Genomic DNA, 230,686 nt, shown 5'->3' with positions numbered 1-230,686 from the left:
AATACAATACCTTTTGATACATGAGTCATGAATCTTCCTCCAGAAAAAAATAAGATGCTATATCCATTAGCGACTGTACATTAATTCACTATCTCCCAAACACGGCCATCGTCCATCGGGATGATCCTGCCTAGAAAGCCAAAGGTTCTAAAGGTCAGCTGTTCTCCAGTATCATACTCATAAGTCCTCTCGTATGAAGAAAAAAATCCAACGTTTCTAAAATGGCCGGATCGTCCCCAGACGGCTTGATTGTTTTTCGTACAATATTTAACCTCTGTACAAACAATGTCATTCTCATCCACCATCCATTGTTCCATTTCTTCACTGGTCGGAGATGTATAATCCAATATGGCAAATAACATGATGAATATAACGATTCCTGAAATGAACATTCTCTTTTTTGATAACACAATAAACCACCTTAATAAGCTTACATTTTTTGTTTAATCATTCGAATACATTCCTCAGCCGATGACTTGGATGTATCCACCGTCACATCATAATTCATCCCTTCATGAACAATCGTTGCCTGAGATACAGCCATACCACCAATGCGGTCTCCCCGTTCTTTCTCACGAGCAGCCGCGACGGCGGGATCACAGAAGACACCGACCCATAGCACCTGTAACCCTTCCAAGGCAGTCTCCCATTTTTCAAAGCCTTTAACACCACTTAAGAAAACATCGTCTATGATGACCCGGGCACCTCTTCTTGCCATCTCTCCAATACCATGCATCCATGCAGATTCCAGTTCTCGAAATTCCATACCTGGACGGACCGCTCCGTCTTCATCCAGTTTTATTCCGCTATCTTTCTTAAGCATGGCATCAGGCATAGACTCGATCAGGTCATCAATGCCGAATCTTAGCCATGGCTCGGTTAATGAATTCTGGAGGCATTTTGCGAGGGTGGTTTTACCAGAGCTTGATCCGCCGTTTAGGATGATGATGTTTGTCATTTGGGGTTACCTCCATTTCTATTTGAGCGTTTTCATAAAAGGATAGCTGCCTTTTAAGCTAAAATGTGCCTGAATTATCGTTTCATAATGATTCCCTAAAACCTTAGCTACAATAATGATCCCATTTCCAACCCATATGATCCACTTTTTTGATATATGATCCGCCTTGAGAAAATATGGTCCGGCTTAAGGATTTATGAGCCTCAATCCTGACATATGATCCACATTTCAATTTTATGAGCAGTTGGTCGAAACGTAAAAAAACCGATTACTTCTTATAGTTAGTCTCTTACTAAAGACACTAACTTCTCACCACGTTCCTCATAGTGACCCAAGTGGTGTTTCAATGTCTCTTCATCGCCAATATCCATTAATTCTAAAGTCCTCTTAACAAAATTCCAATTCAAACAACCGGATAACCATAAGAGGGACTGCAGACGATTTATCTCTTCTGAAGAGAAGACTTGATCAACACGATAGGCTGCCAAAAAGGTTTTAGCAAGAAAAGGAGAAAAATGACTGGATTCGATCCCATCAGAACGGGAATACCATTTCAACAACCATGCCAGTCCTTCCATACGATCTGTGTACTCAATCGATTCTATGTCCACTATTCCTCTTAATCTGCACTGGTCGTCCCATAAGAGATTTAATGGGTTTAAATCTGATTGGACAATGAATTCAAATGTATCTGATTTCGCAGCAGCAATGTAAGCTTCCGCCTTGATTAGATAGGAACCTACCAACTCATTTATCACATCAGATAATTTCCCAGTATCCAACTGTTCCTTGACCGTGCTTAGGAACTCGCCATACCCGGTAAGGTGGGATTTCTTTGGAAGAATCTCGCTATCAAACGTTTTAGAAACCATATGTATCTCTTTAACCGATTCACCGACAAGTCCTGTAAATCTTTCTGTACACTTTGTGATGTGTTCTCCGTGTATCCACCTAAAAAGCACCACTCTATATAGGCAATCATTCCATTCGATGGAAACGAATGGACAGCCTTGATACGAAGGGACATGCTTCATGAAAGGGATGCCTTGTTGACCTAAAAAGTTCGTATAACGAATTTGCTCCCTCAGTACCTCGTCAGAGATTTCGCCAAACGCCTGATGCCCTGATCGATTTTGACTGATGAACCTTATCGAATAACATTGTTGATCTACGATTATTTTGTAATGCAGGTCCTTATTCCAACTTCCATGGTGCAACTCCTTTTCAATAGATAAGAGTCTGTATTCCGGAAAGAAGGACCTGATGACTTTCTTAACTATGGTTGGCATGAGCTTCTCCTTCTCTGAATCATTTATATACTAGGCACAAAAGACTGATCCCTCACCACCACCGTCTCAGGTGCAAATTTGATGAGTACATTACTGTTCCCCAAGCCTTGAAATCTTGGATCCCAGTTCTCTTCATTAGAACCAAGGTAACGGGAAAGCAATTTCGTTGCAATTTTCTTGTCAAATGGCTCAACCGTAGCCTTTCCTCTAAATCCTGCATGAAGGACTTTCCCGGTTGTGTGGTCGAAATCTACTATCCCGATGGCACACTCAGGATTTTCTTCAATTCTTCCGGGAAAGCTGTCTGAAGGTGGCGTGCCAATTATGTAGAGGTACTCATTTTCCCAATAAAACCATACAGGGGATTCCCTTGGTCCTTCTTTGGATAATGTAGAAAGATGGGCAAATAATGGTTTCTTTAGGAACTCATTGAGATCAAAATGCTTTTTATCAGTAATAATGTCCATATCTCTTCATCCTTTCCAAATTAGAAAAATAGTCGTATTCATTTAATTTATTGAAACATTTTCCACCCCAATACGTAAAGAACAATAAAGGGGGAATTAGCAGATGAAAAAACTAACGATTAACTTGTTCATATTAACGTCGCTTATCACTTTAATGGCAGGTTGCAGCGCACCCAAAGAAAGTGATAATAATGTTGATACCATCCAAACCTTCTTAGAAAATGAATTCACCGGACCAAATGATGAACTTACATCCGCTTTTAAACAAGATGATGCATTTCCACCTGAGTTGGAAGAGTATGTAGAAGAGACCTATAAGCCTCTAGTCAAAAATTGGGAGGATATGGTGAATACAAATCATATCTTGTTATATCAGCGGATGGCTTATGAAAATGGTTATCAGCTGAAGCCAACCGATATTAATATTACAAAGGATCAAGATCTTGCTTATGAATATGAAGTTAATGTGGAATACAGTAAAGACGGGGAAACGAACACGGCAACTATCAGTGGGAGAATGAATCTTAATGATGATGGGGAGATTGTCTCGATCCGGAATGTGAAGGATGGCGGATTACTGAAAAAATTGAATCAGTAAACTCTCGGACCCAATCATGGGAACTTCTAATCTAAGAAGTTCCCATTTGTTTTTTCAAAACAATAAGTGCCTGCGAAATTAATGCCTTTCCACCTTCAAAACATCCTCAGAAGGAGTCAGATACTCTTTATCCCCCGTTGTAAAATCCGCTTTTTGACGATTTATTTCAGCATACTGAACAACTTCACCCTCATATAAGAATACAAGTAAATAGATATCATCTCTGATACTTATTTGACTAGGATCGTCGTATTCAATCCCAAGCTGCTTTTCTATACTCCCTTGAGAAGTATAAGGTGGAAATAAATACGCTTTTCCCCAATTAAATTCCGCTATTGAGTTGAGCTCTATATTCTTGTTGTTTTGATCGTTAACTATAGAATAAATAGCTTCCTCTATTCTTTCATTATGCTCAACAATACTCTTACTACACCCCATAATGACTACCGACAGGAGAATGAGAGCGAGTGGTAAGGTCCTCAAAGTAACATCACTTTCTTTTCAAATCCCCTTGAATATTGACTAAAAATCACGCTGAAGGCCCCCCACCGCCACCTGTTTGATTATTGGCATTCGTAGATTGTCGAGAATGCTGAGCCGACTTTTGATAAGCTTCGTCTCTTGGATTGAAAGAATTCTTTTTAATGCTGTCTCCATAAAACTTCATTTTCCTTGAGCCTATGAAAATACGGATGGCAAAATATAAGATGAGGATTCCCAGAAAGATCAAGAAATACATGATTACACCTCCAGCATTTCGAATTTGGATTATATTTACTGTAACATAAATGGTTTATCATTTTGGTCCTTCATTATGAATCAACCCTTACTCAATTCGTGCTTCAAATACTCGATCTTCCCCAAATCCTTATGATTATTCTGATTTGCCCGGTAACTGTCCTTGGAGGAAGCTTCGTACACGCGTAAGTACTGTTCCTGATTCAGCAGATAATAGGTTACTTCTCCCTCACGATGAATGTTTAAATCTTCTAGTTGTACCCCTGCAAATTCCGGCAGCGTATCCATGATACCGAACTCCACGGATAATCCATCTTTTGAAAACTCATGCTCATGCAGATCAATCAGTACATAGTCCATTGACTCCATGATCTCTACAATCTCACTCCAGTTATATATGGATGTTTCAGCCGGCACTTCCCAGCCCCTCTTATCCCCGGGAACATGAATGTCTAAGTCCTGCGCATCCCAACTCTTTCCTGTAACCACTTCCAAACCGACCGAGCCCATAAGCAGTGGCGTAATGCCCATTCCATTTAGCTTCCCGGCAATTTCAATAAACTCATCTAACTTGTTCATAGAAGAACTCCTCCCTGAGAATACTCATACGTAATCGATCCACGTACTCTCCGTTTCTCCATCTGTCCTGCCTTAAAATGCCTTCTTCCACATATCCCATTTTTCTATACGATTTGATGGCTTTTTCATTATCGATCTCTACTCTGAGCCAAATCTTATTCAACCCGAGTTCCTCGAATCCCCAATGAAGCATCTCGCGCATGGCAGCTAATCCGTAGCCTTTGCCCCAGTATGTTTTATCCCCGATCGCGATCCCCAGTTCTGCATGCTTATTTAAGCGGTCAATATTTTTTAAATCGATCCAGCCGATGTGCCTGCCATTTTCCGCCATGATCGCCTTTTGTTCATATCCATTGGATTTGTTGATGCACAAGTCAATCCAGGTACGAGTTTCTTCCAGACTGAAAGGAGGATATTTCTCCGGCATGTTCAGGTGTTTCGTTACTTCCTTATCCAGGCACCAATGGTACCGGTCTTCTGCATCGTCCAACGTTAATTCTCTTAATGTTACTTTTGGCATTTTTGTCGTTTCCATTGTCATTTTCCCTTTCAAACTTGAATCTTTCTGTAGTGGTCTAATATTTCTATTAAAATCACTTTGTTGTATCCCGTTTTCCCATGAATTCTTTCAGCCCATTCTTCCACTGTATCCAGTTTGGTGTCCTTCATCAGCCCTTCTGTTGTACTCAGAAAGCTCTCCCAATTATAGAACTCCCAATGAGCGGTTTCAGATTGGTATGGGATTCTGCACTCCAGTAATGGGTGGTTCTTTATCAAATGTTGAGAATGCTCCGCAGCTTCTAAGAAAGTTTCCATTTCTATTCGTTCAGTCTGGAATACTTGTTTCGATACTTTTCCATTCGGTCGATGATAGGCGATTTCGATATCTGATGGGTGATCCAGAACCTGCACCTTTGCGGCAGGAAAGAAACCATCTACTTTTTCGCTGGTGTAATCGGGACTCTTGGAATCTATTAAAATTGGATTCAACCACTGATCCCCAAGGTCACATAGAAATCGTTCCCCTTTTTCGTTCAGCGCAATGACGGCCGCGTGAGCCTCTTCCGAACCGAGATTATGACCGACTGGATACGCCTCGATTCCGTCCCTTTTAAACTCATCAAGCAACCAGAGTGCAAGATCGAAACAATTCCCCGACAAGCCGTATCGTTCACGATGCTCCCTCATAAGAGAGACATCCCGCTGCTTCTTCACGCTTCCCTGTTGATAAAACCATACTTTCGTTAACGTTTCCATTGGGAAATCATTAAACTTGTTCCATGTGTTTAAAATGATATCTGAAGCAATCATGCTTTCACCCCTGATTTTATGTATGACATGATATATCTTTTATATTCATCAGTCAGCCCGTCCGGCAGTTCATTCAGTTTGAAATATTGGACTGCAACCGATTCGTTTTCATCCACTTCCATTTTTCCGCTCACGTCATTTGTGACGTAGACAGCCGTGACGGAATACAACTCATCCCCATTTGATACTTTGAAGTAATAGTCGTGCCCGGAGAAGATGTTTACCAGGGTCAGCTCCCCAATATCAAGACCCGTTTCTTCCTTCACTTCTCTCCTTGCCGTCTCCTCTAAACTTTCCCCAAGCTCCATCAATCCGCCGGGAAGCCCCCAACCACCGTCTGTCCGGTTCTGCAGAAGGATTTCATTGTATTCGTTTAAGATGATGACGACAGAACCGGGGAGAATTAAGGGTCTGGTGCCGACGAGCTTTCGCAGATCTTTGACGTAGTTCATTATTTTCCCTCCCTATTTGCTCAGTTCTACATGGGTCTCGCCGAATTTTCATTTCATGTGACGAAGTAGGACTGCATTTAATTAATCCTGATTCAAAATAATTTAACATCCTTGTCGAAATTTATTTGAGTCCGCTTATATGAGACTATTCTTTCGTCCTCACCTTTCTGATTTTCGAGATAAAAACATTTATCAGAAACGCCAATACTAAATAAACCAGCAATAGTGAATCATTCACTTCACCCCAAATGAATTTCGTTAAACCGAACATGAGAAGAGAAGCCAGTACGGCAGTCATCCACAACCTCATTTGAAACGTTTTCTCTGACATAGGATCCATCCTTTTTTTAATCTTTTGCTAAAGTGAATGTCTCCACCTGATCATCCCACTTCACCGTTACCTCAACCTTAGTGTCTTCACTCATTTTGGCATTCGTCGGATTCGATTCACTGCTGTGCCGGATGACTCCATTCTCTTCAAGTATCTCACCCTTTCTGCCATATTCGCCAACTCCTTTGACCGTATAGGCAACGTCCCCCACAGAATCAACGTCATCCCCTTTGTACTTCAGGACAAAATCCTGTTTTTCAAAATCACTGGACTGATTGACGTTTAGATCTGCATGCCAGTGATTAGAATCTCCGGAGAAGGAGAAATCTTTGGTGTTGCAGGCAGTTAATAGAAGCATAGTTCCAACTAAGAAAAGTATTTTCTTCAACATATACTCATCCCCTTAACTTGATTTCTCCCGAACTAAATAACACCAAATCTCTCCAATGCAAAAGTGATACCATCTTCACTGGATTTTTTGGTCACATAATCCGCAACACTTTTCAATCTATCACTGCCATTTTCCATTGCAATCCCAAGACCGGCCATTTCCAGCATATCTACATCATTATCGCCATCACCGAAAGCGATGGCTTCAGATGGATGTAAATCATAGTAATCTAATACTTTCTGTATGGCTAATGACTTTGACACATCTTCTTGCAACACATTTAACACGTAGGGATGCCATCTTCTGAAGGTAAGATGAGGAAACCTCTGTTGATATGATTTCACCACTTCATCCGTTGCAAATAAACACATCAAGTAGACATCCTGTTCACCAATAAGATCGGCCCTCACTGGATATTCATCCAACGATAACGTTTCCTTCAATGCCCGGGCTATTTCTTCTTCCTCCACTCCGTTCATACAGAAGCTTTCGGTATAGAAAGATAGGCCATTCTTGCCATGGGCGAAATCCACAATCTCTTTTACCAGATTCCGGTCCATGGGAACTTGATGAATCACTTTTTCGTTATGTTTGACATAGCCGCCATTTGCTGTGATGAACGTATCGATTCCTAAATCCTTTATCTCCTGGCACATGGATAAGGGTCGTCCCGTTGCCACCACCAATTTGAACCCTTTGTTCTTTAGTGTATGTATGACGTCTTTCGTCTTATCTGGTATGCTCCCATTTTCGTGATGAGTGATCGTTCCATCGATGTCAAAGAAAACGATTTTGTACTTCATCTGTCTCCTCCCTGAACTAACAGATTTATTACTGACAATTCCAATTATTCCAGTTTACTGACAACAACTCAATATATAGTGATAAAAAAGAAGCTTATCATTAGAAATTGATAAGCTTCTCGCCTCACACGTGATGAATGTCTCTTGTTTCTTCAATCTGTTCAAGATGCCCTTTTGCATGTCCCGCTACCATCTTGATCATTTTTCTAACGGTCAGCTCACCCTGGTCTTCCGTTTGAATTTTTCTATCGAGGGAGCCCGGTAAGCACTCACAAAGATTGAGAACGTGTTCCCGTATCAATTTAAAAAGGGATACTTCGGTTTCGATTGATCGACCTTTGTAATTCGTTCCCGTTTCCCATAGATTGGGGTCGTATGGATTATTCTTATAATTTCTACCGTCTTCAGCGAGCGCAAACTTAATACGATGGAACATGGTCAAATCCGAATCAATGAAATGCAGCACGGTTTGGCGGATCGACCATTTCCCTTCAGCTCTAACCAAGTCCAAATCATCCTTCGATAACCCCTTTAGCACGGTATCGATTCGATCGATCCCACTTTTATAAAGTGATAGTACATCTTCGTCTGACATATACAACTCTTCCCAATGTGAAACGATGAACCCATCTGGATCCTTCACCATCATTAACTGGCCAAACCCCGGATCTACTTCCAGTTCATAATTCACTTGTTCTTCCTCAAACTTTTGCTTCAGGTCTTCAATCTTCTCTCCCATAATATAAAACCGCTGGCCCGGATCAGGTTTGACAAAAGCGACATCCGTATACTTTTTAAAATCCTCTTGGTTTCCTTCCGTGAATAAAACAGCCCCACCACTAGGAAGCCTCCACTGTGCATTCGTATCTTTTCTCCATTCCTCACTCCAACCAAAAAAATGACGATAGAATGAAAGAGATCGTTCAAGATCATCCACCCTTAAAACCAATCTAGGCTTTGCGCTTTGCATATTTTCACCCCTCCGAAAAAATGTGTTCTCCTAACTAACCCTGGTACCTTGATGAAAAACCATTTGCCATCTTTCATCTGCCCATTTCCAAACTCACCAAAATATCTCTTATTTCCACAATAGAAGACACAATTGCATACGGAGTATGATCCGTTGGTTTTTCTTCCCCTCTGATATTGACCCATATCGCTTCCATTCCTGCTTCCATGGGACCAACTACATCATGCGTCCACGAGTCACCTATGAATATCGTCTCTTCAGGTTTCTTATTAAATGCTTCTAGAGCAATAGTATAGATTCTGGAATCGGGCTTTCTAATACCTAATGGTTCTGCATGAATGATCTTATCTTGACTGAATATATCCCCTAATCCCATATTGATTATCTTTTGTTGAGGGTCATAAAGTCCGTTTGTAACAATTCCAACTTCAAAATGCTTAGTCAGTTCATTCATTAAATTTAATACATATTCGTCAACCGTTATAAAGTTCATACTTGCGTTAATAAAGAGTGATTCCAGTCGATCAATTTCCTCAAGGTCTGCTTTCACATCAAAGGAATCAAGTGCACTCTTCCATCTTTCTCTTTTAAATTCAAGTGTAGTTAGTTCACCACTTACAAGTTTATCTATAAGAAATCTTGGAGGTTGTTTTATTTTCCTCAAAAATTGTTGTTCATCCATTCCCTTTGTCAATGGATGTTCCGCAAAAGTCTGAACCAGTCCATCGTCAAACCATGAGGAATTTTCAAGCAACGTATCATCCAGGTCAAATAAAAGAAGGCTATACTTTTTCATTGGCTAATCACCCTTTTAGTTTTTTAAAGAATTCAAGTGGTGTCTCTGGGGGAGAATCGAGGATGATGACAACGTTGATTACCTGAATACTAAAGTTGTCTCTTCAACACAACTTCCCCCCACATCACTTCACCCGTCTTCTCAAATCCAAGACTTTCATATAGTCCTATAGCACTCACATTCTCCGGTTCCGCACTTGTGAATAGCTCAATACTTCCGTAATTGTGTATCAGTTGTTCTAAAAGCAATAGTGTGGCTGCTTTCCCATAACCTTTTCCCTGATGTTTCTGGTCGATCATTAACCGGCTCATTTCCATACGACTGGTTTCAGGATCTGTCCCATACATGACAAACCCGACCATATCTTCCCCATCAAAAATGGCCAATGGATATTGATCTTCTACATATTTTGACTGTAGCAAGGAATAAGCATTATCTGCGACAAACTCCTTCTGATGTTCAGAGACAGATAGGGTTATGCATTCTTCCCAATTGTCAGCATCGATTTCCTTTAATGTCAGATTCATAGTAACCACTCCTTACAGATGAAATCGTCCCATCACCACAGTATCGTAGTAACGTCCATCCGATAATAATTTATCCCTCTTCAATACTCCTTCCACTTCAAAACCATTATTCTTATAGAGCATGATGGCTCTTTCATTAGCTTGAAGCACATTCAAGGTGATCTTCTTTATGTCGTTGTCATCTGCCCAGCGTATGCTCTCTTTTAATAGATTTTTCCCAATGCCGTATCCCCAGAATTCCTGTAATACACATACACCGAACTCCACCTTATGAGCTACACGCTTTAACGATCTCCCCTCACACCTCGAGAAGCCTACAATCTTGTCATTGACTTCACAAACAAGGAAGAGATTTCTCGGACTCTCTGAATCTTCTTTGATGATTTGAATGAAGCCCTCTTCATCTATGTACGCCTCTCCTCTTTCCCTATCCATGTTTTCCGTTTCTCCGTCTGACTGAAGCCGGACTTCTGATAGTTTCTGAGCATCTCCTACTTTAGCCGATCTGATGGTATAGGTTAGATGACGAATATGAAATTCTTTTGGATGAATGATAATGTCGATTCACTCCCCGCTCTGGTGCTTAATATACTCAGAAACTATTATCCATTAATTTCTAATTCCTAACAATAGTAAACTTCAAGAAGTAGCACTCGAATACCTTCCCAACCCCTTCATCCACAAAAACTTCGTTAAAACCGTAATGAAACAGGTTAACAACAACAATCCCATTAACTGAACCAATGAAATTCCATGAAAAAGCGCATATGTCGGAACCGCAGCCACAATACCAACAGGAATCATGGTATAAAGAAGCCACTTTATCATCGGAGGATACAGATCAACCGGATACTTCCCCATCGTCCATACACTCGAAAACAGAATGTAGCCGCCGCCTGTTCTTCCGAGCCAAAATGACAAGGTGCCGATCCACATTCTGAAAGAGTAACTTATGATGAGAGAGCATGATAACAGAAGGACAAACTGAATGAAGTAAAGAAGCACGATCTCACTGATATGAAAGAAGATTGCCCCCGCCACCACGGTGAACCCAAGGATGATATCGGTGATAGCCCACACGTTACAGCTCCCGAAGCTCGATAGGAACTGGGCATTTTCAGGAAGTAAGAGTGTTTCATCTAAATGACCGTCAACTACCTTATCTGGAAGTGCTTCCAAATTCCCCATGACAAAAAGCGAAAGGACTCCTGCCACCAACTGGTAGACTCCTAATAATGTGACGATTTCTAAAAACGTCCACCCTGCCAGGGAGTCTGTAAATTGAAACACAATCCTGAGGCCGAATATCCCACTTGCAAAATAGAATAGAGTAGAAAGAGCCTGTGTAAGAAAATTCACCCGGTAAGGCAGCTGTGTCATGAGTGACGTTCTAAAGAACAGGAATACTAAAGCCGTCTTTTTTTTCATCTTATTAACCTCCTAAAGCAGAATATCTTTTAATCCCTTTTTTATAAACCAGGTTACACAAGCACAGCAGGATCACAATCCACCCAACCTGCAGAAGAAGTCCGTGAGTAAGAGAGACACCTTTAGTCCCAGTCAGAATTTCAGCCGGGTAGCCTAACATCCCATAAAAAGGGAGATAGTATAACCAATTACTGAACCCTCCATCTATTAGAAACAACGGCGCTACTTCTCCCCCGATAAAAAAGATCGCCACTTCTCCAGCGTTAACTAATGATTGTGTTTTTTCAGTCCAGAAGGCAGCGAGGGTCAACAAGTAAAGCCATAGAAACCGAAAGATGCAGGCATTGATGACAGTCAGGATAAAGAGTGAAATGCGTGTGACCGATGGTGTATTCTCCGGGCTTAGCCAAATCCAGAGAGCGATAATCAGGGGGACCGAAACGGTATAGGACACCATTTTCACAGCGAGGTTTTCCCCTATAACGATATAAAGCAAGTGATGGGGCTTCAAAAGCAGGTTGGTCAATTCACCGTTGTAAATCTGCATCCCCAGCATATGGTGTTCATACGAAACCGTCAGCTGCCGAACCATGACAATTGCTAAATAGTAAATCAGGAACTGACTGGAACCCCAGCCTCCAACCACCTGTCCCTCTGCGGTGACCGTTTGCCAAACAAATAACGAAACCAGGGGTGTGATCAAATGAGAAAATACGAGCAGGTAAATAAAAGATCTCCAGCTAAATACATCCATCGTCTTCCATATCGTGTATCCTTTAAGTAGGCGGTAACCGTTAAGAACAGCGACTCTACTCATCCTTTACACCACCTCAGTTGTATATAATTGCTGGATTGTGTTATCAAAAGGTGGATGTTCGACGGTTAAGTCAAGAATGGAATAGTCCGTCAGTAAGCGGGCGGTCACGGAAGGAACGTGGTGATTCGAAACGCGCATGGTGTATTTACCGTTCTTTCTCTCTACGATCATCTGAGATAGATCTGGAGGCAGCACGCTGGATTGTTTCAGGCTAAACACAATAAATTTATAGGGTGTCAAACGTTCGACTAAGTGGTCGATTCCCCCATCGAACAACAGCCTCCCTTTATCAATGACCATCACTCTGTTGCACAGCTGGGTCACATCCTCCATGTAATGAGAGGTCAACAGGATCGTTGCATTGGTTTCTTGATTGTATTCTTTCAAGAATTGCCTGATGCGTTGCTGAGCATTGGAATCAAGACCAATCGTCGGTTCATCCAAAAACAGGACCTCCGGATTGTACACCAAGGAACAGGCTAACCCACAGCGCATCCTTTCACCTAAAGAAAGTGTTCTAAGCGGCTTTTTATAATAAGGCTCGATCTGTAACCAATCGACGATTTTATGTAAATCTCCGGTGAATTCCCTATAATCGATGTCATAGATAATCCTCTGCATATGAAGTGCGTCGAGAGCCGTTAGATCGGCAGGTGCAAAAAGAGGCTTGCTTCCCCGTATTAAGGCGATTTTTTTCAAATAATCATGGTGGCGCTGATGAGGTTTAAATCCGAGAACTGTTACATCTCCTGATGAAGGATGCAGTATTCCACTAAGCATTTTTAAAGTGGTGCTCTTTCCTGCCCCGTTCGATCCGATAAACCCGACCATCTCCCCTTTTCTAATTTCAAAAGAAAGATCCGTTACAGCACATACCTCCTTTTTCTCACGTTTAATAAAACTTGATAAAGCTCCTTTGAGCCCTGATTCCCTGACAGGGACTTCATAGGTCTTCCCTAAATTTCGAACCTGCAGCATAAAACCTCTCCCTTTCTGTTGATTGAAAATTTCAATTATTTTACTTATACTTTAATCGTAGCACTCTGTTGCAAGGTTCGAGGGTTATTCAAAATAAACATGGTAATAGTAATGAAAAACTACAAAAAGCCGGAATGAGGGTTCGATGTTTTATTTCAATGTTTGGAGAGATACTCAATGAGTTCACGTTATTACAAGGGAATCGAAATCACCAGGTCATTTAACTTAAGTGCAGACCTGCTGAGAAAATACGAAACGTGGGGATTCATTCCACATGCCCCAAGAGGAAAAAATAATTATCGGCAGTACACCGAGATACATAAACGATTCTTTGAAGCATCACGTCATATGATGGCTGGGTATTCATGGACAGAAGTAGCGAAAATGATGAGGCACCTCGTGAATAAAGAAAGGGAATCGGCTATTATTCTGGCAGTGGAATTTCAGGCAGAACTGGTTAACAACTATAAAGAAAGCACGTTGGTCATAGAACAATTGCAATCCACTTTAAGCAGCCAGGACATCACACCACAGGTTCAAATGGATGGAGCCGTCACGTACAAAGAAGTGTCCAAGCGCTTAAGCCTCCCGATTTCCACATTGAGAGTGTGGGAACAGCAAGAGCTTTTTGAAGCCAACAGAGGAGAAAATAATTACCGGTACTTCAATGGGGCATTAATAAACAAGCTGTTTATTATAAAACTACTGCGATTATCCGGTATGGGATTCGAGCAATGCAGAGAGATCCTTAAAGGAATTGAGAAGAAAAACTATCGAGACATCCTGCCCATCCTTCAAAGTCGGATCGTGGACATGAGAGAGCAGATGAATAAAGGATTGAAGTCATTGGGGAAGTTGAATGAGTTGGTGACTTATTTAGAGGGGATACAATATTTTAGTGAATCGTCGAAGTAAGGAATACATGTAGACAAAAAGCTGGAGATAATTTAATCTCCAGCTTCTATCTTTCTATTACATTCACCGTTGCGACGGCCACGAACCCTGCATCTTCCTCAATTGAATGATTTGCCCCGTATGATAAGCATCGTGAAGCATGATGTCCAGAAGCTTTTCTTCGAGTGACTCCTCTTCAAGTTTTGCATCCGATGTTTTACTGAGCGCTTCTCTTAAACCCCGATTCGCCTTCTCAACACGTTCAACGACAGCACTCCATTCCTTATCATCATTCAATTGTTCCGTAAGATAGAAAGTATCATTGCCGTCAAGTGTATTCGTCCATTCACGGCCTTCCAATTGTGCTGTCAGTCTTTCTTTGTAATAAGTAAGGTGATTCACATTTTCCCATATGGTTTTCGCCGCTTCTCCATCCGGTCTCCAACAAGCCTGTTCTGCACTGATCCCTTCTATTGCTGGCTTTAACGGTGCATACCAGCTTTCCTGGTCATATGTTGTGTCGAGCATTCTTAAGAGTAGTTCTGTTCGAATCATTTTCGTCTGCCTCCTTTTTTATATCTTTCCATTGATAGTATTTCATCATAAAGTGAAAAACTCCTTCTTTTGATATAAGGTCTTTATCACATAAAGCATGCCCTCATGGAAAATAGTAAGACCATAACCCAAAAAGGAGACTTACCAAATGAAAAAAGCAATCCTCCTAGCCATCATCCTTTCTCTACTTTTTCCATTAGCCACCTCCGCAGCTCCAGTAAATCAAGTGAAAGCTGCTTTTATCAGGGACGGGAATGTGTGGATCTTGCTAGATGGAAAGGAAAAACAACTCACGAATACTGGCAATGTCCACTCTAAGCCTAAATGGTCGACCGACGGCACCCTCCTCGCCTATCAACTTGAGACATCAACTGAAGGGCAGTCAGAACTATGGATTTACAATCTCATTACCGCTAAAAAGAAGCGAATTTCATATCATGGCACCTCACCGGAATGGGCTCCCAATAAAAACCATCTAGCCTATAATGACAAAGGTATATTAGATATTTCAGATCTTAACCGATTCTACAACATTGCAACGGGGGTCAGTGATTTCACGTGGCTCCCCGACGGCAGTGGATTCCTTCTGTCTTCATCTGGAACCCTCAACCCCGGTGGATGGTCAAGCGCTTCACTGTTTATCAAAAAAGTCGGCGATCACTATGAGGATATTGTTCTTTTTGGCGGGGTAAAGCCTTTCTTCACACTTCCCCGGGAAATCGGGACCAATGATAAAAACAAGTTGATAGCCATCAATGCCGAGCAGCTTACCTATTCACCGAGCGGAAGGTGGATTTCGTTTGTCGTGTCTCCTACCGCTTCCTGGTCCATGGACAGCGATATGCTCTGTGTCATTGATCAAAACGGCAAGAATTTTGAGGTATTAGACGAGATGATCCTGGAAGTGGGACAGCCCAAATGGTCACCTTCAACCGATATATTAGCCTATATCGCAGGTGGCGGAAGAATCGTATTCGGCTTCAAAAACAAGGACCTTAAGGTCAAAGAAATGCCGGCATCAGGAACTTACACACCTGCCGATTACGCTGATCTTAACTTTGATTGGATGACTGACAAATCACTGGTCGTGTCGAGGATCAAGGAACAGGAATGGACGAACGACTTCAGCAAGCATCCGCTGCCCGTCCTTTACACCTTGAGTATCGATTCGAAGAAACAAGTGAAGATAACGAGTCCTCCTAAGGGGTATGGAGACTTTGCTCCACATTATATCCCGTCAAATGGAAAACTCGCTTGGTTAAGGGGGAGGTCCCTCACTGATACGAAAAGGAATCTGTGGATTGGAAATGCGAATGGGACTGAAGCAATGGAGTGGCTTCGGGATGTAGAGGAGATAGTATTTTTTGAAGGATAACCTCGCATCATTGAAGGGGTTAGCGTTCCATCAAGAAGACAAAGATTTTTCGACAAACGGATCATAAATTATTGATGTTGGATTAAATCTTAAAATACAGGACCATAAATTTGAATTCCAGATCATTTCTCCAGAAAGCAGATCATAACTGAAATATCAGGATCATAAGTAACGGAAACCGGCTCATATCTCTGTTAAACCTAAGTTTTGTTAATGCTTTCAGGGCCTAACCGGACCTTCTAATCGCTACCCATTTAAGATTCCCTCCATTTTTATGTAAAAAGAACAAAATATCTTATAAAAAGCCAGACAAAAGCCCGGCTTTCTCTTACAAAACTGATTGTTCTTCAATAAAGTCACTCATCAATCTCCATCACAACCACATCAAACAACTTCCCATCCGCATAAAGGACAAATGCCCACTCACCCCGTTCCGGAATTGTCACGGATGATGGAGTATGAACATCCGCACCGTTGTTCTCCCCGCCTAAAGGTATCGTCCAGCTCTCACCGTTATTTAAAACAGCATTCACGGTTCCTGAATCTCTTTGATAAGCAACCACTGTTAATTCAGTAGCATCCGTATCCCAAAGATGCCACATCCACTTTTGTCCGGATAGACTTGGCATATCGGCGCCAATGATGCCCGATTTATCTTCATTCCCGATCATATTCCGTCCAAAGGTTGTTGCTTTTTGATCCCAGTTGATAGTATCAAGGTCACTCTCTTGAACAAAGGTCGGTATATCTCCAGGTAGAATGATGGCACTTCCTTCCTGCACAATATTTGATCTCCCATTATTCGTTCCATTTTTCTTTACCATCAACTCAGTTGAAACAAAAAAGCCTATTAAACAAAGAGCTACAGTCGTCATGATGAAAATAATGAATGGATTAGGACTTTTTGATTCCACGGGACGATGAACGGCACTGCGAATTTTATTTTTCTGAAATTCTGTGAAGTGTCTGCCTTTATGAGTGGTAGTATCCATCGCTTCCTTCAACTCAGTAAGCTTATTTTCCATCATGCCCCCACCTTTCCATCCTGTTTTTCAGCTTATTCCGTCCTCGGTTCAATCTTGTTTTGATTGTGTTGACATTCATACCTAATACGTTCACCATCTCGCTTATGGAACACTCCTCATAATAATAAAGGATAATAACTTCCCGATATTTCACGGGCAAATCGAGAACGCTCCTTGAAAGAATTTCTTCCTCGCTTCGCTTCACCAAACTCATTTCAGGTAACGGTTCCTTTGATGTGAAAAGAGAGTAAAGGCTTGAATTCATCACCACTCTCTTAAACGCTGAACTCTTAAGGACATCCTTCGCCCGATTGATAACGAGCCGGTAGATCCACGCTTTGAACGAGGTGATCTCATCTATTTTTTCATAATGCCTGAAGCATGTGACAAAGACATCCTGCACGATGTCTTCAGCCAGACTCCAGTCTTTCACATAGTTGTAAGCCAATTTCGTCAGGCGCTCTCCGGATTCATCCATGATCGTTTCAAGCCAGGCATCCCGGTCCGAATGGTCTTCGTTCTTTACCTTTCTCACACGTCCCTCACCTCATTTCCGTTTAATGCTAAGACGAATCAATCTTTGTACGGTTTCATTTTTTTTAAAAAAACTACCTTTAAGTGCATTCAACAAGCAAAGCGATGTATCCTTTGATTAATCCAGAAAATAACATATACTTTTAATAGATTAAAAGGAGGGGATTACGTATGGCTATTTACCATAAAATCATTGGAGAAGGCTTTCCCATCGTGATGGTCCATGGGTGGACGCTCGACCATCAGGCGATGATGCATGCAATGGAACCGAATTTCAAGGACACAAGCGGCTGGAAAAGGATCTACATAGACTTGCCGGGAATGGGAAAGTCGGACGCACTGCCGTCCATCAGGAATTCCGACGACATGCTCGAAGCTGTTCTTACGTTACTGGATGAGCTGATTCCCGATCAACCCTTCATCGTTTGCGGATATTCGTATGGGGGCTATATGGCGAGGGGAATCGTAGAAGCTCGACATGATAGTGTACGAGGTTTGATGCTCTTGGCACCTATGGTCATACCTGACACTGATAAAAGAGAACTGCCGCAGCAAATCGTATTGAAAAAGGATCATGATTTACTATCGAACCTCTCTTCACTGGAAGCCGAAGCTTTTGCCTCCATGGGTGTGGTTCAAGGAAAAAAGGAATGGGAGAGGTTCAGGGATGACATCCTGCTTCCATCCACTCAAACGAATGAGGAATTCGTAAACAAGATCCGGGAGAATGGGTATGGCTTCACCTTCGAACTCTCACAGAAACTTGACTACCCGGCACTTATTGTGACAGGACGGCAAGATCACGTAGTCGGGTATCAGGATGCGTGGCGATTAATCGAGAATTATCCAAGAGCCACTTTCGCCGTGCTTGATATGGGTGGTCACAATGTGCAGATCGAGCAGGAGGATGTATTCCATTCTCTCGTGCAGAACTGGCTGGACAGGTTGGAATTGGATAGGTTGGTTTAGATATTGCATAATTAGAAAAGGACCATTCAACGTGGTCCTTTTCCCTTGCCCTCACCCCATCCAATCCCAATTCTCCCTATCCTCTATATCCATATGCCGCGGAATTCGATCATGAGGAACCTCTCCCTCGTCGTCCAAATAATAATGCCTGATGGGTTTCAAGTCGTCATCCAGTTCATACACGAGGGGGATGCCATTAGGTATGTTGAGACTGACAACCCCGTCATCCGGGATATGGTCAAGGAATTTCACGAGTGCCCGGAGCGTGTTTCCGTGTGCGGAGATGATGACACGTTTATTGTCCCGGATGCTCGGGACAATCACCTCATGCCAATAGACGAGTGCCCTTTTTTCCGTATCAAGGAGACTTTCTGATAATGGCATATCCTCCTTGCCAACAGTGGCGTATTTCGGATCGGACAGGTTGCCGCGATGCCCCTCTTCTGAAATCGCCGGTGGCCGGACATCGGCAGACCGCCTCCATTCATGGACCTGATCTTCCCCGAATTGCTCCGTCACTTCATCTTTATCCAGTCCCTGCAGACCACCGTAATGCCGCTCATTTAACCTCCACGATTTATACACAGGGATCCAGACCAGGTCCATTTCGTGCAGAGCGATCCATAGCGTCCGGACCGCCCTTTTCAAGACCGATGTATGGGCAACATCAAATAGGAACCCGTGTTTCTTCAGGACGGCCCCTGCTTTCCTTGCTTCTTTATAGCCGTCATCGGTTAAATCGACATCCGTCCAACCGGTGAACCGATTTTCAAGATTGTAGAGGCTCTCGCCGTGTCGAAGGAACACAAGCTTCTTCATTTTCATCACTCCAGGTCGTTTTTTTCAGTATGTGCATCTCGGAATAGAAATATTGAGTAATTTAGGAAGTATTGTACCAAAATAGGAATAACCAATTTCGAGAGGAGACGATGTAATGTTCAAACAAAACGCTGGTGAAAAATTGATTGATCTTTTGATTGAATGGGGAGTCGACCATATTTACGGGATGCCCGGGGACTCCATTAATTCCATTATAGAACCACTTCGGAAACGACAGGACAAAATCAAGTTCATTCAAGTCAGACATGAGGAAGCAGGGGCACTGGCCGCTGCCGCATATGCGAAATTAACGGGAAAACTTGGTGTGTGCACGGCGATTGCAGGTCCAGGGGCAATTCATCTCCTGAACGGCTTGTATGATGCAAAGCTTGATAAAGCCCCTGTATTAGCGATTACAGGGCAAGTGGAAACAGATCTTCTCGGGACCGATTCCTTCCAAGAAGTGAATCTTGAGCGGATGTTCGACGATGTTGCCGTGTATAATCAGCGCATCATGTCTGCCGACCAGCTCCCTGCCGTCGTCAATCAGGCGATTCGGACTGCCTATGCGAAAAAAGGGGTAGCTGTTCTGACAATTCCTGATGACATCCCTCGTTTTGAAGTCGGAAAAGAAGCTCGTGTTACGGCGAATTTTTCAGTGAAACAAGACATTTCACCTCTCACAGAGGATTTACTGAGAGCGAAGGAAATCATTGAGGGTGCGGAACGACCGATCATCCTAGCAGGTAAAGGTGTACATGGTCATCGGGAGACTTTATTATCCTTTGCTGAAAAGGTCGGAGCTCCCATCGTGTTGACCCTCCCTGGTAAAGGGGTCATCCCCGATAAGCATCCGTACTGCTTGGGAGGTCTTGGCCTGATCGGGACAAAGCCTTCGTATGAAGCGATGCAGGAAGCCGATATGCTCATGATGATCGGGACTTCGTTTCCTTTCACAGGATTTCTGCCTGACAATGCCAAGACGATTCATATTGATATCGACCCTACCCAAATCGGGAAGCGCTACCCTGTCGATGTCGGTCTTGCCGGAGATGCCGGCACTTCCCTTAAGTGGCTGACCGAACATATTTCAAGGAAAGAAGATCGAACATTCCTGGAGAAAAATCAGGAGCGTACGGTCAAATGGTGGGATAACTTAGAATCACAAGAAGAGGATGGATCGGTCCCTCTCAAACCGCAGCGACTGATTCATGCCCTTAAGGAAGTCGCGTCCGACGACGCCATCCTGTCCGTGGACGTCGGAAACGTAACGGTGTGGATGGCCAGGCATTTTCCGATCACCAATCAGTCTTTCGTTATTTCTAGCTGGCTCGCCACCCTCGGCTGCGGTCTGCCTGGTGCCATTGCCGGTCAAATCGCCTATCCGGATCGTCAGGTGTTCGCGATATGCGGGGACGGAGGATTCGCCATGACCATGGCGGACTTTGTCACAGCAGTCAAATATGACTTACCCATCATCGTCGTGATCCTAAACAATCATAAAATCGCCATGATCAAGTTCGAGCAGGAAGTGATGGGGAATATCGAATTCGGCACGAACCTGCAGAACCCGGACTTCGCCAAATACGCCGAAGCCTGCGGTGGAGTCGGATACCGGGTAGAACGCCCCGAGGACATCCTGCCTTCACTCCAAAAGGCAATCCAACAAAAGAAACCGTGCATCATCGACGTCGTAGTCGACGCCGACGAAGCACCGATGCCGGCCAAAATCCAGTTCTCCCAAGCCGCCGGCTACACCAAACACATGCTCAAACAACTATTCGAAGAAGGAAAATTTGACCTTCCACCGTTGTAAAAGAAGAGGGACGGACCTTGAAACGCAAGGTCCGTCCCTCTTATTGTGGAATCTAAGTACCTCTGTTGATGATTAAAATTTCAGGAACATCCTATTTGTTTATTATAGGAGCGATCCGATCAATTCTATTTGTCCAAATCCAACCTTTATACCCCTTTGGTACACGCTCAAGATCTGACTCTTCATCAAATCCTTCTGACCAATTACCGTCTCCGGCAACAAGAATCACCCTTGTATGGACGTCTTCCATTCTATTTACGAACTTAGTAGGAAATCCCCAAAGATACGAAGCGTATTTTTCTGGTATATGAAGTTGCGTATTTTTACAAGCGTCGGGTATGTAACTGGTCCAACTTAATGCTTCGTATGATAGGAGACAGCTTTTTAGTGTTTCCTTTGACATTACTCGCAGATCGGGTAAAGCCTTTTTTACACTTTGAATTGGTTCATCCCCGCCGTATACGGATAAATCATCCATACGTTTCTCTGAGTATTTAGAAAGGTACTCAGCCAATTGTTTGCCTTCAACAGGGTCATTACTCTTAATATGGATGAGGAATTCCTTCGTTGGAAAGTGCGTTAATACTTCGTTTAAGGTAGGCATTTGTCCTACCCCTTTCCCACGGAAAGGATGCGTCTCTCCATTGTCAGCTGTATAACCATATCCTATATCTAACTTTCTAAGCTCTTCCATCGTCTGATCTCTCGTCTTCCCAGTGCCATCTGTTCTGCACTCCAGGGTCCAATCATGGAAAATGGCAAACTCTCCATCTTTCGTAGGCTGGATATCAATCTCGACTAGATCTGCTCCTGCCTTGAATGCGGCTTCCATGGAAGGAATCGTGTTTTCCAAGTATGGATGCTCAGGCTCATTGATGATTTCAGCCGTACACGTTTCCCCTGTTATGTCCTCCATTGGAAAAGTCTGAGCCAATCCCCGATGTGCCAGAAGCAACGGATCTCCTTCTCTTTCCTTTGTAAACAGAGAACTATTGTTAAGATAAACAAAAATCGATAACAATAGGATAAACAGGATCGTACCTTTCAAACCTTTTTTTATTTTTTTCATTCGTTTCCCATCCCTATCATCACTTCTATTAAAACTATGAAAGTAATACTCTTAATCAGTTTACCATTTCCAATAATGAAAGGCGTAATCCAGTTAAGGAATTACGCCTGTTAGATTTTCAATCATTATTACAATATTTCAACATACCCTTCTGTCCCATGCACCCTGATCCTTTGCCCATCCCGTATCCTCTCGGTAGCACGTTCAACGCCCACGACAGCCGGCAGACCATACTCCCGTGCAATCACCGCTCCATGGGTCATCAATCCGCCCACTTCGGTGACTAAGCCTTTGATTGAGACAAATAATGGCGTCCAGCTTGGGTCGGTATACGCGGTGACCAATATATCTCCTTCTTCCAGATTCGCATCCTCCATGTTGACAATCACACGTGCCCGCCCCTCTATTACACCTGATGAAACAGCCAGGCCGGCAAGGGCTGCTGCCGGAAGATCTTCCCGCTTGTATTCACCGGTAATGATTTCCCCGTCCGACGTGATCACGCGTGGCGGCGTTAGTTTTTCATAAAAGTTGAACTCTTCTTTTCGCTTACAGATGAGATCGTCTTCCGGTTCATGAGCTCTCACTAAGTCCTGCAATTCATCAAATGCAAGGTAAAAAATGTCCTCTTTTTCTTGAAGAATATTTTGTTCGACAAGCCGTTCAGCTTCTTTTAATAATGCCTGCTTATAAGCGAAGTAGCGCTGAATCATGCCGTATTTCGGATATTCCCGGTAACCGGTGAAATGCCGGATGATCTCGATCCTTCTTTTCGTCTCTTTTACCTTTTGTTCGCCATCTGGTAATGAGCTTAATCTATCCAGTAATTCTCGTTCTTTTTCTAACGCTTCCAGCCGCCCTTTTTCAAATTTACGCTTGCTTTCCTGCGGCTCGAACTGTTCGATGTTACTGAGAATCATCGGGACAATGGTTGTTGGCTTTTCACTCCAACGTACTCTCGAAATATCAATTTCTCCGCTGCATCTCATTCCGTATTTGGTGAGAAAGCCTTTGATGGCGTTCCGGGCTTCCTGTCCACCCTCGACTTTCACCAATTCATCCAGGAAATTGTCGTCTTTTTCTTGGCGCAAATAATCAATTACCGCTTGGTGTGGACGTATCACATCGGCTACGTCCATCAATGCCAAGCCCATTTCAGAAGTGATGTTATTCGGTACCGATTGAGACAAGGTATCTGCCACATTTTTTTCTCCCAACCACTCGTACATATGGTCATTGATCCAGAATAAAGCATCCATCGCAGCCATAATCACCTGAGAACTCTCGGGATCAAATAGAATCCTCTTTAATTCCTTCATATCTTCTAAGATGAAATCGATTAACTCGGATCCCGTTTTCGCATGGATGGTTCTTTTCAACTGTTCAATCGAGGACTCACTTTTCTCCATTAATTCAGCAACGATGGCAGGATCGGGGTCGATTGGATCCACTCCACCTTTCCTTGGAGCAGGCATAGCTTCATCCTCTACAGTTTTGATGAACCCCTGCCGCTCTACAATCGTTGTGAGAGCGTCTTTAATAAGTGGTTCGGATTTGCCCATTAATTCGATGAATGACTGTCTGCTGGCAGGGGATGCCAACCGGGGTGTGCAATCCACGAACAATCTTCCACCGGCGACTTTCATCGGTGCAGGGGTCGTTAACAAGAAGAATGACAACCCGAGGGGCTTCATCGCGTCCGTCATCATTTGCTGATGGCCGACGGATAGATACACCCGATTCTCCCCATCAATCGCTTCCGGGATCGGGTATAGTGTCGTAATCGGCCGGCTTTGGACAATGTAGAAGCTGTCATCCTCCAAGCACCATTCAATATCTTGAGGACAGTCAAAATGGGCTTCGATCTTCCTGCCGATTCGGGAAAGCCGTAAAACCTGTTCATCCGTGAGGGCCTCTTCCTTCTGCTGATCCGGAGGAATAGGCTGCATCACTGTTCCCCCACCGTCCACCCCATAGATAGCCAATTTCTTCGTTTCAATCCTCTTATCTATGATCATGCCGTCCTTAACTTGATAGGAATCTGGTGAAACCATACCGGAAACCAAGGCTTCCCCTAGACCAAAGCCTGCGTCGATAGACAATACTTTCCGATTGGAACTCACGGGGTCAGCCGTAAAGAGAATCCCTGAAACTTGCGGGGAGACCATCCTCTGAACGATAACGGAAAGGTGAACTTGACTATGATCAAATCCGTTCTGCATGCGGTATATGACAGCCCGATCCGTGAAAAGGGATGCCCAGCACTTGCGGATATGCTTCAGGATAGAATCCTTGCCGATAATATGAAGGTACGAATCCTGCTGCCCGGCAAAAGAGGCAAGAGGCAAATCTTCCGCCGTTGCACTTGAACGCACGGCATAGGCATGTTCCTCTCCAAACCGAGAGTGATAGTGAGTAACAGCTTCCACTACATCGGTAGGAATCGTTACATTCAGGAGGACATCCCGTATCCCCTTGCTGACTTCCCCGATTTGATTCCGGTCTTCGGGGTTGAGCTTGGATAACCTCGCCAGCAATGTATGATACATCTCAATCTGTTCAACCGCTCTCTGAAACCCAACCGTCGTCACACTGAATCCTTCCGGCACCTGAATTCCTTGAATCGTTGATAAAAGCCCCAGGTTCAACCCTTTTCCACCCACAAGCGAAAGCTCCGATTGTTCCATTTCATGAAAGCTGAGAACCAATGAATCCATATTGCAACTCCCCCTATCCATCAATGTTATTTGATTTTAGCAGTATGCCAGTGGAAGAAACAGTCTGTAATGAATTTTTTTAGCGTGGTATAATAGAAGTAGGAAGAGAAGTTTGATGTGTGAAGAACAACATATGAAACAAATAAATATGATAAAAGCTCAGAGGTATTTGCTCTGAGCTTTTTTTAGATTCATTTACTTTTACCAAATTCATATTGCCACTTACAAATAAGCAATCATTCAGATTTACTCTTCACCTTATTTAACAAGCGATGCTCTAAGATTGACACCATACTCCATGTACCCCTTCAAGCATGTTAGCATATATACCCAGCCTTCTTTATTGTCTACTAACTGGCTGATAAAATTTTCACTGTTCTCATCGAACCCTTCTTCTGTAACTCCTACGATTGTGCTGCCTTTTTCTTCTTGACTAAAGGTTATGGTTACTTTATGGTTTCCTGCCCACTCGAAGACAATCTTCTTTTGATCTTCAATTTCCAATATGTGAATATCGCCTTGTGCGTCATACTCTTCATATCTCAACGTAACAGTCTTTCCTTCCTCCCATCTTTCAGAGCTTGATGAGAACCAGAAGCCCCCTATCTTTTCAGGATCAACAAATGCCTCGAAAATTTCATGTGCCGGCTTTTGAATTTTCATTTGAGAGATATTATTCATACATCATCCACTCGCTTTCATTTTATTTATCACTAATTATACCTTAGACTCTCACATTCGAAATCCCTTGAATTCTTAATCCTTAAAATGGTATAATTTTCATATTACTTACGAAGGGAGTGAGATGGTGCAATGACTAATTTCATGAAGATAACCTTGGAGATTGATATGTACTGCCTTCTCACTCATACGGATACCATGTGAAAATAGAATGAGTACGGCAACATCTGCTTATTAGGAAAAACGAAATTTTAAGCCACAGGGTTATTTTATATACCCTGTGGTTTTTTATATTTTCGTATTTTAGGAGCAAATGTCTTCTCCAGTTATTCTTTTCAAAATGAATTCAAGAAATGATGAGGAGTTGACTGTTTTATGTTGAAGATCAAATATCTTTTTAACAATGAGGACCTGGCTGAAATGTTGTTAGGACATTGGGAATTTGGTGGACAATCACCTGACCTTTTCACAACCTACAGGATCTCATCGAATGCTACCTATTCTTTTCAATTCAATGGCAAGACGCAGTTTCTCAGATTTGCCCCAACATCAGAGAAGTGCCGGGAAAATCTTCTCGCGGAACTTGATTTTATTTCTTATCTTCGTTCAAAGGGGTATGGCGTATTAGAAGCTGTGGAATCAAAAAGAGGAGAGAAGTTGGTTGAAGTTCAAACACCATGGGGTGAGTACTATGCTACCGTGTTCAAACAGGTACCAGGTGTACCGATTAGCGAGACTGATCTGAATGATCATATTATGTTCAATTATGGAAAATCATTAGGGAAACTCCATCGATTGTCCAGTGAGTACCATCCTGTTCAATCCAAGCGGCGGTCCTTTAGCGATGTCCTCGCTTCCATTGAGTCGATTCTGATGGATCTTCCTCATGAAACATTAGCGTTAAAGGAAACAAAGTTATTACAAGAGTATCTTGAGACCATTCCTAACTCAAAAAGCAATTTTGGATTGATTCATTATGATTTTGAATACGACAATGTATTCTATGATGCAAAATCTCAATCTTGTTACGCCATTGATTTTGACGATGCGATGTATCATTGGTATGTGATGGACATTGAGCAGACACTTGATAGTTTGCAAGATTGTATTCCACCTAAAAAGTATCAAGAGAAAAAAGAATGCTTCCTGGATGGATATCGAACCGAATTTGAAATCGAGGATGATATGATGGCATTACTGCCGGTTTTCAGAAGGTTTGCCGATTTATACGGATATGTACGTATTATGAGGTCAACAGAAGAACAGTGGAACCATGAACCGGCATGGTTAATAGGATTGAGAGGAAGGTTAACTGAGGCAATGAAGAATAAATCGAAGTGGTTTGGTATGGATTTATAATATAAGACGGGTGTCTGGCTCAATGTGCGGAGGGCCAGACACCTTTACTCTGTTTACTTCAGTTCGTTCTCCAACATTCTCTTATGTTCTTTAGCCAGTGTCATTAATCTAAACTCGTCATTATCTAACTGTCTCATAATTTCTTTTACTTCGTTCCTTGCTATATCATATTTCATTTTAGGCAGAGATCCCTTTTTATATGCCTCTTCCATTTCATCCTCATCCAATAGAAAGATCTCACCTGTTGGGAGCACCACGATATCCAAGTAGAGATCATCCATCCACGGAACACCGTCCTCCACTCCATTTTCCAGGCATATATCTATGTACCACTGAACTATCTCTCCACTTGCATTAAACATGGTGGTGACGGAATGATGTTTCCCAATAGGAAAGTGCTGAAGCCACATATATCCGTTATCAACGATGCATATTTCTTTGTTTCCATATCGGGTGATGATTGGTTGGTTCACTTTCACTGTGTTCAACAGAGTGATATACCCTTGGAACTCCTTCGTGTTGAGGTTGGTTTGAGCGTATTTCCTTTGTTCTACTCTCTTCCAATCAGCACGGTTTCCGTATTTTCTTTTGAGCATAAAAGATCCTCCATCATCTTTCCCTTCCTTTATTTTGGCAGATTCAGCTGCCATGAAACACCAAATCGGTCATTCAGCCAGCCAAATTTCTTACTGAAACCGTAATCTCCAAGTGGCATAAGCGCTTGACCGCCATCACTCAGCTTCCCATAGATAAATTCAAGTTCTTCTTCCGTATCGCATGTAAGAAAGATGGAGAAAGAAGGAGTGAAATCAAACTGATGCTTCACATTGCTATCAATGCACATAAATTCCTGCCCCTTCAACGTGAACGTCGCCTGCATCACCGTACCTTCATCTCCACTTTCATTTGCCCCATATCGAGCAATATTGGTAATGGCAGAATCTTCAATCAGAGATGTGTAAAAATTCATTGCTTCCTCGGCATCTCCGTTTTGAAACATTAAAAATGGTGTGACCTTGTTCATTGTGATCTCCTCCTTTTATCTATTATCTAAAGTATAATTCAACGCGTATGATCATATCCAACCTTAATTCCCTTATCTATTCAGGTTTATTAGTCATCCCTAAAAGGTCAGCCACAATATCAGCACTCCCGGGAGTAAACATAAAAATGGATAACCCAATCAACACAGCTCCCATAACACCGTAGGCAATCACTCTTGGCTGAAAGAATGAACTTTGCTTAAACGCCTGCAAACCTGCACGGAAAATAAGAAAAACACCTATAAATAGAATAGCAAAATAATAAACACCCACTACATCACCCCGTTCATTTTTTCAAACCACTATAAAGAAATGGCCGCAATCATATTCATTATTCCCAAGTAGTTTTTGTAGTTTTAATCTTATTCCAATTATTCCAAATAAATCCTATCTCCTCAAGTAAAACCTGAAATAAAAAATAGCGTAATCCACTCAAAGGATTACGCCTTCTATTCTTTATTTCCTCACAACAGGAATCCACATCTCTCCAAATACCATCCCGTTCCTGCGTCCCATCTCAACTGTTGCATTAGGAGCACCAACATAAGCAACATGCTCTGCTTCTGGTAAGACCTGACCAAAGGCGATGGCAGTAACTTGATTATTCAGTTCTTCAGCCGTTTTCCCTTCCCCTTCAACCACGACGTATTCCCCCTTAGGGAATTGAATAACTCTGGCATCTTCCGGTACTGGGGACGTTTCATCTGCCATGACACCGGCATAATGCATCATCTTATGATTCACTGCTTCATTCACTGCAAAGATATAGTCATTTGTGGCCATGGACTTTAACGTATCAAGTCTTCCATCTTCACTGACCGTTTGCCAAAAATCCGCTTTTTCTTTATTCAATCCTTCAAAATCTCTATAATCACTGTTTAGGTCGGTTCCAAGTCCTATTACGATAAAACTGTCTTTTTCCACTAATCGATACTCTGCCATATTCTAAAACCATCCTTTTTTTTGAATTTTTTCAAGTGAATTGTCTGTAACACTTGATAAATATATAATAAGGTTGAATAGTATCAAAAAATGATACCTTTTCTGGAGGTCCTGATGAAAAAAGTTGAACGGATCAATGTCATGATGCGATATATTAACAATCGTGCTCACTTCACTCTTTCTGAAATCATGCGGGAATTTAACATTTCACGCTCGACAGCTATTAGGGATATCAGGGAAATTGAATCCATGGGGATGCCACTCGTCTCTGAAGCTGGAAGGGATGGGGGTTATTTCGTCATGCACAACTCTGTCCTGCCCCAGGTCCGTTTTACCGACCATGAAGTGAATGCACTGTTTATTGCCTTTATGGCGACCCGAAATCAACAGCTTCCATATCTAAAAAGCCGACACTCGATAGCCGAGAAACTGCTCAGCCTTATCTCGGAAACCCAGCAGGATGACCTGATTCTTCTGAACCAACTCTTGCTGTTTGCAGGGACCAATCCCCATAATCCCGACTTACTCGACCTTTCAGACCTCCCCCATCCAATGGTGGAATCACTCTTTCAAATGCTCCTTTTGGATCCATATTTACTGCTTACCATCCAAGAAGAGGAGGAGATTCAGTCTTATCCCATCTATTTGTTGCACCTTCATCATGAAAAAAGCTTCTGGATCATCGAAGGCTTTGACTTAAAGGAGGAAAAGAAGCGCACGTTTCCCGCAGACCAACTCATCGATGTCAAACCTTACTCTCCGAAGAAAAGATTAAGTAAAAAAGAGATTCAAGAAAAAGTAAACACCCGTAAAGAAAGAATGAATGTTGTCCTGGAACTTGGTCCGAAAGCCATTGCTCAGTATAAGAAATATCATCTTTTAAGAGTATCGATCGCCTATACGAACCCTTACCAAACCACAGCCATTCTAAAAACTTATATTAAAGTCCACAATCTCGAAGAATTAGCCGAATTCACAAACTGGCTGCTATTCCTGGGCAAAGATATCAAAGTCAGGGAACTGCCTAAAGAAGTGGTTCATGAAGTTCAAAAAAGATACAACCTCTATTCTATTTAACCGCGGTCTACCTTTCCAGGGACCAGAGGACAATGAAAGTGACCGTAAGAACTCCCCACACACTAAACGAGAATAATAGCGTCTTTCGTTTATATTTACGTTTCAGAATTTCCGTTCCAACCCATTCAACAGCTCCAGCTACTAAAAGCAAGCCACACACCAATGCTAAATGATTCATGTTCTGCATCTCACACCAGTCCTGAATAAATCACTTTCTTTGCCGACTTTCCTCAATCATCTCTAAATACTGCGTATCCCCCAACCCATACTCCCTAAAATTCTCAATCATCAGCGACACCAGCTCCTCTGCTGGAACGTCCCTATGGTCTTGAATATACAACATAAGTTCGCTGTCCTTCTTAAGGTAATTCAAATAAAGTTCAATACTTTTACGTAAAGGTTTTAGCTCAACCACTTCAGGCATTTTATGATGAATCATTACTAGTTCGTAAAGAGCTGTATACCCTTTCGCTTGGAGAGAATATTGGTTCACGGGCTTATATTGCTCATCCACAAGATGAAGGTCGATCGACCCTTTATACTTCATCTGATCCAGCCAGGCGAGGATCGTCAGCACATTCATTTGGCAAAACATATCTTCATCAAACCATAAAGAAACATGTTCAACAGTCCCTTGAAAGAGTGGCTGCAACGGTTTGAGTGTAATGTCAGCATATTGATCCGGCGTTACATGATGAATTCTCGAACGCATCTCAATAAACTCATCTGAAAATATGTCTTCGCACGTGTCTCCAAAACACATGGCCTCGTTAAAAGGGATCATCTCTTCAGTTGCAAGAAACTGTGTCTCTTTGAAGCGTTTGTACATCTCTGTTCCATTTAGAATATGGACCGTTTGAATCATATGACCACCTCCAGGACGAACTTAATCTATTTTTTTACTTCTTGCTTTTTTGCCGGGAAAAGCTTGTTCAATTCCAGTAAATCCTCAATGATCACATCAGCCTGAGCAAGCTCCTCTTCCCGGGCAAAATCAAAACGACAGCCAATGGAAAGCAAACCATTGTCCTTCGCAGCGAGGATATCCGATAACCGGTCCCCTACCACAGCTCCGCTCGTCATCTCGTATTTACCAACAATATGCCGGACCAAATCTGATTTATTCAGAGATTCAATATGCTGAATACTGAATGTCTCTGATACCCATTGGTCCAACCCATAATAATCGACAATGGTGTTTAAGTATTCTATTAATCCGTTACTGGCTATGTATATGCTGAAGCCATTTTCTTTTAAATGGCTGAAAACCTCCTGAACATGAGGATATAGAGCACCTTTTCCCTTCCTTATATTTTGAATTAACCTCTCTAGAAAATAAGCATCTGTCTGTTCTCTTTCTTCTAGAGAATGGTCGGGAAGTAATGTTTCCCATACCTTTGGCAAAGGTACACCCATGATCTCCCGGTATTTCTCAATCGGTGTTTCAGCATCCCACTGGTTTAGTGACCGTAACCGTTCAAATGCATCATCCAGAGAAGCTTCTAATATTTTGACTGTTTGAAAGAGTGTTCCATCCATGTCGAAAATGAGTGATTGTGTCATGATTATTGTTCCTTTCCTAACGGCTTTTCGTCCTCGGGCATGTTCGTTCTGCTCACAGCCCAGTAACACTATCAAAAACGGCAGGCTCCCCATCCACCAAAACATGAATGACGTCTTGCTCTTGGTCTCTTGTTAAATAATAGACATGTTGCTCCCCATGTCCCCCTTTTGAATCCGATGTGCTGAATTTTATCGTGACAGTATCGTCTTTTGCCTCAACATCGGTTTCTACTTCTCCATTTGATTGAAATACGATATAAGAACCTTTTTCTCCTTCATCCATCAGCTGAAGTGTATACTCCGGTTCGATTTTGTCTTGTACATTATCAGGGACATTTTTTATTTTACTAAAGCTTAATGATGACGAATCCTTTGATGAGCTACATGCAGTTAAAATCGAGAGCACTAAAATGGCAAAGCCTACAATCTTCCTCATTCCCAGCCTCCCTTATGGTCCAGTCCCACAAGCCACCTCATACTTTTCATTCTCATTCTCTTTTGCATAACAAATAGTCGCAGTATCACCAGTCGGACTATTATAGTCATACCAGTACACATCATATCGCTGCCCATATTCATGATCCTGATACTCCCCTTTTTTAATGAAAGCAAAGAAGCTCTGATAGGGATGGCCATCCTTATAAATCGCTTCTCTCAAGGCAGACCTCGGTGAATCTTGATCATGAACCATGGGCGCCAATATTGGTGGGAAGATTGCAAACACGACAACAATGAATAAACTTATTGTTAAAACTTTTCTCCTCTTTTTCACTTTGCCCCTCTTTTCTTCTTCAAACCAATCTATTCCAATTATTTCAAAAACTCTTACAATAGACAATCGGTTTGTAAAACTTTTATTGAATTGAGAATTTACCATTCCCACATCTTGCCATTCATACTATAATACTATATTGTGCCAGGAATATTTTTACATAGAGCAGGTTCTTTCATAAATTTAACACGTATGTAAGAATACCTCGCCGTGCTCCACCGTAAAATGAATTTTGTGACTAAATGAATTACGCCTCAAGACCTAGGCGAATATTAGCCTGGAGGTGGCTGTGATGCAATCAGTATTACAGTATCTTTAAAAAGAAGGTTAAAAGCCAAATCAGTATTAGGGGGGAAACACATGCAAGCTTTAACCAATTGGGTATTCCGCAATAAGGCAGCCATGACACTATTTATCATCATCACGTTGCTTCTCGGCATCATAAGTTACTTCCGTCTGCCAATGGAATTCCTGCCTGAAGCGGATAATCCACAAGTGACAGTCGTCACCCTGGGACAGGGGTATGACGCCGGCTCCATGACAACGAACATCACAGAGCCTGTGGAACAGGCAGTGACATCGATTTCAGGGAAGACATCGATCCTGTCCACGACCGGGGAAGGATATTCCCAGGTGACCATCAACTTTGATTCAAAAAGCGACATGAAGGAAGCCAAGAATAAGGTCGAAGAGGCCATCAAAGGAATCCAGCTCCCAGAAGGAGTCGGACAACCGCAAATCTCTCAGTTGAACACCTCGATGATTCCGATCAGTCAGGTATCGGTGACATTTAAAGACGGACTAACGAAAAAGAACATCAACCTCGTCAATGATGAATTTAAACCGTTATTTGAAAATCGAGACTCCTTATCTCAAGCAAGCATCGCCGGGGAAAACAGCCCACGGGTTCAAATCAACCTGGATCACGACAAACTGGAGAAGCTACATATCCCCGTCAACGCGGTGATGGGAGTGCTCCAAGGGCAAAATGTTTCCGCCTCTGCGGGAAGCACGACGATAGATGGCCAGAAAAGTACAATCAATGTCACGGACAATCTGACCTCCGTTGACGCCTTGGAGAACTTGCCGGTACCACTGCAAGTCCCGAATGCTCCTGCAGTCAAATTGAAAGACATCGCAACCGTTGAAAAAGTGAAAGCGGAAAACACCATCACCCGTGTTAACGGGAAAGAAGCTTTGGCATTCGTCCTGTTCAAAGAGAGCGATGCCAGTGCCGTTACCGCTGGAGAAGATGTAAAAGATACGGTCGATCAAATCAACAAGGACTATGACGATGTGGAAGCAACCGCACTGTTTACCACTGGTGATATGGTGGAGAACTCGGTCAACAGCATGGTTCGTGAAGTGGCACTGGGTGCTCTTTTCGCAACGCTTGTCATTCTCTTATTCTTAAGAAAATTCAAGCCGACCCTGATAACCGTTGTGTCCATTCCACTATCACTCGGTATTACGCTATTCCTGCTCTGGTTATCAGGAGTCACCTTGAACATCCTGACACTGGGAGGGGTCGCGGTGGCCGTCGGTCGACTGGTCGATGACAGTATCGTCGTCGTCGAGAATATTTTCCGGCGCAGTCAGAATGAGAAGCTGTCCAAACAGAATGTTTTGCTCGCAACAAAGGAAGTTTCCCGTGCGATCACGTCGTCCACACTCATTACAGTGGCCGTATTCCTGCCGATGGGACTCGTAAACGGATCGTTAAAAGCGTTCCTGCTTCCTTTCGGATTGACCGTTACGTATTCATTGCTTGCATCTCTGCTTGTAGCCGTTACGGTCGTGCCATTGTTAAGCCGTGGCATGTTGAAAAATACGACTTTGCCAAAACACAAAACGCCGCATCGCTATGTGAATGTCCTGCGCTGGTCACTCAACCATAAATGGGTTCCCATCCTGTTGGCCATTCTTGTATTCGGGGGATCCATCGCTCTTTATATCACGTTACCAAAAGCTGCCACGAGTGCGAATGATGCCTCTTTTGTAGCTGTCACCATGGAGTTCCCGAGTGATACACCAGAAGACACGATTAAAGAGCGCACCATGGAATTCGAAGATACGTTATCTGGGTTTGAAGGATACGATTACTTGATCACCCAGTACGGTGCAAGTGAAGAAAATGCCCAATACGGAGCCGTGAGTGATCCAGACACGGCAGTCTACACCGTTATCTTGGAAGAAGGAGCCAATGCGGAATCCTTCATCGAAAAAGTAAATGAAACGAAGAAGAATGAAGAAGGTGTGACCATTACAGCATCACCATCTTCCATCTTCGGAGGTTCGTCCAACTCCAGCATTACCTATGATGTCGTCGGAAATGACACGAATGAACTTCTGAGTACATCCAAAACGATCATGGATAAGATCAAAGACGTAGACGGCGTGAAGAAAGTCTCCAGCAACCAGGAGAAAACGTCACCTGTCTTTACGGTGAACGTCAACACGGAGAAAGCGAATGCCCAGCAAACCGCTATGCAAATCCGTTCCTTGTTGAACCCGCAGCCGATCGGAGCCATCAACCTGGATGATGTAACGACACCTGTATTTCTGGACGCAGGCGTCAATCCTGAATCAACGTCCGATTTGAATGACTTGACGATCGCGACAAACTCAGGCATCCAGCCTCTTACGGAAGTAGCATCTATCACGGAAGAAGAAAAACCAAGTACCGTCCTGCATAAAGATGGTGACTTATATGTCCGGATCACGGCAGAGGTAAAACCTGAAGAACTTTCGGTCATTTCTAAGAATATCGGTACCGAAATCAAGGATATCGACCTCCCAAAAGGCGTTTCCCTTGATACCGGCGGCGCAGCTGCCCAGCAGGCTGACGACTTTAAGGATCTTGGCATGACAATGCTTGCTTCCATCATGATTGTCTACCTGATTATGGTCCTTACCTTTAAGACGTTGAAAGCACCACTGGCGATTCTGATCACGCTGCCACTCGCATCAATCGGTGCAGTCCTTGGACTGCTCATCGCCCGGGTCCCTGCAGACGCAACGGCTCTTATTGGAGCGCTGATGCTGATCGGTATTGTTGTGACAAACGCCATTGTCTTGATTGACCGCGTCAAGCAGAATGAGGAAACGATGATCATTCGTGACTCAATCCTGGAAGCGTGCGGCACTCGTCTCCGCCCGGTTGTCATGACGGCGATTGCCACCATCTGTGCCATGCTTCCCCTACTCTTCGGTCACACGGAAGATGGAAGTCTCGTATCGAAATCCCTTGCCGTTGTTGTCATCGGAGGTCTTGCCGGTGCCACTGTGCTGACGCTGGTGGTCGTTCCTGTGTTTTATGAATTACTGTATTTCAGGAAGTCGAAACGCCAACGTGCTCAGCAGTTGGAGAGTGAAGAGACAATCGCTCAGTAATTTTAATTATTATATAAAAGGTGCTTATCCAGGACAGGATAAGCACCTTTTTGGTGGGGAACGTTTGGATATTGGTTCATTCATCTGCTGAATGAACCCTTATTATCAGCTGCTGAATATTCGTTTTTTTTCACCTGCTGATTCAACCGAAAAATTCACCTGCTGATTTCCCTCCAATATTCAGCAGCTGAACCTCCAACCGCCCCCATAAAAAAACCACACCCATCAGATGTGGCCCACCCATCTATATCACTTTGATTCCGAAATCAAATACTTCTCCCTAAACGTCGGACTAAGTTCACTCCACACATCGAACTTATTGCCATCCACATCATAAAAAACAAAATTCCTCCCTGAGTGACCTCTGTCCTCAATCTCTCCAACCTTCATCCCACGACGAATAAAATCCCCGCGCATGTTTTCTAAAGCTTCTAACCCGTCCACTTCAAATGTCAACGAAAAGCGTTCCTTACCATGGACATCTATAAAGTTAGCACTCTCGCTTTCTTTTGATTTAACAAGAAAGATACTCTGGTTGGCAAGATTCAAAATAGCCTTATCTTCATCTTTGTAGTTTAATTCTGCCTCCAATTTGGTTACGTACCATTCCGAAGAAAGTTCCACGTCCGCCACTGGAATATAAGTCGTTCCTACTCTTACTAATTTTTCGTTCATCAATGATCCCTCCAATAATTTTGTATTAAAACGATTCGTTTTACTTTTTCCGGCCAATATAAAGCAAGTGAGATGAAATGCCAAGGATATAAGGATCTGTTGCTCTTTCTATAATCAAATCAATGATTTTCCTTACTTCGTCTTCTCCTTTTTCTCTCCAGTAGTTCCAGTTGTCATGATTCAAAACAGTGCCTGCATTCGAACCAATCAGCTCGATCGTTTCAAATCCGTTCTCTTCCATAAAAGGATTGATGTCTTCTATTTCAAAATAATAGGCCCCTGTAAATCGCCCTTCATCTGCATGATTAAAGCAGCCTGATTGGGAAAATTGCAGTATATTGTCCATTTCATCATGGGGCTTCCAATTGTCAGGAGATAGAAGCGATGTGAGGATGTGTCTGATCCTCGGCATAAACGCAACAAAGACCAGTCCATCCTTTTTGGTCACTCGGTTTAATTCTTTCACTGCCCTTACACGGTCGTTTTCTTCCTGCAGATGGTACATAGGACCAAGCATGAAGGAAGAGTCAAACTGTTCATCTTCGAGCATGTGAAGGTCTCTGGCATCCGCTGCATGAAACCCTTCAAATTGTCCTTCTAGATGGAGTTCCTTTGCTTTACCTTTTGCAATATCAACTAATCGTGGGGTCAAATCGGTCAGCGTCACCTTATGACCAGCTTTGGCAAGTTCCATTGAATATTTCCCCGGTCCCGCTCCGTTATCAAGAACCGACCCTGTACGGGACAAATTTTTCATTATGTAATGCCAATTCACCTGGAATTCAACAGGTTCACGTTCAAGTCTTCCCCATTCATCAAACTGATTGTAATACTCAATGATCTTACTCAGCACTTCCACCCACATTCCATTTTTTACCTAATATATTCGCTGCAATTTATGTCAAATCCTGCCTACTACCTACTTTTTTTAAAGAGACCTTTGGTTGAGCTACATATTATGTAGTTGATTAGAGGATATCCACATTCTTCATAGAACTTATGTATAGACTATTAAATAGAATAGGAGAAGATACGAAGTGAGAGATCAATTAATCCCGGCCATTATTGCTTTTGTTTTAGTCTCAGCTTTATCCCCTCTGTTCATTGCACTCTTACGAAAATTAAAGCTCCTGCAGCCGATACGAAAAGAGCTTCCTTCCAATCATCAAATAAAAAAAGGTACACCGTTAATGTTTGGAATCATTCTCTTTATCGGAATTATCGTATCGTTATTTTTTTCACCTACGCCCCTGATGTTTTTCTTGGCCATTACCTACATTCTATTCAGCTTCATTGGCTTTTTGGATGATTTTTGGAAAGCGTCCCGTCAAGATCCCGGCGGTGTTTCAAGTAGAACGAAGCTTATCTTCCAATTTCTATTTACGGGTACCCTGCTTTTCTACTTGATGAATGAACAAGGTATAGATACGACCATTGGCATCTATCAAGATTTCTCTTTTAATCTTCCAATCGCCTTATATCTCATTGTGATCACACTATTTGTCGTGGGCTCTGCCAATGCGATTAATTTTACAGATGGATTGGACGGTCTATTAGGAGTGGTTGCGATTCCGACCTATTTTTTCTTTTTTATGATTTCGGACAATAGTGAGGTACAGCTATTTTGTTTAGTCATGATTGGCTGCTTACTCGGCTTTCTCATTTATAATATCTTTCCTGCCCGGGCTTTTATGGGGGATACAGGGTCATTGGCGATCGGGGGCTCCCTTTCATTTCTTGCCGTTATTGAAAAAGTGGAGATTCTCATTCCCCTCCTATTCTTTATCTATTTTGCTGAACAACTTTCGGTTATTCTGCAGGTTGCTTCATTTAAATCGAGAGGGAAACGAATCTTCAGAATGACTCCGATTCATTATCACTACGGCTTAAAATACGGTTGGGGTGAAACGACCATTGTGACAGCCTTTGGGTTTGTGTCGTGGATTTGTACGTTTATCTGTTTTGCTTATTGGAAATTTGTTCTCTATCCCTGATTGAAAACGGAGGAGGATGGACTATTTTCCTTTCTGCTGCTTTAAGGATATAAAAAGAGGTGCTCTCTCTCGGAGAACACCTCTTTTTCTTAGTAACACATATCATCCTCTTCTTCTACCCGTTCCACCGTGGTTCTTGGAGTACAGAACGAACCAAGGACTTCGAGGGTGACCGGGTGAAGGATTTCAATTTCCAGGCAGGCGATGAGTTGAATTTGTACCTGTTCCCGGGTCAGACTTCCCTTCTTTTCCCTACATTTAATATCTACAATGGAGCAGTTCACATTTCCGGGATCAATTCCTTCAGGTAAGCAAACGGCGATCCTTTTATCAAAGAAGACCGGTATTTCCATCGTGCAGGATTCTGCTTCACTTACCCGGGATTGGATGGTCAATTGAAGCGCTGCTTTCCCACGAATCTCCACATATCCCGGTGTCCCTCTTTCAAATCCGATGACTGAACATCCTGCGGGGGTTAACTGACAAGAAACCTGTATGCCCTCTCCCCTTCTTAGGAGTTCATCAACCAGCTCACTGCAGCCTTCGGATAACCAAATATTTTGCGTTGCGTTTTGGGTAGCAATGACCCAATCATATACCTTGTCTACGGCAATGCATTCAGGTCTCAAATTTGATGGTGGAGGGAGTACTTCTCCTAACTGAACATTCAGCACCCGATCCTCACCTTCTTGCAGAGTGATGCTCACCTCTTTCACCGGGTACCCCGGTGCCGTAAACCTGATGATGAAATTCCCAGGCGGCAGCCCTAACAAGATATAGAATCCAGTGGGATCAGTTAAGGTTGATCGTATCGGGACTTGGGATCCAATTGGGAAAATCTGTACAAGTACTTGTGAAATCGGTGCTCCCGTCTGAATGTCTGTAACATATCCCCTGATACTGGCAGGATTGTCTTCTAGCAAGAAGTTGAGCGTTCTTGTGGTCCCACTGATGAGTGTGACCGTTTGGAACTGACTTTGATATCCTCTTGCTCTAACAACGATGACCACTTCTCCTCCAGGCAGTCCTGAAAGGGTATAGTTCCCATCCATGTCCGTAAGCGTCACACCCAGTAATCTTCCATCGGTTGTAAAGACTTGGATAAGGGCATCTTCAATGGCCGCCAGTGTACGTGCATCCCTGACATTTCCGGTTATCGTAGCCGGATTTGATTCTAGTGCAACATTAAGGATGGCGATTTCCCCTTGACTAAGGGTGATGCGGATTGTCTGGCTGACATATCCGTCTGCGGAGAAAATGACATTGTAATCACCTGCCGAAAGTCCGGTTAGAATATACCTTCCCTCTTGATCCGTTAGAGTTGAAGCCACCACAATTCCTGACCCACTGATGACCGTGACAACAGCGGCACTTTGAATGGGTGTTCCCGTCCCAGCATCCGTGACCGTGCCTGTCAGGGTGGCGGGCTGGCGCCCTAGCTCTACATTGAGGGTTCTCGTTTCTCCATTTGTAAGGAAGATCCTGAATACTTCACTGGTATAGTCATCTGCAGAGAAGACCACCCGGTACTCACGGGGATCAAGTCCAGTAATCAGGTACTGCCCTGAGCTATCGGTGAGGACAGAAGCTACGGGGAGTGTCGTCCCTACCCTGAATACTTGGACAAAGGCTGATGGAATGGGGAGATGATTGACTCTGTCCCGCACGGTTCCTCTAAGAACTGCCGGTTGGTTCGATAGACTAAAGTTAAGAATTTCCGTTTCACCTGGTGATAACGTCACAACCGCTAATTGATCCTCAAACCCATCTGCGCTTGCTATGGCGGTATATTGACCTTCCGCTAACCCGGTAATCACATAAGTTCCATCTTCATCCGTCAGGGTGCTGGTAATAAACACACCGTCTGAGTTAAAGATCCTTACTAATGCGCCTTGGATTCCAGTCGCAGTTTGTGCATTGAAGACAGTACCTGTGATTCCGGCAGGATTAGGATCTAACGCTGCATTCACTATTTCTGTCTCATTCGGGATAAGGATGACAGGAATGATGACTGTTCCATACCCGTCTGAAGAAATGACCACATTGTAACTACCGGTTGGTAAATTGCCGAGGGAATACGTTCCATCGCTCGATGTCAGGGCGCTTCCAACGACGATATCTGTATTTGGTATCACCACTTTGACGAGTGCTCCGCTGATCGGGTTCATTGTAACCGAATCTCGTATCGTTCCTTGAATCGTTGCCGGGAACGGGGTAAGGGCGATATCCAGCACCTCCTCTTGACCAGGTGCTAAGAAGACATTATTAACATTGATGGCGTATCCTTCAAGTTGGGCAATGACATCAAACGTTCCTTGAGGCAGCCCTTCTATTAAATAATTTCCGTTTTCATCCGTAAGGACCCTCCTTACTAATATACCTGTGCCACTTGCATAAACCTCAATGATGACACCTGTCAAAGGAGACCCTGTAACGGCATCCACGACATTTCCACTGAGGCTAGCAGGATTAGCCAGGAGATTGAAATCTAGTAAGGTGGTGGTGTTGGGTTGAATGTTGACCTGCTGGAGCAATGCCTGATACCCCGTATTGATCGCCGCAACGGTATAGGTTCCCTCTTCCAGTCCAGGTATGACATACTCCCCGTCCACATCCGTCTGTATTGTGGCGATAACGGTACCCTGGCTGTCAATGACTCTTACCAAGGTATCGGATAAAGGTTGTAAGGTTTGCGCATCTCTGACCGTCCCCGTTAATGAACCGGGATTCGGTGTGAGAAGAATTTCAACATTGGTGACCCCTCCGCTCATGACTTCTGCAGAAACTGCGGAAGACCCGTAATTCGGATTGCTTCCCACCAGTACATAGATCAAAGGGGATAAAGTGGTTGTCTGGAAGAATCCACTCGAATCTGTGATGGTGGTGAAAATGATCGGACCGGTTCCGGAAAGTTCACGAACGACTACAGTGGCTCCTGCTATTGGAGCGAGAGTAACCGAATCCCTTACGAATCCTTGAACGATTCCAGGGTTTGGACGTAAAGCAAAGCTCAGGAAGCTGGTTTGGTTAGATGTGACGATCGCTCCTGCCGTCTCCGGACCAAATTCGGCTGCATTTGCCACCACGGTATATACTCCAGGGGTGACTCCGGCAAACGTGTACTCCCCATTTTGATTGGATAAAGTGGTTTGGACAAGTACATTTGTGACATCGTATAGTTGGATGACGGCGTTCGGGATAGGATCTCCGTTTGCAAGATTCGTAACGAATCCTTGAATCTGTCCAGGATTTGGAGAAAGACTGAGTTCAGCAAAGAGAATGTCGCCTGGTCCTCCGATAACAGACTTCGTATCTGTCCCGAATGTGGCTGCATCCGCCGAAATATTCAGCGTACCTGCCGGCAATGAGGTGAAGGTGACGATTCCGTTCGCATCCGTAATCCCGGTGGCAATCGTGATATTGTTGGAATGACGAACGGTGACGGTCGATCCCTCTATCGGAGTTGAGGTATTCTGAATCAAGACCTGCACTGAGAGGGTCACAGGGTTTGCGGCTAACACGTTGGTAACGGTTGTAGTTTGATTGGATTGAATAATCGCCGATACGGTGGACGACGAATAATTCGGGGCTGCAGCTGTAACGAAATACGTGCCTGGTGCAAGAGAAGGCACTGAATACGTCCCGTCAGAGTTGGCGAAAAAGGTGACAACGAGCACATTGTTTTCATTAAAGACAGAGATTTGATTGTTATTACCCGTTATAGGATTTCCGTTTGTATCCTCCACATTTCCTGACAGCGTGCCGGGATTCTCCCCTAAGGCAAGATCCGCTCTCGTAGCTGAGTCACTTTGGACGATGGCTCCGATCTGTTCTGTAGTGAAATTCAATTTCGATGCCGAGACGATATAGGATCCCGGAGCCAGTCCACTGACAGAATAGTTACCGAATACGGATGTCGTTGTCGTTGCTACAGGGATCTGGGATATCCCGTCAATAATCACTACCGTTGCACCGGCAATGACATTGCCAGTCGTCAGGTTGGTGATCTGCCCATTGATACTTCCGGGATTCGGAATCAATGAAATATTGACGTCGGTTAAATCCTCCCCCACTCCAAGACTGACTCCTGTGATCACCTGACCAAATCCAGGCGCATTGGCCACCACCGTAAAAGAACCACTCGGTAAATTTCCTATAACATAGTGACCGGATGCGTCGGTAAACCCAGTACCAATCAGGATATTATTCTGATCAAATACTTGAACGGTTGCATTCCCGATTGGAGTTCCCACATTATCGGTTACGACTCCGGATACAGAGCCGGGATTAGGTGTCAGTGTTAACGAGACTGAAGATGTTTGGCTGGCGAGAACCGAAACCCCAGCCTGAGCAGTAGAGTAGTTTGGAGCTGATGCTGAAACTGTATATGTGCCTGGTGTCAAGTTATTAAAAGAGAAAGTACCATCTTGATTGGCCACGACAGAATCGATCAGGACATTGTTTACGTCCCTTAACTGAATGATTGTGTTTGGAACGATAGGAGTAACGGTTCCTGTAATCGACCCTGGGTTAGGAAGCAAAGAAACCGAGACAGGTGTTGTCTGTCCTGAAGAAACGAGAGCACCGACTGTACCGTTCTGGAAATTAGCAGCGAAAACATTCACTGTATAGTTATCCGGTGCAAGTCCTTCTACCATGAATAGTCCATTTGAATCCGTCAGTACCGTCGTAATCAGATTACCGGAGCTGTTGACAATATTCACGCTTGCTCCTGCGATCGGGTTGCCTCCCGGACTATCCACAACGGTTCCGGTTATCCTTCCAGGATCAGGCTCCAATGCCACACTGCCATCAACGGTTTGGTTGGATGATACCTGCACAGATGCAGCGTTGGTCTGGAAATTCAGGGCCGATACAACGACCGTATATACCCCCGGTGCCAACCCATTCACGACATATTGACCGTTATTGTCGGTTAAAGCTGTTGCGATAACCGCTCCACTGGAGTCCACCACCCTCACCTGAACATTTGCGCCAATGATCGGGGTTCCTGTTTGAGCATTGGTTACGTTTCCTGCAATGGATCCTGGATCGGATGCCAAATTAAAGTTCACAACGCTCGTCGTATTGGACGTGATCGTCACACCTTGAGTGGCTGCTTGATAATTGGTGGCTGCAGCGACTACTGTATAATTTCCGGGAGCAAGGTTCGGAACTGTATAGGAGCCATCTGATGCTGTAACAGTTGTGGCAACGATTATGCCCGTTCCTGTGCTGATTTGCACGGTGACACTTCCACCTGCAATCGGATTATTATTGGTATCCCTGACAAAACCGGTCAATGTACCGGGATTCTCATTTAAGGTGACATTGACTGTTGTCGTCTGACCACTTTCAATCATGGCAGCAACCGTTTCCGTCGTATAATTTGGTGCACTGACAACAATGGTGTAGCTTCCAGGAGGAAGGCCGGGCACCATATATTGCCCATTTGCATCCGTGATCACTGAACTTATCTGGATATTGTTCTGAAATACTGTTACCGTTGCTCCGGGAATGGCTGCAGCATTAGGGTCTTGAACGGTACCAATCAGCGCACCCGCGAGCCTCGATAACGCAGCATCTACAATGGTAACTGTATTTGATACGACGATGGCACCGAGTGATTGAGTCGCATAACCACTCGCTGTAAATAAGAGGGTATATGAACCGGGAGTAAGACTGGTGAAAGAGTATTGCCCACTTCCATCCGTTGTGGTACTCGCTACAATGACATTTTGACTATTGATTGCCTGTACGGATGCACCAGAGATTGCCGTCAAGGTGTCGGCGTCAACGACCGTCCCTTGAATGGATCCTGGATTCGGATCCAGGAAGAGGTTGGTGATTGTGGTATTTCCGGCTGTGACTGTCGATGAGACCGTCGTAGAACTATAGTTAACAGCAAAGGACCTGACCTGATACGTTCCAGGTGCTAAATTATTGAAGGTAAATTGACCACTACCGTCAGCCGTCGTGGAAGCAATGAGCACACCATTGGAGTCCAGAAGTTCTAAATTGGCAAATGGGATCGCATTATTAGTAGATGCATCACGGACCGTACCGGATATTGCACCGGGATTGGCAACCAGTGTGAAATTGACCACCGATGCCTGATTCGGTTCTGTCACCACGGCTTTCGTCTGAGATTGGAATCCTGCGGCAACGACAGAAACATTATAGAGTCCGGGTGTCACATTCGTGAAGGAATAGTTACCGGCTACGTTGGTGGTCGTGCTATCCACCACCGTACCGGAATTATTAAGAAGCTGAACGGTCGCATTATTAATGGGACCACCATTAGAGACGTTCCCTGTTATCGTACTCGGCAGAGGTACGAGGGCAATATTAGCCGTTGTTGAAGCCCCTGCCGTCGCAGTCGCATTCACTGTCCCCGTTACGTAATTCGTTAAAGACGCTTGAACCGTATAGTTGCCCGGGACTACATTTGTAAATGAATAAAAACCACTTGAATTGGTTTGTGTTGTCGCAATGACGCTCATTCCCTGGAGAAGGGAAACAGTAGCATTCGGAAGTACCAATCCGGTTGTCTGATCCGTGATGGTCCCGTTGACGGTTGAGCTTTGTTGTACGTTAATCGTAACCACGGAAGTGTTGGACTGAAGGCCGGTACCTGTTGAGGAATCAAAGCCTGATGCCTGTACCCGATCTAGGTTTCTTGTTCCACTGGTTGTATAGGCTCCACTAAGTGTGAATGTCAATGTGGCCGTGGTCCCTGGATTAAGGTTGCCAATGTTCCAGGTCAATAACTTAGTAGCTGGATTGTACGTGGTGAGCCCTTGGGAGGTCGTATTCACCACAAAGCCGGTTACGGTATCCGGACCGATGATATCATCCAGAAAGACCGACGTGGCTTGTGAAAGGCCGGTATTCGTCACAGTGAGAGTACCTGTCCAAGTTGCCTGCTGACCAAGTAGAACGGACTGGGGACCTGAGTTCCTTACTTTGTTCGTTGAAAGCTTTGCCCTGATATCGGCTTGATTTGGAGTAATTGGGTCTGTGAATGCATTGGCGAAAGAAAATCCCTCACTGGTCCGAAGCGAATCTTTATTATAATTATTAGAGTTGGCTGATGAAAAGTATACAGCACGTATAGCGGATGAAGCATTGATTCCTAAGAAAGAAAATACTGTGCTTGCAGGAAGGAACCAATCAAGGAAATAATCCTGATCTCCTCCAATGCTTGAATCGGCAGGCGTGACCCTGGCATAATCAAAATTGGTGATCGATTGAGTAAAGTTAGGGTTCCCCCCACCAGTCCCTTCGGCTGGATCATTCCACGAGTTGACCAGTTTCACCGTATTCTGAACCAAGCTGACTCGGTTATTCAACCCGTCCACGTTAAACAGCCAGTCGTAAGTCCCGGCGACACCGGTAGTATTTATTAATACTCCCCATGAAAAATTTCTGAAACCTGTTAATTGATTGTTTCGGGGATCACCGTTCAATCTTAAACGAAAATACACATTCTCTCCGTCATATGCAAGAAAACCCGCAGGAAAAGTGGAATTCCCTACAATGTCCGTTGAAACGGGACTCTCATCTCCTAAGACATCAAATAAGGGTGTACCTCCGACTATAACAGGGGTATACTGCGAATTACTGGGAAATGTCACAGAAAAAAACCTCCTATACATGATATTGTCTTTACTATCGTATGGAGAGGTAAGAGAAGTGACCTGTTCAAACGTCTAATAGAATGGAACTAATTAGTACTTTTCCCCCTGAAAATCCACTTTGCCTGCTTTCTGGTAAGTCGGAGTTGAGATTCCTGCAGCCTTTTCCATCTTCCATTCTGTTGCACCGTAACGGGTAAAATAATTTTCCAACAAACGATTCCTCTTTCAAAGACGTTATAAAGGCTTCTATTTCCAGTAGAATAAAACGGAAAACCTAAGGTGATTACATACTACTAAAATTGTGTTTTCCCTAATAAAGTATAGAAAAGGTGCATTTCCAATAAAGAAATGCACCAAAGTTATAGGTATTTAGACCAAACAGCTAAAATCCTTCACCATTTCACTGAATTTTTCTTGTTCCTCTAAATGAGGGGAATGATTGCTATTCTCGAAAATATAAAATGTTGAATTCGGTACAAGATTAAAAATTTCCTCCGAATACACAAATGGGCATTGAGAGTCGTGTTTCCCGCAGAAAACAATTGTCGGGGTTTTTATGTTCGAAATATCCTCTCTGATATCGTATGTTGGCAGTTCGTTCAAAGCATAATACTCCAACCGTTTCTGCACCACTTTTCCACTGCTTGGCTTAGAAAAGTATTCATCATATCTGCCTGGGTCATTCAGAGACATTTTCGTCCATTCCCTGCCTGCATGTACCCGTTCTTCTTTTGTTGCATTATCGGATTGGAGGATGGAAAATACCTCTTTCAATCGATCGTTATGCGGATTTTCATCGCAGTAAATACTTTCCTGATCATTCACATACTCCTTGGTAGCTGAGGCCCCGCCTACAATTAATCGGTTCAGAGAATCCGGATGATCAGCAGCATAAACCAGCCCCAACATCCCGCCTGTGGAATGGCCGGCATAGTTCCAGCTATCATATCCCAAAGCTGATCGGATCGCTTCCAGATCCTTGCTGGTTTCACTCATACTTAACTCGTCTTCATCCTGAATCTCAGTGCTATTCCCCGTTTCTTTCAAATTGACAAGATACACTTTATAGTCTTCCACAAACCGGTCAGCAAAGTGGTAACCCCGCTCGTTAAACTCGCTATACAGATGAGTCACACATAATGGTTCTCCTTTTCCCGCCTCAAAGATTTCGAAATCTCCTCTACTTGTTTGAATCAGCTTTTGTTGCCACATACTTTCTCCCCCATTCTCTTTTTTTGTATCATTATTTTTAATGTATTGGGTATTTTTTCTTAAACACTACTACCTATTAGACGGAAGCCAAAATGGAATAGTTTCAATTATTCTGTTAACTTTTGTTTTATTTTGATTTTTAAAGGTTACAGCTGCAGATCGTCATCTATAGCTATTTGTAATCGCGAACTTAAACTTCTTTTGAGCCGACTCAGCAAGCCGTTGTTCTAGTATGATATACGTCTTATGAAAGATAAAAGTTTCGAAAAATTAGGATCATTTTATAAATGCGGGAAGTGAATATGTAACCCTCTGGAATTCATCATCATTCCTAGAAATGAAAGAACCTTTATTTCTTTAGAACAGAAAGAGCCTCAGCAGCCTTATGGGCAAAACTCAGTGGAGGTTCCACGGATTGAAAATGGATGTACATAATATCGGGATTGGTAAAGAGCCAATGATTGTGAAGAGCGCTGATGATTAATCCTTTTTGGATAAGCAGTTTCGAGAATGCAGGGATTTCTTCTTCCAACAAGACAACCTCCCCGAGATTCAATGCGTGTCCCTCTGTATCAAGTGCCTCAAACGAAAATCCTGCCTTCAGCTCCCCTTTGCTTTGCCTTCCCTGTATCATTATATATAAATGTCGATCGATCGATACGGAACATACCCCATTTTGCACCTTGGCTTTTCCCTGCAGAATTCTGCCGTACTCCGTGCACAATTCATGAAAATGGTTCATAAACTGAATCACCCTTTTTGTTTCACTCTATTCCTAAAAAGATAGGAACATGCAATGTTTTGGGAAAACAATGGGAGGAGAATAGATCTTTGAATTGAATGTAATATAGTAGACGAATAGAAATAAGAAGGTGTTTTGTATGACACGTTTTAATTTTTTCCGACCAACCATCATGCCAAGTCCCTATACGGAATATAAGGAATTTCAACCTGCACCTTTTCTCCGCCCCTATATTTGTTGCTATTGGCTTGCCGCCCCCTATAAGAAGCAAGCTCCTCGATATTCATATGACATCATTCCAGACGGATGCACCGATATCTTATTTGAATACGAACGTCTGCATCAAATGAGCACCCTTACATACTACGGAATTTTTGATGGATATTTTCGTACGTCAGGAGAGTATAATCCCGATAAAATTACCTTTGGCATAAGATTTTATCCTGGGAGTTCTGCTTATTTTATTAGGGAGACCGCCAAATCTACTGCTCAATCCATGGTCGATTTAAATCTATTAAACAATTCTTTCATTCAACAGCTAAGTGATCACCTGCAGAATGCAAAGGGTATTGCTGAGATGATTTCGGGTTGTGATGAGATTTTCACTGAAGCTTTAGAAGATCAGGTTCATTTAAGACAGGACCCTACTCTTAATAATATTTTATTTAAAATTGTGTCCAGGCGTGGAACAGCGACTGTGGAGGAAATCAGCAGAGAAGAAGTCATTGGGAGCAGAAAGATGAATCGCCTGTTTGAAGAACGCATCGGATTGAGCCCGAAGAAGTTCAGTCAGGTCATTCGCTTTCAATCCATCTTGAATGATTGGGTGAGGCATCCATCCAGAAGTGATTTTGCTGAGGCGTACTATGACCAATCCCACTCCATAAAGGATTTCAAGAAGCGAACAGGAAAAAATCCTTCTCACCTGAAAGTGTCCGATTTTTACAATACAGTCTTTCACTCTTCCGATAACATTTAACGTAAGCATATAAGGAGGTAATAGAATGAAAACACATATTGGAGTCACATTCCAGATTCGAGTCACAGATTATGAAGAGGGACTAAATTGGTATAAAGAGCTATTCAATCGGGATCCTGACTTTATCCCCCATGAGGATTTTGCCGAGTGGGAAATTGTAAAAAATGCGTGGCTGCAAGTGGCAAAGGGAAAGCCTGCAGTCGGGAATGGTCCGTTGCGTTTAGGTGTGCACGATATCTATTCTGAACGTGAGAGATTGATAGAATCATTGAATACGACAATAGAGGAAGTCCAAACCCGGGAAGGAGTACCGGCAGCCTGGTGTACGTTTAGCGATCCGTATGGTAATTCAGTTGGGTTGTTTGAGGAATTAGATGGATAAAGGCAGAGCGGGAAATGCTCCCGCTCTAGACCTGTCCCCAAGACCCCGACCTCACCGTTTCCAAAAAACGCCGGGCAGCTGGAGGCAGGGACAGTTCGCTATCCAGGCTTACTACGGCGATTTCCCTATAGAGATCCGGCATATCGTTTGGTTTGAGCTGAACCAATGTTCCTTCTTCTAAGAAGGCAGAAACCATTGATTCTGTAAGAAGCGCGGTTCCCCTGTAGTTCTGGACAAATTCCAGTGCCGTAGCAGGCGGCAATTCGATCGCGTCACTCCCGAATGACATATGGGTTCGTTGCCAATGCTTACTCTCCTCGCTCCAATCCGTCATGATGTATGGTTTGCTCGTTTCAAAAATGTCCTCTACCCTATAACTCCCATCCTCCATCCCGCTTAATGGCTGATCACGGCGGGCAACGAGGATCAGGGGTTCTTTTATACTAAAAAGCTTTTTCAAATCTTTATTAAAGTAGGGAGAAGTGATCATTCCCAGCTTGACGCTTCCATCATAAAGCATGTCGATGATCTGTTGATTATGACCGGTATGGATGGCTATCTGGATATCTGGAAATGTGGAGTACATTTCCCTCACAATCGAGGTAAAATGTCCCGATGTAAATGTGGGAAGGGTTCCGATCGTGATCTCCCCTCTTTTACCTTCTTTGATTGACAACGCCCTTTTTCGCCCTTTATGCAATACTTCGAGAGCCTGCCTGGCATAGGGAAGGAAACCTTTCCCCAAATCCGTCAGCTTCATCTGTTTTCCTGCCCTGACAAATAGATATCCCCCGACATCTTTCTCTAACTCTTTGATCCGCAAACTGACAGTAGGCTGTGACACGTCCAAGTATCTAGATGCCTTACTGTATGAACCGAGCCTCGCAACAAGCTCAAATGCAATCAGCTGATTGATTTCCAATTTCACCTCTCCTTATTATAAAAATATTTTATAGTAACTATAAGTAATATAGGATTGTTTAATAGTTATAAGAAAATTATAGTGTAAGTACACAATAAATAAAAGGAGGGCGTTTAATGAATGTAAAAGCAAAATTCCAGCACCTCATGGACACCCAGTACAGCCGGCCCGCTGGAGTGCTCGGATGGTTCATCGGAGAGAAGATGATCCGCCAGCATAAGCCTGAAACCCTCTGGACCATCGAGCATCTTCAGCTTCAGGAAAATGAACGGATCCTTGAGATAGGATGCGGGGCAGGATTTGCGATGAAACAGATCGCTTCATTGAATGGAGGTCACAATGTCACCGGATTGGATTTGTCAGAAACCCTTCTCCAGTCAGCTGCATTACGCAACAGAAATGCCATTAAACAAAAGAGAATGGCACTAGCTCACGGAAGTGTAGAAGAAATGCCCTTCCCTGATGAAGAATTCACAGCCGTTTTCAGCATCCATTCTGTTTACTTCTGGGAGGACCTGTTCAAATCATTGGTGGAAATTGAAAGAGTGTTGTCTCCTGGAGGAACCGTCATGATCACGCTTTGCGATGGCAAGGACGGAGAAGACTGGGATTCAATCAAGAAGATGATCCAAAGTGAATTGCTCCCGATTATGGAACAATTGAAGTTTATGGACCTTCGCGTGTTGGAAGGACCCGAGTCGCGTGGGTATCATACGGTAGCTGTATGTGGGGTCAAATCATCAATTCTATGACTCGATATTCAGAAATAGAAAGCCATGGGGCGGGTACGTTGGTTCACAACGGACCTGTCCCCATGGCTTTTTTATATAAATTGATAATTCCGATCTGTTTCTAATTAACCAACCACTTTAAAAACCACCCCAGATTCTGCTCCATAATAGCCCGGTGTATTCCTGGTTTGTCAGAGCTGTATCCCATACCTTCAAATACGACTAATTCTGTCTCGACTCCCATATCCTTGAGTCCTTTATAGAGTTCATAAGCATTGGGAATGGGGACTCTTGCATCCTTTTCACCATGTTGGATCAAGGTGGGCGTAGAGGCAGATTGGATATAGGTCATGGGTGAAGCTTTGGCATAGATTTCCGGGTCATTCCACGGTGTTTCTCCTACATGCATCCTGATAAAGGAAGGCAGATCTGTATTCACGTAATTCGTGACCCAATTACTTATTCCACCTCCAACTGAGGCAGCCTTGAATCGATCACTATAGATAGAGCAGAATGCTGAGATGAATCCACCCTGGCTCCAGCCCATCACCCCGACTCGATCTTGATCTACAATCCCCCGGTCCACGAGTGCATCGACACCGGATATCACGTCCTCGCAGTCACCGATTCCCAGGTTTCGATAGTTCGCCTTTAAGAAGTCATTCCCATATCCTGAACTACCTCTGTAGTTTGGTTCCAAAACGATGAAGCCCTTGTCAATAAAAAACTCAACTGGATATTTTTCATTGAAACAGCTTGAGTGGATGGGGAAAGAAGCCCAGTCTGGACCGCCATGGATGAAGACCAATAAAGGGTGTTTTTTATTCCAGTCAACGTCTTTCGGGGTTGTTAGAACTCCTTCTATTTCAAGGCCATCACTGCTGCTCCATGAGATGATCTCCCTGTTACTTGTACGTCTCCCCTGGAGAAGATCATTCACATTGGTGATTTTTTCACCATTAGCATAGACTTCGAATGTTTCATTGGGTGCAGCCTTACGATAGGCCAGATGATTTCCATCCCCTGTGATAGAGGCTTCCATAATGCAGCCATCCGATTTTCCACTTATCATGTCCAACTTCCCATCTTCAGATAATAACCCTATACGATAATTCGTTTTATCCTGCCACATCAGTAGAATCCCTTTAGCTGTCCAGCGTATGGGAACAACCGCATGATCAAAGTCCAGCAATGGTTGAATCCGCTCACCATTCGTTAAATCATAGATTACGAGGGTACTGTCCATGATATGTGTCTTATAGTACTCTTTCTCCCGTATGCTTGCCGTGTAACAGATTTTCGTAGCTTGAAGAGAAAAGCAAACGCTCCCTCCCACTACCTTATCTCCATCCAGCTTGCGCAATTCCCCACTTGGGCGATTGAGTAGGTAGAGTTCTCGATTTTGACCATCCTCCCCATCCGGGCTTGACGTAGCCATAAACACCACCTTTTCCCCATCGGATGAAACATCGAATTCTTGGATGTGACAACCCCTGCTGTCCGTCAGTGGATACGAGACATGTTCAATTAAATCCACGTACCATAAACAATGATTTCGATAATCCTTGCCTGCATAGTGGAATTCTCCATATTTCTCCCTGCGCTTCCTGATTTCCTTAGATTCCGGTGCTGGTGCAACATAGTAAAATCCCTTGCCCGAAGGATGCCAGTTGAATTGAATGATCCCATCATTCTCATCCGTGACTTGAACCCTTCCTTCACCATTGAACCCCTCCACAAAGATTTGATTCCCCGAGTTCCCGTCACCATCTGAAAGATAGGCTAAACGGTTGGAATCCGGCGACCATAGTGGGGATATCCCCTCTGTGAATGGGATGCATTCCCCCTTGTTTTTTTCATATATCACGATGGAATTCCTATATGTATTCTCTTCCCAGTCAGCCGTGTTTTTGACAAATGCTACGTGGTGGCCATCCTCACTTATGTGCAAGTCTGATATGGCAGGTATGGAAAGAAGCTCTTCAATATTTAAATATGTATCACTCTTATTCATTCAGATACCCCTTCATCTTGAATTACTTAAAATGCTTTCGTACATACCGGTCTTTCAGACGTGTGGAAAAGGTCATTGACTTGATTCACGCAGGCTGGATTCGATATGTCTGCTTTGCCCCATTTATATAAAGAGCGAAAAGTCACAGCCCCCATGATCATCGAAGAAAACTCAGAAATATCCATTTGCACGACAGTATCGACTGACTGTTCATGAAAATGTTGAATCTCTCCATTTGAAAACGTCACGGTGAAGTTCTTTGACTCGTCATCTTGCAGGTCGTCCTGTATTTCAAATCCTACCGTTATTGAAGTATTGCCGAATCGGTGCTTCTTCTCGTACAGCTCCAATAATAACCCTTTACAATCGATAACCCTGTACATCACACCAACCCCAAGGTTCACTATATGCTTATTGTCAACAGAAGGCGCCGTATCAAGCATGGTGTCCACCCCACTTTCAGGTGAACTCAGAAAGTGAATGAGATCATCTTGGTTAGAATTGATGATGACTCGTTTAAATTGATCGGCCTGTTGATGTAAAAAAGTAGATAATTCTTCAATCGCTTCCCTTGTTTCAAAGAATAGCTCATGAATGTAAAGGTCCTTCCCCTTGCCTTCATACAAGACATAACCAAGTACTTGATCATCCTGTTTAAAACCAACCACTTTTCCAAAGTTAAATGGTCGATTCAATTCCCGCTCCGTTGGAAATCGTTTCGTCATCCCATGCGTTTTTTGATAGACACGATTGTAACAATCCAGAATGAGTTCTCTGTCTTCATAGCTTAATTGTTTTAAATGCTCTTTACTGGAAGCATTCTGAAAAGAGGATGGGCTGACATAATATTGATAAACCTGTGTCCCCATTCCAAATCCCATCCTTTTATAGAATGCAACGTTGAACGGATATAGCATCACAAGATGATGACCTTTGGACGTATTAAGCTCATAAAAATACTTGATTAGTTGATACGCATTTCCCTCTTTCTTATGTAACAAATCAACGGCAAGCATCCCGACTCCGCCCACAGGAATGGTGGTTTGGTTCAAGTTCATTTCAAATAGAAATGACCTCATGCCAGCCACTAAATCCTTCCCTTTGAACAACCCATATAAGCTTTCGCTCGGTGTTTCTTCGATATGCCCCTGCAGCCATTGGTCGGCATTTAAACCAGGGAACGCCCCATTGGCAAGTGAACAAAATGATTCGTATGAAGAATGATCGATCTCCTTTATTTCCTTCAATTTGAAGTCCCTCCCTAATTCTGAAAGCCTGTGAGAATCTTATAAACGGATTTCCATCAGCCTTGATTTAGTCTTTAAATTCATGGATTCATAGAATTTAATTGCATCTTCGTTAAACTCCCATACACCTAATTCCAGTGAATCGGCCTCTATCGTCTTTGCGTACTCCACTATTTTCCCGAAGAATACTTTCCCCAAGCCTTTTCCTCTGAACGTCTGATCCACACCAAAGTCGTCCATATAGACCACTTTCTTAGGAATGAGAATCGGTCTTTCAGTGGTATTCTTGACCGTGATGATGGTATAGGCGATGGGCTGGTCTTCTTCTAATACGAATACCTTCGTGTTTTCTCCATCTATTAAACTGTTAAAATACTCCTGGTCTAACGTGGTGTCTGCGATCCGGTAATGATCTGGTCTTTTCTCTGTATGCATTTCGTGCACTTGTCTTTGGATTCGATGAACCGCATCGTAATCGTTTTTGGTGGCTTCTCGGATATGTATATTCAATCTATTCTCCTCCATGATGGCACTAATATTTCACCTTTTATTAAACCGCTCAGTCGATTCCTCCAGCATCTTATCATCTAATTCCTCAACCGCCTCTTGCGTTCCATCTTCCATGACCATCTTCACTTCGACATCTTTTTTATCACTGACGGCATACCAAAATTGTTTATCGCCTTCCACCTCAATGATTTTGGCTTTCTTTCTCCCTGCAAATACTTCCTTTATGGAAGAGTCACTGATTGCACCGGAATAGATATACGATTTCTGATGCATGGCAGACCATTTTACAGGCGTATCCCATTCAGCTCCCCTTGTTTGCTTCCATTCCCATTGACCCTCTTTTTGTTTGAAATAAGCGATAAAGACTTGGTCTCCCCGGGGATTATGTTCTGTAAATACGGCAATTGCATCGTTTGGTTGGATGACCTCTTCCTCTTTGTGAATGAGAGAATAGGAATAATTCACTTCCTTATCATATTCCTTTGCATTTTCCTTCATTTCTTTATGGAAGAACTCTTCAAATGTGGGCTTATCAGAACATGCGGCCAAAATAGCGATGAGGGTGAATACAGATAACAAAATACCTTTTTTAATAGTAAACATCCTTTCTTTGACATAGCCCCGTCAAAATCTTGATTCATTGGTATAATCAAGTTTGAACCTCACTACGAATGGACTCAAAAGGGAGCTGATAAGTAGTAATAGAATTCCAATTCCAAGATTCAATAAAATGTTTTGGAATGGAGGAAGGAACAGGAGAAAGAGTGTCGTCGGTAAATACAACAGACTAAGCATGAACCTAGCCTTCATCGTTATCAAGTGCTCTTGATTGCATGCATGACAGCGGAACGGTTTTATGATTGGCCCCCATAAATAGCGGTAGACCTTTTTCCATTGGAATTGGGTATGACAATTCTCGCAGTGCTGCAAAATCTCATTCCCCCTTTAAAAAAATGTGAAAAGCTGAATCTCATTGAAATAACCTTCAGCTGTTTAATGAGCCCAGTGTCACTGAAAGGTTTTACCTTCCGTCTCCTCTAACCATCGATCAATCGCTTTGACAGGAAAGTAGTACTCATATCCGATTTTTATGTAAGGAATATTACTTGTAACAACGCCATCTTCTGTTTTAGGATAAATTTTTCCTAATTCTTCGTCGCTTATGCCTAAATATTTTTGTAATTCCATTGAACTCAATAATTGAGGTTCCTCTGTTGAATTCATATTTACTGTAACCTGATCATCTGTATTGTGAGAGTCACTTTTTTGTAAGGCATTCGAAATCATCCATGCCCCAGTTAAAATACATACACCTAAACTGATGAGAGAAATGTTGGTTGATCGTTGTTTCATCGTATCCGCCTTTCAGTAAAGAATCATCTTCCAAAAATAACCATTATTTCAAACCTTTTTACTTATGGCAATATTCACTTTCTTATGAATATAACTTATTATTTAGTTTACACGACCTGCAAGTAACCCCATTAACCCCTCTGCTGTATCTTTTTTACTTATGTACGTTTGGGGAGGCTGACATTTTGAAACAATAAAATGCTCTGCATTTTCACCATAGAGAGACCCCGTTTTATTCGCAACCATGAATGTTGCATTGGACGTCTCCATCCGAAGGTTAGCCCGTTCGAATAAGTACTCATGATCATCTGTATGCTCTAATTTAAATCCGACAAGTAGGACGTTTGGATTCCATTTTTTTATTTTTGATAATACTTTTGGGGCCTTTTTAAAATGAATGATCGGGGGTTCATCACTCGTAATTTTTCCTGTCTCCAAAATCGGATTCCCTCGTTGGTCCAATATTTTATCGACTACCCAATCCGATCCGGCAGCTGCCATGATCACCACATCAATAGGCTCAGATTGTACAATCGATTTGATTTTCTCACCTAAATCTTCAATGCCCTCAAATTGTATCAATCGCATGTTCCCATGGTTTTCAGGAAGCTTTGCAAAATAGCCGTGTAAGTAAATGACCTCTGCTTCATGGCTCAACGCTTCTTCCGCTAAATAACACCCCATTGTCCCTTTTGCTAAATTAGTATGTCCCCTAACCGTATCCCATTTCTCGAGCGTGCCTCCGCTTGTTATCAGGATCTTTTTACCTTTTAATAAACTCATGCTTTCACCTACTATTTTCTTAAGTATTCATATGTAATCAAGAACCCAAAATGGCAAAAACGGATTGTTCATTCCCAAAGCGTTGAATCTTCTTCTCCAACTTCATCCCTACTGACAGTAATAGTTTGCAAGACGCCTTATTTTGTGACTGTGTTTCGGCCATGACTTTGTCTAATTCCATGGTATGAATCCCATAATGCAATACCTTATTAATGACTTCTCTGCCGATGCCCCTCTCCCAGAATTCAGGTAACAATTGATAACCGATTTCAGTGTGAATTCCGTCATGATAGGTATCAAGGAAGACCAGGCCGATAAATTTCTTGGAACTTTTATTGAAAATAGTCCAATGATGTTCCTTATTGGGTGAATGGATCATTTCATGAAATCGCTGTTTAAATGATTCTTCCTTAACGGTTCCACCTAAATATTTTCGTACCTGCTCGTTGTCGTATAATTTTTTGATATGGTGAGAGTCACTTTCCTTTAACCTATGTAATTCGCATCTTTCTGTGGTCAACAATGGCTTCACCCCTTATTATTATGTAGGCTGATGCTTGTTAAGCGATTCAGCTATACCCCATATTGTTATTAATATCTAATCTTCCTATAGACTCCGACACCCAGATAATATAAGAGACCAATCCCCATAATGATCACCCCATATACCATGAACCCTAATCCTTCAAATCCTCTAATAAAGACGATACCTGTTACAAAGGATATATAGCCTATAATGGATATGGATAAGGGAAGAATGAACCCTCTTTTACTTTTCGCCATGAAGAAATGAATCGAACTCAGAATCAATATTGCTGTCAACACTGATACTGCAATCACTGCATCCCCATAGTACTGCCACCACATGGAAACGTCCCCCTTTCGAGTTAAGCATACCTAAGTAATATTACCGCCTCTATTACTTCTTTAGATACTTTTTATACCTTTTCTCATTTACTATCCAGGAAATAATCGATATTACTAAGCCGATTATGATAGATTGATAAATCAACACGCCTACTGGTGATTCGGTATTAAAGACCACCTTAAACAACATGAAAGTTAGAAAACAAGCGCCGCCCGTCATTAATTACTGAAATAGGATATATTTAAACTTTCCTCCTCTCCTCGTTTTCTCCCACTTTTGCATATATACATTCATAACATTCCCCCTTCATTTCTTTTTCCTCTCGTCCCTGTTACCTACTCTAAAAAATCGAAGTAAAAAATACTGCTATTATCTTAATCAAAGGACCTGAACATAAACGCAGATAGGAAAGGGTCCTTCATAAAGAAATTCATTCAAACGGGACACGATACCACATATAATTATGCTTATTCCGAAACCCTAACTTTTCTGCAACTGATACAGAAGGTTCATTAATCTCCATACAATCCCAATACGGAATAATCTCATTCTCTAAACAATCTTGAACAAAAGCATGCGCTACCTTCTGTGCAAGCTTTTTCCCTTGATGATGTGGTATCGTCTCAATGTCAATGCCATGCACATTTCCAGCTACTACTCCTGAGAAACAAACGCTTACAATTTCATTTTCAAAAACCACCATATACCCGACACCATGATCTAAGAACTTTTCAAATGACGCCCAAAACTCTAAGACTTTCGATTGTAAAAATTCAATATTACGATATGTTTCGTAACCGTTGTTTTCCAAAGTATTTTTTGTGATTTTAACAGTTTCATATCCTTGTTCTAAAAGAGGTTCATGTTTCTGGATATAATGATCCTTTTGTAATTCGTAAACTTTTTGATTGTATCCTTTCAAGTTTTCACCAAATATGTTGTTGATCGTCTTATTCCACTTTGGATGATCTCCTATCGCTTCAAAACCTGTTAAACCCATTCTGTTGGCGTCTGGTTTGATGACTGTATTGAAATGATGGTTAAGCTGACTATTAAATCCTGCGTTTTCTTCGTTTCCAATAAAGATAAAACCATTATTACTTCCCAGCCATATGAATCCAGATGCAGGAGACAATTGATCATCCACAAATATGCGGTCGGAATACATACCTTCAATGGCGGCTTTGGATTCCAAGAGTCCCCTCTGAACTAATAATGGTTTGCATTTATTAAATTCAGTCGGGTCAAGCTCTAAAATCATTGGGTTTCATCCTTTCTTATAACAAAAACTGCTATATAATTATCTGGATAGAGACGCTCGACTAAACTCAAATTAATGGTCCGAACTCAAATACCGCTCCTTAATCAACTTTCGATGGTGATTTTCATGCCCCGCGATAATGTAAGCAATCGCACGGGCTGTCACCTCTGAGCCGTTTGCATTTCCTCGTTGGAGCAACGATTCTTCATCCATGCTGCTTAGAAGAAGAATGGTGTGTTGGCGAACAAGGGCTTGATGATGTAAAAGGTCCGATAGTGAAAAACGATTGAACTGTCCTCTTTTCACATACTCATCATCATGATATCCAGGCAGCATACCCTTTTCTCCCCTGGCAATACTGAGAAGACGATAGCACATTATTCGCTCCGTGTCGGTTATGTGGCCGAGGACTTCCTTGATGGTCCATTTTCCCGGAGCATACTTGTATTCTGCGGCTTCCTCACTTAAGTCTTTCAACAATTTCTTGGTTTCCTTTTGCTGATCTTCGAGTATCTGGAGCAGTTCTCCATCCGGGACATTGTTTACATATCCCATATAATATGGGGGATATTCGTTTGTTTCTGGCATCTTCAACATAGCTTCACTTCCTTTTTCAACTAAGCAACTTTGATCTAAGATCTTTTAAATAAATCTCTTTTCTTCATATACTCGATGGCCTTGGTTTTATTCTTTTGTTTAGTGACATATTCTGCTTCGTTTTTATCTTTAAAAAAGGCGTTAAATCTTTCTTCTGAAAGATTTCCTTCATCAATGGCTCTTTGAACCGCACAGTCTTCCTCGGTTAAATGAGTGCAGTTCGAATACTTACACGCCCGGGATAATTCTATAATATCTTCGTAACCCTCTTCTACTTTGAATTCGGAATCAACGAATTCTCTGACCATTTTATTCTTCTTCATCCCCTGCCTCCTCTACAATTCAGATAAGCACACCTCAATACTCCGACGAAGAGAAATCAAATCTTCATGTGAACTTATCTTTACGTACAAGCTTTTTAGAAATGTCTTACAGTTCGCTTCTAAAAACCAATAATTCTCTTCATTCATTTGTTCTTTCCTTCGTTTCAGTTCAGCGGGTACTCCTTTTAGTAAGTGCTCTATTTCCACTAGGTCCAATCCCTTTTCTAACATGGCGAGTATCGGTGTTACCATTCTCTCGTCTTCACCATGAACATAGACACTCTCAGATACAAGGATCTTCTCCCAAAGTGGAGGTAACATGTCTATGTAATCTTTCTGTTCAATTTTTTTATTGAGGATCAATTCGTCAAACGCGTCAGCCACATGGGCTATACTATGTGCCCAGCCTTTCACGGGGACAAAGCCCCTCAGGTCATTTTCCGAGTTGATATAGTTGATTAAGTGATCTTTTGTTTTATAGACAGCGTCTCGTGGGAGAAAATCATCCTCATTATCCTTGTATAAAATAACGGCGATGACAAGTGAACTAAACGCCCTTGTAAACACGGTATCCGTGCCATTTTCACCAATCCCTTTGAATAACATGTCGTCACTTAAACTGTAATCCAACAGATCACTCAATAAATCATGCTCCAATTGGTTGTCTAAGGTTAAGTGAAAAAAGGTGTTGTAGATTAATTTATCCCTAAGCTCACTATCCGTAGATCCGATAAAATGCATCATGGATTTAACAAGACCAACATGATTCTCTACGTCCCATGATTTCTGTCCGCTCTTATATTCTTGTAAGTATTTTTTTAGTTCATGTTCTTCCATTACCAACTCAGTTGATCGAAAATCCACCATCTTCATTTCCCCCTAATGATCTTCATTCAATTGCTCTCTTCCTAATAAAAAAAGAGACTATCAATAAACGATAGTCCCCACATACTAATAAGATTAAGAAATCTCAGGATTCACTATATGCGATAAGAAGGTTTGGACATCGTAAATGTAATGGTTCTGGTATGAAGTTTCATTGAACGCACGATTTACAACCTCCTTCACTAAACAATTTTCTTCCTATTTAATTATAACAAACTGGGTTATTTTAGCAATTAGAGATTTGAATTTTCAAAATATCTCATTCTGAATCCATATTTTTTAATGAGCTATAACAAATACTCATTATTCCCTTCCCAGTTTCTCTTTTATGGAAAATATAAAAAGGACTTACCCTGTTTTGGATAAGCCCACTTGCATCGGTATGATTCACTTCTTATTCATCAAAAATCAGCTTCAAATAGTCTGCGTGACCTCTTATTAGCTCAACTTCCTCAATAGATGTTATCCAAAAAAACTGAAAGGTAAGTCCTTCTTCTTCTCCTCCACCAGTTGGGTTGTACTCCCACTCATCATTACGTTCATTACAAAGGATCTTATAAAAATACCTAATATGCATAGCACCATCATCATTTTCCCAATAGTCTTCTGTTATCAATTTTTCCACTTCAAATCTTTGAATCCCAGTTTCCTCTTTTATTTCTCTTATTACTGCGCTATACGTGTCTTCATCTTCTTTTACTGTACCTTTAGGTATCTGGATACCTGCGTCAGGTAAATTCTTGTGCCGAAATACCAATACTTGCTGCCTTCGATCTTTTATTCTAGTTACGTAGCCATAAGCTTTTTTTGTGGGAGTCATATCTACACGCTCCAATGTTTGTCTATCTATAAGTGACGGCATATAGTCACTTCTCTTTCTGATAAAACCGCCGCACCTTCGCCCGATTTCCACAATCCGCCATGGAACACCAGCGGCGACTTTTATTCCGGCTAGTATCGAAAAATAACCAGCCGCAGGGGTCTCCCTCACACTGTTTGACCCTCTCCAACTCGTTTTTTGAAATGAGTAAATCTACAGCTGATTGCAGAATGGGAGGCAGCATGGTGTCCAGCTTTTTCTCAGTTTGTTTGAACTTCAAAGTGAATTGATCCTCATCCGGGATGACTTGCAACGATTGAAAAAAATGGCTGACATAGTCATTGAAGCGCGCCAGATCCTGTTCGTTCGGTGAGTTTTTCTTTGAGATGCTCTTGAACATTCGATACAGCACTTCCCGAAGTTCGATTGCCTGCTTAAGGGTTTCTTCTGCTTGAGAATGATTTTTCCCAGCTTCTACAAGAAGATTCTCTGCCTGTGAGGAAGTCAACACTTCGGCATGGATCGACCAGTCAACCAACTTAGAATAACTCGTAAACCAGTCCCGCCTTTTCTCCGTACTTTCCCGCCAGCTGACGGTATTGATGAAATCCATACATAGTCGTTCTCCGACCATCATATAAGGGTTTGTTTCCGACATAATCATGACTCCTTTACACTAACCATCATAATACATATTGACAGTTAGAAACAACCAGGGTAAACTTATAACCATCTAAAGTGATTTAGATGGTTAATTTCAAATTCAGGAGGTACTATAATGGAGAATCCGATGTTGGCAGCAGTTAAGACGTTGTTGAAGGAAACATTTGAAGGACCTGAAGGAAACGGAAGCTGGTACACAGAATCGAAGCCTGGAAGCGGCTTGTTCGGAACCCTCGAAGGATTATCGGCAGAAGACGCTTCGATACCGGTCAACGGCACGACCATCGCCGCCCAAACCGATCACACCCGCTATTATATATGGGTGGCAAGATCCTATTTGAATGGAGAAGAACCCGACAAGGACTGGAAAGCATCCTGGAAAATCACGAGCGTAGACACCAACACATGGTCACAATTCACCACTGAACTTCAACAAGAATACTCCTCACTACTTACAACGATTGACTCACTTAACTCCTTAGATGAACAGACAGTAACGGGAATGCTCGGGGCGATCGCCCACTCCGCCTACCATCTCGGTTCAATTCGACAGATGATCAAAGCGATTAAAGTCCCAATCCAACCATAAGCATGATAGAAAGCTCCAAGGAATCATTCCTTGGGGCTTTCATCGTTTTTCCTCTATAATGGTTATAATGAATTTTCTCACTAGAATGGTTAAACTAGAATTAAGTCTGAAAAAGAGTCTTGTCGAGGTGACGTCATGAATCCTTTCCTACCTATACAATCCCCTTCCATTTCGCATTCAGAAATTACTAGAAATCGATATAAGGAATACAACCCCACCCCTGCTCTTAGTCAATATATAGCTTGTTATTGGATCTTGGATGTTAATGCTCCAGATACCCAGGAAACTCATAGAGTATTACCAGACGGATGTGTAGATATTATTTTCGACTTAGAAGCTTCCCCGCTATCTAAAGGGGCATTCATTACAGGACTCATGACGCGTTTTGAAACATTGACCTTTACGAACGAGCAGCATTTTTTTGGCATCCGCTTATTCTCGAATCACGCACGGCGTTTCCTTCACTTTCCTGTACAAGAGTTTATTGACGGACGTGTCTATCTTGAAGATGTTTGGGGAGTGGAAGGTCTACTATTCACCGAGGAAATTCAAGGAGCGCGAGGGACTCTTGAAAGAATGGATATTGTTGAAACAAAACTAATTCTCTTATTGAGGTCTTTGGGTAATCACCGGAGTCCAGAACTACTCCAGACATCCCTTCATAATATTTTCATGAATCACGGAATGAACTCCATTCAAACACTAGCCAAAAAGGTCAGCTACAGTGAACGGACGATAAGAAGAGTATTCAAGGAGGAATTAGGTGTCTCTCCTAAAGAATTCTCACGTATTATCCGCTTCCAAAGTATGTTGAAAAATCTTCATTCCGTTCAAAATGGAAGCCTTATGGAAGTGGCTCTTAACTACGGTTATTTCGATCAAGCTCACTTTAGCAATGAATTCAAACATTTTTACGGACTAGTCCCGAGTATTGTATTTCCTACCCGAACCTAATGTTGTCCGTTTTTTACAAGTTTGTTCACTTTAAATAAAGTATCCTAGGGAAGAAGCAGTAAACAAGGAGGAACGAACAATGAAACCAAGAATAACCGTACTGACTCTCGGAGTAGATGATCTGGAAAGATCACTGGAATTTTATCAAAACGGTCTACATCTTCCAACTGAAGGGATATTGGGGCAGGAATTTGAGAATGGCGCAGTGGCTTTCTTCGATTTGCAAAATGGAGTCAAACTGGCCATATGGGAACGAAAAAGCTTAGCGAAAGAAGCCAATGTCCCCCTCTCTCCCAGAAGTCCCTCTGAATTCACGATCGGCCACAATGTAGGCAGTAAAGCAGAAGTGGATCAGGTGATGCTGGAAGCAGAAACAGCCGGCGCAAAAATCACCGATCCAGCCAAAGATACATTCTGGGGAGGATATTCCGGTCACTTTCTCGATATAGACGGACATGTATGGGAAGTTGTATGGAATCCCGAGTGGGAAATAGAGGACTAAAAAGATGGCAGAAACCAGCTTTTTTTTGTGCTGGTTTCTGACCCCTTTTTCTAACGGTTAGTAACTTTGCTTCACCCATCCAGCGTCTGTTAAAAAGTCTTCTCTGGTCAGTTTTTCTCCTCTAATGATCTCTCGATACGAATTGATTGTCCCATCGTGTGAAACTATGTATATATGTTCAACATCTTGGCTTTTGCACCATGTTAGAAACGTTTCTGCTACTATACTAAATTCTTGTTCCGGCATTGTATTGATACCAGATGTCCACAGCTCTTCTGAAAGTGCCTCATCAATCGTAAAGCTTGGAAATTCTTTATTAATCAATTCTCTATCTAACATCCTATCGCAGGGAAGGGTCTTCCACTCCGGATTTTGCGGAAACATTCTTGGGGATACTAGAGGGCTAACGATCTTTCTACAGTTTATGTCTTTCGTTAAAATCTTAGCCATTTCTAAAGTTCTTCTGACTGGACTGATGATTACAAGATCTCTTTCCATGAGTGTGAGCTGAGACTGAAGTGCTTCAGCTTGATTTACACCAACTTGAGTCAAAGAAGGATCTTGAATTTGCAAGCTGTCGGGTAAATCCAGCGTGTGTTCTCCCTGCCCGTGTCTGATAAAAATAATTCCCATAAGTACTCCCTTCTTTACTTCCTATTCCTATAAACTGCCTATTATTTGAATAAAGGAGAAGGTGAACTGATTGACCTTCAGCTTTTTATGCTAATCCTCTTTGTTTTGTACGACTAAATATTCTTCTAAATTTGGAGCTTGATTATATTTAACTGCAGCTTGTTTATCCTTATTAATAATGGCCTTTGTTAAATCAATATCATTTATACTCGCAATGGCCACTGCGTAGTGAATAACATCAACTAACTCTTTTTCCAAGGAAGCATTCCCTGTATTTTCTTTTCTACCTTCTAACTGATTAAGCACCTCTGCTACCTCGCCAATTTCTTCTACTAGCTTCATAAACAAAGCAGATGAAGTACGTCCTTCTTTGTATTTTAGTGCCAGGTAGCTCTGCAGCTCTTGGAATGTTAATTGCGTCATATGAATCCTCACTTTTCTTATTAAAATAATTTTTCAATTTTGAGCATCTAATTTCTGTAATGCCTCAAACAATCTATCCTGCATATCTTCATCATCACTTACATAAAACACCAGAATATTATTCATTTCATATGCTTTATGTTCCACTAATTCTGCTGTTGCTGTTTTCTCTTCAAACCGTTGAATTCCTTTTTCTCGATCACTTGCAGATGGGAAGACATAAACTGATAGGGTATTAGCTTTTACATTATATACTTCAGGTGTAATCCCGTTTAATTCTTGGATAAAGACGTTCACACGGGGTAAATCCGTTTCTTTTTCTAATTCGAATCCTTGATCCGTTATGACCGTTCCTACGTCTTCCAAAGTAATGTGCTTCATGTCAGACGGATTGTCTTTTTCTTTTTGTTGGCTACAAGCTCCAATAACAGATATGACCAGTACCAAAAATAATAGTTTTCTAATCACATATACACCATGCAGCATTCACACCACTTCCTTATAACTTTGTCGGATATTCAATTATTCTACTAACCTTCTCCGTTCGTACTATGTACCCTGCCTCCTATAACCCTTTATTTTTGTTTCATTTATCCCATTTACAAGAAATCTTCCTTTCATAGGTTTAGGCATGGAAAATAAAAGGAATTACCGTTAACAACTTAATTTATCTACTTTTAATTAAGTTGGATTTGCTCAAGTTATTCGTATTAAATTTTCCTTAAGGAGGCACACCATGAAATTCACGGGTATAGGTTTAGTTATTCTTGCCGCTATATGTTGGGGCATTAGTGGGGGGATTGCAGATATATTAATGGATAAGGGCTGGGATCCTATTGTGATTTCACTTTACCGAGGGGCTGTTGGGTTTATCTGTTTTTTCGTGTGGTTTCTCCTTCGCTTTAGTCAAAACCGAGGCATCTCTACTCGTACTTGGATATGGTCTCTAGTAGCGGGTGTTGGCGTTGCTGGAAACTTCACTTTTTATTTTCTAAGTATCCAGGCCTCGAGCGTGGCCATTGCCGCTACTTTAATGTACACCGCACCTGTATTCGTCCTTTTAATCTCTTTTTTATTACGATTGGAGCAATCTACTTGGTTTAAATGGTTTTGTATTGCCAGTGTTCTTTTGGGGATTATCCTGCTTACAGGTGCCTATAATACCAAAACGATTTCAGTGAGCTTTTTAGGAATCCTAGCAGGGCTTTCTGCCGGCCTTTCCTATGCTTTGTTTATCTTCGGGTTTAAAAATGCGTCTTCTCATGGAAAACCACCCACCACGTTAACCATTGCTTTTTTTTCATTTTGTCTCATCCTTTTTTTCTTTACGGACAAGGGGGAAGCAGCAGCTGTACTATCGTCTAAGGATTTAGGGTTGTTTTTACTACTAGGGATTCTTGGTGCCGGACTGTCATTTTTAGTGTATGTGAATGGAATTCGGAGGACTACTCCGGCAAATGCTTCGATGGTTGCTATGGTAGAGCCGGTGACAGCTTCATTATTTGGTGTTCTCGTAATCGGGGATCACCTGAACATCATTCAAATTTTGGGAATGGCGGTCATCCTGGTGACGATCACCATACTTAGCGTAAAGCAGGCAAACTGAGAAGGTTTATCTACTTTAACTCATTGAAGTGATTGAGCTGATGTATTTTTGTGAAGCGAATTTCCCTAAAAAAGCAATTAGTTGCCAAAGGAAACTGCCTCCCCTTTCCTTTGGTCTATGATTGTTGACACAATGGATAACGTAATGTTTGAGTATTTTACAAACTAATGTCTCAACGAATGATAAATCGAATAATCCACTTCACCTGAGATATTTCCCAAACCATTTTGACACAATTCCATTGCCATTAAATTCTCAACAGAAGGCGGGAGATTTTTCTCAGACGCATAGATCCCGAATACAGTTGATGTCCTAAATCCAAACCGTTGATAATATCGAGGATCTCCTTCAACAATGATTCCTTTAAACCCCATTTCAGCAGCTAATTTGATTCCTTCCTGCAACATAAACATGCCCACGCCCTGACGTTGTTTATTCATTGCCACTGAAACGGGGGATAACATCAAGATTTCATGTTCATGCTTGTGACTAATTGGAAGCTTTGAAAGGATACAGTGACCGATAATCCTTCCTTCTTCCTCAACGACCAGATCAAGCTGTGGAATATAATAGTGTTTTTCCCGGATCTCCCTTACCAAGGCTTTTTCAAGAACTCCATCTGTATAAGAGGTGTTCCTGAATATCTCATATACAAAGTCTTCAATAAAACGATATTCTTCTTTTTTTACTGTTCTTATCTTCATTTATACACCCCCAAATGTAATTGGCATCTAAGTTTATTCAAGTAACTCATTCACTTAAACTAATAGCGACCGTCCTTCCTAAACGCTTATATCCCAAAGGCTGAGCAATGGCAACGGATGATGTACTGGATTCAAGAGGTTGATAATGCATAGTTGCTCCACTTGATAATCCTCGTTGTGTGAGGGCATTTACAACTTTTTTCGCATTTCATGTCTATAATGTTTAGATAAGAAATCATCCAATATTACTTTATGACTTTTAACCATATTACTGGGCAACTCATCAGGATAAAAGAACTCACATGTAATAGACTCAGATTTGTCTACGTTTAATTCCCCTTCATATCCCTCGGAAAAGTAGGCAACGGTAACGACATAAAACTCATCTCCATTTTCAGCCTTTATAAAGTGTTCTCGACCTGAATAAACATTGATTAAATGTAATTCATCCACTTTCAATCCCGTTTCTTCATATAGTTCTCTTCTTGCCACTTCTTCAGTAGATTCTCCAAGTTCCATCAGTCCACCCGCAATTCCCCAAGCACCTTTCGGAAACTTTCGTTGTTGAAGTAGCAACCTTCCCAATTCATCCACAATAACGGTAACGGATCCTACAAATATCAAAGGTCTATGACCAACTATTTCCCTAAGTTCTTCTATGTATCCCATAATTTTATCTCCCTCTATAAATATTGAAATCGCTGCCATTAATTAGAAAAACACAGTGCGACTCTTATAAAGCTTCTTCATCTTCTTACTCCTCTAAACTACATTAGGATGAATTCTTTACACAAGCCATAACCGTATCTCCAAACGATCTTACATCGGATAAGTAATCAAAACCATCTGGAGATCCAAAGCTATTAAACATCCGAACTGCTATAATATCCTCTTCAGGAATGACTAATAGGGTTACATTTGTATATCCAAGTATTTGGTAAGACCCTTTAGGGACTTGATGACCTATCTCTGTCTTTTTCGCGGGCAAATCTTTAACGAACCATAAGAAGCCGTTTTGAGGTAAGTCTTTATGAAGGGTGGATGGACTTTGAAGTGAGGTGGCAATATCTATTATTTCTCTCGGAACAATTTGCTTTCCATTCACTTTTCCTTTCTTCAAATGGAGATACCCCCAGTAAGCGAGTTCCCTGGTCGATACATACATATTCATTTTATCTCCTTCAGTGCTTTCACTGGTCTTCCAGTCTTCATCCCCTTCATAACGCAACATGACATCAACCACCCTATCGTGCTTCTTTGAATACCAATCCGATTCGGTAAACCCTAAAGGGATAAAGACACTTTCATGAATGATATCTGCGACTGATTTACCTGTTGTTCTTTTGATAATCCGAGTCAGTGCCTCGATCCCAATTTGTTTATAAGACCAGTTCGAGCCAGGAGTAAACTCCCGAACAGTTCCATTTCCCTCTTGTGTTAATCCATGCGTATGAGTGAGTAAATGTCTTATTGTTGTATCTTTCCAAGTGTACTCATCAAGTTCAGGCGAATAGGATAAAACCAGATCATCTATGCTGTTTATACAGCCATAATACAATGCATAAGAAACCGCAAAACCGATGTAGCTTTTCCTAACTGAAGCAACGTGAAACTGAGTATCAGCCTGAACGGTTCTAGCTTCTTCTTTCCTTGACTGCTTCCCTATGTACCGCTCTAACACAATGGAATCTTGATGAATGATAATGGTGGAGGCTCCTGAACAGATGACATTGTTAAACGTTGCTTTAACGTGGTCAAATACGGGTGCGAAAATCGGATTGTCTATGTGATGAAGGATCAAGCCTAGTATCTCCTTTCAAACATATATTTATATAGTTATATAGAAAGTATCCACGTATAGTGAGCCTACAATTAGTACAATCCATTATGAAAGCGAGTCTTTACTAGAGAATAAGCTATCTTTAACATTATTCACTTGCTCTATCATATGACCAATATTACCTTCTCCAGCATATAAGGACATATCATAAAAGTTATGATCTAAATCAGACCAATAAAGAATATTCTCATCGCCAGTAACCGTAACATCCCTTTTTAATCTACCTACATATACTTCAACGTAACAATTTTGAAGATAATATTTAAAATCCATTAAATGATGTAGTGATATATCTTCATTGGAAATATTCGTTTCTTCCAGAAGCTCTCTATAAGCGGCATCTATACCTTTTTCCCCACTTTCAATTTTTCCGCCTACTAAGTTACTTAATCCTTTATAAGGATTCTTCAACCTTTCGCACATTAACAACTTGTCCATATCTTTGTTATAAACCATCAATACATTATAACCTTGCATGTTAACACTCCCTATTTTAATTAACCTTCACTCCTACTCATAAAATTCCATATAAGGTTTATCTTCCTTATAATAATTTATTCGTTCTTGTAAGGTTCCACTATGAAACTCAAATTTATGACCATCAGGATCAGTGAAATAAATCGATTTCTTATCACGACTGTCTCTCTTTCGACCAGATAAAATGTTCACATTCAAATCAGACAACTCCTTATACGCCTGTTCAAAATCACTTTCTTCAATAGAAAAGGCTATGTGAGTATAGGACTGTGAGATTTCATTCCTCGGGATATCCTTTTCCTCATTCAGAGCTAACCAATATCCATGTAAATCAAAATAGGCTGTTGTTTTCCCTTTTACGAGTAACTTAGCATTGAATACTTGCTGGTAAAAAGTGACGGAACGTTCCAAGTCCGAAACAGAGAAGAGAAAATGATTAAGTCCCCTAATATTCATGAAATTCACCTCTGCTATTGTTTTAATCCTCATTTTTTTTTAAAATCATTCATTTACCTCAATACCAATTATTTCAAATTAGAGTAACTTTCTCAAGAAATATCCCAAAACAAAAGGCGCTCATCCTGTTGTGGATAAGCCCCATTTATGGAATAACAGTCTTCACTGCAATTTATAAGAGGACGCGATGATATCGAACAATTCTTTATTCATTATCAGAAAAGACCAAAGCAGGATAATATCTACCAGTAATAACGTTTCTATATTTATTTTCTTCCATTTCAAAAATCCCATATCCCCGGCCCACTACAGTATAGATTTCCCCCTCAGTTTGTTGCTTGGTCAAGATTACTGCATATTCCTTCCCAGGGGCCATTTCATAATCATATTCGGATCCAAAGGACATAAACTTAGACTCTTGTTCTTTTTTAGTTAATTTATTTAAGCCCAATAATGACACTCTATGTTTATCCCAAGACTCCACTAGATTGGAGATCCTTATGTCTCCTCCTTCAACATAAATTGTTTTCTTTCCAGACAAATGCTTACCATTAATTGTTTCTTGAATAGAAACATCTATGGGTGTATAAGGGGTTTCGGTATAGAAGGTTTCGGTCTTGGCTAATATCTTTGCCTCCCTAATGGACAGGACCTTTAGTTTTACAACAATTCCATCGTCTCCAACTAGGTTTTCTGGCTCTCTCGGGTCAAATGCCCAGCTATTTTCCGCTTCAACAGTTTCATAGATATCCTTTTCTTCTCGTAACTTTACACCCTCTTCTACACTTTTAAAATCTCTATTAAATTGAATTCCTGCGTGTTCCTGTAGCATTTCAGGTTCCCGCACTTTTAAACCCCACAATAAGAAAAATAGTAAGGTCATACTAAGCAAACCTGCCGCTATCGCTTTTCTATTTAAGAAGAAATGGTTTTTGGTTCCCCTCTTTTTAACCTCTATTTCTTTATTAATTCTTTTGGAGATATTCTCGATACTCTCTTCACTAAGTTGATGATTTTTGGGAAAAGAACTCAGTTTAGCGTGAAGTTCAGATTTATTCATAAGCTTTACCTCCCATTTTTTTCTCAAGTGCTTTTAAAGCCCTATGAAAAGTAAGATTGACTTTTGCTTCACTCCACCTGAGAGTTTCTGCAGTCTCTTGGACGGATAACTCGTTAATCCCTCGAAGCATCAATACATCATAATAGGATTGCTTTAGCAGCCTTATGGCAGTATATAGCTCCAATTTAGTCTCATTTAATTCCACATGAATCTCCGGTAAATCTCGGGTCATTTCTAACCCAGTAAAACCAATAAGACGATTTCGTTTTGTTTCTTCTTTTCTTCTTTTTCTACTTTCATCTATTGCGGCATTCCGAGCGATTCTTATCAACCAAGTCTTCGGGTTGGAATCCCCCTTAAATCTATCAATGTTTCTTACAGCCTTTACAAACGTTTCCTGAACTAAATCTTCTACATCTTTCGTGCCCGTATAATAAATAAGAAAATTGAATATGTCATGATAATATTCTCTGAACCAACCTTTTACTTCATAGTCTTCTGTCATTCCTTCTCCCCCGAAAAACCTTTATATATATTAGACGTTTTTTTTGCTGGGTACTTTCACACAAATTTTTTATCTTTTTCGAATAAGAAAAAGGGAACCTCTGTGAAGGTCCCCTTACTTATTTAATAATAACACCCATATTATATTTATGTATGGTTATTCCATTAACCTGCCCGAACGAACATTGATCAAGCTGAAGAACTGCTACCTAATCTTCCACGATAGTCCCAGTTAGCTTAACAAATATACTCAATATTTTAAGCCTATTTTGTTCTCTATTCCATTAAGAATTCTCTTTATGTTTTGTCGATGAAGAATGATTATTGATAAGCTTATTAGTAGCGAAAGTGCTATGATAACTTCATCTTCAAATAGTAGACTGTAAATAAATAATGCTATACTTGCCAACATTGAACTTAGAGATACATACTTAGTAAATAACAAAGTTAGTACAAATACAACAAAACCAACCAATACACCTAAAGGCGTCAAAAATAAGAAAACTCCAGTTGCTGTCGCAACAGCTTTTCCACCCTTAAAATTAGCAAATACAGAAAATATGTGTCCTAATATAGCTAATAAGCCACAAACAATTGGGTTAATCGTAGAACTAAGGATTAGTGGAAGTAAACAAGCAAGTGTACCTTTTAATATATCAGCAATTGCAACAATTACTCCTGCTTTTATACCTAACACTCTATAAGCATTCGTTGCACCAAGATTCCCACTACCGTAATCACGAATATCTTTCTTATAAAACACTTTACCGATAATTAAAGCAAATGAAATTGAGCCTATTAAGTAACTTAAAATCAGAGTTAGAATGTTCAAATTAGGTATTATCCCCTCATTTAGTTTGTTATTTTAATTATTTCTATTTGTTGTATATTATTACCTGCAATCCTTTTTGCATTAAACTGCCCGATAATTGACTTTACATCCATATGAAAGGTTGTATGGATACAAAAAAGAAAAATAAAAATGTAGCTGTGCTTAGCCAGCCGTACCCTTTATTTCCCTTTTGAAATTCCCTTAGTCCCATTACTAACATCGTTAAACTCAAAAACAACACCACATAGGGTCGAAGTTTAAAATCCCAAGTTACCAACTCGTATCCCGCAAGTGATTATCTTGAAAGGTTGACCCAGATAATTGCCCCCATAGGATGCTTATAAGGAATGGGCTTTTTATAAATTCGAGGTTTTTCAAGAACCCACGCATAAGTCTTTTTATAAGGTAATGCTTCACAATTCTCCCTTTGAACACGATGAAACTCGTTGCTTACTTGATAATCCTTTAAGGTCAACTCTCTACTATCATTTAAATTCACTTCACCATAAACCATACCTGAACCACTCTTTATAAGAGCGATAGTTCCTCGTGTTTTTGTATTGGAACCCCTGATTTCCCAAGTCTTTTTGCCTTCCAATATTAGTTCAATCCAAGGGGATTTTACTATTAGGCCTTTCATTCTACATCTCCTTTTGAATAGTTTAGTGTTACAACTTCCTTCATCAAAATGCTTTTATTCAATTAACCTGCTCTTTAAGTTAAGACTTAAATTCATGATACTTAGTAAATATATAAGCCTCATCGTAAAATTAGAGGACAGCTTGGGAATCCCATTCTTCACTTAATATTGCGTAGGAGTACTCATCCCACCAATCTTCACCTTGAGGTATACACTTCTTATAATAACCTTCCCTTCTCATGCCGATCTTTTCCATGACACGATATGAAGGAACATTTTCGGGTTGGCACGTTGCTACAAACCTGTGTAAGCCTAGTTTTTCGAATCCATAATTCAATACGCCATATGCAGCTTCTAAAGCGTAACCTTTATTATAATAATCAGGGTTAAGTACCCATCCTATCTCGTATGTATGTTCACCAAAGCACTTAAAAAATTCAATATGTCCAATCAAGGTTTTATTTTCATTTAATATAATTGGGAATTTCTGAGCTCTTTTTTATTATTGTTCTCTTTAATAAATGCTTGTGTGTCTTCTTTTGATAATACACCTTCAGGCATATACTTCATAACTGAATTATTGCTAGTATAAAGGTACACTTCTTCCCAATCTTTTAAGTGGAAATTACGTATAATCAATCTTTCTGTTCTTATGTTCATGTGAATTCCCCCAATATATTATCTGAATTCAACGCAGTAATTTTCTTAGACTGCAAACAAGGTATCTAAGTTTCAGATTAATCCATTAAACTGTCTTTTAACTTAATACCAATTATTTCAAAACCTAACAACTTACTCAAGAAAAATTAAAAACTAACCAACATAATGGAGAATCAACTGGTAAATTGCTACGCAAAGTCCTGATAAACAGGCTTTCATTTTGGAAGGAAGTTTTCTTTTACTAAAAAGGAAGTTATATGAAGTCATATCTCCCCAGTAAACATACAAAATGGATAATATCCAGAGATCAATAAGGTGATCTTCAGTTATTGTCTCCTTTAGTAGAATACTCGAAACCAAGATGTGTTTTGCATAAGATTCAATTGGGCATCAAAAAAGCACCAAAGAAAGGTGCTTTTTACGCTTATAATTGTTCTCTCAATTCATTTGTCATTTGTTCCACTAATTCAGGTCTGCCATGAAATTGAGCAGGTGTATTTTGGAATAATACAACTTTCCATTCATCTTCAATTAACTCTAAAACTAATGTGTGATGAGTATTTACCTCTGGCTTTATATCAGATTCACCAGGTGGAATCATGCCAGCAATGGCTCTAAGCATGGCTCCCTTATCACCGATAAACTCAATTTCTTTAACCTTGGTAACGTAAGGAGCAGTGGGGTGGTCTCTGAAGATTGGCTCTAAATGGGAAACAATTTCTTCAGGTCCCTTTGATATACTTCCATCAAACCCTATACTCTTACCTGATTCAGAGAATAGACTAGCCATGCCTTGCGCATTACGCTCATTCCAAGACGAGGTCAATTGTTTATATACACCCTTAATTATTTCTTCATATTCAACCATGCAAATCCTCCCTTTTAATTCAATACAATTATTATTTCACATAAGGAATCCAATCTAAACTTTTATTGAGGTTCCCTCTTTAGAAACATTCCTTATGCGTCTTAAGAGTACTTATCTCGAAGCTGAGTCTTCAAGTATCCTGCCCCTTCGTATTGAAAAAGGGGAATAGCCGGATCAACTTGCTGATCTTCAGTTATTGCCCCCGTTACTTGAATATAGTTATTAATGTGATACTGGATTTGTAGTAAGATAAATAGCCATAAATATGCTAAAACAACCTAACAGAAAGAGAGTTGTAAGGACGACCTTTCTACCTATTTGACCAGTGAAGTAGATATTCACTAAAAGATAATAGATAAAAGCACTTCCAACAATACAGTACAAAAATTGTTTGGTGTCATCCTTTGAAGGGAGTGGAGTTGTTATATTAGTTAATGCTGTCCCAGCAAATATGAAAAGTCCTAATATGTTTAGTAACTTCCTCATACTCACTTCTTTTTTGGTCACCGCTTGATCGTTTTGAGAAGTTTGAACATTAGTTCCCAAAGTGACACCACCGTTTTAAATACTTTACTAACTATACGAATTTATCGAACAAAAGTTTCAATACTTTATGTATTTATTCAACAATCCTGCCCAATAATTGAAAAGGACAATATCTCCCCCTCAGTTATAGCTCCTTAATAAACATTACTTTAAGGTTGATTATAAAACCGTAAGTAAATCACATAAGAAATCATCATAATTAGAGCAATCATTACAGTTATCGCTAAACCGAAAATCCCCATAAATCCAACCCAGCCTCTAGTGAAAATAAGGAAAAAAAGTTCAAAATAGAAACCAAGAAGTATTATGGCTAATGGTCCATTAAATGGAAAGACTCTTTTCCAACCAATAGAAAGTAAGGCGGTTAAAAAAAGTAAAACCATTAACAGTGTAGAGCTTGCAGAATCCCATCTAAAGTCTCTATTGGATTCTTCCCCTATTACTGCGTCTACGTCTTTCAAAGACAGCCATGTTGACAATGCGAGAAGTACGCCACTTACTGCCAAGAGTCCAAATACAGTCCAATTTATCTTTTGGAACCTTTTCTTATTCTTCACTATGATCCCTCCCCTCTGTTGTCTATGAAAAATAATAAAGACAACCATAAAAAATTGACATGATTTCATCCCATTATTTTGATAAGTTTTAGATTAGACGGAAGCGTTATAAATTAAGTTTCGTATCTTCAATTAATCTGTCCGATAATTGAAGAAAGGCAATAGCCGGACCAGTTAGCTGATCTTCAGGTATTGTCGCCTTATCTTGAATATCCGAATATATTACATATGTTAATAGTCACATGGATAGACACTCCATGCTTCTTGAACTTTGAATTGTTCTCCTCTAAGTTCAAATACATCATCATTAGTATTTGCTCCCTTTAAAAGTTCGGGGAAGTTTTCTTTAGAATAGTTATGATGGTCCTTTTCGCTCTTCCATCCTGTTAATACGAGAAAATTATTACTATTCATTTGGGATTGTGCAAAGGTTCCCCCAAGCATCCCTTCAGAGTTTTGCATTCCTGTATTGCATACTCTTCTCTGCATCTCAACAAAATGCTCAATGTTGCCTTCTTTAACTTTCGAAATGGCTTCCCTTATGTAGTTACTTGTTTTGCATACATGAACAATGTCCTTTTCCTTTCCAAAAATCCATTGCTTTTCTCGAAACAAACTCACATCTATAGATTCATAAGAATTTATTTGCCCTGTTTTCCCAAAGATCTGGTCATGTTGCTCTTCCATAAATTGATCATAATCTGTCTGATTATTCCAGAATGAATAGACACAAGCAATTAATGGTTCTTTTGAATTCCAACCACCAATTTGTCCTAAGAAACCTTTTACATTACTAAGAGGCTTCCATTGCATTTGCTGTTCAAAAAACTCTTCTTTATGATTTTCTTTCACGTTGCAAAAAATCCTCTTAATAATCAAGAACTAAAACCTCCTAAACATTGACCATCAATATAGTTGAATTGCCACTCCCTAAAAGAAATCCTTAAACTTTTAGTAAAACCTTACCTTCGTAATTACGGCTCTCTATCAATTTATGTGCTTCTGCTGCATCACTCAAATCAAATATTTTGGCTATAGGCAGAACAATTTGGCTTTCCTCAAATAATTTAATCACTCTTTTGGCAATAGGTGCTAATCGTGCTGGACTGTGTTTTCTTGTTGTGCCTAGACTAAACCCTTTAATATTCCTACAGCTACTGTGTACATCACTAGTCTTTATCGTTCCTGCTTCTCCACTACTATTTCCAAATTGCACTAGTGTTCCATAGAACGCTAAACAATCTAAACTCAATCTCGTAACATCCCCCGCAACGGAATCAAAAATGATATTCGCTCCTTTTTGATCTGTGTTTTTTAAAACCTCGTCTACAAATGTATCGTATGTACAGACAACGTCAGCCCCTAATTTTTGCACATAACTAACTTTATCTCTACTTCCTACCGTGGCAAAAATCTTTTGGACACCAGCTAATTTAGCCATTTGTACGAGCATCGAACCAACTCCACCAGCAGCACTATGTATCACAATAGAATCAGACTTCCGTATCTGTGCAATATCATGTAAAAGAATATACGCTAAGATTGATACTGTTGGCATAGACGCAGCCTGTTCAAACGTCAAAGAATCTGGTATCTTAAAAACTAAAGATTCATCTGCGATTACTTTTTCTGCATATGAACCATCATATGGAAAAGCAATCACACGGTCTCCTATTGAAAATCCTGAATTAGGAAGATTATCCACAATAGTTCCTGCACAATCCAAACCTAAAGTTAAAGGGAAATTTCCTTTTAACTTTTTTCCATTACGTGCTTTTATATCTGCATAGTTTACACTGGTAAACGCTACTTTTATTAAACATTCGCTATCCTTTATTTTGGGTGTTTCAACATCTGAGTATGTAAGTACGTCTGTATCACCAAATTCATTTTGAATGATAGCTTTCATTTAAATCCTCCTAATTATTTTTATAAAACCAACTATATTTCTTAGTTAAAGTGTTAATATTAATAGTGCAAAAATTTAAAAACAACTGTGCATAACACTATACTAATTGTTTACTTCTAAAGATTATAAGAAACAAATGCCGAACACTATGAGCTTTTGAAATAGATTGTTTACAACTTTAGTATGAGAGATGCGATTATCTCAAAACTGAGTCTTCAACTATCCTGCCCTTTACTTTAATAAAAGGCGGCTGCTTGTTCAGCAAACGCCCCGGTTAGTGAAAATCCACATTAGGTGTTCACTCTAATCCAAATTAAACAATTCCGAAATGATTTCAGCACTCCCTGGAGAAAACATAAATATTGAGAACGAAGTACATAAAAGCCCTACAATTATCAAGCTAATTTTTTTATTCCCACGTAGCCCTTTAACAACTAAAAATATTCCTACAAACAATATTAAGAAATACCAAAAGCCCATAAATCTCACTCCTCAATAAAATGATGTTACCTATCACTCTTGTTCAACTAACCTGCCCGATAACGGTATAAAGAAAAAACCGGAGATTTCCTGGCTTATCATGAGCTATTGAACTCTATAAGGAAAAAGTATGATTTCGCCTATATTAACCAATCTCCAATTAGTTGTTGTATGATATGGCGTTTTTCTATAGGAAGCATATGCCCTGCTTTATCTAAAACGACAAAAGTTGAATTAGGAAACTTGTTTAGAAGAAAATCATAATCTTCATACCCACAGATACTATCTTGTTTACCAAGAATAATTAATGCTTGTTGCTGCAAATCTGAAACACCTAGAAACGGTTCTTCTGTGAGAAAATACCCCTTTTCTCTCCAATTCGATGTTAAGAACTCTCTATTAGCTAACAATCGCCCTGGTTGGACTTCCCTAAGAAAACAATCAAGGTTTTCTTTATTTTGGTAAACAAATAGAGTTTCAAAAGCATTTTTTATATCCGAGTCCAATGAACCTAGTATACTTTCTTCCTTTTCTAAGATTATTTTGTCAGGTAAAGTTCTCTCCTTGAGATGAAGGGCACTAGCTAGTAAGCATATACTCCTCACTTGTTTTGGCCTAAAATGTAATAATCCTTGAGCTAAATATCCACCAAAAGAAAAACCTATTAAAGAAAAGTTCTCATCAGGAAATACACTGTCTATTAAATCTAATATATTCATAAGAATATCATCCGTTGAACGAAGTTTTTCATCAATATCGCTTTGTCCGTGTGCAGGAATATCTATGTAAATTCTTCGATATCCATTAATATCTTTAAAGATAGGTTCAATCCAAGCCATCATGGCACGATGATCTGTTCCCATAGAATGAAGGATTAATAATAGATCACCTTCACCTCTTTCTTCATAATAAATTCTCCCCATCCTAACTTTACAATTCATAAGGATCTTCTCCTATCTCTACGCGAAAAAATAATTAAAATTCATTTAATTTAAATTGGTGCTGTCTTTGTTTTTTTCTACTACCCCCATTTAATTAGGTGCTTATGAACCTTTGGTTGATTGATAATCTCGTTTTTTCTATTTCACTAATTCAGTTGAAAATATCTTCTCTAAGGGGATTGGTAATGCGGTAAGGAATAGGTAATCTGGCTTTGTGGATTCATGATATCCTCCAGAAAATGAGGTTAAAAGCTTCTGCCATCTTTTTTAAATATCCAGGCAATGATACACCACTATCAATATAGTACAACTCCGTAATAATTAGAATGCAAAGCGCCAGCAAGACAGAAATAACAAGAACCGCTGACCACATTTTGCTTTCTATATATTTTATATTTCTGTGCTTCTTCTTCCTGTATAATCCCTGCGCAATTCGAAGCCGCTGGTTTTTATCTTCTTTGGAGGAATTCATAGTATATCTCCCCTTCCGTCAACGATTAAGATATCATGTTTTTTATGCCTTCTCATTCAATCTAGAAATCAACTTATGAGAACCCAATACATATAAAAACATGATGATGAAAGGATTTATTGTTGGAAAAACATCTACGCCGCCCTCTTTTACATTTACAACGTATAAGTATGAGATGTCGTAGTTTTCTGCAAGGGAAGCCAGCAGGATAAACCCAACGTAGAATCCAATAAACGATAAGAGATATAAAAAGATCATTTTGAAACTCAAATTATAAACACCTCCTGTTTGTGTTCAAATACTCATCAAACACGTAGCATTTTTTCTCCTTCAACCTTCCCACTGAATGGTGAAATGGGATCAATTAGATCACCCCCACCATTGTGCATCAATATATTATTCATTACTTATACTTATGACCCATTGCACAGCATCTAAAAGATTTTCAGCAACATAATCCGGTTCAACTTCTGCCCAGTGGTCCCTATATTGATTTAGAGAACCATGTCCCCATCCTGTAAGCACTAATACCTTGATTGCTCCAACAGAATGAGCTGCCAACATATCCGTTGAGCCAACGTCTCCGATCAATACAGTTTTGCTTAAATCCAACTTATATTTTTGTGATGCTTCTAAAAGCATTCCCGGTTTTGGCTTATGACAATGGCAGTCATCATCTGATCGATGAGGACAAATGCTGATTATCCTCCAAACGGCGATGGTTGAGTTCCATCCACATCTGTAAAACCATATAATCTTGCTAGATCAGCCACCATCAAGGCGTCGCCTGAAAATCTTGATACCGTTGGGTCTGTTGCTAATGCCACTACAGAACGCCCTACATATGCTGTTGTTTCCGTTGCTCCATCTTCCGGTCCAAATCCTGAATCGATTACTCTTTCAGTCCTCATCCAACCCGGACAAACCGCAACGGCTGATACATTGAAGTCCTTTAACTCCTTTGCCATCCCCATTGTCATTCGATTGATAGCATTCATAGCTAAATCATAATATAAATTACCTGAAATCTTGTCTTTGATAAAAAATGTCATATTTACAATCAACCCTCTTTTGTGTTGCTGCATCAAAGGCACAGCGTAGCGACTGGTCAGTAAATAAGCTTGCGGGCCAGCAACCATCATTGCCTCCCAATGCTCCTTTGGACGTTCCCAAAAATGTCTTCCTTCTCCTGAAGGTAAAGAACTTTCAGAACCACCAAATACACTATTGACTAACATATCAATCCTCCCATGTTCCCTTCCAATTCGCTCAAACAGGTTTCTCACATCATTGTCATTTGTATGATCACATCGTACGGCGATCCCTTTCCCTCCACGTGAAGTAACACCTTCTGCCGTTTCCTCAATCGTTTCGGGTCGATCATCGGTTGTAGCTCCCCTTACACTGCGACCCGTCACATACACCGTTGCTCCGGCAGTGCCTAGTTCAAAGGCAATCCCTCTACCCGCTCCACGGGATGCACCTGTGACAACAGCAATTTTCCCTTGTAGTGGTTTCATAGTTTTCTAACTCCCTTACATATCTGGAATATAGATATAGAAAAATTCACTAAATATGTTACTTACAATCTAATCGCAGACAATAAGATTATCTTCATTTCATCAGATAAAACAGTCATTTTAAAACGTCCCACTCTTCATATATCTCTGCGTTCAACCCCAAATCATTGGTTTTCAACCACTCAAAGGCTTTCATCACTAAAGGGGAAGTATTTTCCCGAGATGCCTCATGTTCAGATATCCACACAGCTCCTAATGAGTCTTGCCCTTCAAACTGTTCCGGTATGCTTATTTCCCCACCGGTCTTTCTCACAGAATAATAAACGGCAATATGATGAACATCCGTAAACTCTTTCCACACAGAGGGAAATTTGAAATCAATAACCCCGATTTGTTCCTCAATTTCAATCTCTATACCTGTTTCTTCAATAAACTCTCTTCTCATCGCTTCTACTAGACTTTCACCTTCTTCCAAACTTCCTCCAGGCAAGTCAAAACGATTACTATACGGGCCCTTACTTTTATGTATAACTAAGAGTTTTCCATCTTCTATATAGATACCATATACACCAAATGCTCTAAAATATTTTTTATCAGACATCTTTATTGGCCCTCCTAAAGAAGTGTTTGTTCTGACATGTCCATTGATATCCCTGCTTCTTACCCAAATACCTGAGCAGCAATTCCAAATAATTCATTATTCCTCTGCGGCATATTAGTGGAATGTAACATCATGATGGGTGGGTTACTCACGTTTACAAATCCGCATTGCTCTAATGCTTTCATAAATGCTTCATGACCTGATGGTATATCGATCCTTAATTTGCCTCGGTGTCCAACGGCCAACTTATCTAAAATGATAGATGCTATCTGAGCATCAGGTGCTACCACTGGTCCTATGATGAGATTGATTGGTCCTAATATGGATAAACCAAAACCTATCATGCTCTCATTTTTATCTTTCACTACTACACATTGCTCGGATTGATTTATTCTATGTTTAAGAAAATTACTTCTCTTATCTCCAAATGCCGCTTCATCGAGCTTCACAATTTCACTAAAATGGCTCGCGTGAAAATTTCCAATAGTAACAGTTGTGTTGGTTTTATTAGAAGGTGAATAGGTATCACAAATATACTTTTGCACCCGATCAACGGTTATGAATCCCATTCTTTCATAAAGAGGCCTTCCGTCTTCAGTCGAAATCAACATGATTGAAATGTCCCTTGTAAGAGAATCGATACATTGTTGAGTCGCTTCTTTTCCTAATCCCAATCCTCTATATTCTTTGTTGACTATGACCATTCCGATTGATGCCATTTGCGTTTCATAGGGAATGATGGCCGCACTCGACACAATGTTCCCCTGAGCGTTTTTATGACCGAATACTTTACCAGCTGACATCACCGTACTAATTTCGGGTTCATCATAATCCCACCCAACTGATTCAGACAGCTCAATCAACCCAAGAATGTCTTTTTGATCAAACTGGACTAATGATAACGTTGATTTGTTGCTTGTATTCATCAATTTTTCTCCTTAATCAATTTCATTTTGAGAGTATGACTTTATATCACCAATTGTCCACACATGCAATACCCATTATTTTCAATATTAACATAATTATGCTAATTAGAGGGCCCGATATATGATTTTTAGAGTGAAATACACTTCGGGATAGGTTGCTCATAGTGAAAAAAGTTATTGATCATCTGTTGACTAGAATGCTACAAGAGTGGTCCGCCCAAATGAGAAATAGCAGGTCCAACTCTTATTTACGAGTTAGCCTGCTATCTCAACTATTACAGGTGGTTTCTTCTCTATTTAAGAAACCAGTACCTTGTTATACTTTATTCAGCGAAATACCCACCTACAATACAATATCCAGTTTCCTTTCCCTCATCCATAACCTCCAGGTAACCAGTATAGCCCCCATAATCAAGATTCCATAAAGGACAGGCACCAACCATATCGGAACCCCCATGCTCACCATTAACGAAAGGATATACTTTAATCCAAATATGAGAAGTGTTAGTACGACAAGAACCTGTATTCCAATCAGACTGATGAAGCTTGGAGCAAGATTTGATATCGCCATGGAAATGACTGCGAGAATAAAGCCCAATACATAAATAGCGACAATGGAAAGGACGATGTATTGGAAGAACGTCAGATGATACCAGTAATGAGCAGCTACAAATGAATTAATCGGAACATCAAAAAAGGCAGAGGGATCGTTTAAAGAATATAAGCTTAAATAGACAGCTAGTAAAACAGTTATCACAATGAATGATGATAACATGCCCGCTGCGAACTTTTTCTGAAATAATTGCCTGCCAGTCTTAGACGTATACTGCAACTCCGGCATCTGCTTGTTTCTGTCATTAAGAAACATTGGCGACACAATCAGTAACACACTGATCAAAACGACAATGGCGATGTTCCTGAAGATTTCTTCCATGTTTCTTAAAGATACATCGGGATACAAATCATTCTGCCCTGTTTCTTTTAAATCTTTCAACTTTTTTTTCTGAGATATTTCTGCTCTATTAATTTGATTTGTCATGATCGTGTCCTGATTACGTTGGAAATCGAGTAATGTTTCCCTCGCCTGAAGCTCCCAAAACAAATTTATCCCTTCTTCAAAGTAAACTCTCTCAAAAAGTGTTCCATTATGACTTTTAAACTCCCCATACGATTGTATTCCAGCTTTCTTGAAATCTTCCCTGCCCTTAATGAACCTATCCGCTTTTTGAACTTCCTGTTCATATCGCTCCCGGAAATCGGCTTTTTCGGATTCATTCATGTCGGGTCCATATTTTTCGACCATTTCAACTCCTACCCTATAGGAATCAAGGGCTGGCCGGCCATTTGGAAAGTACTCAATATCAAATTGAACTAACATATAATATAAAATCACATTAACAAAAGTAAGCAAGAGAAGGATTTTCCAATTGAAGATTTTTTTCATTTCCATCCATACAATGTTCATAACATTTCTCCTTATGTAATCTCTTCTTTCATGATTTTTTTCATAGAACCGTAGCAGGAAATAGCAAGGACAACTGCCCATACGATGAGCGTTTGCACTTCATAGTATTTAAACATTGTCAAACCTCCTGTCGCCATCCACCATTGGTGAGGGTTCAACACGAGTATTGACAAGTTAAACCCCGCCAGGACCTTAAAGACGGAAGAACCTGGGACGAAACCTTGCAGTATAATCATCGAGATGAAAAAGACTGAGAAAGCGATTATTGTGAAATAACTGTTCTTCAACATAATGGAAAGATTAAAGGTAAGAACAGTGAATAATAGCATGCATGTATAAGAAACGATGACTGCCAGAGTCAAATAGATTATAAAAGAGAAATCCCACCATGAAACATAGGGAAACTGAGTCTCCCAATTAAAGCCACTGTTTATCGAGCTATACCATAGCTGAGAATAATCAAATTTGATGAAATAAGCACCGAGTGTCACGGACAGTAACAATAATGTAATAAGAGAAGATGCCATCAAGGAAGCCTTAAGCTTATCAATCATCAACCTCCTGCCTCTCCTCGTTGTAAAAGTGACAAGTCCCGTACCATTCTCAAATTCGAAATTGGTAATCAGCGCAGTCGAAAGGACGACTAGAATCATAGACTCGATAATAATATGCCTGAACACCTTCTTAAATAGGAGACCGTGCATCGCAAATTGTTTACCTTCAAAAAACCACTCGTTGTATTCTCCGTTTTCCTTAAGTTCTTCGAATCTGCTTTCAAATGCCTCAAACCCGTTCTTCACCATGTTAGCCGCATCACCAGACAGTTGAAATCCGTTAATTTGCTTTTCACCCATTTTTTTAATATTGAATTTAGAATATGCCTGGTCCATGGACTGTGCCCGATTCAAATACAATTCCTCAAGATAAATAGTGTTGAAGAACTGAAGTTCCTCATCGGTATAGAAAGGTTGTTCTCCGTTGTTCAGATCGGAAAACAATTCACCAGCATGCTCATAACTCTCACCTGACTTTTTTTGTGTAATAGCATTTAATCCTTCTAAATCCTTTACAATTTCCTGATTTAGTTCTTTCAGTGAATCCTCCGTTATCTCAGTTCCATACGTATTTACAATTTTATTCACTACACCTAATTCTTCTGGAACTTCATTGTTGTCAATGATATAAAAGACATTCCAGGCGAGAAATAAGAGTAGTAATCCAAAGATGATTGGAGAGGCGATCGCCTTCTTGGATTCCAGAATTATTATTCTCATGTGCGCTTATCCTTCTGCCTGCAATCGATCTCGGTATTCATATAAGAAGACATCCTCAAGATTCGGCGTTGCGTTTATCCAACCTTTTTCACTTTCTCCTTTATGAACAAAGCGCACTCTTACATTACCTTCTTCTTGCTTCTCACCAAGAATCGCATACATCTTCCTGAAGGTTTCCAACTCAGCGTTTGAGATCATTGTTTCATAAACTTCTCCCCTCAGGGTTTCACATATGGACTGTGCAGATTCGTTAAATAAAACCTTCTGATTCTTAATCATAATCACTTGATTCGCAATTGACTCGATGTCTGACACAATATGAGTGGATATGATAATCAAACGGTCCTGGGATAAACTAGTCAGAATCCGCCGGAAGCGCGCCCGCTCTTTTGGATCTAATCCTGCGGTTGGTTCGTCCAGAATCAAAATCTTGGGATCATTCAGGAGCGCCTGAGCAATGCCTACACGCTGAATCATTCCTCCAGAGAACTTCCTCATTTTCTTATTGGCGACATCCGTTAGCGCCACACTCTCCAATAACTTCTCAATCTTGGCTGCAGCCAACTTCTTTTCGATTCCTTTCAATGCAGCAAGATACATCAGATACTTCATTGGTGTGTAATGCTTGTAAAAACCGAAATGTTGTGGTAAATATCCGAGGATATCTCGATAATCTTCGTCAAGCTCAACAATGTTTGTTCCATTATAAAGAATTTCACCTCTTGTCGGGTAAACGAGGGTGACGAGCATTTTGATCAGAGATGTCTTCCCTGCACCATTTGGAGCAAGGAGACCGTAAATTCCTCGTTCGAATTCAAGGTTAATCTCATTCAATGCTGTAAAATCACCGTATTGTTTCCCTACATCTTTCACGACTAACATGTCACAACACTCCCTCTGCTGGTCTCATCCGGACCAGCTTACTTAAGTAATACAAATTGCAAACCATGGTTACGGCCAGTACGAGTCCATAAACTAAAACTGGAGCGGTCATTAGAAATTGCATATATACCACCCGGTCCACAACTAAAGGAATGAAATTCAAGATACTCCAGCCCACTCCTACCTTAAGTGCGCCTAAACCGAAACGCCCCTTCATAAAGACCATCAGATAGAAAGTCGAAAACAAAAATAATGACGTTGTGGATATCATTAGTGCCCTTAGGATTTCAAAAGAATGACCACTCCACACAAGGCAAACAATCACAAATGTGTTTACCAGGATTGAAAGAATGCTGAAATGTAACATTCGAAACGCAGAAACCTGATGAAGGTTATACTTCGCCGTCATTTCCACTTCTAATACCGCACTCTGTCTTTTTCCAATCGAGTCATACAGAGATAGTGCCATAAAGAGAAGAGGTGAAACCAAGAAGACCGCTCCATATACTCTCTCCCCGGCACCGGACCCTTCAGTCACCGTAGACATAAAAAAGATGAGTGCCGCCATGATGGAGAAGGTCATGATAATTCCGTCCCTCTGATTTGCAAACAGATACCGAAAGCCAAGTTCCTTCTGCATCTTCCAAATAAATGCGGAGAAAGACTGTTTTGGCTTCATTCCCAAACCAATGATAGTGTGAATTTCCCTTTTGACCATCTTTTCTTCAGGCATCGGAATATGGAATTTTTCTTTAGTCATATTGATTCACCTTCATTTCTTTTTTTATCAATTTGATTCCCGCATAGTACCTCGTCTTTACAGTGGAAAGGGGGAGTTCCAAGAGATTCCCAATTTCCTTCAGCGTATACTCCCCAAACAGTTTCAACCGGACAATCTGTTGGATGCCCGCATCCAGCTTGCTGACGGTCTCTGCAATCTGTTCTACTTCCTCTTGGTACTCAAGCCGAATGACGAACCCCTCTTTTTCTTCAAGGTCACTCTCTTCCAACTGTTCAGTCAGTTTCCTATATTGATAGTGCCGGGAGCGAAAGTAATCCACCACACGGTTTGAAGCAACCTTATAAAGCCAGGTTCGGAATGAAGCCCTCTTGGGATCAAAATTCCCAATCGATTTTAGAGCACTGATAAAGATTTCTTGTGTCAGATCATAGGAAAGCTCCGAGTCGATTGTCTGCTTGTAGACGAATGAATACATTTCCCGGTAATACCTTGAAATCAATTCATTAGCTGCTTCATGACTTCCACTTTTTTTTATTTTCTTAATCCATCGTTCTTCTATGTTCATAATCTCACTGCCTTCTATCCATATATTCGTATGGAATATGGAAAAAGTTTTAGAAATGGCATATTTTAATATTATTTATTAAAAATGTGATCAATGGGGAATGGGATTTCCTCAATAAGAAATCAACCCGAATAAATAATTTCTAGTTTTCTTAACGATCATTCTCATTTTGCCAACCAACAAAGTAAAAAAGACCCGTCAATGTCGAGTCCCTTCCATAAGTCTACATGCTATTGAATTTTTCAGAAAAAAATAGTTGGTATAGATGGTTCCTTTCAAACCTCTACGGTTCAACTATCGAACCATCAGGGTTTCCTATCACAAACTCCTCTATGATATAAGATGAAATCACTCCACCATCTAATTCAGTAACGGATACCTTAAGACCACCTTGAGTTACCATCTTTTCTAATTCATTTTGTGCAACTAGTCTAGTCAGTGAGAAAGTAGTTCCTATGCAAAATGATTTTCCATCAGGTGGTAAACTAGCAATGTCTGCTCCTCTGTCATTAAGCAGATTCCGACTATCAATTGAAACGTTAGAGTCCTTTTCAACGATAGACTTTAACCCATCGTTTACATCGAACGCCACTAAAAATGGTTCATTTGATTGTTCTTCCTTTTGATTTTCTAAGCATACCCTGGGTGCTAATACATTTTGACTTTCAGAATAGGCTACATTACTTTCATTTTCAAGGATCGTTATCCGCTCTTTGTCTCCCGTGTCAGTGCTACAACTACATAAAAAAAGGAAGCATAAAACACATAGTAACTTCTTCAAATCATCCCTCTTGTCTACGTTTTATTCACGAAGTTCTTATCCAATCATTTATTTAAATGATTCTGCTATAGCCATCATTGTTTCTTTGTTCACTTCTGTCTCTAATCCTATCGTTTGATATTCTAAGATGTAATGATAATCGCCATCTGTCCAATGTACAGATGGACCAGTTACATCATTCACAGCATAGAAACCTTCATTTCCTTGTACCTTCACTTCTTCTTGATTTTCCAATTCTCCATCGTAAGTTACAGGAGATGAATGGACGACTAGATTAAATATTTCACCATTCTCACCTGTTAGTTGCATCTCGTGTCTGGACGATTCATGCGGTGGTTTCACTATCTCATATTCTGTAATACGTACCGGAAACTCTGTCGGTAATTTAGGTTCAATGCCTTCGCTTTCTAAATCACTTGCAAGTTGATTATGATCATATGAAACCAGACTTTCACCATTGCCTTTTTCGCTACAGCCTAATAGAAGAAAAGACGCTGCGATTAGCAAAAAGAAAAATTTCCTCATAATGTTCCTCCTCTTGGGTTGAATGAATCTCTACAGTCATCATCTTCAAAATCTTTCACTTTACCATCAAGAAAGCGTCTACTGGAGTGTAAGTATTATTAGAGAGCTTCTTTCTTCTAACAGCTTTTATGAAAATAAACGCAGGTATGGAGATATAGACAATAAAAGAATGGCCACTGGTTAATAGTTCTTGTATTCTATTTATTGTTTCCATCGAATTCCCTCCCATCAAGAATGACAAGGTACACTGAGTGACGGAGAAGGTAAGCAAAGCATTCTGTTTTTGACGTCTAAAACCCTGTAACTTAATACCAATTATTCCAAAATCGAGCATCTTACTCAAGAAAAACTTCAAATAAAAAAGAAGCTCATCCTATTTGAATAAGCTCCCTTTACTTTAAACACAGTACTTTTCAGTCACTAGTGTTTTAAAACAGTAAATAACTCTTCTCACTATTCTTCTTTTAACACCGAATACTTCCGATAAGCCTTATAATAACTCCCAGCCAATAAAACCACCATAAAAGCAGGAAACAATTTCAGCAGAACAAATGGCGTTTCAAAAATAAACGCTTTCCAAAACAACTCATTCTCCATGCTCCAAAGACCTTCATGATATAATGACGAATCTCTGTAGTAAGTAAAGGAATACACCAGAAAAATCATACCAAACCAAAAGGAATAACCCATGAGTCGTTTATAATAATGACTCTTTGACTCCCGGTCGGAGAAGATTTCATTCTGGTCATCACTTTCTTTCTGCCAATAACGTATTCCGCTCAGCCAGTACCCTTTCAGGTAGTTCCAACCGAAATCCTCATAGATCCCTCTGTATTCCTCCAACTTTTTCTTGGAGAGATAATCCTGATAGTCCAGTCGCATCACATATTTCTTGTCTGTTTTTTCGAAGGTGTATATTCCCAGTCCACTAATGTTTGTGCAACGATAGCCTTTTTGTAATTGTTCGTTCAGCCAACGTTCTTCCTTTTCAATACTGATGAACCATTTAAACTTCTTCATTCGCTTCACTTCCTTCATACAAGGATACAATATGCAAGAGCCTTTCTTGCTCCATATTCAAAATGGTATTTCCTTCTGAGGTGATCTGATATATTTTCCTCCGACCTGAATTCCCAACTGGTTCGATCCAACCGTGTTTATTCAAGTTTTCAATCGCACCGTATAATGTGCCGGCAGCTAACATAACGGTCCCATTACTCATTTCTTCGATCTTCTGCATGGCGGCATAGCCGTGGAGTGGCTCACGGAGAGCTAATAAAATGTAATGCATCGTTTCAGACAATGGCAATAATTTATGTTTCATGTTCTCACCCTTTTATTCAGTTCAACTATATAGTTCAGCTTAATAACAATTTAATACAGTTCAACTGAGTAGTCAACCATATTTTTGAAATTTCATCAAAAAAGCCGATTCCCGTTACGTACGGAAATCGGCTTGAGCTATTACCAGTGGGCTTGCAGTTTATTGCCATCTGGATCATAAAAGTGGAAAAAGGCATGGCCGTTATCTTCTTTTATCTCATCGACCTTTACTTTGTGATCCTTTAAATGTTGATGAAATTCAGCCAGCTTCGGACTTGTAAAGCCGATGCTGAATTCCTGTTCTTGATTGACTGTAAAATGGGCAAAGGTTTCATCTTCTGTTGGAATGAGGACCAGTAGAAAAGGACCTTCATTTACTTTGATTGCGGCCAGTTCCTCGGTTACGTTTAATAGCTGCAGACCTAACATATCTCTATACCATTGTGCTGACTGTTCAACATTCTTGACTGGAATTCTAATGTAATGTACCTGCTCAATGAATGATTTACTCAAATCCTTCTCTCCTTTTTTTATAATCTCTTAGTTCATTCTATTATTATCAACGCTCTCATTTTCTTCATCAGGGTCTCTCACTTTGCCGTCCAGGATATCGTCAAAAGGGGTGTAATGATTACTTGGGAGTTTCTTTCTTCTAATAGCTCTAAAGATAATAAAAGCTGGTATGGCAAGATAAACTACAAATGCAAGCCCCATTGATAATACCTCTTGAATACTATTGATGATTTCCATCTACCCTTCCCCTCCTTTAAAGAATGAGAATATGAACCGCTCCCACCATATGCATATACATCCCTGTAAGAGATAGTACAGTTCCCAGGAAAAACGTCCAAGGGTTGTCTTCTGTTTCTTTATCAAAGGTCCAGATTGTTAGTATTGCTACTGTCAACGTGATGATTGGGAAAATGACATATTGTGGTCCGAATGCGAAAGAAATCCCACCAAAGATCAACACAAAAATTCCATATGGATTGACGTTCTTGATAGTATCAATGTATTCTTTTTCAGCAGTCGAGAAACCTTCATCGTCATAGGAATAAATCATTTGCTTAAGTCTATTTAAGTGAGTGACGATTTTCTTAACTAATCGCATCTCCCCCCTCCACGTCCTTTCTATCCTCAGAGGTTCTTCAGGTTAATGGAATAAATATGGGATCAAATAAAGAATAAACCCGTTGCACCAGAGATCATTCTTAGATTTCTAATGGATTGGAACGATCTAAAACGTCTTTGTCATCATATGCTTTTAACCATTTTTCAGCAAAATCAACACCTTGCTCTAATGAAAACAACCGACATTCAGCAAGTCCAATATGATTTACAGATACTTCATATTCACTTTCGAATTCTCTTCCGATCTCTTCAAACAGCTCTTCTCTTGTTTCAATTTCTTGATAGGTTTTCCACACTCGTTCACCACCTATAAAGATCGGGTTTCCTTTACTGACGATTTCACGATAAGGAATTCTATATTCTGCAAGGTGGAAAGATGTATTGCTGTCGTACCCAACACCTAATAGGAGTACAAAGCTATTCATTTTATATAATTTAGCTAAAGGTGAGTGCTCACCTAAACCAAATTCCAAACGATGTTCTCTAATGATACTTTCATTATCCTTACCCCAGGCAGCAAACGAAACCTCTGGATGATTGCTTCTTATAACACCGGGAAAGTTCCGGAATGCTTCAGGGATTCTCCCCATCGCATAAGTTGGTGTATAGGAAGGGTGAAAAGCAGGCATTGTGTCTCGAATAGGCTGCCACCATTCTTTGGGAACAGGAGGCATCTCCCATTCTGACGGATCTGAAAGTAAAGCTGATTGAGTTGGGATGACGATCGTACCTTCTTCTGTTACAAGCTCCATTAAAGCTTGAATAACAGCTACTTCTCCTCCATTCACCCAACCAATGGAAGATAGCGAAGAATGAACGATAATGGTCATTCCCTCTTCCACTCCCATGTTTTTGAGATCTTTCATAATAGAATTTTTTGTATTAGGATATTCGACTCCCTCTATTGCTCTCTTCATTCTTTCTCCTCCAGCCTGTTTTATCAATATGTAGTCTTGACAGTTGCCAAGTATTCCGTTGATGTACATTTTACTTATCCGCTTATCTTCTACCATCCAGTTTTCTAGAACTGTAAAAACACAACAGACCAGAAGCTGCAATAAGAAGGAATGGAATGATGGCATACGAGGGCATGATTATCGTCCAATAAAGAAGATACGCACTTATGGCAAATAGAAACCAGCTGATGATCAGTAAAAAACTTGAGGTCAATTCTTTGAATGTAGTCATGGATGGTTCCTCCCTATGAGTTTCTCACTGTATCGATTCGGCTTTGCGAAAGGTCTTCGTATGATAATGGCCCCAATCCTCTCTCAGATCATCAAGATGCACAATACTCCACGCATTAAAAAACGTCTGGCCACGTTTATTAAAGAAGAACTGACCGTCTATGCAGTAAGAGGCGTGTTGAATGATCCCGTCTTCATTCTCCCACGTCACCACATCGCCCGCTATCAAATCCTGATCTGGGATGACATGATAATCTTCCAGTTCTAAGCGTTGAAGAAACGTTTGAGGATGGACCCATTCATGTACGATCCATTCCTGTTGGGTGATGGCGAAGAGAGTGGCCGATAAGCAATTGCTTCCTGCTCTGGATGGAAAGGTGTTGGCAAACGGTAGCAGGTGTGGAGGGGTTAGGGTCGGAACATCATAGCAAGTCCACTCTTCCCAATCTTGTGCAATATCTGTTATGAGTTCTTTCTTGCAACGATAAGAAAGTTCTTCCCACATCGCTTTATGAAAGACAGCATACTTCTCACCCTTCATTTCAACAACATTGTTATGAAGGGATGATGTGTCTCCAGAGAAGTTAGAGATGGGATGAATCAAGCCCCTTCCCACTGCCACTTGAATGTGAAAAAGCTCGATTTTCTTCTCAGCTGGTAGATGATTCACCCAGCCTGGAGGTGTCACAAATACATAGGCAACGTCCTTTGATAGATTCCAATACTCATAGCTGTTGGCAAGTTGTACTTGTTTATAAGATGAATGATTTTTGAACTCTTCGTGGGGAATGACCAAAGCGCCTCTTACATGTTCTGTAAAACTAGCAAAGTTGGTCTCTGTGAGGAAAAAGAGGTCTTTATCTGGTATATACGTTTTTATCCATTCTTTCATAGTGTCTGGTGATGGTTGGATCTTTCTTTTCATTAACACTCACCCCTGTTGAAAATCTTGAAGCTCCAAAATACTTATTAGATTAGTTGGAGAACCTAGCATTCGAAATCTCAATTACATTTTAACATAATTACCCATTTTTGGGTTGGGAGTTAATCAATTGAATGCCGTATTAAGCAAATAGTTGCCTCTCTTAGAAAAAAATATTTTTTCGAGTGTAAAAAGTATAATTTACTTTTTATGGTATTATTTAAAATAGGGATCATTTCACAAGAAAATTCGCAATAAAGAGAATCTGATAGTTATCTAATTGGAGGAACGTATTAGAAATGAGTGTGAACACCATTATAGATAAATTTTTTATGGAGTGGCAGGTATATAAAGAATTTTACAGAAAAACCATATTTACTGTGCTGATTTCAGGGATATTAACAGCCTTGCTATTGTTTTTCGCATCATTATATTTTGAAAATTTCATCATTGAACAATCTAGAAATATTGCTGAACAAACGGCAGAGGTAAACAACAAAGAAAAGTTGACGAATTTACATAACTTCTTTTCAATATTAGTAAATAATTTGTTCGTAGGGGGAATAATCATTTTACTAGGATTTCTTCCCGTTTATGGACTTCCATTTATTATTGGTTTACTTTCCTTTGCTGCCGTCGGAATACTCTCTGGATACGGTCTCATTATGGAGCATAACGTCATAAAAACTTTGATTATCGCATTTGTACCTCACGCAGTTATTGAAATTATTCCTATTCTTTATAGCGTAGCAATAGGAATGTATGTGAATAAAAATATCTTTAAAAAAGTGTTTTTTAGGAAGATGACTACTTACAATATCAGAGAAATAATAAAGAACGGAATTAAAAGTTATATATTGATTATTATTCCTTTATTTTTTCTTGCTGCATTGGTCGAAGCATTTATTACTTCCTATCTTGTGGAGATTTACTTATAGCTTTATAATAAATCATCTACTCGGAGGAAAATTACGGAAAAATGATAAAGAACATAGGTTGACGTATACAAATAGACTAACGAAACCCTTTATTCAGGCAGACCTCGAAATAAATCTCCTGGATTCGGAAGATTATAGGACCTCAACACTCTACCTGATGAGGTCTAAGGGAACGCCTATGATAATTTTATTTGCACAAAAATAATTCCTTTGGCGTTACAACTAGTTATCGAAGGGTTGTTATAAAGGTATGAAGTATTCATTAATAGGGGCAATTCATTATATAACGTAAAATTATCAAGGCTTTATAACATTCCATTAGGAATCCCTTATATATTTTACAAAATTCAACCTCTATAAAAGGTCTCACCTTCACTAAATGAATCCCGTTTATTGAAGGTGAAAAGGTCATCCTCTACGAAATTCCAAGACAAGTCCGTCTCCAATCTGAGAAGACTGTTTCAGCAGCTCCTTGCTGGAAGGATCAATCCAATAGTATTGAAGAGTATTTCCAAAATACGTTTTCACCTTCCAAGCATCAACGAAATCTTCAAATCCTCTTTTAATACGCTCTAACTCGACTACTTGAATGTGAATATCGACTTCTGACTCAAGCGTTGCATTGAAGCCATCCAATTGTAGAGAGTAACCAGACTTCAAAGGAAGCACACGCAATATGAGCTCAACAGAAAATGTGTCAACGTAGTCTCCCTTTAGTTTGATGGTTTTTTCACTATCATTAATCGCGATATGCACTCCTTTATCACCATATTCTGCTTTCACATGTTGGATACCGTCTAGATAATAAGTAAAGGAAATGGGTTTAAGCGTTGCCTTCTCAATGATTGTAATACCAGTTCTATTGCCCAAAATGTCGGAATTCAATGTTTGCTCTCTCTCAATTGCTTCACGCCCATTGATACGAACAAACTTTATCTTCTCCGTAGTGAAACCAACCTTTTTTTCTTTTCCGTTCTCAAGAATATAAATGTCTTTCTTATCTTCTGTCTCAGATAATAGCGCTCCACTTAGTCTTACTGATTGTACTCGATTCTCACCCATGTCCCCATCCCCTTTTTCATCTGATTTCCTCCGCCAGCTCTAGAATAATCCCCTCCGGACCACGTACGTAGCATAACTTATAACTTTCTTCATATTGCTGGACCTCACTGAAGATTTCCGTACCATTCATTTTTAAATGGGCAACCATTGTGTCAAGATCGTCAACAGCAAAGCAAATATGGCGGATACCCAACGTGTTGGGAAACGTTTGCTGAATACCGTTTTCATCTGAAGGAGTAAGATATTTGACGAGCTCAATCCACGTCTGACCGCCCGGCACCCCCATTCCTACACATAACGTTTTCACATCTTTAAGGCCAACCACCCTGTCCAACAGTTCTCCATCCATTTCCCATTCGGCTTTTACTTCAAGACCTAAACCAATAAAGAACTCTTTTGCCTTTGCAAGGTCGTTAACGTTTATACTTACATGATCCATTCTGTTGATTTTCATGGTAGACCTCCTATGTTACTTATCCATTGCTAACATTTAACATACAAATGAGCTCATAGCATCTTGTCCGCCAGTTTAATATTTTCTTTTAGATATACAGGTAGTTCCGTATGCGCAAGAATCTCTGACGTAGTCATCCAAATAACATCATCAACTTCTTCAGTGCTTTTTGCGTAAGGTTCTCCAGTTTTGTGATGGCATAGAAAAACGATATCAATTACATTGATTCCTGATTCAGTAACAAAGGAAGAACTATTTACATATTCAAGACCCGTAACCTCACTGCCTACTTCTTCCAAGATCTCTCGTTTTAAAGTCCTTTCTAGAATATCTGATGAAACTCCTTCAATTTCACATTTTCCGCCCACTAGTGAAAGAGTGCCTCCAGCGTGTTCCTCCTTTTCACTTCTCAGAATTAATAGCCACTTACCATCACGGTGAATAGCACCTTCTACATTTACTACAAACACAAGACATTCCCCCTTAAAAATAAATTCAATTTCCACCTATCATGCCCATTAATTGAAGAAGGCTATAGCCGAATCAATTAGCTGTTCTTCAGTGATTGCCTCCGGTTGATATTACAAAATACTTAATGGTAAACCTTTAGATAGTAAGTATTCTTCCGCTTCATTAATTCTTGTTCCGTTATGTTTTACAAATAATTCATAACGTCGCTTTAACCACTCAAAAGACCTATCACGAATATGCGAGTCATCTGCACCTTGTATTAGGGGGACCACCTTAGTAAATGAGTCAAAACTTGATAAAGCTTCAAAGCACTCCAAATGTTCAATTTTTTTATTAATGATGCTCTGATAAGCATCTACCATAATTTCTTTGAAGCACAATCCAAACCACGAATATCCCAATGTAAGGCTATTCGCTATATCGAAACGAGGATCTCCTATAAAAGCTTTTTCCCAATCTAAAATATATAATTTATTTTCGTTCGTTATGATGGTATTCCCAAAGTGATAATCTCCGTGATTTAAAGCTTCAGTAAATGAAACATCCCTAAATTTTTTCGATATGTTTTGAAGGCAATTAACGTAAATTGAGTTTTCAAACTTAGAGACTCTATTTTTTAAACTTTCTAGATAAAAGTGGATATCATTTTTGTGTCGTAAATCGATATCGTCATGATCCTCTTCAGTGCTAATGGAATGAATATGTGCAAGGGTTGTACCAAATTTCCCAAACGCTAATCCCCTATCTGCTGAATTAGATGTAATATATCTGTCCAGAGTATCCCCTTTAACGTATTCCATCAGCATTATTCCCATATCAATATCAACAAAATAGACAGTTGGAGTATTAATGCAGGAATTTACAGCATTACTCCTTAGAAGTGTTAATTCTTTAGAAAGCATCAGATTTCCACTAAATTCCTTTAGGACAACATTATTACTAAATACCCCCTCATCATGGAAATAGGTAAGATGAAACATTGCAATATTATTGTTAAACCCATCTTTATTTGTTTGTAAATTCTTTATCTCTATATCTGTGTTTTTTCTTTTATTTTTCTTAATCAGTTGCTCTACAGTTTTATGTACTTCTACATTCAAATTTTCTGCCCCCAGCTTGGACCTATTACATCTCATTCCTTGTAACAGATGTTCTATAAAAAGAAGGATTATTTCTTTCTAATTTCATCACCAATGTCTGAGATAAATTGACCACCATCAGTTAGTTGAGCAATACTTTACCCCAGCTAATTTCCTTCGCTTTGATGAACGATCTCATCGACTATGTGTTCAATTGATTCAGTTGCGTCAATGATCATTCCGTTTTTCGGAATGTCTTCTTTCGTTTCGTGCAAATGGACTATGAGCTCCCTTTCCGATTTCTTTCCGCCAAATTCATTTTCCGGTCGCTCGTCCAGTCGTCGGTTTAATGTTTCAGTATCGACTTCGAGAACAAACACACCGTCAAATAGATCGATAAATTTCGAGAAGTTCCTGGACCCACCGCAGAAAAATGTTAACGGCTCGTCCTTATTATCAATCAACGCTTTCACTTTATCTACATCCCATATGTGGTTCTCGTGGGAGGCAGTATCGGTCTGTTCACCAGTTTCCGGATCGCCTTGATAGGCAAGTTCGCGGTCACCATGAATGGCTTGATAACCGCGCCGCTGCAATTCATTACAGACGGTAGTTTTCCCGGTGCAGGAAACACCTTCAATTAGATAATTATTAACGCCCATAGCTAATGCCTCTTTTCCATTAGAAAATGATAAGTATGCTCTCCAGGTTTAATATCTTGATTCTAGCTTCTTGCTTCAGTTAACCTGCCCAATAATTGAAGATGGGCAATAGCCGGTAATCAATTAGCTATTCTTCAGCTATTGCCCCCTTCAGTAGAACTTATTAAGTAGTTGTTAACCCTAATAAATGGTCTGAAAACAAAATAAACTCTTCTAGATACATTGGTGAATTCGGTGTTGATAAGGGTGTTAGTTTCACATTCGTTAAGTAAATACAAGCAGAAGAATTTATTATTGTTTTGTCTGTAATGTCTATTTCTGGACTAAGCTCGTATTCTTGCAGAGCACGACCCAAAATAGGTTCCTCTTCTAAATTTTCAGCTAGTTGCATCTGAAAATCAGCCTCGATGGTTGCAGATTGGGTAAAAAAGATAATCTTCTTTTCAGGGTATTTATTCTTTAGTTCCTCGAATTTTATCTGTAATTCTACGATCGTCAGTTTTTTAAAGTCTACCGCCTCTAATAATTCTTTACCTTTCATCATTGAGCCTCCCTATTTTCAGGAAAAGAGTAAGCATTACTTTCTTAAAAGTCGCAATTCCCTATTCCAATTATTTCAAATAACACTTATAAAACGCAAGAAAATTCAACAATCCCTTTCAAAACTAGAGCATTGGGAAGAAGTTAAAGTTCTAGCAGGTCAAACAGTATTTTTGTCGAAATTTATACATAAGACGGATTTAAATGGAGGAGTAAATGATGGCTGAAGTTTTGTTGTTACACCATGTTTTAGGGAAAACGAAGGGGATTGAAGCAATCGCCGACCAACTGAGAGATGCGGGGCATATCGTGCATGTGCCGGATTTATTTGATGGCCGCACATTTTCCTCACTGGAAGAAGGCTTAGGATTTGTGAAGGAAATCGGATTTGCAGAAGTAACGGCACGTGGCATTCAGGCTGCAGGCGACCTTTCACGAGATGTCGTTTATGCCGGTTTTTCACTCGGTGTTCCGGCAGCACAGCAGCTCGCTCAAACGCGCGAAGGTGCAAAAGGCGCTCTGTTTTTTCATGCCTGCCTCCCGACCTCGGAGTTCGAATCTCCATGGCCAGCCGACTTGCCTGTGCAAATTCATGCCATGAATGAAGATCCCTTCTTCGTTGAAGACGGCGACATCAACGCAGCACGTGAACTTGTGAAGTCTGCTCATCACGCTGAGCTTTTTCTATATGACGGCAAGGAACACCTCTTCACCGACAGCAGTATACCTTCTTACGATGCTGAAGCGACGAAGCTTGTCATCAAGAGGGTTCTCGACTTTCTCGCATAGTCATCAGGAAGCGCTTGGACGGTTCCTGTGCTCCCTTTTCGATAAAAATGGAAGCACAAGAACCGTCCCCATGCTTCACTTGCTCACCCCCTGGCTCTCTCGCTTTTAGGTTTTAAGAAGAGAGGGAAGAGACCAATAAAGGAGAAGACAATAAACAGAAAAGGATATCCTTCCATATTGGCAATGAATCCAGCAAGCGTTGATCCTATCACTTGTCCAAACGCAAGCAGGACGAATGGGACACCCAGCCCTAAGGAAGGGTTACTCTTAAATACGGAAATTCCCCATACGATTAAAACTCCCGACATGAAAATATACGAGCCCCCAAAAAGGAAGGGTGAAAGAAACCCTGTCATTTTGTTATCTGAAAAAAACACTAATGTCAGGGAGGATGCAGATAGCAGGACCACAGAAATTCGGTATGCACTTCCTATCCCAATTTTATTGATTACGGCCCCTACGGTTCCACCGAGTAACCCTGCTACTCCGATAATCACCCAAAACCATTCGCCAAGATATTCAGGAGCGCTTTCTAAATTCAAAATAAAGTCCCGAGAGAACGTCCAATAAGCTGAACTGACGATCCCTAATAATATCGAACCTATGATCAGCTGGAGTGAATGCCGCCAATTCTCTTCACGGAAACGAATGGCCGCCTGCCTTTCCCCCGAACGATGTTCAGGAAGTAATTTGTAATTTACCATTAACACGAATATCGCGATCCCCATATAGATGAAATAACTTACTCTCCATTGATCCGCAAGTAGGATTGCCACCAGTCCAGTCAATGCTGTTCCAATGCTAGTTCCAGAGTTTATCCATGAATTCGTCTGGTTTTGCAGATTTTTATCAATATTTTCACTAACAATTTCTGCATATGGCGGCGAAGAAACCCCTGTACTCAGCCCAGCTATAAAAATTCCTACCCCCAGGATTAACGAATTAGGTGAAACAGCAATTAATCCTAAACCCAATATCGAGGAGAAGCCCGCCGTCATTAAAATAAATTTAGGAGTAAGTCGTTTGGAAAATACCATAGCTAATACGATTGCAATACAGTAGGCAAGATAGGACAAGGATGAAATCAGACCGGAAGTAGATGAATTCATGCTTATTGATTCACTAATGTAAGGGAGCATTAATCCGTAACTAAAACGGGATAAACCATACGTGACCGCAATCATCGGTAAGCCGACTAAAATCAGTTTAGTTGAATTCATATTGCACCTCCTTTTTATATAGAACGTTCATTATAATAAAAGGCAAAAAAATAAAGGAAATAAGTATTATTTCCTACGTTCCTCAATATAGATTCATTCGGAAACTTTAATGGTTTCAGCTAATTTATATGCACTGGTTCTAACCTTTTCTATGTCGAGGATTTGGGCCATCGAAGTAATGCCCTCTAATAGAATTGAAATTTGCACACTAATTGCTTCACTGTCCTTGAAACTATTCAGATCCTTTGCGATTTTATTGATCAGCTTTTGCTTGTGTTCTTGGCTTAAGGAGGAAATGTGCTCGTTTCTATCCGCATACTCTTGCTTTGCTCTCAAGAACAAGCAGCCATTATTACCTTCCTCTTCAACCCATGTAAGGTGGGCATCAATGATAGAATTCACATAATCTTTAACATCTGTGTCTTTGTTAATTTTACTATCTAATAACATGAAATAATGTTTTTCCCTTTCCATTAAGACAGCAGCAATCAATTCTTCCTTGGATTTAAAATGATAATACATCGTCATCGTAGCCACTTCTGCCTGCTCCAGGATCCTCTTAATCCCCACCGAATGAAACCCGTGCTGATAAAATAGCGCTTCAGCTGTATTCATAATATCTACTTTTTTATTGGATTTTCTCATGTTACTACCCCTTTATATAGAACGCTCATTATAATAAAGTGTACCACAGAAGTTTATTCAACTCAAACCACCGTTCTATCAACCCCGCTATATGGAGCACAGGGACGGTTCTTGTGCTTCCTTTCTCTATTAAATGGAAGCAGCAAGCCGTCCCTATACTTCACAACTAATTATTTTTGTTCACTTAAGGTAGAATTTTCAATTGATAATTTCAAAAAGATGCCTTGATTAGCGATATTAAATTATTTCTTTCTTGCTCATCCTTCTTTATTTTTTCAACAATATTATCTTGAAGTAAGTATTCTCGTACTACTTCATTATGAAATATCCGTTCATAATAATTGGCATTGTCGCTAAGTTCCTTGAACCACCCCTCTTTTTTTAACTTCCGTATATTTTTATGAAATCTTATATCGTCTATGTCTAATCCTCCGCCCATAAATAGTAAGCCTAAGATTACACTTCCAATAGTCCCGAATATTATTTTAACAATTCTCAGTTTAATCGCCTCTTAATAATCATTTTAATAACTCTATTAACTTTAATCGTCTATCTTCACTGTTAACCGAAGATGCACTAACATAATCAAGCCAGAGGAGCTGCTGTATAGCTTAGTTTAAGAAGTTCTGAATGAAATTAGTGTTTAGTTCTTCTGAAATCTATATAAACTTACTAATCCTATAAGAATTAAAACGGTTTCAGCAATGACGAAAAAAATTGACTTATATGTATAACTAAGCAAATTCATACTACTAACCATAGCAGACCCTAAAACAAAAAATAATACAGTTACCAGCAGTAATCTATTTTTCATATATTTACTTCCCCCATAAAAAATAATACTCTTAAAATACCGTCCTTTAGCAGAATAATAATTAAATTAATCTTGGTTCCTGAAGCTGGATCTTCAGCTATTGCCCCCTTTATTGGCATTAGGAAGTAGTTGCCGACCTTCAGTTATTACCCACTTTACATCCATATGAAAGTTTGGATGGATACAAAAAAGATAAATATGAATGTAACTACGCCTAACCAGCCGTATCCTTTATTCCCCTTTTGAAACTCCCTTAGTCCCATTACTAACATTGTTAAGCCCAAAAACAAGATCATATATGGTTGAAATTTAAAATCCCCAGTTACCAACCCGTACCCAGCAAGTGAAATACCTGTTATTGAAAAAATAATGTACAAATCTTTAACAATTTATCACGACCGTTCTCTGTTATCACAATTTCCTAATTGATTGTTCAACTACCTTGCCCAATTAAAGAGCCTTCCCTTATCCTCCAAATGAATATCCAAACAAAAACACCAAGGAAAAACCAACAAAAAATGATACTTACACCTAAGGTAATCATTGATATTGTTTTACCTATGCCCGGTTTTCTTTTAGTGCCTAAAAAACAAAATATCAAACATAAAAATGCGGTTATAGGGGCAAATCGAATAAAATTAACAATTGATCCAAAGCCATTCCAAAGTTAAGGGGGAAGGGTTAATATGACTAAAATATTGCCCGATCAATTAGCAGATCTTCATTTATTGCCCCCGTTACTTTAACAAAATTCCCCTAAAGGTTTTTGTATTATCTTTATCTAACTCTCCATAACTCTGATTCTCATTACTGCTTACAATCGTTGTTGTACCTGAACTTTCATGAAACCCAATTTCATATTCAACCAATCTTTCAGGCATGTTTTTATCATATTCATAAAACAATGTTGCTTTTACATCTGGGTTTCTAGCCATGTTCACCTCTTTATCATCCCATTTAATATCTTCAAATAATTTCTTTAATAACTCTATAGATTCATGATCTGTTATCATTACAACTTCTTCGTAATTTCCTTCTTTATTAGCCTTTTGAATATCCACTCTTTTTAATTCTCCTTTTTCTTGCCCAGAACAAGCAGCTAATAATATGAGTGCAAAAAGCAAAATATTGCTCATTATTTTTTTCATATACGTACACCTCCCATAAAATTAGACATTCTTCAATTTAGTTTCATTTTTATTAAACTAAACTCCCCAATAATTGAAGGTGGAGAATAACCGGAGATCAATTTGCTGTCTTCAGTTATAATTAGGGAAAGCTAAAGCCCCTTCCCAATGAAAATTACTTATTCACACTGGTTACGTTCAAAATGCTTCCCTTCCTTTGGTAAACTGCCCTCCGGGGGTGTCCAAGCGTTTTGGCAAATAGTCTTTTCATCTACCACCGAGTACGTATAAGTCCAGCCTTTTTCGTTTTCAAACTCAACCTTTAAATGATAAGGGTTGTATTGCCTCCCTGTCTGATGTCCAATTTCCCACTCTTGATCGGGGTATTTTTTCTCAAGAAAATGATCTAGTTGAGCTGTCTTCTTTGATACTTGATAATCAATCCAATAGGGTCGAATCACGAAGAATGAAAGAACGATGACAGTTATTGAAGACGCGGTAATGAGACTCAGTTTTCTACTCTTTTTAGGGAATAAAAATGCGATTGCAAAGAGGATCATGATAAATGCTGCACACATTGTGATTTCTATTAGTGTTATTGGATGCACGAAAATTCCCCCATTATTCCCAATAGCTAACTATAGCTGCTTACTGCTTTAGAAATTCACCATAAAGCAACTCCAACGCTTCAATAATCTTACCGTCAGGAACCTGGTTGTTTAATCGATTAGGTAAATGAATCGCCCCTAATGCAAAGATATAAGGGTTGTCATTGAAGTCACCCATTATACCGATATCAACAGCTGCATTTTCCAGTCCACCTGTCATATGATTTAGATGGTGTACCGGTATTTGCATTATGTCCCCCTTTTGTCTAACCAATCCATTAATGAGGGGTGTCCACAAGAGGGGGTGCGTTTTGTACCCTTGATAGATACGTAGCATCAAATCTAGCATTTCGTTTAGCTTAGCCATATTATCAATATCCCTTGGGTTTTCAGTAACATGGATGGAAGGATAATGAGACTGAATGGACTTATTCACCTTTTCCCACCCACCACAAAATTCAACAATGCTTCTAGCAATATAGCTATCGTGGCAAGCAATCATTACCTCAACTGCCTCCCTCAGAGGAAGGGTTGGTCTATTTTGCAGATGTGGATAAAGTTCTTTGCTATCTTCTTCTGGATTAAAGGATACTTCTTCAACAATCGCATCCCAATCAACCACATCATCCTCTACCCATTTCGCTACACAGTATGCTATTGCCACTTTTGCAGCTGAAGCAAGGGGGATTGTGAGTTCACTATTTAGAGAGGTGCTTTCTTTATTTCCTTTAGTGGAATAGATCGCTATCCCTACTTCTCCAACATCTATTTCTTTCAGTTTTTCTATTACGTTATTCACTTTTATTCACCTGCTTCGTTTTTCTTGGACAGATATTTCTTAGGAGGATCCAATCAAAATCTTAATGAAATTAGGTATCTAGTTTTGTATCAGTCCGACACGATCTACCCGTCCCACCATTTTATGTACAGAGTCAATGATCAAATCAGGTCGATCGATGAACACGGAATGCCCCGAATGACTCGCAAGGATGTATTCACCTTTGATAGATAATTCACTCTGCTTGGTGATAAGCTCTTCCCATTTCTCTTCAAATACTCTTAACTCCCATTCAGGTATGCCATTTTCTAATTCAGACTGAATCGTATATTCCTTGTCCCGTCCAATCACGAGCAATGGAACATCAGGAAAACTGCCTAAACTCCTAATAACTTCAGCATCTTTCGTCCATTCCTTGATCTCTGATGCCATCGCTTTATAAAGTAAGGGGTTTACCTGAAAGTCCAACAGTTTTTGCTGAATGGCCATTGGCAATTTCCGTTGTTTTTCAATAAGGGAAGGTTGAATGATTTCCGATAGTTCTTGTTCATTTTTTATTGAATAAGCCAAGCTTTTTTCAATCCATAATTCATCTGTGTCTTGATTTAAAACAGGTAGATCAAGCTTCACTAACTCTTTCAATTCAACAGAGATGGAGTCTACTAATATCACTCCGGCTACCTTTTCAGGATGAACTTTAGCGAAGTGCTGAACGCATAGGCCGCCATAAGAGTGTCCCATTAAATAAAGCGGCTCATCGATTTGAAGGTGATTGAGTATGTCGGATAAATCGCGAACGGTGGATGCTGTATTTTGAATCCCAGTCCCGATCTCACTCTGACCCAGTCCCTGCCGATGAAACGTCAGGACTCTATACGTTTTACTTAACGTTTGTATTACCTCGTACCACTCCTCAAATGAGCAGCCCATCCCTGTAAGGACAATAACCAGTGGGCCTTTACTCCCTTTAAGAAGAACTTCAATTTTATGGTCATTGATTTTGATCAGTTGATTAATAGCTCTCAATCCTTTCACAACCCCTAATGCCAATTATTTCAAATTTTGTGTTTTTGAGCAATACTCGACTTTTCTATAATGAATCTTCCAAAAAAGAATCTCTCTCGTTTAGATTGATAGGTGAAATGTGCCCATATTAAATCAAAAGAACGTCCCCTGGTCTGCCAATGGGACGTTTTTTTAAAGCTTTTCCTCTAAATAGTCTTTTTCAACCTTTCATTCCTTCCATCGCATACCCTTGATAAGGGGATAAGAGAAGATTCATGCGAGATATAAAAAGATCATGTTGGATTTGGGTTAATCATGCGCCTTCCGTTACAATCGTGCGAGTTTCAAATGCAATCATGCGAGTTTTCCAATAATCATGCCGCAGTGTCGAATTTTCTTTAACCGTAAGTGCCAAGGGACCTGCCCACATATCTGCTTTGTTGATCGACTCATTCTTCATTCTTTTTCTCGTTCAACTCGAACCATTTTTCAATCTCACCCTTTATGAAAGTAAATCCCTGTTCTTTAAATGGAGAGGTGATTCCACTTTCCTCTATTAATTGAAGAAATGATTTGCTTCCACCTAGCCTACAAAGATTCATGTATTCCTCCCAAGCCATCGATTTATTCTTTTGTGCCTGGCTCCAGATCTGTAAGGAACACATTTGGGCAAGGGCATAGTCTATATAGTAAAAGGGTGTTGTAAATATGTGTGCTTGTTGCTGCCAAAATGATCCTCTCTTTAGATAGGTATGTTCGTAATCTGCCTTGTAAGGCATATATTGGCACTCAATTTCAATCCACTTCTCTTTTCTCTCTGAAATGGATAATGCAGGGTTCTTATAGATGAAATGCTGGAACTCGTCTATCGCCGCCCTATAAGGCATTGAAAATATGGCATCTTCAAGATGAGCATATCTATATTTCTCAGCATCCTCACCAAATATTTTCTCCAGGTAGGGCCAAACAAGGAATTCCATCGATATGGAATGAATTTCGCAAGCTTCTTTTGTGGGCAGGATGTATTCCGGGATACTGTTCCGTTGATTAAATAGATACATTTGCCAGGCGTGTCCAAATTCATGGCTTAACACTTTGATATCTTTTCTGGTACCATTCAAATTCGCAAAAATATAGGGTGTTTTTTCATTACATAAGTATGTAGTATAGGCTCCTCTCGCTTTACCTTCTTTAGGAAGTAAATCTAGTAGATGATTAGCGCACAACGAATGAAAGAATTCCCCGGCTTCTAACGAAATCTCATTGAGGATTTCTTCAAAACTAGATACCATCCCTTCCACATCATCTTTTGGGCTTGGATTACCGGTCCTGAAGCGAATGTCTTCATCGTAAAAGGTTAACTTATTCAGACCCAACCTGATTCGTTGTTTCTCTCTCGCTTCTTCAGCAATGGGAACGATGTATTTTAAGATTAGATTCCGGAAGTCGTCTACCTCTGCTTGATCATAACCGATTCTTGATAACCTGGCATAACCAAGCTCCACAAAGGAATCATGTCCAAGCTTCATTGCTATGGTGTTTCTTACTTTAATTAATTCAACAAAAATATGATCTATCTTTTCTTCTAGCTGGCTGAGTAACTCGTACTTTTTTTCACCAGCTTGCTTTCTAATTGAACGATCGGCTAAATACAAAAATGCGTCTATTTGAGATAAGGTCCTATTCTCTCCACTGAATTCAACGGTTGAAGTAGCCAGCAATTTTGTATAGTCACTTATTAGATTATTTTCCTTACTTAAGTACTCGATGACTTCAGAACTAACTGTATTCTGAAAAGCTTCACCTAGGCAAACGAATTGTTCACCAAATTTCTCTTTGATCTCATCTTTGAAAGGAGAATAGGAAATGTGTTCATGAAAAAGAGCTACTATTTTTTCATAGATTGGCCAATTCTCATTGATGTACTGCTGCTCTTTTTGATATGTAACATCTAAAGTATTTAAGTGATGCCTGATTTGAGCTATAGTAAGCATCGTTAACACATCATTCCGTAGAGAATTAATGTGATCTATTAATTCGAACTGTTCCAAATGAGAATCACTTGCTTTGAACCTTTCTAAAAGTTGAAGTACTTTTCCTTCAAATTCTGCAATGTCAGGTCTCTCGTAATTAAGATTATCAAAATCCACCCTACTCCCCCTATCTCTTCAAATTAATGGTAATGAACAATTTAATGTAATAATAGTCTTATATTTCAAAAAATTGAATGGTACAATAACGATATAAGGTAAGGAATAAAGTTATTCAACCAATTATTTCTTTGAACACAAAAGAGAACTTTCTTAATCTGAAAGTTCTCTTTTTTATTTTCATTGGTAATTAGTTAATTGTTCAAAAATCCATTCTAAAATTCATTATGAAGGTTAACGAGATAGTACACGAATGGTATTCTGGTACCCATCATTTACACCTGGAGCTAGGAATATAGATATTTATCACAATTTAACGTGTATTCAACCAGAGTTACATACATGTTAGAATTTACTACTTAACTAATTATTCCATAATAAGAGGCATAACCCTGCTTGTGGTTATGCCTGAAAACGTGCTCGTGGATTGATTCTTACTCGTCTGTTACCTGTCCTTTTAAGGACAACACCATATTTGTTTAGGAAAAAGCAATTATTTAAGTATCGAATTATTTCATTATCCTGCCTGATTAAAGAAGGGCAATAGCTGGATCAATTAGCTGATCTTCAATAATTGCGCCAGTTAGTCATACACAAAGACTTACCCATTAATTGCATATTATATGAATGATGATACATTAATCATTTCTTACCTTTAAGTTCAAAAAGTATAGGTGCTATATTTAGTAAGATCGAAACAATTGTCAAAAACCATAATGCCCTTTCCATACCAGGTACTACATCCCCTAAAGCTGACCAATCTTCTATTTTTACCCACCTGGATACAAGACTATATTCTGTACAAATTGTTAATGCAGTAAATGATAATCCTACCGCCATAGCAAGCTTATAATCCTTTCCTGCTCTATACATATAAAGATTAATAAAAGTTGCTATTATGGCAATAACCCCAAATATAATAAACATTACTTTCCCCCTATTTTTGGCCGTGTAATATTACTAATGTGCATCTTCTCAATTTTTTGCATTACTTTATTTATTAGACATAATACGTAAATATTTATTTTACAGTAATCCCTCATTCCTATTGATTCTTATTGAACAATTCTTCCCATTAACTCAATACCAATTATTTCAAGAACAAAGATTCGTTGTCTAAATGTGATAGATATGATTAATATGTCATTTCCCCTCATAAAAAATAATCCAGAAAGGAGCCGATTTTGATACAATAAAAGAAAAAGCAGGTGTAAACTATGAAAATTAAAACCTTTACCGTTATGAGTAGTAGCAAAAAGCTTGATGAAAAAGTGAATGAATTTTTAGATAGTGATATTGAATTAGTTGATATAAAATTTAGTAATAGTGCGAACGGATTAGCTGTTTTGATTATGTATAATGAAAATAATGAACAAAATGATCTGATCTAGTCAATGAAAGCCAGTGTTCAGGTTCATTATGAGACTCTCTCGATTAGATAACTCTTGGATCCTTAGGTGCAATCATTAAAGAAGGGCAATAGCCAGATCAATTAGCTGATCTTTAGGTCTATTGTAATTAAACCTATAATTAATTAGTCGAGCCATTTAACGATTATTATTGTTAAAAAAATGATAGCTATAATTATGATTTCAAATTTATCATTACTTTCTCTTATTCTCCTGATTTTTTGTCTATATTTATTTTGAATCTTAAATGAATCCTTTTTCTTATGCTTCTCCATTTTGGACCCCCAAATAAATGATATCTTTCCGAAGGAACATTCATTCTTTATTTCATTAATCTGCCCATTTATTGAAGAAGAGAAATAGCATGTGTTTAATAAGTTTGGATCTTCATTTGTTGCCCCTTTAACTGAATGGACGGATAACAATTTATAACTATACTGCTGATTAACTCAATTTTTCAGGGTTTAAAGCGTAAAGTTCTATAAATCCACAGTTAGAACAAACATAACAAGGAGAGACCTCACTCATAGTTTTCGAGTTTGCCTTTTCTGTTGATTTATAAACCCTGATTGGGTAGCTGTCTAACCTAGCTTCCACCATTGCTGATTCACATTTAATACAAATTCCCCTCATAATACTCAACCCCCTATTATTTACTCACTTATTCCTTTTAACTGCCCTGTATTTTAAGAGTAGATAGCTTAATATCCCTTAAAAAGCTGCTCATTGATTACTCCAATTGAATATATGTTTTCTTCTAATAAGTTATTAATTATTTGTTTTAATACATGCGGTTCTCGCAAATCCTCTTTTTCAAATGCTAAAAGGTCATTCGTTTTTATCCACCTGCTGTCAGTAATTTCATCTTCTTCAAGATTTAATGTACCTCCAGTGACCTCACCAATAAAATGAAATAAAATGACTTGATTGTTCGTATTACTGGTGAAATTATATACTCCGGTCGTACCAATCAGTTTTACATCTAAACCCGTTTCCTCTTTAGCTTCCCTCCTAGCTGAATAAAGAATATCCTCACCATACTCTATATGCCCACTCGGAAAGTTCCACTTATGGACAGCATTGGGTTTATTTTCTTTTATCATTAAGACTTTATCATCACTAAAGATTGATACACTTGATACTAATACAATTCCATCTTGAGACATCCATTTCTCCTCAATTCTAATTAAAGATTACATTTTCGTTATTAAATTTAGCTTCTTCTTTCTTTAATCCTCTCTTTAACTTAATACCAATTATTTCAAATTCCAGCAGCGTTCTCAAGATAAATTTGAAACTAAAAAGGGGCTCATCCTGTTCCGGATAGCCCCTTTTCTTGAATAACACAGGGAATTTGAATTAGCTGAATGTAATTTCATTTAATCTTTTAATTTTTTATTACTTTAGCTAATCCTAGGGCAAAATGCTCCCATAGTATTTTTTCAACAACCTCTCCTTTTGTTTCGTCACACTCGACAATGAGAAGGACTTCGGATTGTTTCCCCTTTAATCTATGCTGTTTTTTATTGCTTAATAAGACCATAAACAATCGAATCAGTAGGCCAATAATAAATCCACTAACCGCACCGATTAATCCCCAATAGATCGGTCCCCACTTAAGTTCAAATCCGATGCTAGCCGTGATGACCGCAAATGCAGTGGCTAAAGGCATGGCAATATCGATAAGGGATATTCCGTCTGACCGATGCAGCGTATCAAATATTTTTCTGCTTTCTTCTCGATTATCAAGTGGGACAGCGTATATATTTTCCTTTTTTATGCCCACTTTTTCTAAATTTAATATGGCGATTTCCAAGTATATATGATTTTCATACGTCGAAAATAATTGCATATTCATATAAGCTTTTTTCCTTTCAGAATGCGAAATGTCCTTCCTTGATACTGTTCTTTAAGAAACCGCCTCTGCTCTTTCTCGTAAAGCTTATTATTTTCTACTGTATTCATATAGGCATCAACGATAGCGAAACCATATAAGGAAGGAAACATAAGCAACCACTCCGGATTCAGTACGCTAGTCGCTCTTTCTATTTCTCCTAAAAATAGCAAAGATACTCCTTCTAACATGTGAGAGTAATAAAAGAAAACAATACTCCAAATGATCACGACAAACCCTGAAACGATTCGATGAATGTAGAGCTGTCCCAGGCCAGGCATGAATAATGACCATAATGCTGCTAAGAACGGGTTCCTTTTATCCAAATAATTGATTTCTAATGCCCCGATACTAAAGGAGTTTATTTTATGGTTTTCTCGTTCGGTGAGTATATAAATGTTATTCAAATCAACGGTCGTACGATAACTATCCCAGATTGCAAAGATGTAGACTGGTATGTATATCAAGAGCCATCGAGTATCCAATACCTCTTTTGCCATTGGGATATTCCCCTGAAATGAATAAATCATGGCCGAGTTCACATGAGCTTTTAAATTGATCACCACTTCCCAGGTTAATAAAAGGAACCCCCTGATATACTTAGAAAGCAATAAATGGCCGAAACCGGGAAAAGATACTGACCACCATGCAATAATATAGGGATTTCTTAAATGAATCTGGGTAGTGCCAAGAATACTAACATAAGCCTTGTATCTTCTTGCAGTGTTGTCGTTCGAATAATTATCAATAAGAATCCATCCTCAAGTATTAATAGATGTCCTTATTTTTCCATACTTTTTGAAATTTATTATAAATGTTTTATATGACTATTTATTCCATTTTCCTTTAACAGAATAACCAGCAAATAAAAAACATCGCCTCCATTCATACGGAAAGAGGCGATGTCTCCTTGCTCATATAACCGGTCCCTCATACGGAGCTTTCGGCATCCGGTGAAAATCGTACCTCGCCAGGTCTTCCACTTTCGTGAAGTAGGCGTGTAAACTGTTAGCCATCATTAAATTCATGGTTGCATTTTTTTCATTGATCAATAGGATTGGCTTACGCATGGAGTAAGCGTAACCTATTTCAAATGCTGTCCCGCTGTCCACATATTTGCCTTCGAAATCACGAATCCCAACCAGCACATCAGCACGTCTCAAGTTTCTCAGATCATTTCGGAAGACCTTCCTCCTCCACTCTTTGGATCCGAATTCGAGATGTTCAAACTGATGAAATCGTGCAGAAAAGATCTCCGATACATAAGGGTTCTGCATAAGGGCGCTCTCAAGCCTTTGTACCCGGTCAATTTGCTCCTCGCTGAAGAAAGGACTTGCGATAAATACTCTGATATTCCTTACATTCGTGCTTTCCATAGGACCTCCCAGGAGACGTATTTACTACGTATCATATTAGGGATCTCCCATGTTCATGTATAAGAATTTTTTTGATGTTGACTGACATAAATATAACGAGTATGCCTGCACATACTCGTTACGGCTTTAATACTGATTCACTTTATACTACTCGCAATAAACATCGAAGCATCCTGTTTCATGAAGATTTGCTCTCCGTGATAAAATGTCCTGATCTCAGTAGATGTAAATCCCGCCTCCGATAATCTTTCTTTCAGTTCTTCATGATCAAAGCCGTTATGTACCTTCGGATGGCTGATATTCTCGTTCTTGTCAAAGTCGACAATGATGAGTTTGCCCCCATCAGGGAGGATGTTCGATAGCTCTTGTAAAATTTGCTGGGTATCAGGGATATGAAGAAGGACGAGTGACATGAGCACGATGTCAGCTTTCAGTTCGGGGGTCCCTTCGGTAAAATCGGAATAGAGGACATCAGCGTTCTGGATCCCTCTTTGAATGATCTTTGCTTTAGCCACTTCTACCATCTGCTCGGATGAATCGATCAACAGAGCAGATTCAACCCTATCTGTTATGGCTAAGCTCACAAGTCCTGTACCGCTTCCTTAATCGATAAGGGTTTTGGATGTACTGTCCTGCAGTTCCTTTTTGACTTCCTCGACAATGATTTCGGCAAGTTTCGTTTTCTCTTCTGTATCATATCGTTTGGCCATTTCTTCAAAGACGTTTGGTTCCATTATCCACTCTCCTCATTTAAGGTTCCTTGAGGATATTATATCAAAAGTCCGTACAGCGTATTTATTTTTGTTACACTACTTATAGTTCAATTCTAGAAAATGGAGGTGCTTTATGGAACATATCACACCGGAAGAACAGCAGCAGTCGATTGAAGCGTTTCAGTCGATTATCCGTAAATCGGAAACTGCCCTTACGAATATGAAACCAGGTACATCACAGAAAAAGTTGCTTGAGAAGCGGTTGGATGCAGCACGAATTGGAAAAAAAGTGTTGCATGCGCGATGGGAAGATAAGAAGCTGGATGTCAGCAAAGAAGAGCTGTTAGCGGCAAAAGAGGTACTGGAGGGACTATTACTGACACTTCCGTCCTTTCTGGAAAAAACAAAGCCAGGAAGTGGACAGCGGACGTATATTAAGAGGAGAATAAAGGCATTTCAAATTGCCGTACGATATATGGATGACTACTAAAAAAACGAGTATGAAATCATTAAGATTTTATACTCGCCTCCCTATACCAAATTCCCATTCACATATCATGGTTAGATGGTTCTCCTCTAATTCTGCATGAATACTTCCGTTCATTTTTTCCATCAAGCTTTTCGCAATCGGTAAACCAAGCCCTGTACCTTTTCCGGTTCTTGTTTGATCCGCCTTATAAAAACGGTCGAACATTTGATGTACATCAAGTTCACTCATTTTTCCAACAGAGTTTGAGATTTTCAGTTGAACGGCTGTATCCAGCTCTTTAAGCTGGATGGTTACATTCCCGGTTGAGTATCTAATGGCATTCACTGCTAAATTTTCAATCACTCTTTTTACGAGAGAGGGATCTGCTACCATCATAATTTCCTGATCAGGAATATGAACGTCCGGTTCTATATTCCGTTTATTAAATTCCTCATAAAATCCTAAAAGTGCTTCAATAACCAGATGGTTAAAACTGATCTTTTCCATTTTCATTGGGTAATCTGCCTGTTCGATGATCGACAGCTCGAAGAAATCTTCAAGTAACACCTTTAACCTGCCCGCACTATTTTTGATGGTGTGGATGTATTTCTTCTTTGTCTCATCACTTATTTCATCTGACTCCAGAAATTGAATATATCCTAAAATAGACGTCATTGGTGTGCGAATATCATGAGATATATGAGAGATTGCCTGTCTTAATTCATTTTCAGTGGAGCGTTTGACTGCTTCAGCCTGTTTCGTCATATCAATCTGATGGTTAATCTTCTGTGCTAACTCCTCGAAATCACGGTCATAATAGCTGATGGTTATTTTTTTCTCTGATTGACGAAGCTGCAGGGTTGCACTTTTTATTTCCTTTTTCAACAGATAAAAATGGGTGAGGACATATGTGAATGCTACCAGGACGGCTATCAATAAGTAGAATATCATGTGACCTCACCCACTTTCGTTTACTTAATTTCTTTTCTTTGGAAAATCATGCTCCCTAAGGCACCAAATAACAGAAACGTCAGAATGGGAACCACTATTATGATTAGAACATCCCCGCTCTTCAACGTATCCACCATAATAATATCGTAAATCAACTTAAAGATGGAATGATTTAAAATGGTTTCAAACAATGGCACTTTTGCCGCCAGCATTTGCAGGGGCCAATCAGCAAATACAAAGAACAGGAGAAGAAACCCTATCGTTTTCCCACTGTCTGTAAACAGGATCGAAAAGATCGCCATAATGGAAGCGAAGGCTGCCCCGTACAATGTAATCAATCCCAGCGTTTGGAAGTAATAACTCCACCCAGGCATCTCGTCAAATCCAAAATAGAAGGCACTGGATCCCGTCATCAAGATCGGTAATATCAATGAGATGATGATCGCTCCAATTGAAAATACGATAAGCTTTGCAGAGTAGATCCGGAACCTGCTATTGCCTGAAGATACCATACTTTTCATCGTACCCATGGAATATTCACTCGTAATGAAGAAGCCTGCCAAAATACTTGGGATAAGCTTTACTATATTCGCATGAGGACCGAGAATACTATCCCGATAATAATCCTTAACGGTTGGCAATCCTGAAGCTCCATTATCGAATTCTATCAGTGGAAACAACACTGCTGCCGCAACTAACATCCAGGTCAGGAATCGAAATGACCGATCTTTCTTTAATTTATACCACTCCGTTTTGAAGAGATTACCCATGCTGAACACCTCCGATACGATGACTAAAGTACGTTTCCAAATCTTCCCCCATTGGCATAAATTGTTCTATGACCAATCCTTCACTGGTTAAGATTTTGGAGACCTCACCCGGTACATCAACATAGGCAAACAGTCTGATGGTTCCATCAGGCATGACTTCAAACTCTTGTGTGGAAAAATGATTTTCGATTACCGTTGCAGCTTTATGGGGATCGTCCACTTTAATATGCAAGTATTGCTGACATTTTTCATTCAATTCTTTGGCAGAAAGTTGTTCCAACAATTCTCCGTGATGAATAATCCCATAGTGCGTGGCCAGTAGGTGCAGCTCACTTAATATATGACTGGAGATTAGGATCGTAATCCCATATTCTTGATTCAGCTTTTTAAGTAATTCCCGTACTTCGACGACACCCATTGGATCCAGACCATTTATCGGTTCATCCAGAATCAAAAACTCAGGATCCCCTAATAATGCGATACCCAGACCCAGACGCTGTTTCATCCCTAAAGAAAAATTCTTCGCCTTCTTTTTCCCTGTATTCTGCAACCCGACTAACGTCAAGGTTTTTTCAATGCAGTCTTTTCCCGGTATTCCCTTCAGCAGACGGTGTGCTTCCAGATTTTCAGCGGCAGTCATCTGGGGGTATAGAGCGGGACCTTCAATGATCGTCCCTATTCTTTTTCTGGCTTCAATGATATTTCGCTCATCGTTTTCTCCAAACAACTCAAATGTACCTCTCGTTGGATAGGCTAGTCCGGTGATCAAACGAATCAGCGTTGATTTACCGGCCCCATTTTGTCCGATAAAGCCATAAATGGACCCTTTTTCGATCATGACACTCACTTTATTAAGCGCCATTTTATTTTGATATGTTTTTGACAATTGGTTGGTTTTTAACACATACTCACTCATCAATATTCCCCTCCTTTATCACTTGTTCAGTGTCTTGCTCCTTGAACACTCTTACAGTATAAGAAGGAAAACGTAAGAAAGTCTTAAGTGAAATCTTAAGAAAACCTTAAGTTTTAAGTTTATAGCCCATCCCCCAGATGGTTTCGATATACTCTTCATGCTGATTCGCTTTCGCAAGCTTACTTCTGATATTACTCACATGAACATTAATGGTATTATCGTCCCCATGGAATTTCTCATTCCACACACTCTCAAACAAATTAGACTTGGAAAAAACCTTTTTAGGGGAGGTTATCATGAGAAGAAGGATCTCATATTCCCGTGCCGTTAATTTGAGCTCATTCCCATTCACTGTCACTCTTTTTGCATCCGTATCCAATATAATATCTTTATACATCATATGATTCGCTAATGGAGCACCTGATAGATCACGATATCTTCTCAGGCATGAATCAATTCTCGCCGATACCTCATCAACATCAAAAGGCTTTGTAATATAGTCATCCGCACCAGCTCTCAACGAATTGATCTTCGTTTGAGTTTCAAGCTTTGCCGAAATGATAATAACCGGAACATTGCTTTCTTTTGTTACCTTTTTTAATAAATCTTCACCGGATAAACCCGGGAGCATCAAATCAATTAACACCATGTCCCATGTTCGGCTATCAAGGTAGATCTCTGCTTCCGTACCTGAATAAGCGGCCTTCGGGGAATAACCACTCTTTCTAACAATACTGCACAGCAAGCCATTAATATCCTCATCATCTTCAATTATTAGAATATCCACAGAATCCTTCAACGAAATCACCCTCACAATTATTACCATTATCATTCATTGAAATCAGGTTAATGTCAAGTAATCCTCACACACGCAAAAAATGAGGAAGGTGTCCGACCCGAATTCTTATCGCCCATCAGGAAACCAGAAGTAATAGCATACTCAAGAGAAACTTTTAACTAAAAAGAAGCTTATCCTTATTTTGGATAAGCCCCGTTAGTTTAAGAGTAAATCATCACAATCTTTAATAAAAGCAAGTGTCTTCTCAAATAATTTTGGCTGAGTCTCTACATAAGTTAGGCTTAATTGGAGGTTTTCAAATAGTTTTACTTCGTCAATTTCCGATACAGGTAATTGACCAATCTCTTGTATTCTTGCAAAGAATAACCTCCCAAGCTAAGTTGCCCCGTTAATCCAATAACTTCAACGAAAAAGCATTAATCCTTCTTAGATCAACGCCGACTTTACTTGAATAACAATTTGTCTAGTTAACATCACAACACTTTACTAAATTTGATATTACCTCTGGTCTGTGTTTATACCTAAAAACATCTTCAATAGGTAGAACTGCATACCAAGAATTTTCAGATTGTCCAGTTAAAAACGCTCTATCATAAATCAAATCAATTTTTAGTCGTTTATCTGCATTTATTGAATCCGATAATTCCCTATAGATCTTATTCATTCTATCATCATCAAAAACACCCTCAAGGGCAATCTTTCCATAAATTTCATCCCACCAAGCCAAAAAGGACTTAACACTTTCTGAATATCCGTAAAAACCTGTTTCATTATCCTCAAACAATTTTTGAAATAATGCTTTGTCAAAATCTAATATTCCATTATGGTCATACATACCACTATTATTGTTGTTATTTAATGTCTCTTCCCATACTTCATTATAGGTCTGTTCAAATTCACCATCTAACATCCCCCACTTTGAACTATCTAAATATGGAAATAGAGGAGTATCTTTATCTTGATTTTTACTATTCAGATATATGTTTTGAACATATATTAAATAATTTAATGAGTAAGGTGCATTTACTTCTATTTCAAATCCACTATGTACTCTTTCTTGATTATTACCCATTAAAACATTCCTCCCTCAATCATTTTATTCAATTAACCTGGCTATTAATTGAAGAAGGGAAGTAACCGGCGATCAATTAGGTGATCTTCAGTTATAGCCCCCTATAGTTGAATAAGCTCAATTAATAACAAACTTAGCTGAACTAAACCGAAATCTCCTCTATGGATTAACCGCCTATTCCCTTGGCTAATAATAAGAAAAATACAAAAATAAGAACTGCTCCATTCGTTAAAACTCCAAGAATCCCTGACAACCACTTTTTAGACATAGCAGCAAAAACGATTCCAATTACCGAAAGAATCCCCAAAATGGTAATCCCTAACGACAAATCTGCGTTAGGTCCTCTTAGTAGCAGAAACACAGTTACACTAATTAGCAGCATTAATAATGATAATAAACCGTATTGGTTCATCTTTTCATTCCCCCTCTACAATTCTGTTGAGCTTTACTTTGTATATCCCTCTTTTAATTAGACGGAAGCATAATCACTTAGGTTTCGAATTATTCAATTAATGCTGCCCTTTTCTTGAACAAACTAGTGTCGGCTGTTTATTCAGGACACGCCCACTTTATTTATGAAGTTAGCGTGTAAACCACCAAACAAAAAATAAAGTTATAGCTAAGATAAACCAAATAAGTGCGATTATATATTTTCTTTCGGTTTTTTTCTTTCCAAATTTAGCAGCAATTACACCACCAATTAAAGCAATAGCTATTGCAGCCCAAGTCCAAAAAGTCATTTAAAACTCCCCCTTTCGAAATAAATAAACTACATCAAATCACCTTTTCATTAACCTGCCCCTTTAATGTAATAAAGAATATGCAAAAGGCCAACACCTATCTTGCGAAAAGTAGTACTATTTTCACGTCAAACGATCCTCGTTTTCACTCATTCTCTCCATATTATCGGTTTCCAGTTCCTGATAAGCTCTGTACGCTAAAACTAAGAAAAATGCAGTTACTCCAAAACTAATTACAATTGCTGTTAAAATTAATGCCTGAGGGAGAGGATCTATATATCCTTTAGAAGAATGTTCACCCAGTAGGGGAGGCGCTTCTTCTCCCTTTGGTAATCCTCCCATTGTTATAAGCAAAAGGTGAACCGCGTGACTGAGAAGCCCTGTGCCGATAATAATTCTAAGTAGACTTTTAGAAAGTATTAAATAAACCGCACACATCATAATTATTCCGATTACTATGGACATTAATATTTCCACTCAAAATCCCCCTGTTCTTCCGTTATCCTGTCCTTTACTAGAACAAAGGGCGACTGCTTGTTCAGCAAACGCCCCTGTTACTTGAATATAGGTATTAGTGTGATACTGGATTAGTCGCAAGATAAATAGCCATAAATATGCTAAAACAACCTAACAGAAAGAGAGTTGTAAGGACAACCTTTCTACCTATTTGTCCAGTGAAGTAGATATTCACTAAAAGAAAATAGATAAAAGCGCTTCCAACAATACAGTACAAAAATTGTTTGGTGTCCTCTATTGAAGGGAGTGGAGTTGTTATATTAGTTAATGCTGTCCCAGCAAATATGAAAAGTCCTAATATGTTTAGTAACTTCCCCATACTTACTTCATTTTTGGTCACCGCTTGATCATATTGAGAAGTTTGAACATTAGTTTCCAAAGTGACACCACCATTTTAAATACTTTACTAACTATACGAATTTATCGAACAAAAGTTTCAATACTTTATGTATTTATTCAACAAACCTGCCCATTAATTGAAGAAGGCAGTAGCCGGTGATCAATTAGCTGATCTTCAGTTATTGCCCCCTTTTATGGAATAAAGGAACCTAAAAGTAAGGTCTTAGATTTACCTTTTTTCATTTTTCCTTGAACTGTACATCTGTTTCTTTTTCTAAGTAATTAGCAATATATCTTATGTTTTCTTGGTGTTTTTCGTTTCCATTTTTTGGGATGTAGAATTTTTTCTGAGATTTTCCATCCCCATGATAAAAAAGAAGATGTTTGGAGGTAGAAATTACTTCTAGATTTTTACCCACGACTATCTTGTGTTGTCCATTCCCAAGTAAAAAGGACATTATTTCCTGATCAAACGCTATACTATATTCTTCACCGTTTAATGGCTGGTATTTCTCTTTTAAATTCCGAGCAGATTTTTTTAAGAAAGTACTAATTCTAAACCAAAAAAGAAGAAAGAGAAACAGGAGTACTATAAGTGATAAAAACAAAGCAAATATACCCGCAAACATAGCATCGGGAAATGAGCTAGCATACTCTTGAAAAGCGTTATTCCAGTACAAGAATAATAGTAACCAAATAACCAGTATCCCAATAATTCCAAAGATATTAACCTTTCTAAAATACGGCAGAAATTTGAGAAGCTCATAATATCCGTCATCAGAAAGATTAAATTTAAATGATTTATTTTGCAATAGAGGTCCTCCTCTCTGATTGTAAGTCTAAATTAACATCGTTTTCCGCGTTTCGTTGGTGAGCCTTCGTAAATAAAGTAAAACCTGCACCATTCCCACTTTATTATTTTAATGTTACTTATTCCATTAACCTGCCCTTTAGCCGAAGATGCTAACACTTGCTGGCGTAGTTGAAGGGAGGCGGCTGCTGCTTCAGCAAACACCCCCGTTAGTGTAAGTACATTTCTTCTCAATCTTACCTGTTAAACTTTTTTACTCCCATTTTTTTTCTTTCCGATAAGGGTTCCTTTCGGATAAAGATAAAACCTTAGCAGTCAAAGGACGTTTAATAGATGGTAACAAAATTTGGTCAAAATAATCCTCTTCAGCAAATACGTTCCAAGGTTTAACTCCGTAAACGGCGTTTGCTAAATCTTCAAGGGTCCCACTTGAAAAACTCCTGGCACCAATACAATCGGTACCGTTGAATTCTTTAGGAACATCCTCTTTTTGAATTCTTACATTCGTATTACCAAGCACCTTCCAACGGTGATTATCTAATGAATTTGGTGTTAATGAGAGGATTGAAATAAAGGGATAACTCATAATTTCTACTAAAGAGGGAATTTCGGTTTTATTAATATCAAATAATCCACAAACAGGGTGTGTATAGTCTTTCCAAACTATTTGTCCAAAGGCGTGTGTACCATTCTCAAGAGGGATTTGGAATATATCTCCCACCTCCCATTTTTGTTTCTTGGGTCTTTTATGTGAGAGTAATTGATTTTTTACAATGCCTATTTCTTGTTCGGCTAAGCTCACCTTAGCAATTTCATTTATAATCAAGGCTATCTCTAGAATAAATTCAGCATTGGTCGTTCGAATAATAACTGCACTTGATTCGTAATCAAAACCAATACGCTTGTATATATTTGGTTCAACCTTTTCTCTAATGGTTTTGCGTAGAAGTTTTAACGCTTCATTATTGGTCTTCAAATTAAACAGTTCTGCTAAATCATCATCAATAAAAAAATAGGAAGTTGAGGCATCGGGTAGTAAGATTTCTATTTTTCCTAATTTGCAAGTCATTTCCATAATGTATCCTTTAACTCCTTTGGAGGTCTTAATAATTGAGTTATTCTCCATTCCTAATTGTATATCCTTCTTCAGCTAAACTGCCCAATAAGTTAATATGAGCAATAATCGGACAAATAGTTGAACTTTGGTTATTGCCCCGGATAGTTGAAGAACATTCCTTTAAAAAACGTCTCATGGTCAATCCACAGGACGTTTTTCCTTTATATACTGATTTTCAACCGATCAGTCCTTTCATCTCATCCCCTCATCCCCTTAAAGAGAGGTAAAAGAAAAATGGATTCTTCTCTAGCATATTTAAGTTTTGGTTTTTTTTTATAAGTTTGATTATTTTCACCCTATGACCTTAAACAATAGCGTCTTTCCCTTGAAGAACATTTCAGAAAATCACCTGAAAGCATTCAGTGCGACCTTAGCTGCCTTTGCGATAAGTTCATTATCATAGGCAGCATCCTCAGTATCACGGCTGGATAGAATCGCGATGATAATCGGGTCTCTATTCGGCGGCCAAACGATAGCGATATCGTTTCGTGTTCCGTAGTCTCCTGCTCCGGATTTATCGCCTACCTCCCACCCTTTAGGTACAGCCGCACGGATCAGTTCGTCTCCAGTAGTATTCCCCCGCATCCAATCGGTTAGGAGTGTACGCTTACCATCCGGGAGAGCGCCGTCGACGGTGAAAGCCTTCAGGTTGTTGGCAAGTGCTCTTGCTGTACTGGTATCACGGATGTCTCCTGGTATGGCACTGTTCAAATCAGTCTCAAAGCGATCTGCCTCGGTGACATGATCTCCGATTTGCCTCAGTGTATTTTCGAAGCCATCAGGTCCGCCGAGTTCCTCTAATAAAAGGTTCCCTGCGGTATTATCGCTGTATCGGATTGCCGCATCGCAAATTTCCCTAAGGGTCATCCCGGTATTCACGTGTTGCTCTGTAATAGGCGAATACGTGACCAGGTCATCTTTGGTATAGGTGATTACCTCGTCAAGTTCGTCAATCGTGTTTTGCTGTAGCACTGCCCCTGCAGCCAAAGCCTTATAGGTGGATGTATAGGCGAACCGTTCATCAGGTCGATAGACCACCGTACGATTGGTACCGGTGTCAATAGCATAGACGCCGAGCCGGGCATCAAACTTTTTCTCGAGTTGCATGAACGTATGAGCAGTCCCATGACTTGTACCTTGTGTGCCGTCTCCTTTTTCTTTTGCTTCGGTCTGCATTAATCCGTTTCCAAAGAGGCTTAAACTTAATAGTCCAACACACATCAAGATTTTTAATATTCCGACATTTTTCAACATCATCAGTCCTCTCATATTTTATTGACAATAGTCTAATTAGACTTTATACTAGCTTAGTCTAATTAGAGTATTGTGTAAAGGAATGAAAATGAAATGATAAAATCTTTTTTAATGTTAGGGCAATCGAATATGGCAGGTCGTGGATTCTTGCATGAGGTAGACCCTATCTATAATGAAAAAATAAAAATGCTTCGCAACGGTCAGTGGCAAATGATGACAGAGCCCATTAATTATGACCGCCCTGTTGCCGGTGTAAGTCTTGCAGCATCTTTTGCAGACCTGTGTTCGAAAGCCAACCCGGATGATGAAATCGGGTTGATTCCTTGTGCGGAAGGTGGCAGTTCTTTAAATGATTGGCACCCGCAAGGCACTCTTTTCCGACATGCTTTGTCTGAAGCCCGCTTTGCTCTTGAAACCAGTGAAATTAGTGGCGTCCTATGGCATCAGGGTGAGAGTGACAGCCATCAATCTTTACATGAAACGTATTACGACAAATTATCACTTATCATTGAATCGTTACGTAACGAATTAAACCTTCAAGATGTACCATTGATCATTGGTGAGCTTGGTCATTTCTTAGGGAAAGAAGGTTTTGGAAAGTACTCAACAGAGTATCAAGAAATCAACGAAGAATTACGTCGATTTGCCCATGAGCAGGAAAATTCTTATTTTGTATCGGCAGAAGGTCTAACTTCCAATCAGGATGGTATTCATATGAACGCCGTTTCCCAACGGAAGTTCGGTTTTCGCTACTTCGAGGCATTCTCGAACAAGCGTCATATCTCAGGGCCTCTTTCGGATGAAAATCAATCACTAAAGATCAACGATAACTATACGAAAACGGAGCAAATCTATATTCACAGTATGAATTTGGCTCTGGGTAAAATCACATACGTTGAATTTGAAGCACAGATGGCGAAGGTGATGCAACCTTGATTCCCTTACTCATCCTTGGCTTACTTATTCAAAACCCCGGCGCACATGGATACGAACTATTAAGTTTAATGGAAAAACGACATTATAAATATATCGTTAACTTTACTAAAGGATCATTCTATTACAATTTGCAACAACTTGAAGAAAAAGGTTGGATTGAAGAAACACATGAAGGACGGCCAAACAACGGTCGTGAAATTCACACCTTTAAAGTCACGTCTTCAGGGATAGAAGAATTTGATAAGTTAATGGCCAAATACGGAACGAAATCCGAGTATGTAAACTTACCAGTCTATGGGGCATTACTCTTTGCAGATGTCTACGATAAAAATAAATTATTAGAATTAATCCAATCCCAAATTGATCAAACTGAAGCAAGAATTGCGCTTCTCGATGAATACTTAGCTACCCTTAAGGAATTACCTGGTGAAATCGATTATTTTGGTCGCATGAACGAAAATTCTCGTTCTCACCATTTAGTGAACTTAAAATGGTTTAAAGAATTGAAGGCAGATATAGAAGAGGGTTCTGATTAAATAAATACTAAAATCACCTATCCAAAATATGAAATGGCTTTTCAAGGTGAAGCCACTTTAGTGTGGAGATTGTTGCTTCCAGGCATTGGTTTTTCAAATCATAAAAAAGTAGAGCGGGAACCGGTCCCACTCTACTCACCTTACTTGAAGAATAGACACTGCTAGTTCAACCTTAAGAGATGTTACTATTATCCTTATCCGCTAAAAGTTTATCTAATTTTTCTTCGACCCGCTTTAGCCTGCTATTTCTTCTCCTAAGAATAACTATCAATATAATAATGCCCACTGGAATGGCCAAAAGAAATAATAAAGACACCAACTGAAAAATAATATCACCGGTATTTACCGTTGATGATTGTGCTGATGCTAATAGGAACAAAGAAACAACTCCTTTATGTTAATTTATACTAGCTTTTAATAAGTTGCTCATTAATTACACCAATTGAATAATTGGCTAATCTTTATTTCTTGTCCACTCTACTGAAAAAGACACTTTTGGTTTTAATTCTATGTATATATGAGAAACAATTTTCGCTTATCCTCAGCAACCCAACTTTTTAAGAATGTCTTTCAAACTCTTCAATTCATTCACTTCTCCTTCCTCTAAAAGAAGGAATGCGCATTCTGTAAAAAGCGGAACTACGCCAATCTCATTGCTTTTAATTAATCAAAATCCTAGCGATACTATCTCTATCACTAGGATGAAGGACAAACGAATTATAAGGTTTCTATTTTTTTCATATCTTCTGCTGATAATTCGAAATCGAAAAAATCTAAATTAGATGCTTGATTTTCGCGGTTATGGGATTTAGGAATAACGATCACCCCACGTTGGATTTGGTATTTCAATAAGACTTGTGCGCCAGATTTTTTATAGGATTCACCAATCTCATCCAGAACTTCTTTTTGATGGGCTTCGGCTTTCATAGGTCCCCATGCAACAGGTGCAATGCCCTCTTCTTTTAATACAGCAAGGAGATCTTGGTTAGGTTCTGTTAGGTTGATTTGTATTTGATTAACCGCTGGCTTCACTTTAGCGAATTCTTTCAATTCTTCCAGATGCTCTTTTCCAAAGTTTGAAACGCCGATGGCTTTCAGTTTGCCCGCTTCGTAATATTCCTCAAAGACTTCCCAAGTGTTTTTAAGTTGTCCTTTGTCTTCGATAGGAAAGTGAATAAGAAGCAAATCAAGATAGTCTGTTTGAAAGTTTATTAGACTGTTATCGATTGCTGCCCGAGTAGCTTCCTTTGAAGAAATATATTCTTCATTGCCTGGAACTTTTGTCGTAATAAATAACTCTTCCCGAGGCACTGTGCTTTCTGCTAAAACTCTTCCGACAAGTTCTTCGTTTCGATAAACGATGGCTGCATCTATTGAACGATACCCCAACTCAAGTGCTGATATAAGCTCAGGAATTTCATTTGTCAACGCCGCGTTATATTCGTTATTTTCTTTTCCATACGTATTTGTACCAGTACCTACAATTGGCATTTTCAACCCATTATTAAGTGTGATGTATTCCATATGTTTAAGCACTCCCTTTGTATACTCTAATTTTTTTGCTAACAAAGTACATCATACCAAATTATAGAATTTTCAAAAAGTAATATGGAAGAAAGGAGTTATTCTACTTAGCTTAATGCACCCAGGTACTTTGATGGATACAAAAAAGATAAATAAAAATGTAACTATGTAAGCTCCATTAATTAGGCTTTGTGAGGTGTTTTTAGGCGTTCTTTGGATACAAGCAGGAAATCAGTAATAAGCTAAAACCTAATCCTAGCCCTGTCCAGGATATTGTATCAAGGGTATTGGAAGCTAATTCCCGGGATATCCCTGATATAAATAACACTATTTTAATAACTAGAGAAAGCATTACTATCGCGTAAGCACTCCACTGAATTATAGTACGCTTTCTGTTTTTCTTACTTTTCATAAGACAAACCCTTTCACAACTCTTTTTCAATACTGCCCGCAGGCAATCATTCACCTACATTGCATTTAAAAACTGAGCTAAAATTGCTACAACTACACTTATTAAAAGAGTTATTAGCCAATTCATTTTATGTGTCATTTTCAAAAGAATATTCAATACTGTACCTATACACATACATAGAATAAAGACAAATAAAAACATAATTATTAATTCCAATGCAAAAACTCCCTGCGAAAATACGGTTACTTTATCTATTTATTACCTTCTGTTTTGAGATTTAAGTCTCATAGTGTTCTGTTAACCAGCCTGATTAATGGATAAGGCAGGAATTAAAGGACCGAGAGATTACTGCCTTATTCATTTATTATTTTTCAAATTAGGCTCTTTCACAACCAAGTTCCCAAATACTAGCTGAACTTTAACTTAAAAATAAACTAAAAAATTCGCAATAACATCTGTCCTAGTATTAATTAAGCCCTATTATGACTAATCATATTATTTCCAATATCTCCGACTTGCTTTTTGTTAAGATATTAGTGGTAAAAGATGATTCAATTGGCCGAGGAATCCTTCGAAATAAGTCTGAACTTGCTTGAGTAAAAAAGTAAGCAAGTTCTTGATCTCCTTCAAATAAATGTACTGCCCCTAGCAATCTAAATATTTCTCCTCGTAAGTAAGTAGAGTCGCTAATAGATAAGCTTTCAAGTGCTTTTCTACAATAAAATTGTACTTGTTTCAATTGACTTAGATGTAATTTACATACCGCTATCTCAAAGAGGCAATTTGAAAAAATTTCTTGATTGTTTTTTCTGGCATACCATGTGCAAATTGCTAGTTTTTTTCGGGAAGAACATAAATCACCTATTTTTCTTTCCACAACAGCCAAATTAAACATAGCTGCCATATGGCAATCCTTTCCTTGATGTTGGAAATAATCGAAACATTGTTCTGTCCATATTTTGGCTTTCACTAAATCTCTTTTTAGTAGATACGCTTTACCAATTCCCATTGATATATTTCCAAGTTGTTTGTCATCACCTTCAAGCTTGGCAAGTTCAAAAGCTGCTATATAAGCGTTTAATGATTCATCTATATGTCCAATTCTTAAATAGCATGTTCCTAAATATGTATGCGCTTGGGACATCGCCAAGTGAAAGTTTTTTAACCTACTTACCAGTTTTACGGCATACTGATAATGAGATATAGCATCTTTAAATCTTTCCATTCTAAAATATAGCTTTGCAATTTTCATATGTACTTCATATCCAAGAGTTCGTTCTTTTATTTTTTCTAAGTGAAATTTTCGTTCCAGATAAGAGTGGTATGCCTCACTATAACGCTCCCTAGAAATCCAAAATTCAATTCTCATTAGAAACGATTTCACCCAAAGAAAGTCATCTAATTTCAATTGTTCTAAACGGTCCAACCAGTCAAGTCCCTCTGCTGAGTTATCCTTTAGAATTAAAGATTCAGCTTTTTCTATGTAAGCTCTACCAACCACTTCGTTATGATCTGCTGGCTCTTCTAGAAAATAATAAAGTGGTTTCTTCAATATATAGGCGATTTTTTCTAAAGTCTGTTGATTAGGAACTGCATGTCCATTTTCTACCATACTTATATAAGAACGAGTCAAGGATAATTCCCCAGCTAATTGTTTTTGAGAAATACGCATCTCTGCTCTAGCTTCTTTTAGTTTTTTGCCTATCAACTTGTACAACTCCTCACTTCTAACTTACGGGGGTAAGTTAATGCTTACCTTATTTTACACTACTTTCCATAAACATTAGACCATATAATGGAGTTAAATCAATAAAACTCGAGGTGTTTTAAAGTGGAAAAATATATTTGTAAAACTTGCGGTACTCAGTATCCACCTTCTAATCAGAAACCAGAAATATGTGTGATTTGTACGGAAGAACGGCAATACGTTCACCCGAGTGGGCAACAATGGACAACTCTAAAAAAAATGTGCGAATCAGGAACCTATTCAAATTGTTTTAATAATGAACAAAAGGGGCTAAAAAGTATGACAACCGATCCTCCATTTGGTATTGGACAAACTGCATACTTAGTAGAGGAACAAGGTTTTCGACTTTTGTGGGATTGTATTTCCTACTTAGATACAAAAACCATAGAGGTTCTATCCTTAAACGGCGGCATCGATGCAATTGCTTTATCTCACCCTCACTATTATTCCACTCAGGTAGAATGGGCTGAAACATTTCAATGCCCCATTTACATACACGAGGACGATAGACAATGGGTGCAGCGACCAAGTGATCAAATCATCTTCTGGAATGGAGAATCCATAGAAATTAGCAAAGGATTAGTTCTTCATCGACTAGGTGGACATTTTAAAGGTGGAGCAGTGTTGCATTGGGTGAACGAAAATGAAAATCGTGGAGTTTTACTTACAGGAGATATCATACAAGTGGTTTCTGACAAACAGTGGGTAAGTTTTATGTATAGTTACCCTAACCTTATCCCCTTACCAGCAAAAAAAGTAGAGGAGATGGCTAACACTGTCAAACCCCTAAAGTTTAATCAACTTTTCAATGCATTTCACAAAGAGATTCCTGATAGTGCGGATATAGCTGTTCAAAGATCCGCAGCAAGGTATATTTCTGCTTTAAATGGAGAGTTGTTTAATACTTAACCTAAGGAAGTATTAGGGTTATTCTTAATTTTTCTATAAACCATTTTAAAGAGTTGATTAAGTTAAGGATGTTCAGATTTTAATCCGTACCATCATGAAATGGTCCATAAACGAAATAACCACCTATTCTAATTAAAGGAACCTCCCTAATTTAAATTGAAAGTGTGTTTGGTCCCCATTCTCATCTACTTTCATCAATAAAACGTCCCTTGGCCGAGCCAAAGGACGTTTATTGAAAGCTTTACTCAATATAGTCTTTTTCAACCGTTCAGTCCTTCCATCTCATACCCTTAAAAAGAGGTATGTGGAGAAGATTCATGCGAGATATACAATTATCGTGCGGGATTTGAAATATTCATGCGGCTTACGTAACTATCGTGCGGGATTCAGATGCAATCATGCGAGATTTCCAGTAATCATGCCGCAGTTTCGAATATTCTTTATCCGTAAGTACCAAAATCACCAAGGGATTTGTCCCCGCGGTTCTCTCCTCCTCAACTCAACAAACTCCCCCTCATCCATGCCTTCTCCCTGAACGGTCCGATCGGTATCTGTATTAAGGTCGTTAAGTTCTCAGAATCCAGTTTATAAATCCCATCCGTCACTGTCGTATCAAACCCAAGCAGCGGATGCCCCCCAAACCCTGTCGCTGCTGAAGACAAAAGCAGGCGCTGGACGAGCATACCCGCTTCCATTTGCATGATCCTGTACCCCCTGTATCCAAGGGAATCCTTGAAATAATCTTTGTTTCCGATGATGTGAAGGCACAGCGGCACCTGAAGCAGATTGACGTTATCCAGTGACAGGCCCGATTGTAGCTGAAGCCGATAATCCCCTGTACCGATTTCCCTTAGTGAATGACGACCGCTGTCATAAGCGTATGCGCCATTTGGAATGCCTTCTACGTTATACAGACAGCCGTATATGGAAACACGGGGTTCTTCCCCGTCAAAAACGTTGTCTAGGTCATTTCTAAAAGAGTATGAATGAGTGGCCCTCTTCAATAAGGTAGCGAGCTGCTCCTGACTGACCTTCCCCATGATAAAATCCATTTCCGGTGAATGACGCTTTTTGCAGGCATCAACAAAATCATACGTACCTGATTCGATCTCAGGAAGATCGATTTCTTTTTCTCCCGCTCTCCTATCCAGTTGTTTCACCAATGTCTGAAAATCACCTGTGCAATTGAATTTAGAAGCCTCATTCACCTCCAGTAACCTTGGAAACTCTCGAACCTTTTCAGACCTTTCATAGTGTCCAGGAGAAATAGCCGGCAGCTCCCGGCATAATTCTTCAGCGGTAACTGCCCGCTCAATCCCCCTCCCTGCCCAATTCGTTGCAGTAGCTGAAAGTGGTATGACGGAATAAACGCTTTCCTCTTCTTCAGTCAGTCCGAGCATATGATTGATCGGGTTATCCAGAAATTGAGCATACACCCCTGTCTCGAATCCAAACCGTTTGGCCGTTTCCAGGAGCTGCCCCATCAGGACGCCGGCATCGAGCCCCTGCAGCCGGTAGGAGAAGTTATTGTATTTAAAGAAGTTTTTCCAGTATCTTACCGACACAAAGGCAGTGGCAAAACACGTTGAAATGTCACTGCGATTGCCGAGTGCCCGTTCTACATACGAATCGACATTCCCGTCCCGGAGTAAGACAAGTCGGTGGTGGACGGCATCATAATGATAGATTCCATGGGGCAGATCATCCAGTTTCAAATAAAGATAGAGTTCATTCGGATACAGCGCCCCTCCGGATGGAGCAAACCGCCGATAGGAATGGATGGGGTAGGACTCCTCTTCTCCGAAATCTTCAGGATGCACCGACTGGCTTACCCCGGATATGCCGTAGACATACCATAGGAAATGACCGATTCTTTCTACATCAGGTTTCAACGGCGGCAGCTCCTCGGTGAGTGACAATGGAATCTCCAGAGATAATGGGACCACCGGCAATCCCCGGTACAGTTTATAGGGAAGGGGCCCATCCTCCCAGTCCACTTCCCAGTTAGGCTGATTGGCCCGATTGATATCGAATTGCAGATTGTGCAGAAATTCTTCCAGACTCATCCTCCTCACCTCCTCGTATCTTAAGGAAACGGATGCGGTTTCTGATTGAGCTCATCAAATGTCAATGGCTGGTCCCTATATCCCAGTGCCTCCGGGACGTTCAGGACCCTTTCTAGCCCTGTCAGCCGGGTAAGGTGATGCCCGAACGTCATGGGAAGCATGCCTGGAATCAGGACTTTCACGCAGTACAGTCCGTTCTTTTCAAGTTCCGGTGCGGTTTGGTCAACAACAATGACGTCAAGGTTCCGGCTTCGGAATCTTTCAAGAATCTCCTTCAGGTCATCCGTCAGATCGGTGTGTTCCGATCGCCAATTGAATTCCTGCTGGAAACTTCGTAAGCCTCGGCTCTCGTCCTTCAAAAAGGCAAAACGTTTTTCAGCCTGTGGCAATCCATATAGCATACCGTGATCATCCATCTGCCTGACGAGGGAATCATCGTACAGCATCTTTTCATATTTCGCCCTATTCTTCTCCAATTTTTCATCGAGATTCAGCATCATTCCGGCGAGCTCCTGAATCGCACTTTTGGCTGCTCTTACAGGATCGAGATGGGCACCTGCCGCGAGGATCAGATTCAATCCGGCATCCTTCCTGTTTTTGGCCATGGCAAAAACGCTTGGAATGCCGTGCTCCATGGTGGAGTTATACAAAGAGAGATCATATCCTGCGACCGCACGCATCCGTTCGATCATTAACTGGAGCTCTTCGTCCTCGGCTGTCATGGGATCGAGACGAGGCAGCCCCAGTTCTGCGTACCAGGTCATAAGGAACGAGTCCCGTTCGACGACCTCCATGATACCGTAGAAAATGGCTTCCTCCCTGCTTCCCCCAAGGGCACAGCCGTTGGACGTTTCATAAACAAACCCGGATGAGCCGCAGCCCAGACTGTAATAGGCAAGGAGCTCAGGAACGAGAATCGGCCGCTCTTCGATGAGTGAGTATCCCCACACCCAGTCGATGGCCCTGTCAGGATCGAACTTTTCAAATGGGAATCCCGGCATGGCGTACTGCTCGTCGGTGTGTACGCCGACATTTAGGGGATCAAGTGCATGTTCCTCCACATTCCGGTAGCTGTCATGAACAACCGTCCGTTTACCACGGGGCTCCAATCCGCAGTGACGCTCCAACCCTTCAAGGATGGCTGTCAGCTCGCTGTCTGAGTAGACCTGGGTTCGTCCCGCCGTCCCTTCATCACCGGAGAGCATCGGCATATTGACGCTCGCATCGGCAAACGGCGTCACCAGGTCATACATCTTGCTGTTGAAAAGTCCGGTCCGGTTATCAAGATAGTCGTTTATCAGTACATTTTTCAGTTCATCCAGGGATGTACAGCGGAAACTGTCGGGACGGATTTTCTGGCTGGGCTTGAGGGACACTTGTGATAATTCCGGAGAATCATCCGGAATCACGCTGCATACCGGGCATAATGAATCTGGAATAAAGGAGTGCCAGGAGTTGTTCAACGTTCTCAAGTCGGTGAAACATACCCTTCCTTCCGAATGGGCCACTTCACCCTCAAGGATTCTGAATGCTTCTGAGGTGATGATGTGAGCCATGTGCAAGATACCGGTTTTTGAAGCCCACGGGTCTTTCGTCATTCCGCCATCATCCGCGAGTTTCCTTTGCACTTCCCGCATTTCATGCCGTTCCTTTCCTCCAAGGAGACGTCTCACATCGGCACATTGTGAGCATCCTGGAGTGCGGGGCTGGACCAGTGGCCCGATAATCCCTTCTCCAAAGGCAACGAAGCCTCTCAGCCATGGAACCTGAGCCCCCCCCAGCACTTCTTCTGCCATCTGGTGAACGCTTGGGTTCCATGTATCATCAAGTGTGAGTACCAAATCGGTAGTGGCCGGGATGTTTTTGTCTACGTTTTTTCGCCTGAAAACGGGGTACCGGGCTGAAATTTGCTCACATACAAGGTTTGAGAGCATCCCCTCTCCCACAATGACCACGAAAGAACTCATTGCACTTCCTCCTCTCGCAGCAGCACACCAAACACGCCTGCGAGCTCCTGTTTAAAAGCAGGTTCCATATCCAGTTCGTACGCCATCACCTGTTTCTGATTCCGTTTCAAGGTGTCGATTGCTTCTTTCAAATTTTCATACTGGATCCTATCATCAGTGGCCGGAATGGTTATTCTATTCGTATTCTGTTCATTTAACATAACGGCAACAGGGTTTGCGTCAAAAGCATCCGTTCCGTTCTGAACTTGAAAGAGTGCATGCTGCAGAGAGTGCCTCAGGGCCATGGTGACGGTGAAGCCGGTATTTCCATACCAGCCTTTCTTACCCCGGACATATGCGACAGGAAAGCCAGCCACATCCTCCCCTATTCCGATTTCCGCCTCTCCCTGCATGGTGGTCAATGCGTTTAGATAAAAACGACACGTTTCATCTTCTACCTCATTTAATGTAAGGAGTGAAATGGTGATTTTTTGAACCGACTCTCTTTTTCGCAGCTCATCAGTCAGACAGTGATGAAGCCCGCGTCCCATGCATTCTGCAATTGTCGCTCCTGTGCAGATGGCCATATGTTCACCTGTCTGATGGGGAACGATCAAACCGGCAAGTCTTGAAGCGTATGCCTCAATTCCCCTTAACCCGGCTTCACGACGTGCATCTGCATGGGTCAAGCCATTGCAGATCATCTCCTTCAGCAGCTCTGCAGGGCCTTCCGACACTCCATCGACGGGCTGGACACGACATTGAGCGAGTGGCAGCTGCTTCGCGTCCCCCTCTTCCCATACATGAAAAATCCCAGTCTCTTTTGACGTCAGCAGACTGAAGAAATACAGCATTTTTTCAGGATCAGACCTTTCCGTCACCTGTTCCAGGCGCGACTCCAGACCCTGAACATCTTCAGCTGCCAAACGCCCTGTCTCCAACGGATGTGGTAAGAAGGAATGCCAACTTCCTTCAAGAGTCTCTTTATCCAGGAGAAAAATCCGATTTCGCTGATCGGCTTTTGCCACTCCTGTTATTTCTTTGAATAATTCAAAGACGATCATGTTCGCGAGCATGGCTCCAGGGATCGCCGATTCAAGCGATTTGCCATCCTCTTTACGCAAGGCTGTTGCATGGATGCGCCTCCAAGCTGATTCCCACCCTGCCTCAGTATCAGGATGGATAATAGGGCCTGCCATTCCTTTCTCCTTTTGAGAAATGGCCGGAATAAACAGCTTGTGATCCGTCCTGCAAATCGCATGGAGGAGGTCGAGCTCCTCTTGGTTTTCATTTTGACTTACATATAAAATCGAATCAAAAGGCTCCAGTGTATCCCGCCAACCGCCTTCACTGAACCCGACTTCCATGAGCTCTAATTCCGGATCCGTTTTCCGGGCATGGTCCACAAGCTCGCTCACCCGGCGTCTATTCGTAGGTACCTCATCAGTCACGAGCACCTGCAGTTTTGCGATTCCTGATTCAATGAGTGATGAAACCAATGAAGTCAGAAAAGGACCAGATCCCACTGCCAGGACATTGGTCCGGCGGTAGGTTTCAAACCTTGCTGCTCCCGAGTCTGCCAAACTGTCGACAAACTCGATTTGTGATGCGAATTTCTCCAAGGCATGTTGGGACAACTGATGTGGAAGGTCCCTGCTGACGTCCCGGACAAACCCATTCTTATGCAATACCTCTGCCATTTCCATGACCCTGTTTTGATAAGGTCCAGGCAGTCCACTCGTCAAATCCTCAAGGGAGTACTCCCCGTTGAACATCGGCAGCAGCTTCTCCACCCATTGATCAATTCCACTACCTTCCATACGGAAAGAACATAGGTTATTCCTGAAGTAAACTCCGCTGTTTGGTTCAGGGAGGTAAAACGTATCCCTCTTCACTTTTAAACGCATCGAAGGGTCCAATTTTCCCATAGTGCTCCTCCTTACCCCCGCTTATCTCTTGTATTTTGGCTGTCATTACCATCGTATGAGACTCACTTTGTCCCTTATGTATAAAAAGACCCCTGCATGAACTCATACAGGGGTCTATCCGAACACGATATTCTAACAATCGATTAACGTCCGCAGCGTCCACATCGTCCACAGCCGCCACAACGGCCACATCCGCCGCATCTGCCGCACCCGCCGCAACGGAAGCATCCTCCACATCCGCCACAGCCAAAACAACTAAAGAAGCATGAGAATCCAAAACCAAAGCAGCCTCCAAATCCTAAGAAAAGCCGTTCGTCATTCGGATCATACATGTTTTGATCCCAGGAAACGGGCTGTGTTGCCTGGAAATCACCTACATTCAAACTTTGAAGTTCATTATAAAAATTATTCATATCTTCATTACCTCCCAAAAAAGTATCATATGGCTCTCGAAACGTGTAGTCATGAGTCTTTTTTATAATGAGTTTCCGGCATTTAGGTCAATGCACTATAAAGGTGAATCATCCTCAACAATTTATGTGAATTTGCTGGGTATTGTTACTGATGCATAAGCCTATTTTTCATGGACATGAGGTAAGGGAGAACACAAAAAGACCCCAGTCCATGGACCGGGGTTGATTATGAAATTGGAAAAAGCTCCTTCTCATCTTAAATCCGTGGTGTCCTTTCCCTTTCCTCTCTGCATGATTCAGTCAACAAAAAAACCGGCATCTGCCGGCTCTTCTAAAGTCTTATTGATGATTCCTGCACACTTCACGTAGATCCTTCATCACTTCTTCTTTCTCTTCCCATGAATAAATGGACGCGCCAGCAGCCAGTGGATGTCCGCCGCCGTTGTATTTCTTGGCGATGGTGTTGATGACAGGACCCTTCGAGCGAAGGCGAACCCTGATCTGATCATGTTCTTCAATAAAGAAGACCCATGCTTTCATGCCTTTCACATTCCCAAGAGTACTGACAAGCAACGATGCCTCAGATGGTACGACCTCGTGCTCTTCGAGGATATCCTTCGTCATGACCATCATCCCGCAGCCATCCTGATCCATCTCGAAATTCTGCAGCACATACCCATTAAGCTTCGTGACGTTGGAGTCGACTTCATACATTTTATTGAATAATTCATTCCGGTCAAAATCATAGCGGATCAATTCACCCGCAATATCAAACGTCTTCTGCGTGGTGCTTGGATACAGGAATCTCCCCGTATCACCGACGATCCCGGCAAACAGGAGTCTTGCACCGGAATCAGGAAGCGTCAATCCTTTGTCTTTTCCAAACTGGTAAAATTCATAAATCATTTCACTGACGGAGCTCGCCGTTGTATCAATCCAGAGGTGATCCCCGTAGGCATCCTCGTTTGGATGGTGATCAATCTTCACAAGCAGGTCCCCGAGATGGTAGCGACGATCACAGATCCGTTCTTCGTTGGCCGTATCACACACGATGATCAGGGCCCCTTCGAACACAGAGTCTTCGATATCATCGAGACGATTCAAGTAATGAAGGGTTTCCTCTTCTTTTCCGACAGCGTAAATGTTCTTATCGGGGAAGGAGGCTTTCAGCATTTCCACGAGTCCACCCTGTGATCCGTATGCGTCAGGATCCGGTCGGACATGTCTATGTACAATGATCGTTTTATATTGTTTGATAAGGTTCAGGATTTGTTCTTTCATGGGAATCTCCTTTGTGGTGGAATTTTTATTTGGCATTCTGCTCGGTTATCTGTAAAATAGTAGCGAGAGATGTCAACGATGGAGGACAAAACTATGTATTTTCTCGCATTACTGATCGTCGTCACGTTCACCTTCTATGTTTTTTATAAAATAAGACAAGTGCGAACAAGACGACCGATGGAAAAGAAATGGTTATCGGCTAAAGCAAGCATCGCCCTTGGGCTGTTCGTTGCCCTGTTCGGGATCAATCAGCTGTTTTTATTCCCTGGTACGCTGACGTATGTCATCGGCGCGCTTTTCATCCTGCTGGGACTGGGAAGCTGCTGGGCTGGATATAAAATGTACAAGCATGTGCTCCCCTATGCACAGAGGGAAGCGAAGGAACTGGATAACCAATAATCGAGCAAGGACTGCGGACTGGATGAAAATCCGGTCTTTTTTTGTTTGATTTGGTTATTTTGGATACCGGAAGTGCTGTTTTGGTTTAAAAAACGTAACGATCGGACTGGAGAGGGTGCAGAATCGGGGTGCTGCACCCTCTGATTTATTTTTATGATCCGGTTTTGGACACTTATGATCCGGTTTTCGGATTTATGAACCGGGGTTGAAACTTATGATCTCGCTCAGGGATTTATGATCCGGAATTTCAATATATGAACCACTTTTCCCATTATATGAGCCCTCTGTCGTTTCCGACGAATCTCCAGGCTCCCCCTCAAGCTTAATGCCGGTCAATCAACTGACAAATCATCAACGATTTCCCCATTAATACGCCTTCACTATATACCTCTACATCCACCTTACCAAACTTTCGCCCGACGTCGAGCACTTTCGGATGGATTTCAAGCATGCTTTCCATCTGGACCGGTTTAATGAAATAGATGGTCATGTTTTCGATGACGAGGTCACCTTTTTTGTATGGCTTCAGTGCGCGGTTGGCCGCTTCGGTCATCAGGGTCGTGAATACCCCGTATGAAATCGTCCCGATACCCGTTGTCATCTGTGGTGTGACGGCGAACTGGTAGATTTCTTTGTCACCTTTCTTCTCACCGACTACTTCCACTCCGTTTGTAATGAGGTCATCGATGGTTTCTCCAACCTGTGGCTGACGTTGAATCATTTGCAGGGCCTTCAGGACATCCTGACGGCTGATGATTCCCTGCAGCTTGTTTTGTTCATTGACGACAGGGAGTAACTCGATCCCTTCCCAGATCATGATATGGGCAGCAGATGCAACGCTCGTATTCGGGCTGACGGTGATCGGCTGCTTCGTCATGATCTTATCGATGCCTGCATATTTTTCCTGCCCCATGACGTCCTTCGAGGTTACCATACCATGCACTTTCAAGTTTCGGTCCACGACCGGGAAACGACTGTGGAAGGTGTATTGATTCTTTTCGTACCACTCTTCCAACGTGTCATCTAAATGCAGATAAATCGTATCATCGACTTTGGTTAAAATGTCTTCCACTAACACGATTTCTTTCTTAATGAGCTGATCGTAAATCGCACGGTTGATCATGGTCGCAACGGTAAAGGTGTCATAGGAAGTGGAGATGATCGGGAGCTCGAGTTCATCTGCGAGCTTCTTGACGTCTTCGTCTGCATCGAATCCCCCGGTGATCAGGACGGCGGCTCCTGCACGCAAGGCATGTTCCTGTGCCTGGGTCCGGTTCCCGATGATCAAAAGGTTTCCGGCTTCTGTGTATCTCATCATGGCTTCAAGCTTCATGGCTCCAATGACAAACTTGTTAAGCATCTTATGCAGGCCGGATCGCCCACCGAGTACTTGTCCATCGATGATATTGACCACTTCTGCGTAGGTGAGCTTTTCGATATTTTCTTTTTTCTTCTGTTCGATGCGGATCGTTCCGACGCGTTCGATGGTGCTGACGTAGCCTTTCGTTTCGGCATCTTTGATCGCCCGGTATGCCGTTCCTTCGCTTACGGTCAGTGCTTTTGCGATCTGACGGACGGAGATTTTTTCTCCGACAGGCAGGGTATCTATGTACTCCAGTATTTGTTCGTGTTTTGTAGCCAAGCTTTTCACCCTTCTTTATAACGTCCTACTTTATATGTTTATTATAATGTGAAAAGCGCGGTGTTTCAATTTAATCGGGGCTTTCGCATGAGAAAGCCCCAGTTAGATTAGAGAGTGCTGGTTGATTTTCGCTGCAGGGGCTCGCTTTCCGCGGGGTGTGGGTTGAGCCTCCTCGGGCTTTGCCCTGTGGGGTCTCAACTTCCACACATTTCCCGCAGGAGTCGAGCCCCCTCCGCTTCAATCAACATTGGCGGTTCGTTCCTTTCCCTTGCAAAAATTCTTAAAGAGCTTATCCAAACGACCGTGATTTCAACTTTCTCACCGGCTTGGATTTCAACTTCTTGCCTTTACCCATTCCTTTCGGTGTGTAAAGCAGGGCTGCGAGGTTTCCGGCCAGGACACAGCTAGCTAGGATGAGCCAGCTGATGGCGAAGGTTCCTTGTAGGCCGTCTGCGAATATTGACATGCGGGGGGCTCCGTAGTAGATGAGGGCCCCGGTGATGAGTAAGCAGAGAATGTATCGTTGTTTCAAGTATGGTTCCTCCTTTCTGGGCTTGTATCATGTATATGCGAGTGTGGGGAGGATGTTGTGTGAACTTGTGAAAAAGGCGTTTTGTTGATGTTTCAAGGATTTATAACATGATGTGGTAAAATGAAATGTATTATGAATATTCAGTTCTCAGTTAACGGGCAGTAATGTTGATAGGGTAAGTATTTAGGCTGGTGCTATTAAAATCTTTTCAGAATGAGGAGGTGTCCAAATGAATATTGCAGAGGAAATCATCATTTCTTCATTAAAAAATGAATTAATTGAGGACATCAATAAAACAAATGATTCTTTTAAAGTGTTTGGTAAGGTTGTACCCCGTTTTCAATCAGGAAAATGGTCTTTTGAAGAGAATCTATTTGATGAAACCAAAGAAATCCGTTTCCCAGATGATAAACTTGATTGGAGCCGATATATAAACTGTGAAGATAAAGCTCTATTTTTAGCTTATAAGAATAATCATTGCATTGGGCAAATTAGAATAAAGAAGGATTGGAATCGCTTCTGTTATATTGAAAATATCGCTGCGAAAAAAGAATTTAGAGGATATGGAATCGGGAAGTTGCTCTTAACGAAAGCGGAAGAGTGGGCAAAACAAAGAAACCTGATCGGAATGTCTCTAGAAACACAAGATGATAATCTTGGAGCCTGCAGGTTTTATGTAAAACAAGGATTCGTACTAGGTGGAGTCGACACATTGAAGCAGTCATGTAATCCAAATATAGAAACCACTTTGTATTGGTATAAGGTATTCAAGTAACGAGGGATATTCTTCGGGGAGGTTTCTATGAGGGCTACGGATCATAGAGAAGATACTCACTTAAAAAGGCAGACATTAAACCAATTAGTAATAAAAGGGGATACCTATGTTTTCAGATGTAAAAGTCAAAATGAAGAAAAAGAATAAATTACTGTTTTCTCGTGATAGCCTTTGTTTGCAAGAATTGAAAGAACTTATTCAACTGCAAACTCATAGAACTCTTGTCATGTGGGCGTTAGATTGCGCAGCATTACCTTTAGCAAAATTTGAAGAAAAGTATCCAGAAGAAAAGAGACCTAGAAATTGTTTAGAGCTCTGCGAGGATTGGGCAAGGGGTAAAATTAAAATGCCCGTCGCTAAGAGGGCTATCTTACATTCACATGCTGTTGCAAAAGAAATTGACGATATAGAATATGGAACTTTATGCCAGGCTATAGGTCATGCTGGTGCTACTGTACATGTGGAAACACATGCTTTAGGATTACCTATTTATGAATTGACATCAATAGTTCATTCATACGGTAAAGAAGACTTCCAAGATCCAGTAACTGAAAAGATAGATTACTACTATACTCGCCTTCTACATTGGCAAGAAAATACCGATAACTTAGGACTAAAATGGGCTGATTTTTTAATGAATGATACCAAACCCAATAAAGAAAGATTATTGAGTGAGAAAAAGAATGAAAATCAATAATTCCCAGTTTCAAGTCTTCAACCAACGAGGGCTTAACTAAATAAGAATAAGAGCAATAACAAAAAAGCTTGGGACAGTACCGACCCCAAGCCTTTTTGTTATACTATTTACTTTGTTAACTTCCTTGTTCTTTAGGCAACGAAAACGTTCGTTATTTTGGATGAAATTTACGTTTTCTCCCCATTATCTAAACTACTTAATTTGCACCGCCATTACTTATTAATATTCAATCACATCCCCAGCCTTCATAACCTCTCCTTCAGAATCCTCAAGCATCTCAACAAATTTATGTGGATCCTGTTTGATTGGTGGGAATGTATCATAGTGGATCGGCACGACTTTCTTCGCTTTTAGGAAGCTTGCTGCCGTTGCCGCATCTTCAGGTCCCATTGTGAAATTATCCCCAATCGGAAGGAAGGCAAGGTCGATCGGGTGACGCTCTCCGATCAATTTCATGTCGGAGAACAATCCCGTATCTCCTGCGTGGAAGATTGTTTTCCCTTCAATCATCAAGAGGATTCCTGCAGGCATTCCCATATAGATGATTTCGTTACCGTCAGTAATTAAGCCTGAGCCGTGGAATGCCTGTGTGAATTTCACTTTACCGAAGTCGAATTCATAGGCTCCTCCGACGTGCATCGGATGGGTCTTTACTAGTTGCCAGCTTAGGTAGGTTGCCAGTTCGTGATTGGCGATGACGAGTGAATCGTTTTTCTTCGCGAGTTCCACCGTGTCCCCTACGTGATCGTTGTGACCGTGTGTAAGGATGATGACATCTGGTTTTTCATCTTCTAATTTAAGATCTGTCATTTCGTTCCCGGTGATGAATGGATCGATAAGGATCGTTTTTTCGTTTGTTTCGATTTTCACTACTGAATGTCCGTGAAATGAAATCTTCATTATGCATCTCCTCCAAATAAACTTATCTATTTTTCTTACTCTCGTATGCTATTTTATGTTATACCCCAATTTTTTAAAAATAAGCGAGTAGCGGCAATTAAGTTGTTGTCTCTCCTCCTATAAAAAAGTAAAAAAACCAAGGTTGGCCCTTGGTAAGAAAGATTATCTATTTTACCGCTGATTGATCATCCGTTTCCTTTTCCAGTACATTCTCAATATAATCTTTGCCCCATTCATACATAGCCTCCAAGATTGGCAACAGTCTTTCCCCATGCTCGGTGAGTGAGTATTCGACTTTAGGCGGGACGACAGGATACACTTCCCGGTGAACGATTAAATGATCTTCGAGTTCTCGTAATTGGTTAACAAGCATTCTTTGAGTGATACCCGGCATAAGAGATTTTAATTCTCCAAATCGTTTTGTTCCTTCCTTGCCTAGATGCCACAATATTAACATTTTCCATTTACCACCGATTACGGCGAGGGTTAATTCTTTTTCACAGTTGAAATTCTTCTCTCCTAAATTTGGCATTTGCCTCAACTCTCCTTTATTCATCCAATAGTATACTTTTTATCACTATATGCGGTAAAAGTGCGTACTTTTAATTTATTTACATACTGAGTATACTAAACATCATGCTAGTGAGTAAATAACTTTCAGAAGGAAACATTTACTTCTAGCCGCTTAGCACAACAAAATAAAATTTTTCCAGAAGGAGCAAATATATATGAAATTACAATTAGCATTAGATCTTGTCGATATCCCAGGAGCCATTGAATTAGTTAAAGAGGTAGAAGAGTATATTGATGTTGTAGAAATTGGTACACCTGTTGTCATTAATGAAGGGCTTAAAGCAGTGAAAGAAGTAAAAGCAGCGTTCCCTAAATTAACCGTATTAGCGGACTTAAAAATTATGGATGCAGCTGGATATGAAGTCAGCCAAGCCTCTGCTGCTGGTGCAGACATCATTACGATTCTTGGAACGGCAGAAGACGAGTCAATCAAAGGCGCAGTAGAAGAAGCCCGAAAACAAGGGAAACAAATCCTTGTTGATATGATTGCCGTGAAAGACGTTGCCGCCCGTGCGAAAGAATTGGACGAACTTGGTGCCGATTATATTTGTGTACACACAGGTTATGATTTGCAAGCTGTAGGAAAAAATTCCTTTGAAGATCTACACACGATCAAAAGTGTTGTAAAAAATGCCAAAACGGCCATTGCCGGTGGAATCAAATTAGAAACACTACCGGAAGTCATTAAAGAACAGCCTGACCTCATCATTGTAGGTGGCGGGATCACAGGCAAAGAAGATAAACGGGCGACTGCACGTGAAATGCAGGAATTAATTCAACAAGGGTAATGAAACGATGAAGTCTACTCAATATTTAGCCAAAGTCGTGGAAGAATTAAGTCAAACGGTGCACTTAATCTCTGATGAAGAGGCAGAGAAATTAGTAACCCTGATTCTGGAATCCAAGAAAATCTTTGTGGCTGGTGCCGGCAGATCTGGATTGATGGGGAAATCCTTTGTGATGCGAATGATGCACATGGGGATTGACGCCTATGTCGTCGGGGAAACAGTAACAGCTAACTTAGAAAAGGATGATCTATTAATCATCGGATCAGGCTCAGGAGAAACCAAAACGCTAGTGGCCATTGCTGAAAAAGCTAAAAGCTTGGGAGGTACTGTCGCAGCAATAACCATTTCTCCTGATTCAACCATTGGAGAATTAGCTGATTTGACCGTTACATTACCAGGAGTAACGAAAGACCAGTCCGAAGGTGATTACAAAACGATCCAACCAATGGGCTCTCTATTCGAGCAAACGATGTTGTTATTTTATGATGCCATCATTCTGCGATTCATGGAGAAAAAAGGATTGGATTCTGGTAAAATGTATGGAAAACACGCTAATCTAGAATAGAGTTAAATACAGAAAAAGCCACATTTCAATATGTGGCTTTTTCTGTATGCTCTTATTTCTCATTCGAAGTATTGCGCTCCATCAACGTAAGGGATAACACCAAGGACTCAATATCTCTCCTATTTACATAAAAAGCCGACTAACATTCCCATGCAGTCGGCTTCCTGTTGTTATTGTTGCTCTAATTGTGTTCTAGTATCTGAGTAGTCTACAGTATGCGCTTCAGCAACCGCCTGGTACGTCACATATCCATTCAATGTGTTGATACCTTTTAACAGCGCTTCGTTATCTAAGCACGCTTTTTTGTAGCCTTTGTTTGCGATTTGAACCGCGTAAGGTACGGTTACATTTGTCAGTGCGATGGTAGACGTACGTGGTACGGCACCAGGCATGTTGGCAACGGCATAGTGTACAACGCCGTGCTTCACGTATGTTGGATCGTCATGCGTTGTGATGCGGTCGGTTGTTTCGAAGATTCCGCCTTGGTCGATGGCGATATCGACAACAACTGAACCAGGCGTCATCGCTTTGATCATGTCTTCTGTCACTAGTTTAGGTGCTTTCGCTCCTGGAATCAGTACAGCTCCGATGACTAGATCCGCTTCTCTAACAGCTTGTTCGATATTTAACGGGTTGGACATAAGCGTTGTTACGTCGCTACCGAAGATATCGTCCAGCTGACGAAGGCGATCCGGGTTAAGGTCAAGGATCGTTACATTGGCACCAAGTCCGACAGCCATTTTCGCGGCATTCGTACCAGCAACTCCTCCACCGATGATCGTTACTTTACTGCGGCGAACCCCAGGGACACCTGAAAGTAATACACCTTTACCACCGTGGATCTTCTCTAAGAACTGGGCACCGATTTGAGTCGCCATACGTCCAGCCACTTCACTCATCGGAGTCAGTAATGGAAGGGCACGATTCAGTTCAACCGTTTCGTACGCGATTCCGACTACTTTATTATCAATTAACGCTTTCGTTAATTCCGGTTCTGGAGCAAGATGTAAATATGTAAATAAGATAAGCCCCTCGCGGAAATAAGAGTACTCACTTGGAAGTGGCTCTTTTACCTTCATGACCATATCCATGGACCATGCTTCCGCTGCAGAATCAACGATGTGTCCACCTGCTGCTGTGTAATCTTCATCTGTAAATCCTGAACCCATTCCAGCCCCAGCTTCAATGTAAACGTCATGTCCGAATTGAACAAGGTTCACAACACCAGCCGGCGTCATGGCCACACGATTTTCGTTGTTTTTAATTTCCGTTGGTACACCAATACGCATACTAAGCCAACCTCCTAAATGCACTATTGCTCCTTGGAGCATTCACTTCCTAAATATAACACTTTTCATATATAATAGCGAAGGGCAATTACTCACCCTGTAAGCACTTACATTCTAACAAATAAATAAGGAAATATCTCTACTTTTCTTTAAAAAAATAAATGACTATTTCTTCGCTTTTTTTCAAAAATTCTTTAAAATAGAAACCATGCATCCTAGTATACCCAAAGGAGACTTTTTTATGAAACAACCCATGATCGAACGGCTCGGACTCGAAAAGGTCCCACCCGAATTAAAATCAACCACATGGATCGAATACTTCATCATACAGCTCGCCTTCTCCGTGAACGCAGGAAACTTCCTCATCCCGGCACTGGCCGTCCTTGAAGGCGGACTATCCTTTCAGGCAGCATTTCTTGCCACCGTACTCGGAGCAAGCGTCGCCTTCCTATTCGTATCATTCTTATCATTACCGGGCTCCCGCTACGGCCTGCCCGCTCAATACGTCCTGAGATCCATCATCGGAACCCGGCTGTCGATGCTCATCGCCTCCCCCATCCGGTCCCTGACGTCCCTCTACTGGTTCAGCGTCCAAACCATCGGAGGAACCTTCGTCATCATCTCCATGGTGGAAAAAGTAACACTTTATACTATACCGTTCGTCCCGGTCGCCATCGGACTCGCCATCATCATGACCCTTCTAGCCCTCATCGGCTTCGAAGCCGTCAAAAAAGCGACCAAACTATTCATCCCGATACTCGTGATCGGCCAGGGAATCATCCTGTACCTCTTCCTGACAAAAGGAGCCGATTCCATCTCAACACTCACACAAGGCCAGGAACCCTTCTCCATCGGAACGTTCCTATTCTACTCAAGCCTCGTCTTCGTCCAATACATCTCAGGCGTCAGCGCATCCTCCGACATCACCCGCTACAGCAAAAGCGACCGCCACGGATTCTGGGGACTCTATGGTGGAAACGTCGTCGGATTCATGATGACCGCACTGCTTGGAGGATTGAGTGCCAGCTTGTTCAAAGATCTGAATCCATTCGTGGCAGCGGGGCAACTGACCGACTCCAGCCTGCTTCTATTGGTCATCACGGCATGTGCGATGGTGTCGATGATTTCAATTAATCTTAGTAATGCGTATACAGGGGGATACAGTTTGCTGAATGCACTGCCGTCCCTATCTCGGATTCAAAGTGCACTATTGTTCAGTGTCGCAGGGATTATTTTAAGTTCGTTTCCGCAGCTGGTTTATAATGCGCAGGAGTATATTTCGTATCTGGGGATCTTGATCATTCCGATATCTGCGATTGTGGTGGCTGATTATTTGGTGATTCGGAAAGGGAGGATTTCTGAGAGTGCGCTTGTTCGGCTTGCGAGTGGGGAGTCGAATTTTAATCGTGAGGCGTTGTATGTTTTAGGTGTTGGGATGGTGGTTTATTTGGGGATTCCGGATTCGTTTTCTCCGGGGTTTAGTTGTTTTATTATTACTTGTGTTGTTTATGTGGTAAGTAAGATGCGAGGTAGGATGGAAGGACAGAAGCCTCTTCAGAAGCTTGGTTAATGAAAAAGAGTGAACCTGTATGTTAGGTTCACTCTTTCTTGTTTAATAAAATCCAAGAAGTAGACATTGTAAATTTTTTTGTCCGCCAACTAAAAATAGTGCATCATAATCTCAACATCATGTCCTTCATAATGTTGAATTAATATCTCTGATTAACTACACATAATGATAATTATGTCTAACTTAAAAATGTGTTTCCGCACTTCCAAGTGTATATGCAACACAAAAGAGACTGGTGAGGTTATCTAAATCAAGTAGTTGGGATAAATCCTATTTTTTCAAAAAACTCTATACTTTCCTCCCAAGGGTGTCCCATTTTTCGTATTTGATCGATAATGTCTAAATCATGTAAAAGTTGTTCAGTATTTCTGCTTCCTTTTACTTTAAAATGCTCAGGTTTTAAAGCTTTAATACTTAAATGCTTTGGTTCTTTTATGTACTCATCATTTTGAAAGACAGGGTTATCCACTTCATTAAATTGAGGTCTTAAACCAAAAATAAGGAACTTCTCTATGAAGTCGATTATTGAAGGTACTAATTTTTCTTCAAAACTGATTAATTCTAACGGAACTCCTTTATACTCTTGTTTTTCACCATTTATATTAACGCTAATATCCAAGCATACTTGTGTCATATAAACTGTCTTTATATAATTATTGAATTCAAACTCATTTAATTTTTGTGTAGCCTTATGACCGTCGATAAATCTAGGGCTTACACTATTTGTTTGTCCCACATAAACTAACTTTTCAGTTTTATAGAGGGGCAACTGAATTTCATCATCAGTTTTTGCTTCGGTTATTGTAATAAAATAAATTGGACAAAAACATACACTATAATCACAAGTTTCTTTATTTAGAAACTTCTCTAAATGCTTGTGAATTGAAATGTAATGCTGAGCAGTTAAACCTTGTGCAGTATGTGCTAATTTATAGTCTTTCACCACGAGGGAATAACTATTTATTTGAAAATTATCTTTTATCATAATTTTATAAGGTAATAAATGTGAATGTGTTTGTACATATTTTTTCATCATAAAACAAGGTGTCATTTGACCAAGTTTTAATATTTTTGGTTTTAACTTTAGTGTCTTTTTTCCCATTCAATAAACACGCCCCTTTAAGTGTAACTGTATTAACCATCTAAACGCTTGTGAGCTTTACCATCATTTACAACATTCTTTTTGAAATTCGAACTCTGAAGTAGTTCTATTTCTTTTTTTAAAAACTTTAGATATGCTTTAATTAATAGAAGTAACAATTTTTCTGCTATACAACTTTACATCTTGGCCTCAACTACCATATTTCTATTTTTAACACAACAGCAAGCCTCAATAATATAAGTCTTTCTATTTAATCAAATCTTTGTGATGCAACCTTATTATCATTCTGCCGGCACGGCTAGACAGGATTTGTCTAAGCAATCAGCAGGTCCACTTTTCGTAAGAGCCTACTATGAAAAGAAGAAGTATTTTTGATGAGATGCAATCGTTTATGTATATCCTTTTACTTCATATAATCCATGATATACGAACTAAAGCCTTTATAGTTGGATAAAACCTGCAACACCCGTAAGGCTAATCTAATACCAGTAGATTAGCAACCAGACAGGTAATGGCGACAGTAAGCGAGGTAGAGGTGCTTCGGAACTCTTTTATGCCTTATCACACCTTAGGCAATACAGCCGCGCCAATAAATGATCACTCCGCTTTTTCCACGTATGCCCGCAATCCTGGCATTTAGCTGTTACCTTTTCTTTACTTGAAATGTATTCAACAATATCGATTTTGTTATTTGACTTCGCTAAAACTTTTCCTCTAAAAGCCTCTGCTCTCCTAATCTTAGGATCGACTTTCACTTTGTCTATTTTCTTCGGACTCTTTGGAACCTTCTCCGTTTTTTTTTTCGAACGCTTTCTCCTTTTCCCGGTTTCAAGCAATTTCACTGCAAGCGAATGGCCTTGCAACTGTTCATTAAAAAGCGACTTTTCTAAACACCCTTTTGATTCGGTATTAGTCAGAACAAACTCGGTTTCATCGTTAACTAACTGTTGCAGTTCATCTAATACTCCCTCTAACCGTACCAACTTTTTATCTTTCAATGTGTAATCATTAATCCCATGCTTATATTCAGCTAAAACAGATATGAAGGAGTTATCTATTTCATCATCTATCAATCCGGTAATTGAAAACCTCTCGGGATTGAAAACAAACATCCTATCAAAATCTTTCTCAATATACTGAATACCCGATAACCCACGAAGTGTTGTTTCATTCTCAATATAATACTGTTTTTCAACTTTTCTCCCAGAGTCACCGAAGTAACAGTAATCGAAGCGAACAATGAACGGGTCCTTTGGGTAATATCCTCTTGTCCTCCCATTGTTTGAAATGAACAACTGGATATGAATGGTATTCACACCTTCCTCGATGTTTAGTGGAGCGAGCTGCATTCTATCCCCCAGAAAAAACGGACTGAAATGGATTGAAGGGAAAATCATCTTATATCTTTCGCGCTTAAACTTGGCCTTTCTTTCTTGAAACTTGTTATAAGCATCCGCAACCGGCTTCTCTCTTTGTTCTTTTTCCTCCAACCTTTCAACCACTACAGCTATTTGCTGGTCGAAAAGTTGGTAAAAATCTATAGAGCAGTTTTTCTTCTCAAGATACTTCAAAAACTCTCCTTTAAGTGTCTCTTTCTCTTCCTTAACAATACTGTACAAGAAATTTTCAAAAGCCTTTTTACTATAAAACTGTAGTTCTTTAAATTTCCCTTTTACTTGATTAGCAAGAAGCGCGAAGGCTTTATTATATTCACCCACTGCCACTTCATGTGGTTCACTCAGCCACCTCCAATTATCCTCCAGCTGTTGAATTTCAGCTATTTGAAAGTCAAGACGATAATGTGTCAGCAACTGCTTTATCTCAAGATTCACTTCTTTAAAAAGCATCGTGTCACCTATCTTTATGTTCAAATCAGACAAGAAAAAGAGCTTTTTAAGGAAGGCATGCTCTAAGTTAAATCTGGTGAAACCATAATCATAATAAAAATAGATACCCTTTATATCTTTCTGGACCAACCTAAGGAAATCGTCCAACTCATTTATTTCCGCACTTTTAAGATGGTGCAACTTAATAGCTGCAAGAAAGGAATTCAGTTGATTAAATCCGAAGAAAGAGGCATTTAATTGTTGTATGTAGTCCAGTTCTTTTTTATCTAATTCTTCAGTCTCGACCTCTTCTAACAAAACCACACGAAAATCACTCAGGGTGCAGCTATTTTCGATCATAAACTTGAAAATCTTAGAAGATTTAAAACGCCCTTCATAAAACGAATCAGACTTATAAAAAAAGTAGTTATAGTAATCCTCATAAGATAGCCGGTTTAAGGAAAGGATTTCACTGAGATGAACCTTATACCGCTTTTGCACATCCTTTGATTGGCCTATATAAATCGGTACAATCTTATCTGAAGTGAAATTGTCTATGTATATCATATATATACCGGAAGTATTGTAGTTTGTATTTGGGGTGATTTCTCTACCGGAGTGATCTTCAATTAATTTGTTCACCATGCTTTTGACATCATTAATACTATCCAATCCCGCCACTCCTTTTTTCCAAATATGAAACTAAAGCTTTCTATATTTTACCACAGGATACATACCGGTTCCTGGCATTCCTTTGCTGGATCTTCAAGTGAAGGTACAAACCTTACTAAATAAAAAAAGACCTTTAGAATAATTTTATTCGAAAGGTCATATGTTTTTATTTGATTGTCCGAGTGTCATGAGTAATATTCTTACTTTTTTCTTCTAGTGTTTCATTTCTAGGAAATCTAATCGTAGTCTCTGCTGTTAATCTTGGTAAATGGCCACGCAACTTTTTCTGATGTCAATCTATCATCGACTTTCTTATCTGCTAGCATATCAGCATAGCAAAGCTCCGTTTTCCTTCGAAAAAACTACTCTTGCTAATTCCGGAACTTTAATTTCTTATACAAACAATATATCTTATTATATCTTTGCAGGAATATCTCCTTCTTACATCTACTTCAATAATCAACTAATTTTCTTTCTCTTTTACATCTTCAGCTTGTTTAGTATCATCTTTCCCAGAAGTTGTAGTATCTTCTGATTCTTTGTTGCTGAAAGCTTCTAACAAAAGTTTTAGAATTAAGTGTGGTTTAAGTTTAATATGACAACTGTTCTTCTTTTGTCGCTTTTTCCATTTCTTTCTTTGCTTGTTCTTTTGTTTTTCCATCTATATAGTAAGCTATTGCTGCTTTACCTACTGCATATGTTCCCGTATAAGCTATTGTACTACTGATAGCAGACCCTGAACCTGGTATTACTACATTTAATAATTTTACACCTTGTTGAGCTAAAAATCTCAATCCTAAACCAAACAAAGCTACTCCTCCTAACGAAAGAATAAATTCTCTCGCCATCTTACTGTCTATCTTTTGTCCACTTAGATAAGCTATAAGAGTAACTTCAACTATCTGAATCGGTATTAGAACTAAAATATCACTTGCTGGTATTGGAGTAATTGCCACACCCGCACTCGCTGTTGAAAACACTTTGACAAACTTATTGGCAATTTTATCAATTGCTATATCAAGTTTGTTGTTTAACATTAAATATACAGCGGCACGAAAGTCAATGTTTTCTTCTAAAAAGGTTACCAACTTATCAATATTGTATCTACCATCAAATTCAATCTCTAGTTCCGCACGCTCTTCTGGAGACAAAGATTCCGGGTCTTCATGATTCCATTCAATATATGAAGATACTGGTACTATAAAAGTATCTGATAACCCTACTTCTTCTAATACTTGACTAACCTGTTGCTCTTTTATTCCAATGTTATCTTTTTTCTTTTGAGTATATCTTGTTGGCTCCTTAATTCTAGCTGGCTCTATATCATCTACTCGTGTAATAACTGTAACTAAAGGGACAGTTATTTCTAGACTACTATAAACTTCTTTAAGATACACAGCATCTTCCCTTAAGGTAGATCTATCAGCACCATTGGTTAATAATAAAAAGGCATCTGGATCAAATTCTTCAACTACATTTTTCAAATCTTCTTCAGCTGTACTTGATAATGCATTTAAATTTTCTTTAATGCCTCTAGTATCAATAATTTCAAATATTACTTCATCATTCTTTTTATATTGGAATATTTGAGAATTTTTAGTACCAACTTCTATAGCACTTGTCTCCGCTAAATATTCACCAAATATGGCATTAATGAGGCTGCTTTTTCCTACACCTGTGCGCCCCATTATAACTAATCTAGGAGGTCTTCTTTCTTTGATTCCTTCCATAATACTAGTAATCTCATCTGATTTTAAAGCATTAATCACCAAATCTTTGGATTTCTTCGGGAGAGCAAAATCTAACCCATTAATAAAATCTTCCACAGCGTCCATCGTATCTGTAATTTGTTGTAATCTTTTTTCTAAAATCTCTCTACTACTCATAATTCAACCTCCAATTAATATTCAATAATTTGTACTACGTAGCAAATGTTTACTCACCTACTAGTCCATCACCATCTCGATCGTCCATATATTTATAGAGCCAATGATCACTTGTGATTGGTATACTGAAACCGGCTGCTTTTGCTCCTTTAATTGTCACCTGTCCATTACCGTTTGTATCGACACTAGAAACATCGCCGCTTGTGTTTGAACTAGTTTGTTCGGAGGACTCACTGTCCGTTAAATCGAGTGATTCGTTTCCTTCATCAGGGTTCACATTGTCAAATGTATCAATGATCTCGTTACCCATTAAGGTATAGGTATATTGGTAACTTGAAGGAATCTGCGTCTCCGTATCGGGATATGTAATAATTGCTTCAAAGTCCGTTACCCCGCCTGCGTCACGATGAGGGTGCATGCTCTTCTTTATCCCGGTTCGGAATAAGGAGCTAATTATTAAACCATCTTCAATTAATACATGCTCTCTAATGAATGACTTCGCTTTGTTCACTGATGAAGCATTTCTTGGTCACTATATTAAAAGATCAAATCCATAAAAAATTGCTCTATTTCCTTATCTGACTTGGTGAATATTTCATGATTTCCAACAAGTAGTTGCCTAAGTATCTCATCTAAGCGTACTGATACAGGAGCAAGAATTTCTTCACTTTCTTTAAAATCGAAAAAGGTCTTTTTTCTCCTCTGAAGATGTACCCAGTAAAACAGCTACCCTTTCAGCAATTCAATGATTTATTTCCGTTTTAGCTGTACTAAATAAACACTCAAGAGCTGTGCAATATGACACTATTTTCATTGGAATCGCTGCATTCATTCTGGCTCCTGCCAAGAAGTATTGAGCTTTTTTCATTCTTTGTGCATTACTATTTTTATAAAAATGACTAAAATCGGGGTACTTCATACCCATATCATCCAGACTCATATTTTCTATATGAAATGGATGAAAAAGTTTTCTCGCTGCTTCAATTTCTTTCTTTGTAATTATGAATTGACCGTATTGACATGAAGCATTCTTGAAGGTTCTGTTAAAGAAGCTTTAAATGTGCGTCCGTCTTCTAAGTTGTCTTCATATGTAATTAGAAATCCGTCTCTTATATAAATTCCATTATCCTTTATAAACCAAAGGTCTGTAGCAAATCCCTGTGCTTCTCTTAGAAAATAAAAAGTGTACGCTGTTCCTTTTTTTGTCCATTTCATCCTGGTTTTTCAGGTGAGGAAAATCTCCCCTTTTGTAATAGTAAACCGTATTTTCAAATTCATCTACAGAGTGTACCCCTGCAGTCCAAGACATTAATTCTGTCTTAAGAATTTCATCTTTAACTTCTAAACCATTTTTTATTCTTGTCCCTGGTGATAATTCGAATCCCTTATTTAAAGTTACATTGAATTTCATATTATGTAAGATTGTCAAAAAAATGTACTTCAAGATACTCCCCCTCTAATGTGATGTTTTTTAAAAACATTCGGCAAAATATATCGTAGTAGTATCAATCAAAGGAGCTCTGCTTCTATATGTGTCAAGTAATATTGGAATATCAAAGATATAATAAGCTATATAAATTCTTTTTTTATCAACTAACTGTTGAATGTAGTAATAAACAATTGCTGCGGCTATACCTATACAAAAGATTAGCAAGAGCAAATAGAATACATCAACAACTTGATATATTATACTTCCATACTTAAAAACTTCGGGATAATCACCTAATATTGTCCATACTTTACTAAGAATCATAATGACAATACAAGATAAGAAAACCCAACCTAAATCAATATAATATCGCATATATCCCCCAATATTACCTTGAAAAGTTATAACATCTATAACTTATAAAAGGACAGAGAAAATCTGTCCTAAATAAACTTTAATTTAAACAAAAGTAGTTATAAATCAACGTCACTATAACCTGATATGAACCCGATAGAACCATAATTCCCTGGATTTCCATAGTTCCCTATATTTCCATAGTTTCCGTAAACCCCGAAATTGGTATGTCTATGACCAGAATTATTATTGTACATTAATCGATTTTCTTTAATAATTTCACCTAAATAGCGACCATTCATATCTATGAATATCTCTTCTCTTTCCCGATAATGACCAATGTTTTCACCAGTAGGTGCATGAAGCTGGCCATTTCTAAAATTTGCAATATGCTGTCCTCTACTATCAAATAGGCGTTTCACACTCATCTTGACCCCTCCTAAATTAATATTAAAATCATTGTCAATTCTATTGTTTAATGAACATAGGGATTTTGTCAAATAATAGAAAAAGATATAAATGAAAAATGAAAAAAATACTCCATAGGATTCTTTTTTTATTTGTATTTGTAGATTTAAAATACGGTTTGATCCAAAACATCTCACTAACACGCATTTAGGAATCTTATAAATATGTTGATTAGCTAAACATAGATACATAACTGATGTGGACATTTTATAACCACCTCTAGGGAGAATTTTGGTATTAACCAATGTACAAATAATGATACATACCTTCCCCCAAAATGGTGAAAAGAAGCGATAAAAAAGAAAACACTTCTCCAACTAAATCTGGGAGATGTGTTTGACTTTGTTTATCTAGTACATATAATCAATGTTATGAGAACATTAATTAATTTTTAATCTGTAACAAACTTCGACACACTTTTGTAAAAATCATCCATTTCAATTGATATCTCAATTAATAATTTACTAATTGGTTAACATTCTTACCGATAAGTAAGCTTTCTTTTGCTTCCTGTAAAGAAAAATGTATCAAAAAAAATGGGGTCAGGCCCTCGGTGCTTCACCGCAACGAGGATCTGACCCCTATATCCTCATAATAAAAAACATAAGGATCGATATAATTACAAATGTTGAAAAGGCGATCACTAAAGCTGGAATTGTAATTGATAATTTAGTCTTCGGATGAGGAACTGCGGTAAATGTTTTATATAAAACAAATATTTAAAAAAGCACCTCTATTATAAGAAAAGCCCACAAAGGCAAACTCGTATTCATAGCGCCATTCCCCTCATCATTTTCCAAGTCACTTTCAATACACATATTCCCATTTTTTACTTAAACGATAATTGGAATTTTGATAGAGTTCAAGGATATCTAAAGATCGAAATTACTCTTTAACTTTATCTGTTTTTTTGATCTAGTTTCCTCGCGCATTAGTACTTTACCGAATCGAGGGTCAGAACCAATTTCCGGATATTTATTTCCTTTCTATCTTGAAAAATTTACTGATTAATTAAAAATTGTATTAATTTGGTAATCAGTCGTGTTATATTAGTATTGCAAAAAATATTAATTTGAATAGGGGAGTTAAGAATTGAGACTTGCAGAGATCATTGTAGAAAATTTTAGAGGTATCGGAGACCCTGTCAAAATTAAAATAGATGACATTATTGTATTAATAGGTAACAATAACGCCGGCAAAACTACTATCCTCAGTGCTTATGAGGCTTACTCATCAAGTTCAAGTAAACTGAGTATAAAAGATTATTATCAAGAAAACATATCAAATACTCCTGTAATAACTGGTATTTTTGAAGACGTAGATCCAAGTGAAGTAGCAAACAAATGGATATTTGAAGATAATGAATTAGGCTATCAAAATTGTATTATGGTTCAATATCGTTGGCCGAGACCTGATCAGGTTAGAGAAAAGTATTCATTCGATCCAGAAATAAAAGAGTATGTTAAAAACGGAACAGGTGGCTTCGATACTATACTTTCAAGTAAAATCCCTACTCCTCTTAAAATTTCACCCCTAGATAATCCAGCTGAATTAGAAAGTAAGATTCTTTCAATTCTTACAGAAGCAATAAAATCAAATACAAAAAAAGACACTTCAAATTTGGTAAGTTTACTAAATCAAATTGAGAAGTTAGCTATCAGCGTAAAGGAAGAAATTGAAGACGAAATCAGAGAATCTACAGATTCAATTGCTACTGAATTAAATAAAATATTCCCTGATTTTAATCATGTTGAAATTGATGTTAAATCTGGAAAACTAGAACCGGAAAAATTGATAAATGCAGGGAGTTTTATACGAATAGGTAGAACAACTGATGAACAAGACGACAACTTTCATAAGGTCCCTCTTTCTCATCATGGTACTGGACTACAAAGAACATTCTTATGGTCTGCATTAAAAATGTTAGCCGAGACAGGAAGACACAAAATCGGAAAAAGCACCATTGACTCGACAAAGTCAAAAATCTTACTCATAGAGGAACCTGAAGCCTTCTTACACCCTTCTGCTATTAGAGAAGCAAGGGAAGCATTATATACAATTGCTAAGTTAGATAACTGGCAAGTAATGACTACAACACATTCGCCACTTTTTATTGATTTAACAAAGGATCACACTACAATTATCCGAATTGAAAAGAACGATCACACTAACCACACAATTAAGACATTTTCAACAGAAGAGGTTGGTTTTACAGCTGACGACCGTGAGAATCTGAAAATGATGAACTATTGCAACCCTTACATCAATGAATTCTTCTTTGCAAAACAGAATTTGTTAGTGGAGGGAGAAACTGAGTACTCTGTTGTAAGATCGTTATTACACGGCGGCCGTGTGGATCCTTCAATCCATGTTCTAAACTGTCTCGGGAAAGGAAATATCCCTACAGTTTCTAAGATATTAAATCATTTCCAAGTACCATACTGTATCTTACATGACTCAGATAATCCAACAACTTTTCGAGAAGGTAAGAAAATTAGAAATGGTGCCTGGACCACCAATGAGAAGATAATTATAGAAGCTGAAGAAGGCAGAAAAAAAGGGATCGTGATTAAAACATTTGTTTCTATTCCTAACTTTGAAGGAGAGTTCCTGGAAGGAATAAAAGGAAATTCAAAACCATATGAAGCATGGAAGTACTTTAAAGAAGAAACTGATAGTACAGTCAGATTTATTAACATGTTGCAATACATTACCGACGATTCCATTTCATCCTGCGCCAACGAATATACAGATATGTCCAATATTAAAGCAAGGGTCAATCAGCATATTCTAAATAATGAACTTTCAGAACATGAACACTGGGATATAGACTTCTTTTATGCACTCAATAGCAACTAGATTATTACATAGAACCTTCTAATACAGCGAGTCTAAAAAAATATTCGAACGAATTCGAAAATCACAAATGAACATCGAATTCGTTTGGATTTTTTTATTTTAGGGTGAAAGCATGCATAGTGTATTTAACTGATTCTAGATGTTGATTGTAAAAGAGGGGTCTGACCCCCAGTTCATTAGCACTTCACCATACCGAGGGTATGACCCATGTATCCGTGAGGGAATTTAGACCTTTACTTCAGACTTTCATAGAAATGGTATATTGGATAACCACTCATTCTTCTTTTTTCATCCTCTCCAAGAGAGCCAAATATCCGCTGAGCTTTTACTTTGTTTTGAAATAACACTTCACATGCAAAACGTAAGCTGTGGTTAGCTTCTTTTTCTGCTCTTTCTTGTATATCTAAAATATCACCCTGTTCTTTATCTGTAAGTTTATGATTCTGCTTAAGTTTAATTAAATAAATATTAATCATTGGGATATCGTCATTTGGTACATGTACTACGTATCGCTGATTCAGATCAAGAGCAAAGTTTAAATATTCATCCTCATTGGAAATATCATAATAGTTTATATAATTTAACGATGCATCTATCGTTTGACTAGTACCAATATCATGGTATTCTTCCGTGAAGGATAATCTTATCACATCAAAATTAAAGTTAGCGTCCTTTACCATGTCTTGTACATTTTGGCTAATGTATATACTTACCTTTCGATAGTCTTCCTCCCAATTTTCTAAAATAATATCTGGCATACCCTTTTCACTACTATGTTTTCTTTCTGATTTCTGTATAAAACCACCGATTTTAGACAATGTTTCTGCACCATAAAAATTGATAAACTTGTTATCTAGGTACATTAACTTTACTGTTACATAGTCAGAAAGTTTAATATTACAGAGCATTGTATTTTCCGTTTTTCCGTTTTTAAAAAGGTCTAGTAGTTCATATCTTTCATTTTTGAAAATATCGACTATACCGTTAAATAAAGAAGGTAAATTCTCTTTATCGTGAAATAGATAATTCTCACATATCCCAATACTTTTACAGATTTCAATCAGCTCTTTAAACCATTTGATATCTTCTTTAATCCCATTTACAACCTTCTCATTGTCCACTTTCCCATTAATTTGCATAGAAAGAAATGGAAGTTTTCCGTGCTCTGCATAATAACTAATTAATATCATAGATTTTAGGTATGAGCTGAGGGTCTTTAATTTCCCAAAATGAAATTTACCTTTTTTCTTTTCTTTATAAATCTCAAAAGTCAGAGTATCTTCTATAACGACTTTAAATTTTTCTCCTGTTTCAATCAATTTATAAGTAACGTTAATTTCTTCATTATTGTTAACAGTAACAACCTCTTTAAAAACTTTTCTAATTTCCTGTATTTTAGCAAGTTCCAATGGAATTTCTAAATTATCAATAGTCGATCCATATACATAGGCAGTTTCTTCAAACAAATTGAACGTGTTTTCTTTAATGTCTACAAAACTTAATTTGAAATTGAATATTTCAGTTTCTTTTGATGTTTCGATATAATGTTTTGGCTGTTTTTCAACTACATTGATAAAAATGTTACATTTAGATTCTAAGGTGCCCTTTTCTAACTTTTTAAAAGAAACTGTAATTGAATTATTACCACTTGATTCAAGTTGGGATAATAGACTTTTCAAATCTAATGGAGCCAATATCCTATAATATGCTTGCTTTGAATAATTTGTTGGATTTATTGTTACAACAAAATATAAAACTCCGTTACCTTCTTTATAATAAACTTCGATATCCTTCTTATCTATATTATGTTTTATTTTTTCTTTCTTATTGATTTTTTTGTAAGTGGTAGTTCCTTTGATTTGCAAAGGAACCCTTTTGATAAAATTTGATTTTTTTATCTTTCCTTTGCTGTATACCTCAATATCACCATCAAAAGAAAGCCCCTTATCATTCCATTGAACATTACTAATTAAATGAAACGGAGGTTGAAGTATTAAATTGTTTATTTCTAAACATGCCATGTGCTCAATAATTGTTGAATCTATTTTTTTGTCTTTTTTTACAACCATTAAATTATCTCCTTATTACATAAGCAAAATTTAAAACCAACCAAAAAACTAATAGGTGCCATACCTTTCCCTAAAATCATTTGACACTATTAAGATAAATTCACTTTAATTCTAGAAAATTGGGGTCAGCCCTCCAGTTCATTAATGCTGCACTGTACTGAGAGTCTGACCCAAATATCATAATAAAATTAGTCTATTCACCTTCAAAATAAGAAAAATCCACTTCTTTCACAACAAACTTTTTCTTGTTACTAACCCCAATATTATTTTCAATCATCAATTTAGCTAATTTCTTACCATCAATCAGAACAATTTTCTTAACATCTACCAATCTTTCAACATATTCTTCTGCTGCCTTTGAAAAATTAGATGTTGTGATAAAAATTCCTTTTTTGGCACCTTTAGCGTCTAATGCACCTGAGAATCCCATCACTTCTGGACTTCCTACTGTATTTTCCCATCGCTTTGCTTGAACGTATATATTATCCAGGCCTAATTTATCTTCTTTGATAATGCCGTCTAAACCACCATCATTGGTCCTTTTAGTAACTTCCCCATCACCATATCCCATTGAAGTTAATAACTCTACGACAATCGTTTCTAACCTTCGCCAATGGGCTTGCTTAAGATGATCGATTAAATCTTTTATTAAATCGGACTCAATTTCTTCAACTTTCTCTTGAATGGTTTCAAAAGGATCAACAACTTTTTCAAGCTCCTCAATTTCATCTTCTTTTTCTTTAGAATTATCATGGAGAAGTTCTAAGCCTTCTTCTGTGATTTGATATGTATATTTACTTACCTCTTCGATATAATCTTCTTTCTTGAGTGAGTATCTTGCTGACCTCATTCTATTGGAAAAAATAAACTCTTTACCATCGGAATAGGTGATGTTTAATTGCTCCTCTGATAATCCAAGTTGATCAATAACTCCGTCGTTTATCATAGTCGTGGTATAAGGTTTTTTATCCCTAAGAACATTTAATAAGGGAATTAAAAGTTCCTTTTGAGCAGGAAGAGAGTTAGCAATTTCCTTGTCATGATACTTAACAGATATATTGTTTGTTATTAAATCAGTGGTTTCTTGTTCTGTTTTTGGAATGCCACTCTCTTTAAATATCTCCAATATTTCATTCTTTGTAAGACCATTTTCGCTCAAGAATTTTATTTTAGATAAAACATCAAATGACTCGTCATTAAAAAACTTCTTTCTGCCATCTTTCTTTACTGGAATAAACTCTGAAAAATATTTTATCCACCATCTACCATTGGCTTCTGACCACCCTACTTTTTTTGATAAAGCAATTTGAGTCATATAAAATGGTTTTTTCATGATATAACACCCTCAGGACATTTTAGTTATATTTTACCATAAAAATAGATGTGATTAGTAAATTAGTAAATTTCAAGAAATTAAATGGTGATCAAGTAGCCCAAATACATTTATGGTTCACGGTATCGAAGGTCTGACCCCAAGATTCCCGATTGCTCGAACCAGGCCTCCTCCATATGGACTCCTTGAACATCATGCCGTCAACACTCTTTCATCCTGACAACGAAATGTCCAATCAACGCCTGTACCCTATCTACATCCTTAGCGTCGCTATGTTGGTGGTGTTCTCTAATATCTATTCTTTCTCTAAGATCTTAAGTCTGTTTGCAGGTTATATCCGCACCCGATTCACATGCTTTTCGCCGCACGAAGACAATCGGAGTCAGCTTTATTACCAAGCTGGTCAATCCCAGAATTATCACAGCCCTTTATTACAAACATCTCCATCTGATAGACATAATCCCCACAAGCGATATCATTCATCGGCTTAAACGTATAGACACCCCCATACACATACTTCACCGACTCCAACCTCTTACAAGAAGGCCTCATTCTCACTTTAAAAAACAGATCCTCTCGAATCTTCCCGGTCGACTGAATGTACTTCCTTTCACCAAGCACCACACACCATAACTGAACTCCGCCCTCATACACGGAATTCAAAAGAATCCACATATACAGGTGATTAAATGTATCTAAATCGAACATCCATTGGTTTAAATTTCTCCATTTACACATTTGATTCACTCCTGTTTCAATATGTCTTCAACCCTTATATAGTGAGATTGGCTGGGAAAGGAAACCCCTTAGATCAATTTTCTTTTTAAAATCTGTTGTTTTTAAGTAGGGGAAGGCTAAACACTAGAAAAGGAGGAGAAAATTAATAGCAGGTTTGTTATCTTAAAGATGAATATTTTTTGCTAAACCAGGGTCAGACCCCCGACTCATTTTGAGCAAACGCAAGCAAGAAAAGCTGAAGTCTTTTTGCCACTACTTTTATCAACAAACGAAAAAACCTCATCCGTACATAAAAACGGGGTCAGACCCCCAGCTCATTAACGCTTCACCGTACCGAGGGTTGACCCCAATATCATTCAAACTCACCCCACATAAAATGAGGGCTTAGGTACAAAGGGAGACGAAGGAACCAGTAAGGTGTCCAAAAACCACTAAAAGGGACAAGGCGGCCGCCTTGTCCCTTTTTAAAACTATTCCCGGTGAACCTAAAACTTTCTCTCACCTTATATGTGTCAGTTCCCCCACTGTTCTTATCTAAGCACGCAATAATGCTCCATTTGGTTCTTTTAACTCCTGCTCCACTATTTGATTCATCTTAGAGAAGTGGTCCAGAAATTGTTGTGCAAGCTCTTGTTCCTCCGTGTCACTTTTCAATGAGACGATGTCGCGCAAAATCTGAGCCATCCAGGAATTATCAAAATAACGGTACTTACCTGTATTCCATGTCGTTTTTTGAGGGGATTTTTCATTGACATAGTACTTCCAGAAAGGCATCTCTTTTGATTCCTCGTCTGTAAGTTTGAGTCTGTAATGGGAATGGGCAGGAATATTTCCATCTTCACAAAGTTTACCGATGAAATTATCCTTTACCATATAGACACCTAATATCCGTCTGTCTTTTTCAGGCATGCCGGGATCGACCGCTGTCAGCAGGACCGCACTGTTTTGGTGTAAGCGACTGGGCTTGTTTGGCTTACCCTTATTATTACCACTCTTTATTTCACCAGAGGAAACCGTCCAATCTGAAAAGGAGCTAATCTGTTCTTCTGTATCGCACCTGTAAACCATCTGCGATTCGGGATGAAGTTTATGATTTTTCATAAGTTTTTCATGACCCACTCGAAGCTCTTGGTTTTTTCTTTGCCGTGCCTTTTCCTCTTGCTTCTGCATTTCTTCCTCTTTGAGTTCCATTTCCTGCTCTTGCAGAATTTTTTCAAGTGAATTGGCAGCACTTTTATCATGTAGTTTCAAATGCTGTCCAAATACATCCGGGTAAACAAATTTTTTATTTTCCGAGGCGAAATGTATTTCAACTACCGTATCATTATGATTAACGATACTTCCCATACCAAACCGCTCATGTGTAACTTTCTTATTGATTAAATTCAATATATTAGTCCTCCTTGTATAATAACTCGGGTACTATTGCCTGAAAAGCTCACAAAAACTGTTTGAATTTCCCTTCGGTTAAATAAGATATTTAACTAAACGTTCAATATCAAAAAATTACCAGGTAATCATTATAGCATTTTTTTGATAAAAATACAAATTTATTGTTGACAACCTATTTTAATGCGGGGTAAAATGTAGTTTTGTTCAAATCTTGATGATTGGTACAACCTTGATTTTTTGGGGTTTTTCTCGTCAAAATCACCGGTTGAAAATACCTCTGGAGGAGAAAATGAAGAGCAGGTTTGTAATCTTAAAGATGATTATCTCTTTTGGCTTAATCAGGGTCATACCCCAACTCATTTGGATCAAATGCAAACAAGAAAAGCTGAATTCGTTTCTCCACTACTTTTATCAACAAAGAAAAAACCTCATTCGTACAGATGCACGAATGAGGTTTACCACCACAATTTATTCTGAAGAGTCTTCTATATTCTCCTCCGTCACCAACTTCAATGGCACCGGAATCTTCTTGTCTACCTTCTTCCCTGACAACACATCAGCCCCAGCCTGAACGGCCAACGAACCAATCTTCTCAGGCTGCTGAGCGACAGTTGCAGACAGGTTACCATTTCGAATGCTAGTCATCGCATCTTCATTTCCATCAAATCCAACGACTAACACCTCACGACCCGAACTCTTGATCGCTTGCAGTGCTCCCAATGCCATTTCATCGTTATGAGCGAACACTGCTTTGATATCTGGATTACCCTGAATCAGGTTTTCCATCGTATTCAATCCTTCGGTACGATCGAAGTTTGCCGTCTGCTTGGCCACGACATCTAGCTTTTCATCCGCGATGTTGTGGAACCCTGCTCCCCGCTCACGGGTGGCGGATGCTCCAGGGACACCTTCGAGTTCTGCAACCTTTGCTCCTTCACCGAGCTGTTCCACGAGGTATTCTCCGGCCATTTCTCCGCCTTTTTCGTTATCCGAGCTGACCAGTGTGGCGACGTCTCCTTTTTCTGCTGAGCGGTCAAGGGTGACGACGGGGATGCCCAGGCTGTTGGCGGATTGGACGGCCGTTGAGATGGCCGCAGAGTCCGTCGGGTTGATGAGTAAGACGTTGACGCCCTGTTGGATAAGGTCTTCTACGTCATTGATCTGCTTGGCGGCGTCGTTCTGGGCATCGACGACGACGACTTCCATGCCTTGTTTCTTCGCTTCGTCTTCTACCCCGTTTTTCATGGAGACGAAGAATGGGTTATTTAGGGTTGAAACGGATAGTCCGATTTTGATGTCTTCAGGGTTGGTGCTTTTATTTGGCTTGGCCCATTCCGGCGGCTGCAGGGAGCAGGCGCCTAGGAATAGGAGTGACAAACTGATTAGTAGTAACCATGCTTTTTTCATAGTATCCCTCCTACGCTGCTTTCTTTCGGTCGATGAGAACCGCGATGATGATGACGACACCCTTTACGACCATTTGGAAGAAGGATGAGACGCCGAGCAGGTTCAGACCGTTGTTTAACGTTCCGATGATGAGTGCACCGATCAGTGTTCCGACGATCAGTCCGCGTCCGCCTGACAGGCTTGTCCCGCCTAGGACGACGGCGGCGATGGCATCGAGTTCATAGGATGTACCCGCTGTCGGCTGGGCTGAATTCAGGCGTGACGTCAGGATCGCTCCTGCGAGTGCTGCCAGTAGGCCGGCCAGGGAGTAGATCATCACTTTGATGCGTGGTACTTTGATCCCTGAGATAAGGGCTGCTTTTTCATTCCCGCCAATGGCATACGTTTTTCGGCCAAACGGGGTTTTGTGCAGGATCACCCACAGGATGGCGAACGTCAGAATCATTGTGACGGCAGGTACTGGAATTCCAAGGAAGTATCCTCTTCCGAACAGTTGGAATGCGTAGCTGTCGCCGAGTCCAGTAATTGGGTTTCCATCAGTGTACACAAGCGTCAAACCACGGAACAACGTCATGGTTGCAAGTGTTGCGATGAATGGTGCCATTTTTCCTTTTGTGATCAATAGTCCGTTGACCATTCCCATTACAGCTCCGAGGATACAGCCAATCAGGATCGCAAGGATCGGGTCGATTCCCGATACCATCATCCCTGCCATCAGGGCACTGGATAAGGCGAGGATAGAGCCGACGGATAAATCAATTCCTCCGGTCAAAATGACGAAGGTCATCCCGTAGGCAATCAGGGCGTTGATCGCGACCTGTCGTAATAGATTCAATAAGTTCAAAGGTTCTAGAAAACTAGGGTTGATGATGGATACCGTCGCAATCAGCACAAACAGTCCGAGAAGTGGACCGAGCTTTTGCATCAGATTGCCGACGTGATTCGTTTTGAGTGCGTTATTCATGTGCGTGACCTCCTGTCGCCAATGTCATGATTTTTTCCTGTGTAGCGTCTTCCTTTGATAGCTCTCCTGCGATAGTCCCTTCATGGACGACGAGGATGCGGTCGCTCATGCCGAGTACTTCTGGCAGCTCGGATGATACCATGACGATCGCGACACCCCGGTGGGTGAGCTCGTTCATCAATTGATAGATTTCCCGTTTTGCCCCGACATCGACTCCCCTCGTCGGTTCGTCGAGGATCAACACTTTCGGACCGATCCCGATCCATTTGGCGATGACCACCTTCTGCTGGTTCCCGCCGGAGAGGTTCCTTGCGTGGGTCCGGGCTGATTCGGTTTTGATCGTCAGCCGTTTGATGAGCATTTCCACAAAGTCCTGTTCGCTTTTATCGTTGATCAAGCCTTTCTTCGTGAAGCTGTAGAGGCTTGGTAGGGCGATGTTATCCTTCAGGGAAAAGTCGAGGACGAGTCCCTCATCCTTCCGATCCTCGGTGATGAATCCAAGACCGAGTTTCACCGCCTGATCGGGTGTTTTAATGGTGACCGGTTTCCCGTTCACGAGGATCTCGCCTTCATATCGTCCGTCGAGTCCGAAGAGGGTGCGCATGATTTCCGTCCGGCCTGCCCCCATCAATCCTGACACACCAACGATTTCTCCAGAACGTACTTTGAAGCTCACTTTTTCAAAAAGCCCCTTTTTCGTCAGGTTCCTTACTTCAAGCATCGTTTCGCCTGTTTTGGTTTGTCGTGCCGGGAAGCGGTCGGTCAATTCACGTCCGACCATTTTCTTCACGACCTCATCGAAGTTGGTTTCTGGGATCGGCGTCGTATCCACCGTGCGTCCGTCCCTCATGACCGTGATCGTGTCACAAATCGTGAAGATCTCTTCCATCCGGTGGGAGATGTATACAATCGACACGCCGGATTTCTTTAGTGAACGAATGACCGTGAAGAGCGTCTCGATTTCCCGGTCCGTCAAGGCCGCCGTCGGCTCGTCCATGATGATGACTTTTGCATCCGTCATCAGTGCTTTGGCAATTTCAATCATCTGCTGCTGACCGACGGAGCACTGTCCTGCTTCTTTTGTGAGGGGGATGGAAATGTTCAGCTTTTTAAACTGTTCATTCGCAACCGCTTTCATTTTTCTCGTATTGATGAGATCGAATTGTGTAACCGGTTCCTTATTGATGAAAAGATTCTCAAGGACGGTCATCTCCGGCCAGACGTTCAGTTCCTGATGGATGAAGGCAACGCCGAATTCCTCGGCCTGCTTCGGATTATCGAACGTCATGTCCTTCCCGTCGATGGTGATCGTTCCCTGATCCTTCTTGTGGAGACCCGTCAGGATGTTCATCAGGGTCGACTTACCGGCCCCGTTTTCCCCCATCAGGGCATGGACCTCACCCTCCCCGATCTCGATGTCGACGCCTTCTAGAACCTGATTCGTTCCAAATGATTTATGGATATTCTTCATGCTGATCTGCATGGTACTACCCCCTTTATTTTAAAAAATGACTCCTGCGTGAAGGATACAATTCGCATACGGTGTGACTTCCCCCGTGCGGATGACAGCCTTCGCTTTATGGGTTTCTTTCTTGAAGTCTTCATGGGATACATACTTGACCCCATTGAACCATGAGGTCATTTGTTCGTGAACCCCTTTATTTGTTTCTACTTCTTCTGCAAGTGTGACTATTTCGACAACCATTTCTTCCTTTAACAGTTCGACCACGTCAAGGAAGGATGGCTCTCCCGGTTTCAATGCCAGGTCGATTTTCACGGCGTCTGACGGAATCGGGAGACCGGCATCGGCCACGACAATCGTATCTGTGTGGCCGAGATCGGCCAGTATTTTCGCTATATGACTGTTCAAGATGCCATGTCGTTTCATTCTGCCAGCTTCCTTTCCACTTCGTCTCTTGTTGGCATTCCGCCCTGTGCCCCGAATCCAGTCACGGAAAGGGATGCGGCGCGGTTTGCAAAACGAAGGCTTTCTTCCAGTGATTGTCCTTCAGCAACAGCCGTTCCGAATGCGGCGTTGAAGGTATCCCCAGCTCCTGTCGTATCTACGACTTCGACTTTAAAGGAGGGGACAAGGATTTCCTTTGTACCATTATGGTAGCGGACTCCCGCTGCTCCTTCGGTGATGATGACCTTGTCAGGATATTGTTTCAGTGCTTCTGACGGCTCCATTCCGTTAAAAAGTACATCAGCTTCATGCTCATTCGGTGTCAGGTAGCTGACACCATCGATGACTTTCTTTGAAATATTTCGTGCCGGAGCCGGGTTCAATAGCAGTGGGACTTCAATCTTTTTGCACAGGTCTGCCACGTACTCGACCGTTTCCTCCGGGATTTCCTGCTGGATCATGATGAGTTCGCACGTTTTGAGGAAATCGGCTGTTTTCTCTACGTATTCAGGAGTCACAAGATCATTGGCCCCTTTTACGACGACAATGCTGTTGTCTCCTTCAGCGAGGATGATATGAGCGGTGCCTGACTTCTCACCTGTAACCGGTTCCACATAGTCCGTATGAACACCGTTACTCTTAAAGTTTTGCAAAATCTCTTGGCCGTATGGGTCATCACCTACGCATCCGATCATGTACACGTCAGCCCCAAGCCTTGCTGCGGCAACGGCCTGGTTGGCTCCTTTCCCGCCGGGTACCGTGTCAAAACTGTCGCCCAGTACCGTTTCCCCTGCACCGGGGCGTTTCGCTGATGTCACCACCAGGTCCATGGATGAACTGCCGATCACGGCAATCTTCGCTTTTTTCATCTTCCTTCATCCCTTTCGTGTTGTGTTTCGCTGTATGAGTTCAACCGGAAGCTGAACCGTTGTATCGATGTCTTTTTCTTTTTTTATCAGTTTAATCAGAAGTACCGCGGCCTGCCTGCCCATTTCGTAAGCCGGCTGCCTGATCGTGGAGAGCGCCGGATAGGAAAGGCTGCTCTGGGGGATGTCATCGTAGCCGATGATCTGTACGTCTTCGGGAATTTTCTTCCCGAGCCGGAGCGCCTCATGAAGAATCGCAATCCCTACGATATCATTGCTCGCGATGACCCCGTCCGTATCAGGATAGGTGGCGAACAATTCCTCTGCCCAGCCCTTTGCGTCTTCAAAGGAGAATGAGGTCGTGGACATCACCGTGAAATCGACGTCGGCCCCACTTAAGTACTCGACGGCTCCACGGAATCGGTCCTGAGCCGGCTTGACGTGTGCCGGCCCCTTCATAACGGTGATCCGCTTCGCCCCTTTTTCAACTAAGGTCTTTGCCGCCAGGCGTCCCCCTTTACGGCCGTCCGCATAGACAGCAGGATAGTTGTCCGTGGTCCGGTCAAGGAGGACGAGTGGGAGATTCAATTCACTATACAGCTGATCATGCTCTACATGATTGGTCGCTGAGATCATGCCGACGACATTGTTCTGAACGAAAGTCTGGATATAATCCAGCTCCTTCTGAATGTTCTCGTCACTGTTACCGAGGAGGAGCCTGAACCCAGCCTCACTCACTTCATCCTCGACCCCTCTCGCCAATTGCGGGAAGTATGGATTCGTGATATCCGGAAGCAGCAGTCCAATCAGTCGCGACTCCCGTTTATATAGGGAGCGTGCGACCTCGTTCGGGCTGTAATTTAGCTTGGAGATTGCCTCCATCACTTTTTTCCTCGTCTCTACCCCTACATAGCCGTTATCATTGAGCACCCGGGAAACGGTCGCCACCGACACCCCCGCTTCACTCGCCACATCCTTGATTGTTGCCACGTGCTTCACTTCCTGTTCGTTTGGTTGGTTATTGTGTAACCGGTTACATATAAAATAACATATTGTTGTAAACGTTTGCAATAGTTTCGTTTTTTTTGTTCTCTTTTTAGGTTTTTTGAAAGTTGCCTGTCTCAAAAGAAACCACCTCCGATATTAACCTATATTACAGAATTTACTAATAATTTATCATTTGTTCCTTTATACTTATTTTAAGGGGTGAAACAATGAAAAAAAGTTGGATTTCAATGGTCGGTGGATTTATTTCAGGCTTGATTATCTCTTTCTTTACCCTCGAATATGATGGATGGAAATACATTACGGTCAGTGATAACGGAGAAGTAGAACAAGTCATTCATGAGCTTGATTTTAACCTTATTACAAATACTTTTATTCTGATGATCGCATGTGGAATTGTCATTTATTTGATATTATCAATGATTGAAAAGAAGAAGTCTAAAGGTTAAGGGGACCCAAAGGTTCTTTTATTATTTCTAAAAGGTCAACCATATTCTTGATAAGAGGTTTATCTTAACGGAAAACTTAATTCTATTGGGTTTCGTAGAATTCAAAAGGAGGCGTTATTATCAAGCATTGTTTTTGTATAATAATGGTAGTCTTGCTTCTTGTAGGATGTTTTGAGGATTCTAGGGATTCAATAGTTTTTGAGAAGCTAGAAGTATCACAGAATGAAGCTGTTCCAGAGTTCACTCTACTAAGCAGGGAAGAGATGGACAACACAAAAATGCGTTTCACTAAAGTGGTTATTGAGGATGTCGGTGAACAAGCTGCCAGGTTGTCTGTTGCAGATAGTTTTTCTGGGTTGAATGACCACTTTTCTTCAGGATTGGTAGACGTTATCGACAATGAGGGTAATAAGTATCGTGCAATTTATATAGGTGAGTATTATGAAGAAAATTTCGGTGCAGAAAATGAGTATGAAAAAGAAGTTTTAGAGTTGTATCGTTCAAGGGAAAAGGCAAAGGAAGATGATCTGCCGTACATCGAGTTTAAAGAAATTGATTAGAATTTAAGTTATTCCATTATCTGGGCAGGATAGTGAAAAAGCAATAAGAGAAAAATTTATAAAATAATATACTTATAAAGAGGGGGAGATAATATGATTTTAGAAGATAAAAAGAGACCAGATATGGTTTTGGAGAAGGTTATAAAGAAAATCAATATTCAGAGTGAGTACAAGACTTTTGTAGAGAAGTATACAGCTAGCTTGCTTTCAGAGTTCAATGGGAAGATTCACAGTATTTATATGTGTGGCTCAATTCCTAAAGGCACTGCTAAGCCATTTGAGTCTGATGCAGATTTTACAATAGTATGCGAAAGACCAGAAGATATAGATTATGATAGAGTATCATGTCTGAAGGACCAGATTTTACAAAAATATCGATTCGTAACTAAGGTTGATACGGTTATTTGTTCACTGGATGATGTAAGAAGTAAGCCCAATGAATGGGGATTTTGGATCAAGATAATCTGTGTTTGTATACATGGTACTGATATTGGCGAAGAAGTACCTCCTATTCTTATTTCACCTGAGTTCATATTAGACTTGAATTCAGACACTCAAGAGGCAGTGGATCGCGTTCGCGGTTTTCTATCTAATGCCAATGATGACACACTGAAATCTAGATATACCAAAGGTTACTCAAAGAAATTAATTCGTGCATTATACTCTTTGGTTTTAGAAGATACAGGGGTTTGGCAAGATGACATTACTAAGATGAAGAGTGCCATATCAGATTATTGCACGATTGATTCAGCTTTAGTTGACTATCTGTATGCGTGTTACTTGGATAGTAATGTAGATGTTGAAGAATTTCTGAGGATTGCAGAAGAAGTATATAGTTATATTGAGAAGGCTTTAACTGCATTGGCTGCTTCCAGAACTACTCCTTCAGAAATATGAGTTTTTCTCGTGCATACTCGCTTATATGTCGCAAATAATTTATATTCCAAAACAAAGAGACTCGTCAATCGACGAATCTCTTTACTTTTTATGGCTTCTAGTTTGAGTGTCACTATTTGTTTTCCGAGCACCTCAAACGGTCCCTTTAGGTCTGATCCAATAACAACCCCGGATAATCAGTCATAACAACCTCAACACCCGCTTTTTTCACTAATTGTAACTCTTCCATTGTATTGATGGTAAAAACACGCAACGGAATTCCCATCTCCATGACGATTATACCCGTTGGCGATTGAGCGAACACCGCCTCACAGTGGATGGCGTTGACTTGTAAGGGCTTGATTCGATCCAGAATATTTGCTGGAATCCCTTCACCTGTCTCAATATCAGGATCAAGCTCTCTGACCTTCTTCAGACTCTCGGGATTAAAAGAAGAAATAATCGTCTGTTCTTTCATCCCTTTTTCTTTGAGCATCTCCAGGACCTTTTCTTCCAACTGTGGGTAGTCGATTTGATCGTTCTTCAGCTCGATATTAATGATTATCGAGTCACGATGCGTGGTCACCACATCCAGGACCTCCTCTAGTGAAGGAATGGACTCTCCTTTGAAAGAGGGGTGAAACCAATTTCCGGCGTCATAGGTTCTGAGCTGTTCCCATGTCAAATCCTTCACATAGCCGGTTCCATTTGTAGTGCGATCGATGGTTTCATCATGATTGACCACGATCTTGCCGTCTTTTGACAGCTGTACGTCCAGTTCAATCCCGTAGGCACCTGAATCAGCTGCTGCTTTAAACGCAGCCAGTGTATTCTCCGGAGCTTCTCCACTCACTCCGCGATGAGCAAATAATTTCATTCTCGTTTCCTCTTTTCTTCGCGAACTTTGACTAGAAAAATCCCTTGAAGCAGTTTCTAAAAGAATGCCTTGTGTTATTAATATACGTATTCTTAACAGGTTATAAAGAAATAAGCGGAGGTTTTCCGCTTACTCACAGAAAGTTCACCCCGTATTGCATTTCTTGAGTTAATAGGCGGAATATTCCCGTCTATTGATCAGTGACAAATAGGACGTTGCTTCCAATTAGCGGGGGTGGGTTACCTCATTCATTAAATTCCCAATCTTACGCAAATGAAACTTCCCAATAGGAGTATAGTCAGGAAAGTCCAAAATAAAAAGCCCAACTTCTCTACAAATCACAATAGAGAAATGGACCTTTTCAGCACCTTCATTTACTTATTGAATTCATTAACTGAAAGAAGAATTGGGGTTGATGAGTCTGATTCAGTTAATACCAGGAGTGCAATGTATCAGGCGCAAACACATCCATTTTCTTCAGTACCTCCATGGCAAATTCCAGAGGGGCTATTCCTGATGCCGTAACTAAATTCCCATCAGCTACCGCAGATACCGACTCATAGAACTCTTCTCCTTTATAGTTAGGACATACCAATTTCGTATATTCCAAGTTATTACTTGTATGCTTTCTAGTATCTAAGTATCCCCTATCCGCAAGTGCCTCAATTGCACCACAAATGGCAGCCACGAGAGTACCCCTCTTTAAAGCTTGGCCAACTCTTTCCAAGATCATTTGATGAATGTCTTCACTCCAAGTAGTCCCTCCGGGTAAAATTAAAAGATCTTCCCTCTAAAGAATACATTCATCAAAGGACATATCTGTTTTTATGCTCAGTCCTCCCATCGTCGTAATCATTTCTTTAGTAGCACCTACTGTCATGACGTTTATAGGTGCTGCATCTTTTTTGAAATATCTTCCTGAGTTTAGTTCAGCCATCAAATATCCGTATTCCCAGTCCGACATTGTATCAAATACATATAGAAAAGCTTTTTTTGTTTGCATCCAATTACACTCCAATCACTATTGATAGAGCCATTATAATAAAACTTCCCTGACAGGTAGCGTCAGGGAAGTCATTAAACTCGATGAAATTCTATTAATTCCGACAGAACCTCAATCATTCTTCTCTTAAGACTGATGGGCTCCATCACTTTAATCGATGTATTGTACGGTAGAAGTAAATAAGGTACATAGGTATGTATGATTTCTTTTTCAAGAAGAAACACGGCTTGATTGGGGGAACGTTCTTGTAAATAATGTCCCAAGAACCAATGTTGGCAAATATCATCCAATGCACTTTTTTCCCCGTTAAGAACCAAAGAAATAATTCCTTCCTTATCTTCTATTGTTGGAAGAAGGCTGTTCACAAAAAAGTCACGTGCTGAAAAATTCTCCGGCCCGTTAAACTGGGTTTCAGTTACCATTAGACGTTCCATTCGATCGACTCTAAAACTACGGATATCATTCCTAAGATGACAAAATCCAATCACATACCACTTGTTATTCCAATAGATCATTCTGTACGGATCGACTAATCTTTCACTTAATGGCTCTTCTCCACTTTTATGATAAAGAATGTTGACTGAATACCTGTCAGCTACGGCCTGCTCCAATTCTTTCAAAAATGGTTCAATAGAAGCTGAACGTATTCCACTTATGACTTCAAGATTCGTAACATGTTGGTTTACCTTTGTTTCCTGCTCTTGATTGGAGTGGTGACTTAGTTTCGAAATGGCCCTATCGAGTGCTTCCCCTCCATAATATCCGGCTTCTTCTGCAAAAACAGCTGCGTGAAAGAGGGACGTTTGCTCCTCAATATCAAAAAAAAGTGGGGCCTCAATAAAATGATTCAATAAAGAGTAGCCACCGTTATGTCCTGGTTCTGAAACGATCGGTACGCCACTTGTTGAAATGGTATCAATATAACGATACACCGTTCTTATATTCATCTCTAATTTTTCTGAGATTTGCTGTGCCGTCACTTTTTCACCTGAACGAAGCATCCAGAGAATGGCTAGCATATTGTCAATTTTGGGCATATGATTCTACCTCTATATCACTCTATATTTTTTAAAAAACTAAGCTATAATTTCGATATTCTTACACCGCTTGGAAAGGATTTCAATGAACTCATCTCTATGAATGGGAGAAATGAGCACGGTGTCATAGTAACCGTACACAATCTCAAGCCTTTTTAGCGACAACGCAGGACTTGATATCGGGTTTGTCGTTTTTCGTACAGACTTTACCGTGTCTAACGGAATAATCTTTTTAAAAGGACCAAACCTAATGGTTAAGTTGCTCTCGTCTACAACATAATAGGTCGTTACCCACATCCACAATATAAATAATGGCAGAATAACACAAAGAGTAAAAGTAATGATTAAATCCAAGGTATTAGGTGTTTTATCAATAAGTGCATAAAGACCACTTCCAATAGCGAATACCATCGATGTCCAAACGATGATGGATAACCACCAATCTTTCCGTGACTTAATTTTCAATAAGTTCACCCCCAAGCAATTCAAAACCTCTAACGTTAAACAACTCATATACGTTTCGCTAACCTGCCCCTTAACCTTGAGTAAGATATTTAAGGAATTATAATGATCGGGGACTGTCATGCATTGTATTAACAAGAATTATATAGATAAGTATATTAGCAGGTAATAAAAGAAATATTAACCTTACTCCCAAAGAAGAAATACCGAAATATTCTGCTATTCCTCCACAAACACCGCTTATTGACTTATCTGTTCGGGATTTTGTTAACTTGTTTTTCAATCCAACTCCCCTCCTTAGACTATTTAGAATATTTTTAGAGACAACCTAATGATTTTCTTGAGAATTAATCCATTAACCTGCCCTTTAACTTAATACCAATTATATAATGAATAACTCTCAATCTATTTTCATACACAAAAAAAGCTTATTGTGTACAATGTGGGAAGCCATTTTCAATTGAACTATGCGTGGTGTTTTCTAGGCGTTCTTTGGATACAAGTAGGAAATCAGTAATAAGATAAATCCTAAGCCAAGCCCTGTCCAAGATATTAAATCAAGTGTACTGTACGCTAAACTCTGGGATACTCCTGAAATAAATAACACTATTTTAATAAGAAGAGTAAGCATTACAATTGCATAAGCAATCCACTGAATTATATTACGTTTTCTGTTTTTTTTTACTTTTCATAATATAAATCCTTTCACGAACCTTTTATGTCCTACCCCTTTACTTGAACATTGTGTTTATATCAAAAACCAGCTAAGAATACTTAACCCTACGAGAACTAGCCCAATTGTATTCTTGTAAAATTGAAGAATGTATCCTGCTACCAGTAGTATAATTGCAACCCATTTAAAATTATAAAAATCCTTAATATCTTCAGCGATATAACCCATCCAAGTAGCAAAAACCAAGAATAGTATTAGAAAAGGAATTAGTATATTTATTCCTACTCTCAAGACATTCATCAAATTCCACCTCTGGCCCTTTTCTTTGAATAACCTTTTACTATTTAGACGAAACCAAATTGTTTATGTTTCGATTTATTCAACTAACCTGCCTTTTAACGGAAAGATGAAAAAGCTTTTCCCTATCAATTTTTAACTATTTCCGCCTAAGCAGAACAACTTATTTCTATTTAGTGTACTCTAAATCAAATACTATTAAATGCAAATAAATATCCAATAAACAGCAAGCATAGTATGATAGCAGAAACCTTTTTATTTTCCCTTATACTTAAAATAGTTAGGATAATAATCGATAATAGACTTGAAAAATAAAACAAGTAATCAAACCATGCCTCTTCAAGGAAAAAAGTATTTATTGTTAGTAGGGTGAAATGAGTGATCAAGATAAAACGGTATATATTATCAAATTTTCTGCTCTCTTTTGCTTCCATAATCCCCCTCCACCTGAGTATCTTAAGGATACTGATTACATAAATCAAACTGACCTCTGTTGAGTTATTATTTAATAATCCTGCCTTTTAACTTAATACCAATTATTTCAAAATAGAGCAGCTTACTCAAGAAAAACTTTAAACAAAAAAGCTCATCCTATTCCGGATAAGCGCCCGATAATTAATTTAAATTTGCTGTTTTAGTAATTCTATTAATTCTTGGGGATAAAGCAACTTTTCGCCCGAAAAAATCTCTTCTTTGGAAACCCACTTTGCACGAGTAATCTTATTACCTTCAGTTACTGTAAAATGTTCCTTCTGATATAATTTCCTATCTTTAAAATCCACAAAATATATCTGTGTTATTTCGTGCCCTACGCTTTTGTCTATTTTAAAAATATTTTCTATACAGGAAATATATCTTCTGACAATAATTTCAACGCCTAACTCCTCACTAAACTCTCTCACTAAAGTCTGATTTGACCTCTCGCCGAGTTCGATCGTACCGCCTATAGGGCGGTAATAAAATCCTACTCCTTTTGAGTGCTTTCCTTTCTGCTCTTCTAAAAGAAGATAGTTACCCTTAACAATTATTCCTAATGTATTTGCTCGTGGATACATAAATTACCCTCCAAGGTTAATAAAGTAATAAGACCCTTCTTCCACAATACTGCCCAATAATTGAATAATAGTAATAGGCGGATCAAGTTAGCGGATCTTCCGTTATTGCCCCCGTATGTATAATAACTAGAAAAATAAATAATATGATATTACAAATAACAAAATTATGGAGATGATGGCTCTAATCCACGTAATCTTTTTGCTTACTCCAGCTTTTTCTTCAAGAAAATTAACATAGTTCATTGTAAATATAAAACCAAATAATACTATTAGATCTCCACCGTTATTGCCACTATTGAGTCCTTCTGCAATATATCTCATTACTGCTAAAGCAACCAATAACAATCCAACTGAGCCAAAAATCATATTGAGATATAATCTTTGTTTCCCTTCCCTCATCTAATCCCTCCATTAATCAACGTTGTTCAACATTCCTGCCCTTTACTTGAATAAAGGGCAACTGCATATTCAGCAAACGCTCCCTTTATTTAAATTAGCACTATTATATGTCTTTGTTTTTATCTTTGTATGCTTGTAGGGAGGTTACTAACCAAAAAAGAATAGTAAAACATAAAAGCATAAACAGATTTTTAATATTAGTTTCTACACCAAAACTAAGAAAAATTAAGCATCCAAAAGCATAAAACATAATCGCACTGTTAATGTTATAGCTTTTAAAAATCTCCTGTTTCATTGTTATCTTCCTCCAATATTTATAGCGACTTACCTTTATCCTTCTACTGCTAAACTGCTCCTTTACTTGAAGGGGCCACTTGTTCAGTGACACTCCTAAAAAGGAACAAACAAAGTTTATTCTTCATTCAAATCCAGCCATCCTTCAAAATCTTTATTATTCTCTAAGTTAAAATAATGCTTAGTAAACCTTACAAACTCGCTGGTGTTAATTTCTTTGAAATTGTACTCTTCAACGTATGTTTTAAGGAATTTCTTAGCTGTTCCTTCTCCCCCATACTTCTCAAAAAGCATCCCTAGTCCCAAAGATGCTTTTCCATAAATATAAGAACTTTGAGTATTGTTAGGGTATCGGTTTAAAGGAAGATTAACGGGGAGACTAAGTTCTTCTCTAAATTGATCTCCAAAATCAAAAGTAACGTCTTCCTCTTCATCAACGTAATACAAAAGCGTGGCAATTTCTGCTAGACCCTCATCTAGCCAAGCATCGTTATACGGGTCATTACTAACCATCCCATAGAACCACTGATGTGCTACCTCGTGAACAACCATACGTCTTAATGAGTCTGAGTCTACTGGTTTAGAGCTATAAATAGAGCCCACAGTTACTACATCTGGGTACTCCATCCCAAGCCCACCAAGGATTACATCAAACTCCTTTGCAGTATAAGATCCGAATTCTTTTTGAAAATAGTCCAGAACTTTTACCGCAGTTTCTAGCACTTCATTAGCTTGATCAGCTCTTTCTTTATCACTGAATACACGCACATTCACGTTATTTATAGTCGTTGTCTTATCAAAAATCAAGGTATCTTTTAGTAAAGCAAGGAAAATCTCTTTTTCATTTTTCACTTTGATTTTTGTCCCTTGGTTATTCAGTAAGTCATCTTCTTCACTTGATGAAACTATGGTATAAGAAGGTGGGACTTCTACATCTAATTGAAAATCACTAAAGGGAGTATGATAGGTTTCACCTCTTGATTGATACTCTTGTTTATTCCACCCGTTGCGATATGTTGGTACCATAGGATACCATTGGGCCAGGTGAAGGCTTTCTCCGACTTTTGTAAATCTTAATCCCTCTGATGGCATTGTAAAATCATAGTCTATTTGAACATTGACATTGTGATTCGGAGACAGTTGTGTTTTTAAGGGGAGGGTTAGGGTGTCTTTTTCTAAGGAGTAATTTGAAGTTATTCCATTTAATTTGATATCTTTAATATTTACAGATGCTGGATGATCTAATGAGGGTGAATTTTCTTCTGTGAATACATTCGGAATGAAATATAAAACAAGCCGATCCCATTTTTCTTTAGAAATATTGGTAATATCAATTTTTGCTTCCACACTAACCTTTTCATCTTTATCCATCTTTAACGAAAGATTATAGGAGCTCTTACTTCCAGGTAATACCCCTTTAGAAACAAACGGTTGTTCTTTATTATTGCTCGGTATGGTTGAGTCTCTTAGGAAAATCAAACAAAATGCTATCACACATACTAAAATAGAAAGTATTACAAGGAAAGACCTATTCTTCAAATCATAACCCCCATATGATATGCAGTCTATTCTTTCAACAAAATATATGAGTACAATTAAAAATTATTTATACTCTTACACAACGGAAATTCTATACTCAAGATAAGCTTCCTATTTTGTAATATAACTAAAAGTTTTAATATTCTTCGATTTTGAAATATTTTACATACCTTTTATATTCTATTCTTATTCAGACAAGGTACTATTTATGAAATGTCCTATTTTATTCACTTTTTCCGTTAACCTGCTCGTTAGTCCAAAATAATTTTCTGCTGAAATATCAAGAAGGGAAGCGATACCTAGAAGTAACAATTGGTGAGATCAGATGTATTATCAGCTAATTAATTGACAAAATATAATTAGACTGGAGGTGAAGAAAGTGAAAAGGTTTATAATTTTATTAGCGGTTTCCTTAAGTTTGTATGCTTTATCAATTCCAACTTCGGCTAGACAGTTTGAATATCCTGCAAACAATGAAAAATCGTTTGCTAATGAAAATGCGTTCTATCAACAAATGAACAAAAAAGATTATATTGAGTATAAGGATGCTGCATATAGTGTTAGAAAGAAAATGTCTTATCAAGAAGTACCTGATGCATTATTGACATTTGAAAAGAAAACAGGAAATTATAGCGGTCAACCCAAACAAGAGCTCGCAACTTCTATACATCCTGATCGTCAAGTTTATTTCCTCGCTTCTTTTGTACAAACCAAAAATAAAGAGTATTGGAAGCATACAATCATAGATGCAGAAACTCAAAGACCACTTGAAGGAGGAAATTCATATCACAGTTATGAAAATCCTTATAGATAATCCCTTTTAGTCGTCAAATCAAATTGGCGACTTTTACATTTTGTCCTCGGGTTACTTTTTTCTGTTAATCCCCCTAATAACAAAAGAAGGGTAATAACCGGATCATTAGCCGATCTTTAGTTATTGCCCCCAGATTAATGATAGAAAATAAGGCATCAGAACCAATATTTATTGCTTTTTCAGCTCAAAACTCTCTAGTTTGTTGTTCCATTCTACTCTGGCAATAATAGTAGTGGCTTTACTTACTAAATCAATATTGCCTCCACCGCCACGACCAATTATTTTGCCAGCTCTCGAATTGTTAGAAGTAGCATCTAATTTTGAAGCACCTCCTAAGGAACCTACAATTGAATCAAGTCGATATGTTACTCTTCCGATGGAATCAATGTTTTCCCCTTTGTATTTTACTGTATATTTATATTCAACATTATTTCCAACAATATTAACGTTTGAAATTATTGACCAATTCTCGCTTTCACCTTTATAAACAATTATGGTCCCTCTTTCTGATGCAAATACCGTGCATCCAAATGACATTAGTAGAAGAAGACAAATGAAAACTCTAAATTGCCTCATTGGGTAACCTCCAATATTGAACATTACAATTTAGAATATGTATTTGTGCAATCACTATACATTTTCTCTTCTTTTATTGATCATATGGATGTATTTTTTAAGGATAAAGAATATCAATTTCTTTCTACCCTCATCTTTTATTAACCTGCCCTTTAACTGAACAAAGAAAAAACGATTTCAGCTTCTTTATTCTTCTTTATAGAAGTGGCTACAATAACTCTGCTACTATGGACAACGGCAAAATAAACCCCACAATAAAACTTAGGACTGACGTACTCTAATAATCCCTCCTAAAAAGTTGTATTGTGTTCAATTAGCTGAACTTCAGTGTTATTGACCCTTTAACATAACAAAGGAACCCATTATAGATTCCCATTTTTCACTCTCATTATTCAAATGATTCTGCCGTCTTAATCAACTCTTCTTTCGTTATTTCTTTTTCTGACTGTTTCCCGAAATAAGTAAGGTCATAAGAAATACCATTTTCAGTCCATTTCAATATCTTTGCTTCAGTATCTTTTACAGCATATTTTCCCTTTATATCCCCTATCTTTACCTCTTCGAATCCCATTAGTGAGCTTTCAATATTTTTACCCATTACCACCATCAATCCCATGTGGTTGCTTTTACCTGAACTCATAAAGTCTATCATCAAAACATTATCTTGGTTTGGTGGATGACTGACCTGTGCATCTATCACTTCAAATGGAGTTTTAGTTGGCAACATAGGTTGAAACGCTTCCCTATTAAGTTCTTCTTTTAAATTTGAATTATCAAAGCTTTCAAGACTACTGGAATCTCCGCTGTTCCCACAAGCCGCTAAAAACAAAAACACGACAAACACGAATAATTTTTTCATAAACACCCTCCTAGCTATTTACTTTTATGAATGACAGAAGCAAAAATTTCAATTTAGAAGAAAACATTTCATTTAATATATCTGTTGCCCAATCTTCAGCAATCGCCCCGTTAATGAAATAACTATCTCCCCAAGGACGAGCGACCAGATTCTAACGTTATTCTAATTGGTCCCAATGTGGCTTATCTCAGAATCCTGCCATTTAACTTAATACCAATTATTTCAAAATATAGCAGTTTACTCAAGAAAAACTTCAAACAAAAAGGAAGCTCATCCTCGGGATCACTCCCCTATAACTGAATAACGCTAATTTTCAATTATCCTAATATCTTTAATTGGATAAAAAACAATATTTGTTGTCCCCACAACCTCATCTATGGGAATTGCTCCTATTTGTCTGCTATCTGTACTGTTTCTTCTGTTATCCCCCATAACGAATAAATGACCTTTTGGTACAGTCGCTTGTCCGACAACAGTATCCTCCAATTTAAAGGATTTCGTTAGGGCACCATTAATATTTTTCTTTTGTTTATCTAAGTATGGTTCTTTATACGCTTTTCCATTTACATATAAAATGTCATTTTTATACTCAATTTTATCCCCAGGTAAACCAATCACACGCTTAATATAGTCTTGTTTCTCATTTGCGTGAAAGACAACAATATCAAATCTTTCTGGTTCTCCTAATTTTGATACAATCATTCTTTCGTGGTCTTGAAGTGTAGTATTCATCGAAGCACCATCAACTACAATAGGTGTAAATAAGAATGCTCGAACAGTAAACACAATAACTAAAGCTATAACTAGAGCTTTAATCCATTCCAGCGTCTCATTTTTCTTTTCAACCATTTTTTTCATCCTCTCACTTTAAAAAGTCAAGTTCATCCTCATTGGCATTTCCGTTAACCTGCCCGTTTGTTGAATATAGAAAACATAATTACCTCAAGGTGTAATTAGTTAGAAGTCCTAAAAAATACTATTTAGTCAGGACAGTATCTTTAATGATTTCCGTATCTATTCCAGCTTTTTTTAATTTCATTTCAGCTTCACTTTCAATTAAATCCTTTAATAGTTGTAGAGTTTGGTCAAACTCTACATGCTTTCCCATCATAAAGCTCATACTATGCTCAATTTCTAACCATGTTGATAAATCAGCTTCATTATGTTGAATTTGCGCTTCTAATTTATCTAAAGCATTTGCCACTTTTGCTTCGTATGTCTCTTTATTTTCAAACTCGAACCATAGATCATATAAATCGTCCCCTAAAGAATTTCCTAAAGTATCCCTTATCCTTTCTATTGATTTAATCTCATTTGATGCCTTTTGTTCCTTAGCTGCATGATTATACATCGTATTAAATGCAGGAATGTCCCCGGCTTCTGCCTCAACCAAATCGTGGATAGTAATCATTTTTAGTAATTTGGAGGTATCTACCTTCTGTTTTAAATAGGGTTCTATTAATATAGCCATTAAGGTGACCCTCCAGGTATGCTCCGCTACACTTTCTTGTCTACCGTTAGAAAGCCAACTGTGCCTCATCTCAGATTTTAATTTTTCTCCCAGTTTGATTATTTCAAGTATCTTTAAAAGGTTTGTTTTCATTTATACTTCCCCCATAATTTAGTTTCGTCCATTAATAAACTATCCCAGTGAGTAGTCTATTCACATGGAGACTATAACTTAATACCAATTATTTCAAAATCAAGAAGCTTACTCAAGAAAAACTTCAATACCTGACCCTTGGAATTTATTATGAATAACAAATAAACTAATCCAAGGAGTATTATCAGAGGGATTATTTATGCAGTAGTCCACTAATCCTATGTAATTATTACCCTGCTTGATTAGCAGTCGAGTAGTATTTAATTTCTTGGATTCATCATACTCAGAAAGGATATCATCGTAGTTTATAGTGCTTTTACTTTTAGACATCTGATTATAAGAAGGGTTTGAATTCATAATTTCTAATTCAATCTTCCATTTATTAATTTCGTTAGTTTCAAAAGTAATCACGTCAAACACCCTTTCCTACTTTCAATGTAATAATGTAATCGATACTGCCCGATAATAACACAACAAGCTGCTGCTTTTTCAGCAAACGCCCCCTATAATTGAAGATGCCTCCAGATAAATGTAATTAAAAGGAAACAACAGAGTGATTGTGTGTTAATATATAACTGAAAATTAGAAATTTTCCAAGGTGGTGGCATATGAAATATTTATCAATAATTTTGTTGAGTGTTTTCTGTTTGTTATTAGGAGGTTGTAGAGTCATCTTTTTTGAAGAATCAGTTGAGAACCCTAATACAAAATATAAATTGGATGCCAAAGTTTATATCAAGCGTGCAAACATAATAATACGAAATAAGACCAACCTTCCTCCCAAGACCGAGTTAGCAATCTCTATTCAACCATATTCAGAAAATCAACTTTTAGGCAAAATACAAGCATATAAAGTTGAGCCTCAAAACGAGAAAGTCAATAATACAACAGTCATCGTGGATGAAAAAGGAAAGGTTGAACCAGTCGTAATCGATAGACCAGATCCTTCAAAAAGATACAGAATTGAGGTATCAGTAAAAAACGAAGATACTACCGAAGACAACAATAAAATTTCACTTGCAAAGTATATCAATTTAATGAAAATTGAAGACCCAGATGGAATAGGAGCAAACTTGACCTTTTTATCAATGGCAGAGATAAAAGAGCTGTTTCAAACTCCTATGCAGGCAAAGAAAAACGGTTAATATAAATTTATTAAAGGAACCTTAGATAAAACAGGAGGTTCCTTTTAAAATGCCACCGATGCTTATTCAATTAACCTGCCCTTTAATTGAATAAGGGCAATAGCCAGACCAATTCGCTACTCCTCAATTATTGCCAACGATACAGGAATATTTGAATTATAGATAATCTCCGCTCTTATTTATCAACCACCAATTGAATCACCCTGCCAAATTGGCAGGGTGATTTTATCATTCAAAGATTTCTACTGCATCTTGAGGTAAGTACCTTACATGATTTAGATATTCGGTCATACTCACATCTTCATTAGAGGGATAACTAAAGCCTCTATTATCTGCAATTTCTTTAGCTAATGTCCTAAATAGCTCTCCAGCAATAAATAATGAGTCCCACATATTCTCATAATGACCATCTGAATAAGTAGCTAAATATAGATTCCAGTAAGATGCCGGAAGCAGCATTCTAAAGTAATTTCCTACTTTCCCCGTTGAGACTTCAAAATTAGTATTTGTTCCAATCCACCATTCGACCATTTTATTCAATTCCTGTCTAACCACACAGTCCATCATGTACTTTGCGTATGGTAATTCATCTCGCCATATACTTTTAGCAATGTTTTGTTGACACCACCAAAAGTTGTTGCAACAGCTTAGATATTTGTGTACAGTTGGTTCTTGTACGTGATAATCAATATCTGTAGGAATTGGAATAGCAGGTAAACAGTTGTCCTTGTCTAACAAAGAAACAGTTAATTTGTCATTTAGATAGTTATCGTTCATATGTTCTTTCGTTTCGATATGAAGGTCCACACGGTTCCCATCTTTAAATAACATTAAATAACCATATGATAGCTCAAAATTAGTTTTCATTCCAAAGTTACAACTATTCTTATCAGGCTCCTGGAAGATAGCTATATCTCCAAATTTATCTATCCACCCTTTATCTTCAATAAAAGGTTTAGTCTCTTTTACTACATAGACAATGTCGTAATCTTGAAAGATATCCTTTTGAACATTTGGGTTAGTCCTAGAACCATTCATATAAGCTGCTCGAATTCTTTCGTCTTTCTCTGCTATCTTCAGAATCGTATCCATCATTTCTTGTTCATTTCTCATTCCTCAACCCTCCGTAGATATTGTATTTAAAGGTTAATGTATATCCCATCTTATGGAGGGGCCCGTGATTGATATAAGTATTCTTCTAAATATTGAGTTTATAATTTATTCAGTCTTTTCTTCATACCAGATTCTCCCTTCAAAGTATATATACAGCCTCTCCTTCATGATTCAATATCGTGTACAAAACTCCTTCTTAAAATAAGAATTAACAAGACTAACAGTATTAAAACTTGAGTTATCTCGATTCCAAGTCTTCCACCTATAACGGAATACTCAAATTTGAGATATTCACTATAAACTTACTGTGGATTCGTTCTTTGCACACTTCATAACAGTATCCCCAAAAGATCTTACATCAGATAAGTAATCATAACCTTTTGGTGATCCAAAGCTATTAAACATACGAACAGCCACAATATCTTTTTCAGGAATAACCAATAGAGTTACATTAGTAAATCCGAGTATTTGGTATGAACCTTTGGGTACTTGATGACCTATCTCTGTCTTGGTAGCGGGTAAATCCTTAACGAACCACAAGAACCCATTTTGAGGTAAGTCTTTATGAATAGTCGATGGACTTTGAAGAGAAGTTGCCATATCTATGATTTCTCTAGGAACAATTTGCTTTCCGTTTATTTTTCCTTTCTTCAAATGGAGATAACCCCAATATGCTAACTCTCTGGTTGATACATACATATTCATTTTGTCACCTTCAGTGCTATCACTAGTCCTCCAATCTTCATCCCCTTCATAACGTAGCATCACGTCAACCAGCTTATTATGTTTCTTTGAATACCAATTGGATTCATTAAAGCCTAACGGAATAAAGACACTTTCATGAATAATATCTGCAACTGATTTATTGGTAGTTCGTTTAACAATCTGAGTTAGTGCATCAATACCAACTTGTCTATAAGTCCAGTTCGATCCCGGTGTAAACTCCCGAACTGTTCCATTCTCCCCTTGTTTTAATCCATGGGTATGAGTAAGTAAATGTCTTATAGTTGTATCTTTCCAGATGTTCTTATCAAGTTCAGGCAAGTAGGTTAAAACCTTATCATCAATGCTGTTTATGTAGCCATAAAACAATGCATAAGACATTGCAAAACCAATATAACTTTTCCTGACTGAAGCTACGTGAAACTGAGTGTCAGCCTGCACTGCTCGAGCTCCTTTTCCCCCCGACTGTTTCCCTATGTATTGTTCTAACACAATTGAATCTTTATGAATGATAAGAGTGGATGCTCCTGAACAGATTACTTTATTAAAAGTGCAATTAACGTGATCTAATACCGGTTCAAAAATTGGAGTTTCATTGTGACCGAAAATCAAGACAATAACCTTCCCCTCAATGTGGATTTGTGTAGTTATATTATTAGCGTAAACTTTTTGGAACAAAGTAGTTCAACATTACGCCCCCAATTAATGTAATAAAGGGGCTTTTTATCAATATCTGCTTTCACAAGTCGTAGTTATTATCTTGAAAGGTTTACCTTTTTAATCGTCATCCCACCCACTAAGTAAACTTTCTTCACGGTGTTGCTCATAAGCCATATCAGCTGCATAATCAGACCAATAGTCTTCATGAGTTTCCTCAAACCTTGCTTCTTCCAAAGCCTCGGTTAATTCTAGTAGGTGTTCTCCTAAAAATTCCACTCCAAGTTCATAACAGCTTTTTAACTTTTCTATAAGTGTAGTAAGTTCGTCTTTGCTAATAATCAACTCATAGTGCTGTAACTTGTTTCTTGTTTCTACTAAGTAATCGATTGCACCAATTAGATCACTATCTATACGAAAATCACAAAGGAACTTTAACCTCCTTAAAGCATCTATTAAACCTACTGTTTGCAGATTACCTTTCACATCAAAAATATTCTTTTTATTCTGTTGAATCATAGCTTCTTTAGCTTTCATATAACTTTCAATATTAGAAAAAATAAGGTATTCGCTTTGATCTTTTAAAATATGTTTGAATAGGGTTTCAAAAGCATGATTCATCGCTAGGACAGAATCTTTCACATTATGTTCTAGACCCTCTTTTAATTCATCGAGCTTTTCAATACAAAGAAAAGCCTGCTTAAGTGAATCTACACCATTTGTAAACAAGTCATAACGCAATATCTTTACCACCTTTAAGATGTTCTTTTGAATTGATGTTTTCAAGAAAATTATCTATCTCCATATGACAATTCAAACTTTCAGTCTTATAAGCAAAGAAATAATTTATTTATCAAACTGACACTTACAATTATTTCAAATTTTTTAACATTAAACAATCCCTTCTTCCATTAAATGGCCCGATAAAAAAAGAGCCTCACACCCAAATGGGGTGAAACTCTTTAACATTAAAAATATTTGCAATAGAAATCCTGTCGCAGCTTTCCACTAAGTTGAGCATAAATCTTTGTAGTCTCACTTTTTTCATGTCCTAAAAGACTTTGAATTACTTCCAGTGGGGCACCGTTATTAATTAAATGTGTGGCATAACTATGCCTTAGTTGGTGAGGGTGAATGCTCTTCTTTATCCCTGCTCGTTTTGATATCCGCTTTATAATGTACCTCACCATATCAATGCTCATCCTGTTTTGGGGCTTCCTTTCTGTGATGAATAGACAACCATCCAGATCGTCTCGTTCATCCAGGTACCTTTTCAGCCATAAAGAACAGCGAGTATTAAAATACACTTCCCTCTCTTTGTCACCTTTTCCATGAACAATCACGGAGTTCGCTGAGAAGTTGATATCATCTTGGTTTAGTTTTACAACTTCTCCAATTCGACAACCTGTTGAATAGAAGAATTCAAACAAAGCATTTTCTAATGAACTTTGACAAGCTTCTCTGAGGTGTTCAATTTCTATATCAGTTAGAAACTTAGGAATTCTTTTTCCTATCTTTGGCTCTTTTAATTTTGAAGCAGGATTGTAATGTAGGTGGCCTTCATCATGGATCCATTTAAATAGAGATCTGATGCATCTAACCCGATGTCCCAGGCTTGTTGGCTTTAAGTGTTCTCCAGAATGAATAAGATAACTTTTCAGATTTTCCGTTGTGATCTCTTTTATGTTGATGTCGCCAAAGTGTCTTAACAATAGACTATATTGGAAACAGTAAGCTTTTAATGTTAATGGGGAATACCCTTCGATTTTCTTATCTAACTGATATTTCTCCCATGCTTCAGACATTCTCATATTTCATCAACTCCTACGAGGCTGCCAAACAAGTAAACTTTGGTTTAAGTGTGCCCCATTAGAAGGTTATTTATACAAGGTTATTAAAATATATTTCTCCGACCAAAAGGAACCGATCTTCAATTAGCGCCCCCGCTTAATTGAAGATGGCTTGAACCTTTAAAGCAACTTCTTTAGGTTTGACATCAATAGATGATAATTCATCTAAATCAACCCACATAGGTAAATATGTACCTTTATCTCTATTTTCATCTATGTACTCTTCTCCTTGTCCAGTTCCGAATTCCCCATTAATTATTTCAGATAGAAAAAAGTATTGGGTCCCGTTGTATTCAAACTGTGCAATGCAGTTATTCACCTTAACTTCTACACCCAATTCTTCCAACGCTTCTCTTTTCGCTCCATCTACCGGTGCTTCTCCATTTTCTATTCCACCACCGGGAAAAACATAATATACATTTCCCTCTCTAATTCTCTTAATTAGTCCAACCCTATTGTTTTCTACAATTACTACCGAAGCTCTATCTCGCAATCCCATAACCCCTTAATCCTTTATTTTTAAAAAATGTGGAGGCAGCTTGTTTAGCAAACGACCCCTATAATAAAAGTTGAAATATCCAGTGAATTACTGTTTTTTGTGCATAATAAATTGTGATTTGCTGTATTTAAAACTATTTTTTTCATAGAAAGGTATTAAATGTTCTTCACAAAACAAACTAATTACATCTATATGTGAAAGTTCATCTAACACTTTTGATACGAGTTTTGTTCCAATATGTTCCTTTCGGTATGAACTATGTATAACCACATCTTCAACATAAGCTCTAAATTTCCCGTCTGAGACAGCCCTCGCAAAACCAACAAGGGTTCCATCTACCCACGCTCCTACTGATAGCCCTTTGATTAACATTTCTTCAATATCTTGTTCTTGCCTTTCCCCCCACCAACTTACATCCTGATATAGTTTCATCACATCTTGGGGTTTAATTGCTCTTTCGGTATAGCTCAAAATTTCTGTATTCAAGGTTTGATCCCCCTATGTTTTAAATCAATATTTCACAAAAATCTAACAGAGTTCTTCTTCTACTAAACTGCCCAATAATTGAATAAGGGCAATAGCTGGACAAATCATCTCATCTTCAGTTATTTTCCCCTTTATTTGCACTTCGAAGAAACAAAACTTTTTCGTTTGCCCCCTTCAATTTGAGTACCCCTTTTTACTAAGAAGAGGATAAAATAAATTGAACCTTCAACTCATTACCCAAAAAATTCTAAGAAACTACAGATTTTTTTCTCAAAAATGTTTCAAAAGGTCCGCTTATAGATCTATATTGCATATAGTTAGCAACTATTAATGATAAAACCCAAACCATTATTCCAATCAAGTCACTCTCTAGTTGACTAATTTTTCCCCCAAGACCACCCGCATAAGGAGCCAGTATGATAACAAAAATTATTGACTGAAATAGGTAAAAACTCAATGACCGTTGCCCAAGAGCTGCTATAGCTTTTGAAAACATTCCTCTATTATTTTCAAGCTTTATGACGACTAATCCAATAAGTGCGGTCCATCCTAGCCCACCAGCATAACCTGTTATAGTATGAAGTGACTTTGCTGTTACTCCCCATACATCATTGTAACTTGTCCAAAACAAAGACGACATTAGGGCCATCGGTATTCCACCAGCAGTTGATAGCAAAAGGCCCAATACAGCAACTGTGCAAAGCGCCATCTTATGGTTCCTAGGGTTATCTATTATCTGAAACCGCGCCACTAGTATACCAATTAGCACCCCTGGAATTACTTGATAACTCAGTATAGGTGTATAAAAAATCCATTCAAACATTCGAGTAATAGATGCCTCAATAGGGTCTTTAATAGTTGCAGAAGTAGTAACTAGCGTGTTTAGTGCATCAAAACCCCGGGGCATGAATGGAGCAAACACAGCAACTAAGATAAGACATGCAACAGCTATGATTATTATCTTTCTATTTGATAATCGAAGAAAGAAACCTACAAAAATAAGAGCGATAAATCCATAGACCCCGATAATATCAGCGAAAAAGAGAGTTGCATGGAAAAAGCCTATCAGTAGCATCCAAACCCCTCTGAGTCTGTAGAGTTTTTTGGTATCCTTCCAGCTGTTTCCTCTCCTCTCTTGACCTTTAAGTACTTGATGTAGCCCATATCCAAACAGGATAGCAAATAAAGGGAAGGCGCGACCGTCAATGAACACTTGCCTGTAAAATACAGTCAGCTGGTCAATAAAAGTAATTTCCCGCCCTTCTAAAATTATTAATTGATTGGCATGTGCCAATGCAATAAACAATAGCATAAAACCTCGTGCTAAATCAGGGGTTAATTTTCTTTTCGTTACTACTGAGCCAGTAATCATAAATTTCTCCTTGCAATTTTTTTCGGCCTTTTTTCAACAAATTACCCTGAGGTGAGTAAATATTAGTCCTCATTATATTTTTCTTTAAAAACACCTGAACCAATCCTTCCTCCAACCATTAACAATAGGGGGCCAAAATTCCAGAAAAATGAACTTTCTATTAAGTTGAGTTCAAGAGGTGTAAATTTGTTTAATAAAATTATTCCTATTTTTATAATCAGAAAAGCAAAACCGATTAAAAAGAGCACATTAAACAAAAATTTCAGCTTCGGATGAGCTAACTGCTTCCTATCCTTAATTACTTTTTCTTTTAACTCTTCATCAATCCGTAATAATTCATCAATGGTTATCCCAAAGAGATCACTTAAACGGATGATAGTTTCTATACTGGGAAAGCTTTGGCCATTCTCCCATTTAGAAACCGATTGCCGACTCACAAAGAGTTGTTGAAATAACTCTTCCTGAGACCAACCTTTGTTTTTTCTTTCAACTTTCAATTTTTCTCTGAAAATAATTACTGTAACCACCCTTTTATAATCTATAATTCAATATTGTTGAAAACAACATAAAAAGTAAAGATAATTCTCGTTGCAACCCAACGCAACCACTAGTTGCGATCATCTAAACATTGATACATCAGGTTTTTGTACCCTGATCCAACTCAAGATACATAAATCCAAAAATGATCTATAAATCAGGTTATTTTTGTTTTTTAATAATTAATAGTTTATTTAGGACCACCTTTAGTGATAATTATTTCACTTTAAGTGCAACTTTTTATAACACTCAATAAACGATTTTTTTCGCAGTAAAAGTCCACTCCGTAGTAATTCCGTTAAATGGCCCTTTAATGGAATAATGGCATTTGAGCAAGGAACAGTAATTAATGAAAACAGGGGACAATTCTTACGCTATTTCTTGGCTTTTAAGGGCATTATTTGAAAGAAAAAGTATAAACGGTATAAAAGCGAATTAACATATCATTTTAATAAATTATCATCTCCTCCATTCAGCTTAAATGTTATAATTATCCAAAAAATTGGAGTATATACGATGGTAATGGAGTTAAGAAATTCTTTGATTGAAAAGGCTGTTTATCTAACACCCGAGGAGTTAAATGTATTTAAGAGTGCTTTAGAGTATACAGAACTAGCACATCTGGGTCAGAAAAGGGCTACTGGAGAACCTTATGTTTGTCATCCATTTACAGTGTGTGAAATTCTGATGGACTATCAAGCGGATATTACAACTCTTACAGCAGCTCTCCTTCATGATGTAGTTGAAGATACTGATTGCTCCTTAGAGAATATTAAAGACAAGTTTGGTCCCCAGGTTGCCTTGATTGTAGATGGATTAACGAAGTTTGAGAAAGGTTCCTTAAACAAAGAGCTCTATAATGCCTTGAATTCCGAAAAACTACTTTCACACGCAGCCAAGGATATTAGGGTAGCGATTGTTAAAATAGCAGATAGACTTCACAATATGAGAACTCTTGGTATTAAAAAGATCGAAAAGAAAGTTCCCTATGCAAATGAAACGTTAATCTTTTTCTCTCCTCTTTGTGAACGGTTAGGGTTAATTAAATTTCAATCGGAACTCGAGGAACTTGCTTTTAAGTATCTGAACCCTCAAAGGTATGTAAGTGTAAAGAATCTTAAAGTTAATTATGAAAAAATTTTCTCCAACATCTTTCATTATTGTAAAAGACACATCTTAGAAAATAACCAAATACCTTTTACTGTAGACATGACATGGCATTCTGCACCCATCTACGTTTCTTATTCAAAACTTCAAGAAGGAGAGTCTCTCTCTAAGCTTTTTACCATTCATATCATCACAGATACCCCAATAAACTGTTATACACTTTTAGGAATCATACATAACTCATTCAGACCTGTTCCCAATATGTTTAGAGATGAGATTTCAGGTCAGCGAAAGAGATTCGATAGCCATCTTAAAACCTCCGTCATGGTTCATGATGTTGAGGTCAACTTTGAAATTAAACCGAAAAGCTCTTTGAATATAAGTATATTTCATTTACTAGATGAACTTTCTGACACAGAAATAGAAGTGCTCAGTTCCGATTTGCTAAGAGATTCAATTCAGTCTGTTAAGGCTGTTTCGACTGATCCCATAGAATTTTATGAATTGATTTCATTCGAAATACTGCAAAATGATATTACAATTTACACTCCTAAAATGGACGTAGTTTCCCTGCCCGATGGTTCAAACGCCTTAGATTTTGCATTCTTTTTAGATCCTACAATAGCAACAAGGATGTGCGGTGCCAAAGTAAATGGGGAACCAAAACATCTTTATACAAAATTAAAGGATATGGATCTAGTCGAAATCTTGATGGAAGGGCATGAAACGGTAAAAGAGGATTGGTTGAACCATGTACAAACCTCAAAAGCAGTTAAAGAGATCAATAAGAAGCTAAACAACTGTTAAGTTACACTGAAACTGGATGCTTCATAAACAGGGATTCTAATGGATTTAGGGAGGCGATAAAGATCTTCTTGATTTGAATGCTTTAACCTGCCCTTCAACCCATTAACGTCAAAGGAAAAAGCGTTAATCCTCTTTAGATCAACGCTTCCTTTAATTAATATGCATCTTCCATTAACAATTGAATTTTGTATGTTTATTATTGGACTACTCCTGGTTGGGAACGTTTATCCACCCATATCCTCTTCCATATCCTTCTCGTTCAGATGATCCTCAACTTCTTGCATGGATTTGAAGTTTGAAACGTCTGTCACTTCAAGTCCATCCGTTTCGACTGCGACAAACCCGTCTGAGGATTGGAGAACTTGTGCTTTTATTTCTTCATTCCCGGTCAAGTTGTATTTTTTGACGAGGGTGGTTTTCCCCTTTTCCTCCATCGCTGTTAGTTCAGCAGAATAGGAATCGAGGTCCATTCCCTTTTGGATTCGTTCCTGCAGCTTCTCACTGCCGAGGAGTTCGGTTGCCGGTTCTTCCTTTTCCTGGGAATCCTGCTGGTCATTCATTTCTGCCGTATCGTTTGAGGTATTTTCTTCGGGTTCGGCGTCTTCAGAACTGCATGCTCCTAATATCGAAAGTGTGAAAAAAAGGTTTCCTGCTATCAGTAGTTTTTTCATGTCATTCTCCTTTCGTTGATTTCTACGATACAATCTCTCATTTATTCATTATCCTTTTCGTGTTTTTGTTAAACATTGGAACATTCTCCAGCATATAAAAAAGACAGCCCTGATTTGGCTGTCTTTTCATCCTTAGTTACTTGAACCAAACTCTTTCCATATTTCCTCTAAAAGCTGCTTATCCGTCAACAGTTCATATCCCGTCAGTGCAAGTGCCTTTGCCCCGATCACAAGGGCACGGTCACCCTCGGTGGATTTCGCCGCTTCCCTGAATTCATTCGTGTGGACGACGAGGGATTCGGGGCCGATTTTGATGTAGGGATGGATGGTCGGGACCACCCGGCTGACGTTTCCGGCGTCTGATGAGCCGAGGCCCTTTCGTTCCGTATCGTCGAAGTGTTCGCCCAGTGACTGGATGGAACGCTGGAATACTTGATCGAAACGACGGTTGAGCTGAAAGTGATCGACTTCATTTTGGATTTTGATGACATTCATTTTCGTCCCGGTGGCAAGGGCCGATCCCTCAGCGATCGCTTTCACTTTCTTCGTGACTTCATTGCACGCTTCCCTCGTTGCAGCGCGAATATAGAAGCGGGCTTTTGCGTAGTCAGGGACGATGTTTGGCGCGTCCCCGCCGTGGGTGATGATGCCGTGGATTCGCACATCGTCGGCCACGTGCTGACGAAGGGCGTTAATCCCGTTGAACAGCTGGATCACACCGTCTAGGGCATTGATGCCGTCTTCAGGGGAAGCTGCCGCATGAGCAGACCTTCCTTTAAATTCGAAGTCAAGCGGGTCCACCGCAAGGGTTTTCCCTGTCTGCGTTGTTCGGTTGAACGGATGAACCATCATGCAGGCATCCACTCCTTCAAACAAGCCGGCCTTTACAAAGCTGCCCTTCGCACTCCCGTTCGGCCCTCCTTCCTCGGCAGGAGTACCGAACACCACCACTTCCCCTCCTGTTTCCTCGAGTACGGACGACAGGGCGATGGCCGCCCCGCAGCTTGCCGTCCCGATGATATTGTGACCACATGCGTGACCGAGTCCAGGCAGGGCGTCATATTCAGCGAGATAGCCGATGACCGGCCCTTCTTTCCCTGACTGTTTGCGTGCCACAAAGGAAGTCTCATGACCCGCCACTCCCCGTTCAATTGAGAACCCGTTGGCTGCAAGTAAGGTGGTCAAAGTCTCTGAAGCAAAGAACTCTTCGTTTCCGATTTCAGGTTTGTCGTGGATCTGATGGCTGGTCGATACGAGTTTCACAGCCAATTGATCGACTGCTGCGACGATGTTGGTTTTACGATCTGGAATCACTGCTGGTTGACTCATCTCTTTTCCCTCCTAATGCAATTCACTGACCGGCACGAATGTCGGGATCAGGGAATCTTTGTATGTTTTCTTTATATGTTCCGCTACGTCATCTTCCTGATAGAGCTCGACGATCTTTTTATAGGTCTTATTGTCTTTATCTTTTTCCTGCGCGGCGATGATATTGATGTACGGCTTGGATTCAGCCCCTTCGATATAGATGCTGTCATCAACCGGGACGAGCCCTGCTTCAACAGCCACACCATTATTGATGATCGATGCCGCAACATCCGGCAGAACCCTTGGTGTCTGGGCAGCGACGACCGGTGTGAATTCTAGGTTTTTCGGGTTTTCTTTTATGGCTTCGAGACCCTGTGACTGATCAAATCCTTCTTTCAGTTGTATTAAACCTGCTTCCTCCAACAGGAGAAGGGCACGGCCAAGGTTCGTCGCCTCTTGAGGAACGGCTACTGTACTGCCTTTCGGTAAGTCTTCTACCGATTTATATTTTTCCGAATAGATGCCCATCGGCGCGATGATCGTCGAGCCGATCGGTACAAGGTCCAGATTATGTTCTTCCACGAAAGAATCAAAATACGAGATCGTCTGGAAGGCATTCAGGTCGATATCCCCATCGGCCAGCGCCTGGTTCGGCCTCACGTAATCGGCAAACTCCACAATCTCGATGTCGATCCCTTCCTTGGCTGCCTTCTCTTTCATATACTCCCAGATCGGCACCCCTGATCCATTCACTCCGACTTTCACGACTTCTTTGTCACCTGAGCCGGATGCACTGTTTCCCGAGCAGCCGCTCAATAGTAGGGTAAATAATAGAATCGCGATACTTGCTAGACTGATTGATTTTTTCATATTCCTCTCTCCTAACGTCTCCTGATGATTTTTGATAATGTATTTCCTGCTGTCTGCAGTCCCTGCACCATCACGACTAAGATGATGACAGTCACGATCATGACGGATGTTTCAAATCGCTGATATCCGTAAGCAATTGCGAGATCCCCGAGGCCACCGCCTCCGACTGCCCCGGCCATGGCTGATGCCCCGACAAGTCCGATGGTCGCGATTGTGATATTTAGGACCAGTGTACTCAATGCTTCCGGAATGAGGATCCCGAAGATGATCTGCCACGGCCCGGCTCCCATGGATTCTGCCGCTTCTATGACCCCCGGTTCCACTTCAAGGAGCGAGCTCTCTACCAGTCTTGCAATATAGGGTGCTGCAAATACGACAAGTGGTACGACGGCTGCCGCCGTTCCGATCGATGTACCCACTACCAATCTTGTAAAGGGGATGATGGCCACCATCAAGATGATGAACGGGATCGAACGAAACACGTTGATGATGCTGCTGAGTACTGAAAAGACGGCTTTATGTTCGAGTAAGTGCCCCTTCCTCGTCACCACGACGATAATGCCGAGGGGAAGCCCGATCAACGTTGCAAACAGGAGGGAGAATGACACCATCGCCAATGTATCCCATGTCGCTTCTATAATTCTTGGCCAGAATAATTCCCAATTAACTTGCACGCTTCTCCACCTCGCTTACGAATAATCTGTTCTTCCAATATTCCAGGATCTCTTCCGTTTCGTTCTTGCTTCCGATGATCTGTACGATGAGATTCCCGAACGGCTTGCCCTGAAGTTCTGTGATCTGACCGAATAATACATTGATATGAGCATTGAATTTCTTTGCCGTTTCGGAAAGGATCGGCGTACCTGTCGAATCCCCTTTGAAAATGAGACGGCAGATGCGCCCTTCTTTGCTGTCATTCAATTTGTCGAGAACCGATGCCGGCAGCTGATCATTCATGACACTCTTCACAAAGTTTCTCGTCGTCGACGTCTGTGGGTTGGAGAAGATATCGAAGACGCTTCCCTCTTCCACGATTTCTCCCTTTTCCATGACCGCGACCTTATTACAGATTTCCCGGATGACCCCCATTTCGTGGGTGATCATCACAATCGTAATGCCATATTCCGCGTTGATTCTCTTTAATAAGTTCAGAATCGATTCCGTCGTCTGAGGATCAAGTGCAGAGGTTGCTTCATCACAGAGCAGAATCGAAGGGGACGTCGCCAGGGCTCTTGCTATCCCCACCCTTTGCTTCTGCCCTCCTGACAGTTCATCCGGATAATGCTTCGCTTTATCCTCAAGTCCGACAAACGCGAGCAACTCCTTAACTCTCTCGTTGATTTTATCTTTCGGCCATTTTGCCAGTTTCAGAGGATAGGCGATATTCCCTGCCACTGTCCGGGATTGAAACAGATTGAAGTGCTGAAAGATCATCCCGATGCGGTGCCGTTCTTTCCTCAGATCGATGGCCGACTGATCCTTCAGGCTGCGCCCCTCTATGAAAATATCACCCGAAGATGGTTTCTCTAAAAAATTGAGACAGCGGACAAGCGTGCTTTTTCCCGCTCCACTGAATCCGATCACGCCATAAATCTCTCCCTTCTTCACTTCGAAGGAAACATCCCTCAAAGCAGTGAATGGGCCGTCTTTCGTCTCAAATACTTTCGTAACATTCTGAACTCTGATCATACAAGACTTGCTCCTTTCCCTATGTATTCTTCTTGATGCCTGCGTTTGAAGGACATGACTGAAAATAAAAAGTGCCCCCCTTCATAAGAAGAGAGGCACAAATATGTATATGTCCCGCTCTTCTCATCTTTCAAGTCATATGACTTGATGGAATTGGCACGGTATTCATTTAAGAACCCGTTGCCGAGGTATCGCAGGGCCAGTCCCTCCACCTCTCTTGATAAGAAGATATCGCTTTATTAAATTAAAGTTATGATGCGTTTATGCATTAGGGTAATGGTAAAGGAATCTAATTGGTTTGTCAATCCTGTTTTTGAATAAATTGTATTATCAATAAAGTGGAAAGTAGAGGTTGGAAAGAAAACGAAGATAAGCGAATGGGTGGTTTATACATCTTTGAAAAGAACGGTGAAATAAAAGAAGTGATAAATACACAGGTATAGACAATTTTTGTTGAAGGAAATTAAATTTTTCAAAACTTGTTTCGCTAACGGGGGCTTTAATGAAAGATCCATCACCAGCCCCAACCCTCTACCAACGTAAAAAACTCATCAATCGATGAGTCTTTCACGTTGGTTTTTTTGCTTCTATATAATGACTGCCAAAACAAGATGAAAAATTTTCAATTACTTGAAAGCGCGGGAATGCTCACTTTTGCATCACGAGGACCGTCCCCCTGTTGCACCTGTCACACCCGCCGTCCCAAATACCAACGATAAAACTCTTCCCCCACAGAAAAAGGAATATCCCTGATATCCTCGACCCGGATCGGTTTGGCCCGATTGATGGTGGAGATGGATGCGGCTCCGATCAGTTTCTGCAGCCGTGACTGGGTCACTTCGACTTCGATCACTTTTTCCCGCTTCGTATAGAAAATCGACGATTCAAAGAAGCCTTTTTTGAATTGGACAAAGTTGTCGCGCAGGAGATAGCCGGTGTGAAGGAAATTGAGCCATCTCCACACCAAGATCGCAATCAGCAGGGCGATCGATACGTAGATCCAGGAGCCGGCTATCCCAAAGACCGCCGGCTTGAACCAAAAGAGTGCCCCTGTAGCGATGACCCAGATCCAGCTGGGCTGGATCATTCGGATCGCCAGTGATTTTAACGGAAGCGGGTTCATCTTCTTCTCCACCTGATAACCCGGCAGAAGTTCGGCAACCAATTCATACGCGCGGTCGGTCGGGAGGAATGGATAGAGCGACTTAATATCCGGGCTGTCTTCTGAAATCACCCCTTGCCCGATACTGATCAGCTCGACCTCGGTCATGCCGAACAGTCGCTTAATCAACGACTGCTTCAGCTCCACAGCCTGCACCCTTCCCTTCAAAATCGAGAAACTCTGCAGCTCGATGACTCCGTTTTGGATGTAGATCCGGTCCTTGTCGGAGGAAAGCTCGTACGCACCATATTTCAGATACGTCCGGACCACTCCCAGGACGGCCGATACAATCAGAAGTCCTGCCAATACGATGATGAAGGTCAGCGGAGACTGAGCAATCCAAGAAAAGAAGCCCTTTGCCTCTTCGTCTACATTCCAGATGTCACTGATATTCGAGTAAAAAGAGAACAGCAGCGGAACCAGGAAGAGAAAGCCCAGCGAAATGAAAGACGCTTTGATGGTATCCTTTTTGGTCGGACGGAAGTGCAAGGTCCTTTCGCTCGGCAGAACGGGGTCAGCACCCTGCCCTTCCTCTGTTTCCTCCAGTACAGCTTCCTTTTCTACCTTATTCGCTGCCAACTCCTCCAGCTTTTCCGCTTCCTTAAGGGTCAGAGCTTCGAACTTCACGGATGCATCTTCCCCTGCTGCCGCCGTTTCGAAATGAAGGGCAGTCAAGCCGAACATCCGGTGAATGACCGATACATGGCGGTTCACATTTTGAATCTTTGAAAAAGCCACCGTTTGTTCTGATTTGAATAAAATCCCTTTATTCAGATAGAATGCCTTTTTATCATAAGCGTAAGTCTCAAACAGCCACTTCAATGGAATGGCCAGAAGGGAGATTCCGATGACGGCCAGCAATACCCACCTTGCATAATAGATGAAGAGCGAGTCGGATCCTGCCTTGATGACGAATAAAAATATCACGAAGAAGAAAGAACCTCGGACCAAGCTCCAGAGCTTGAGGACCATCATGATTGGATGGTAGCGCTTTGTGGTACTCATTGTTCCACTTCCTTGACCTTGGCAAAATGAGCGATGGTGTCCCTGATTTCAACGGCCATTTCCTCTGACAAGGCGGGTATCTCGTGAGTAGATCCCATCGTTTCGATCCCGATGGAACGCAGCCCGAATTTACGGAGCAGCGGTCCTTGTGAAGTCGAAACCGCCTGGATTTTCGTCATCGGCACGAGGTGATGCTGTTCCTTCCAGAAACCCGATTTCAATTGTAAAAATTCTTCATCAAAATCAAACCGCCAGCTTCTGTACAGAAACCTGGGCTGAAAAAACGACCAAATGAAATCGATGACGGAATAGACAGCCAGTGCGATCAGGATCCAGCCTATCCACTCTGTCCATTGGTACCGGTGATCCAGGTAAAACAGCACTCCAAGTACGGCAAACCCGACAACACTTGAAATGATGTTGCTGGCCAGCCAGACCTGGACAACCTCTTTCGCTAACTTCTTCTGCGGCATTTCCATACTTCTTTCTCCTAACCGTGATGTGAATTTTGTTGTTCATCGAGGAAGATTTCCTCCAGTGACGGTTCCTCAACCTCCACCCGGTAGACATCCACCTTGCACTCATTGCAGGCCCGGATGATTTCCGCAATCTTCTTCTCCTGTTCGACAGTGATGTGTATATACCTATCCTGAATCTCCACGTCTTCCCCCGCACCTTCAAGCCATTGTATTAACCGGTCTTCTACTGCTGCCGGGATGTTTCCGTGCTTGATTTTCACGACGATCCTGGATTGATAGAAGGATCTGAGTTCATCCATCGAACCTATTTTTACGATCTGCCCCTCTTTCATGATGGCGATCCGGGAGCAGAGCTTTTCCACTTCATCTAAATTGTGTGACGTCATGAACAGCGTTTTTCCCTGCTGGTGCAGTTCGCGGATCAAGGTATGTATGTGGACGACCGATTCTGCATCCAGTCCGGAGGTAGGCTCATCCAGGAAGATCAATTCGGGATCATGGATGATGGCTTGGGCAATGCCAAGCTTCTTTTTCATCCCGAACGAATATTTTGCTACCTTTTTAACGGCATCGGTTTCCAGTCCCACTTTTTTCAGGACATCCAGGCACCTTTCAGTCGATGCTTTTTTCCCCGACACCTCTGATAAAAATTTTAAATAACTGATCCCGGTCATCGCGCCGTCAAAGCTTGTATAGTCCGGCATGACTCCAATCCGTTTTTTGACGTCATCGGTGACTCCTGCAGTCCCCAGCAAAGAGAACGAACCCCCGCTCGGATGGATGATCCCTGTCAGCATATTGATGAAGGTTGATTTTCCCGCTCCGTTCCTTCCGAGGAACCCAAAGATTTCCCCTTTTTGGACAGACAGATCAATTCCTTTTACCACCTTCACTCTACCATACGTTTTAACAAGCTGTTTGGTTTCAATCGCAGCCATCAGCACTCTCTCCTTTTAAACACAAGATGGGATATTATGATCATGACGGCGGCCAGCGGCAAGATCAACAAGAACATATAATCCTCTTCCAAGTAATAGAATGGCGTTAGAAATTTCAGCCAGCTCACATAGGAATTGCTGGTGAATGCTAACCACAGACTTACAATTGGAAACGCCAGGCCGATGACAATGCTGAGAAACATCGTGAATGCCGGCTTTGGGATCAAAGTCGACAATAGGATGGTCAGCGCGATTTGATAGATCAATAAACTCATCGTCTGAAAAAAGCTGAGAGGGTCCATGGTCCCTGTCATGAAAAAGATGATCAGGAAAGATGCGGCGACACATACCAGCCAAAACAGCACGATGCCGGAAAATTTCCCGAGCAAGATCGACAGCCTCGATGTCCTTGTCACCAGAAACCGGATCGTCCGGTCATGGGTTTCCCTGTTCATCGCATCATGTGACAGCCCCATCACAAATAGCTGCCCCAGAAAAAGCAACAGGATCAATAACCCCGCGTATTCAATCTTATCGGAATCCTCAGGCGAGAACTCTTCCAGCGAGAGCAGCAGATTTGAAAACTTAGCAGAATAGTAGGACGTTGCAACCAAAATCAAAATGATGATAATCGATTTGATTCCTTTAAATAGTTTCAGAAATTCTCTCTTTCCAATGGCAAACATACCTTATCTCCCTTCAATATGAACACTTTTTTCTGTGATATCCTGATCATACATCGGGTATCTTAAGGCCCGTGAACCTCTTCCTTAATTTTACCTTAATTCCTACTTTTTCATAAAAATAATTGATATGATGGAGCTATAAATTCAGCAAGAATAGGAGACTACAAGATGCATGACAGCAAGATTCTGATTGTCGATGATGAAGTGTCCATTGTCCAGATGCTCACGACCATTTTAAAAAAAGAACAGTTCACATACATAGATTCCGCCCATAACGCGGAAGATGCGTTAGCCCGCAGCCATGATAAAAGATATGATTTGATCCTGTTGGATGTCATGCTGCCGGACCGGAGCGGCTTTGAGATCTGTCCGCTGATCAGGGAAACAACCGACGCCCCCATCTTCTTCCTGACTGCCCGCACCACCGATTTGGATAAGCTGTCAGGCTTTGCTTTAGGAGCCGATGACTATATCACCAAACCGTTCAACCCGCTGGAAGTCGTCGCCCGGATCAAGGCACACCTAAGGCGAAAGACCGTCGCCCCTTCCATGAAGCCTAAGATAAAGACGTATCAATTCGGCGGCCTCATCGTCAATCCCTCTTCCGGGGAGGTAACCGTAAAAGGCAGGAAGGTCGAGTTGCCGGCACAGGTTTATCAGCTGTTGATCTTCTTCTGCAAACATCCCAACCAACTGTTCAGCAAAAATCAGCTGTATGAACAAGTGTGGGGCGAGGAATTCCTTGGTGAGGACAATACGGTGATGGTGCACATCCGGAAACTCCGGGAAAAGATCGAGGATAACCCAAGCGACCCCCGTTATATCCTGACGGTCAGAGGGCTGGGATATAAGTTCATCCCGCACGGAGCGCAGCATGAACATCCATAAACGGTTTGTCGTCCAGCTCTTTCTCCAGCTCATGCTCATCTTCTTCCTGATCGGCGCGCTGCTGTTCTTCCTCTTCGGGATCATCGGCTACTTCCTTTCCGACAGTGAAGCAGAAAATGACCTGTCCTTGGCGGAAGACTATTTTATTTCGCAAAATATCACGGTCGAAGATGGAAAAGCAGACATTTCCGACCGCCTGAAAAAACTGGTGGGAGAACAGCACGGCCGCCTGCTGGTCCTGTCTGCGGATGGAAAGCTCCTCGGAGGATATCCCGAGCTTGACGAGAAACCTTCCACTTTTAACGAAGGGGAACTCGCCGGACTCTTATTGGAGAATGACCCAACGCTCGACTACTCCTACTGGCGGCTGGATGAAACCGAACCTGATGCCCCGCTGGTCTTCTTCAGGGAAGAAAATGGCGAATCGCTTCTCCTGGATTCCGTGAAACAGCACGTCGATTGGAAGCAGGGAAAGCTGGACCTTCAGGAAGGCATAATGTCCAAGCTTCATAACAATAATGCCTGGGTACAGCTGGTGAACAGCTCTGGGGAAGTAGTGGACGACTATAACGCTGGGAACAAGCCCAAGACATACTCTCATCAAGAAATCCTCACCATGACGCAATCCAAGGAAGAATCCGTTTCTTCCTATTATGATGAGGGGACGCAGCAAACGATTTTGATGGGGATGCCGCTCAAGGACATGGCGGCTACATTGGAAGAGAAAATCGACAGCAAGGTTGGAAACAGCATCATCCTTGTTTCTGTCCTGCTCATTCTACTGCTCCTTCTCATCACCTTTTGGTATGCCCGCAAATTCGGAAAGCCCCTGATGACCATGATGCAGTGGATCGAGAAGCTCGGGAACGGCGTCTATGAGCAGCCCGTCAATCACGTCGAGCAGCCCCTCCTTTTTAAAAAGAACGGAAAGATCAAACGAAAATACAAGCTGTATCAAGAACTGATCACAAACCTTTCGCAATTAACGGACACCCTGAAGGACAACCAGGATCAACGGGAAAAAATCAAGGTGACCCGCGAGGAATGGATCAGCGGCATTTCCCATGACCTGAAAACACCCCTCTCCTCCATCGCAGGCTACTCCAAGATGCTGGAGTCAAAGGAGTATGACTGGTCCCAGGAAGAAGTAAGGGAATTCGCCGAAATTATCGGCAGCAAATCCGCTTACATGAAGGATTTACTCGATGACCTGACGCTGACCTACCGCATCAAAAACGGCGCATTGCCGATCGTCCGTGAAAAAATGAATATCACCGAACTCATACGCCGGACCATCATCGGTTATATGAACAACCCGGACTACAGGGAAATGAACATCGATTTCCAGGCAGAAGACGAAACCGTCACAGCATCCGTCGACCCCAAATGGTTTCAACGGATCATCGACAACATCGTCGAAAACGCCCTGAAATACAACCCGGCAGGAACGACCGTCACCGTCTCCCTTGCCGTCATCGAACAGCACCTGTGCCAGATCACCATCTCGGATGACGGAGTCGGAATGGACCAAAAAACCGTCAACAGCCTCTTCCAGCGCTACTACCGCGGCACCAACACAAGCGACACAGGAAGCGGAACCGGCTTGGGGATGGCCATTACGAAGCAGTTGATCCAGCTTCACCAGGGAAGCATCAACGTGAAGAGTACACCTGGGGAAGGGACTTCGATTCGGATTTTGATGCCAGTGTGAGGATCGTCTTTCCAAACCAAAAACGCTTTGATATCTTTGTATCGAAGCGTTTTTGTCTCTTTTCTATCATTACTATTTGTTAATTATCAATGACCACAAAATGTTTCTTTTATAAAAGTCAACCATCTATAAAACTCCAATATTAACTATTATCATGCGTCATGACGAATTAAGCGGAATGCTTCCGTTTATTGATCAGTTCTGGTTCTTAACCAGTTCTCACAACCGATAATGTGTGAGGCATCTTTTACAACTATGCTATACTAAAAGAAAAAACAATATTCAGACTTTTCGAAGGGGCCAATTACATGAAACCAAACATTATCGACATCGTCCAGTCCCAGGTCATCGCTTCCATCAAGGAAGAAAAAGACTTGGACAAAGCCATACAGTCAAACGCCAACATCGTGTTCATCCTTACGGGCAACTTGATTACGATGAACGGCTACCTGAAAAAACTGAAGGAAGCCGGTAAAACCACGTTTATCCATATTGATTTCATTGATGGGCTGTCCAATACGAAGAGTGCCATTAAATACATAGCAGAAATATGGAAACCCGCTGGCATCATTACGACGAGGAGCAATCTGATTAAGTATGCGAAGGAAGAAGGCTTGATGACGATCCAGCGCCTCTTTCTGATCGACCGCAATGCCCTTGAGAAGGGAATTGACATCTCCCATAACTGCAAGCCCGATGCCATTGAAGTCCTTCCTGGTCTCATGCCTTCTGTCATTGATACACTCACTACCATGACTACTCTGCCCATCATCGCTGGTGGCTTGATCAGTAATAAGCAGGATATTCTGAATGGGCTGAGTGCCGGAGCCCTCGCTATTTCTTCCGGGGATCCGAAGCTTTGGAATCTGGATTTTTAACTAGTAAGGACTCGAACTCCCAGGAGTTCGAGTCCTTTTAGGTCCCGACCTTTTTTTCTGCATCGTCGTCTGTCTTTCTTTTTTTCCCGATCCATGGGAGGCGAATTCGTATGATCGTAATCTCCCGTTCTTCAAAGATATTTCCTATCTTCGTAATGATGAAGGTTACCATTGTAGCGAAGATGACGATGGAATAGAATCCTGCTCCAATGCCGATTCCGATTCCCCCGACGTAAAAAATCATCGCTGCAGAAGTGAGTCCTTTTACCCTCAATCCGTCTTTCAGAATTACACCTGCACCAAGGAATCCCAAGCCGGAAACGATCTGAGCTGCAAGACGGAACGGATCCATCATCTTTCCGCTCCCCGGTTGACTGAGCATCTCAGCGCCTTCAATCGAGACAATCGTAATCAACGTACATGCCACTGATACATACGTATATGTTTTTAAACCAGCTGGCTTATTCTTGGATGTCCGGTCCCACCCGATGATGAACCCTAATATCGCGCTCACGACAATCCGGAAATAGATGTCATGCTGCCAGAAGAATCTCGTTACTTCATTCATGTAATGCCCCATGCCCTCTTCCTCCTTAAATGAAAAAGAGACCGCGCCACAAAACGAATAGATGATTTCTCCACACGATTGTGAAAAAATCATACCACTCGCTTCATAGGGGATCTCTTCTACTCTTCCTATCAAGCTTCATCTTATTCCTTTCATCATACACCAATTCCCGCTTCATTTCAATGATATATCTAAAAATTCTAAATATACAATAAATTAAACCTAAATGCCCATTCCCTAAAGATTGGGTTCATTATATGATGGAATTAAACAGTGAATAAAGTGGGTAGAGATGAGGAGAACCCTGTGTCAATCGTGTGTGCGGTCATCGTGCACTCCATTGCCATGGGGTTCTTTTCATTTTACATATAAACATGAGAAAAAAGGAGGAAATGTTGTTGGATAACAAATCAATCACCCGAATAGCCGCCTTTCTTGCTTTAGCCTTTACAGGACTGTTATTGCTTCAGGTTCACAACGCAAGTGCGAAAGAAACCAACCCGCCACTCATCATTACGGAAATCGTCACCAAATCTGCAGGGTCAGGACAGCCTTATGAGTACGTCGAAATCTATAATACCACCTCAGAAGCCATCAACCTGCAAAACTATCAGCTTCAATACTTCACAAGTAACTTCTCAAGTCCTGCCAACCGCTGGTCCATCGAAGATAAAATCATTCAGCCGAAAGAATCCCTCGTCCTTTGGTTGAAGAAATTAGCCTATCCTGATGTACCCCTATGGGACTTCAACTCCAACTATGACATGTACCTCATGCCCGAGGATGTATACGAGATCAAGCTGACCTCAGCAGGTCAAGGATTGCATGACAGCAGTCTTCGACAGGTGGGGATTTCGGACGCCGACGGCACGGTCCTCAGTACCGCTCTCATCAATGATGGGGAAGTCGACGGCATCACGAACCGGAGCATCACGTATCAGGCTACCAGCTCTGCTGCGATGACAAAGATTAAAAACGATGAACAGCCGACTCCAAGCGTCGTTCTGAGCGGACAGGTAGCGGGCCCTCTGACACCTGCTAACCTGACCGCAACCCCAGCCAACCAGTCGATTACCCTTGACTGGGAAGCGACAGATAGTGCCGTTTCCTATCAAATCTACCAATCTGATGGATCGATTACTTCCACGGACGCTGCCACCTCAACCTTTACGGGGTTGGAGAATGGAAAGACATATACGTTCAGGGTGACATCCGTGGACGCAGAAGGAAATGAATCCCCGGCAACAAAAGAAGTCCGGACCGTCCCACAGGAAATCGTGGACAGTAAAGCCCCAGCCACGCCTTCCGGATTGAAAGCAACTCCAGGCAAAGATCATGTCAAGTTGCTATGGAGTGCCAATACAGAAGGTGACCTTGACGGATACCGCGTCTACATCAATGGGACGCTTTACGGGACCGCCCCCGCTGACGAAAAGAGCATGATCGTTTCCCCTTTGGAGTTGAACAGGGAGTATTCTTTCGAAGTAACGGCAATCGATCAAGTCGGAAACGAATCGGAACCTACAAAACCACTCGTCACAGGACCGACCGAAAACGTGCCGACACCGAATCTGCTGATAACGGAATTGATTCCGAATACAGATAACTACGCAGGGTATGATGCATTTGAATACTTCGAGCTTTATAACAACAGCCCAGACCCGATCGATTTGAATGGATATCGGTTTGCGTCCTATAACTGGGATGAAGAAATCGGGGACACTCACATCGTGAAACCTTGGGGTACGGTCGTGATCTGGACCCGGAACGCAAGCATCAACCCTATCTCCCTTGAAGCTTTCAACTATAATTATTTTTATTCGTATAGTAGTAAGTATCTTCAGGAAGAAGATATGATTGTCCTAGATGATATCGCCGGCCTGGTCAACGGCGGCAATACCCTGACCGTTTACGATCCTGATGGACGCGAAGTCGTCAGGGCCGATTATTCAGGAGAGGACGTTTCTCTAAAACAAACCGTCACCTATTCCTATCCAAAGGATAATACCCGGACGATGGAAAAATTGGCAGCGGGTCAAAGTCCGACACCGGGATGGGTCGTTGAAGATCAAGCACCGGATCGTCCGGTGTCAGATGAGGAAGCACCGCAAACACCGACCAACGTGGAAGCCACTGCAGGCAACGGAGAAGCCGTTTTAACCTGGGACGCTTCCAGTGAAACCGATCTATACCGCTATCACATTTACAAAGATGGAGAACTTGAATATTCCGTCGTTCCATCCAAGACCAACTTTACTCTTTATATGTTAGTCGGTCATCAAACATACACATTACAAGTAAGCGCAGAGGATATATCAGGAAATGTATCGGAGAAATCAGATCCCGTAACCGTCACACCGGACCACCAGCTCATCACCCAGGTTGAACGATCCCAGCATGAGAAAGATCCCGCCTACCAGGACCTGTGGGATATCAGTATCGACGGCCCGGTGATCGCCGGACTATCACAAGGGCTCGTTCCTCAAGGATTGACCTATTATAAGAAAAAAGACTGGCTCCTTACCATCGGCTACGTCGATGATGGGGTTCGACCGGGTACGATTACCGTTACGGACCGCAGAACGGGAGAACTAGTGAAGTCCGTTGTCCTCTACAATACGGACGGTACACCATATACCGGTCATGCAGGCGGCGTGACCGTCAGTCGAGATCACGGCTGGGTCGCATCCGAGAATCATTTATTCAGCTTCGATTTAAGCGACTTGGTAAATGCAGAAAACAACGGGGAAATCCAGTTCACCAAACAGATCCCCATCCCAGTCGAAGCGGCTTACACCGTTTATGATGAAGGCATCCTCTGGGTCGGGGAATTCTATGAAGCAAGCTCCTATCCGACCGATCCAACTCATCACATCGAGAACAGGGACGGAGAAATGCACTACGCGTGGATGATTGGATACGATATAGAACGAAACAATGACATGCTGAGCAAAGACCAGTGGAATGGTTCACCCGAAGTCAACGCCATACCGGATTACGTCCTTTCGACAACTGGAAAAGTCCAGGGAGCCATCATGCAGAAGGCAGCAAGAAACGGCGTCACCCTCAGCACTTCCTATGGCAGGGCAAACGACAGTGTACTGTATCGCTATGAATATCCGTTGAAAGAAGACCCTCATGCATTTGTCACAGTCGAAGGAAAACAAGTTCCATTATGGTTCCTGGACGGTCACACAGCCAAACCACGCCAAAGCATCGAAGCCATCCCGATGCCTGAAGGAATTGTGGAAATTCAGAAAGAGCTGTACGTCGTATTCGAATCCGGTGCCAATAAATACCGCTATACCACCACCTACCCGATGGAACGGATGCTTAAGATTGATATGAAAAAGTTGATGAAGGATGATAAGGGGATCGAGTAGCAATTTCACATCAAAAAGGGCTTAGAGAATTTTCATCTCTAAGCCCTATTTCTATTTTCTTATGGCACGAACGCACCACTTTTATTTGCAAGAAAAGTATTCCTTCCCAGCTTTCCTGTCTTTATTAAATTTATTTAAATAAATCTATTTAAATATTCGCCAAATATTTTGTTCATCACTTTTGGTGTGTTTTCTAAATACACATTGATTTGTTCGAGGTTCGATTCGAATTTATCAGCATTTCTTTCATCTGTTGGAAAATCAGATATTCCTTTAATGATAATGCATTCAACATCATTCTTCTTACAGATATAGCAACGGCACCCGCTTCCGTATCGGCTATTGTTATGTTGTTTTCTTTCAGTTCTAAATAGTCCTTCCACATCACTACTGCTTTATCAGCAGTGGCAATTGTTCCGGTGTAAAAATCATCTCCATATTTTGATAGATCCATCTCAACTATGAAAGATTGTTTAATAAGAGGCTCGATTTCTTTGACTGTGCAATCATATTGAACGGCTATATGGGGTACAAACACATCCAAATTACTGAATCGATCATCTATCCCTGCACACGTTCCAACAACGATCACTTTCGTTAAATTAAATGTAGAAATCATATATTGATTCCCACCAACACCATTTACCTTCCTGACACCGGTACTATAAAAAACAAGTTCACTATCACTAATTGTTCTCATGAAATACTCGCCATAAGGGTAACCGATACGTTCATTATCTCTTATCCCGAAATACTCCAATGTCGCTTCATATTCCCACTTCGTTGCGATACTTATTCCGATCATTGATTTATCATCCTATAAATATAATTTTTTCAAGAACAATTACAACCTATGAAAACACCAAACAATAAGAAACATACTAACAATTCCCCAAGCCGTTGCGCTCACTATCCACCAAATTATGGACTTAGCTTTTGTTAAACTCTCCTCTGCTTCTGAATTTGCTTTTATATAAGCAAGCTTATTTTCCATACCTGATTTCATAGAAGTGAGCGCGATAAATCCGATTAATATGAAAACAATAGTTATCCAGAGTAATAAGTCCACATTTTTTCACCTTACTTTCTTTGTGAATTAGTTTGCTTTCATTCTTATATATTTTATTATCTTGTCCGAAAATTGAGAATATCCATTTTTTACAATTTTATCATACAATTCCATATAAGTGACTCATCTCCATGAGAAAAGGTTCCGACCTGATAAGTCAGTTAGCAAGCTAATTGCACCTCGTTTTTTAGTTGTACAATCCTTATTGTACGCTTGATCATTAAGATGCTATTTGAAGTGTTTATTTAAATAATCGCATGTGAATATTGTTTTAACAATAAATACAACTGTTATTGCTGCTAATACACTAACGAATAACGGATACGTTATGTTTAATCGCTTATATATTTATAGAAAATCAACGCAAAAACTATGACCAATATCAGAATTATTAAAATTTGACATATCAAAAGTGGATAAAACTCCATAATCCCCTCCTCTATAAGTGTAATTTTATACTTATAGAGGAGGGGGATTTTATCAATAAGTTAATTCCATCATTTTCAAAAAAGGTTCTTACGGTACTCTGCGCCGCAGCTCAATCTTAAAACAGTTGTTCTTTTTCATTAAAACAACATATGGTAAAATATTATTAGAATTTTCAGAATAATATTACGTTCGTTTTTCCAGTAAAGAACAGATTAATAGCTAAATACATCACGTGCAAATGAATTTTGACCAAGGGATTATCTATTTAAACAATTAAATCGGAGGGAATTGAAAATGGATGTAAGGACGGTTTTGTTACAGCAATGGGCAAGCTGCTTAGATCAAGAAGACTGGTTTCCCCCACTTGAAAAAGTCCTGGAGGATATCACCTTAGAACATGCCATTTGGAAACCAGCTGAAGGGGCACATTCCATTTGGGAATTAGTGTGTCATTTGCTTTTCTTTGAAAAACGAATTCTGTTACGATTTCTTGGCGAAACAGCAAATGAACCACAGGCAGAAAATAATGACGCTACATATCAATTACCAACTGAAACATCTCAAAATTGGCAGAAAACAAAACAAGAATACTTTTATGTTCATCGTGAACTAGAAAAAATACTAGCAACATCAGCACTAGAAGATTTGTATAGAGATATCCCAGAAGACAACCCATTAATGATTGAACTGAAGAGTTTAGCCATGCACGACGCCTATCATATTGGACAAATTGTATTCCTCAGTAAAATGCAGGGAGTTTGGGCGGCTAAACGCAGTTTTTAATGTAAACCAGGGACTGTTCTCACACTACTTTTGGGGCAAATTCGGAAACGGAAACGTCCCCATTCTACACCCTTAGAAATAACTGAACATTTATTGTTCCTTTAACGGAATTTGGAAAATAGCTCCGCAAATCAACCGGGTTTCGGGCATGGTTGAGTGATGAGATAAGAAGCTATTATTAGTGTGGTGATAAAACGAGGAGGTTCTATTATGACAGATTTCTTTAAACCTATGGCGTTCCAGCTGCAAACCGAACGACTTGATCTGAGTATGTGGGAAGAATCCGATGCAGCCTGGATAAGAAAACTGGTTGGCGAACGTGGTGTAGACATGCCGACTCTTGACTCCGCTCGTAGCAATATTATCGAGATGCGCAAGAAAGCAGTCGAAAATGGCATTTCTCTTCTCACTATTCGCCGCCGGGACGAAGGCGATTTTATCGGATACTGTGGCTTGATTATAGGCCGTTCCTCACTTGAAGAGCCGGAGATTGCATATGAGCTGTTCCGCAGCGCTCACCGTAAAGGCTATGCGACTGAGGCAGCGTCCGTTATCCTGGACGCTGCAATTGCTACCGGACGCCACAGGCTTTGGTCGAATGTAGGTGCTTGGAATGATGCTTCCTTCCGAGTGCTAGAAAAGATAGGATTTGAGCGGCACCACAGCACCTGGGAGGAGCAAGGCGAGATCGTTTGGAACGTACGCGATCTTTAGAGATTTCCCCCTGTTCCGAATCTACTTTTTTATAAAAAAATAATTCAATTGAAAATAAAAATGGCAAACCGGGGACGGTTCTCACTCTACTTTTTGAGATGGATTTTGGGTGATGGTCGAAAGGAAAAGGTAGAGATAGAACCGTTCCCAATCTACCCCAACAGGGTTTTAGCCAAAGAAAAATCCGAACGGTGATTCGAAATTCATAAATGAAAATCGAATTCGTTCGGATTTTTTATTGATTGTCAAAAGCATAAAAATGTACTTTGCACGTTCTAGCTGTTGATTGGAGTGCAAGCCGAAGACTCCTACGGGAAAAGCGGAATAGAACGAAAAGCGGAGGCGGCTTGCTCAGCCCCGACAAGCATAAGATGGCCATTGAAGATCCAAAGTGAAACTTTATACCAGCATCAAATCCCCTTCAAAGCATCCTTATACCTCTGATAATAAGCCTCCACATTATTCAACAGCAACAACTCCGTATACAAATACACCTTCATATTAAAATCATTGAAATCAATCGCAGTCAGTTCCTGTATCTTCTTAATCCGATAATTCAACGTATTCGGATGGATGAACAATTCATTCGCCGTCTGCTTACCCTTCCCATCATTCGCCAAAAACACCTCAAGTGTCTTAAGCAAATCTGTCTGTTTCTTCACATCATTCTTGATCAATTCCAACAGATCATCACTGTAATAATCCTTTGACGTGTTCTTCTCATAGAGCGTCGGCAAATACCGGTAAATGCCCAATTGAGCAAATTCCCGGGGCATCGATTCAGGGCGCGGGCTGATGAAGTTAGCCGTCTCAATGACCTCTGACGCTTCCAAGAAGCTTTTTCTCATTTGATATAACGTTGTGTATTCCTTCCCGATCCCGATCAGGAAGTTGTAGAATTCTTCCTCACCAGTTTGTTCTTTTACTTTTTCAACAAGGTCTCTCGCTAATTCCAGGGAAGATGACGGTGTGTCTGCTTTCCCGTAGAGAACAAGGATCACCTGGTATTCCGTTCGTAGTGAATAAATATTTGTGTTGAAGCTGGATTCCTGGACCAGCTTCTCAAGTTGGTCGAGCATGGACTTGTATTGTGACGATGCGATCGAATAAACCGCCACAGTGAACCGTTCCGGCAGGGTCAGCTTGACGAGGGATGCATCATGGCGGAGCTGGCTTTCACTTCCGTACTCGTGCTGCAGGAGATGCCACAGTACTTCTTCTTTTCTGTCCTTTTTGATATTGACCTTTGCGTACATATCATTGATCAGGTTTCCAAGGTGTGAAGAGATTTCTTCCAGGAAAGCGAGCTCTTCATTTTCGAGGAGACGGCTGGATTCCTGGACCCAGATATACCCCATCGTGTTCCCAAGGTACTTTGCGGCAATGACGACACGCTGGTGGAATCCTAACTCTTCCATCGCCTGCACCCGGATTGGATCGGAGTGTTTTTCGAGCTGATGTACAATCCCCTCTTTTTTCAGTCGATCGATGATGAAGACCGGACACTTTTTCGTGAGGATTGTCTTTAGCTGTGTTTGATCGAATTTATTAGAAGAGGAACTGTATGAAATCAATTCGAAATTTTTGTTTTCTATGATGACGGGATTGCCTAATTTTGAGCTGATCAATTCCGTTGCCTTATGAATATCTTCTGTTTGGAGGATTACATCAAGTGCTTCCATAGGAATCTTACCTTTCCAGTATTGTTTGTGATTCCTATTATAGCGTTAAATCCCCCAATAAAAAAAGAAAAGCTCCCCCATGACGGGAGAGCTTATCCTGTATGATTTATTCCTCATCCATAAATGGATAGGTAATGTCTGTTGTTGGCGCGAAGTTTTCTTTGATGATACGAGGACTGGTCCAACGAATCATGTTGAAAATAGAGCCTGCTTTATCGTTTGTACCTGATCCGCGTGAACCGCCGAATGGTTGTTGGTTGATCACGGCACCGGTTGGTTTATCGTTGATGTAGAAGTTACCTGCTGCACCGGAAAGACGGCGTTCCAAGTGCATGATCGCGTCACGATCCTGTGCAAAGATCGCACCCGTTAATGCATACATGGAAGCTGTATCCACTGAAGTCAGTGTTTCTTCTAATTGTTCATTTTCATATACGTAAATCGTTAATACCGGTCCAAAGATTTCTTCGGTCATCGTTTTGAAGTTTGGATTCGTTGTAACGATGACAGTCGGTTGAACGAAGTATCCAACAGAATCATCATACGTACCACCGGCAATGATTTCAGCTTCTTCAGAATCAGCCGCATAGTCGATGTAGCTTGTGATCGATTCAAAGGCAGCTTTGTCAATGACTGCACCCATGAAGTTCCTGAAGTCTCTGACATCCCCTACTTTAAGCTTAGCCGTTTCTTCCACGACACCATTTTTCACTTCTTCCCACATGCTTGCAGGGATATAGGCACGGGAAGCTGCTGAACATTTTTGACCTTGGTATTCGAATGCACCGCGAACAAGTGCAGCGACTACTTTGTCTGCTTGTGCTGTTTCGTGAGCGAAGACAAAGTCTTTACCTCCTGTTTCCCCAACTAAACGAGGATATGATTTGTAGTTAGTGATGTTTTCCCCTACTGTTTTCCAAATCGTCTGGAACACGCTTGTTGATCCAGTGAAATGGAATCCTGACATGCGTGGGTCTGTTAATACAACTTCTGACACTTGTGAACCACGGGATGGGACGAAGTTGATAACACCCTTAGGAAGTCCAGCTTCTTCTAAAATACGCATGAAGTAGTAGTTTGATAGTATAGCCGTTGTTGCCGGTTTCCATACAACCACGTTCCCCATGATCGCAGGAGCTGACGGAAGGTTACCACCGATGGCCGTGAAGTTAAATGGAGAGATCGCTAGTACGAAACCATCCAACGCACGGTATTCCAGGCGATTCCAGATGTTTTTCATGCTGTCCGGCTGCATTTGATAGATTTGGTTCGCATAATCAACGCCAAATCGTAAAAAGTCTGCTAATTCTTGTGCAGCATCAATTTCCGTTTGATAGGCTGTTTTGGATTGTCCTAACATCGTTGCCGCATTGATGACGTCACGGTATGGTCCAGAGATTAAGTCAGCCGCTTTCAGGAAGATGGATGCTCTGTGTTGCCATGGCATATTGGACCATGATTCTTTCGCAGCCATTGCCGCTTCTACTGCATCGCGAAGTTCTTTTTCTCCAGCTTGTGAATAGGTAGCCAATACATGTTTGTGATCATGTGGCATCACCACTTGCTTCACTGTATCTGTCTTGATTTCCTCACCATTGATGATGACCGGGATCTCAACCTCTAGACCAGCTTGGCGCTCTAATTCTGCTTTTAACGTTTCTCTTTCTTTCGTACCTGGGGCATATGTATTACCAGGCTCATTTGTAGGTGTTGGGATGTTGTAAATTCCGTTACTCATTCTCTTCACATTCCTTTCTGATTACATTCTGTCTGGATGTTTTTTTAAAAGGTTACTTGCTGAAAATTCCCTTCAATGCAAAAGCGATGTTTGCCGGCCTTTCCGCCAGACGTCGCATGAAATACCCGAACCAATCCTCGCCATATGGCAGGTAAACGCGGACGGTATATCCTTTTTTCAATAATTCGGTTTGCAGTTGGTTCCGCATTCCGTAAAGCATTTGAAACTCGAAGCGATCATTCGGGATATTGTGTTCTTTCACTAACCCGATCGTGTAATCGATGATTGCTTCATCATGGCTTGCGACCGCTGTATAATGGCCGTTCAAGAGTTGCTTCTTGATGAGATGCTTCAGATTCTCATCCACCTTTTTCTTCTCCTGGAACGCCACTTTACCCGATTCATTATATGCACCCTTCACAAGCCTCAAATAAGGGGAGAACTGATTGAGATCATCCACATCCTTATCTGAAACATATAGATAAGATTGGATCACCGTCCCCACATTGTCGTACTTTTGACGGAGCTTCTTGTAAACGTCAAGGATGGCATGGCACCTCGAGGAATCCTCCATATCGAGAGTGACCGTGATTCCGCTTTCATTTGCCTTCGACAGAATCAACTCCATGCTTTCCATGACAAGATCTTGACTGATATCCAATCCCAAGGAGGTCAGTTTAACAGAAATTTCAGTGTTCAGCCCATGATACGCGATGGCATTGATACTCTGAATACACCCTTGGACATTCTCCCGCACCACATCTGTGGAATCGACGAACTCACCAAGATGATCGACCGTTACCTGGAACCCCTCCTCGTTCAATTGCGTAATCAATGGAATCGCCTGTAAAAAGGTTTCTCCCCCCACAAGCTTGTTAGCCCCAAATCTCGATCCCCACCGTTTAGCCATTTTATCCAATGCCTTATTGTGGGAAAGAAACAAGAAAAAGCGCTTACTTATTGCTTCCAAGATTACAACACCTCCTTATACTTCTTATAGTGACTGTTACCTCAAGCACGGGGTGATTAAACGAAGAAATGTAAATCTTAAGAAAATTATAACGGGAATAGTGGCTCGGAAACAACGTGCTCGGGACACAAATATTTGTGGGTTGAGTTATGGTGGAAGCACAAAAGGGAGGGTGGAGCTAAGCTAATGGAATAATTTGAAACTTTATATAATGGTTTTCCGTCTAATTCATAAACATATGATAAGGGGATTTGAAAATGGAAAAGAAAAAAGGCTTGATACCTTCCATCATCTTCGGTTCTATTATTTTGTTGTCTATTCTGGCATTAGCCTTCTTTATCTATAATGGCGAATCCATCCTTGAGGGTATTAAAGACGGATTCACGGACGAAGGGTCTATGTCAGTCCAGATTATAAATATTTATCAAAAGGGAGAATGATATGACAAATTTCTTCATCATACTGATGGGATTTTTCATTGTAACTTCAAATGTTTTTGGATTTATTTCATATAAGAAAAAGAAGAGTCTATATTCTGCTGCCTTTACTATACTTCTTCTAGCAGCTTTATTTGCATCCATCGGAGGAATATTGGCCCTGCTCATCATTCGAGATGCCTTTGCCGTATTTTATGGCCTGCAGGTTGGATACTATTTACTGATTAATAGCCTGATAGTTTTATTAATTGGAATTGTTGTAAGTGTCGTGAAAAAATACAACATTAAGAATTGAAATATATGAGGTAACCCTACTGTTTGTACATCGTGAAAAAATATTTCTTCTAAAGATTTCTCAATGAAATTAGGAGGGAGGTGATTGGTAATGAAGAAAAAGTATTATTCAATCTTATCGGGAGTATTCTTCATTATGGCTACCTTCCCTATCATGGCAGGGTTAACTAAGTGGGGGAATGAACTATACAAAACTGTATTAAACGCAAGTATCTTCCTCCCTTTGATCCTTGGTGTGATGGGATTGATTTTTGCTTTAATCGGGATAAAAGGCAAGGTTAAAGTGAGCCTTGTTTTATTAAACGTTTTAGGTCTCACTCTTTCATTATTTTTGGTGTTTGTAGCGATGTATGGGTTTCAACAGGCGTAGTTCTTACATTCTACTAAAGGTGGTGATTTTTCATTAAGTATTGCTCTTTTATTATCTTTGTTGTTCTTGGTCTCATTGGATGTTCTTTCAGTAATAATGACTCTCCCATTTTCGAGGAGTTAGGAGTTTCACAGAGTGAGAATGTTCCAGATTTCACTCTTTTAAGCAGAGAGGAGATGGACAATAAACAAATGCGTTACACCGAAGTTGAGATTGAAGGTGTCGGTGAACAAGCAGCCAGGGCATTTGCGGCAGATAGCTTTTCAGGGTTGAACGACCACTTCTCTTCAGGATTGGTAGACATTATTGACCAAGATGGGAATAAGTTTCGTGCTATTTATATCGGGGGGGATTATAAAGAACATTCCATTGCGGAAAACGATTATACCAAAGAAGTTTTAGATTTGTACCAGTCGAGGGAAAAGGAAAATGAGGACAAAATGCCATACATTGAATTTACTGTAATAGATTAGAGTTTAAGGATAGAGTGGGGACGGTTGCGTCTCTATCTTTTCCATTCGAACTTCTTCCGAAATTATCAGAAAAATAGAGTAAGAACTGTCCCCGGTTTGCACGTTTTGCACGATTGAAGCCACCGCTTAATCAGCTATGCCCTTCTTCATTTTCTCAAAGGTTTCCTTATCCCACGTATCAAGATTCATATCCAAGGTGTCACTCAATTCTGCCCGTGTGACAGTATAGGATTCGTCCGTCTCCCCTTTGAACGTCATTTCCACCTTGTCCAGATTGGGAATCAGTGAGAATAGGATCGCACTGTTGAGCCGGGATGCCTTTTCCTGGTGTTTTGTATCATACCAATAGGCTGCCTCATCTTTATGATCTTCGTTAAATTTCTCCAAGTCATAGTCAATGAGCAAGTTTTTTGAAGAGATTTCGACTGTATGTGGAATGGTACCGGCCGGTAAAGCAGAAACCGCATTTATGACATCTGAATTATTTCCGATAGTTGTAGTCTCAAGATCAGCTACATTGTCAAAGGTGATGCTCTCGGGATGCTTACCCGCATCTTCTTGATTATTTGAACATCCGATCATTACGAATAGAAGCAATAGGGAGTATAGAAATAGTTTGTATATTCTCATGTGATCCTCCTTAGTAAATGACCAAATCTACTGAATCTGGGACGGTTGTTTGGTCTAATAATGTTACATCTTGGTTACCATATTCAAAGATTCCATTTCGAGCAATGACGAATGCGGAATCATCTTGATGAACGATACCGAATATTTCCTGGACCTCATCCAATTCTTCACTTGAAGTCACTTGATCTTGGTTGTTGATGACCTCCAAGTAATTCGAATTAGGGGTCCCCGAAAAGACGATCGTTTCTTCTTTTGATGGCAGAATAAATTTAGGTGGATGTTTTGTTGTAAGGGTATCTGCGATCTTCTCTTCTTTCGTATCATAGACGATCACTTTCTTTACTTCTTTATTATTCGTTTTCTTACCACTGTTTTGAACGAGCTGATTGACCGATATCCAAAGTTGATCCTGGACGAGTTGAGCATTGATTTCATAGCTTTGATCTAAGATCGTCTTTTCCTTCACATGATCTCCGTTTAACGTATAAAGGAGAATTTTGTCCGTCCTCGTCAGGACATAGACCAATTCATTTTCATAATCGGCCACAACCTTTTCGGGGTTCCCTTTCAGTGGCCACTCATCGATTTTTTCAAAGTTATCTTTCTTCCTTTTCTGAAGAAAGGTTTGATCATCTTTAAATACTACTGAGTAGATTGTATCGTTGAAAGCCACACCACCGAACACAGGTATATCAGTTTTCCCTATTTCTTCAAGAGATTGATCATCCTGCATATAGAAATGGTAACCGGTGCTTTTACTATTCTGTACCATGGATAAAGTTGTTTCATTCATTGGGTTAAAGCTGGTTATACCATAAGGGAAATCTGATTTTGTATCGATTTTCACCTTACTCACAACCTTTTTATCTGAAAAGCTGAATACATTTACTTTCTCTTCTCCGGCAAGAAAGCTGATGGAATTTTCCGGAATATCTTGTGTACGTTGAAAGAACACAAGTGCGATGACTGAAATACAAATGATGATGGAAACCGAGAGCAGGATTTTTTTCATGATATTATGTTCCTTTCAATATTTCACTTACCTGGATAGAGGAAGCTTTTCTAATCGGATAAGCACTTGCAATAAAGCTGACAAGGAAGATCACTCCCATGCTTGCAAGAACTTGGTAGGCACTCAGTGAGAGTATAAAGGTATAATCTGCGAAACCTAAGCTATTCACGTATTGTTCTATAAGTTTAAGTGCTATGAAGCTTATCATTATAGATAGGCAAAATGAAATAATGGAGATGATGGACACTTCTACTGTGAATAATCGGATAAGATGCTTTCTCTTATATCCTATGGCACGCATGATCCCAATTTCACCGTACCTGCTGCGCAGAGACTGATTGATGATTGAGGCGATACTCGTTCCAGCGAATACAAGAAGGACAAGTATCAATATACCTCCGACGCTTGCCAGTATTTTTGCTATAACAGGAATCGATTTTGATGCTTTTAATGAGTACTCTGTCATATAACCTAAATCCTCTACATCCTTGGCAACCTGGCTGAGATTGTTGACGTCAGGAACAATCAGGATGGCTTCTTCATAGCTGGGATTTTGGAGATATTCGTCTAAGGTTAAACCAAGGAATGCTGCATTCAAGGTTTGTACGAATTCCAAGTTGGCTATGGACACATCCTCTGGGAAGCTGATGATGTAAGGTGGCTCCACCTTATCATATACCTCGGACTCAACTTCTTTTCGGATACCTTCGTTTTCCTTTACTTTCACGGTATAACTGATTTTAATTGGCTCTCCTTGTTGGAGAGTAGAATCGATATTGCTATTCAGTAAGATCCCATTATCAGGTAAATTCGTCTCCTTCAGACTCTTGGTGAAATATTTAATGGAATCGTTTGGGACGCCTACCAAAGTGGTTGTCACCTTTTCCTTATTTTTCTCTATGCCTACGAATGATTCTGTTCGAGGGAAGGCGTTATGAACATGTTCAATTTCTTTTAGTTTGGCTAGATCCTCATTTTTCAAAGAGGAATCGATTGACGAGACGTGCATGAATTTCAAGCTTGAGTTATCCACCACCGATTCATTGACGCTTGCCGTAATACTGGTGAAAAAGCTGCTCACAATATTAAATAGAAGGATTCCAACCGTAATGATGATGATCGGAGCAATATTCTTCTTTCCGCTTCTCTTGAAGTTCTTAATGCCTAATGTCAGATAGTCAGAAACCTTCAACTTGAGACACTCCCTTCGACAAATAGCCGTCCTTTAGTATGTATAGATGGTCAGCATATTGTTTGAAAATTTCATTATGCGTCACAATCAGCATGCCTACGTTTTGTTTCTTTAACTGTTGGAATATCTCGATGATCTTCAGTTCTGTTTCGGTATCCACATTTCCTGTAGGCTCGTCAGCCAGTATGATCTTGGGTTTGTTAGCTAGGGCCCTTGCAATGGCTACTCGCTGCTTCTCCCCTCCTGATAACGAAGTGGGGAAATGCGCGAAGCGATGACCAAGACCCACACTTTTGAGCAGATCCTGGCTGATTTGTTCACGTTCTTGTTTCTTCATATCTTTATTCAACAATAACGGTAGAGCAACATTTTCCTGAGCCGACAGATTGGGAACCAGGTGATAATCCTGAAAAATGAACCCGAGATACTGTAATCTAAGATCGGTTAGTTTTTCTTGAGAAAAATGCGGGATTTTCTTGTCCATCAGTTGGACGCTTCCTGTGCTTGGAGCATCCAATAATCCCATAAGCGTAAGAAGAGTGCTCTTTCCTGAACCAGATGGTCCCATGATGACATTGATTTCTCCTTCTCTTATATCTAAATCAACATCTCTCAATATGGAGATTGGGTTCCCGTTTAAGTGATAGTCCTTTCCTAGCCCAGATACCTTCATTAATGATTGACTCATGAATATGTCACTCTCCTAGAATGCGTTGATTTAATTGGTTTAGAAAAATGGTTGCATAGAAGTTTTCATATTTCTGCTTGTTGTTCAGCTTGTAGCCACTTCCACTATGGAGTTCCATCAATTTCTCCCCTACTTCTTCCACGTCAGGCTCTTCCCCCATTTTTTCTAAGAATACTGTTTTGTAATATAACTCATATGCGGATACCTGACTTGATAGGTCAATTTGAATCTTCTTTACATATGGAATAACCTCTTCAAGCTCATCTTTGTAAATACCAGATTCCAGCAAACTATTAATAAGTAGTAGATTTGAGAAATCAGTGGAATTTGTGAACAATTTTGTTTGGCCCTTCGCCAACTTCTTCAATGCCGCATCAACATTCTTGGGCAGTTCATTTTTTTTGATAGGAGCATCTAATAACGAGAGAGAGTAAATGTAATAGCTATTCTTGATGATATTTCCGGCATTCAGTTGGTTTGAAAGACTCTCCTTAATCTTTTCTCCCAATCTCTTTCCAAACTCTGTATCGCCAAATGAAGAGTTTATCTCTTTTTGTAGATGGATGTAACTTAATACCTCAAATGGATCCATCTTCATCAATTCCTTTAATGAAGCGTCTTTCAAAAGAGATGATACTCTTTTCTTCAACTGTATGGACGCAACACTTTCCTCACCATCATCAAGGGCAATCAGCATGCTGTAGTAAGGACTGTAAGGATTAGAAGTTTTCGAGATTAACGGTAACATGCCATCTGGATAGACCAAACGATTAAATTGACTGGTCATTGCCTCCTTATGCGGATAAACATCTAACTGATTAAAATGATCATAAATAGATAGCGTATAGTACTCCTGCTGAATATCACTAAATTGATTATTTACGAAGGATAATCTCTGCATAATCAGTTTAATCTCATCCCTCGATAAGGTAATCCAGCCTTTTTGATGCATATAAGCCAGACTTTCAATGGACAACAAGTCAAGAAATTCATAATGATCTTTCTGAATAATAGAGGTATAGACTAGCTGTTGAAGAATTTCTTTATTTGGATTAAATCCCAATAATTCTACTGAATCCATATATTTACGTATATAAAGGGGATCAGTCTCCTTTTCGATAAATTGATCGAGCCATGCTTTTATTCTATCGTTTCGTTTATCTGTATGAATATCCCACTTTTTTCCCAGTTTAAGCATCATTTGTGTTTGTGTTAGCTTTACATCTTCGTACCCTTCCTTGTTCCGGTAGTCTTTAAACTCATCAGAGAGAAAATATCCTTCATCAAAATAGGAACGATCATATAAATCTTGAATGGATTTCTTCGACTGGATATCCGACCTGGTTTTTTTACATCCATCCATAAGCATACTGGCATGATACATCCGTTCGATTCCTGTGAAAAATTCTTCCTGATTCTTGATAAAGTCACTCTTTCCCATTTTATTTGCGTATTGTGTACATATTTGCTCATTGGGATGGATATCGAAATATTCCATCGCCTTATATGTATAGAATGTTGTGAACTCATCCTTAGAATCCTCCACAGGAAAAGTCAGATAAGATCTCGAATTAGTGATGATATCCGTTTGAACGACACGCTTAATCGAGTTCATCTGTTCGTTCAATGAACTTTCCATTTCTTTGCTCAATGCCTTAGGTTCATTACCCCATGAGCGGTAGAAAACAACGGATAATAAGATGACGAATAAAGAAGCATATATATACATTTTCTTAAGTTTCATAATAAATCGGAAGATAAATAATGAAGAAATAGAAGTAAATGCTTTCTAAAGCATTTACTTCTATTGTTATAGTATGGACATTAAACTAAATATGATATAATGATTTTGGTTTAGGCTGTTATGCAGAGGGGTAACGATATTAATAGAATCGGAAAATTGATGCCGTTGCTCCCTGTTTAACACCTTTTGCTAAGAAACTAGCAGTGTTTGAACCTGATCCACTAATTGGAACTCCTGAAATATTGTAAGATCCAGAATAATCAGAAATCCAATTATTTGTATTCGTCCATGTACCGGATAGTGAATTTCCACTGGCCGTTCCACCGCTTACTCCACCGATACTTACTCCCAATCCATTCGCTTTCAATGTCCACGCTGTTTTGATCCAATCCGCATTCGGAGGATTATATCCTAAGAACTTTGCACTAACCTGATAACGTTGAGTTTCATAGAATGCAGTCGCACTCATCCAGATATTCGATTGAATTTCGTTTCCGCTAAGCTGACTAATAGGGTCTGTAACAGAGTCGGAAAAGGCGAACGCAGTTCCTCCAGTTCCTCCTAACATCATAGCTCCTGCCATAGCTAATCCACCGATCGTACCAACGATTTTCTTTTTCATTTTCATCTCCCAATTTCCTCCTTTTTGTTTTCCACCACTATAACAATTCCAAGTATAGCAAGAGATTACGATATTATTTTTTTTCAAAAAGTTGACTTCCATCCTGTAATTGCAGCGCTTTTCCATCTTAACTACCAAAACCAAGGACTTTATGACCATTATCAACGAATGTATTTACCATAAAACGGGTTTTTATTATGTTTTAAGTTACATTTTCCGACGATTAGTTTAACGAGAAAACAATAAATTGCCTGAATTCTTTATAGATTGCAAGAGATTTATTCAAAAATTTGACCTCTAAAGCCTTTCTCGTACAAATTGTGAAGAATTATGTCGCTTCTATTTCAAGTTTTTGAAGAAAAATGAAATAAATGTGTGGATGTATGACCAATTCTCTACACATACCTCCTTGTATAAATTTGACTAATTTGAGAATTTTGTTATTATTTATTTGAATTTGTCAGAAGGGTGAATATAAAGGAGGGGGACTATTATAGAAAATCTCACTTTAGGTCAGCGAATCAAGTACATTCGATCCATAAAAAAGATTAAACAATCCGAACTGTCAAAAGGAATTTGTTCTATATCTTATTTATCTAAAGTTGAGAATGATATCCTTAAACCAAGTAAAGAGGTAGAATCAAGTTTATTAAAAAGGCTTGGAATCGATCATCAAGACCGCGGTTTTGATCAGATGCTTTCTAATAAAATAGATGATTGGTTTTCTGCTATCAGCAAAGAGAATATGGATGAGAATCGAACTGAATATTCTAGACTGTTAAAGGAACTTTCATTAACCAAAAGTGACATCCTTCATATTAAATTCACCATCTTTTCCATCAAGTTCTTTATGGAGCAAGAATCATTCGATGAAGTAGAAGCAACTATTAAGGGTTTACACCAGTCGAAATACGTCATGACTTATCCCTTACTCTTTCACTTTGAAAATTTCCAGGGGATCTTCTATTATAAGATGGAAGATTACGAAACTTCACTTGAGCATTTTGAAGCAGCTAAGAAATACTCGGAATTTATCGACGTCAGCCAGAAAGAACAAGCAAAGCTCTATTATTCTTTAGGCTTGACGACTGGAAAGCTTAACAAGAATCAACAGAGCATAGCTTATACCAGTAAATCACTGAAAATCTCACAATCACTTTATCATTTCAAGGATTGTGTGAAAGACCATATCCTCTTGGGAATTCTTTATAAAAGGAGCAGACTCTTTAAAGAAGCCTTAAAAGAATATAAAAAAGCCAGGGAATTATCTAAAATTACGAGCGACCATCATATTCTACATACGATCGAGCATAATCTTGGTACTCTCTACTCCTATTTCCAGAACTCACCCCTGGCTATTGAACATTTCCGTTCCAGCTTAGCCTATCAAGGAACAAATGAGGGTCATTGCACAACTTATCTGTCACTCAGTAAGGAATTCTACAAAGAGGGGAAAATGGAAGAAGCAAGGAAAGCCTTCAATCAAGGTCGTTCTCTTTCTATTTCATCAGAAAACATCAGCAGGATTGTGTTAAAAGAATATGAAATGCTTGAAGATATCTACAACAATGACTTAGAAACCCTGGATAAGAAAATGATACAGGAAATCCTTCCGATGTTTGAGGAAGAGAACTTCTTTCATCTAATATCCGAGTATCTGACTTACATCGGAGACCAATATTACCAAAGTGGAAAATTCAAGAAATCATCAAAGTATTACTCACTTTCGAATAAGTATCTTAATAAACTTATTAAATAATATGGAGGAATGAATAATGATTAAAAAACTAGTAATGGTAGCTGTTCTTATTTTAGGTATACTCACTGGTGTAAATGCCATCCACTCTAATGAGGCAGCGAATGATATTTTCCCACCAATGTCGGATGATTCCGGAAACTTATAGGCCTTGATAAAATAGTCCAATAAAATATACATTTTCCAAAAGCAACAGATAATATCCGTTGCTTTTTTTAAAATCATCTATAGTATATGATTTAAACCCTGGAAATCCATATACAAACCAGTCTATGTCTTTTCAGCTCCAATCGAATGAATTTGCTTTAGCAAATTTTATATTCAATTGCCATCTGCGTTTTTCACTAACATAAAAGATACTATTAAATTGCTGTTTTCATTTGCTTCATCACTCAAATATAAGCAATTCTTATCGTAAATGATGGAGTGAGTATGAAATCATTTTGATTCCATACTCATTCCATTCTTTCTTCGTGTACTTGAGCTTATTTTTTCAACTTAATTTCCCCAACCGACCCCAACACATAATCCGGCGTCCAAACCGTCCCCCTCAAATCCTCCTCCGTTGTAATCCCGCTCAGCACAAGGGCCGTTCTCATCCCGGCTTCAATCCCCATCCGGATATCCGTCTCCAGGCGATCACCGATCATAACGCATTCTTCCGGCTCCAGCTGTAATATCTTCAGTGCTGCTTTGATGGTCAGGATGGATGGCTTTCCAATCTGGACATCAATCTTTCTTCCTACAACGGCTTCCACAGCCCCGATCATCCCCGCACAGTCCGGCACATCGCCCATCTCTATTGGACAGGTTCTGTCTGGATTGGTCGCAATCATCTTTGCACCGAGCTTGATAGACTGGTAGGCAAAATTCAAATGGTCATAATGAAAATCCCGGTCCCATGAAAGCACGACGATATCAACCTCGTCAGGTGTCATTCCTTCCCTGAATCCCGCAAGTGTCAGCTCATCCTTGATAGGCTGCTCACCAATCACATACAACGTCGCTTGGGGATGATGTTCCCGTAAATAGTCAATCAACGTAACCGTGGGATTCAAAATGTTCTCAAGGTTTGCCTGTATATTGAATCTGTGCAGCTTTTCCACATAACGCTGACGGGATTCAATGGTCTTATTAGTCAGGAACAGCACCTTTTTCCCTTCATTGAGAAGGGCATTGATGGTGGTGTCTGCTCCCTCTATCAATTGCTTACCAAGATACACGGTCCCATCCAAGTCGAAAATATACCCCTTTAAAGTCTTCATCTGTACCCCCTCAATAATTAGAAAAGCGCAAGCGCCTTGTTTAGCCCCGACAAGCATTGGAGGGCCGATCAGTGAAGTCGTTCTTTAACTTCAATGGTCGGACCGAAATGTCTCGAGGGGCTAGGCGCTGGAGCTGGCCAATTCTCACATTCAAGTTACTCTCTCTTATTACAATAAAAAATTCCTTGAGCATGACGATTTCTCCAATTGAACAATTGGATTTTTCGTCATACCCAAGGAATCTCCTCATCTTTATCCTTGTACCTCTTCATTTACATATGTTGTGTCATCAAGTCTTCGCCGATGATGACCTTTGATGTTCCGAGCTTCTCCACCTCTTCTTCATACGGTTCCCCGTCGGATAAGTGGACAAGAACGATTTTCCCGATTCTATCCACGTCATACTTTTCAACAATTTCAACAAGACTGCTGTGATTGCCTGCCACTTTGTGGGCAGATGTGGCTTCATGGATTAACACATCTATATGGTCATACTCACCAATCCGTGCATTTATTTCCGAATCGCTCGAATATACGAGTACCCGTCCGGCACATCGTACTTCAAGCCCTACAGTAGGTACAGAATGTAATGCCTTAAAGCAGGAAAACGACATTCCCCCTCCAGACAAAAGTTCCTTTTCCCGGTCTCCATCAAAGGTCTCGATCTCAATCGCAAAGGCGATCGGCCATTGATCGGCTTCCATCGTCGAGAGCCATTCCTGAAGCTTCTTCTCATTCCGGTCATCACATAGAATCCTTAAAGGCTTTCTCCTGTCCTCAAGCCACATCCCCCATAGCAAAGATGGCAACCCGTAAATATGATCAATATGAAAATGAGTGAACACGACTGCATTAAGTTCCCTCAAATCCACCTGCAGCTGCTTCAGCTTTCTGCAAGGATTGCCGCTGACATCGACCAGCACATGATAATCATTATTCGAGAAGCAGATGGATGTATTGTCGCGTTCCGAACCCGGATACGCACTCCCCGTTCCTAAAAAATGAATGTCCATCAGTTTCCCTCCTATTTAATTCCTGAGTGCATAAAGCTCGATACGAATTGTTTTTGAAAAAGAAAGAAGGCAATCACCAATGGCAGAATGACCATGACCGTACCTGCGGCAACCATCCCCCACTGTGCCCCTGTTTCATAGGATTGTGCAAAGAGTGCGAGTCCGACGGTCAATGGCCTGGACTCCACGGAATCCGTGATGATCAACGGCCACATGAAGTTGCTCCAATGGTGGCTCACCGATACAAGGGCAAAGGCAATATAGGTCGGTTTCGCAGATGGAATATAGACGTGCCACAGGGTTTGATACCATTTACATCCGTCCATTCTTGACGCCTCATCCAAATCGTACGGGACCTGCTTGAACGTCTGGCGCATCAGGAAGACCCCGAATGCCGAAGCCCAATACGGCATCATGACGGCTAGCTTGGTATTCACGAGTCCCAGCTGGCTGATGACCTGATAGTTAGGGAACAGCAGGATTTCAGGCTGGATCATCAGCTGAAGCAGAAACAAGATGAACAGCACATTCTTCCCTGTAAAATTCACCCGTGCAAACGCATAGGCTGCAAGGGTAACCGTGACGATCTGAACGATCAACACGCCAAACACGATCACAAATGTATTAAAGTAGTATTGCAAAAATGGTGCCGTCTCCCACGCTTGAATGTAGTTCTCAAACGTTGGATTTGAAACCCAGAACGGAAAGCCTCCATTAATCACTTGATTCCCCGGGGAGAAAGAAGTGATGATCACCCAAAGCAGGGGGATGAATGAAAGAATCCCTAGAACAATAATGATGCCATAGTTCAATTTTTTCATCGTTGCTTCCCCTCCTAATAATGGATTTTCCGGTCAAGGTATAGATAGTTGAATGCGGTGATACCGAGCATGATGACGATCAGAATCACGGTCAGCACAGCGGCTTTGCCAAGATCCCAGTTCGTGAACGCCGCTTCGTAAATATGATAGAGTAATAGATTACTGGCATTATCCGGTCCACCTTTGGTCATTATGTACAGGTGGTCGACGTTTTTAAATGAATTCGTAATCGCCACGATCATGACGAACAGCGTCGTTGGCATCAGCAGTGGGAACGTGATATGGCGGAACATCTGGAATGGTTTCGCCCCTTCCATCTCAGCCGCTTCGTACACGTCTCGAGGTAAATTCTGCAAACCTGCCAGATAGAAGATCATAAAGAAACCCGCGTCCTTCCAGATGATCATGACAATCATCGCCGCCATGACGGTACCCGGATCCCCCAACCAGTTCGTATCCCCACGGCCGAACGTATGAAGAAAGTTATCGAGCAATCCATACTGAGGCGTGTAGATGAAAAGCCAAATATTCGCTACCGCGATGAGCGGAACAATCGTTGGATAGAAAAAGGATGTATGGAGCAAAGCGCTTCCCGCCATCTTCTTGTTCAACCAGATGGCTAGATACATCGCCAGGAACAAACTCGTGGGCACAGTGCCGATCATGAAGAGGATGTTGTTCAGGATGACCTTCCTGAATATTTCATCTCCGAAGACTTCCTTATACTGTTCCAATCCGGAAAATTGGAGCCTCGTCATCGGACCGCTGTAAAAGCTTAGCTGAATCGACTTGAGCGTCGGATAAAACGTAAACAATGTTAAGAAGATGAAAGAAGGTAACAGCAACCCGTAGGCGAACAGATTATTCCTGGCCCGGGAACTGAATTTTCTATGCTTCGTTGTCATCTATCAGTCCCACCTTTCTTGTGAAAGGAGCTCAAGGTCAGCGAACTGTCCACTTGAGCTCCACTTCATTCAATGCGTCACCTTTGTCCTTTACTGAAATGGCTCCAACACTTTCTCTGCTTTCTTCTGTGCGTTGTCCAATCCTTCATCAACGGGGCTTTGACCCGTTAAGATCGATTGAATATGATCATTGAAGATTTTCTGCACCTCACCATTTTGATAGGTTGCCAGTTCACTTTCTGCATACTCAAGCTGCTCACGTGCAACCAATGCAGGAGGGAACTCCTCTACATACTTCTTCAACAAGTCTGTCTCATAAGCAGATTCGGTGGTGGCTACATATCCTGTATCGATGGACCACTGAGCTACCCTCTCAGGTTCGGTCAGGAACTTCATGAACTTGACGGCCGCTTCCTTGTTTGCTTTTGGCAGGTCTTTGAACAAGTAGATGTTTCCGCCTCCTGTAGGAGAACCGTATTGCTCGTTCGCCGGCAGGAATGATACGCCGAAATCAAAATCTGCATTGTTCTTCACATTCGTCAGGTTACCTGTCGTATGGTACATCATCGCCGTTTTCCCACTCAGGAAGTCAGAAGGAACCGTCGCCCATTCAATGACACCCTCCGGCATGATTTTATGTTCTTTCCCAAGGGATAACCAGAAGTCCATTGCTTCTTTTGCATATGGGGCATTGAAATACACTTCTTTCCCATCCTGGGACATGATATTCTTCTCAGTTTGAAGAGCCAACGCCTGGAACATCCAGTACTGATAGCCCGTACTCGGAATCTCAAGACCCCACTGGTCCTTACCGCCATTCTTCGTCAGCTTCTTCCCGTATTCCACTA

At 40.3% G+C, this 230,686-nt stretch carries 254 protein-coding genes, 5 pseudogenes and 1 riboswitch (2 of these 260 running past the window's edge); of the genes and pseudogenes, 49 read left to right on the top strand and 210 right to left on the bottom strand.

Annotated elements, in window-relative coordinates; all coding sequences use genetic code 11:
• The 5 genes from NQ095_RS08985 to NQ095_RS08965 form a co-directional block, all read right to left on the bottom strand.
• Positions 1-29: the start of a hypothetical protein gene (locus NQ095_RS08985; RefSeq protein WP_258263145.1), read on the bottom strand. 166 nt of this gene lie to the left of the window's left edge; 29 of the gene's 195 nt are visible here — the first part of the coding sequence; its start codon is at positions 27-29; its stop codon lies off the left edge, out of view.
• 51 nt (positions 30-80) lie between these two features.
• On the bottom strand, positions 81-410 hold the full coding sequence (locus NQ095_RS08980) for a hypothetical protein (protein ID WP_258263144.1): 330 nt from the start codon (positions 408-410) through the stop codon (positions 81-83).
• 20 nt (positions 411-430) lie between these two features.
• Entirely contained in the window at positions 431-958 is a 528-nt protein-coding gene (locus NQ095_RS08975) for a chloramphenicol phosphotransferase CPT family protein (protein WP_258263143.1), read from the bottom strand.
• A 281-nt stretch (positions 959-1,239) separates the two neighbouring features.
• Positions 1,240-2,247 (bottom strand): phosphotransferase, encoded by a 1,008-nt coding sequence (locus NQ095_RS08970; RefSeq protein WP_258263142.1) that lies wholly within the window; start codon positions 2,245-2,247, stop codon positions 1,240-1,242.
• Positions 2,248-2,270: 23 nt separating this feature from the next.
• On the bottom strand, positions 2,271-2,714 hold the full coding sequence (locus tag NQ095_RS08965; RefSeq protein WP_258263141.1) for a pyridoxamine 5'-phosphate oxidase family protein: 444 nt from the start codon (positions 2,712-2,714) through the stop codon (positions 2,271-2,273).
• A 103-nt stretch (positions 2,715-2,817) separates the two neighbouring features.
• On the opposite strand from NQ095_RS08965, the gene NQ095_RS08960 reads away from it, so the two are divergent.
• Positions 2,818-3,312: a hypothetical protein gene (locus NQ095_RS08960; RefSeq protein ID WP_258263140.1), complete on the top strand. Its 495-nt coding sequence runs from the start codon at positions 2,818-2,820 to the stop codon at positions 3,310-3,312.
• Between the two features lie 78 nt (positions 3,313-3,390).
• Here the strand turns inward: NQ095_RS08960 and NQ095_RS08955 are convergent, their stop codons facing one another.
• From NQ095_RS08955 to NQ095_RS08880, 16 genes are all read right to left on the bottom strand, one after another.
• Complete coding sequence (locus tag NQ095_RS08955; RefSeq protein ID WP_258263139.1) at positions 3,391-3,750, bottom strand: hypothetical protein; 360 nt, start codon at positions 3,748-3,750, stop codon at positions 3,391-3,393.
• 91 nt (positions 3,751-3,841) lie between these two features.
• Positions 3,842-4,051, bottom strand: a complete 210-nt coding sequence (locus NQ095_RS08950; protein ID WP_258263138.1) for a hypothetical protein — start codon at positions 4,049-4,051, stop codon at positions 3,842-3,844.
• Positions 4,052-4,131: 80 nt separating this feature from the next.
• Positions 4,132-4,629 (bottom strand): phosphoribosylanthranilate isomerase, encoded by a 498-nt coding sequence (locus tag NQ095_RS08945; protein WP_258263137.1) that lies wholly within the window; start codon positions 4,627-4,629, stop codon positions 4,132-4,134.
• Complete coding sequence (locus tag NQ095_RS08940) at positions 4,613-5,164, bottom strand: GNAT family N-acetyltransferase (RefSeq protein WP_258263136.1); 552 nt, start codon at positions 5,162-5,164, stop codon at positions 4,613-4,615. Before NQ095_RS08940 ends, NQ095_RS08945 begins: the two co-directional genes overlap by 17 nt.
• 14 nt (positions 5,165-5,178) lie before the next feature.
• On the bottom strand, positions 5,179-5,940 hold the full coding sequence (locus tag NQ095_RS08935) for a hypothetical protein (protein ID WP_258263135.1): 762 nt from the start codon (positions 5,938-5,940) through the stop codon (positions 5,179-5,181).
• Positions 5,937-6,392 (bottom strand): NUDIX hydrolase, encoded by a 456-nt coding sequence (locus NQ095_RS08930; protein WP_258263134.1) that lies wholly within the window; start codon positions 6,390-6,392, stop codon positions 5,937-5,939. The genes NQ095_RS08935 and NQ095_RS08930 overlap by 4 nt, the downstream gene beginning before the upstream one ends.
• Positions 6,393-6,537: 145 nt before the next feature.
• Complete coding sequence (locus NQ095_RS08925) at positions 6,538-6,723, bottom strand: hypothetical protein (RefSeq protein ID WP_258263133.1); 186 nt, start codon at positions 6,721-6,723, stop codon at positions 6,538-6,540.
• A gap of 16 nt (positions 6,724-6,739) precedes the next feature.
• Positions 6,740-7,114, bottom strand: coding sequence for a hypothetical protein (locus NQ095_RS08920; RefSeq protein WP_258263132.1), 375 nt, complete (start codon positions 7,112-7,114; stop codon positions 6,740-6,742).
• A 32-nt stretch (positions 7,115-7,146) separates the two neighbouring features.
• Positions 7,147-7,917: a Cof-type HAD-IIB family hydrolase gene (locus NQ095_RS08915; protein ID WP_258263131.1), complete on the bottom strand. Its 771-nt coding sequence runs from the start codon at positions 7,915-7,917 to the stop codon at positions 7,147-7,149.
• 124 nt (positions 7,918-8,041) lie between these two features.
• Positions 8,042-8,887: a DinB family protein gene (locus NQ095_RS08910; RefSeq protein WP_258263130.1), complete on the bottom strand. Its 846-nt coding sequence runs from the start codon at positions 8,885-8,887 to the stop codon at positions 8,042-8,044.
• A gap of 73 nt (positions 8,888-8,960) precedes the next feature.
• Entirely contained in the window at positions 8,961-9,683 is a 723-nt protein-coding gene (locus tag NQ095_RS08905; protein WP_258263129.1) for an HAD family hydrolase, read from the bottom strand.
• An 89-nt stretch (positions 9,684-9,772) separates the two neighbouring features.
• The gene (locus NQ095_RS08900; RefSeq protein WP_258263128.1) at positions 9,773-10,210 is read right to left on the bottom strand and encodes a GNAT family N-acetyltransferase; all 438 of its coding nucleotides are present in this window, start codon (positions 10,208-10,210) and stop codon (positions 9,773-9,775) included.
• Positions 10,211-10,222: 12 nt separating this feature from the next.
• On the bottom strand, positions 10,223-10,768 hold the full coding sequence (locus NQ095_RS08895) for a GNAT family N-acetyltransferase (protein ID WP_258263164.1): 546 nt from the start codon (positions 10,766-10,768) through the stop codon (positions 10,223-10,225).
• A gap of 81 nt (positions 10,769-10,849) precedes the next feature.
• Complete coding sequence (locus tag NQ095_RS08890) at positions 10,850-11,638, bottom strand: ABC transporter permease (protein WP_258263127.1); 789 nt, start codon at positions 11,636-11,638, stop codon at positions 10,850-10,852.
• Between the two features lie 4 nt (positions 11,639-11,642).
• The gene (locus NQ095_RS08885) at positions 11,643-12,455 is read right to left on the bottom strand and encodes an ABC transporter permease (protein WP_258263126.1); all 813 of its coding nucleotides are present in this window, start codon (positions 12,453-12,455) and stop codon (positions 11,643-11,645) included.
• 3 nt (positions 12,456-12,458) lie between these two features.
• Complete coding sequence (locus NQ095_RS08880; RefSeq protein ID WP_258263125.1) at positions 12,459-13,433, bottom strand: ABC transporter ATP-binding protein; 975 nt, start codon at positions 13,431-13,433, stop codon at positions 12,459-12,461.
• Positions 13,434-13,610: 177 nt separating this feature from the next.
• Between NQ095_RS08880 and NQ095_RS08875 the strand changes: the two genes are divergently transcribed.
• A complete protein-coding gene (locus NQ095_RS08875) occupies positions 13,611-14,348 on the top strand; it encodes a MerR family transcriptional regulator (protein WP_258263124.1) in 738 nt (245 codons plus the stop codon).
• A gap of 63 nt (positions 14,349-14,411) precedes the next feature.
• On the opposite strand, the gene NQ095_RS08870 is transcribed toward NQ095_RS08875, so the two are convergent.
• Positions 14,412-14,882 carry a DinB family protein gene (locus NQ095_RS08870; RefSeq protein WP_258263123.1) on the bottom strand — a complete coding sequence of 157 codons (471 nt, stop codon included), beginning with the start codon at positions 14,880-14,882 and terminating at the stop codon, positions 14,412-14,414.
• A gap of 148 nt (positions 14,883-15,030) precedes the next feature.
• Here NQ095_RS08870 and NQ095_RS08865 point away from each other — a divergent pair, with 148 nt between their 5' ends.
• Positions 15,031-16,257 (top strand): TolB family protein, encoded by a 1,227-nt coding sequence (locus NQ095_RS08865; RefSeq protein ID WP_258263122.1) that lies wholly within the window; start codon positions 15,031-15,033, stop codon positions 16,255-16,257.
• Between the two features lie 356 nt (positions 16,258-16,613).
• Here the strand turns inward: NQ095_RS08865 and NQ095_RS08860 are convergent, their stop codons facing one another.
• On the bottom strand, positions 16,614-17,285 hold the full coding sequence (locus NQ095_RS08860; RefSeq protein ID WP_258263121.1) for a hypothetical protein: 672 nt from the start codon (positions 17,283-17,285) through the stop codon (positions 16,614-16,616).
• Complete coding sequence (locus tag NQ095_RS08855) at positions 17,272-17,817, bottom strand: sigma-70 family RNA polymerase sigma factor (protein WP_258263120.1); 546 nt, start codon at positions 17,815-17,817, stop codon at positions 17,272-17,274. The genes NQ095_RS08860 and NQ095_RS08855 overlap by 14 nt, the downstream gene beginning before the upstream one ends.
• A 170-nt stretch (positions 17,818-17,987) precedes the next feature.
• On the opposite strand from NQ095_RS08855, the gene NQ095_RS08850 reads away from it, so the two are divergent.
• Positions 17,988-18,785 carry an alpha/beta fold hydrolase gene (locus tag NQ095_RS08850; RefSeq protein WP_258263119.1) on the top strand — a complete coding sequence of 266 codons (798 nt, stop codon included), beginning with the start codon at positions 17,988-17,990 and terminating at the stop codon, positions 18,783-18,785.
• A 51-nt stretch (positions 18,786-18,836) separates the two neighbouring features.
• Here the strand turns inward: NQ095_RS08850 and gpmA are convergent, their stop codons facing one another.
• A complete protein-coding gene (gene gpmA / locus NQ095_RS08845) occupies positions 18,837-19,604 on the bottom strand; it encodes a 2,3-diphosphoglycerate-dependent phosphoglycerate mutase (RefSeq protein ID WP_258263118.1) in 768 nt (255 codons plus the stop codon).
• A 115-nt stretch (positions 19,605-19,719) separates the two neighbouring features.
• Here gpmA and NQ095_RS08840 point away from each other — a divergent pair, with 115 nt between their 5' ends.
• Positions 19,720-21,420, top strand: coding sequence for a pyruvate oxidase (locus NQ095_RS08840; protein WP_258263117.1), 1,701 nt, complete (start codon positions 19,720-19,722; stop codon positions 21,418-21,420).
• 91 nt (positions 21,421-21,511) lie between these two features.
• Here NQ095_RS08840 and NQ095_RS08835 read toward each other — a convergent pair whose 3' ends face one another.
• The 3 genes from NQ095_RS08835 to NQ095_RS08825 all read right to left on the bottom strand — a co-directional run bounded on the left by NQ095_RS08835 (position 21,512) and on the right by NQ095_RS08825 (position 25,887).
• Positions 21,512-22,489 carry a glycerophosphodiester phosphodiesterase family protein gene (locus tag NQ095_RS08835; protein ID WP_258263116.1) on the bottom strand — a complete coding sequence of 326 codons (978 nt, stop codon included), beginning with the start codon at positions 22,487-22,489 and terminating at the stop codon, positions 21,512-21,514.
• Positions 22,490-22,617: 128 nt separating this feature from the next.
• Complete coding sequence (gene ppsA, locus NQ095_RS08830; RefSeq protein WP_258263115.1) at positions 22,618-25,206, bottom strand: phosphoenolpyruvate synthase; 2,589 nt, start codon at positions 25,204-25,206, stop codon at positions 22,618-22,620.
• 258 nt (positions 25,207-25,464) lie between these two features.
• A complete protein-coding gene (locus NQ095_RS08825; protein ID WP_258263114.1) occupies positions 25,465-25,887 on the bottom strand; it encodes an SRPBCC family protein in 423 nt (140 codons plus the stop codon).
• 375 nt (positions 25,888-26,262) lie between these two features.
• Here NQ095_RS08825 and NQ095_RS08820 point away from each other — a divergent pair, with 375 nt between their 5' ends.
• Entirely contained in the window at positions 26,263-27,246 is a 984-nt protein-coding gene (locus tag NQ095_RS08820; protein ID WP_258263113.1) for a phosphotransferase enzyme family protein, read from the top strand.
• Between the two features lie 53 nt (positions 27,247-27,299).
• On the opposite strand, the gene NQ095_RS08815 is transcribed toward NQ095_RS08820, so the two are convergent.
• From NQ095_RS08815 to NQ095_RS08800, 4 genes are all read right to left on the bottom strand, one after another.
• Complete coding sequence (locus NQ095_RS08815) at positions 27,300-27,842, bottom strand: ribonuclease FAU-1 family protein (protein ID WP_258263112.1); 543 nt, start codon at positions 27,840-27,842, stop codon at positions 27,300-27,302.
• 29 nt (positions 27,843-27,871) lie between these two features.
• Entirely contained in the window at positions 27,872-28,270 is a 399-nt protein-coding gene (locus tag NQ095_RS08810; RefSeq protein WP_258263111.1) for a VOC family protein, read from the bottom strand.
• Between the two features lie 76 nt (positions 28,271-28,346).
• Positions 28,347-28,562, bottom strand: a complete 216-nt coding sequence (locus NQ095_RS08805; RefSeq protein WP_258263110.1) for a hypothetical protein — start codon at positions 28,560-28,562, stop codon at positions 28,347-28,349.
• A 183-nt stretch (positions 28,563-28,745) separates the two neighbouring features.
• On the bottom strand, positions 28,746-29,231 hold the full coding sequence (locus tag NQ095_RS08800) for a GyrI-like domain-containing protein (protein ID WP_258263109.1): 486 nt from the start codon (positions 29,229-29,231) through the stop codon (positions 28,746-28,748).
• 114 nt (positions 29,232-29,345) lie between these two features.
• Here NQ095_RS08800 and NQ095_RS08795 point away from each other — a divergent pair, with 114 nt between their 5' ends.
• Positions 29,346-30,308: a helix-turn-helix transcriptional regulator gene (locus NQ095_RS08795; RefSeq protein WP_258263108.1), complete on the top strand. Its 963-nt coding sequence runs from the start codon at positions 29,346-29,348 to the stop codon at positions 30,306-30,308.
• Between the two features lie 208 nt (positions 30,309-30,516).
• Here NQ095_RS08795 and NQ095_RS08790 read toward each other — a convergent pair whose 3' ends face one another.
• From NQ095_RS08790 to NQ095_RS08775, 4 genes are read right to left on the bottom strand one after another with little or no spacing between them, the layout of a single operon-like run.
• Positions 30,517-31,173, bottom strand: a complete 657-nt coding sequence (locus tag NQ095_RS08790; protein WP_258263107.1) for an AraC family transcriptional regulator — start codon at positions 31,171-31,173, stop codon at positions 30,517-30,519.
• Between the two features lie 26 nt (positions 31,174-31,199).
• On the bottom strand, positions 31,200-31,871 hold the full coding sequence (locus NQ095_RS08785) for an HAD family hydrolase (RefSeq protein ID WP_258263106.1): 672 nt from the start codon (positions 31,869-31,871) through the stop codon (positions 31,200-31,202).
• 52 nt (positions 31,872-31,923) lie between these two features.
• Complete coding sequence (locus NQ095_RS08780) at positions 31,924-32,307, bottom strand: hypothetical protein (protein WP_258263105.1); 384 nt, start codon at positions 32,305-32,307, stop codon at positions 31,924-31,926.
• A gap of 12 nt (positions 32,308-32,319) precedes the next feature.
• Positions 32,320-32,709 carry a hypothetical protein gene (locus NQ095_RS08775; RefSeq protein WP_258263104.1) on the bottom strand — a complete coding sequence of 130 codons (390 nt, stop codon included), beginning with the start codon at positions 32,707-32,709 and terminating at the stop codon, positions 32,320-32,322.
• A 294-nt stretch (positions 32,710-33,003) separates the two neighbouring features.
• Between NQ095_RS08775 and NQ095_RS08770 the strand changes: the two genes are divergently transcribed.
• On the top strand, positions 33,004-36,036 hold the full coding sequence (locus NQ095_RS08770; RefSeq protein WP_258263103.1) for an efflux RND transporter permease subunit: 3,033 nt from the start codon (positions 33,004-33,006) through the stop codon (positions 36,034-36,036).
• A 249-nt stretch (positions 36,037-36,285) separates the two neighbouring features.
• On the opposite strand, the gene NQ095_RS08765 is transcribed toward NQ095_RS08770, so the two are convergent.
• Both NQ095_RS08765 and NQ095_RS08760 read right to left on the bottom strand, forming a co-directional pair.
• On the bottom strand, positions 36,286-36,711 hold the full coding sequence (locus tag NQ095_RS08765; RefSeq protein WP_258263102.1) for a VOC family protein: 426 nt from the start codon (positions 36,709-36,711) through the stop codon (positions 36,286-36,288).
• A gap of 40 nt (positions 36,712-36,751) precedes the next feature.
• A complete protein-coding gene (locus NQ095_RS08760) occupies positions 36,752-37,561 on the bottom strand; it encodes a class I SAM-dependent methyltransferase (protein WP_258263163.1) in 810 nt (269 codons plus the stop codon).
• A 187-nt stretch (positions 37,562-37,748) separates the two neighbouring features.
• Here NQ095_RS08760 and mraY point away from each other — a divergent pair, with 187 nt between their 5' ends.
• Positions 37,749-38,705 (top strand): phospho-N-acetylmuramoyl-pentapeptide-transferase, encoded by a 957-nt coding sequence (gene mraY / locus NQ095_RS08755; protein WP_258263101.1) that lies wholly within the window; start codon positions 37,749-37,751, stop codon positions 38,703-38,705.
• 89 nt (positions 38,706-38,794) lie between these two features.
• On the opposite strand, the gene NQ095_RS08750 is transcribed toward mraY, so the two are convergent.
• The 3 genes from NQ095_RS08750 to NQ095_RS08740 all read right to left on the bottom strand — a co-directional run bounded on the left by NQ095_RS08750 (position 38,795) and on the right by NQ095_RS08740 (position 48,299).
• Positions 38,795-46,342 (bottom strand): carboxypeptidase regulatory-like domain-containing protein, encoded by a 7,548-nt coding sequence (locus NQ095_RS08750; RefSeq protein ID WP_258263100.1) that lies wholly within the window; start codon positions 46,340-46,342, stop codon positions 38,795-38,797.
• Positions 46,343-46,714: 372 nt separating this feature from the next.
• On the bottom strand, positions 46,715-47,557 hold the full coding sequence (locus NQ095_RS08745; protein WP_258263099.1) for an alpha/beta fold hydrolase: 843 nt from the start codon (positions 47,555-47,557) through the stop codon (positions 46,715-46,717).
• Positions 47,558-47,906: 349 nt separating this feature from the next.
• Positions 47,907-48,299 carry a DUF1259 domain-containing protein gene (locus NQ095_RS08740; RefSeq protein ID WP_258263098.1) on the bottom strand — a complete coding sequence of 131 codons (393 nt, stop codon included), beginning with the start codon at positions 48,297-48,299 and terminating at the stop codon, positions 47,907-47,909.
• A gap of 139 nt (positions 48,300-48,438) precedes the next feature.
• Between NQ095_RS08740 and NQ095_RS08735 the strand changes: the two genes are divergently transcribed.
• Both NQ095_RS08735 and NQ095_RS08730 read left to right on the top strand, forming a co-directional pair.
• Positions 48,439-49,278 carry a DUF6597 domain-containing transcriptional factor gene (locus NQ095_RS08735; RefSeq protein ID WP_258263097.1) on the top strand — a complete coding sequence of 280 codons (840 nt, stop codon included), beginning with the start codon at positions 48,439-48,441 and terminating at the stop codon, positions 49,276-49,278.
• A gap of 25 nt (positions 49,279-49,303) precedes the next feature.
• A complete protein-coding gene (locus NQ095_RS08730; RefSeq protein WP_258263096.1) occupies positions 49,304-49,660 on the top strand; it encodes a VOC family protein in 357 nt (118 codons plus the stop codon).
• Positions 49,661-49,685: 25 nt separating this feature from the next.
• Here NQ095_RS08730 and NQ095_RS08725 read toward each other — a convergent pair whose 3' ends face one another.
• Positions 49,686-50,582 (bottom strand): LysR family transcriptional regulator, encoded by an 897-nt coding sequence (locus NQ095_RS08725; protein ID WP_258263095.1) that lies wholly within the window; start codon positions 50,580-50,582, stop codon positions 49,686-49,688.
• A gap of 116 nt (positions 50,583-50,698) precedes the next feature.
• Between NQ095_RS08725 and NQ095_RS08720 the strand changes: the two genes are divergently transcribed.
• A complete protein-coding gene (locus NQ095_RS08720) occupies positions 50,699-51,334 on the top strand; it encodes a class I SAM-dependent methyltransferase (protein ID WP_258263094.1) in 636 nt (211 codons plus the stop codon).
• Positions 51,335-51,434: 100 nt separating this feature from the next.
• Here NQ095_RS08720 and NQ095_RS08715 read toward each other — a convergent pair whose 3' ends face one another.
• The 15 genes from NQ095_RS08715 to NQ095_RS08650 all read right to left on the bottom strand — a co-directional run bounded on the left by NQ095_RS08715 (position 51,435) and on the right by NQ095_RS08650 (position 62,632).
• Positions 51,435-53,327 carry a S9 family peptidase gene (locus NQ095_RS08715; RefSeq protein ID WP_258263093.1) on the bottom strand — a complete coding sequence of 631 codons (1,893 nt, stop codon included), beginning with the start codon at positions 53,325-53,327 and terminating at the stop codon, positions 51,435-51,437.
• Between the two features lie 26 nt (positions 53,328-53,353).
• Positions 53,354-54,574 carry a GNAT family N-acetyltransferase gene (locus NQ095_RS08710; RefSeq protein ID WP_258263092.1) on the bottom strand — a complete coding sequence of 407 codons (1,221 nt, stop codon included), beginning with the start codon at positions 54,572-54,574 and terminating at the stop codon, positions 53,354-53,356.
• A gap of 39 nt (positions 54,575-54,613) precedes the next feature.
• Positions 54,614-55,084: a GNAT family N-acetyltransferase gene (locus NQ095_RS08705; protein WP_258263091.1), complete on the bottom strand. Its 471-nt coding sequence runs from the start codon at positions 55,082-55,084 to the stop codon at positions 54,614-54,616.
• Between the two features lie 30 nt (positions 55,085-55,114).
• Complete coding sequence (locus NQ095_RS08700; protein WP_258263090.1) at positions 55,115-55,687, bottom strand: hypothetical protein; 573 nt, start codon at positions 55,685-55,687, stop codon at positions 55,115-55,117.
• A 21-nt stretch (positions 55,688-55,708) separates the two neighbouring features.
• Positions 55,709-56,014: a TIGR04104 family putative zinc finger protein gene (locus NQ095_RS22570; protein WP_375162823.1), complete on the bottom strand. Its 306-nt coding sequence runs from the start codon at positions 56,012-56,014 to the stop codon at positions 55,709-55,711.
• A 78-nt stretch (positions 56,015-56,092) separates the two neighbouring features.
• Positions 56,093-56,437: a helix-turn-helix domain-containing protein gene (locus NQ095_RS08695; RefSeq protein WP_258263089.1), complete on the bottom strand. Its 345-nt coding sequence runs from the start codon at positions 56,435-56,437 to the stop codon at positions 56,093-56,095.
• Between the two features lie 102 nt (positions 56,438-56,539).
• Positions 56,540-57,220 carry a phosphopantothenoylcysteine decarboxylase domain-containing protein gene (locus tag NQ095_RS08690; protein WP_258263088.1) on the bottom strand — a complete coding sequence of 227 codons (681 nt, stop codon included), beginning with the start codon at positions 57,218-57,220 and terminating at the stop codon, positions 56,540-56,542.
• Positions 57,221-57,257: 37 nt separating this feature from the next.
• Positions 57,258-57,743, bottom strand: coding sequence for a GNAT family N-acetyltransferase (locus NQ095_RS08685; RefSeq protein WP_258263087.1), 486 nt, complete (start codon positions 57,741-57,743; stop codon positions 57,258-57,260).
• 68 nt (positions 57,744-57,811) lie between these two features.
• Complete coding sequence (locus tag NQ095_RS08680) at positions 57,812-58,087, bottom strand: hypothetical protein (protein ID WP_258263086.1); 276 nt, start codon at positions 58,085-58,087, stop codon at positions 57,812-57,814.
• A 431-nt stretch (positions 58,088-58,518) separates the two neighbouring features.
• Positions 58,519-59,349, bottom strand: coding sequence for a GNAT family N-acetyltransferase (locus tag NQ095_RS08675; RefSeq protein WP_258263085.1), 831 nt, complete (start codon positions 59,347-59,349; stop codon positions 58,519-58,521).
• 72 nt (positions 59,350-59,421) lie between these two features.
• The gene (locus NQ095_RS08670) at positions 59,422-59,946 is read right to left on the bottom strand and encodes a DinB family protein (RefSeq protein ID WP_258263084.1); all 525 of its coding nucleotides are present in this window, start codon (positions 59,944-59,946) and stop codon (positions 59,422-59,424) included.
• Positions 59,947-59,981: 35 nt separating this feature from the next.
• Positions 59,982-60,269 carry a ribosome small subunit-dependent GTPase A gene (locus tag NQ095_RS08665; RefSeq protein ID WP_258263083.1) on the bottom strand — a complete coding sequence of 96 codons (288 nt, stop codon included), beginning with the start codon at positions 60,267-60,269 and terminating at the stop codon, positions 59,982-59,984.
• Positions 60,270-60,281: 12 nt separating this feature from the next.
• Entirely contained in the window at positions 60,282-61,136 is an 855-nt protein-coding gene (locus tag NQ095_RS08660; protein WP_258263082.1) for a DUF2785 domain-containing protein, read from the bottom strand.
• A 412-nt stretch (positions 61,137-61,548) separates the two neighbouring features.
• A complete protein-coding gene (locus tag NQ095_RS08655; RefSeq protein WP_258263081.1) occupies positions 61,549-61,989 on the bottom strand; it encodes an NUDIX hydrolase in 441 nt (146 codons plus the stop codon).
• A gap of 31 nt (positions 61,990-62,020) precedes the next feature.
• The gene (locus NQ095_RS08650) at positions 62,021-62,632 is read right to left on the bottom strand and encodes a CGNR zinc finger domain-containing protein (protein ID WP_258263080.1); all 612 of its coding nucleotides are present in this window, start codon (positions 62,630-62,632) and stop codon (positions 62,021-62,023) included.
• 120 nt (positions 62,633-62,752) lie between these two features.
• On the opposite strand from NQ095_RS08650, the gene NQ095_RS08645 reads away from it, so the two are divergent.
• The 3 genes from NQ095_RS08645 to NQ095_RS08635 all read left to right on the top strand — a co-directional run bounded on the left by NQ095_RS08645 (position 62,753) and on the right by NQ095_RS08635 (position 64,682).
• Positions 62,753-63,226, top strand: a complete 474-nt coding sequence (locus tag NQ095_RS08645; protein ID WP_258263079.1) for a hypothetical protein — start codon at positions 62,753-62,755, stop codon at positions 63,224-63,226.
• Between the two features lie 135 nt (positions 63,227-63,361).
• Complete coding sequence (locus NQ095_RS08640) at positions 63,362-64,180, top strand: DUF6597 domain-containing transcriptional factor (RefSeq protein WP_309137626.1); 819 nt, start codon at positions 63,362-63,364, stop codon at positions 64,178-64,180.
• Positions 64,181-64,259: 79 nt separating this feature from the next.
• Positions 64,260-64,682, top strand: a complete 423-nt coding sequence (locus NQ095_RS08635; protein WP_258263077.1) for a VOC family protein — start codon at positions 64,260-64,262, stop codon at positions 64,680-64,682.
• 57 nt (positions 64,683-64,739) lie between these two features.
• Here the strand turns inward: NQ095_RS08635 and NQ095_RS08630 are convergent, their stop codons facing one another.
• The 3 genes from NQ095_RS08630 to NQ095_RS08620 all read right to left on the bottom strand — a co-directional run bounded on the left by NQ095_RS08630 (position 64,740) and on the right by NQ095_RS08620 (position 66,224).
• The gene (locus NQ095_RS08630; RefSeq protein ID WP_258263076.1) at positions 64,740-65,315 is read right to left on the bottom strand and encodes a histidine phosphatase family protein; all 576 of its coding nucleotides are present in this window, start codon (positions 65,313-65,315) and stop codon (positions 64,740-64,742) included.
• A gap of 90 nt (positions 65,316-65,405) precedes the next feature.
• Positions 65,406-65,738 (bottom strand): MazG nucleotide pyrophosphohydrolase domain-containing protein, encoded by a 333-nt coding sequence (locus NQ095_RS08625; RefSeq protein WP_258263075.1) that lies wholly within the window; start codon positions 65,736-65,738, stop codon positions 65,406-65,408.
• Between the two features lie 33 nt (positions 65,739-65,771).
• On the bottom strand, positions 65,772-66,224 hold the full coding sequence (locus tag NQ095_RS08620) for a hypothetical protein (protein WP_258263074.1): 453 nt from the start codon (positions 66,222-66,224) through the stop codon (positions 65,772-65,774).
• Positions 66,225-66,474: 250 nt separating this feature from the next.
• Between NQ095_RS08620 and NQ095_RS08615 the strand changes: the two genes are divergently transcribed.
• Positions 66,475-67,344, top strand: coding sequence for a DMT family transporter (locus NQ095_RS08615; RefSeq protein WP_258263073.1), 870 nt, complete (start codon positions 66,475-66,477; stop codon positions 67,342-67,344).
• A gap of 164 nt (positions 67,345-67,508) precedes the next feature.
• Here the strand turns inward: NQ095_RS08615 and NQ095_RS08610 are convergent, their stop codons facing one another.
• From NQ095_RS08610 to NQ095_RS08430, 37 genes and pseudogenes are all read right to left on the bottom strand, one after another.
• Positions 67,509-68,048: a GNAT family N-acetyltransferase gene (locus NQ095_RS08610; protein WP_258263072.1), complete on the bottom strand. Its 540-nt coding sequence runs from the start codon at positions 68,046-68,048 to the stop codon at positions 67,509-67,511.
• A gap of 189 nt (positions 68,049-68,237) precedes the next feature.
• Positions 68,238-68,717: an NUDIX hydrolase gene (locus NQ095_RS08605; RefSeq protein ID WP_258263162.1), complete on the bottom strand. Its 480-nt coding sequence runs from the start codon at positions 68,715-68,717 to the stop codon at positions 68,238-68,240.
• Positions 68,718-68,820: 103 nt separating this feature from the next.
• A complete protein-coding gene (locus NQ095_RS08600) occupies positions 68,821-69,849 on the bottom strand; it encodes a serine hydrolase domain-containing protein (protein WP_258263071.1) in 1,029 nt (342 codons plus the stop codon).
• Positions 69,850-69,933: 84 nt separating this feature from the next.
• Positions 69,934-70,365, bottom strand: a complete 432-nt coding sequence (locus NQ095_RS08595; protein ID WP_258263070.1) for an NUDIX hydrolase — start codon at positions 70,363-70,365, stop codon at positions 69,934-69,936.
• A 33-nt stretch (positions 70,366-70,398) separates the two neighbouring features.
• Positions 70,399-70,821, bottom strand: a complete 423-nt coding sequence (gene fosM, locus NQ095_RS08590; RefSeq protein WP_258263069.1) for a FosM family fosfomycin resistance protein — start codon at positions 70,819-70,821, stop codon at positions 70,399-70,401.
• A gap of 205 nt (positions 70,822-71,026) precedes the next feature.
• Complete coding sequence (locus NQ095_RS08585; protein WP_258263068.1) at positions 71,027-71,881, bottom strand: hypothetical protein; 855 nt, start codon at positions 71,879-71,881, stop codon at positions 71,027-71,029.
• Positions 71,874-72,386, bottom strand: a complete 513-nt coding sequence (locus tag NQ095_RS08580) for an RNA polymerase sigma factor (protein ID WP_258263067.1) — start codon at positions 72,384-72,386, stop codon at positions 71,874-71,876. The genes NQ095_RS08585 and NQ095_RS08580 overlap by 8 nt, the downstream gene beginning before the upstream one ends.
• Before the next feature lie 249 nt (positions 72,387-72,635).
• Positions 72,636-73,217 carry a glycerol-3-phosphate 1-O-acyltransferase PlsY gene (gene plsY / locus NQ095_RS08575; RefSeq protein WP_258263066.1) on the bottom strand — a complete coding sequence of 194 codons (582 nt, stop codon included), beginning with the start codon at positions 73,215-73,217 and terminating at the stop codon, positions 72,636-72,638.
• Positions 73,218-73,320: 103 nt separating this feature from the next.
• Positions 73,321-73,458: a DUF3953 domain-containing protein gene (locus NQ095_RS08570; RefSeq protein ID WP_258263161.1), complete on the bottom strand. Its 138-nt coding sequence runs from the start codon at positions 73,456-73,458 to the stop codon at positions 73,321-73,323.
• Positions 73,459-73,512: 54 nt separating this feature from the next.
• Positions 73,513-73,857: an ASCH domain-containing protein gene (locus NQ095_RS08565; protein ID WP_258263065.1), complete on the bottom strand. Its 345-nt coding sequence runs from the start codon at positions 73,855-73,857 to the stop codon at positions 73,513-73,515.
• Between the two features lie 130 nt (positions 73,858-73,987).
• Positions 73,988-74,517 (bottom strand): annotated as a pseudogene (locus tag NQ095_RS08560) (GNAT family N-acetyltransferase).
• A gap of 424 nt (positions 74,518-74,941) precedes the next feature.
• Positions 74,942-75,385 carry an SgcJ/EcaC family oxidoreductase gene (locus NQ095_RS08555; protein WP_258263064.1) on the bottom strand — a complete coding sequence of 148 codons (444 nt, stop codon included), beginning with the start codon at positions 75,383-75,385 and terminating at the stop codon, positions 74,942-74,944.
• A 695-nt stretch (positions 75,386-76,080) separates the two neighbouring features.
• Positions 76,081-76,488 (bottom strand): RND transporter, encoded by a 408-nt coding sequence (locus tag NQ095_RS08550; RefSeq protein ID WP_258263063.1) that lies wholly within the window; start codon positions 76,486-76,488, stop codon positions 76,081-76,083.
• 231 nt (positions 76,489-76,719) lie between these two features.
• Complete coding sequence (locus tag NQ095_RS08545) at positions 76,720-77,367, bottom strand: YdbC family protein (protein ID WP_258263062.1); 648 nt, start codon at positions 77,365-77,367, stop codon at positions 76,720-76,722.
• Positions 77,368-77,431: 64 nt separating this feature from the next.
• Positions 77,432-78,397 (bottom strand): quinone oxidoreductase family protein, encoded by a 966-nt coding sequence (locus NQ095_RS08540; RefSeq protein WP_258263061.1) that lies wholly within the window; start codon positions 78,395-78,397, stop codon positions 77,432-77,434.
• Between the two features lie 620 nt (positions 78,398-79,017).
• Positions 79,018-79,818, bottom strand: coding sequence for an alpha/beta fold hydrolase (locus NQ095_RS08535; RefSeq protein WP_258263060.1), 801 nt, complete (start codon positions 79,816-79,818; stop codon positions 79,018-79,020).
• A 220-nt stretch (positions 79,819-80,038) separates the two neighbouring features.
• Complete coding sequence (locus tag NQ095_RS08530; RefSeq protein ID WP_258263059.1) at positions 80,039-80,290, bottom strand: hypothetical protein; 252 nt, start codon at positions 80,288-80,290, stop codon at positions 80,039-80,041.
• A gap of 42 nt (positions 80,291-80,332) precedes the next feature.
• A complete protein-coding gene (locus NQ095_RS08525; RefSeq protein WP_258263058.1) occupies positions 80,333-80,560 on the bottom strand; it encodes a hypothetical protein in 228 nt (75 codons plus the stop codon).
• Positions 80,561-80,686: 126 nt separating this feature from the next.
• Entirely contained in the window at positions 80,687-80,986 is a 300-nt protein-coding gene (locus NQ095_RS08520; RefSeq protein WP_258263160.1) for an HAD hydrolase-like protein, read from the bottom strand.
• Between the two features lie 5 nt (positions 80,987-80,991).
• A complete protein-coding gene (locus NQ095_RS08515) occupies positions 80,992-81,810 on the bottom strand; it encodes an SDR family NAD(P)-dependent oxidoreductase (RefSeq protein ID WP_258263057.1) in 819 nt (272 codons plus the stop codon).
• 115 nt (positions 81,811-81,925) lie between these two features.
• Positions 81,926-82,411: an NUDIX hydrolase gene (locus NQ095_RS08510; RefSeq protein WP_258263056.1), complete on the bottom strand. Its 486-nt coding sequence runs from the start codon at positions 82,409-82,411 to the stop codon at positions 81,926-81,928.
• A 59-nt stretch (positions 82,412-82,470) separates the two neighbouring features.
• Positions 82,471-83,337 carry a GNAT family N-acetyltransferase gene (locus NQ095_RS08505; protein WP_258263055.1) on the bottom strand — a complete coding sequence of 289 codons (867 nt, stop codon included), beginning with the start codon at positions 83,335-83,337 and terminating at the stop codon, positions 82,471-82,473.
• Between the two features lie 343 nt (positions 83,338-83,680).
• Positions 83,681-84,802, bottom strand: coding sequence for a hypothetical protein (locus NQ095_RS08500; protein ID WP_258263054.1), 1,122 nt, complete (start codon positions 84,800-84,802; stop codon positions 83,681-83,683).
• A gap of 11 nt (positions 84,803-84,813) precedes the next feature.
• Positions 84,814-86,076, bottom strand: a complete 1,263-nt coding sequence (locus tag NQ095_RS08495; protein WP_258263053.1) for a hypothetical protein — start codon at positions 86,074-86,076, stop codon at positions 84,814-84,816.
• 6 nt (positions 86,077-86,082) lie between these two features.
• Positions 86,083-86,958, bottom strand: coding sequence for an ABC transporter ATP-binding protein (locus NQ095_RS08490; protein ID WP_258263052.1), 876 nt, complete (start codon positions 86,956-86,958; stop codon positions 86,083-86,085).
• 1 nt (position 86,959) lies between these two features.
• A complete protein-coding gene (locus NQ095_RS08485; RefSeq protein WP_258263051.1) occupies positions 86,960-87,718 on the bottom strand; it encodes a hypothetical protein in 759 nt (252 codons plus the stop codon).
• Entirely contained in the window at positions 87,711-88,265 is a 555-nt protein-coding gene (locus NQ095_RS08480) for an RNA polymerase sigma factor (protein ID WP_258263050.1), read from the bottom strand. The genes NQ095_RS08485 and NQ095_RS08480 overlap by 8 nt, the downstream gene beginning before the upstream one ends.
• Positions 88,266-88,548: 283 nt before the next feature.
• Positions 88,549-89,046, bottom strand: coding sequence for a hypothetical protein (locus tag NQ095_RS08475; protein WP_258263049.1), 498 nt, complete (start codon positions 89,044-89,046; stop codon positions 88,549-88,551).
• Between the two features lie 48 nt (positions 89,047-89,094).
• A complete protein-coding gene (locus NQ095_RS08470) occupies positions 89,095-89,571 on the bottom strand; it encodes a DUF4367 domain-containing protein (protein WP_258263048.1) in 477 nt (158 codons plus the stop codon).
• A gap of 453 nt (positions 89,572-90,024) precedes the next feature.
• The gene (locus NQ095_RS08465; protein ID WP_258263047.1) at positions 90,025-90,591 is read right to left on the bottom strand and encodes a DUF2812 domain-containing protein; all 567 of its coding nucleotides are present in this window, start codon (positions 90,589-90,591) and stop codon (positions 90,025-90,027) included.
• On the bottom strand, positions 90,578-90,895 hold the full coding sequence (locus tag NQ095_RS08460; RefSeq protein ID WP_258263046.1) for a PadR family transcriptional regulator: 318 nt from the start codon (positions 90,893-90,895) through the stop codon (positions 90,578-90,580). The genes NQ095_RS08465 and NQ095_RS08460 overlap by 14 nt, the downstream gene beginning before the upstream one ends.
• Positions 90,896-91,035: 140 nt before the next feature.
• On the bottom strand, positions 91,036-91,407 hold the full coding sequence (locus tag NQ095_RS08455; protein WP_258263045.1) for a VOC family protein: 372 nt from the start codon (positions 91,405-91,407) through the stop codon (positions 91,036-91,038).
• Between the two features lie 27 nt (positions 91,408-91,434).
• Entirely contained in the window at positions 91,435-91,644 is a 210-nt protein-coding gene (locus NQ095_RS08450) for a hypothetical protein (protein WP_258263044.1), read from the bottom strand.
• Between the two features lie 16 nt (positions 91,645-91,660).
• Complete coding sequence (locus NQ095_RS08445; RefSeq protein ID WP_258263043.1) at positions 91,661-92,005, bottom strand: cell division protein FtsK; 345 nt, start codon at positions 92,003-92,005, stop codon at positions 91,661-91,663.
• A gap of 100 nt (positions 92,006-92,105) precedes the next feature.
• Positions 92,106-92,942, bottom strand: coding sequence for an AAC(3) family N-acetyltransferase (locus NQ095_RS08440; protein WP_258263042.1), 837 nt, complete (start codon positions 92,940-92,942; stop codon positions 92,106-92,108).
• A gap of 82 nt (positions 92,943-93,024) precedes the next feature.
• Positions 93,025-93,213, bottom strand: coding sequence for a hypothetical protein (locus tag NQ095_RS08435; protein WP_258263041.1), 189 nt, complete (start codon positions 93,211-93,213; stop codon positions 93,025-93,027).
• A gap of 24 nt (positions 93,214-93,237) precedes the next feature.
• A complete protein-coding gene (locus NQ095_RS08430) occupies positions 93,238-94,137 on the bottom strand; it encodes a hypothetical protein (RefSeq protein ID WP_258263040.1) in 900 nt (299 codons plus the stop codon).
• Positions 94,138-94,433: 296 nt separating this feature from the next.
• On the opposite strand from NQ095_RS08430, the gene NQ095_RS08425 reads away from it, so the two are divergent.
• Positions 94,434-95,072, top strand: a complete 639-nt coding sequence (locus NQ095_RS08425; protein WP_258263039.1) for a stage II sporulation protein M — start codon at positions 94,434-94,436, stop codon at positions 95,070-95,072.
• 408 nt (positions 95,073-95,480) lie between these two features.
• Here NQ095_RS08425 and NQ095_RS08420 read toward each other — a convergent pair whose 3' ends face one another.
• From NQ095_RS08420 to NQ095_RS08395, 6 genes are all read right to left on the bottom strand, one after another.
• Positions 95,481-96,134: a DUF3108 domain-containing protein gene (locus tag NQ095_RS08420; RefSeq protein WP_258263038.1), complete on the bottom strand. Its 654-nt coding sequence runs from the start codon at positions 96,132-96,134 to the stop codon at positions 95,481-95,483.
• A 16-nt stretch (positions 96,135-96,150) separates the two neighbouring features.
• The gene (locus NQ095_RS08415) at positions 96,151-96,588 is read right to left on the bottom strand and encodes a VOC family protein (RefSeq protein WP_258263037.1); all 438 of its coding nucleotides are present in this window, start codon (positions 96,586-96,588) and stop codon (positions 96,151-96,153) included.
• A 53-nt stretch (positions 96,589-96,641) separates the two neighbouring features.
• The gene (locus NQ095_RS08410; RefSeq protein ID WP_258263036.1) at positions 96,642-97,058 is read right to left on the bottom strand and encodes an NUDIX hydrolase; all 417 of its coding nucleotides are present in this window, start codon (positions 97,056-97,058) and stop codon (positions 96,642-96,644) included.
• Positions 97,059-97,169: 111 nt separating this feature from the next.
• On the bottom strand, positions 97,170-98,159 hold the full coding sequence (locus tag NQ095_RS08405; RefSeq protein WP_258263035.1) for an aminoglycoside phosphotransferase family protein: 990 nt from the start codon (positions 98,157-98,159) through the stop codon (positions 97,170-97,172).
• 146 nt (positions 98,160-98,305) lie between these two features.
• Entirely contained in the window at positions 98,306-98,800 is a 495-nt protein-coding gene (locus NQ095_RS08400) for an AAA family ATPase (protein WP_258263034.1), read from the bottom strand.
• 163 nt (positions 98,801-98,963) lie between these two features.
• Positions 98,964-99,344, bottom strand: coding sequence for a hypothetical protein (locus tag NQ095_RS08395; RefSeq protein WP_258263033.1), 381 nt, complete (start codon positions 99,342-99,344; stop codon positions 98,964-98,966).
• Positions 99,345-99,556: 212 nt separating this feature from the next.
• Between NQ095_RS08395 and NQ095_RS08390 the strand changes: the two genes are divergently transcribed.
• Complete coding sequence (locus NQ095_RS08390; RefSeq protein ID WP_258263032.1) at positions 99,557-100,129, top strand: dienelactone hydrolase family protein; 573 nt, start codon at positions 99,557-99,559, stop codon at positions 100,127-100,129.
• An 83-nt stretch (positions 100,130-100,212) separates the two neighbouring features.
• On the opposite strand, the gene NQ095_RS08385 is transcribed toward NQ095_RS08390, so the two are convergent.
• From NQ095_RS08385 to NQ095_RS22505, 3 genes are all read right to left on the bottom strand, one after another.
• On the bottom strand, positions 100,213-101,349 hold the full coding sequence (locus tag NQ095_RS08385) for an MFS transporter (protein ID WP_258263031.1): 1,137 nt from the start codon (positions 101,347-101,349) through the stop codon (positions 100,213-100,215).
• Between the two features lie 93 nt (positions 101,350-101,442).
• Positions 101,443-101,994: a TetR/AcrR family transcriptional regulator gene (locus NQ095_RS08380; protein WP_258263030.1), complete on the bottom strand. Its 552-nt coding sequence runs from the start codon at positions 101,992-101,994 to the stop codon at positions 101,443-101,445.
• Between the two features lie 969 nt (positions 101,995-102,963).
• Entirely contained in the window at positions 102,964-103,104 is a 141-nt protein-coding gene (locus NQ095_RS22505) for a DUF3953 domain-containing protein (RefSeq protein ID WP_309137627.1), read from the bottom strand.
• 180 nt (positions 103,105-103,284) lie between these two features.
• Between NQ095_RS22505 and NQ095_RS08370 the strand changes: the two genes are divergently transcribed.
• Positions 103,285-103,479: a hypothetical protein gene (locus NQ095_RS08370; protein ID WP_258263029.1), complete on the top strand. Its 195-nt coding sequence runs from the start codon at positions 103,285-103,287 to the stop codon at positions 103,477-103,479.
• A gap of 66 nt (positions 103,480-103,545) precedes the next feature.
• Here the strand turns inward: NQ095_RS08370 and NQ095_RS08365 are convergent, their stop codons facing one another.
• The 7 genes from NQ095_RS08365 to NQ095_RS08335 all read right to left on the bottom strand — a co-directional run bounded on the left by NQ095_RS08365 (position 103,546) and on the right by NQ095_RS08335 (position 109,403).
• Complete coding sequence (locus NQ095_RS08365; RefSeq protein ID WP_258263028.1) at positions 103,546-103,956, bottom strand: hypothetical protein; 411 nt, start codon at positions 103,954-103,956, stop codon at positions 103,546-103,548.
• A gap of 158 nt (positions 103,957-104,114) precedes the next feature.
• On the bottom strand, positions 104,115-104,543 hold the full coding sequence (locus tag NQ095_RS08360; RefSeq protein ID WP_258263027.1) for a hypothetical protein: 429 nt from the start codon (positions 104,541-104,543) through the stop codon (positions 104,115-104,117).
• Between the two features lie 40 nt (positions 104,544-104,583).
• Entirely contained in the window at positions 104,584-105,342 is a 759-nt protein-coding gene (locus NQ095_RS08355; RefSeq protein WP_258263026.1) for a serine hydrolase, read from the bottom strand.
• Positions 105,343-105,420: 78 nt separating this feature from the next.
• The gene (locus NQ095_RS08350) at positions 105,421-106,347 is read right to left on the bottom strand and encodes an alpha/beta hydrolase (protein WP_258263025.1); all 927 of its coding nucleotides are present in this window, start codon (positions 106,345-106,347) and stop codon (positions 105,421-105,423) included.
• 292 nt (positions 106,348-106,639) lie between these two features.
• Complete coding sequence (locus tag NQ095_RS08345) at positions 106,640-106,786, bottom strand: hypothetical protein (RefSeq protein ID WP_258263024.1); 147 nt, start codon at positions 106,784-106,786, stop codon at positions 106,640-106,642.
• Entirely contained in the window at positions 106,776-108,476 is a 1,701-nt protein-coding gene (locus tag NQ095_RS08340) for a M3 family oligoendopeptidase (RefSeq protein ID WP_258263023.1), read from the bottom strand. The genes NQ095_RS08345 and NQ095_RS08340 overlap by 11 nt, the downstream gene beginning before the upstream one ends.
• 642 nt (positions 108,477-109,118) lie before the next feature.
• The gene (locus NQ095_RS08335; RefSeq protein ID WP_258263022.1) at positions 109,119-109,403 is read right to left on the bottom strand and encodes a hypothetical protein; all 285 of its coding nucleotides are present in this window, start codon (positions 109,401-109,403) and stop codon (positions 109,119-109,121) included.
• A 290-nt stretch (positions 109,404-109,693) separates the two neighbouring features.
• Between NQ095_RS08335 and NQ095_RS08330 the strand changes: the two genes are divergently transcribed.
• Entirely contained in the window at positions 109,694-109,867 is a 174-nt protein-coding gene (locus tag NQ095_RS08330; RefSeq protein WP_258263021.1) for a hypothetical protein, read from the top strand.
• 719 nt (positions 109,868-110,586) lie between these two features.
• Here the strand turns inward: NQ095_RS08330 and NQ095_RS08325 are convergent.
• The 5 genes and pseudogenes from NQ095_RS08325 to NQ095_RS08305 all read right to left on the bottom strand — a co-directional run bounded on the left by NQ095_RS08325 (position 110,587) and on the right by NQ095_RS08305 (position 113,889).
• Entirely contained in the window at positions 110,587-111,051 is a 465-nt protein-coding gene (locus NQ095_RS08325) for an NUDIX hydrolase (protein WP_258263020.1), read from the bottom strand.
• Between the two features lie 221 nt (positions 111,052-111,272).
• Positions 111,273-111,737, bottom strand: coding sequence for a hypothetical protein (locus NQ095_RS08320; protein ID WP_258263158.1), 465 nt, complete (start codon positions 111,735-111,737; stop codon positions 111,273-111,275).
• Positions 111,738-111,739: 2 nt separating this feature from the next.
• Positions 111,740-112,528, bottom strand: a complete 789-nt coding sequence (locus NQ095_RS08315) for a hypothetical protein (protein WP_258263157.1) — start codon at positions 112,526-112,528, stop codon at positions 111,740-111,742.
• Between the two features lie 165 nt (positions 112,529-112,693).
• Positions 112,694-113,155, bottom strand: coding sequence for a nucleoside 2-deoxyribosyltransferase (locus NQ095_RS08310; RefSeq protein ID WP_258263019.1), 462 nt, complete (start codon positions 113,153-113,155; stop codon positions 112,694-112,696).
• Between the two features lie 137 nt (positions 113,156-113,292).
• Positions 113,293-113,889: pseudogene (locus NQ095_RS08305) on the bottom strand (class I SAM-dependent methyltransferase).
• 112 nt (positions 113,890-114,001) lie between these two features.
• On the opposite strand from NQ095_RS08305, the gene NQ095_RS08300 reads away from it, so the two are divergent.
• Positions 114,002-114,358 carry a hypothetical protein gene (locus NQ095_RS08300; protein WP_258263018.1) on the top strand — a complete coding sequence of 119 codons (357 nt, stop codon included), beginning with the start codon at positions 114,002-114,004 and terminating at the stop codon, positions 114,356-114,358.
• Positions 114,359-114,385: 27 nt separating this feature from the next.
• Here NQ095_RS08300 and NQ095_RS08295 read toward each other — a convergent pair whose 3' ends face one another.
• From NQ095_RS08295 to bla, 12 genes are all read right to left on the bottom strand, one after another.
• The gene (locus NQ095_RS08295) at positions 114,386-115,288 is read right to left on the bottom strand and encodes a sensor histidine kinase (protein ID WP_258263017.1); all 903 of its coding nucleotides are present in this window, start codon (positions 115,286-115,288) and stop codon (positions 114,386-114,388) included.
• Positions 115,289-115,308: 20 nt separating this feature from the next.
• Positions 115,309-116,058, bottom strand: coding sequence for an ABC transporter permease (locus tag NQ095_RS08290; protein ID WP_258263016.1), 750 nt, complete (start codon positions 116,056-116,058; stop codon positions 115,309-115,311).
• Entirely contained in the window at positions 116,051-116,974 is a 924-nt protein-coding gene (locus tag NQ095_RS08285; protein WP_258263015.1) for an ATP-binding cassette domain-containing protein, read from the bottom strand. Before NQ095_RS08285 ends, NQ095_RS08290 begins: the two co-directional genes overlap by 8 nt.
• A 106-nt stretch (positions 116,975-117,080) precedes the next feature.
• On the bottom strand, positions 117,081-117,806 hold the full coding sequence (locus NQ095_RS08280; RefSeq protein WP_375162822.1) for a response regulator transcription factor: 726 nt from the start codon (positions 117,804-117,806) through the stop codon (positions 117,081-117,083).
• Positions 117,807-118,236: 430 nt separating this feature from the next.
• Positions 118,237-118,845, bottom strand: coding sequence for a group-specific protein (locus NQ095_RS08275; RefSeq protein ID WP_258263014.1), 609 nt, complete (start codon positions 118,843-118,845; stop codon positions 118,237-118,239).
• Positions 118,846-119,011: 166 nt separating this feature from the next.
• Positions 119,012-119,257: a hypothetical protein gene (locus tag NQ095_RS08270; protein WP_258263013.1), complete on the bottom strand. Its 246-nt coding sequence runs from the start codon at positions 119,255-119,257 to the stop codon at positions 119,012-119,014.
• A 169-nt stretch (positions 119,258-119,426) separates the two neighbouring features.
• Positions 119,427-119,585: a hypothetical protein gene (locus NQ095_RS08265; protein WP_258263012.1), complete on the bottom strand. Its 159-nt coding sequence runs from the start codon at positions 119,583-119,585 to the stop codon at positions 119,427-119,429.
• Between the two features lie 123 nt (positions 119,586-119,708).
• Positions 119,709-120,062 (bottom strand): Na(+)/H(+) antiporter subunit C, encoded by a 354-nt coding sequence (locus NQ095_RS08260; RefSeq protein ID WP_258263011.1) that lies wholly within the window; start codon positions 120,060-120,062, stop codon positions 119,709-119,711.
• Positions 120,063-120,156: 94 nt separating this feature from the next.
• Entirely contained in the window at positions 120,157-120,480 is a 324-nt protein-coding gene (locus tag NQ095_RS08255; RefSeq protein WP_258263010.1) for a hypothetical protein, read from the bottom strand.
• Positions 120,481-120,679: 199 nt separating this feature from the next.
• Positions 120,680-121,252 carry a hypothetical protein gene (locus NQ095_RS08250; RefSeq protein ID WP_258263009.1) on the bottom strand — a complete coding sequence of 191 codons (573 nt, stop codon included), beginning with the start codon at positions 121,250-121,252 and terminating at the stop codon, positions 120,680-120,682.
• A gap of 252 nt (positions 121,253-121,504) precedes the next feature.
• Positions 121,505-122,377, bottom strand: coding sequence for an immunity 26/phosphotriesterase HocA family protein (locus NQ095_RS08245; RefSeq protein WP_258263008.1), 873 nt, complete (start codon positions 122,375-122,377; stop codon positions 121,505-121,507).
• A gap of 336 nt (positions 122,378-122,713) precedes the next feature.
• The gene (gene bla, locus NQ095_RS08240; RefSeq protein WP_483880573.1) at positions 122,714-123,625 is read right to left on the bottom strand and encodes a class A beta-lactamase; all 912 of its coding nucleotides are present in this window, start codon (positions 123,623-123,625) and stop codon (positions 122,714-122,716) included.
• Positions 123,626-123,715: 90 nt separating this feature from the next.
• Between bla and NQ095_RS08235 the strand changes: the two genes are divergently transcribed.
• Together NQ095_RS08235 and NQ095_RS08230 are read left to right on the top strand one after the other, a co-directional pair.
• The gene (locus NQ095_RS08235) at positions 123,716-124,558 is read left to right on the top strand and encodes a sialate O-acetylesterase (protein WP_258263007.1); all 843 of its coding nucleotides are present in this window, start codon (positions 123,716-123,718) and stop codon (positions 124,556-124,558) included.
• Positions 124,555-125,094 (top strand): PadR family transcriptional regulator, encoded by a 540-nt coding sequence (locus NQ095_RS08230; RefSeq protein WP_258263006.1) that lies wholly within the window; start codon positions 124,555-124,557, stop codon positions 125,092-125,094. Before NQ095_RS08235 ends, NQ095_RS08230 begins: the two co-directional genes overlap by 4 nt.
• Positions 125,095-125,266: 172 nt before the next feature.
• Here NQ095_RS08230 and NQ095_RS08225 read toward each other — a convergent pair whose 3' ends face one another.
• The 3 genes from NQ095_RS08225 to NQ095_RS08215 all read right to left on the bottom strand — a co-directional run bounded on the left by NQ095_RS08225 (position 125,267) and on the right by NQ095_RS08215 (position 128,738).
• On the bottom strand, positions 125,267-125,473 hold the full coding sequence (locus NQ095_RS08225) for a hypothetical protein (protein ID WP_258263005.1): 207 nt from the start codon (positions 125,471-125,473) through the stop codon (positions 125,267-125,269).
• Positions 125,474-125,811: 338 nt separating this feature from the next.
• Positions 125,812-126,618, bottom strand: coding sequence for an aldo/keto reductase (locus NQ095_RS08220; protein ID WP_258263004.1), 807 nt, complete (start codon positions 126,616-126,618; stop codon positions 125,812-125,814).
• A gap of 902 nt (positions 126,619-127,520) precedes the next feature.
• Entirely contained in the window at positions 127,521-128,738 is a 1,218-nt protein-coding gene (locus NQ095_RS08215) for a helix-turn-helix domain-containing protein (protein ID WP_258263003.1), read from the bottom strand.
• A 123-nt stretch (positions 128,739-128,861) separates the two neighbouring features.
• On the opposite strand from NQ095_RS08215, the gene NQ095_RS08210 reads away from it, so the two are divergent.
• Positions 128,862-129,686, top strand: a complete 825-nt coding sequence (locus NQ095_RS08210) for an MBL fold metallo-hydrolase (protein WP_258263002.1) — start codon at positions 128,862-128,864, stop codon at positions 129,684-129,686.
• 494 nt (positions 129,687-130,180) lie between these two features.
• Here NQ095_RS08210 and NQ095_RS08205 read toward each other — a convergent pair whose 3' ends face one another.
• From NQ095_RS08205 to NQ095_RS08185, 5 genes are all read right to left on the bottom strand, one after another.
• The gene (locus tag NQ095_RS08205) at positions 130,181-131,752 is read right to left on the bottom strand and encodes a SagB family peptide dehydrogenase (protein ID WP_258263001.1); all 1,572 of its coding nucleotides are present in this window, start codon (positions 131,750-131,752) and stop codon (positions 130,181-130,183) included.
• Between the two features lie 20 nt (positions 131,753-131,772).
• Positions 131,773-133,719, bottom strand: a complete 1,947-nt coding sequence (locus NQ095_RS08200) for a TOMM precursor leader peptide-binding protein (RefSeq protein ID WP_258263000.1) — start codon at positions 133,717-133,719, stop codon at positions 131,773-131,775.
• Complete coding sequence (locus tag NQ095_RS08195; protein WP_258262999.1) at positions 133,716-135,626, bottom strand: putative thiazole-containing bacteriocin maturation protein; 1,911 nt, start codon at positions 135,624-135,626, stop codon at positions 133,716-133,718. The genes NQ095_RS08200 and NQ095_RS08195 overlap by 4 nt, the downstream gene beginning before the upstream one ends.
• Positions 135,627-135,769: 143 nt before the next feature.
• The gene (locus NQ095_RS08190; RefSeq protein WP_258262998.1) at positions 135,770-136,039 is read right to left on the bottom strand and encodes a heterocycloanthracin/sonorensin family bacteriocin; all 270 of its coding nucleotides are present in this window, start codon (positions 136,037-136,039) and stop codon (positions 135,770-135,772) included.
• Between the two features lie 339 nt (positions 136,040-136,378).
• Positions 136,379-137,320, bottom strand: a complete 942-nt coding sequence (locus NQ095_RS08185) for a DHH family phosphoesterase (protein WP_258262997.1) — start codon at positions 137,318-137,320, stop codon at positions 136,379-136,381.
• Positions 137,321-137,413: 93 nt separating this feature from the next.
• On the opposite strand from NQ095_RS08185, the gene NQ095_RS08180 reads away from it, so the two are divergent.
• Positions 137,414-137,719, top strand: coding sequence for a YtpI family protein (locus NQ095_RS08180; protein WP_206851443.1), 306 nt, complete (start codon positions 137,414-137,416; stop codon positions 137,717-137,719).
• Positions 137,720-138,041: 322 nt separating this feature from the next.
• On the opposite strand, the gene NQ095_RS08175 is transcribed toward NQ095_RS08180, so the two are convergent.
• Positions 138,042-139,361: a DRTGG domain-containing protein gene (locus NQ095_RS08175; RefSeq protein WP_258262996.1), complete on the bottom strand. Its 1,320-nt coding sequence runs from the start codon at positions 139,359-139,361 to the stop codon at positions 138,042-138,044.
• 289 nt (positions 139,362-139,650) lie between these two features.
• Complete coding sequence (locus NQ095_RS08170; RefSeq protein WP_258262995.1) at positions 139,651-139,893, bottom strand: hypothetical protein; 243 nt, start codon at positions 139,891-139,893, stop codon at positions 139,651-139,653.
• 229 nt (positions 139,894-140,122) lie between these two features.
• Here NQ095_RS08170 and NQ095_RS08165 point away from each other — a divergent pair, with 229 nt between their 5' ends.
• Positions 140,123-140,668 (top strand): GNAT family N-acetyltransferase, encoded by a 546-nt coding sequence (locus NQ095_RS08165; RefSeq protein WP_258262994.1) that lies wholly within the window; start codon positions 140,123-140,125, stop codon positions 140,666-140,668.
• 106 nt (positions 140,669-140,774) lie between these two features.
• Positions 140,775-141,365: a putative immunity protein gene (locus NQ095_RS08160; protein WP_258262993.1), complete on the top strand. Its 591-nt coding sequence runs from the start codon at positions 140,775-140,777 to the stop codon at positions 141,363-141,365.
• A gap of 219 nt (positions 141,366-141,584) precedes the next feature.
• Here the strand turns inward: NQ095_RS08160 and NQ095_RS08155 are convergent, their stop codons facing one another.
• Positions 141,585-142,265: a metal-dependent hydrolase gene (locus NQ095_RS08155; protein WP_258262992.1), complete on the bottom strand. Its 681-nt coding sequence runs from the start codon at positions 142,263-142,265 to the stop codon at positions 141,585-141,587.
• A gap of 166 nt (positions 142,266-142,431) precedes the next feature.
• Positions 142,432-142,797: a winged helix-turn-helix transcriptional regulator gene (locus NQ095_RS08150; protein ID WP_219166601.1), complete on the bottom strand. Its 366-nt coding sequence runs from the start codon at positions 142,795-142,797 to the stop codon at positions 142,432-142,434.
• A 196-nt stretch (positions 142,798-142,993) separates the two neighbouring features.
• On the opposite strand from NQ095_RS08150, the gene hxlA reads away from it, so the two are divergent.
• Entirely contained in the window at positions 142,994-143,626 is a 633-nt protein-coding gene (gene hxlA / locus NQ095_RS08145; protein ID WP_258262991.1) for a 3-hexulose-6-phosphate synthase, read from the top strand.
• Positions 143,627-143,633: 7 nt separating this feature from the next.
• Positions 143,634-144,191: a 6-phospho-3-hexuloisomerase gene (gene hxlB / locus NQ095_RS08140; RefSeq protein ID WP_258262990.1), complete on the top strand. Its 558-nt coding sequence runs from the start codon at positions 143,634-143,636 to the stop codon at positions 144,189-144,191.
• A gap of 170 nt (positions 144,192-144,361) precedes the next feature.
• On the opposite strand, the gene ald is transcribed toward hxlB, so the two are convergent.
• Positions 144,362-145,480 (bottom strand): alanine dehydrogenase, encoded by a 1,119-nt coding sequence (gene ald / locus NQ095_RS08135; RefSeq protein WP_258262989.1) that lies wholly within the window; start codon positions 145,478-145,480, stop codon positions 144,362-144,364.
• A 241-nt stretch (positions 145,481-145,721) separates the two neighbouring features.
• On the opposite strand from ald, the gene NQ095_RS08130 reads away from it, so the two are divergent.
• A complete protein-coding gene (locus NQ095_RS08130) occupies positions 145,722-147,050 on the top strand; it encodes a purine-cytosine permease family protein (protein WP_258262988.1) in 1,329 nt (442 codons plus the stop codon).
• A gap of 250 nt (positions 147,051-147,300) precedes the next feature.
• Here NQ095_RS08130 and NQ095_RS08125 read toward each other — a convergent pair whose 3' ends face one another.
• The 8 genes and pseudogenes from NQ095_RS08125 to NQ095_RS08090 form a co-directional block, all read right to left on the bottom strand.
• Positions 147,301-148,152, bottom strand: a complete 852-nt coding sequence (locus NQ095_RS08125; protein ID WP_258262987.1) for a hypothetical protein — start codon at positions 148,150-148,152, stop codon at positions 147,301-147,303.
• 551 nt (positions 148,153-148,703) lie between these two features.
• Positions 148,704-150,659 carry an excinuclease ABC subunit C gene (locus NQ095_RS08120; RefSeq protein WP_258262986.1) on the bottom strand — a complete coding sequence of 652 codons (1,956 nt, stop codon included), beginning with the start codon at positions 150,657-150,659 and terminating at the stop codon, positions 148,704-148,706.
• A gap of 581 nt (positions 150,660-151,240) precedes the next feature.
• Positions 151,241-152,536 (bottom strand): GTPase family protein, encoded by a 1,296-nt coding sequence (locus tag NQ095_RS08115; RefSeq protein WP_258262985.1) that lies wholly within the window; start codon positions 152,534-152,536, stop codon positions 151,241-151,243.
• A gap of 49 nt (positions 152,537-152,585) precedes the next feature.
• Positions 152,586-152,942: pseudogene (locus NQ095_RS08110) on the bottom strand (DNA/RNA non-specific endonuclease); the annotation flags it as partial.
• Between the two features lie 336 nt (positions 152,943-153,278).
• A complete protein-coding gene (locus tag NQ095_RS08105; RefSeq protein ID WP_258262984.1) occupies positions 153,279-153,476 on the bottom strand; it encodes a hypothetical protein in 198 nt (65 codons plus the stop codon).
• Positions 153,477-153,659: 183 nt separating this feature from the next.
• Entirely contained in the window at positions 153,660-153,947 is a 288-nt protein-coding gene (locus tag NQ095_RS08100; protein WP_258262983.1) for a hypothetical protein, read from the bottom strand.
• 60 nt (positions 153,948-154,007) lie between these two features.
• Positions 154,008-154,340: a hypothetical protein gene (locus tag NQ095_RS08095; RefSeq protein ID WP_258262982.1), complete on the bottom strand. Its 333-nt coding sequence runs from the start codon at positions 154,338-154,340 to the stop codon at positions 154,008-154,010.
• Between the two features lie 98 nt (positions 154,341-154,438).
• A complete protein-coding gene (locus tag NQ095_RS08090; RefSeq protein WP_258262981.1) occupies positions 154,439-154,747 on the bottom strand; it encodes a hypothetical protein in 309 nt (102 codons plus the stop codon).
• Between the two features lie 1,132 nt (positions 154,748-155,879).
• On the opposite strand from NQ095_RS08090, the gene NQ095_RS08085 reads away from it, so the two are divergent.
• Entirely contained in the window at positions 155,880-157,646 is a 1,767-nt protein-coding gene (locus tag NQ095_RS08085) for an ATP-dependent nuclease (RefSeq protein WP_258262980.1), read from the top strand.
• Between the two features lie 233 nt (positions 157,647-157,879).
• On the opposite strand, the gene NQ095_RS08080 is transcribed toward NQ095_RS08085, so the two are convergent.
• From NQ095_RS08080 to NQ095_RS08035, 10 genes are all read right to left on the bottom strand, one after another.
• Positions 157,880-159,715: a DUF4365 domain-containing protein gene (locus tag NQ095_RS08080; protein ID WP_258262979.1), complete on the bottom strand. Its 1,836-nt coding sequence runs from the start codon at positions 159,713-159,715 to the stop codon at positions 157,880-157,882.
• Positions 159,716-159,908: 193 nt separating this feature from the next.
• Positions 159,909-161,048, bottom strand: coding sequence for a restriction endonuclease (locus NQ095_RS08075; protein WP_258262978.1), 1,140 nt, complete (start codon positions 161,046-161,048; stop codon positions 159,909-159,911).
• Positions 161,049-161,396: 348 nt separating this feature from the next.
• Positions 161,397-161,786, bottom strand: coding sequence for a hypothetical protein (locus NQ095_RS08070; RefSeq protein ID WP_258262977.1), 390 nt, complete (start codon positions 161,784-161,786; stop codon positions 161,397-161,399).
• Between the two features lie 534 nt (positions 161,787-162,320).
• Positions 162,321-163,175, bottom strand: coding sequence for a malate synthase (locus NQ095_RS08065; RefSeq protein WP_258262976.1), 855 nt, complete (start codon positions 163,173-163,175; stop codon positions 162,321-162,323).
• A gap of 471 nt (positions 163,176-163,646) precedes the next feature.
• On the bottom strand, positions 163,647-164,585 hold the full coding sequence (gene rbsB / locus NQ095_RS08060) for a ribose ABC transporter substrate-binding protein RbsB (protein ID WP_258262975.1): 939 nt from the start codon (positions 164,583-164,585) through the stop codon (positions 163,647-163,649).
• A 10-nt stretch (positions 164,586-164,595) separates the two neighbouring features.
• Complete coding sequence (rbsC, locus tag NQ095_RS08055; protein ID WP_258262974.1) at positions 164,596-165,549, bottom strand: ribose ABC transporter permease RbsC; 954 nt, start codon at positions 165,547-165,549, stop codon at positions 164,596-164,598.
• Positions 165,542-167,032: a sugar ABC transporter ATP-binding protein gene (locus NQ095_RS08050; RefSeq protein ID WP_258262973.1), complete on the bottom strand. Its 1,491-nt coding sequence runs from the start codon at positions 167,030-167,032 to the stop codon at positions 165,542-165,544. The genes rbsC and NQ095_RS08050 overlap by 8 nt, the downstream gene beginning before the upstream one ends.
• An 18-nt stretch (positions 167,033-167,050) precedes the next feature.
• Positions 167,051-167,437 carry a D-ribose pyranase gene (rbsD, locus tag NQ095_RS08045; RefSeq protein WP_258262972.1) on the bottom strand — a complete coding sequence of 129 codons (387 nt, stop codon included), beginning with the start codon at positions 167,435-167,437 and terminating at the stop codon, positions 167,051-167,053.
• On the bottom strand, positions 167,434-168,324 hold the full coding sequence (gene rbsK, locus NQ095_RS08040; protein WP_258262971.1) for a ribokinase: 891 nt from the start codon (positions 168,322-168,324) through the stop codon (positions 167,434-167,436). The genes rbsD and rbsK overlap by 4 nt, the downstream gene beginning before the upstream one ends.
• Before the next feature lie 6 nt (positions 168,325-168,330).
• Complete coding sequence (locus tag NQ095_RS08035; protein WP_258262970.1) at positions 168,331-169,311, bottom strand: LacI family DNA-binding transcriptional regulator; 981 nt, start codon at positions 169,309-169,311, stop codon at positions 168,331-168,333.
• 224 nt (positions 169,312-169,535) lie between these two features.
• Here NQ095_RS08035 and NQ095_RS08030 point away from each other — a divergent pair, with 224 nt between their 5' ends.
• The 3 genes from NQ095_RS08030 (at position 169,536) to NQ095_RS08020 (ending at position 171,232) form a co-directional block, all read left to right on the top strand.
• Positions 169,536-169,775: a hypothetical protein gene (locus tag NQ095_RS08030; protein WP_258262969.1), complete on the top strand. Its 240-nt coding sequence runs from the start codon at positions 169,536-169,538 to the stop codon at positions 169,773-169,775.
• Positions 169,776-169,918: 143 nt separating this feature from the next.
• A complete protein-coding gene (locus tag NQ095_RS08025; RefSeq protein WP_258262968.1) occupies positions 169,919-170,335 on the top strand; it encodes a hypothetical protein in 417 nt (138 codons plus the stop codon).
• A gap of 123 nt (positions 170,336-170,458) precedes the next feature.
• A complete protein-coding gene (locus tag NQ095_RS08020; RefSeq protein WP_258263154.1) occupies positions 170,459-171,232 on the top strand; it encodes a nucleotidyltransferase domain-containing protein in 774 nt (257 codons plus the stop codon).
• A gap of 145 nt (positions 171,233-171,377) precedes the next feature.
• On the opposite strand, the gene NQ095_RS08015 is transcribed toward NQ095_RS08020, so the two are convergent.
• From NQ095_RS08015 to NQ095_RS07970, 10 genes and pseudogenes are all read right to left on the bottom strand, one after another.
• Complete coding sequence (locus NQ095_RS08015; protein WP_258262967.1) at positions 171,378-172,088, bottom strand: glycerophosphodiester phosphodiesterase; 711 nt, start codon at positions 172,086-172,088, stop codon at positions 171,378-171,380.
• A 430-nt stretch (positions 172,089-172,518) separates the two neighbouring features.
• A pseudogene (locus tag NQ095_RS08010) lies at positions 172,519-173,091 on the bottom strand (type 1 glutamine amidotransferase family protein).
• A 74-nt stretch (positions 173,092-173,165) separates the two neighbouring features.
• Positions 173,166-174,128: a helix-turn-helix transcriptional regulator gene (locus tag NQ095_RS08005; RefSeq protein WP_258262966.1), complete on the bottom strand. Its 963-nt coding sequence runs from the start codon at positions 174,126-174,128 to the stop codon at positions 173,166-173,168.
• 39 nt (positions 174,129-174,167) lie between these two features.
• Positions 174,168-174,593 carry a PH domain-containing protein gene (locus NQ095_RS08000; RefSeq protein ID WP_258262965.1) on the bottom strand — a complete coding sequence of 142 codons (426 nt, stop codon included), beginning with the start codon at positions 174,591-174,593 and terminating at the stop codon, positions 174,168-174,170.
• A gap of 97 nt (positions 174,594-174,690) precedes the next feature.
• Positions 174,691-174,873: a PspC domain-containing protein gene (locus NQ095_RS07995; RefSeq protein WP_258262964.1), complete on the bottom strand. Its 183-nt coding sequence runs from the start codon at positions 174,871-174,873 to the stop codon at positions 174,691-174,693.
• An 875-nt stretch (positions 174,874-175,748) separates the two neighbouring features.
• Positions 175,749-175,994, bottom strand: a complete 246-nt coding sequence (locus NQ095_RS07990) for a hypothetical protein (RefSeq protein ID WP_258262963.1) — start codon at positions 175,992-175,994, stop codon at positions 175,749-175,751.
• A 186-nt stretch (positions 175,995-176,180) separates the two neighbouring features.
• On the bottom strand, positions 176,181-176,615 hold the full coding sequence (locus NQ095_RS07985; protein ID WP_258262962.1) for an NUDIX hydrolase: 435 nt from the start codon (positions 176,613-176,615) through the stop codon (positions 176,181-176,183).
• Between the two features lie 126 nt (positions 176,616-176,741).
• Positions 176,742-177,014 carry a hypothetical protein gene (locus tag NQ095_RS07980; protein WP_258262961.1) on the bottom strand — a complete coding sequence of 91 codons (273 nt, stop codon included), beginning with the start codon at positions 177,012-177,014 and terminating at the stop codon, positions 176,742-176,744.
• A 103-nt stretch (positions 177,015-177,117) separates the two neighbouring features.
• Positions 177,118-177,309, bottom strand: coding sequence for a hypothetical protein (locus NQ095_RS07975; protein WP_258262960.1), 192 nt, complete (start codon positions 177,307-177,309; stop codon positions 177,118-177,120).
• Positions 177,310-177,425: 116 nt separating this feature from the next.
• The gene (locus tag NQ095_RS07970) at positions 177,426-178,679 is read right to left on the bottom strand and encodes a M1 family metallopeptidase (protein ID WP_258262959.1); all 1,254 of its coding nucleotides are present in this window, start codon (positions 178,677-178,679) and stop codon (positions 177,426-177,428) included.
• Between the two features lie 547 nt (positions 178,680-179,226).
• Between NQ095_RS07970 and NQ095_RS07965 the strand changes: the two genes are divergently transcribed.
• On the top strand, positions 179,227-179,661 hold the full coding sequence (locus NQ095_RS07965; RefSeq protein WP_258262958.1) for a hypothetical protein: 435 nt from the start codon (positions 179,227-179,229) through the stop codon (positions 179,659-179,661).
• A gap of 168 nt (positions 179,662-179,829) precedes the next feature.
• Here NQ095_RS07965 and NQ095_RS07960 read toward each other — a convergent pair whose 3' ends face one another.
• The 5 genes from NQ095_RS07960 to NQ095_RS07940 all read right to left on the bottom strand — a co-directional run bounded on the left by NQ095_RS07960 (position 179,830) and on the right by NQ095_RS07940 (position 183,110).
• A complete protein-coding gene (locus NQ095_RS07960) occupies positions 179,830-180,237 on the bottom strand; it encodes a hypothetical protein (protein WP_258262956.1) in 408 nt (135 codons plus the stop codon).
• A 388-nt stretch (positions 180,238-180,625) separates the two neighbouring features.
• A complete protein-coding gene (locus NQ095_RS07955) occupies positions 180,626-181,096 on the bottom strand; it encodes a DUF4367 domain-containing protein (RefSeq protein ID WP_258262955.1) in 471 nt (156 codons plus the stop codon).
• Between the two features lie 306 nt (positions 181,097-181,402).
• Positions 181,403-181,945, bottom strand: a complete 543-nt coding sequence (gene lepB / locus NQ095_RS07950; protein ID WP_258262954.1) for a signal peptidase I — start codon at positions 181,943-181,945, stop codon at positions 181,403-181,405.
• Positions 181,946-182,072: 127 nt separating this feature from the next.
• Positions 182,073-182,699 carry an HD domain-containing protein gene (locus tag NQ095_RS07945; RefSeq protein WP_258262953.1) on the bottom strand — a complete coding sequence of 209 codons (627 nt, stop codon included), beginning with the start codon at positions 182,697-182,699 and terminating at the stop codon, positions 182,073-182,075.
• Between the two features lie 108 nt (positions 182,700-182,807).
• Positions 182,808-183,110 (bottom strand): GNAT family N-acetyltransferase, encoded by a 303-nt coding sequence (locus tag NQ095_RS07940; protein WP_258262952.1) that lies wholly within the window; start codon positions 183,108-183,110, stop codon positions 182,808-182,810.
• A 197-nt stretch (positions 183,111-183,307) separates the two neighbouring features.
• Between NQ095_RS07940 and NQ095_RS07935 the strand changes: the two genes are divergently transcribed.
• Positions 183,308-183,844, top strand: a complete 537-nt coding sequence (locus tag NQ095_RS07935; RefSeq protein ID WP_258262951.1) for a hypothetical protein — start codon at positions 183,308-183,310, stop codon at positions 183,842-183,844.
• 228 nt (positions 183,845-184,072) lie between these two features.
• Here the strand turns inward: NQ095_RS07935 and NQ095_RS07930 are convergent, their stop codons facing one another.
• The 8 genes from NQ095_RS07930 to NQ095_RS07895 form a co-directional block, all read right to left on the bottom strand.
• Entirely contained in the window at positions 184,073-184,957 is an 885-nt protein-coding gene (locus NQ095_RS07930; protein ID WP_258262950.1) for an aminoglycoside 6-adenylyltransferase, read from the bottom strand.
• A 294-nt stretch (positions 184,958-185,251) separates the two neighbouring features.
• The gene (locus NQ095_RS07925; RefSeq protein ID WP_258262949.1) at positions 185,252-186,292 is read right to left on the bottom strand and encodes a serine hydrolase domain-containing protein; all 1,041 of its coding nucleotides are present in this window, start codon (positions 186,290-186,292) and stop codon (positions 185,252-185,254) included.
• 165 nt (positions 186,293-186,457) lie between these two features.
• Positions 186,458-187,078 carry a hypothetical protein gene (locus NQ095_RS07920; RefSeq protein WP_258262948.1) on the bottom strand — a complete coding sequence of 207 codons (621 nt, stop codon included), beginning with the start codon at positions 187,076-187,078 and terminating at the stop codon, positions 186,458-186,460.
• Between the two features lie 227 nt (positions 187,079-187,305).
• Positions 187,306-188,148, bottom strand: coding sequence for a tyrosine-type recombinase/integrase (locus NQ095_RS07915; protein ID WP_258262947.1), 843 nt, complete (start codon positions 188,146-188,148; stop codon positions 187,306-187,308).
• Positions 188,149-188,284: 136 nt separating this feature from the next.
• A complete protein-coding gene (locus NQ095_RS07910; protein ID WP_309137625.1) occupies positions 188,285-188,686 on the bottom strand; it encodes an NUDIX hydrolase in 402 nt (133 codons plus the stop codon).
• A gap of 87 nt (positions 188,687-188,773) precedes the next feature.
• Complete coding sequence (locus NQ095_RS07905; protein ID WP_258262946.1) at positions 188,774-189,172, bottom strand: GNAT family N-acetyltransferase; 399 nt, start codon at positions 189,170-189,172, stop codon at positions 188,774-188,776.
• A gap of 247 nt (positions 189,173-189,419) precedes the next feature.
• Positions 189,420-190,544, bottom strand: a complete 1,125-nt coding sequence (locus tag NQ095_RS07900; RefSeq protein WP_258262945.1) for a DUF418 domain-containing protein — start codon at positions 190,542-190,544, stop codon at positions 189,420-189,422.
• 62 nt (positions 190,545-190,606) lie between these two features.
• Entirely contained in the window at positions 190,607-191,059 is a 453-nt protein-coding gene (locus NQ095_RS07895) for a helix-turn-helix domain-containing protein (protein ID WP_258263152.1), read from the bottom strand.
• 538 nt (positions 191,060-191,597) lie between these two features.
• On the opposite strand from NQ095_RS07895, the gene NQ095_RS07890 reads away from it, so the two are divergent.
• A complete protein-coding gene (locus NQ095_RS07890) occupies positions 191,598-192,995 on the top strand; it encodes an HD domain-containing protein (protein WP_258262944.1) in 1,398 nt (465 codons plus the stop codon).
• A gap of 224 nt (positions 192,996-193,219) precedes the next feature.
• Here the strand turns inward: NQ095_RS07890 and NQ095_RS07885 are convergent, their stop codons facing one another.
• The 9 genes from NQ095_RS07885 to NQ095_RS07845 form a co-directional block, all read right to left on the bottom strand.
• On the bottom strand, positions 193,220-193,666 hold the full coding sequence (locus NQ095_RS07885) for a hypothetical protein (RefSeq protein WP_258262943.1): 447 nt from the start codon (positions 193,664-193,666) through the stop codon (positions 193,220-193,222).
• Between the two features lie 132 nt (positions 193,667-193,798).
• Positions 193,799-194,995 carry a M20 family metallopeptidase gene (locus NQ095_RS07880; protein ID WP_258262942.1) on the bottom strand — a complete coding sequence of 399 codons (1,197 nt, stop codon included), beginning with the start codon at positions 194,993-194,995 and terminating at the stop codon, positions 193,799-193,801.
• 12 nt (positions 194,996-195,007) lie between these two features.
• A complete protein-coding gene (locus NQ095_RS07875) occupies positions 195,008-195,844 on the bottom strand; it encodes a MetQ/NlpA family ABC transporter substrate-binding protein (RefSeq protein ID WP_258262941.1) in 837 nt (278 codons plus the stop codon).
• An 11-nt stretch (positions 195,845-195,855) separates the two neighbouring features.
• Positions 195,856-196,518, bottom strand: a complete 663-nt coding sequence (locus NQ095_RS07870; RefSeq protein WP_060674923.1) for a methionine ABC transporter permease — start codon at positions 196,516-196,518, stop codon at positions 195,856-195,858.
• On the bottom strand, positions 196,508-197,533 hold the full coding sequence (locus tag NQ095_RS07865; protein ID WP_258262940.1) for a methionine ABC transporter ATP-binding protein: 1,026 nt from the start codon (positions 197,531-197,533) through the stop codon (positions 196,508-196,510). The genes NQ095_RS07870 and NQ095_RS07865 overlap by 11 nt, the downstream gene beginning before the upstream one ends.
• 120 nt (positions 197,534-197,653) lie before the next feature.
• Positions 197,654-197,760: riboswitch (SAM riboswitch) on the bottom strand.
• A gap of 461 nt (positions 197,761-198,221) precedes the next feature.
• Positions 198,222-199,700, bottom strand: a complete 1,479-nt coding sequence (locus NQ095_RS07860) for a PH domain-containing protein (RefSeq protein WP_258262939.1) — start codon at positions 199,698-199,700, stop codon at positions 198,222-198,224.
• Positions 199,697-200,179, bottom strand: a complete 483-nt coding sequence (locus NQ095_RS07855; protein WP_258262938.1) for a PH domain-containing protein — start codon at positions 200,177-200,179, stop codon at positions 199,697-199,699. Before NQ095_RS07855 ends, NQ095_RS07860 begins: the two co-directional genes overlap by 4 nt.
• Before the next feature lie 11 nt (positions 200,180-200,190).
• Positions 200,191-201,117 carry an ABC transporter ATP-binding protein gene (locus NQ095_RS07850; protein WP_258262937.1) on the bottom strand — a complete coding sequence of 309 codons (927 nt, stop codon included), beginning with the start codon at positions 201,115-201,117 and terminating at the stop codon, positions 200,191-200,193.
• Positions 201,117-201,803 carry an ABC transporter permease gene (locus NQ095_RS07845; RefSeq protein ID WP_258262936.1) on the bottom strand — a complete coding sequence of 229 codons (687 nt, stop codon included), beginning with the start codon at positions 201,801-201,803 and terminating at the stop codon, positions 201,117-201,119. Before NQ095_RS07845 ends, NQ095_RS07850 begins: the two co-directional genes overlap by 1 nt.
• Positions 201,804-201,971: 168 nt before the next feature.
• Here NQ095_RS07845 and NQ095_RS07840 point away from each other — a divergent pair, with 168 nt between their 5' ends.
• From NQ095_RS07840 to NQ095_RS07830, 3 genes are all read left to right on the top strand, one after another.
• Positions 201,972-202,691, top strand: a complete 720-nt coding sequence (locus tag NQ095_RS07840; protein ID WP_258262935.1) for a response regulator transcription factor — start codon at positions 201,972-201,974, stop codon at positions 202,689-202,691.
• On the top strand, positions 202,678-204,402 hold the full coding sequence (locus NQ095_RS07835; RefSeq protein WP_258262934.1) for a sensor histidine kinase: 1,725 nt from the start codon (positions 202,678-202,680) through the stop codon (positions 204,400-204,402). Before NQ095_RS07840 ends, NQ095_RS07835 begins: the two co-directional genes overlap by 14 nt.
• 308 nt (positions 204,403-204,710) lie before the next feature.
• Complete coding sequence (locus tag NQ095_RS07830) at positions 204,711-205,280, top strand: glycerol-3-phosphate responsive antiterminator (protein ID WP_258262933.1); 570 nt, start codon at positions 204,711-204,713, stop codon at positions 205,278-205,280.
• A 37-nt stretch (positions 205,281-205,317) separates the two neighbouring features.
• Here NQ095_RS07830 and NQ095_RS07825 read toward each other — a convergent pair whose 3' ends face one another.
• Complete coding sequence (locus NQ095_RS07825) at positions 205,318-205,848, bottom strand: MgtC/SapB family protein (RefSeq protein WP_375162827.1); 531 nt, start codon at positions 205,846-205,848, stop codon at positions 205,318-205,320.
• Between the two features lie 398 nt (positions 205,849-206,246).
• Here NQ095_RS07825 and NQ095_RS07820 point away from each other — a divergent pair, with 398 nt between their 5' ends.
• A complete protein-coding gene (locus NQ095_RS07820) occupies positions 206,247-209,231 on the top strand; it encodes a lamin tail domain-containing protein (protein WP_258262931.1) in 2,985 nt (994 codons plus the stop codon).
• A gap of 134 nt (positions 209,232-209,365) precedes the next feature.
• On the opposite strand, the pseudogene NQ095_RS07815 reads toward NQ095_RS07820, so the two are convergent.
• Together NQ095_RS07815 and NQ095_RS07810 are read right to left on the bottom strand one after the other, a co-directional pair.
• Positions 209,366-210,036 (bottom strand): annotated as a pseudogene (locus NQ095_RS07815) (5'-methylthioadenosine/S-adenosylhomocysteine nucleosidase family protein).
• 39 nt (positions 210,037-210,075) lie between these two features.
• The gene (locus NQ095_RS07810) at positions 210,076-210,300 is read right to left on the bottom strand and encodes a hypothetical protein (RefSeq protein WP_258262929.1); all 225 of its coding nucleotides are present in this window, start codon (positions 210,298-210,300) and stop codon (positions 210,076-210,078) included.
• 723 nt (positions 210,301-211,023) lie between these two features.
• On the opposite strand from NQ095_RS07810, the gene NQ095_RS07805 reads away from it, so the two are divergent.
• Both NQ095_RS07805 and NQ095_RS07800 read left to right on the top strand, forming a co-directional pair.
• Positions 211,024-211,512, top strand: coding sequence for a DinB family protein (locus tag NQ095_RS07805; protein WP_258262928.1), 489 nt, complete (start codon positions 211,024-211,026; stop codon positions 211,510-211,512).
• Between the two features lie 210 nt (positions 211,513-211,722).
• The gene (locus NQ095_RS07800) at positions 211,723-212,226 is read left to right on the top strand and encodes a GNAT family N-acetyltransferase (protein ID WP_258262927.1); all 504 of its coding nucleotides are present in this window, start codon (positions 211,723-211,725) and stop codon (positions 212,224-212,226) included.
• Positions 212,227-212,636: 410 nt separating this feature from the next.
• Here NQ095_RS07800 and NQ095_RS07795 read toward each other — a convergent pair whose 3' ends face one another.
• The 3 genes from NQ095_RS07795 to NQ095_RS07785 form a co-directional block, all read right to left on the bottom strand.
• A complete protein-coding gene (locus NQ095_RS07795) occupies positions 212,637-213,908 on the bottom strand; it encodes a PucR family transcriptional regulator (protein ID WP_258262926.1) in 1,272 nt (423 codons plus the stop codon).
• Positions 213,909-214,014: 106 nt separating this feature from the next.
• Positions 214,015-215,646, bottom strand: coding sequence for an L-glutamate gamma-semialdehyde dehydrogenase (gene pruA, locus NQ095_RS07790; RefSeq protein WP_258262925.1), 1,632 nt, complete (start codon positions 215,644-215,646; stop codon positions 214,015-214,017).
• A 52-nt stretch (positions 215,647-215,698) separates the two neighbouring features.
• Positions 215,699-216,616, bottom strand: coding sequence for a proline dehydrogenase family protein (locus NQ095_RS07785; protein WP_309137624.1), 918 nt, complete (start codon positions 216,614-216,616; stop codon positions 215,699-215,701).
• A gap of 257 nt (positions 216,617-216,873) precedes the next feature.
• Here NQ095_RS07785 and NQ095_RS07780 point away from each other — a divergent pair, with 257 nt between their 5' ends.
• From NQ095_RS07780 to NQ095_RS07765, 4 genes are all read left to right on the top strand, one after another.
• The gene (locus tag NQ095_RS07780; protein WP_258262924.1) at positions 216,874-217,056 is read left to right on the top strand and encodes a hypothetical protein; all 183 of its coding nucleotides are present in this window, start codon (positions 216,874-216,876) and stop codon (positions 217,054-217,056) included.
• A gap of 1 nt (position 217,057) precedes the next feature.
• A complete protein-coding gene (locus NQ095_RS07775) occupies positions 217,058-217,348 on the top strand; it encodes a 3-isopropylmalate dehydrogenase (protein ID WP_258262923.1) in 291 nt (96 codons plus the stop codon).
• 90 nt (positions 217,349-217,438) lie between these two features.
• Positions 217,439-217,717 (top strand): hypothetical protein, encoded by a 279-nt coding sequence (locus NQ095_RS07770; protein WP_258262922.1) that lies wholly within the window; start codon positions 217,439-217,441, stop codon positions 217,715-217,717.
• A 176-nt stretch (positions 217,718-217,893) separates the two neighbouring features.
• Positions 217,894-218,190: a hypothetical protein gene (locus tag NQ095_RS07765; RefSeq protein ID WP_258262921.1), complete on the top strand. Its 297-nt coding sequence runs from the start codon at positions 217,894-217,896 to the stop codon at positions 218,188-218,190.
• Between the two features lie 126 nt (positions 218,191-218,316).
• Here the strand turns inward: NQ095_RS07765 and NQ095_RS07760 are convergent, their stop codons facing one another.
• From NQ095_RS07760 to NQ095_RS07735, 6 genes are all read right to left on the bottom strand, one after another.
• On the bottom strand, positions 218,317-218,820 hold the full coding sequence (locus NQ095_RS07760; protein ID WP_258262920.1) for a DUF4825 domain-containing protein: 504 nt from the start codon (positions 218,818-218,820) through the stop codon (positions 218,317-218,319).
• Between the two features lie 10 nt (positions 218,821-218,830).
• Complete coding sequence (locus NQ095_RS07755) at positions 218,831-219,832, bottom strand: hypothetical protein (RefSeq protein WP_258262919.1); 1,002 nt, start codon at positions 219,830-219,832, stop codon at positions 218,831-218,833.
• A gap of 4 nt (positions 219,833-219,836) precedes the next feature.
• On the bottom strand, positions 219,837-221,024 hold the full coding sequence (locus NQ095_RS07750) for an ABC transporter permease (protein WP_258262918.1): 1,188 nt from the start codon (positions 221,022-221,024) through the stop codon (positions 219,837-219,839).
• On the bottom strand, positions 221,011-221,712 hold the full coding sequence (locus NQ095_RS07745; protein WP_258262917.1) for an ABC transporter ATP-binding protein: 702 nt from the start codon (positions 221,710-221,712) through the stop codon (positions 221,011-221,013). Before NQ095_RS07745 ends, NQ095_RS07750 begins: the two co-directional genes overlap by 14 nt.
• Positions 221,713-221,719: 7 nt before the next feature.
• Positions 221,720-223,456: a hypothetical protein gene (locus NQ095_RS07740; protein ID WP_258262916.1), complete on the bottom strand. Its 1,737-nt coding sequence runs from the start codon at positions 223,454-223,456 to the stop codon at positions 221,720-221,722.
• 139 nt (positions 223,457-223,595) lie between these two features.
• On the bottom strand, positions 223,596-224,165 hold the full coding sequence (locus NQ095_RS07735) for a hypothetical protein (protein WP_258262915.1): 570 nt from the start codon (positions 224,163-224,165) through the stop codon (positions 223,596-223,598).
• Between the two features lie 658 nt (positions 224,166-224,823).
• Here NQ095_RS07735 and NQ095_RS07730 point away from each other — a divergent pair.
• Both NQ095_RS07730 and NQ095_RS07725 read left to right on the top strand, forming a co-directional pair.
• Positions 224,824-225,837, top strand: a complete 1,014-nt coding sequence (locus tag NQ095_RS07730; protein WP_258262914.1) for a tetratricopeptide repeat protein — start codon at positions 224,824-224,826, stop codon at positions 225,835-225,837.
• A 16-nt stretch (positions 225,838-225,853) separates the two neighbouring features.
• Complete coding sequence (locus tag NQ095_RS07725; RefSeq protein WP_258262913.1) at positions 225,854-225,982, top strand: hypothetical protein; 129 nt, start codon at positions 225,854-225,856, stop codon at positions 225,980-225,982.
• Between the two features lie 337 nt (positions 225,983-226,319).
• Here the strand turns inward: NQ095_RS07725 and NQ095_RS07720 are convergent, their stop codons facing one another.
• From NQ095_RS07720 to NQ095_RS07700, 5 genes are all read right to left on the bottom strand, one after another.
• Positions 226,320-227,099 carry an HAD-IIA family hydrolase gene (locus NQ095_RS07720; protein ID WP_258262912.1) on the bottom strand — a complete coding sequence of 260 codons (780 nt, stop codon included), beginning with the start codon at positions 227,097-227,099 and terminating at the stop codon, positions 226,320-226,322.
• 272 nt (positions 227,100-227,371) lie between these two features.
• Complete coding sequence (locus tag NQ095_RS07715; protein ID WP_258262911.1) at positions 227,372-228,112, bottom strand: MBL fold metallo-hydrolase; 741 nt, start codon at positions 228,110-228,112, stop codon at positions 227,372-227,374.
• 11 nt (positions 228,113-228,123) lie between these two features.
• Positions 228,124-228,933 carry a carbohydrate ABC transporter permease gene (locus tag NQ095_RS07710; protein WP_258262910.1) on the bottom strand — a complete coding sequence of 270 codons (810 nt, stop codon included), beginning with the start codon at positions 228,931-228,933 and terminating at the stop codon, positions 228,124-228,126.
• A 14-nt stretch (positions 228,934-228,947) separates the two neighbouring features.
• Positions 228,948-229,838: a carbohydrate ABC transporter permease gene (locus tag NQ095_RS07705; RefSeq protein ID WP_258262909.1), complete on the bottom strand. Its 891-nt coding sequence runs from the start codon at positions 229,836-229,838 to the stop codon at positions 228,948-228,950.
• A 90-nt stretch (positions 229,839-229,928) separates the two neighbouring features.
• On the bottom strand, positions 229,929-230,686 hold the 3' portion of the coding sequence (locus tag NQ095_RS07700; protein ID WP_258262908.1) for an ABC transporter substrate-binding protein. Its footprint extends 517 nt past the window's final position; only the last 758 of its 1,275 coding nucleotides appear in the window; its start codon lies beyond the right edge, outside the window — the gene reads right to left on this strand; its stop codon occupies positions 229,929-229,931.

The sequence above is a fragment of the Rossellomorea sp. SC111 genome, assembly GCF_024733565.1.
GTDB lineage: Bacteria > Bacillota > Bacilli > Bacillales > Bacillaceae_B > Rossellomorea.
The sequence above is the reverse complement of the archived record's forward strand: the minus strand, read 5'-3'. Positions and strand labels throughout refer to the sequence as shown.

Coding starts and splice junctions, on each gene's coding strand:
- NQ095_RS08975 (WP_258263143.1), bottom strand. CDS start 958: ATGACAAACATCATCATCCTAAACGGCGGATCAAGCTCTGGTAAAACC.
- NQ095_RS08970 (WP_258263142.1), bottom strand. CDS start 2,247: ATGCCAACCATAGTTAAGAAAGTCATCAGGTCCTTCTTTCCGGAATAC.
- NQ095_RS08965 (WP_258263141.1), bottom strand. CDS start 2,714: ATGGACATTATTACTGATAAAAAGCATTTTGATCTCAATGAGTTCCTA.
- NQ095_RS08960 (WP_258263140.1), top strand. CDS start 2,818: ATGAAAAAACTAACGATTAACTTGTTCATATTAACGTCGCTTATCACT.
- NQ095_RS08955 (WP_258263139.1), bottom strand. CDS start 3,750: ATGGGGTGTAGTAAGAGTATTGTTGAGCATAATGAAAGAATAGAGGAA.
- NQ095_RS08950 (WP_258263138.1), bottom strand. CDS start 4,051: ATGTATTTCTTGATCTTTCTGGGAATCCTCATCTTATATTTTGCCATC.
- NQ095_RS08945 (WP_258263137.1), bottom strand. CDS start 4,629: ATGAACAAGTTAGATGAGTTTATTGAAATTGCCGGGAAGCTAAATGGA.
- NQ095_RS08940 (WP_258263136.1), bottom strand. CDS start 5,164: ATGGAAACGACAAAAATGCCAAAAGTAACATTAAGAGAATTAACGTTG.
- NQ095_RS08935 (WP_258263135.1), bottom strand. CDS start 5,940: ATGATTGCTTCAGATATCATTTTAAACACATGGAACAAGTTTAATGAT.
- NQ095_RS08930 (WP_258263134.1), bottom strand. CDS start 6,392: ATGAACTACGTCAAAGATCTGCGAAAGCTCGTCGGCACCAGACCCTTA.
- NQ095_RS08925 (WP_258263133.1), bottom strand. CDS start 6,723: ATGTCAGAGAAAACGTTTCAAATGAGGTTGTGGATGACTGCCGTACTG.
- NQ095_RS08920 (WP_258263132.1), bottom strand. CDS start 7,114: ATGTTGAAGAAAATACTTTTCTTAGTTGGAACTATGCTTCTATTAACT.
- NQ095_RS08915 (WP_258263131.1), bottom strand. CDS start 7,917: ATGAAGTACAAAATCGTTTTCTTTGACATCGATGGAACGATCACTCAT.
- NQ095_RS08910 (WP_258263130.1), bottom strand. CDS start 8,887: ATGCAAAGCGCAAAGCCTAGATTGGTTTTAAGGGTGGATGATCTTGAA.
- NQ095_RS08905 (WP_258263129.1), bottom strand. CDS start 9,683: ATGAAAAAGTATAGCCTTCTTTTATTTGACCTGGATGATACGTTGCTT.
- NQ095_RS08900 (WP_258263128.1), bottom strand. CDS start 10,210: ATGAATCTGACATTAAAGGAAATCGATGCTGACAATTGGGAAGAATGC.
- NQ095_RS08890 (WP_258263127.1), bottom strand. CDS start 11,638: ATGAAAAAAAAGACGGCTTTAGTATTCCTGTTCTTTAGAACGTCACTC.
- NQ095_RS08885 (WP_258263126.1), bottom strand. CDS start 12,455: ATGAGTAGAGTCGCTGTTCTTAACGGTTACCGCCTACTTAAAGGATAC.
- NQ095_RS08880 (WP_258263125.1), bottom strand. CDS start 13,433: ATGCTGCAGGTTCGAAATTTAGGGAAGACCTATGAAGTCCCTGTCAGG.
- NQ095_RS08875 (WP_258263124.1), top strand. CDS start 13,611: ATGAGTTCACGTTATTACAAGGGAATCGAAATCACCAGGTCATTTAAC.
- NQ095_RS08870 (WP_258263123.1), bottom strand. CDS start 14,882: ATGATTCGAACAGAACTACTCTTAAGAATGCTCGACACAACATATGAC.
- NQ095_RS08865 (WP_258263122.1), top strand. CDS start 15,031: ATGAAAAAAGCAATCCTCCTAGCCATCATCCTTTCTCTACTTTTTCCA.
- NQ095_RS08860 (WP_258263121.1), bottom strand. CDS start 17,285: ATGATGGAAAATAAGCTTACTGAGTTGAAGGAAGCGATGGATACTACC.
- NQ095_RS08850 (WP_258263119.1), top strand. CDS start 17,988: ATGGCTATTTACCATAAAATCATTGGAGAAGGCTTTCCCATCGTGATG.
- gpmA (WP_258263118.1), bottom strand. CDS start 19,604: ATGAAGAAGCTTGTGTTCCTTCGACACGGCGAGAGCCTCTACAATCTT.
- NQ095_RS08840 (WP_258263117.1), top strand. CDS start 19,720: ATGTTCAAACAAAACGCTGGTGAAAAATTGATTGATCTTTTGATTGAA.
- NQ095_RS08835 (WP_258263116.1), bottom strand. CDS start 22,489: ATGAAAAAAATAAAAAAAGGTTTGAAAGGTACGATCCTGTTTATCCTA.
- ppsA (WP_258263115.1), bottom strand. CDS start 25,206: ATGGATTCATTGGTTCTCAGCTTTCATGAAATGGAACAATCGGAGCTT.
- NQ095_RS08825 (WP_258263114.1), bottom strand. CDS start 25,887: ATGAATAATATCTCTCAAATGAAAATTCAAAAGCCGGCACATGAAATT.
- NQ095_RS08820 (WP_258263113.1), top strand. CDS start 26,263: ATGTTGAAGATCAAATATCTTTTTAACAATGAGGACCTGGCTGAAATG.
- NQ095_RS08815 (WP_258263112.1), bottom strand. CDS start 27,842: ATGCTCAAAAGAAAATACGGAAACCGTGCTGATTGGAAGAGAGTAGAA.
- NQ095_RS08810 (WP_258263111.1), bottom strand. CDS start 28,270: ATGAACAAGGTCACACCATTTTTAATGTTTCAAAACGGAGATGCCGAG.
- NQ095_RS08800 (WP_258263109.1), bottom strand. CDS start 29,231: ATGGCAGAGTATCGATTAGTGGAAAAAGACAGTTTTATCGTAATAGGA.
- NQ095_RS08795 (WP_258263108.1), top strand. CDS start 29,346: ATGAAAAAAGTTGAACGGATCAATGTCATGATGCGATATATTAACAAT.
- NQ095_RS08790 (WP_258263107.1), bottom strand. CDS start 31,173: ATGATTCAAACGGTCCATATTCTAAATGGAACAGAGATGTACAAACGC.
- NQ095_RS08785 (WP_258263106.1), bottom strand. CDS start 31,871: ATGACACAATCACTCATTTTCGACATGGATGGAACACTCTTTCAAACA.
- NQ095_RS08780 (WP_258263105.1), bottom strand. CDS start 32,307: ATGAGGAAGATTGTAGGCTTTGCCATTTTAGTGCTCTCGATTTTAACT.
- NQ095_RS08770 (WP_258263103.1), top strand. CDS start 33,004: ATGCAAGCTTTAACCAATTGGGTATTCCGCAATAAGGCAGCCATGACA.
- NQ095_RS08765 (WP_258263102.1), bottom strand. CDS start 36,711: ATGAACGAAAAATTAGTAAGAGTAGGAACGACTTATATTCCAGTGGCG.
- NQ095_RS08745 (WP_258263099.1), bottom strand. CDS start 47,557: ATGTGGCAACAAAAGCTGATTCAAACAAGTAGAGGAGATTTCGAAATC.
- NQ095_RS08740 (WP_258263098.1), bottom strand. CDS start 48,299: ATGAACCATTTTCATGAATTGTGCACGGAGTACGGCAGAATTCTGCAG.
- NQ095_RS08735 (WP_258263097.1), top strand. CDS start 48,439: ATGACACGTTTTAATTTTTTCCGACCAACCATCATGCCAAGTCCCTAT.
- NQ095_RS08730 (WP_258263096.1), top strand. CDS start 49,304: ATGAAAACACATATTGGAGTCACATTCCAGATTCGAGTCACAGATTAT.
- NQ095_RS08720 (WP_258263094.1), top strand. CDS start 50,699: ATGAATGTAAAAGCAAAATTCCAGCACCTCATGGACACCCAGTACAGC.
- NQ095_RS08715 (WP_258263093.1), bottom strand. CDS start 53,327: ATGAATAAGAGTGATACATATTTAAATATTGAAGAGCTTCTTTCCATA.
- NQ095_RS08700 (WP_258263090.1), bottom strand. CDS start 55,687: ATGTTTACTATTAAAAAAGGTATTTTGTTATCTGTATTCACCCTCATC.
- NQ095_RS08695 (WP_258263089.1), bottom strand. CDS start 56,437: ATGAAACAACGATCAACCAACATTTCTCTCATCAGTTTAGGTGTATGT.
- NQ095_RS08690 (WP_258263088.1), bottom strand. CDS start 57,220: ATGAGTTTATTAAAAGGTAAAAAGATCCTGATAACAAGCGGAGGCACG.
- NQ095_RS08680 (WP_258263086.1), bottom strand. CDS start 58,087: ATGTGGTGGCAGTACTATGGGGATGCAGTGATTGCAGTATCAGTGTTG.
- NQ095_RS08675 (WP_258263085.1), bottom strand. CDS start 59,349: ATGATTTTAGAGCTTGACCCGACTGAATTTAATAAATGCAAACCATTA.
- NQ095_RS08670 (WP_258263084.1), bottom strand. CDS start 59,946: ATGTTGAAGATGCCAGAAACAAACGAATATCCCCCATATTATATGGGA.
- NQ095_RS08665 (WP_258263083.1), bottom strand. CDS start 60,269: ATGAAGAAGAATAAAATGGTCAGAGAATTCGTTGATTCCGAATTCAAA.
- NQ095_RS08660 (WP_258263082.1), bottom strand. CDS start 61,136: ATGGTGGATTTTCGATCAACTGAGTTGGTAATGGAAGAACATGAACTA.
- NQ095_RS08650 (WP_258263080.1), bottom strand. CDS start 62,632: ATGTCGGAAACAAACCCTTATATGATGGTCGGAGAACGACTATGTATG.
- NQ095_RS08645 (WP_258263079.1), top strand. CDS start 62,753: ATGGAGAATCCGATGTTGGCAGCAGTTAAGACGTTGTTGAAGGAAACA.
- NQ095_RS08640 (WP_309137626.1), top strand. CDS start 63,362: ATGAATCCTTTCCTACCTATACAATCCCCTTCCATTTCGCATTCAGAA.
- NQ095_RS08635 (WP_258263077.1), top strand. CDS start 64,260: ATGAAACCAAGAATAACCGTACTGACTCTCGGAGTAGATGATCTGGAA.
- NQ095_RS08630 (WP_258263076.1), bottom strand. CDS start 65,315: ATGGGAATTATTTTTATCAGACACGGGCAGGGAGAACACACGCTGGAT.
- NQ095_RS08625 (WP_258263075.1), bottom strand. CDS start 65,738: ATGACGCAATTAACATTCCAAGAGCTGCAGAGCTACCTGGCACTAAAA.
- NQ095_RS08620 (WP_258263074.1), bottom strand. CDS start 66,224: ATGCTGCATGGTGTATATGTGATTAGAAAACTATTATTTTTGGTACTG.
- NQ095_RS08615 (WP_258263073.1), top strand. CDS start 66,475: ATGAAATTCACGGGTATAGGTTTAGTTATTCTTGCCGCTATATGTTGG.
- NQ095_RS08610 (WP_258263072.1), bottom strand. CDS start 68,048: ATGAAGATAAGAACAGTAAAAAAAGAAGAATATCGTTTTATTGAAGAC.
- NQ095_RS08605 (WP_258263162.1), bottom strand. CDS start 68,717: ATGGGATACATAGAAGAACTTAGGGAAATAGTTGGTCATAGACCTTTG.
- NQ095_RS08595 (WP_258263070.1), bottom strand. CDS start 70,365: ATGCAAGGTTATAATGTATTGATGGTTTATAACAAAGATATGGACAAG.
- fosM (WP_258263069.1), bottom strand. CDS start 70,821: ATGAATATTAGGGGACTTAATCATTTTCTCTTCTCTGTTTCGGACTTG.
- NQ095_RS08585 (WP_258263068.1), bottom strand. CDS start 71,881: ATGAATAAATCTGAACTTCACGCTAAACTGAGTTCTTTTCCCAAAAAT.
- NQ095_RS08580 (WP_258263067.1), bottom strand. CDS start 72,386: ATGACAGAAGACTATGAAGTAAAAGGTTGGTTCAGAGAATATTATCAT.
- NQ095_RS08565 (WP_258263065.1), bottom strand. CDS start 73,857: ATGAAAGGCCTAATAGTAAAATCCCCTTGGATTGAACTAATATTGGAA.
- NQ095_RS08555 (WP_258263064.1), bottom strand. CDS start 75,385: ATGGTTGAATATGAAGAAATAATTAAGGGTGTATATAAACAATTGACC.
- NQ095_RS08540 (WP_258263061.1), bottom strand. CDS start 78,397: ATGAAAGCTATCATTCAAAATGAATTTGGTGATACAGACGTACTTACA.
- NQ095_RS08535 (WP_258263060.1), bottom strand. CDS start 79,818: ATGAATTGTAAAGTTAGGATGGGGAGAATTTATTATGAAGAAAGAGGT.
- NQ095_RS08530 (WP_258263059.1), bottom strand. CDS start 80,290: ATGAATTCCTCCAAAGAAGATAAAAACCAGCGGCTTCGAATTGCGCAG.
- NQ095_RS08515 (WP_258263057.1), bottom strand. CDS start 81,810: ATGAAACCACTACAAGGGAAAATTGCTGTTGTCACAGGTGCATCCCGT.
- NQ095_RS08510 (WP_258263056.1), bottom strand. CDS start 82,411: ATGTCTGATAAAAAATATTTTAGAGCATTTGGTGTATATGGTATCTAT.
- NQ095_RS08505 (WP_258263055.1), bottom strand. CDS start 83,337: ATGAATACAAGCAACAAATCAACGTTATCATTAGTCCAGTTTGATCAA.
- NQ095_RS08500 (WP_258263054.1), bottom strand. CDS start 84,802: ATGAACATTGTATGGATGGAAATGAAAAAAATCTTCAATTGGAAAATC.
- NQ095_RS08495 (WP_258263053.1), bottom strand. CDS start 86,076: ATGAGAATAATAATTCTGGAATCCAAGAAGGCGATCGCCTCTCCAATC.
- NQ095_RS08490 (WP_258263052.1), bottom strand. CDS start 86,958: ATGTTAGTCGTGAAAGATGTAGGGAAACAATACGGTGATTTTACAGCA.
- NQ095_RS08485 (WP_258263051.1), bottom strand. CDS start 87,718: ATGACTAAAGAAAAATTCCATATTCCGATGCCTGAAGAAAAGATGGTC.
- NQ095_RS08480 (WP_258263050.1), bottom strand. CDS start 88,265: ATGAACATAGAAGAACGATGGATTAAGAAAATAAAAAAAAGTGGAAGT.
- NQ095_RS08470 (WP_258263048.1), bottom strand. CDS start 89,571: ATGAGGAAATTTTTCTTTTTGCTAATCGCAGCGTCTTTTCTTCTATTA.
- NQ095_RS08465 (WP_258263047.1), bottom strand. CDS start 90,591: ATGAAGAAGTTTAAATGGTTCATCAGTATTGAAAAGGAAGAACGTTGG.
- NQ095_RS08460 (WP_258263046.1), bottom strand. CDS start 90,895: ATGAAACATAAATTATTGCCATTGTCTGAAACGATGCATTACATTTTA.
- NQ095_RS08450 (WP_258263044.1), bottom strand. CDS start 91,644: ATGGAAATCATCAATAGTATTCAAGAGGTATTATCAATGGGGCTTGCA.
- NQ095_RS08445 (WP_258263043.1), bottom strand. CDS start 92,005: ATGCGATTAGTTAAGAAAATCGTCACTCACTTAAATAGACTTAAGCAA.
- NQ095_RS08440 (WP_258263042.1), bottom strand. CDS start 92,942: ATGAAGAGAGCAATAGAGGGAGTCGAATATCCTAATACAAAAAATTCT.
- NQ095_RS08435 (WP_258263041.1), bottom strand. CDS start 93,213: ATGACTACATTCAAAGAATTGACCTCAAGTTTTTTACTGATCATCAGC.
- NQ095_RS08430 (WP_258263040.1), bottom strand. CDS start 94,137: ATGAAAAGAAAGATCCAACCATCACCAGACACTATGAAAGAATGGATA.
- NQ095_RS08425 (WP_258263039.1), top strand. CDS start 94,434: ATGAGTGTGAACACCATTATAGATAAATTTTTTATGGAGTGGCAGGTA.
- NQ095_RS08420 (WP_258263038.1), bottom strand. CDS start 96,134: ATGGGTGAGAATCGAGTACAATCAGTAAGACTAAGTGGAGCGCTATTA.
- NQ095_RS08415 (WP_258263037.1), bottom strand. CDS start 96,588: ATGAAAATCAACAGAATGGATCATGTAAGTATAAACGTTAACGACCTT.
- NQ095_RS08400 (WP_258263034.1), bottom strand. CDS start 98,800: ATGGGCGTTAATAATTATCTAATTGAAGGTGTTTCCTGCACCGGGAAA.
- NQ095_RS08395 (WP_258263033.1), bottom strand. CDS start 99,344: ATGATGAAAGGTAAAGAATTATTAGAGGCGGTAGACTTTAAAAAACTG.
- NQ095_RS08390 (WP_258263032.1), top strand. CDS start 99,557: ATGATGGCTGAAGTTTTGTTGTTACACCATGTTTTAGGGAAAACGAAG.
- NQ095_RS08385 (WP_258263031.1), bottom strand. CDS start 101,349: ATGAATTCAACTAAACTGATTTTAGTCGGCTTACCGATGATTGCGGTC.
- NQ095_RS08380 (WP_258263030.1), bottom strand. CDS start 101,994: ATGAGAAAATCCAATAAAAAAGTAGATATTATGAATACAGCTGAAGCG.
- NQ095_RS22505 (WP_309137627.1), bottom strand. CDS start 103,104: ATGATCTTGTTTTTGGGCTTAACAATGTTAGTAATGGGACTAAGGGAG.
- NQ095_RS08370 (WP_258263029.1), top strand. CDS start 103,285: ATGAATATCCAAACAAAAACACCAAGGAAAAACCAACAAAAAATGATA.
- NQ095_RS08365 (WP_258263028.1), bottom strand. CDS start 103,956: ATGAAAAAAATAATGAGCAATATTTTGCTTTTTGCACTCATATTATTA.
- NQ095_RS08345 (WP_258263024.1), bottom strand. CDS start 106,786: ATGAAGAATGAGTCGATCAACAAAGCAGATATGTGGGCAGGTCCCTTG.
- NQ095_RS08335 (WP_258263022.1), bottom strand. CDS start 109,403: ATGTTTATTATATTTGGGGTTATTGCCATAATAGCAACTTTTATTAAT.
- NQ095_RS08330 (WP_258263021.1), top strand. CDS start 109,694: ATGAAAATTAAAACCTTTACCGTTATGAGTAGTAGCAAAAAGCTTGAT.
- NQ095_RS08325 (WP_258263020.1), bottom strand. CDS start 111,051: ATGTCTCAAGATGGAATTGTATTAGTATCAAGTGTATCAATCTTTAGT.
- NQ095_RS08320 (WP_258263158.1), bottom strand. CDS start 111,737: ATGCAATTATTTTCGACGTATGAAAATCATATATACTTGGAAATCGCC.
- NQ095_RS08310 (WP_258263019.1), bottom strand. CDS start 113,155: ATGGAAAGCACGAATGTAAGGAATATCAGAGTATTTATCGCAAGTCCT.
- NQ095_RS08300 (WP_258263018.1), top strand. CDS start 114,002: ATGGAACATATCACACCGGAAGAACAGCAGCAGTCGATTGAAGCGTTT.
- NQ095_RS08295 (WP_258263017.1), bottom strand. CDS start 115,288: ATGATATTCTACTTATTGATAGCCGTCCTGGTAGCATTCACATATGTC.
- NQ095_RS08290 (WP_258263016.1), bottom strand. CDS start 116,058: ATGGGTAATCTCTTCAAAACGGAGTGGTATAAATTAAAGAAAGATCGG.
- NQ095_RS08285 (WP_258263015.1), bottom strand. CDS start 116,974: ATGAGTGAGTATGTGTTAAAAACCAACCAATTGTCAAAAACATATCAA.
- NQ095_RS08280 (WP_375162822.1), bottom strand. CDS start 117,806: ATGATAATGGTAATAATTGTGAGGGTGATTTCGTTGAAGGATTCTGTG.
- NQ095_RS08275 (WP_258263014.1), bottom strand. CDS start 118,845: ATGGGTAATAATCAAGAAAGAGTACATAGTGGATTTGAAATAGAAGTA.
- NQ095_RS08270 (WP_258263013.1), bottom strand. CDS start 119,257: ATGAACCAATACGGTTTATTATCATTATTAATGCTGCTAATTAGTGTA.
- NQ095_RS08265 (WP_258263012.1), bottom strand. CDS start 119,585: ATGACTTTTTGGACTTGGGCTGCAATAGCTATTGCTTTAATTGGTGGT.
- NQ095_RS08245 (WP_258263008.1), bottom strand. CDS start 122,377: ATGGAGAATAACTCAATTATTAAGACCTCCAAAGGAGTTAAAGGATAC.
- bla (WP_483880573.1), bottom strand. CDS start 123,625: ATGATGTTGAAAAATGTCGGAATATTAAAAATCTTGATGTGTGTTGGA.
- NQ095_RS08235 (WP_258263007.1), top strand. CDS start 123,716: ATGATAAAATCTTTTTTAATGTTAGGGCAATCGAATATGGCAGGTCGT.
- NQ095_RS08220 (WP_258263004.1), bottom strand. CDS start 126,618: ATGGAATACATCACACTTAATAATGGGTTGAAAATGCCAATTGTAGGT.
- NQ095_RS08205 (WP_258263001.1), bottom strand. CDS start 131,752: ATGAGTCTGGAAGAATTTCTGCACAATCTGCAATTCGATATCAATCGG.
- NQ095_RS08200 (WP_258263000.1), bottom strand. CDS start 133,719: ATGAGTTCTTTCGTGGTCATTGTGGGAGAGGGGATGCTCTCAAACCTT.
- NQ095_RS08195 (WP_258262999.1), bottom strand. CDS start 135,626: ATGGGAAAATTGGACCCTTCGATGCGTTTAAAAGTGAAGAGGGATACG.
- NQ095_RS08190 (WP_258262998.1), bottom strand. CDS start 136,039: ATGAATAATTTTTATAATGAACTTCAAAGTTTGAATGTAGGTGATTTC.
- NQ095_RS08185 (WP_258262997.1), bottom strand. CDS start 137,320: ATGAAAGAACAAATCCTGAACCTTATCAAACAATATAAAACGATCATT.
- NQ095_RS08180 (WP_206851443.1), top strand. CDS start 137,414: ATGTATTTTCTCGCATTACTGATCGTCGTCACGTTCACCTTCTATGTT.
- NQ095_RS08165 (WP_258262994.1), top strand. CDS start 140,123: ATGAATATTGCAGAGGAAATCATCATTTCTTCATTAAAAAATGAATTA.
- NQ095_RS08160 (WP_258262993.1), top strand. CDS start 140,775: ATGTTTTCAGATGTAAAAGTCAAAATGAAGAAAAAGAATAAATTACTG.
- NQ095_RS08155 (WP_258262992.1), bottom strand. CDS start 142,265: ATGAAGATTTCATTTCACGGACATTCAGTAGTGAAAATCGAAACAAAC.
- NQ095_RS08150 (WP_219166601.1), bottom strand. CDS start 142,797: ATGCCAAATTTAGGAGAGAAGAATTTCAACTGTGAAAAAGAATTAACC.
- hxlA (WP_258262991.1), top strand. CDS start 142,994: ATGAAATTACAATTAGCATTAGATCTTGTCGATATCCCAGGAGCCATT.
- hxlB (WP_258262990.1), top strand. CDS start 143,634: ATGAAGTCTACTCAATATTTAGCCAAAGTCGTGGAAGAATTAAGTCAA.
- ald (WP_258262989.1), bottom strand. CDS start 145,480: ATGCGTATTGGTGTACCAACGGAAATTAAAAACAACGAAAATCGTGTG.
- NQ095_RS08130 (WP_258262988.1), top strand. CDS start 145,722: ATGAAACAACCCATGATCGAACGGCTCGGACTCGAAAAGGTCCCACCC.
- NQ095_RS08125 (WP_258262987.1), bottom strand. CDS start 148,152: ATGGGAAAAAAGACACTAAAGTTAAAACCAAAAATATTAAAACTTGGT.
- NQ095_RS08115 (WP_258262985.1), bottom strand. CDS start 152,536: ATGAGTAGTAGAGAGATTTTAGAAAAAAGATTACAACAAATTACAGAT.
- NQ095_RS08105 (WP_258262984.1), bottom strand. CDS start 153,476: ATGAGTCTGGATGATATGGGTATGAAGTACCCCGATTTTAGTCATTTT.
- NQ095_RS08100 (WP_258262983.1), bottom strand. CDS start 153,947: ATGAAATTCAATGTAACTTTAAATAAGGGATTCGAATTATCACCAGGG.
- NQ095_RS08095 (WP_258262982.1), bottom strand. CDS start 154,340: ATGCGATATTATATTGATTTAGGTTGGGTTTTCTTATCTTGTATTGTC.
- NQ095_RS08090 (WP_258262981.1), bottom strand. CDS start 154,747: ATGAGTGTGAAACGCCTATTTGATAGTAGAGGACAGCATATTGCAAAT.
- NQ095_RS08080 (WP_258262979.1), bottom strand. CDS start 159,715: ATGGTTGTAAAAAAAGACAAAAAAATAGATTCAACAATTATTGAGCAC.
- NQ095_RS08075 (WP_258262978.1), bottom strand. CDS start 161,048: ATGAAAAAACCATTTTATATGACTCAAATTGCTTTATCAAAAAAAGTA.
- NQ095_RS08070 (WP_258262977.1), bottom strand. CDS start 161,786: ATGTGTAAATGGAGAAATTTAAACCAATGGATGTTCGATTTAGATACA.
- rbsB (WP_258262975.1), bottom strand. CDS start 164,585: ATGAAAAAAGCATGGTTACTACTAATCAGTTTGTCACTCCTATTCCTA.
- rbsC (WP_258262974.1), bottom strand. CDS start 165,549: ATGAATAACGCACTCAAAACGAATCACGTCGGCAATCTGATGCAAAAG.
- NQ095_RS08050 (WP_258262973.1), bottom strand. CDS start 167,032: ATGCAGATCAGCATGAAGAATATCCATAAATCATTTGGAACGAATCAG.
- rbsD (WP_258262972.1), bottom strand. CDS start 167,437: ATGAAACGACATGGCATCTTGAACAGTCATATAGCGAAAATACTGGCC.
- rbsK (WP_258262971.1), bottom strand. CDS start 168,324: ATGAAAAAAGCGAAGATTGCCGTGATCGGCAGTTCATCCATGGACCTG.
- NQ095_RS08030 (WP_258262969.1), top strand. CDS start 169,536: ATGAAAAAAAGTTGGATTTCAATGGTCGGTGGATTTATTTCAGGCTTG.
- NQ095_RS08025 (WP_258262968.1), top strand. CDS start 169,919: ATGGTAGTCTTGCTTCTTGTAGGATGTTTTGAGGATTCTAGGGATTCA.
- NQ095_RS08020 (WP_258263154.1), top strand. CDS start 170,459: ATGGTTTTGGAGAAGGTTATAAAGAAAATCAATATTCAGAGTGAGTAC.
- NQ095_RS08015 (WP_258262967.1), bottom strand. CDS start 172,088: ATGAAATTATTTGCTCATCGCGGAGTGAGTGGAGAAGCTCCGGAGAAT.
- NQ095_RS08005 (WP_258262966.1), bottom strand. CDS start 174,128: ATGCCCAAAATTGACAATATGCTAGCCATTCTCTGGATGCTTCGTTCA.
- NQ095_RS07990 (WP_258262963.1), bottom strand. CDS start 175,994: ATGGAAGCAAAAGAGAGCAGAAAATTTGATAATATATACCGTTTTATC.
- NQ095_RS07985 (WP_258262962.1), bottom strand. CDS start 176,615: ATGTATCCACGAGCAAATACATTAGGAATAATTGTTAAGGGTAACTAT.
- NQ095_RS07980 (WP_258262961.1), bottom strand. CDS start 177,014: ATGAGGGAAGGGAAACAAAGATTATATCTCAATATGATTTTTGGCTCA.
- NQ095_RS07975 (WP_258262960.1), bottom strand. CDS start 177,309: ATGAAACAGGAGATTTTTAAAAGCTATAACATTAACAGTGCGATTATG.
- NQ095_RS07970 (WP_258262959.1), bottom strand. CDS start 178,679: ATGGATAAAGATGAAAAGGTTAGTGTGGAAGCAAAAATTGATATTACC.
- NQ095_RS07960 (WP_258262956.1), bottom strand. CDS start 180,237: ATGAGGCAATTTAGAGTTTTCATTTGTCTTCTTCTACTAATGTCATTT.
- NQ095_RS07955 (WP_258262955.1), bottom strand. CDS start 181,096: ATGAAAAAATTATTCGTGTTTGTCGTGTTTTTGTTTTTAGCGGCTTGT.
- lepB (WP_258262954.1), bottom strand. CDS start 181,945: ATGGTTGAAAAGAAAAATGAGACGCTGGAATGGATTAAAGCTCTAGTT.
- NQ095_RS07945 (WP_258262953.1), bottom strand. CDS start 182,699: ATGAAAACAAACCTTTTAAAGATACTTGAAATAATCAAACTGGGAGAA.
- NQ095_RS07935 (WP_258262951.1), top strand. CDS start 183,308: ATGAAATATTTATCAATAATTTTGTTGAGTGTTTTCTGTTTGTTATTA.
- NQ095_RS07930 (WP_258262950.1), bottom strand. CDS start 184,957: ATGAGAAATGAACAAGAAATGATGGATACGATTCTGAAGATAGCAGAG.
- NQ095_RS07915 (WP_258262947.1), bottom strand. CDS start 188,148: ATGAGAATGTCTGAAGCATGGGAGAAATATCAGTTAGATAAGAAAATC.
- NQ095_RS07910 (WP_309137625.1), bottom strand. CDS start 188,686: ATGGGATTGCGAGATAGAGCTTCGGTAGTAATTGTAGAAAACAATAGG.
- NQ095_RS07900 (WP_258262945.1), bottom strand. CDS start 190,544: ATGATTACTGGCTCAGTAGTAACGAAAAGAAAATTAACCCCTGATTTA.
- NQ095_RS07890 (WP_258262944.1), top strand. CDS start 191,598: ATGGTAATGGAGTTAAGAAATTCTTTGATTGAAAAGGCTGTTTATCTA.
- NQ095_RS07885 (WP_258262943.1), bottom strand. CDS start 193,666: ATGAAAAAACTACTGATAGCAGGAAACCTTTTTTTCACACTTTCGATA.
- NQ095_RS07880 (WP_258262942.1), bottom strand. CDS start 194,995: ATGAGTCAACCAGCAGTGATTCCAGATCGTAAAACCAACATCGTCGCA.
- NQ095_RS07875 (WP_258262941.1), bottom strand. CDS start 195,844: ATGAAAAAATCAATCAGTCTAGCAAGTATCGCGATTCTATTATTTACC.
- NQ095_RS07865 (WP_258262940.1), bottom strand. CDS start 197,533: ATGATCAGAGTTCAGAATGTTACGAAAGTATTTGAGACGAAAGACGGC.
- NQ095_RS07860 (WP_258262939.1), bottom strand. CDS start 199,700: ATGAGTACCACAAAGCGCTACCATCCAATCATGATGGTCCTCAAGCTC.
- NQ095_RS07855 (WP_258262938.1), bottom strand. CDS start 200,179: ATGGAAATGCCGCAGAAGAAGTTAGCGAAAGAGGTTGTCCAGGTCTGG.
- NQ095_RS07850 (WP_258262937.1), bottom strand. CDS start 201,117: ATGGCTGCGATTGAAACCAAACAGCTTGTTAAAACGTATGGTAGAGTG.
- NQ095_RS07845 (WP_258262936.1), bottom strand. CDS start 201,803: ATGTTTGCCATTGGAAAGAGAGAATTTCTGAAACTATTTAAAGGAATC.
- NQ095_RS07840 (WP_258262935.1), top strand. CDS start 201,972: ATGCATGACAGCAAGATTCTGATTGTCGATGATGAAGTGTCCATTGTC.
- NQ095_RS07835 (WP_258262934.1), top strand. CDS start 202,678: ATGAACATCCATAAACGGTTTGTCGTCCAGCTCTTTCTCCAGCTCATG.
- NQ095_RS07830 (WP_258262933.1), top strand. CDS start 204,711: ATGAAACCAAACATTATCGACATCGTCCAGTCCCAGGTCATCGCTTCC.
- NQ095_RS07825 (WP_375162827.1), bottom strand. CDS start 205,848: ATGAATGAAGTAACGAGATTCTTCTGGCAGCATGACATCTATTTCCGG.
- NQ095_RS07805 (WP_258262928.1), top strand. CDS start 211,024: ATGGATGTAAGGACGGTTTTGTTACAGCAATGGGCAAGCTGCTTAGAT.
- NQ095_RS07800 (WP_258262927.1), top strand. CDS start 211,723: ATGACAGATTTCTTTAAACCTATGGCGTTCCAGCTGCAAACCGAACGA.
- NQ095_RS07795 (WP_258262926.1), bottom strand. CDS start 213,908: ATGGAAGCACTTGATGTAATCCTCCAAACAGAAGATATTCATAAGGCA.
- pruA (WP_258262925.1), bottom strand. CDS start 215,646: ATGAGTAACGGAATTTACAACATCCCAACACCTACAAATGAGCCTGGT.
- NQ095_RS07780 (WP_258262924.1), top strand. CDS start 216,874: ATGGAAAAGAAAAAAGGCTTGATACCTTCCATCATCTTCGGTTCTATT.
- NQ095_RS07775 (WP_258262923.1), top strand. CDS start 217,058: ATGACAAATTTCTTCATCATACTGATGGGATTTTTCATTGTAACTTCA.
- NQ095_RS07770 (WP_258262922.1), top strand. CDS start 217,439: ATGAAGAAAAAGTATTATTCAATCTTATCGGGAGTATTCTTCATTATG.
- NQ095_RS07765 (WP_258262921.1), top strand. CDS start 217,894: ATGGACAATAAACAAATGCGTTACACCGAAGTTGAGATTGAAGGTGTC.
- NQ095_RS07760 (WP_258262920.1), bottom strand. CDS start 218,820: ATGAGAATATACAAACTATTTCTATACTCCCTATTGCTTCTATTCGTA.
- NQ095_RS07755 (WP_258262919.1), bottom strand. CDS start 219,832: ATGAAAAAAATCCTGCTCTCGGTTTCCATCATCATTTGTATTTCAGTC.
- NQ095_RS07745 (WP_258262917.1), bottom strand. CDS start 221,712: ATGAGTCAATCATTAATGAAGGTATCTGGGCTAGGAAAGGACTATCAC.
- NQ095_RS07740 (WP_258262916.1), bottom strand. CDS start 223,456: ATGAAACTTAAGAAAATGTATATATATGCTTCTTTATTCGTCATCTTA.
- NQ095_RS07730 (WP_258262914.1), top strand. CDS start 224,824: ATGGATGAGAATCGAACTGAATATTCTAGACTGTTAAAGGAACTTTCA.
- NQ095_RS07725 (WP_258262913.1), top strand. CDS start 225,854: ATGATTAAAAAACTAGTAATGGTAGCTGTTCTTATTTTAGGTATACTC.
- NQ095_RS07720 (WP_258262912.1), bottom strand. CDS start 227,099: ATGAAGACTTTAAAGGGGTATATTTTCGACTTGGATGGGACCGTGTAT.
- NQ095_RS07715 (WP_258262911.1), bottom strand. CDS start 228,112: ATGGACATTCATTTTTTAGGAACGGGGAGTGCGTATCCGGGTTCGGAA.
- NQ095_RS07710 (WP_258262910.1), bottom strand. CDS start 228,933: ATGAAAAAATTGAACTATGGCATCATTATTGTTCTAGGGATTCTTTCA.
- NQ095_RS07705 (WP_258262909.1), bottom strand. CDS start 229,838: ATGACAACGAAGCATAGAAAATTCAGTTCCCGGGCCAGGAATAATCTG.